This is a genomic window from Motilibacter rhizosphaerae (assembly GCF_004216915.1).
In the GTDB taxonomy this organism is placed as follows: domain Bacteria; phylum Actinomycetota; class Actinomycetes; order Motilibacterales; family Motilibacteraceae; genus Motilibacter; species Motilibacter rhizosphaerae.
The window spans coordinates 170,182-395,325 of sequence record NZ_SGXD01000002.1 but is presented as its reverse complement, the minus strand read 5'-3'; the positions used below and the strand labels follow the sequence as shown (position 1 = coordinate 395,325).

225 protein-coding genes, 3 tRNA genes, 1 other RNA gene and 2 pseudogenes (1 of these 231 only partly in view) are annotated in these 225,144 nt (G+C 74.9%); 104 read left to right on the top strand and 127 right to left on the bottom strand.

The features are described from left to right. From leuA to EV189_RS07375, 3 genes are all read left to right on the top strand, one after another. Window positions 1-411 carry the 3' portion of a 2-isopropylmalate synthase gene (gene leuA, locus EV189_RS07385; protein ID WP_130492931.1) on the top strand. 1,281 nt of this gene lie to the left of the window's left edge, so the window shows 411 of its 1,692 coding nt (coding positions 1,282-1,692); the start codon falls outside the window, past its left edge; the stop codon is at window positions 409-411. Between the two features lie 62 nt (window positions 412-473). Further along, complete coding sequence (recO, locus tag EV189_RS07380; protein WP_130492286.1) at window positions 474-1,205, top strand: DNA repair protein RecO; 732 nt, start codon at window positions 474-476, stop codon at window positions 1,203-1,205. After that, window positions 1,202-2,017 (top strand): isoprenyl transferase, encoded by an 816-nt coding sequence (locus EV189_RS07375; RefSeq protein WP_231116164.1) that lies wholly within the window; start codon window positions 1,202-1,204, stop codon window positions 2,015-2,017. Before recO ends, EV189_RS07375 begins: the two co-directional genes overlap by 4 nt. Here the strand turns inward: EV189_RS07375 and EV189_RS07370 are convergent. The 3 genes from EV189_RS07370 to EV189_RS07360 form a co-directional block, all read right to left on the bottom strand. Then, window positions 2,014-2,754: a MerR family transcriptional regulator gene (locus EV189_RS07370; RefSeq protein WP_130492285.1), complete on the bottom strand. Its 741-nt coding sequence runs from the start codon at window positions 2,752-2,754 to the stop codon at window positions 2,014-2,016. The two genes, EV189_RS07375 and EV189_RS07370, sit on opposite strands and share 4 nt — an antisense overlap. Window positions 2,755-2,826: 72 nt before the next feature. Beyond that, entirely contained in the window at window positions 2,827-3,081 is a 255-nt protein-coding gene (locus EV189_RS07365; RefSeq protein WP_130492284.1) for a hypothetical protein, read from the bottom strand. A gap of 124 nt (window positions 3,082-3,205) precedes the next feature. Next, window positions 3,206-3,934, bottom strand: a complete 729-nt coding sequence (locus EV189_RS07360; protein ID WP_130492283.1) for a ZIP family metal transporter — start codon at window positions 3,932-3,934, stop codon at window positions 3,206-3,208. 51 nt (window positions 3,935-3,985) lie between these two features. Between EV189_RS07360 and EV189_RS07355 the strand changes: the two genes are divergently transcribed. Both EV189_RS07355 and EV189_RS07350 read left to right on the top strand, forming a co-directional pair. Beyond that, the gene (locus tag EV189_RS07355) at window positions 3,986-4,270 is read left to right on the top strand and encodes an antibiotic biosynthesis monooxygenase (RefSeq protein WP_165400178.1); all 285 of its coding nucleotides are present in this window, start codon (window positions 3,986-3,988) and stop codon (window positions 4,268-4,270) included. A 64-nt stretch (window positions 4,271-4,334) separates the two neighbouring features. Beyond that, window positions 4,335-5,717, top strand: coding sequence for a glycine--tRNA ligase (locus EV189_RS07350; protein WP_130492281.1), 1,383 nt, complete (start codon window positions 4,335-4,337; stop codon window positions 5,715-5,717). Window positions 5,718-5,803: 86 nt separating this feature from the next. On the opposite strand, the gene EV189_RS07345 is transcribed toward EV189_RS07350, so the two are convergent. Next, entirely contained in the window at window positions 5,804-6,778 is a 975-nt protein-coding gene (locus EV189_RS07345) for a hypothetical protein (protein ID WP_130492280.1), read from the bottom strand. 516 nt (window positions 6,779-7,294) lie between these two features. Between EV189_RS07345 and EV189_RS07340 the strand changes: the two are divergent. From EV189_RS07340 to EV189_RS07330, 3 genes and pseudogenes are all read left to right on the top strand, one after another. Further along, window positions 7,295-8,444: pseudogene (locus EV189_RS07340) on the top strand (zinc-dependent alcohol dehydrogenase). A gap of 11 nt (window positions 8,445-8,455) precedes the next feature. Further along, a complete protein-coding gene (locus EV189_RS21105; protein ID WP_130492279.1) occupies window positions 8,456-9,004 on the top strand; it encodes a hypothetical protein in 549 nt (182 codons plus the stop codon). A 75-nt stretch (window positions 9,005-9,079) separates the two neighbouring features. Then, window positions 9,080-9,757, top strand: a complete 678-nt coding sequence (locus EV189_RS07330; RefSeq protein WP_130492278.1) for a GntR family transcriptional regulator — start codon at window positions 9,080-9,082, stop codon at window positions 9,755-9,757. Window positions 9,758-9,825: 68 nt separating this feature from the next. Here the strand turns inward: EV189_RS07330 and EV189_RS07325 are convergent, their stop codons facing one another. The 9 genes from EV189_RS07325 to EV189_RS07285 are packed head-to-tail and all read right to left on the bottom strand — an operon-like array spanning window position 9,826 to window position 20,329. Further along, complete coding sequence (locus EV189_RS07325; protein ID WP_165400177.1) at window positions 9,826-11,427, bottom strand: ABC transporter substrate-binding protein; 1,602 nt, start codon at window positions 11,425-11,427, stop codon at window positions 9,826-9,828. A gap of 28 nt (window positions 11,428-11,455) precedes the next feature. Further along, window positions 11,456-12,439 (bottom strand): ABC transporter permease, encoded by a 984-nt coding sequence (locus EV189_RS07320; protein ID WP_231116162.1) that lies wholly within the window; start codon window positions 12,437-12,439, stop codon window positions 11,456-11,458. Next, window positions 12,436-13,290: an ABC transporter permease gene (locus EV189_RS07315; RefSeq protein WP_130492275.1), complete on the bottom strand. Its 855-nt coding sequence runs from the start codon at window positions 13,288-13,290 to the stop codon at window positions 12,436-12,438. The genes EV189_RS07320 and EV189_RS07315 overlap by 4 nt, the downstream gene beginning before the upstream one ends. Then, window positions 13,287-15,098: an oligopeptide/dipeptide ABC transporter ATP-binding protein gene (locus tag EV189_RS07310; protein WP_130492274.1), complete on the bottom strand. Its 1,812-nt coding sequence runs from the start codon at window positions 15,096-15,098 to the stop codon at window positions 13,287-13,289. The genes EV189_RS07315 and EV189_RS07310 overlap by 4 nt, the downstream gene beginning before the upstream one ends. After that, complete coding sequence (locus EV189_RS07305; protein ID WP_130492273.1) at window positions 15,091-15,990, bottom strand: polysaccharide deacetylase family protein; 900 nt, start codon at window positions 15,988-15,990, stop codon at window positions 15,091-15,093. The genes EV189_RS07310 and EV189_RS07305 overlap by 8 nt, the downstream gene beginning before the upstream one ends. After that, entirely contained in the window at window positions 15,987-17,513 is a 1,527-nt protein-coding gene (locus EV189_RS07300; RefSeq protein ID WP_130492272.1) for an amidohydrolase family protein, read from the bottom strand. Before EV189_RS07300 ends, EV189_RS07305 begins: the two co-directional genes overlap by 4 nt. Continuing rightward, the gene (locus EV189_RS07295; protein ID WP_130492271.1) at window positions 17,510-18,226 is read right to left on the bottom strand and encodes an aspartate/glutamate racemase family protein; all 717 of its coding nucleotides are present in this window, start codon (window positions 18,224-18,226) and stop codon (window positions 17,510-17,512) included. Before EV189_RS07295 ends, EV189_RS07300 begins: the two co-directional genes overlap by 4 nt. Beyond that, complete coding sequence (locus EV189_RS07290) at window positions 18,223-19,158, bottom strand: carbohydrate kinase family protein (RefSeq protein WP_130492270.1); 936 nt, start codon at window positions 19,156-19,158, stop codon at window positions 18,223-18,225. Before EV189_RS07290 ends, EV189_RS07295 begins: the two co-directional genes overlap by 4 nt. After that, window positions 19,151-20,329 (bottom strand): SIS domain-containing protein, encoded by a 1,179-nt coding sequence (locus tag EV189_RS07285; protein ID WP_130492269.1) that lies wholly within the window; start codon window positions 20,327-20,329, stop codon window positions 19,151-19,153. The genes EV189_RS07290 and EV189_RS07285 overlap by 8 nt, the downstream gene beginning before the upstream one ends. A gap of 161 nt (window positions 20,330-20,490) precedes the next feature. On the opposite strand from EV189_RS07285, the gene dusB reads away from it, so the two are divergent. Then, complete coding sequence (gene dusB / locus EV189_RS07280; protein ID WP_231116161.1) at window positions 20,491-21,645, top strand: tRNA dihydrouridine synthase DusB; 1,155 nt, start codon at window positions 20,491-20,493, stop codon at window positions 21,643-21,645. Here dusB and EV189_RS07275 read toward each other — a convergent pair. Further along, complete coding sequence (locus EV189_RS07275) at window positions 21,588-23,882, bottom strand: putative bifunctional diguanylate cyclase/phosphodiesterase (protein WP_130492268.1); 2,295 nt, start codon at window positions 23,880-23,882, stop codon at window positions 21,588-21,590. The two genes, dusB and EV189_RS07275, sit on opposite strands and share 58 nt — an antisense overlap. A gap of 103 nt (window positions 23,883-23,985) precedes the next feature. On the opposite strand from EV189_RS07275, the gene EV189_RS07270 reads away from it, so the two are divergent. The 4 genes from EV189_RS07270 to EV189_RS07255 all read left to right on the top strand — a co-directional run bounded on the left by EV189_RS07270 (window position 23,986) and on the right by EV189_RS07255 (window position 29,683). Then, window positions 23,986-25,272 carry a deoxyguanosinetriphosphate triphosphohydrolase gene (locus EV189_RS07270; RefSeq protein WP_130492267.1) on the top strand — a complete coding sequence of 429 codons (1,287 nt, stop codon included), beginning with the start codon at window positions 23,986-23,988 and terminating at the stop codon, window positions 25,270-25,272. 34 nt (window positions 25,273-25,306) lie between these two features. After that, on the top strand, window positions 25,307-26,533 hold the full coding sequence (locus EV189_RS07265) for a hypothetical protein (RefSeq protein ID WP_130492266.1): 1,227 nt from the start codon (window positions 25,307-25,309) through the stop codon (window positions 26,531-26,533). 65 nt (window positions 26,534-26,598) lie between these two features. Then, window positions 26,599-28,434, top strand: a complete 1,836-nt coding sequence (gene dnaG / locus EV189_RS07260; RefSeq protein WP_130492265.1) for a DNA primase — start codon at window positions 26,599-26,601, stop codon at window positions 28,432-28,434. Between the two features lie 103 nt (window positions 28,435-28,537). Next, window positions 28,538-29,683 carry an RNA polymerase sigma factor gene (locus EV189_RS07255; protein ID WP_331250669.1) on the top strand — a complete coding sequence of 382 codons (1,146 nt, stop codon included), beginning with the start codon at window positions 28,538-28,540 and terminating at the stop codon, window positions 29,681-29,683. Between the two features lie 3 nt (window positions 29,684-29,686). Here the strand turns inward: EV189_RS07255 and EV189_RS07250 are convergent, their stop codons facing one another. Genes EV189_RS07250 through EV189_RS07240 form a run of 3 tightly spaced genes read right to left on the bottom strand, consistent with a single transcriptional unit; the run spans window position 29,687 to window position 31,576 of the window. Continuing rightward, window positions 29,687-30,781 (bottom strand): DNA topoisomerase IB, encoded by a 1,095-nt coding sequence (locus EV189_RS07250; RefSeq protein WP_231116160.1) that lies wholly within the window; start codon window positions 30,779-30,781, stop codon window positions 29,687-29,689. 12 nt (window positions 30,782-30,793) lie between these two features. Then, complete coding sequence (locus tag EV189_RS07245; protein WP_130492263.1) at window positions 30,794-31,234, bottom strand: DUF5709 domain-containing protein; 441 nt, start codon at window positions 31,232-31,234, stop codon at window positions 30,794-30,796. Between the two features lie 3 nt (window positions 31,235-31,237). Further along, window positions 31,238-31,576, bottom strand: coding sequence for a YtxH domain-containing protein (locus EV189_RS07240; protein WP_130492262.1), 339 nt, complete (start codon window positions 31,574-31,576; stop codon window positions 31,238-31,240). A 187-nt stretch (window positions 31,577-31,763) separates the two neighbouring features. On the opposite strand from EV189_RS07240, the gene EV189_RS07235 reads away from it, so the two are divergent. Continuing rightward, on the top strand, window positions 31,764-32,090 hold the full coding sequence (locus EV189_RS07235; RefSeq protein WP_130492261.1) for a hypothetical protein: 327 nt from the start codon (window positions 31,764-31,766) through the stop codon (window positions 32,088-32,090). A gap of 8 nt (window positions 32,091-32,098) precedes the next feature. Here EV189_RS07235 and EV189_RS07230 read toward each other — a convergent pair. Next, a tRNA-Asn gene (locus tag EV189_RS07230) sits at window positions 32,099-32,171 on the bottom strand. 99 nt (window positions 32,172-32,270) lie between these two features. On the opposite strand from EV189_RS07230, the gene EV189_RS07225 reads away from it, so the two are divergent. Both EV189_RS07225 and EV189_RS07220 read left to right on the top strand, forming a co-directional pair. Then, a tRNA-Ile gene (locus EV189_RS07225) sits at window positions 32,271-32,344 on the top strand. 29 nt (window positions 32,345-32,373) lie between these two features. Then, entirely contained in the window at window positions 32,374-32,730 is a 357-nt protein-coding gene (locus tag EV189_RS07220) for a hypothetical protein (RefSeq protein WP_130492260.1), read from the top strand. Here EV189_RS07220 and EV189_RS07215 read toward each other — a convergent pair. From EV189_RS07215 to EV189_RS07195, 5 genes are all read right to left on the bottom strand, one after another. After that, window positions 32,723-33,760 (bottom strand): FUSC family protein, encoded by a 1,038-nt coding sequence (locus EV189_RS07215; protein WP_130492259.1) that lies wholly within the window; start codon window positions 33,758-33,760, stop codon window positions 32,723-32,725. The two genes, EV189_RS07220 and EV189_RS07215, sit on opposite strands and share 8 nt — an antisense overlap. A gap of 23 nt (window positions 33,761-33,783) precedes the next feature. Then, the gene (locus tag EV189_RS07210; protein WP_130492927.1) at window positions 33,784-35,325 is read right to left on the bottom strand and encodes an MDR family MFS transporter; all 1,542 of its coding nucleotides are present in this window, start codon (window positions 35,323-35,325) and stop codon (window positions 33,784-33,786) included. A 104-nt stretch (window positions 35,326-35,429) separates the two neighbouring features. Further along, window positions 35,430-35,867: a MarR family winged helix-turn-helix transcriptional regulator gene (locus tag EV189_RS07205; protein WP_231116158.1), complete on the bottom strand. Its 438-nt coding sequence runs from the start codon at window positions 35,865-35,867 to the stop codon at window positions 35,430-35,432. Window positions 35,868-35,871: 4 nt separating this feature from the next. Continuing rightward, window positions 35,872-36,309 (bottom strand): MarR family winged helix-turn-helix transcriptional regulator, encoded by a 438-nt coding sequence (locus tag EV189_RS07200; RefSeq protein WP_165400176.1) that lies wholly within the window; start codon window positions 36,307-36,309, stop codon window positions 35,872-35,874. Window positions 36,310-36,358: 49 nt separating this feature from the next. Beyond that, window positions 36,359-37,033 carry a hemerythrin domain-containing protein gene (locus tag EV189_RS07195; protein WP_130492257.1) on the bottom strand — a complete coding sequence of 225 codons (675 nt, stop codon included), beginning with the start codon at window positions 37,031-37,033 and terminating at the stop codon, window positions 36,359-36,361. A gap of 175 nt (window positions 37,034-37,208) precedes the next feature. Between EV189_RS07195 and EV189_RS07190 the strand changes: the two genes are divergently transcribed. Further along, entirely contained in the window at window positions 37,209-37,997 is a 789-nt protein-coding gene (locus tag EV189_RS07190; RefSeq protein WP_130492256.1) for a hypothetical protein, read from the top strand. Here the strand turns inward: EV189_RS07190 and EV189_RS07185 are convergent. Continuing rightward, window positions 37,889-38,758, bottom strand: a complete 870-nt coding sequence (locus EV189_RS07185; RefSeq protein ID WP_231116157.1) for an NAD-dependent protein deacetylase — start codon at window positions 38,756-38,758, stop codon at window positions 37,889-37,891. The genes EV189_RS07190 and EV189_RS07185 overlap by 109 nt on opposite strands. Before the next feature lie 78 nt (window positions 38,759-38,836). Here EV189_RS07185 and EV189_RS07180 point away from each other — a divergent pair, with 78 nt between their 5' ends. The 4 genes from EV189_RS07180 (at window position 38,837) to EV189_RS07165 (ending at window position 44,272) form a co-directional block, all read left to right on the top strand. Continuing rightward, window positions 38,837-39,418, top strand: a complete 582-nt coding sequence (locus EV189_RS07180) for a metal-dependent hydrolase (RefSeq protein ID WP_165400175.1) — start codon at window positions 38,837-38,839, stop codon at window positions 39,416-39,418. Window positions 39,419-39,615: 197 nt separating this feature from the next. Further along, on the top strand, window positions 39,616-41,136 hold the full coding sequence (locus tag EV189_RS07175) for a DUF4331 domain-containing protein (protein WP_130492254.1): 1,521 nt from the start codon (window positions 39,616-39,618) through the stop codon (window positions 41,134-41,136). A gap of 65 nt (window positions 41,137-41,201) precedes the next feature. Further along, window positions 41,202-42,512: a hypothetical protein gene (locus EV189_RS07170; protein ID WP_130492253.1), complete on the top strand. Its 1,311-nt coding sequence runs from the start codon at window positions 41,202-41,204 to the stop codon at window positions 42,510-42,512. Further along, window positions 42,512-44,272, top strand: coding sequence for an urease accessory protein UreH domain-containing protein (locus tag EV189_RS07165; RefSeq protein ID WP_130492252.1), 1,761 nt, complete (start codon window positions 42,512-42,514; stop codon window positions 44,270-44,272). Before EV189_RS07170 ends, EV189_RS07165 begins: the two co-directional genes overlap by 1 nt. A gap of 104 nt (window positions 44,273-44,376) precedes the next feature. On the opposite strand, the gene EV189_RS07160 is transcribed toward EV189_RS07165, so the two are convergent. The 3 genes from EV189_RS07160 to EV189_RS07155 form a co-directional block, all read right to left on the bottom strand. Then, the gene (locus EV189_RS07160; RefSeq protein WP_130492251.1) at window positions 44,377-45,864 is read right to left on the bottom strand and encodes a DUF222 domain-containing protein; all 1,488 of its coding nucleotides are present in this window, start codon (window positions 45,862-45,864) and stop codon (window positions 44,377-44,379) included. Between the two features lie 479 nt (window positions 45,865-46,343). Then, window positions 46,344-46,514, bottom strand: a complete 171-nt coding sequence (locus EV189_RS20115; protein WP_165400174.1) for a hypothetical protein — start codon at window positions 46,512-46,514, stop codon at window positions 46,344-46,346. Continuing rightward, entirely contained in the window at window positions 46,511-47,758 is a 1,248-nt protein-coding gene (locus tag EV189_RS07155) for an MFS transporter (protein ID WP_165400173.1), read from the bottom strand. Before EV189_RS07155 ends, EV189_RS20115 begins: the two co-directional genes overlap by 4 nt. A gap of 99 nt (window positions 47,759-47,857) precedes the next feature. Here EV189_RS07155 and EV189_RS07150 point away from each other — a divergent pair, with 99 nt between their 5' ends. Beyond that, window positions 47,858-48,706 carry a LysR family transcriptional regulator gene (locus tag EV189_RS07150; protein ID WP_130492249.1) on the top strand — a complete coding sequence of 283 codons (849 nt, stop codon included), beginning with the start codon at window positions 47,858-47,860 and terminating at the stop codon, window positions 48,704-48,706. On the opposite strand, the gene EV189_RS07145 is transcribed toward EV189_RS07150, so the two are convergent. From EV189_RS07145 to EV189_RS07135, 3 genes are read right to left on the bottom strand one after another with little or no spacing between them, the layout of a single operon-like run. After that, window positions 48,681-49,952: a sensor histidine kinase gene (locus EV189_RS07145; RefSeq protein WP_130492248.1), complete on the bottom strand. Its 1,272-nt coding sequence runs from the start codon at window positions 49,950-49,952 to the stop codon at window positions 48,681-48,683. The genes EV189_RS07150 and EV189_RS07145 overlap by 26 nt on opposite strands. Beyond that, window positions 49,949-50,644, bottom strand: coding sequence for a response regulator transcription factor (locus tag EV189_RS07140; protein ID WP_130492247.1), 696 nt, complete (start codon window positions 50,642-50,644; stop codon window positions 49,949-49,951). Before EV189_RS07140 ends, EV189_RS07145 begins: the two co-directional genes overlap by 4 nt. 29 nt (window positions 50,645-50,673) lie before the next feature. After that, window positions 50,674-51,081 carry a hypothetical protein gene (locus EV189_RS07135; RefSeq protein WP_165400172.1) on the bottom strand — a complete coding sequence of 136 codons (408 nt, stop codon included), beginning with the start codon at window positions 51,079-51,081 and terminating at the stop codon, window positions 50,674-50,676. Between the two features lie 249 nt (window positions 51,082-51,330). On the opposite strand from EV189_RS07135, the gene EV189_RS07130 reads away from it, so the two are divergent. Beyond that, the gene (locus EV189_RS07130) at window positions 51,331-51,858 is read left to right on the top strand and encodes a DUF3145 domain-containing protein (protein WP_269204177.1); all 528 of its coding nucleotides are present in this window, start codon (window positions 51,331-51,333) and stop codon (window positions 51,856-51,858) included. 40 nt (window positions 51,859-51,898) lie between these two features. Here EV189_RS07130 and EV189_RS07125 read toward each other — a convergent pair whose 3' ends face one another. From EV189_RS07125 to EV189_RS07100, 6 genes are all read right to left on the bottom strand, one after another. Next, window positions 51,899-52,639: an MOSC domain-containing protein gene (locus EV189_RS07125; protein WP_130492245.1), complete on the bottom strand. Its 741-nt coding sequence runs from the start codon at window positions 52,637-52,639 to the stop codon at window positions 51,899-51,901. Window positions 52,640-52,642: 3 nt separating this feature from the next. Next, window positions 52,643-53,896: a beta-ketoacyl-ACP synthase II gene (fabF, locus tag EV189_RS07120; protein ID WP_130492244.1), complete on the bottom strand. Its 1,254-nt coding sequence runs from the start codon at window positions 53,894-53,896 to the stop codon at window positions 52,643-52,645. 81 nt (window positions 53,897-53,977) lie between these two features. Then, window positions 53,978-54,223, bottom strand: coding sequence for an acyl carrier protein (locus EV189_RS07115; RefSeq protein ID WP_130492243.1), 246 nt, complete (start codon window positions 54,221-54,223; stop codon window positions 53,978-53,980). A 76-nt stretch (window positions 54,224-54,299) separates the two neighbouring features. Then, entirely contained in the window at window positions 54,300-55,319 is a 1,020-nt protein-coding gene (locus tag EV189_RS07110; RefSeq protein ID WP_130492242.1) for a beta-ketoacyl-ACP synthase III, read from the bottom strand. After that, window positions 55,316-56,242, bottom strand: coding sequence for an ACP S-malonyltransferase (locus EV189_RS07105; protein ID WP_130492241.1), 927 nt, complete (start codon window positions 56,240-56,242; stop codon window positions 55,316-55,318). Before EV189_RS07105 ends, EV189_RS07110 begins: the two co-directional genes overlap by 4 nt. Before the next feature lie 89 nt (window positions 56,243-56,331). Beyond that, a complete protein-coding gene (locus EV189_RS07100) occupies window positions 56,332-57,477 on the bottom strand; it encodes a PucR family transcriptional regulator (RefSeq protein WP_231116155.1) in 1,146 nt (381 codons plus the stop codon). Between the two features lie 35 nt (window positions 57,478-57,512). Here EV189_RS07100 and EV189_RS07095 point away from each other — a divergent pair, with 35 nt between their 5' ends. Genes EV189_RS07095 through EV189_RS07085 form a run of 3 tightly spaced genes read left to right on the top strand, consistent with a single transcriptional unit; the run spans window position 57,513 to window position 59,655 of the window. Continuing rightward, a complete protein-coding gene (locus tag EV189_RS07095) occupies window positions 57,513-58,553 on the top strand; it encodes a PHP domain-containing protein (RefSeq protein ID WP_130492240.1) in 1,041 nt (346 codons plus the stop codon). A gap of 36 nt (window positions 58,554-58,589) precedes the next feature. Further along, window positions 58,590-59,003, top strand: a complete 414-nt coding sequence (locus EV189_RS07090; protein ID WP_130492239.1) for a pilus assembly protein CpaE — start codon at window positions 58,590-58,592, stop codon at window positions 59,001-59,003. Beyond that, on the top strand, window positions 58,996-59,655 hold the full coding sequence (locus EV189_RS07085) for a pirin family protein (RefSeq protein WP_130492238.1): 660 nt from the start codon (window positions 58,996-58,998) through the stop codon (window positions 59,653-59,655). The genes EV189_RS07090 and EV189_RS07085 overlap by 8 nt, the downstream gene beginning before the upstream one ends. Here EV189_RS07085 and EV189_RS07080 read toward each other — a convergent pair. From EV189_RS07080 to EV189_RS07065, 4 genes are read right to left on the bottom strand one after another with little or no spacing between them, the layout of a single operon-like run. Continuing rightward, complete coding sequence (locus EV189_RS07080; protein WP_130492237.1) at window positions 59,652-60,266, bottom strand: response regulator transcription factor; 615 nt, start codon at window positions 60,264-60,266, stop codon at window positions 59,652-59,654. The two genes, EV189_RS07085 and EV189_RS07080, sit on opposite strands and share 4 nt — an antisense overlap. Window positions 60,267-60,276: 10 nt before the next feature. Beyond that, window positions 60,277-61,413 carry a sensor histidine kinase gene (locus EV189_RS07075; RefSeq protein ID WP_130492236.1) on the bottom strand — a complete coding sequence of 379 codons (1,137 nt, stop codon included), beginning with the start codon at window positions 61,411-61,413 and terminating at the stop codon, window positions 60,277-60,279. Beyond that, window positions 61,410-62,201: an ABC transporter permease gene (locus EV189_RS07070; RefSeq protein ID WP_130492235.1), complete on the bottom strand. Its 792-nt coding sequence runs from the start codon at window positions 62,199-62,201 to the stop codon at window positions 61,410-61,412. The genes EV189_RS07075 and EV189_RS07070 overlap by 4 nt, the downstream gene beginning before the upstream one ends. Continuing rightward, a complete protein-coding gene (locus EV189_RS07065; protein WP_130492234.1) occupies window positions 62,198-63,154 on the bottom strand; it encodes an ABC transporter ATP-binding protein in 957 nt (318 codons plus the stop codon). The genes EV189_RS07070 and EV189_RS07065 overlap by 4 nt, the downstream gene beginning before the upstream one ends. Window positions 63,155-63,241: 87 nt before the next feature. Between EV189_RS07065 and EV189_RS07060 the strand changes: the two genes are divergently transcribed. After that, window positions 63,242-64,378 (top strand): NAD(P)/FAD-dependent oxidoreductase, encoded by a 1,137-nt coding sequence (locus EV189_RS07060; RefSeq protein WP_165400171.1) that lies wholly within the window; start codon window positions 63,242-63,244, stop codon window positions 64,376-64,378. On the opposite strand, the gene EV189_RS07055 is transcribed toward EV189_RS07060, so the two are convergent. After that, window positions 64,379-65,332: a TIGR03557 family F420-dependent LLM class oxidoreductase gene (locus EV189_RS07055; protein WP_130492232.1), complete on the bottom strand. Its 954-nt coding sequence runs from the start codon at window positions 65,330-65,332 to the stop codon at window positions 64,379-64,381. 412 nt (window positions 65,333-65,744) lie between these two features. On the opposite strand from EV189_RS07055, the gene EV189_RS20110 reads away from it, so the two are divergent. The 9 genes from EV189_RS20110 (at window position 65,745) to EV189_RS07015 (ending at window position 74,318) form a co-directional block, all read left to right on the top strand. Further along, complete coding sequence (locus EV189_RS20110) at window positions 65,745-65,978, top strand: hypothetical protein (protein WP_165400170.1); 234 nt, start codon at window positions 65,745-65,747, stop codon at window positions 65,976-65,978. 101 nt (window positions 65,979-66,079) lie between these two features. Continuing rightward, on the top strand, window positions 66,080-67,048 hold the full coding sequence (locus EV189_RS20105) for a VWA domain-containing protein (protein WP_165400169.1): 969 nt from the start codon (window positions 66,080-66,082) through the stop codon (window positions 67,046-67,048). Window positions 67,049-67,095: 47 nt separating this feature from the next. Next, window positions 67,096-68,157, top strand: coding sequence for an AAA family ATPase (locus EV189_RS07045; protein WP_130492230.1), 1,062 nt, complete (start codon window positions 67,096-67,098; stop codon window positions 68,155-68,157). A 7-nt stretch (window positions 68,158-68,164) separates the two neighbouring features. After that, window positions 68,165-69,118, top strand: coding sequence for a DUF58 domain-containing protein (locus EV189_RS07040; RefSeq protein ID WP_165400168.1), 954 nt, complete (start codon window positions 68,165-68,167; stop codon window positions 69,116-69,118). Beyond that, window positions 69,118-70,077, top strand: a complete 960-nt coding sequence (locus EV189_RS07035; RefSeq protein ID WP_130492228.1) for a VWA domain-containing protein — start codon at window positions 69,118-69,120, stop codon at window positions 70,075-70,077. Before EV189_RS07040 ends, EV189_RS07035 begins: the two co-directional genes overlap by 1 nt. A gap of 46 nt (window positions 70,078-70,123) precedes the next feature. After that, window positions 70,124-71,662: a Vgb family protein gene (locus EV189_RS20100; RefSeq protein WP_456238341.1), complete on the top strand. Its 1,539-nt coding sequence runs from the start codon at window positions 70,124-70,126 to the stop codon at window positions 71,660-71,662. Window positions 71,663-71,701: 39 nt separating this feature from the next. Further along, complete coding sequence (locus tag EV189_RS07025; protein ID WP_130492227.1) at window positions 71,702-73,201, top strand: DHA2 family efflux MFS transporter permease subunit; 1,500 nt, start codon at window positions 71,702-71,704, stop codon at window positions 73,199-73,201. After that, the gene (locus tag EV189_RS07020; protein WP_130492226.1) at window positions 73,198-73,953 is read left to right on the top strand and encodes a maleylpyruvate isomerase family mycothiol-dependent enzyme; all 756 of its coding nucleotides are present in this window, start codon (window positions 73,198-73,200) and stop codon (window positions 73,951-73,953) included. Before EV189_RS07025 ends, EV189_RS07020 begins: the two co-directional genes overlap by 4 nt. Continuing rightward, on the top strand, window positions 73,950-74,318 hold the full coding sequence (locus EV189_RS07015; protein WP_130492225.1) for a phage holin family protein: 369 nt from the start codon (window positions 73,950-73,952) through the stop codon (window positions 74,316-74,318). The genes EV189_RS07020 and EV189_RS07015 overlap by 4 nt, the downstream gene beginning before the upstream one ends. A gap of 147 nt (window positions 74,319-74,465) precedes the next feature. On the opposite strand, the gene aceE is transcribed toward EV189_RS07015, so the two are convergent. Further along, entirely contained in the window at window positions 74,466-77,225 is a 2,760-nt protein-coding gene (gene aceE / locus EV189_RS07010; RefSeq protein ID WP_407938116.1) for a pyruvate dehydrogenase (acetyl-transferring), homodimeric type, read from the bottom strand. An 89-nt stretch (window positions 77,226-77,314) separates the two neighbouring features. Between aceE and EV189_RS07005 the strand changes: the two genes are divergently transcribed. Then, on the top strand, window positions 77,315-77,725 hold the full coding sequence (locus tag EV189_RS07005) for a secondary thiamine-phosphate synthase enzyme YjbQ (RefSeq protein ID WP_231116154.1): 411 nt from the start codon (window positions 77,315-77,317) through the stop codon (window positions 77,723-77,725). A gap of 4 nt (window positions 77,726-77,729) precedes the next feature. Here the strand turns inward: EV189_RS07005 and EV189_RS07000 are convergent, their stop codons facing one another. Then, window positions 77,730-77,975, bottom strand: a complete 246-nt coding sequence (locus EV189_RS07000) for a hypothetical protein (protein WP_130492224.1) — start codon at window positions 77,973-77,975, stop codon at window positions 77,730-77,732. 163 nt (window positions 77,976-78,138) lie between these two features. Here EV189_RS07000 and EV189_RS06995 point away from each other — a divergent pair, with 163 nt between their 5' ends. The 8 genes from EV189_RS06995 to EV189_RS06970 all read left to right on the top strand — a co-directional run bounded on the left by EV189_RS06995 (window position 78,139) and on the right by EV189_RS06970 (window position 84,310). Continuing rightward, window positions 78,139-78,567, top strand: coding sequence for a DUF3052 domain-containing protein (locus EV189_RS06995; protein ID WP_130492223.1), 429 nt, complete (start codon window positions 78,139-78,141; stop codon window positions 78,565-78,567). Then, complete coding sequence (locus EV189_RS06990) at window positions 78,564-79,064, top strand: redoxin domain-containing protein (protein WP_130492222.1); 501 nt, start codon at window positions 78,564-78,566, stop codon at window positions 79,062-79,064. The genes EV189_RS06995 and EV189_RS06990 overlap by 4 nt, the downstream gene beginning before the upstream one ends. 12 nt (window positions 79,065-79,076) lie before the next feature. Then, a tRNA-Val gene (locus EV189_RS06985) sits at window positions 79,077-79,148 on the top strand. A 17-nt stretch (window positions 79,149-79,165) separates the two neighbouring features. After that, window positions 79,166-79,339: a hypothetical protein gene (locus tag EV189_RS20095; RefSeq protein WP_165400166.1), complete on the top strand. Its 174-nt coding sequence runs from the start codon at window positions 79,166-79,168 to the stop codon at window positions 79,337-79,339. Further along, window positions 79,336-80,499: a Nif3-like dinuclear metal center hexameric protein gene (locus EV189_RS06980; RefSeq protein ID WP_130492221.1), complete on the top strand. Its 1,164-nt coding sequence runs from the start codon at window positions 79,336-79,338 to the stop codon at window positions 80,497-80,499. Before EV189_RS20095 ends, EV189_RS06980 begins: the two co-directional genes overlap by 4 nt. Continuing rightward, window positions 80,496-81,239 carry a zinc ribbon domain-containing protein gene (locus tag EV189_RS20445; protein ID WP_196788535.1) on the top strand — a complete coding sequence of 248 codons (744 nt, stop codon included), beginning with the start codon at window positions 80,496-80,498 and terminating at the stop codon, window positions 81,237-81,239. The genes EV189_RS06980 and EV189_RS20445 overlap by 4 nt, the downstream gene beginning before the upstream one ends. Next, window positions 81,239-82,414: a bifunctional RNase H/acid phosphatase gene (locus EV189_RS06975; protein WP_231116153.1), complete on the top strand. Its 1,176-nt coding sequence runs from the start codon at window positions 81,239-81,241 to the stop codon at window positions 82,412-82,414. Before EV189_RS20445 ends, EV189_RS06975 begins: the two co-directional genes overlap by 1 nt. 60 nt (window positions 82,415-82,474) lie before the next feature. Beyond that, window positions 82,475-84,310 carry an alpha/beta hydrolase gene (locus tag EV189_RS06970; protein ID WP_130492219.1) on the top strand — a complete coding sequence of 612 codons (1,836 nt, stop codon included), beginning with the start codon at window positions 82,475-82,477 and terminating at the stop codon, window positions 84,308-84,310. Here the strand turns inward: EV189_RS06970 and EV189_RS06965 are convergent. Next, window positions 84,307-85,458 carry an ArsB/NhaD family transporter gene (locus EV189_RS06965; protein ID WP_130492218.1) on the bottom strand — a complete coding sequence of 384 codons (1,152 nt, stop codon included), beginning with the start codon at window positions 85,456-85,458 and terminating at the stop codon, window positions 84,307-84,309. The genes EV189_RS06970 and EV189_RS06965 overlap by 4 nt on opposite strands. Window positions 85,459-85,498: 40 nt before the next feature. On the opposite strand from EV189_RS06965, the gene rnpB reads away from it, so the two are divergent. After that, an RNA gene (rnpB, locus tag EV189_RS06960) (RNase P RNA component class A) lies at window positions 85,499-85,876 on the top strand. Between the two features lie 29 nt (window positions 85,877-85,905). On the opposite strand, the gene EV189_RS06955 is transcribed toward rnpB, so the two are convergent. After that, on the bottom strand, window positions 85,906-89,352 hold the full coding sequence (locus EV189_RS06955; RefSeq protein ID WP_231116152.1) for a BTAD domain-containing putative transcriptional regulator: 3,447 nt from the start codon (window positions 89,350-89,352) through the stop codon (window positions 85,906-85,908). A gap of 56 nt (window positions 89,353-89,408) precedes the next feature. Further along, a complete protein-coding gene (locus EV189_RS06950) occupies window positions 89,409-89,870 on the bottom strand; it encodes a MarR family winged helix-turn-helix transcriptional regulator (protein ID WP_130492216.1) in 462 nt (153 codons plus the stop codon). Between the two features lie 68 nt (window positions 89,871-89,938). Between EV189_RS06950 and EV189_RS06945 the strand changes: the two genes are divergently transcribed. Continuing rightward, a complete protein-coding gene (locus EV189_RS06945; protein ID WP_231116151.1) occupies window positions 89,939-90,724 on the top strand; it encodes a hypothetical protein in 786 nt (261 codons plus the stop codon). Here the strand turns inward: EV189_RS06945 and EV189_RS06940 are convergent. Then, window positions 90,721-92,070: an MFS transporter gene (locus EV189_RS06940; protein ID WP_231116150.1), complete on the bottom strand. Its 1,350-nt coding sequence runs from the start codon at window positions 92,068-92,070 to the stop codon at window positions 90,721-90,723. The two genes, EV189_RS06945 and EV189_RS06940, sit on opposite strands and share 4 nt — an antisense overlap. A 135-nt stretch (window positions 92,071-92,205) precedes the next feature. Between EV189_RS06940 and yidD the strand changes: the two genes are divergently transcribed. Then, entirely contained in the window at window positions 92,206-92,730 is a 525-nt protein-coding gene (gene yidD, locus EV189_RS06935; protein WP_231116149.1) for a membrane protein insertion efficiency factor YidD, read from the top strand. A gap of 15 nt (window positions 92,731-92,745) precedes the next feature. Here the strand turns inward: yidD and EV189_RS06930 are convergent, their stop codons facing one another. Both EV189_RS06930 and EV189_RS06925 read right to left on the bottom strand, forming a co-directional pair. Next, window positions 92,746-93,252 (bottom strand): SixA phosphatase family protein, encoded by a 507-nt coding sequence (locus EV189_RS06930; protein ID WP_130492215.1) that lies wholly within the window; start codon window positions 93,250-93,252, stop codon window positions 92,746-92,748. Between the two features lie 124 nt (window positions 93,253-93,376). Continuing rightward, window positions 93,377-93,598: a hypothetical protein gene (locus tag EV189_RS06925; protein WP_130492214.1), complete on the bottom strand. Its 222-nt coding sequence runs from the start codon at window positions 93,596-93,598 to the stop codon at window positions 93,377-93,379. Window positions 93,599-93,773: 175 nt separating this feature from the next. Here EV189_RS06925 and EV189_RS06920 point away from each other — a divergent pair, with 175 nt between their 5' ends. Together EV189_RS06920 and EV189_RS06915 are read left to right on the top strand one after the other, a co-directional pair. After that, window positions 93,774-93,989 carry a hypothetical protein gene (locus tag EV189_RS06920; RefSeq protein ID WP_130492213.1) on the top strand — a complete coding sequence of 72 codons (216 nt, stop codon included), beginning with the start codon at window positions 93,774-93,776 and terminating at the stop codon, window positions 93,987-93,989. A gap of 55 nt (window positions 93,990-94,044) precedes the next feature. Next, window positions 94,045-94,395 (top strand): PRC-barrel domain-containing protein, encoded by a 351-nt coding sequence (locus tag EV189_RS06915; RefSeq protein WP_130492212.1) that lies wholly within the window; start codon window positions 94,045-94,047, stop codon window positions 94,393-94,395. Window positions 94,396-94,818: 423 nt separating this feature from the next. Here EV189_RS06915 and map read toward each other — a convergent pair whose 3' ends face one another. After that, window positions 94,819-95,670 (bottom strand): type I methionyl aminopeptidase, encoded by an 852-nt coding sequence (map, locus tag EV189_RS06910; protein WP_130492211.1) that lies wholly within the window; start codon window positions 95,668-95,670, stop codon window positions 94,819-94,821. Window positions 95,671-95,725: 55 nt separating this feature from the next. On the opposite strand from map, the gene EV189_RS20090 reads away from it, so the two are divergent. Next, window positions 95,726-95,899, top strand: coding sequence for a hypothetical protein (locus EV189_RS20090; protein ID WP_165400165.1), 174 nt, complete (start codon window positions 95,726-95,728; stop codon window positions 95,897-95,899). Between the two features lie 29 nt (window positions 95,900-95,928). On the opposite strand, the gene panB is transcribed toward EV189_RS20090, so the two are convergent. The 3 genes and pseudogenes from panB to EV189_RS06895 all read right to left on the bottom strand — a co-directional run bounded on the left by panB (window position 95,929) and on the right by EV189_RS06895 (window position 97,970). After that, entirely contained in the window at window positions 95,929-96,768 is an 840-nt protein-coding gene (gene panB / locus EV189_RS06905; protein ID WP_130492210.1) for a 3-methyl-2-oxobutanoate hydroxymethyltransferase, read from the bottom strand. 100 nt (window positions 96,769-96,868) lie between these two features. Then, entirely contained in the window at window positions 96,869-97,201 is a 333-nt protein-coding gene (locus EV189_RS06900; RefSeq protein WP_130492209.1) for a hypothetical protein, read from the bottom strand. A gap of 55 nt (window positions 97,202-97,256) precedes the next feature. Then, window positions 97,257-97,970: pseudogene (locus EV189_RS06895) on the bottom strand (SDR family oxidoreductase). Between the two features lie 83 nt (window positions 97,971-98,053). On the opposite strand from EV189_RS06895, the gene EV189_RS06890 reads away from it, so the two are divergent. Then, window positions 98,054-98,635, top strand: coding sequence for a TetR/AcrR family transcriptional regulator (locus EV189_RS06890; RefSeq protein ID WP_130492208.1), 582 nt, complete (start codon window positions 98,054-98,056; stop codon window positions 98,633-98,635). Here EV189_RS06890 and EV189_RS06885 read toward each other — a convergent pair. From EV189_RS06885 to EV189_RS06875, 3 genes are read right to left on the bottom strand one after another with little or no spacing between them, the layout of a single operon-like run. Next, entirely contained in the window at window positions 98,632-99,519 is an 888-nt protein-coding gene (locus EV189_RS06885) for a metal ABC transporter permease (RefSeq protein WP_231116148.1), read from the bottom strand. The two genes, EV189_RS06890 and EV189_RS06885, sit on opposite strands and share 4 nt — an antisense overlap. Beyond that, window positions 99,516-100,340 carry a metal ABC transporter ATP-binding protein gene (locus tag EV189_RS06880; protein ID WP_130492207.1) on the bottom strand — a complete coding sequence of 275 codons (825 nt, stop codon included), beginning with the start codon at window positions 100,338-100,340 and terminating at the stop codon, window positions 99,516-99,518. The genes EV189_RS06885 and EV189_RS06880 overlap by 4 nt, the downstream gene beginning before the upstream one ends. Further along, window positions 100,337-101,143 (bottom strand): metal ABC transporter solute-binding protein, Zn/Mn family, encoded by an 807-nt coding sequence (locus EV189_RS06875; RefSeq protein WP_231116147.1) that lies wholly within the window; start codon window positions 101,141-101,143, stop codon window positions 100,337-100,339. Before EV189_RS06875 ends, EV189_RS06880 begins: the two co-directional genes overlap by 4 nt. Window positions 101,144-101,358: 215 nt before the next feature. Here EV189_RS06875 and EV189_RS06870 point away from each other — a divergent pair, with 215 nt between their 5' ends. Next, window positions 101,359-101,769, top strand: coding sequence for a Fur family transcriptional regulator (locus EV189_RS06870; RefSeq protein ID WP_196788533.1), 411 nt, complete (start codon window positions 101,359-101,361; stop codon window positions 101,767-101,769). A gap of 9 nt (window positions 101,770-101,778) precedes the next feature. On the opposite strand, the gene EV189_RS06865 is transcribed toward EV189_RS06870, so the two are convergent. The 4 genes from EV189_RS06865 to EV189_RS06850 form a co-directional block, all read right to left on the bottom strand. Further along, window positions 101,779-103,020 (bottom strand): YibE/F family protein, encoded by a 1,242-nt coding sequence (locus tag EV189_RS06865; protein WP_130492205.1) that lies wholly within the window; start codon window positions 103,018-103,020, stop codon window positions 101,779-101,781. An 85-nt stretch (window positions 103,021-103,105) separates the two neighbouring features. Beyond that, the gene (locus EV189_RS06860) at window positions 103,106-104,104 is read right to left on the bottom strand and encodes an APC family permease (protein ID WP_231116146.1); all 999 of its coding nucleotides are present in this window, start codon (window positions 104,102-104,104) and stop codon (window positions 103,106-103,108) included. Window positions 104,105-104,108: 4 nt separating this feature from the next. Then, window positions 104,109-105,947: an NAD+ synthase gene (locus EV189_RS06855; RefSeq protein ID WP_130492204.1), complete on the bottom strand. Its 1,839-nt coding sequence runs from the start codon at window positions 105,945-105,947 to the stop codon at window positions 104,109-104,111. A gap of 52 nt (window positions 105,948-105,999) precedes the next feature. Beyond that, the gene (locus EV189_RS06850) at window positions 106,000-106,503 is read right to left on the bottom strand and encodes a hypothetical protein (protein ID WP_130492203.1); all 504 of its coding nucleotides are present in this window, start codon (window positions 106,501-106,503) and stop codon (window positions 106,000-106,002) included. 236 nt (window positions 106,504-106,739) lie between these two features. Between EV189_RS06850 and glnA (EV189_RS06845) the strand changes: the two genes are divergently transcribed. Both glnA (EV189_RS06845) and EV189_RS06840 read left to right on the top strand, forming a co-directional pair. Continuing rightward, window positions 106,740-108,077: a type I glutamate--ammonia ligase gene (gene glnA, locus EV189_RS06845; protein WP_130492202.1), complete on the top strand. Its 1,338-nt coding sequence runs from the start codon at window positions 106,740-106,742 to the stop codon at window positions 108,075-108,077. A 31-nt stretch (window positions 108,078-108,108) separates the two neighbouring features. Beyond that, window positions 108,109-111,096 (top strand): bifunctional [glutamine synthetase] adenylyltransferase/[glutamine synthetase]-adenylyl-L-tyrosine phosphorylase, encoded by a 2,988-nt coding sequence (locus EV189_RS06840; protein ID WP_231116145.1) that lies wholly within the window; start codon window positions 108,109-108,111, stop codon window positions 111,094-111,096. Window positions 111,097-111,374: 278 nt separating this feature from the next. Here the strand turns inward: EV189_RS06840 and EV189_RS06835 are convergent, their stop codons facing one another. Beyond that, complete coding sequence (locus EV189_RS06835) at window positions 111,375-111,659, bottom strand: GlsB/YeaQ/YmgE family stress response membrane protein (protein ID WP_130492201.1); 285 nt, start codon at window positions 111,657-111,659, stop codon at window positions 111,375-111,377. Window positions 111,660-111,823: 164 nt separating this feature from the next. On the opposite strand from EV189_RS06835, the gene EV189_RS06830 reads away from it, so the two are divergent. Next, entirely contained in the window at window positions 111,824-113,458 is a 1,635-nt protein-coding gene (locus tag EV189_RS06830) for a histidine kinase N-terminal 7TM domain-containing diguanylate cyclase (protein WP_130492200.1), read from the top strand. Window positions 113,459-113,462: 4 nt separating this feature from the next. On the opposite strand, the gene EV189_RS06825 is transcribed toward EV189_RS06830, so the two are convergent. Both EV189_RS06825 and EV189_RS06820 read right to left on the bottom strand, forming a co-directional pair. Then, complete coding sequence (locus tag EV189_RS06825; protein WP_130492913.1) at window positions 113,463-114,209, bottom strand: ferredoxin reductase; 747 nt, start codon at window positions 114,207-114,209, stop codon at window positions 113,463-113,465. Then, window positions 114,179-114,775, bottom strand: a complete 597-nt coding sequence (locus EV189_RS06820; protein ID WP_130492199.1) for a sulfite oxidase-like oxidoreductase — start codon at window positions 114,773-114,775, stop codon at window positions 114,179-114,181. Before EV189_RS06820 ends, EV189_RS06825 begins: the two co-directional genes overlap by 31 nt. A gap of 58 nt (window positions 114,776-114,833) precedes the next feature. On the opposite strand from EV189_RS06820, the gene EV189_RS06815 reads away from it, so the two are divergent. Then, entirely contained in the window at window positions 114,834-115,358 is a 525-nt protein-coding gene (locus EV189_RS06815; protein WP_130492198.1) for a mycothiol transferase, read from the top strand. Here EV189_RS06815 and EV189_RS06810 read toward each other — a convergent pair. From EV189_RS06810 to glnA (EV189_RS06770), 9 genes are all read right to left on the bottom strand, one after another. After that, window positions 115,355-116,653, bottom strand: coding sequence for an aspartate aminotransferase family protein (locus tag EV189_RS06810; RefSeq protein WP_130492197.1), 1,299 nt, complete (start codon window positions 116,651-116,653; stop codon window positions 115,355-115,357). The genes EV189_RS06815 and EV189_RS06810 overlap by 4 nt on opposite strands. Before the next feature lie 9 nt (window positions 116,654-116,662). Beyond that, on the bottom strand, window positions 116,663-117,232 hold the full coding sequence (gene mug, locus EV189_RS06805) for a G/U mismatch-specific DNA glycosylase (RefSeq protein WP_130492196.1): 570 nt from the start codon (window positions 117,230-117,232) through the stop codon (window positions 116,663-116,665). A gap of 59 nt (window positions 117,233-117,291) precedes the next feature. Beyond that, complete coding sequence (locus EV189_RS06800; RefSeq protein WP_130492195.1) at window positions 117,292-118,884, bottom strand: methyl-accepting chemotaxis protein; 1,593 nt, start codon at window positions 118,882-118,884, stop codon at window positions 117,292-117,294. A 125-nt stretch (window positions 118,885-119,009) separates the two neighbouring features. Then, the gene (locus EV189_RS06795; protein ID WP_130492194.1) at window positions 119,010-119,420 is read right to left on the bottom strand and encodes a hypothetical protein; all 411 of its coding nucleotides are present in this window, start codon (window positions 119,418-119,420) and stop codon (window positions 119,010-119,012) included. Continuing rightward, on the bottom strand, window positions 119,417-120,214 hold the full coding sequence (locus EV189_RS06790) for a heavy metal-binding domain-containing protein (RefSeq protein ID WP_130492912.1): 798 nt from the start codon (window positions 120,212-120,214) through the stop codon (window positions 119,417-119,419). Before EV189_RS06790 ends, EV189_RS06795 begins: the two co-directional genes overlap by 4 nt. Before the next feature lie 74 nt (window positions 120,215-120,288). Beyond that, window positions 120,289-121,155, bottom strand: a complete 867-nt coding sequence (locus EV189_RS06785) for a heavy metal-binding domain-containing protein (RefSeq protein WP_130492193.1) — start codon at window positions 121,153-121,155, stop codon at window positions 120,289-120,291. 150 nt (window positions 121,156-121,305) lie between these two features. Further along, complete coding sequence (locus EV189_RS06780; protein WP_130492192.1) at window positions 121,306-121,830, bottom strand: hypothetical protein; 525 nt, start codon at window positions 121,828-121,830, stop codon at window positions 121,306-121,308. A 213-nt stretch (window positions 121,831-122,043) separates the two neighbouring features. Then, entirely contained in the window at window positions 122,044-124,080 is a 2,037-nt protein-coding gene (locus tag EV189_RS06775) for a catalase (RefSeq protein ID WP_130492911.1), read from the bottom strand. A gap of 376 nt (window positions 124,081-124,456) precedes the next feature. After that, a complete protein-coding gene (gene glnA / locus EV189_RS06770; RefSeq protein WP_130492191.1) occupies window positions 124,457-125,881 on the bottom strand; it encodes a type I glutamate--ammonia ligase in 1,425 nt (474 codons plus the stop codon). Window positions 125,882-126,060: 179 nt separating this feature from the next. Here glnA (EV189_RS06770) and EV189_RS06765 point away from each other — a divergent pair, with 179 nt between their 5' ends. After that, window positions 126,061-126,534, top strand: coding sequence for an RDD family protein (locus tag EV189_RS06765; protein WP_231116141.1), 474 nt, complete (start codon window positions 126,061-126,063; stop codon window positions 126,532-126,534). A gap of 4 nt (window positions 126,535-126,538) precedes the next feature. Here the strand turns inward: EV189_RS06765 and EV189_RS06760 are convergent, their stop codons facing one another. The 4 genes from EV189_RS06760 to lipA form a co-directional block, all read right to left on the bottom strand. Continuing rightward, window positions 126,539-127,477: a D-2-hydroxyacid dehydrogenase family protein gene (locus EV189_RS06760; protein ID WP_130492190.1), complete on the bottom strand. Its 939-nt coding sequence runs from the start codon at window positions 127,475-127,477 to the stop codon at window positions 126,539-126,541. A gap of 10 nt (window positions 127,478-127,487) precedes the next feature. Continuing rightward, the gene (locus EV189_RS06755; RefSeq protein WP_130492189.1) at window positions 127,488-128,186 is read right to left on the bottom strand and encodes a DUF4191 domain-containing protein; all 699 of its coding nucleotides are present in this window, start codon (window positions 128,184-128,186) and stop codon (window positions 127,488-127,490) included. A 49-nt stretch (window positions 128,187-128,235) separates the two neighbouring features. Next, window positions 128,236-128,685, bottom strand: a complete 450-nt coding sequence (locus EV189_RS06750; RefSeq protein ID WP_231116140.1) for a YdcF family protein — start codon at window positions 128,683-128,685, stop codon at window positions 128,236-128,238. Window positions 128,686-128,807: 122 nt separating this feature from the next. Next, entirely contained in the window at window positions 128,808-129,740 is a 933-nt protein-coding gene (gene lipA / locus EV189_RS06745; protein ID WP_130492187.1) for a lipoyl synthase, read from the bottom strand. A gap of 61 nt (window positions 129,741-129,801) precedes the next feature. On the opposite strand from lipA, the gene EV189_RS06740 reads away from it, so the two are divergent. Then, a complete protein-coding gene (locus EV189_RS06740) occupies window positions 129,802-130,725 on the top strand; it encodes an LLM class F420-dependent oxidoreductase (RefSeq protein ID WP_130492186.1) in 924 nt (307 codons plus the stop codon). On the opposite strand, the gene lipB is transcribed toward EV189_RS06740, so the two are convergent. After that, the gene (gene lipB, locus EV189_RS06735; protein ID WP_196788554.1) at window positions 130,722-131,363 is read right to left on the bottom strand and encodes a lipoyl(octanoyl) transferase LipB; all 642 of its coding nucleotides are present in this window, start codon (window positions 131,361-131,363) and stop codon (window positions 130,722-130,724) included. The genes EV189_RS06740 and lipB overlap by 4 nt on opposite strands. Window positions 131,364-131,472: 109 nt before the next feature. Here lipB and EV189_RS06730 point away from each other — a divergent pair, with 109 nt between their 5' ends. After that, on the top strand, window positions 131,473-133,596 hold the full coding sequence (locus EV189_RS06730; protein ID WP_130492184.1) for an MMPL family transporter: 2,124 nt from the start codon (window positions 131,473-131,475) through the stop codon (window positions 133,594-133,596). Here EV189_RS06730 and EV189_RS06725 read toward each other — a convergent pair. Continuing rightward, the gene (locus EV189_RS06725) at window positions 133,589-134,044 is read right to left on the bottom strand and encodes a MarR family winged helix-turn-helix transcriptional regulator (protein ID WP_130492183.1); all 456 of its coding nucleotides are present in this window, start codon (window positions 134,042-134,044) and stop codon (window positions 133,589-133,591) included. The genes EV189_RS06730 and EV189_RS06725 overlap by 8 nt on opposite strands. Window positions 134,045-134,140: 96 nt before the next feature. On the opposite strand from EV189_RS06725, the gene EV189_RS06720 reads away from it, so the two are divergent. After that, window positions 134,141-135,241 (top strand): LLM class flavin-dependent oxidoreductase, encoded by a 1,101-nt coding sequence (locus EV189_RS06720; protein ID WP_130492182.1) that lies wholly within the window; start codon window positions 134,141-134,143, stop codon window positions 135,239-135,241. Then, window positions 135,238-135,855 (top strand): CE1759 family FMN reductase, encoded by a 618-nt coding sequence (locus EV189_RS06715; RefSeq protein ID WP_130492181.1) that lies wholly within the window; start codon window positions 135,238-135,240, stop codon window positions 135,853-135,855. Before EV189_RS06720 ends, EV189_RS06715 begins: the two co-directional genes overlap by 4 nt. Window positions 135,856-135,870: 15 nt before the next feature. Here EV189_RS06715 and EV189_RS06710 read toward each other — a convergent pair whose 3' ends face one another. Further along, window positions 135,871-136,593: a Type 1 glutamine amidotransferase-like domain-containing protein gene (locus EV189_RS06710; protein ID WP_130492180.1), complete on the bottom strand. Its 723-nt coding sequence runs from the start codon at window positions 136,591-136,593 to the stop codon at window positions 135,871-135,873. Continuing rightward, complete coding sequence (locus EV189_RS06705; RefSeq protein WP_130492179.1) at window positions 136,580-137,794, bottom strand: FAD-dependent oxidoreductase; 1,215 nt, start codon at window positions 137,792-137,794, stop codon at window positions 136,580-136,582. Before EV189_RS06705 ends, EV189_RS06710 begins: the two co-directional genes overlap by 14 nt. Window positions 137,795-137,859: 65 nt before the next feature. Between EV189_RS06705 and EV189_RS06700 the strand changes: the two genes are divergently transcribed. Beyond that, a complete protein-coding gene (locus EV189_RS06700; RefSeq protein WP_130492178.1) occupies window positions 137,860-139,038 on the top strand; it encodes a nuclear transport factor 2 family protein in 1,179 nt (392 codons plus the stop codon). Here the strand turns inward: EV189_RS06700 and EV189_RS06695 are convergent. The 4 genes from EV189_RS06695 to EV189_RS06680 all read right to left on the bottom strand — a co-directional run bounded on the left by EV189_RS06695 (window position 138,995) and on the right by EV189_RS06680 (window position 144,924). Further along, the gene (locus EV189_RS06695) at window positions 138,995-139,882 is read right to left on the bottom strand and encodes a TIGR01777 family oxidoreductase (protein WP_130492177.1); all 888 of its coding nucleotides are present in this window, start codon (window positions 139,880-139,882) and stop codon (window positions 138,995-138,997) included. The genes EV189_RS06700 and EV189_RS06695 overlap by 44 nt on opposite strands. A gap of 121 nt (window positions 139,883-140,003) precedes the next feature. Next, window positions 140,004-141,830: a 2-oxoglutarate dehydrogenase, E2 component, dihydrolipoamide succinyltransferase gene (gene sucB / locus EV189_RS06690; protein ID WP_130492176.1), complete on the bottom strand. Its 1,827-nt coding sequence runs from the start codon at window positions 141,828-141,830 to the stop codon at window positions 140,004-140,006. A 62-nt stretch (window positions 141,831-141,892) separates the two neighbouring features. After that, entirely contained in the window at window positions 141,893-143,284 is a 1,392-nt protein-coding gene (gene lpdA, locus EV189_RS06685; RefSeq protein ID WP_165400164.1) for a dihydrolipoyl dehydrogenase, read from the bottom strand. Window positions 143,285-143,397: 113 nt separating this feature from the next. Continuing rightward, window positions 143,398-144,924: a leucyl aminopeptidase gene (locus tag EV189_RS06680; protein ID WP_130492174.1), complete on the bottom strand. Its 1,527-nt coding sequence runs from the start codon at window positions 144,922-144,924 to the stop codon at window positions 143,398-143,400. A 79-nt stretch (window positions 144,925-145,003) separates the two neighbouring features. On the opposite strand from EV189_RS06680, the gene gcvT reads away from it, so the two are divergent. Both gcvT and EV189_RS06670 read left to right on the top strand, forming a co-directional pair. Continuing rightward, window positions 145,004-146,083, top strand: a complete 1,080-nt coding sequence (gcvT, locus tag EV189_RS06675; protein WP_130492173.1) for a glycine cleavage system aminomethyltransferase GcvT — start codon at window positions 145,004-145,006, stop codon at window positions 146,081-146,083. Next, a complete protein-coding gene (locus EV189_RS06670) occupies window positions 146,080-146,622 on the top strand; it encodes a shikimate kinase (RefSeq protein ID WP_130492172.1) in 543 nt (180 codons plus the stop codon). Before gcvT ends, EV189_RS06670 begins: the two co-directional genes overlap by 4 nt. Window positions 146,623-146,668: 46 nt before the next feature. On the opposite strand, the gene EV189_RS06665 is transcribed toward EV189_RS06670, so the two are convergent. From EV189_RS06665 to EV189_RS06650, 4 genes are read right to left on the bottom strand one after another with little or no spacing between them, the layout of a single operon-like run. Next, window positions 146,669-147,508, bottom strand: a complete 840-nt coding sequence (locus EV189_RS06665) for an aldo/keto reductase (protein ID WP_130492171.1) — start codon at window positions 147,506-147,508, stop codon at window positions 146,669-146,671. 43 nt (window positions 147,509-147,551) lie between these two features. Further along, window positions 147,552-148,286, bottom strand: a complete 735-nt coding sequence (locus EV189_RS06660) for an adenosylcobinamide-GDP ribazoletransferase (protein WP_130492170.1) — start codon at window positions 148,284-148,286, stop codon at window positions 147,552-147,554. Then, window positions 148,276-149,460, bottom strand: a complete 1,185-nt coding sequence (gene cobT / locus EV189_RS06655; RefSeq protein ID WP_407938123.1) for a nicotinate-nucleotide--dimethylbenzimidazole phosphoribosyltransferase — start codon at window positions 149,458-149,460, stop codon at window positions 148,276-148,278. The genes EV189_RS06660 and cobT overlap by 11 nt, the downstream gene beginning before the upstream one ends. 5 nt (window positions 149,461-149,465) lie before the next feature. After that, entirely contained in the window at window positions 149,466-150,398 is a 933-nt protein-coding gene (locus EV189_RS06650) for a bifunctional adenosylcobinamide kinase/adenosylcobinamide-phosphate guanylyltransferase (RefSeq protein ID WP_130492169.1), read from the bottom strand. Between the two features lie 88 nt (window positions 150,399-150,486). Here EV189_RS06650 and EV189_RS06645 point away from each other — a divergent pair, with 88 nt between their 5' ends. Then, the gene (locus EV189_RS06645) at window positions 150,487-150,696 is read left to right on the top strand and encodes a hypothetical protein (RefSeq protein WP_130492168.1); all 210 of its coding nucleotides are present in this window, start codon (window positions 150,487-150,489) and stop codon (window positions 150,694-150,696) included. Between the two features lie 32 nt (window positions 150,697-150,728). On the opposite strand, the gene EV189_RS06640 is transcribed toward EV189_RS06645, so the two are convergent. From EV189_RS06640 to EV189_RS06630, 3 genes are read right to left on the bottom strand one after another with little or no spacing between them, the layout of a single operon-like run. Further along, window positions 150,729-151,730 carry an aldo/keto reductase family protein gene (locus EV189_RS06640; protein ID WP_130492167.1) on the bottom strand — a complete coding sequence of 334 codons (1,002 nt, stop codon included), beginning with the start codon at window positions 151,728-151,730 and terminating at the stop codon, window positions 150,729-150,731. Window positions 151,731-151,773: 43 nt separating this feature from the next. Beyond that, window positions 151,774-152,613, bottom strand: coding sequence for a polysaccharide deacetylase family protein (locus EV189_RS06635; RefSeq protein ID WP_130492166.1), 840 nt, complete (start codon window positions 152,611-152,613; stop codon window positions 151,774-151,776). A 4-nt stretch (window positions 152,614-152,617) separates the two neighbouring features. After that, window positions 152,618-153,199: a DUF3043 domain-containing protein gene (locus EV189_RS06630; RefSeq protein ID WP_130492165.1), complete on the bottom strand. Its 582-nt coding sequence runs from the start codon at window positions 153,197-153,199 to the stop codon at window positions 152,618-152,620. 66 nt (window positions 153,200-153,265) lie between these two features. Between EV189_RS06630 and EV189_RS06625 the strand changes: the two genes are divergently transcribed. Both EV189_RS06625 and pspAA read left to right on the top strand, forming a co-directional pair. Further along, window positions 153,266-153,991 (top strand): PspA/IM30 family protein, encoded by a 726-nt coding sequence (locus EV189_RS06625; protein ID WP_130492908.1) that lies wholly within the window; start codon window positions 153,266-153,268, stop codon window positions 153,989-153,991. Beyond that, window positions 153,988-154,266, top strand: coding sequence for a PspA-associated protein PspAA (pspAA, locus tag EV189_RS06620; RefSeq protein WP_130492164.1), 279 nt, complete (start codon window positions 153,988-153,990; stop codon window positions 154,264-154,266). Before EV189_RS06625 ends, pspAA begins: the two co-directional genes overlap by 4 nt. 4 nt (window positions 154,267-154,270) lie before the next feature. On the opposite strand, the gene EV189_RS06615 is transcribed toward pspAA, so the two are convergent. Beyond that, a complete protein-coding gene (locus EV189_RS06615) occupies window positions 154,271-156,622 on the bottom strand; it encodes a putative bifunctional diguanylate cyclase/phosphodiesterase (protein WP_130492163.1) in 2,352 nt (783 codons plus the stop codon). 385 nt (window positions 156,623-157,007) lie between these two features. Continuing rightward, window positions 157,008-158,237, bottom strand: coding sequence for an MFS transporter (locus EV189_RS06610; protein WP_231116137.1), 1,230 nt, complete (start codon window positions 158,235-158,237; stop codon window positions 157,008-157,010). 122 nt (window positions 158,238-158,359) lie between these two features. Here EV189_RS06610 and EV189_RS06605 point away from each other — a divergent pair, with 122 nt between their 5' ends. Next, window positions 158,360-158,791, top strand: coding sequence for an SRPBCC family protein (locus EV189_RS06605; RefSeq protein ID WP_130492161.1), 432 nt, complete (start codon window positions 158,360-158,362; stop codon window positions 158,789-158,791). Then, window positions 158,788-159,243, top strand: coding sequence for a MarR family winged helix-turn-helix transcriptional regulator (locus EV189_RS06600; protein WP_231116136.1), 456 nt, complete (start codon window positions 158,788-158,790; stop codon window positions 159,241-159,243). Before EV189_RS06605 ends, EV189_RS06600 begins: the two co-directional genes overlap by 4 nt. A gap of 3 nt (window positions 159,244-159,246) precedes the next feature. Here the strand turns inward: EV189_RS06600 and EV189_RS06595 are convergent, their stop codons facing one another. From EV189_RS06595 to nadA, 3 genes are read right to left on the bottom strand one after another with little or no spacing between them, the layout of a single operon-like run. Beyond that, the gene (locus EV189_RS06595; protein WP_130492160.1) at window positions 159,247-160,509 is read right to left on the bottom strand and encodes a class I SAM-dependent methyltransferase; all 1,263 of its coding nucleotides are present in this window, start codon (window positions 160,507-160,509) and stop codon (window positions 159,247-159,249) included. 11 nt (window positions 160,510-160,520) lie between these two features. Next, complete coding sequence (locus tag EV189_RS06590) at window positions 160,521-161,897, bottom strand: FAD-binding protein (protein WP_231116135.1); 1,377 nt, start codon at window positions 161,895-161,897, stop codon at window positions 160,521-160,523. A 60-nt stretch (window positions 161,898-161,957) separates the two neighbouring features. Beyond that, window positions 161,958-163,163, bottom strand: coding sequence for a quinolinate synthase NadA (nadA, locus tag EV189_RS06585; RefSeq protein ID WP_231116134.1), 1,206 nt, complete (start codon window positions 163,161-163,163; stop codon window positions 161,958-161,960). Window positions 163,164-163,417: 254 nt separating this feature from the next. Here nadA and EV189_RS06580 point away from each other — a divergent pair, with 254 nt between their 5' ends. The 4 genes from EV189_RS06580 to aat all read left to right on the top strand — a co-directional run bounded on the left by EV189_RS06580 (window position 163,418) and on the right by aat (window position 166,178). Next, complete coding sequence (locus EV189_RS06580) at window positions 163,418-163,786, top strand: HesB/IscA family protein (RefSeq protein ID WP_130492158.1); 369 nt, start codon at window positions 163,418-163,420, stop codon at window positions 163,784-163,786. Window positions 163,787-163,937: 151 nt separating this feature from the next. Next, the gene (locus EV189_RS06575; RefSeq protein ID WP_130492157.1) at window positions 163,938-164,423 is read left to right on the top strand and encodes a DUF4115 domain-containing protein; all 486 of its coding nucleotides are present in this window, start codon (window positions 163,938-163,940) and stop codon (window positions 164,421-164,423) included. An 86-nt stretch (window positions 164,424-164,509) separates the two neighbouring features. Continuing rightward, entirely contained in the window at window positions 164,510-165,487 is a 978-nt protein-coding gene (locus EV189_RS06570; RefSeq protein ID WP_130492156.1) for a carbohydrate kinase family protein, read from the top strand. 10 nt (window positions 165,488-165,497) lie between these two features. Then, window positions 165,498-166,178: a leucyl/phenylalanyl-tRNA--protein transferase gene (gene aat, locus EV189_RS06565; RefSeq protein ID WP_130492155.1), complete on the top strand. Its 681-nt coding sequence runs from the start codon at window positions 165,498-165,500 to the stop codon at window positions 166,176-166,178. Between the two features lie 6 nt (window positions 166,179-166,184). Here aat and EV189_RS06560 read toward each other — a convergent pair whose 3' ends face one another. Together EV189_RS06560 and EV189_RS06555 are read right to left on the bottom strand one after the other, a co-directional pair. Further along, window positions 166,185-166,418 (bottom strand): sulfurtransferase TusA family protein, encoded by a 234-nt coding sequence (locus EV189_RS06560; protein ID WP_130492154.1) that lies wholly within the window; start codon window positions 166,416-166,418, stop codon window positions 166,185-166,187. Continuing rightward, window positions 166,415-167,566 (bottom strand): cysteine desulfurase family protein, encoded by a 1,152-nt coding sequence (locus EV189_RS06555; protein WP_130492153.1) that lies wholly within the window; start codon window positions 167,564-167,566, stop codon window positions 166,415-166,417. The genes EV189_RS06560 and EV189_RS06555 overlap by 4 nt, the downstream gene beginning before the upstream one ends. Before the next feature lie 168 nt (window positions 167,567-167,734). Between EV189_RS06555 and ctaC the strand changes: the two genes are divergently transcribed. The 4 genes from ctaC (at window position 167,735) to EV189_RS06535 (ending at window position 172,114) form a co-directional block, all read left to right on the top strand. Continuing rightward, window positions 167,735-168,553, top strand: coding sequence for an aa3-type cytochrome oxidase subunit II (ctaC, locus tag EV189_RS06550; RefSeq protein WP_130492905.1), 819 nt, complete (start codon window positions 167,735-167,737; stop codon window positions 168,551-168,553). Beyond that, on the top strand, window positions 168,550-170,268 hold the full coding sequence (gene ctaD, locus EV189_RS06545; RefSeq protein ID WP_130492152.1) for an aa3-type cytochrome oxidase subunit I: 1,719 nt from the start codon (window positions 168,550-168,552) through the stop codon (window positions 170,266-170,268). Before ctaC ends, ctaD begins: the two co-directional genes overlap by 4 nt. Beyond that, the gene (locus tag EV189_RS06540; RefSeq protein WP_130492151.1) at window positions 170,268-170,663 is read left to right on the top strand and encodes a cytochrome c oxidase subunit 4; all 396 of its coding nucleotides are present in this window, start codon (window positions 170,268-170,270) and stop codon (window positions 170,661-170,663) included. Before ctaD ends, EV189_RS06540 begins: the two co-directional genes overlap by 1 nt. Before the next feature lie 158 nt (window positions 170,664-170,821). Further along, on the top strand, window positions 170,822-172,114 hold the full coding sequence (locus tag EV189_RS06535; RefSeq protein WP_130492150.1) for a L,D-transpeptidase: 1,293 nt from the start codon (window positions 170,822-170,824) through the stop codon (window positions 172,112-172,114). A 50-nt stretch (window positions 172,115-172,164) separates the two neighbouring features. On the opposite strand, the gene EV189_RS06530 is transcribed toward EV189_RS06535, so the two are convergent. From EV189_RS06530 to ctaE, 6 genes are all read right to left on the bottom strand, one after another. Next, window positions 172,165-172,806 carry a winged helix-turn-helix transcriptional regulator gene (locus tag EV189_RS06530; protein ID WP_130492149.1) on the bottom strand — a complete coding sequence of 214 codons (642 nt, stop codon included), beginning with the start codon at window positions 172,804-172,806 and terminating at the stop codon, window positions 172,165-172,167. Between the two features lie 7 nt (window positions 172,807-172,813). Beyond that, on the bottom strand, window positions 172,814-173,248 hold the full coding sequence (locus EV189_RS06525; protein ID WP_130492148.1) for a VOC family protein: 435 nt from the start codon (window positions 173,246-173,248) through the stop codon (window positions 172,814-172,816). A gap of 146 nt (window positions 173,249-173,394) precedes the next feature. Then, window positions 173,395-174,999 (bottom strand): cytochrome bc1 complex cytochrome b subunit, encoded by a 1,605-nt coding sequence (gene qcrB / locus EV189_RS06520; RefSeq protein WP_130492147.1) that lies wholly within the window; start codon window positions 174,997-174,999, stop codon window positions 173,395-173,397. Window positions 175,000-175,006: 7 nt separating this feature from the next. Beyond that, the gene (gene qcrA / locus EV189_RS06515; RefSeq protein WP_130492146.1) at window positions 175,007-176,110 is read right to left on the bottom strand and encodes a cytochrome bc1 complex Rieske iron-sulfur subunit; all 1,104 of its coding nucleotides are present in this window, start codon (window positions 176,108-176,110) and stop codon (window positions 175,007-175,009) included. A 28-nt stretch (window positions 176,111-176,138) separates the two neighbouring features. Beyond that, a complete protein-coding gene (gene qcrC / locus EV189_RS06510) occupies window positions 176,139-176,936 on the bottom strand; it encodes a cytochrome bc1 complex diheme cytochrome c subunit (protein ID WP_130492145.1) in 798 nt (265 codons plus the stop codon). Window positions 176,937-176,944: 8 nt separating this feature from the next. Next, window positions 176,945-177,553 (bottom strand): aa3-type cytochrome oxidase subunit III, encoded by a 609-nt coding sequence (ctaE, locus tag EV189_RS06505; protein WP_130492144.1) that lies wholly within the window; start codon window positions 177,551-177,553, stop codon window positions 176,945-176,947. Between the two features lie 147 nt (window positions 177,554-177,700). On the opposite strand from ctaE, the gene EV189_RS06500 reads away from it, so the two are divergent. Both EV189_RS06500 and trpD read left to right on the top strand, forming a co-directional pair. Further along, window positions 177,701-178,180, top strand: coding sequence for a DNA-binding transcriptional response regulator (locus EV189_RS06500; RefSeq protein WP_231116133.1), 480 nt, complete (start codon window positions 177,701-177,703; stop codon window positions 178,178-178,180). Between the two features lie 86 nt (window positions 178,181-178,266). After that, complete coding sequence (gene trpD, locus EV189_RS06495; protein ID WP_130492903.1) at window positions 178,267-179,283, top strand: anthranilate phosphoribosyltransferase; 1,017 nt, start codon at window positions 178,267-178,269, stop codon at window positions 179,281-179,283. A gap of 24 nt (window positions 179,284-179,307) precedes the next feature. On the opposite strand, the gene dacB is transcribed toward trpD, so the two are convergent. The 3 genes from dacB to EV189_RS06480 all read right to left on the bottom strand — a co-directional run bounded on the left by dacB (window position 179,308) and on the right by EV189_RS06480 (window position 182,789). Beyond that, window positions 179,308-180,636, bottom strand: coding sequence for a D-alanyl-D-alanine carboxypeptidase/D-alanyl-D-alanine endopeptidase (dacB, locus tag EV189_RS06490; protein ID WP_130492143.1), 1,329 nt, complete (start codon window positions 180,634-180,636; stop codon window positions 179,308-179,310). 73 nt (window positions 180,637-180,709) lie between these two features. Next, window positions 180,710-180,997: an Lrp/AsnC family transcriptional regulator gene (locus EV189_RS06485; RefSeq protein ID WP_130492142.1), complete on the bottom strand. Its 288-nt coding sequence runs from the start codon at window positions 180,995-180,997 to the stop codon at window positions 180,710-180,712. Between the two features lie 37 nt (window positions 180,998-181,034). Then, window positions 181,035-182,789: a DEDD exonuclease domain-containing protein gene (locus EV189_RS06480; RefSeq protein ID WP_130492141.1), complete on the bottom strand. Its 1,755-nt coding sequence runs from the start codon at window positions 182,787-182,789 to the stop codon at window positions 181,035-181,037. A gap of 69 nt (window positions 182,790-182,858) precedes the next feature. Between EV189_RS06480 and EV189_RS06475 the strand changes: the two genes are divergently transcribed. From EV189_RS06475 to EV189_RS06450, 6 genes are all read left to right on the top strand, one after another. Beyond that, window positions 182,859-183,101 carry a hypothetical protein gene (locus EV189_RS06475; RefSeq protein WP_130492140.1) on the top strand — a complete coding sequence of 81 codons (243 nt, stop codon included), beginning with the start codon at window positions 182,859-182,861 and terminating at the stop codon, window positions 183,099-183,101. 7 nt (window positions 183,102-183,108) lie between these two features. After that, on the top strand, window positions 183,109-184,425 hold the full coding sequence (locus tag EV189_RS06470) for an NYN domain-containing protein (protein WP_130492139.1): 1,317 nt from the start codon (window positions 183,109-183,111) through the stop codon (window positions 184,423-184,425). Window positions 184,426-184,570: 145 nt separating this feature from the next. Then, the gene (locus EV189_RS06465) at window positions 184,571-184,762 is read left to right on the top strand and encodes a hypothetical protein (RefSeq protein WP_130492138.1); all 192 of its coding nucleotides are present in this window, start codon (window positions 184,571-184,573) and stop codon (window positions 184,760-184,762) included. A 47-nt stretch (window positions 184,763-184,809) separates the two neighbouring features. Then, entirely contained in the window at window positions 184,810-186,018 is a 1,209-nt protein-coding gene (locus EV189_RS06460) for a hypothetical protein (RefSeq protein WP_130492137.1), read from the top strand. Between the two features lie 37 nt (window positions 186,019-186,055). Beyond that, a complete protein-coding gene (locus tag EV189_RS06455) occupies window positions 186,056-186,754 on the top strand; it encodes a class I SAM-dependent methyltransferase (protein ID WP_130492136.1) in 699 nt (232 codons plus the stop codon). Further along, a complete protein-coding gene (locus EV189_RS06450) occupies window positions 186,751-187,881 on the top strand; it encodes a glycosyltransferase family 4 protein (protein WP_130492135.1) in 1,131 nt (376 codons plus the stop codon). The genes EV189_RS06455 and EV189_RS06450 overlap by 4 nt, the downstream gene beginning before the upstream one ends. Here the strand turns inward: EV189_RS06450 and EV189_RS06445 are convergent. Beyond that, the gene (locus EV189_RS06445; protein WP_231116131.1) at window positions 187,872-189,644 is read right to left on the bottom strand and encodes an AMP-dependent synthetase/ligase; all 1,773 of its coding nucleotides are present in this window, start codon (window positions 189,642-189,644) and stop codon (window positions 187,872-187,874) included. The genes EV189_RS06450 and EV189_RS06445 overlap by 10 nt on opposite strands. Window positions 189,645-189,913: 269 nt before the next feature. Here EV189_RS06445 and EV189_RS06440 point away from each other — a divergent pair, with 269 nt between their 5' ends. The 3 genes from EV189_RS06440 to EV189_RS06430 all read left to right on the top strand — a co-directional run bounded on the left by EV189_RS06440 (window position 189,914) and on the right by EV189_RS06430 (window position 193,457). After that, window positions 189,914-190,861 carry an ROK family glucokinase gene (locus EV189_RS06440; RefSeq protein ID WP_130492134.1) on the top strand — a complete coding sequence of 316 codons (948 nt, stop codon included), beginning with the start codon at window positions 189,914-189,916 and terminating at the stop codon, window positions 190,859-190,861. Between the two features lie 4 nt (window positions 190,862-190,865). After that, on the top strand, window positions 190,866-191,531 hold the full coding sequence (locus tag EV189_RS06435) for an endonuclease/exonuclease/phosphatase family protein (protein WP_130492133.1): 666 nt from the start codon (window positions 190,866-190,868) through the stop codon (window positions 191,529-191,531). A 168-nt stretch (window positions 191,532-191,699) separates the two neighbouring features. Next, window positions 191,700-193,457 carry an Ig domain-containing protein gene (locus EV189_RS06430; RefSeq protein WP_130492132.1) on the top strand — a complete coding sequence of 586 codons (1,758 nt, stop codon included), beginning with the start codon at window positions 191,700-191,702 and terminating at the stop codon, window positions 193,455-193,457. 65 nt (window positions 193,458-193,522) lie between these two features. On the opposite strand, the gene EV189_RS06425 is transcribed toward EV189_RS06430, so the two are convergent. Both EV189_RS06425 and EV189_RS06420 read right to left on the bottom strand, forming a co-directional pair. Next, window positions 193,523-194,182 (bottom strand): hypothetical protein, encoded by a 660-nt coding sequence (locus EV189_RS06425; RefSeq protein ID WP_130492131.1) that lies wholly within the window; start codon window positions 194,180-194,182, stop codon window positions 193,523-193,525. Between the two features lie 19 nt (window positions 194,183-194,201). Continuing rightward, on the bottom strand, window positions 194,202-194,972 hold the full coding sequence (locus tag EV189_RS06420) for an alpha/beta hydrolase (protein ID WP_130492130.1): 771 nt from the start codon (window positions 194,970-194,972) through the stop codon (window positions 194,202-194,204). A gap of 78 nt (window positions 194,973-195,050) precedes the next feature. Between EV189_RS06420 and EV189_RS06415 the strand changes: the two genes are divergently transcribed. Next, the gene (locus EV189_RS06415) at window positions 195,051-195,758 is read left to right on the top strand and encodes a lysophospholipid acyltransferase family protein (protein WP_130492129.1); all 708 of its coding nucleotides are present in this window, start codon (window positions 195,051-195,053) and stop codon (window positions 195,756-195,758) included. Window positions 195,759-195,832: 74 nt separating this feature from the next. Continuing rightward, window positions 195,833-198,622 carry an aconitate hydratase gene (locus EV189_RS06410; RefSeq protein ID WP_130492128.1) on the top strand — a complete coding sequence of 930 codons (2,790 nt, stop codon included), beginning with the start codon at window positions 195,833-195,835 and terminating at the stop codon, window positions 198,620-198,622. 269 nt (window positions 198,623-198,891) lie between these two features. Here the strand turns inward: EV189_RS06410 and EV189_RS06405 are convergent, their stop codons facing one another. Continuing rightward, the gene (locus tag EV189_RS06405; RefSeq protein WP_130492127.1) at window positions 198,892-200,040 is read right to left on the bottom strand and encodes an endo-1,4-beta-xylanase; all 1,149 of its coding nucleotides are present in this window, start codon (window positions 200,038-200,040) and stop codon (window positions 198,892-198,894) included. A 252-nt stretch (window positions 200,041-200,292) separates the two neighbouring features. Next, window positions 200,293-201,327, bottom strand: a complete 1,035-nt coding sequence (locus tag EV189_RS06400; protein ID WP_231116130.1) for a LacI family DNA-binding transcriptional regulator — start codon at window positions 201,325-201,327, stop codon at window positions 200,293-200,295. Window positions 201,328-201,521: 194 nt separating this feature from the next. Here EV189_RS06400 and EV189_RS06395 point away from each other — a divergent pair, with 194 nt between their 5' ends. The 6 genes from EV189_RS06395 (at window position 201,522) to dxs (ending at window position 209,346) form a co-directional block, all read left to right on the top strand. Continuing rightward, on the top strand, window positions 201,522-201,911 hold the full coding sequence (locus tag EV189_RS06395) for a hypothetical protein (RefSeq protein ID WP_231116129.1): 390 nt from the start codon (window positions 201,522-201,524) through the stop codon (window positions 201,909-201,911). Window positions 201,912-202,063: 152 nt separating this feature from the next. After that, on the top strand, window positions 202,064-203,221 hold the full coding sequence (locus EV189_RS06390) for an ROK family transcriptional regulator (protein WP_130492899.1): 1,158 nt from the start codon (window positions 202,064-202,066) through the stop codon (window positions 203,219-203,221). A 387-nt stretch (window positions 203,222-203,608) separates the two neighbouring features. Next, window positions 203,609-204,802, top strand: coding sequence for a sugar ABC transporter substrate-binding protein (locus EV189_RS06385; protein ID WP_130492126.1), 1,194 nt, complete (start codon window positions 203,609-203,611; stop codon window positions 204,800-204,802). 89 nt (window positions 204,803-204,891) lie between these two features. After that, window positions 204,892-205,674, top strand: a complete 783-nt coding sequence (locus EV189_RS06380; protein ID WP_231116127.1) for an ATP-binding cassette domain-containing protein — start codon at window positions 204,892-204,894, stop codon at window positions 205,672-205,674. 14 nt (window positions 205,675-205,688) lie between these two features. Further along, window positions 205,689-207,200: a sugar ABC transporter permease gene (locus EV189_RS06375; RefSeq protein ID WP_130492124.1), complete on the top strand. Its 1,512-nt coding sequence runs from the start codon at window positions 205,689-205,691 to the stop codon at window positions 207,198-207,200. A 247-nt stretch (window positions 207,201-207,447) separates the two neighbouring features. Beyond that, on the top strand, window positions 207,448-209,346 hold the full coding sequence (dxs, locus tag EV189_RS06370; protein ID WP_231116126.1) for a 1-deoxy-D-xylulose-5-phosphate synthase: 1,899 nt from the start codon (window positions 207,448-207,450) through the stop codon (window positions 209,344-209,346). On the opposite strand, the gene EV189_RS06365 is transcribed toward dxs, so the two are convergent. The 10 genes from EV189_RS06365 to EV189_RS06325 all read right to left on the bottom strand — a co-directional run bounded on the left by EV189_RS06365 (window position 209,279) and on the right by EV189_RS06325 (window position 216,650). Further along, on the bottom strand, window positions 209,279-210,118 hold the full coding sequence (locus EV189_RS06365) for a hypothetical protein (RefSeq protein WP_130492122.1): 840 nt from the start codon (window positions 210,116-210,118) through the stop codon (window positions 209,279-209,281). The genes dxs and EV189_RS06365 overlap by 68 nt on opposite strands. A 118-nt stretch (window positions 210,119-210,236) precedes the next feature. After that, the gene (locus EV189_RS06360; RefSeq protein WP_165400163.1) at window positions 210,237-211,325 is read right to left on the bottom strand and encodes a ScyD/ScyE family protein; all 1,089 of its coding nucleotides are present in this window, start codon (window positions 211,323-211,325) and stop codon (window positions 210,237-210,239) included. A 116-nt stretch (window positions 211,326-211,441) separates the two neighbouring features. Further along, entirely contained in the window at window positions 211,442-211,711 is a 270-nt protein-coding gene (locus tag EV189_RS20085) for a DUF6295 family protein (protein ID WP_165400162.1), read from the bottom strand. Window positions 211,712-211,716: 5 nt separating this feature from the next. Then, window positions 211,717-212,484: a dienelactone hydrolase family protein gene (locus tag EV189_RS06355; RefSeq protein WP_130492120.1), complete on the bottom strand. Its 768-nt coding sequence runs from the start codon at window positions 212,482-212,484 to the stop codon at window positions 211,717-211,719. Window positions 212,485-212,493: 9 nt separating this feature from the next. Next, on the bottom strand, window positions 212,494-213,759 hold the full coding sequence (locus EV189_RS06350; protein ID WP_130492119.1) for an HRDC domain-containing protein: 1,266 nt from the start codon (window positions 213,757-213,759) through the stop codon (window positions 212,494-212,496). A 200-nt stretch (window positions 213,760-213,959) separates the two neighbouring features. Continuing rightward, window positions 213,960-214,592, bottom strand: a complete 633-nt coding sequence (locus tag EV189_RS06345; protein WP_130492118.1) for a helix-turn-helix transcriptional regulator — start codon at window positions 214,590-214,592, stop codon at window positions 213,960-213,962. Between the two features lie 249 nt (window positions 214,593-214,841). Next, complete coding sequence (locus EV189_RS06340; protein ID WP_231116125.1) at window positions 214,842-215,504, bottom strand: DUF3000 family protein; 663 nt, start codon at window positions 215,502-215,504, stop codon at window positions 214,842-214,844. 4 nt (window positions 215,505-215,508) lie between these two features. Beyond that, window positions 215,509-215,742 (bottom strand): hypothetical protein, encoded by a 234-nt coding sequence (locus tag EV189_RS06335; RefSeq protein WP_130492117.1) that lies wholly within the window; start codon window positions 215,740-215,742, stop codon window positions 215,509-215,511. Between the two features lie 99 nt (window positions 215,743-215,841). Beyond that, window positions 215,842-216,198, bottom strand: a complete 357-nt coding sequence (locus tag EV189_RS06330; RefSeq protein WP_130492116.1) for a hypothetical protein — start codon at window positions 216,196-216,198, stop codon at window positions 215,842-215,844. 11 nt (window positions 216,199-216,209) lie between these two features. Then, on the bottom strand, window positions 216,210-216,650 hold the full coding sequence (locus tag EV189_RS06325) for a TetR/AcrR family transcriptional regulator (protein ID WP_130492115.1): 441 nt from the start codon (window positions 216,648-216,650) through the stop codon (window positions 216,210-216,212). Between the two features lie 86 nt (window positions 216,651-216,736). Here EV189_RS06325 and hemE point away from each other — a divergent pair, with 86 nt between their 5' ends. From hemE to EV189_RS06305, 4 genes are all read left to right on the top strand, one after another. Continuing rightward, window positions 216,737-217,825, top strand: coding sequence for a uroporphyrinogen decarboxylase (hemE, locus tag EV189_RS06320; protein WP_130492114.1), 1,089 nt, complete (start codon window positions 216,737-216,739; stop codon window positions 217,823-217,825). 83 nt (window positions 217,826-217,908) lie between these two features. Next, entirely contained in the window at window positions 217,909-218,253 is a 345-nt protein-coding gene (locus EV189_RS06315) for a PRC-barrel domain containing protein (protein WP_130492113.1), read from the top strand. After that, window positions 218,250-218,579, top strand: a complete 330-nt coding sequence (locus EV189_RS06310) for a hypothetical protein (protein WP_130492112.1) — start codon at window positions 218,250-218,252, stop codon at window positions 218,577-218,579. The genes EV189_RS06315 and EV189_RS06310 overlap by 4 nt, the downstream gene beginning before the upstream one ends. Next, window positions 218,576-218,854, top strand: a complete 279-nt coding sequence (locus EV189_RS06305; protein ID WP_130492111.1) for a hypothetical protein — start codon at window positions 218,576-218,578, stop codon at window positions 218,852-218,854. Before EV189_RS06310 ends, EV189_RS06305 begins: the two co-directional genes overlap by 4 nt. Window positions 218,855-218,864: 10 nt before the next feature. Here the strand turns inward: EV189_RS06305 and EV189_RS06300 are convergent, their stop codons facing one another. Further along, window positions 218,865-219,512, bottom strand: coding sequence for a spermidine synthase family protein (locus EV189_RS06300; RefSeq protein ID WP_130492110.1), 648 nt, complete (start codon window positions 219,510-219,512; stop codon window positions 218,865-218,867). Between the two features lie 13 nt (window positions 219,513-219,525). Continuing rightward, window positions 219,526-220,512 (bottom strand): DUF4349 domain-containing protein, encoded by a 987-nt coding sequence (locus EV189_RS06295; protein ID WP_165400161.1) that lies wholly within the window; start codon window positions 220,510-220,512, stop codon window positions 219,526-219,528. A 183-nt stretch (window positions 220,513-220,695) separates the two neighbouring features. Here EV189_RS06295 and hemG point away from each other — a divergent pair, with 183 nt between their 5' ends. Both hemG and hemQ read left to right on the top strand, forming a co-directional pair. Further along, window positions 220,696-222,105: a protoporphyrinogen oxidase gene (gene hemG / locus EV189_RS06290; RefSeq protein ID WP_130492108.1), complete on the top strand. Its 1,410-nt coding sequence runs from the start codon at window positions 220,696-220,698 to the stop codon at window positions 222,103-222,105. 15 nt (window positions 222,106-222,120) lie between these two features. After that, the gene (gene hemQ, locus EV189_RS06285; protein WP_130492107.1) at window positions 222,121-222,837 is read left to right on the top strand and encodes a hydrogen peroxide-dependent heme synthase; all 717 of its coding nucleotides are present in this window, start codon (window positions 222,121-222,123) and stop codon (window positions 222,835-222,837) included. Here hemQ and EV189_RS06280 read toward each other — a convergent pair. Both EV189_RS06280 and EV189_RS06275 read right to left on the bottom strand, forming a co-directional pair. Continuing rightward, window positions 222,834-223,694 (bottom strand): hypothetical protein, encoded by an 861-nt coding sequence (locus tag EV189_RS06280; RefSeq protein ID WP_130492106.1) that lies wholly within the window; start codon window positions 223,692-223,694, stop codon window positions 222,834-222,836. The genes hemQ and EV189_RS06280 overlap by 4 nt on opposite strands. Then, entirely contained in the window at window positions 223,691-224,218 is a 528-nt protein-coding gene (locus EV189_RS06275; protein WP_130492105.1) for a SigE family RNA polymerase sigma factor, read from the bottom strand. The genes EV189_RS06280 and EV189_RS06275 overlap by 4 nt, the downstream gene beginning before the upstream one ends. A gap of 87 nt (window positions 224,219-224,305) precedes the next feature. Here EV189_RS06275 and EV189_RS06270 point away from each other — a divergent pair, with 87 nt between their 5' ends. Beyond that, complete coding sequence (locus tag EV189_RS06270; RefSeq protein WP_130492104.1) at window positions 224,306-224,797, top strand: hypothetical protein; 492 nt, start codon at window positions 224,306-224,308, stop codon at window positions 224,795-224,797. A gap of 32 nt (window positions 224,798-224,829) precedes the next feature. Here EV189_RS06270 and EV189_RS06265 read toward each other — a convergent pair whose 3' ends face one another. After that, entirely contained in the window at window positions 224,830-225,057 is a 228-nt protein-coding gene (locus EV189_RS06265; RefSeq protein WP_130492103.1) for a hypothetical protein, read from the bottom strand. Window positions 225,058-225,144 lie beyond the last annotated feature (87 nt).

Here is a 225,144-nt window from a genome sequence, read left to right as displayed (position 1 = left end):
GTCAGCCCCAAGCAGATCTGGGAGATCTTCACCGACGAGTACCTCCCGAACCCCGCCGCGCCCTGGGGGCGGCTGTCCCTGCAGGGCCACCACACCTCCTCCGCCGACGGCGAGGCCGACGAGCTGCGCGCGTCGGTCGTGCTCGACGGGGAGGAGCAGGTGCTGGTCGGGCGCGGCAACGGCCCGATCGCGGCCTTCACCTCCGCGCTGGCGGACAAGGGCATCGACGTCCGCGTCCTGGACTACCAGGAGCACGCGCTGTCGGCCGGCGGCGACGCGCGGGCCGCCGCGTACCTCGAGTGCGCGGTGGGCGAGCGGGTGCTCTGGGGCGTGGGGATGGACGCGAACATCGTCACCGCGTCGCTGAAGGCCGTCGTCTCGGCCGTCAACCGGGCGACGACCCCGCGCTGAGCGCGCGCCCCGGCCCGGCGCGGGCGTACGGGCCGGGGCGTCCCGCGTGGCAGCATGGGGGGATGGGTCTCTACCGCGACGAGGGTGTCGTGCTGCGCACCCAGAAGCTCGGTGAGGCCGACCGGATCATCACGATCCTCACCCGCGAGCACGGGCGGGTCCGCGCGGTCGGCAAGGGCGTGCGGCGCACGGGCTCGAAGTTCGGCGCGCGGCTCGAGCCGTTCATGCACGTCGACCTGCAGCTGCACACCGGGCGCTCGCTCGACATCGTGACGCAGGCCGTCACGCTGACGCCGTACGCCGGGGTGCTCGGCGCCGACTACGGCCGCTACACCGCGGGCACGGCGATGCTCGAGGCGGTCGAGCGGCTGACCGATGCCGAGCAGGAACCCGCGGTGCAGCAGTACCTCCTGCTGCTCGGCGCGCTGCGCGCGCTGGCCGGCACCGAGCACGACCCCGGGCTCGTCCTCGACGCCTTCCTGCTGCGCTCGCTGGCGATCGCCGGCTACGCCCCGACCTTCGACGCGTGCGCGCGGTGCGGGCTCATGGGCCCGCACGGCAGCTTCGCCGTCGCAGCAGGCGGTTCGCTCTGCCCGGACTGCACCGTGCCCGGTGCCGCGCACCCGTCGCCGGCCGTCCTCGTGCTGCTCGGCGCGCTGCTCACCGGCGACTGGGAGACCGCGGACGGCAGCGAGGAGCGCGCGCGGCGCGAGGGGCACGGGCTGACCGCGGCGTACCTCAACTGGCACCTCGAGCGCGGCCTGCGCTCGCTGCGACTCGTGGAGCGTGTGTGAGAGGCCTGTCCCGCCCGACGCGTCCGGCGAGCGGCTCGCTGCCCCCGGCTCCGCACCCGACGGGGGCACGTCCGCCGGCGATCCCGGCGGAGTTCGTCCCGCGCCACGTCGCGATCGTCATGGACGGCAACGGACGGTGGGCCAAGCAGCGGGGACTGCCGCGTACGGCAGGTCACGAGCAGGGCGAGGCCAGCCTCATCGACGTGGTGCACGGCGCGATCGAGATCGGCGTGGAGGAGATCTCCGCCTACGCGTTCTCGACGGAGAACTGGCGCCGCTCGCCGGACGAGGTGCGCTTCCTCATGCGCTTCAACCGCGACGTCATCCGGCGGCGGCGCGACGAGCTGGACGCCCGGGGCGTGCGCATCCGCTGGGTCGGCCGCGAGCCGAAGCTCTGGCGCAGCGTCATCAGCGAGCTCAAGGTCGCCGAGGAGCAGACCCGCGACAACCGCCTGATCACGCTGAACATCTGCATCAACTACGGCGGCCGCGCCGAGCTCGGCGACGCCGCCCGCGCGCTCGCGGCGGACGTCGCCGCGGGCCGGGTCGACCCGGCGAGGGTGGACGAGCGCAGCCTCGCGCGCTACCTGTACGCGCCGGACATGCGCGACGTCGACCTCTTCATCAGGTCCAGCGGCGAGCTGCGCACCTCGGGGTTCCTGCCGTGGCAGTCGGCGTACGCCGAGCTCGTCTTCCTCGACACGCTCTGGCCGGACTTCGACCGGCGCCACCTCTGGCAGGCCATCGAGGAGTACGCCCGCCGCGACCGCCGCTACGGCGGCGCCGTGCCGAACGAGGTGCCCGGAGCCTAGAGGCGCTGCTCCGCGTACGCCGCCAGCGCGTCGCGGGAGAACTCGGCGAGGGCGGGGTCGAGGGCGTCGTAGCGCGCGCGGAACCGCGGGTCGTCGACGTACAGCTGGCCCAGTCCGGCGTAGCTCGTGCGGTCGGGCGTCCAGTGCCGGCACACCAGCCGGTAGTGCTCGTCGACGAGGTCGAGGACCCGCGCGTCGTCCGGTGCCAGGCCGGCCCGCACCAGCGCGAGCATCCGCGCGTCGAGCTCGTCGTACTCCTGCGCAGCGGCCGAGAAGTCCTTGGCCGTCCAGTCCTTCGTCCGCTCCCGCGCCGTCGCGACGTGGTCGCGTACGCGGTCGCCGTAGCGCGCGGCCAGGCTCTCCTCCGCGTCGAACCCGTCGAACAGCTGCTCCGTGGGCATCGGTGCTCCTCCTTCGAGGTGGGCGATGGTCCGGGAGACGGTGTCCGCGAGCCGGCCGAGCCGCTGACCCTCGTCGCGCAGCCGCTGCTCGTGCCCGCGCAGCGTCTCCACCGGGTCCCGCTGTCCGGCGAGGACGTCGGCGATCGTGTCGAGGCCCAGGCCGAGCTCGCGCAGCAGCAGGATCTGCTGCAGGCGCAGCAGCTGCTCGCGCTCGTACCAGCGGTAGCCGTTGGCGGCGGTCCCCGCCGGCACGAGCAGGCCGATCGCGTCGTAGTGCCGCAGCGTGCGCGGGGTCACGCGCGAGAGCTCCGCGACCTCGCCGATCGACCAGCGCACGGCGCCGTCTCCCGTTCCGCGCCGGAGGTGTTCCGGCGCGCTACCAGCGTGGAGGTTGACGCTGCGGCAGGGTCAAGCGCCCTGCGCCTGCTGGCGCGCCCCGCGCCGCATCCCGGGCACGCAGCACGTGGCGACCCAGCCGTAGGTCGCGCTGTGGCCGATGGTCGACCCGGGGAGGTACGCGGTCCCGCACCGCCCGCAGCGCGCGGCGTAGCTCGCCGGCAGGACCACGGCGACGTCCTCGACGTCGAGCGCGGGCAGGCCGGCCCCGAACTCCCTGCGGCTGCTGCTGGTGACGTCCCTGCTGGTGGAGCCCCTTGCGTCCATGGCGACCTCCAGGTTCGCCGCGGGGGTTCGTCGCCGTCGTCGTCCCGCACCGCGTGCCGGTGTTCACCGACATGATCCCTCACCGTCGCCCGGCGTACCCCTAGCGGTCGTCCGCTAGGGAGGCTCAGCTCAGGCTGACGATCGCCCACATCATCGCCACGCCGAGCACCGTGCAGCTCAGCGTCAGCCGCGACGGGTGCCGGGCGTGGGCCTCGGGGAGGATGTCCGAGGTGGCGAGGTAGAGCAGGAACCCGGCGAAGAAGCCGAGGTAGCCGCCGAGCCAGGACTCCGGCAGCGTGAAGACCAGCGTGCTGGCCGCGCCCAGGAGGGGGGCGACCGCATCGGCGCCGAGCATGACGCGGGCGCGCTGCGAGGTGTTGCCGTGCGCGACCATGATGCCGACCGTGTTGAGCCCGTCGGCGAAGTCGTGCGCCACCACGGCGATCGCGACGCTGACCCCGATCGCCGTCCCTGCCTGGAAGCCCAGCCCGATGCCCACACCGTCGAGGAACGAGTGCGCGACGAGCGCGGCGGCCGAGGCCAGCCCGATCGCCGGGTCGTGGTGGGAGTGCGGCTCGTACTCGCCCTCGTGCGCCGCGTGCAGCGCCAGCCCGCGCTCGAGCAGGTGCAGGGCGAGGAAGCCCGCCGCTGCCGTCACCATCGGGAGGGGGACGCCACCGAGGTCGGCGTGGCGGATGCGGAACAGCTCGGGCACGAGGTCGAAGAGCACCAGCCCGAGCAGCACGCCGGCGGTGAAGCCCAGCACGAGGTGGAGCCGGTCGCGGTTGCGCAGCGCGACCACGCCGCCGATCGCGGTGCTCAGCACGGAGGCGATCGTGAAGGCGAGGACCACGGGGGCAGGGTATCCGCGGCCGCCGCACCTCCTCCGTGGCAGGATCCCCGCGTGCTCGTCGTGACCCGCCACCGCGTCCCCGTCGAGTCGGGGGAGTCGTTCGCCGCGGCCGTCGCCGCCGCCGTCGAGCTGCTGGCCGCGCGGCCGGGCTTCCTCGGCGCCGACGCCGGCCCGAACCTCGACGAGCCCGACCTCTGGACGCTCGTCGTGCGCTGGGAGTCGGTCGGTGCCGCCCGGCGCGGCATGAGCGCGGCGGACGCCCGGGCCGCGCTCATGGCGGTGCTGGTCTCCGCCGTGGACGAACCGACGACGTACGACGTCCGGGTCAGCCGGTAGCCTGCTGTCCTCGCCCGTACGTCAGCGAGCGCCCGCCGACCGCCAGCCGGACTGGAGACCCCCCGTGGCCACCGACGCCAAGATCGACGCCATCGTCAGCCTCGCCAAGCGCCGGGGGTTCGTCTACCCGAGCAGCGAGATCTACGGCGGGACGAGGTCGGCCTGGGACTACGGCCCGCTCGGCGTCGAGCTCAAGGAGAACGTCCGCCGCCAGTGGTGGAAGACGATGGTGCAGGGCCGCGAGGACATCGTCGGCCTCGACTCCGCCGTCATCCTCGCCACGGAGGTGTGGAAGGCGTCCGGCCACCTCACGGCGTTCGTCGACCCGCTGACCGAGTGCCAGTCGTGCCACAAGCGCTTCCGGGCGGACCACCTCGAGGAGGCGTTCGAGGCGAAGCACGGCCGCGCGCCGCAGGGCCTGACGGAGATCAACTGCCCGAACTGCGGCACGAAGGGCGCCTTCACCGAGCCGCGGATGTTCAACGGCCTGCTGAAGACCTACCTCGGCCCCGTCGAGGACGAGGAGGGCCTGCACTTCCTGCGGCCCGAGACGGCGCAGGGCATCTTCGTCAACTTCGCGAACGTCATGCAGTCCGCCCGCAAGAAGCCGCCCTTCGGCATCGCGCAGACGGGCAAGTCGTTCCGCAACGAGATCACGCCCGGCAACTTCATCTTCCGGACCCGCGAGTTCGAGCAGATGGAGATGGAGTTCTTCGTCGAGCCCGGCACCGACGAGCAGTGGCACGAGTACTGGCTGCAGGAGCGCTGGAACTGGTACCTCGGGCTCGGCCTCACCGAGGCCAACATGCGGTTCTACGAGCACCCGCAGGAGAAGCTCTCCCACTACTCCAAGCGGACCGTGGACATCGAGTACCGCTTCCGCTTCGGTGGCACGGAGTTCGCCGAGCTCGAGGGCATCGCCAACCGCACCGACTTCGACCTCAGCACGCACTCGAAGCACAGCGGCACCGACCTGTCCTACTTCGACCAGGACAAGGGGGAGCGCTGGACGCCGTACGTCATCGAGCCGGCCGCCGGCCTGACGCGCGCGACGCTGGCCTTCATGCTCGACGCGTACGCCGAGGACGAGGCCCCCAACGCCAAGGGCGTGCTGGAGAAGCGCACGGTCATGCGGCTCGACCCGCGGCTCTCGCCGGTCAAGGCCGCGGTGCTGCCGCTCTCGCGCAACGCCGACCTCTCGCCCAAGGCCCGGGACCTCGCCGCGCAGCTGCGGAAGAGCTGGAACGTCGAGTTCGACGACGCCGGGGCGATCGGCCGCCGCTACCGCCGCCAGGACGAGATCGGCACGCCGTTCTGCATCACGGTGGACTTCGAGACCCTCGAGGACGACGCCGTGACGGTGCGCTCGCGCGACACCATGCAGCAGGAGCGGGTCGGGCTCGGCCAGGTCGAGGGCTGGCTGGCCGCGCGGCTGCTGGGCTGCTGACGCCGCGCTCCCTTCTCGTGTGAACAAGGGCACCCAGTAGCACTCCCACGTGCACTGGGTGCCCTTGTTCGCTCCTGGGCGGGTGGTCACGCCGCTGCGCGCGTGACCACCTGCACCGCTGGCCGCGGTCGCAGGGCTGCCGCGGCCAGGGTGCGCCTGAGCTGCTCGACCAGCGCCTGCGGCCGACGGCGCACTTCCCCTGGTGCGACAGGGACCACGAGCACCCCCAGCTCGGTCAGCCGGCGCTGCCGGTCCTGCGTCCGCAGGTAGTCGCTGGGGCTGATGTGCCACTCGACCGAGTCGATCTCGAGGGCGACGGCCAGCTCGTCCCACCAGGCGTCGGGCCGGGCGAGGAAGCGGCCGTGCTGGTCGAGCAGGTCGACGTTCCACAGCGGCTGCGGCAGCCCCGAGCGGAGCACCACCCGCCGAGCGTCCCCCTCGGCCACGGAACGGACTCCGGCGCCGACCTCGGCCAGCACCATCGCCATGAGGGCCTTGCGCCTGTTCGCCGCAGCAGCGTGCTCCTCGCGCAGCTCGCTGACGCTGCAGACGCTCGACTGGACGGCCGCCGCGACGAGGGCGCGCACCTCGGCGGGTGCGTGCAGCTGTCGGCACTCGTCGACGAGCGCCCGGGCTGGCGGCGCACAGGGCAGTCCGCGTACGACGTCCAGGTCCTCCGGCATGCGGCGGGTCCGCTCCACGACCACGAACCTGCGGCTCTGCCGACGGTGCTCGTGGGGCACGAGCACGCGGATGGGCTCGGGCGGAGGGAGGCGTGGCACGCCAGCTCGGCGCAGGGCCGCGATCCCGGTCAGCGCCGAGCCGTCGCCCGCGTAGGCCAGGGCGGCCCGCTCCAGCTGCCCCTGGCTCGGACGACCGCTGTGGAGCACGACCACTCCGGGAAGCGGTGACTGCCACGGGCCGCCTGGGCGGCAGCGCCCGACAGCAGTGGGCGCGGCGATCCCCATCTGCGCGAGCTCGGCCAGGGTCGTGACGCCGTCGCGGTGCTCGGCGAGGTCGGCGATGAGCGCCGAGTCGGTGCGCAGGCTTCGTCGTGGCACGGGGCACAGCCTGCGCTGGTGCCGCGCCCCGGTCGCCCTGCCGCGTACCGGTTGTGGACATGCCCGCGGAACCGCACACCACAGCCGTGTGGACAGCGCACCCGCCCTCGCTGGCTACCGTCCGAACAGGGTGCCCCAGTCGCGCCCGGAGGGGCACTGGGTGCCCCCGTTCAGTCCGGGGGTGGCCCCTCGGCGAGGCCCCGGATCGAACGGGGCGCCCCAGTGCTGCTGGGAGGCGCACTGGGTGCCCTTGTTCGGTCCGAGGGGCGGCGCGAGCTCCGGCGGCTGGCCCGCGCGGCTCAGCGGCGTCTCCTCGCCGAACGCCTCGACCCCTGGTGCCGAGTGGCCGGGTCCGGTTGCGTCGACACGGTCGTCTCCTCGGCGCGGGTGGCGTGGGAGGCCGGCTGCTGGACCTGAGGAGCCCCTGCCCACCGGACGGCGACGGCAACCCGTTCCGGCGGTTGCGGGGGACGGGAGCCGGGAAGCGGGTGCATACCGCCACCCGAGGAGGACGCCATGCGCGCGATGGTCTACCGCGGCCCGTACAAGATCCGGTTGGAGGAGAAGGACGTCCCCCGGATCGAGCACCCGAACGACGCGATCGTCCGCGTCACGCTCGCCGCGATCTGCGGGTCCGACCTGCACCTCTACCACGGGATGATGCCCGACACCCGGGTCGGGATGACCTTCGGGCACGAGTTCATCGGCGTCGTCGAGCAGGTCGGCTCCAGCGTCGAGCGGCTGCAGCCGGGTGACCGGGTGATGGTGCCGTTCAACATCTACTGCGGCTCGTGCTTCTTCTGCGCGCGTGGGCTCTACTCCAACTGCCACAACGTCAACCCGAACGCCACCGCGGTCGGCGGGATCTACGGCTACTCGCACACCACCGGCGGCTACGACGGCGGCCAGGCGGAGTACGTCCGGGTGCCCTTCGCCGACGTCGGCCCGGCGAAGATCCCCGAGTGGATGGACGACGAGGACGCGGTCCTCCTCACGGACGCCCTGTCCACCGGCTACTTCGGGGCGCAGCTCGCCGACATCGTCGAGGGCGACACGGTCCTCGTGCTCGGAGCCGGTCCCGTCGGTCTCTACGCGGCGCGGTCCGCGTGGTTCATGGGCGCGGGCCGGGTGATCGTCGTCGACCACCTCGACTACCGGCTGGAGAAGGCGAAGTCCTTCGCGCACGCCGAGGTCTACAACTTCACGCACTACGACGACATCGTCGTGCACATGAAGAAGATCACCGGTCACCTCGGCGTCGATCGCGTCATCGACGCGGTCGGCGCGGAGGCCGACGGCAACTTCCTCCAGCACGTGACCACGACGAAGTTCAAGCTGCAGGGCGGTTCTCCCGTTGCGCTCAACTGGGCGATCGACAGTGCGCGCAAGGGCGGGACGATCTCCGTCATGGGCGCGTACGGACCGATGTTCAGCGCGGTGAAGTTCGGCGACGCGATGAACAAGGGACTCACCCTGCGCATGAACCAAGCGCCCGTGAAGCGCCAGCTGGGACCGGCTCTTCCAGCACATCCAGGCGGGCTACTTCAAGCCCAGCGACATCGTCACGCACCGGATCCCGCTCGACGAGATCGCCGAGGCGTACCACATCTTCTCGAGCAAGCTCGACGGCTGCATCAAGCCGCTGATCGTGCCGGCCGCGGCCTGAAGGGACGAGCGATGACCTACACCGCAGACAAGCCGACGGTGACGCCGAGCCCGGAGGAGCTGCGCGAGCGGATCCCCGGCTGGGGCGTCGACCTCGACCCCGCTGACCGGCCCGCCTTCCCGCGCGAGGTGCACCAGGACACCGGCGCCCACTGGGACTTCCCGGAGCGCCAGGAGGAGCGCTGGCCGCGGGAGCGCTCGATCGAGCACGGCATGCTGCCGCCGGTCTTCGGCACGTCCTGCCCGCCCCGCGGCCTCTCCGGCGCCATCCGGAAGTACGCGTACGCCACCTACAGCGAAGGCCGCTCCGCCCACTGGCTGCTGCTGCTCGCCGCGGACCGCGTCGACGCCCTCGAGGGCCGGCTCGGCAGCGGGGCCATGGTCCCACCGGCGACGGGGCTGCGCAGCGAGCTCTCCGCCCACGGCCTCGCCTCGCGACGCGGGCGTGTGGACCTCCACCACCAGTGGCTCGACCCGCTCGTCGTCGCAGCGCCGTGGGCGGCCGGCCTCGCCGGTGCGTACGCCGCGGCGAGGGGCGTGCGCCGCCTGGTCTCCCGCTGACATCAGGCTCCCGCGCGAGACTTCCCGTTCACGGGAGCGTGGAAGGATGCGACGGTCGTCGTCGTGGGGAGCAGCATGACCGCCGTGGACCCGGGGCCGCGCCCGGACTCGCTGTCGCGGCAGATCTACGCGACCCTGCGCGAAGGGATCATCCGCGGCAAGTACCCGCAGGGATCCCGGCTCGCCGAACAGCCGCTGGCGCTGGAGCTCTCGGTCTCGCGCGTCCCGCTGCGGGAGGCCGTGCCGCTGCTGGAGGTCGACGGGTTCGTCTCCACCCTCCCGCGCCGCGGGGCCGTCGTCTCCACGTGGACGATCCGCTCGGCGCACGACCTGTTCGACCTCCGGCTGTGCCTGGAGGTCGGGGCCGCGAGGTACGCCGCCCGCCAGGTCGCCCTCGGCGCGTCGCCCGCCGTGCTGGGGGAGGCCCTGCGCTCGTCGCAGGAGGGCGTGGGGCAGGGCGACGCGTACCGCATCGCCGCGGACTCCGCGCGCTTCCACGAGACCATCGTGGAGATGACCGACAACGCGCTGATGCGCTCGGTCATGCGCTCGGTGGCGGGCCGCATGCAGTGGCTGTTCTACCTCACCAGCCAGCTCGACCCGGGCGACGCGCTCCACGGGCACCAGGAGCTCTACGAGGCAGTGAGCTCCGGCAACGAGCGGGTCGCCGAGGCCGTGGCCTACGCGCACATCGAGCGCGACCGGCTCGAGTCGCTGCGGGTGCTGCACGACCACCCGGGCGTGCAGGAGTAGCGCAGGACCGGCGCACAGCGGAGCGGCGCCGCGAGCCGGAGCTCGTGGCGCCGCCCTGACGGAGTCGACTACCCGACGCCCAGCAGGCTGAAGTCCAGCTCGTTGGCGCCGATGTTGTGCGCGGCCGCGACGCCGGTCAACCAGCTCTGCGCGACCACCCAGTCCTTGTTGTAGGACAGGTTCAGGTAGCAGCCGGTGGCGGCGTACTTCTGGGCGGCCGAGACGTAGAGCGCGGTGTCGCCGGTCTTCACCGCGGTGTTGAGCTCGCTGTCGGTCTGCGGGTCGTCGCAGCCGAAGTAGTCGATGCCACCGGTCTTGTCCCAGAACACGTGCCCCCACATGTACGGGCTGCCGCCGTCGGGGCCGTTGTTGCCGTCGATGAAGGCGTCCGGGCCCTTCGGTGGGTCCTGCACCCACCCGAACACCTGGCTGGTCGGGAACCCCTTCGCCGTCGCCTTGATGCCGTCGGCCTGCAGCTGCGCCGCCACGATGTTGGCCATCTGCTGGGCGTTGACGTTGTCGCTCGCGTAGCCGATGGACATGGACGTCCCCGACGGCAGCGTCTTCGCGTACGCCTTCATCGCGCTCGGGTCGTAGGTGATCGTCTGCTTGTCCGCACCGCCCGGGATCATCCCCTTGGCGTACAGCGTCGTCGCCGGCTCGGAGCGCTCACCCAGCACCTGCGAGACCAGCTGCTGCTGGTTGATCGTCTTGAGGAACGCCATGCGCGCAGGGACCGTCGCGAAGAAGCTGCGGGTCGGGTTGACCGTCACGAGGGCCGACTGCAGGGTCGGCAGGAAGTAGTTGCTGATCCCCTTCTTGTCCTTGTACTTCTTCAGCGCCGAGCTGGGCAGCGCGGCCACCACGGTGTCGACCTGGCCCTTGTCGAGGGCGAGCTGGAGCGCCGACGGGTCGCTGAAGATCGGCAGCCGGACCTTCGTGAAGGGCGACTTCTTCCCCCAGTAGCCGGGGTACTGCGTGAGGTCGTACTCCGTGCCCGGCTGCACCGAGGTGAGGGTGTACGGGCCGCTGCCGATGTCGTGGGTCTGCAGGTAGGTCTGGTCGTGGTCCTTGCCGGCGTACTTCGCGATGCCCGCGGGGGACTGCATCTTCGGGCCGAAGGGTGAGGCGAGGTAGTCGAGGAAGGCGGAGTTCGGCGCGTCCAGCGTGACGACGGCCTTCATCGGGTCGCTGGTGTCGACGCTCTTCACCCCCGCGGTCATGTACGCCGCCCCGCCCTTGACGGCGTTGCGCCGGTCGAAGGACGCCTTGACCGCGGCGCTCGTGAACGGCGTGCCGTCGTGGAAGGTCACGCCCGGGCGCAGCGTGAAGGTGTAGACCGTGTGCGTCTTGTCGACGGTCCAGCTCGTCGCGAGCCGCGGCGCGATCTGCACGGTGTCGGCGTCGTTCTTGTACTGCACCAGACCCTCGTACGCGTTCAGCACGATCGCCAGCCCGTTGTTCGCGTAGTAGACGTCAGGGTCCGGCGGCTGGCCGATGTCGCCGGAGAGCCCGACGACGAGCGTGGTCTTCCCGGCTGGCGCGCTCGCGCCGGTGCTGGCGGCACTGGTGCTGGCGGTCTTCGAGGACGTCCCCGACGAGCCGGAGCAGGCGGTGAGCACGAGCGCGGTGGCGACGAGTGCGGGGGCGAGGCGGAGGGGTGGGGTCACTGCGGTCTCCTCGGGTCCAGGGGTGCGGTCATGCCGTGGTGCGGGGATCGGCGAGGGCTTGGAGCACGTCGACGACCGCGTTGAGGACGATGTAGACCGCCCCCAGCACGAGCGTCACGCCGGCGATGGCGGGGAAGTCCGAGACGGGGATGCTGCTCGAGAGGTAGGTCCCGATCCCCGGCCAGCTGAAGACCTGCTCGACGACGACGACGCCGGCGAACATGAACCCCAGCTGGAGCCCGGCCATGGAGACGGCCGGACCCAGGCTGTTGCGCACGACGTGCCGGGCGAGGACGCCGGGCTCCGGCAGCCCCTTCGCGCGAGCCGTGCGGACGTGGTCGGCGGCGAGGGTGCCGTCGAGGCTGGCCCGCAGGATGCGCCCGATGCTGATGGCGGGCGCGATGCTGAGGACCAGTGCGGGCAGCAGGACGTGCTGCAGCGCCGAGGCTGCCGTGCCCAGGTGCAGGGTGAGCAGCGACCCGAGCAGGACCCACCCGCCGGCGCCCTCGTCACCCCCGCGGCCCGAGGCGGGCAGCCAGCCGAGGTGCGCGTAGAAGAGCAGGATCGCGCCCAGCGCCAGCAGGAACGGCGGTGCGGCCGCGCCCACGAGGAGGACCGCGCGGAACGCCGTACCGCCGGGCCAGCGCAGCGAGGCGGAGACGGCGAACAGCGCGCCCAGCAGGAGCGCCAGCAGGAAGGCCACGAGCACGAGCTCCGTCGTGGCAGGCAGGAAGTCGCCGAGGTCCGTCGTCACCGGGCGGTGGGTCCGCAGCGACTGGCCGAGGTCGCCGTGCAGCAGGTCGCGCAGGAAGTGCCAGTAGCGCGCGAAGAACGGGTCGTCGAGCCCCAGCCGGCGGCGTGCCTCCGCCACCGCGGCGGGTGAGGAGTTGGCACCCAGCGAGGCGCGTACGGGGTCCCCGGGCGAGACCGCCTGCAGGCAGAAGATGATGAAGGAGAGGACGAGCAGGAGCCCTGCTGCGCTGGCGGTCCGGACCGCCACGAAGCGGCTCACCGTCGCCCCGCCAGCAGGGTGCGCACGGCGTCCCCGCCGAGGTTGCTGACCAGGCTCAGCAGGAGGACGGCCAGCCCGGGGACGACCGGGACCCACCATTCGCTGAGCAGCTGGCCCAGGGCGCGTGCGGTGTCCGCCCCCAGTTCCGGCGCTGGCGCGGGCTCGCCCAGCCCGAGGAAGGAGAGACCTGCCAGCAGGAGGACCACGTTGCCGATGTCGAGGCTCGCCGTGACGACGGCGGTGGGGATGACGCCGGGGAGCAGGTGCTTGGCGATGACGCGCCAGCGACCCGCCCCCGCGACCCGGGCGGCCTCCACGTGCGGGCGGACCACGAGGGCGCGCACCTCGCCGCGCAGGATGCGCGCGTAGTACGGCCACCACACCACCGAGATCGCGACCAGCGTGTGGGCGAGCCCCGGTCCCAGCGCGGCGACGATCGCGATCGCGACGAGGGTCCCCGGCAGCGCGAGGAAGAGGTCGGTGACGCGCATGAGCACCGCGTCGACCCAGCCGCCCACGGCGCCGGCGACCGTGCCGATCGTCCCGCCGACGAGGAGCCCGACGGCGACGACGAGCAGGCTGGAGAACCAGCTGACGCGCATCCCGAGCAGCGTCCGGCTGAGCAGGTCGCGGCCGATGGAGTCGGTGCCGAGCAGGTGGCCGGCGGAGCCGACGGGGAGGTTCAGCGCGCCGACCGGCTGCACCGGGTCGTCGGGCGCGAGCTCGGGGGCGAGCAGGGCCACGATCGTCACGAGCAGCGGCAGCGCGGCGAGGACCCACGGCAGGGCGCGGGGGAGGCGTACGGCGGAGCGGGGGGCGCGGACGGGACCGACCGCGAGCGGCGCGGTCATGCCGGCTGGCCTTCCGCCGCGATCTCCGGCACCGCCTGCAGCAGCGCCCGGGTGTACGCGTGCTGCGGGTCGCTGACGACGGCCTCGGCCGCGCGGTCCTCGACGACCTTGCCGCCGCGCATGACGACGATCCGGTCGCCCATGAGCCGCGCGACCGACAGGTCGTGCGTGACGAACAGGACCGCCATGCCGAGCTCGGCGCGCAGCTCGCGGACGAGGTTGAGCACGCCGGCGGCGAGCGAGGCGTCGAGCGCACTGGTCGGCTCGTCGCAGAGCAGCACGTCCGGGGCGACGACGACGGCGCGGGCGAGAGCGACGCGCTGGCGCTGGCCGCCGGAGAGCTCACCCGGCCGCGCCTGGGCCGTCGCGGCCGGGAGCTGCATGAGGCCCAGCACCTCGGCGATGCGGGCGTCGGCGGCGCGTCGGTCGAGGCGCAGCGGGCGCAGCTGCTCGCGCAGCAGGTCGCCGACGCTCATCCACGGGGTGAGCGAGGAACCCGCGTCCTGGAAGACCATCTGGCGGCGGCCGCGGACGACCGCCGTCCCGCTCGTCGGCTCGGTGAGCCCGGCGAGCACGCGCAGCAGCGTGGACTTCCCCGACCCGCTCTCGCCGACGACGGAGACCGCCTCCCCGCGCGCGACGACGAGGTCGACGTCACGCAGGGCGTGCAGGACGCTCGTCCGCCGCCACCCCTGCCGCTGCGAGAAGTCCTTGCACAGCCGGGAGACCTCCACGACGGCGTCGCCCTGGGCATCCGTGCGGAGCCGGGTGGGGCCGAGGGGAGCGGGCCGGCTGGCCGCGTACGCCGCGACCTCCTGCTCGCTGCGCCAGCACGCCCGCCTGCGCTCACGCGCCGGAGCGACGTCGAGCCCCGCCAGCGGGGGCACGTCGGTCGCGCAGCGCTCCAGGACGAGCGGGCAGCGGGAGTGGTACGCGCACCCCCGCATCCGCTCCTCGGACGAGGCGGTCTCCTCGGGCAGGGTGGGAAGGACGGCGCCACGGGGCGTGGTGAGGCTGAGCCGGCTGCGCAGCAGCCCCGCGGTGTACGGGTGGGCCGGCCGCCGCAGCACCTCTGCCGTGGCGCCGGTCTCGGCGACGCGACCGGCGTACAGCACGGCGATGCGGTCGGTGAGCTGCGCCGCCACGGCCAGGTCGTGCGTCACGAACAGCACGCTGCAGCCGAGGTCGTCGCGCAGCTCGCGGAGCAGGTCGAGCAGCTGCGCCTGCACCGTGACGTCGAGGGCGGTGGTCGGCTCGTCGGCGATGACGAGGGAGGGCGTACCGGACAGGGCGATCGCCGCCATGACCCGCTGGCGCAGGCCGCCCGAGAGCTCGTGCGGGTAGGAGCGCAGCCGCTCGTCAGGGCGCGGCACGCCGACCCGGGTGAGCAGCCGCACCGCCTCCCCGCGGTCCCCGCTGACCTCCGTGACCTGCCGGCCCACGCGCATCGTGGGGTTGAGCGAGGTCATCGGGTCCTGGAAGACCGCGCCCAGGTGCTGGCGGCGGACGGCGCGCAGCTCGGGGGCCCGGCCGTGCACCATGTCGGTCCCCGCGACGACGACGCGGCCGCTCACCCGCGGCTCGGACGCCTGCGGGAGCAGCCCGAGCAGGGTGAGGCCGAGGACGCTCTTGCCCGAGCCGGACTCCCCGACGAGGCCGAGGATCTCGCCCTTGCGGACCTCCAGGTCGACGCCGCGCACGACGTCGCTGCGGACGCCGCGGCGCTGCAGCGACACCCACAGGCCGGTGACCTCCGCCACCAGGTCCGTACGCCGCTGGCGGGCGGCCTGCGCCGGGCTCTCAGCCACGACCCACCTCCCCTGCTGGTGACGACGGTGCCGGCAACATGCGCGACCAGGCCTCGTGGATCTGCCGCGGCTGCGTGAACCACACGTCGTCCGCCCGCGCGGCCAGGTGCTCGAGGGCGCGGGTGAGCGCCCGCAGGCGGAACGGCGCGCCCGAGATGAAGGAGTGGACGACGATGCTCATCACGAGCGGCGCGTCCGCGGAGGCGGCGAGCAGCTCGTCGAACTCGTCCACGACCATGTCGGCGAAGTCGCCGGCCGTGGCACGCCGCCCGACCTGCGTGGTGCTGTCGTTGAGCTCCAGCGCGTACGGGATGGCGAGGACCGGGCGGCCCGCCGTGGGCAGCCACGCGGGCTGGTCGTCGAGGCGGAGGTCGAGCAGGTAGTCGTAGCCCGCGCCGGCCAGCAGGTCGAGCGTGCTCGGGGTGTGGGTGAGCCAGGGGCTGGACCAGCCGCCCGGGGGCTGCCCCTCCTCGCGCCCGATGCGCTCCGCGACCGCCGCGAGGTACGCCCGCTGCTCGTCGTCGCCGAGCCCGGCGAGGCTGTCGGAGTTGGAGATGCCGTGCCCGACGAACTCCGCCCCGGCCTTGCGCGCCGCGACCGCGACGTCGGGCGCCGTGTCGTAGACCATCGTGTTCCACAGCAGGGTGGGCGGGACCTGCAGCGCGTCGAGCCGGTCGAGCAGCCGGAAGACGCCCACGCGGTTGCCGTAGTCGCGCCAGGAGGTGTTGACGAGGTCGGGACCCTCGACGCCGTCGAGCAGGTCCTCGGTGTGGCCGTCGCCGAAGCGGTACTCCTCGACGCCGACTGCGCAGTAGACGGCCAGCCGCTTGCCGCCCGGCCAGCGCCCGGCGGGTCGGGCGGTGATCGGCGAGTACGACCAGGGCGCACTCACCGGCCCACCCACCGCGACATCCCGACCTCGGCCGCGGCGGCGCGCCGGGCCATCGCGCGGTACGCCGGCAGCCAGGCCGCCGCCTCCTGCCGGGCCGCCTCGACGAGCGGTCGCTTCACCGCGAACAGCTCGCGGGCCTCGGCGAGCAGGGCGGCCTCGTCGACGGTCGTGACCGCACCGTCGTCGACGACCACCGCGCCGTCCACCATCGTCAGCACGACGTCCTGGCCCGACGCGCAGTAGACGAGCTGGCCGGGGACGTCGTTGAGCGGGGTGAACGCCAGGCCGTGGAGGTCGAGCAGGGCGAGGTCGGCGAGCATGCCCGGGCGTACGCCGCCCAGCTCGTCCGGCTGCCGCACGGCCTGCGCGCCCCCGCGCCACAGGCAGTCCAGCACCTCGTGGGCGGAGGGCCACTCCTCGTCGGGGAGCCCGCTGATGGTGTGCACGAGGCCGGCGGTCCGGACGACGCCCCACATGTCGACCGCGTCGCCGCAGATCGCCTCGTCCACCCCGAGGCAGACGGGCACGCCGGCGCGGCGCAGGGCGCGGAACGGCATCACCCCGCTGCCGAGCCGCAGGTTGCTCACCGGGTTGTGCGCCACCACCGCGCCGGACGCCGCCAGCAGCTCGATGTCGTCCTCGTCGACCCACACCGCGTGGATGACGTTCATCCGCTCGCTGAGCAGGCCGAGGTCCGCGGTCCAGCGCACGAGCGACCGGCCGGCGAAGCGCGGCTGCTCGGTCGCGAGGACCCGCTGGGCGCGGGTCTCCAGCATGTGCGCGTAGAGCGGCAGGTCGTGGGAGCGGCTGAGGTCGTCGAGCGACCCGAAGTACTCCGGGCTGACCCGCTGCGGCGCCGAGACCGAGACCGCGGCGCGCAGCCGGCCGTCGGCGGCGCCGTGCCAGGTGCGGACCAGGTGGTCGTAGCTCTCCAGCAGCCGCTGCTCGGAGGCGGGGGCGGGCTCGCGCAGCAGCGCCAGCTGCGCCGCGTCGAGCACATCGGCGAGGTACGGCAGCTTGTCGGCCTCCGGCAGCGTCGGCTGGTCGAGCGCGACCCGGGCGCGGATCCCGCAGTCCCGGTACGCCGACAGCACCGCGTCGATGACGTCGGGCTCGGGTGACGGCATGAGGAAGGCGTCGTCCTGCACGCACGTCGTGCCGCCGCGCAGCATCTCGAGCGCCCCGAGCGCCGTCCGGAGGTACGCCTCGCGCGGCGTCGCGCGCAGCTCCGGGGTGACGGGCGACTCGAAGAGCATGAAGAGCTCGAGCGGCAGGCTCGGCAGGGAGCCCTTGAGGTGGTTGGCGGGGGAGTGGAAGTGGGCGTTGACGAGGCCGGGGACGAGCAGGTGGTGCCCGTGCCCCTCGACGACCCGGGTGCCGGGGTCGACCTCGGTGCGGTCGACGCGCCCCACCGCGGCGATGCGCTGGCCGCGGACGAGCACGTCGGTCGGGCCCGTGGTGCCGCCCGGCGCGTCCGCGTCCCAGACGAGCACGTCGGTGAACAGCGTGCCGGTGGCGGTCATGCGCCCACCGGTCCGAGCCGCTCGGGCGCGGCCCAGGTGGCGGCGCGCGAGGTGCCGACGCCCTGGGCGAGCAGGGCCACGGCCAACGTGGTGGCGGCGGCGACGCCCTCGACCACCGGCACACCCAGCCGGGCCCGGAGCGGATCGACGAGGTCGGTGAGCCCGGCGCAGCCGAGCACGAGCGCCTCCGCCGCGTCCTCCTCCAGGGCGAGCCGCCCCTGCTCCACGAAGGTCTCCAGCAGGTGCGTGGAGTCCTCGTGCACCTCGGCGACCGGGACGTCGACGGCGCGCACCACGCAGCGGTGCCCCAGCCCCAGCGCGCCGACCACCCGGTCGGACTGCTCGCGCGTGCGCCGGGGCAGGGTGACCACGGTGAAGCGGTGCGCGACGAGCGCGGCGGTCAGGAGCGCGGCCTCGGTCATGCCGACGACCGGTCCCCGGGCCACCTCGCGCGCGGCCGGGACCCCGGTGTCGCCGAAGCACGCCACGACGTACGCGTCGGTGCCCGCCCGCTCGCCCGCGAGCACCTGCTCGAGCACCCCGAGGGCACCCCACACCTCGTCGACGTGGCTCTCGACGGAGTCGACGCCGCGCGAGGGGGTGCTGCCCTCGACGGTGGCGTGCGGAGCGGCACGGCGGGCGGCGGCGACGGCGCTCGCCGTCATGCTCGCGGTCGTGTTGGGGTTGACCACGCGGATCCGGGGGCCGCTCATGCGCGCACGCCCCTGGCCGCGACGACCTCCGCGAGGAGCGCGGAGAGGCCGGGACCGCTGACGGCCGTCCGGGCGGCGCGGGCGCCGGCGCGGGCGGCCCCGAGGGCGTCGCCGGTCAGCGCGTGGTGGGCCGCGAAGGCCCCGCAGAACGCGTCCCCGGCGCCGGTGCTGTCGACGGCCTCCACGAGGTCGGCCGGCACCGCGACGAGGTCGCTCGCCCCGGGGAGCAGGACGAGGCAGCCGCGCTCGGCGCGCTTGACGACCACGGTCTGCGGGCCGAGGTCGCGGAAGGTCCGCGCGGCCTCCCCGAGGTCGCTCGTCCGCGCGAGCGCCACGGCCTCCACCTCGCTCGGGAGGAACACGTCGCAACTGGAGACCAGGGCGAGCAGCTCGTCCTCGTTGCCCTCGAGGTAGTCCTCCTGGAGGTCCAGGTAGACGGTGCCGGCCGCCTGCGCGCGGAGCCACGGCGAGAGGGCGAGCTGGGCGCGCAGGCTCATGCCGCAGACGAGGAAGGCCCTGCTGCGCAGCAGGTCCTCGTCGAGGTCGGAGGGCCGTACCGACAGCTCGTCGAAGTCCTCCTCGGTGCAGAGCATCTCCCAGGTGCGCGTGCCGTCGGCGGCGTAGCGGACGACGTTGCGGACGGTGGGCAGGGCCCGCACGGGCTGCGTCCTGACGGGCAGGCCCGCAGCCGCGAGGTCCTGCCGGGCGCTGTCGGGCAGGTCCGTACCGACCGGCGCCAGCCAGCCGACGCGCGCGGGACCGAGCGCGGCGGCGAGGGCGGCGAACAGCGCGTCCCCGCCGAGCGCGGAGGTCGACGAGCCGTCCGGGGCGACCGCCTCGTCGATGGTGATGTTGCCCAGGCAGAGCAGGTCCAGCGGCTGCAGGTCCAGCGGCTGCAGGTCCGGCGGCTGCAGGTCCGGCTCCTCAGCCACGGGGGCCCCCCGCCTCCGCGAGCGCGAACTTCGCGACCGCGAGGTGGTAGCCGACCAGCTGGGCCGGCAGGAACGTCAGCAGGCCGCTGAGCTCCTCGGCGACGTCGGGGAGCCGGACGACGCCGTCGACGTCCTCGCCGTCGAAGGCGGTCTCGCCGGCGCTGGTGACGACGTAGACGCGGCCGCCGAAGCGCCGGGCCTCGCGGGCGGTGTCGAGCGCCCGCGGGACCGAGGGCCCGGAGGGGGCGATCAGCCAGAGCGGCTCCCCGGCCTTCTGCGAGTTGTAGTGGTGGTACTCCTCGACCTGCACCGCGAGCGCGTGGTCGGGCGTGCACTCCTTGACCTTCGCGGCACCCACGACCGCAGCGGCCGCGCTCGGGCCGCCGCCGGAGAAGAGGTACATCCGTCCGGCAGCCTCCCGCGCGGCCTGGGCGGCGAGGGGCGCGTCGATCCCGGCGAGGGCCTCGCCCATCGCCTCCGGCAGCGCGTCGAGCTCCGCGAGCAGCGCCTCGGCCCCGGCCTGGCGGGCGCCGACCCGGACCAGGCAGGCGAGCCGGAGGAGCAGCGCGAGCGCGGCGGTCGAGGACTGCGTCGGCCAGCCGACGCGCGTGGCCACGACGTGCAGCTGGTGCGTGCTCTCCACGTCCAGCGTCGAGCCGGGGGTGTTGGTGAGGGCCAGGGTCGCCGCCCCCGCGTGCTGGGCGAGCAGGAGCGCCTCGGCGGTGCGCGTCGTCTCGCCCGAGCTGGACAGGGCGACGACGAGCGTGCGGTCGCTGAGCGTGCCCACCTGGTACTTCGCGAGCTCCAGGCTCTGCACCGGCTCGCAGGGGACACCGAGGGCGCCCTCGAGCGCGAGCCGGGCTGCGGCGAGCACGGCGAGCGAGTCGCCGGCGCCGGTGAGGAGCACGCGCTCCGGCCGCCGCTCGAGCAGGGAGGACGCCACGCGCTCGAGGGCCTCCGACCCCGCCGCCCACGTCGCGCGCACCGCCTGCGGCTGCGCCACCAGCTCGGGCAGGGTCGCCGCGACGCGGGCGCGCCGCTTCGGGTCGAGCGGGTCGTCGGTCGGTAGCGCGGCGATCGAGGCGCGCTCGGCCGCCGCGACGCGGTCGAGCACCGCGCGCTGCCGGGCGTCGAGCCGTACGCTCGGCGCAGCCGTGGTCCCGCTGGTCATCCCGCCTCCTGGCCGGTGGTGAGCCGTCAGGAACGGTATACAGAGCCGGTGTTTCCACCCGATGTCGCGTCGTGAACTCGACGTCAACACGCTTGCTGGAGGCGGTCGGGTCGGTGCCGTGCGTCGCCTCGGTATACCAGGAGCGCTGGCACACTGGTGGGGTGAGCGCGCCGACCCTGCCCGCCAGCGTGGCGCCCCTCCAGCTCGGGCGGCTGCGCGTCGACCTGCCGGTGGTGCTGGCGCCGATGGCCGGGATCACCAACCCGCCGTACCGGCAGCTCTGCCGCGAGGCCGCCGGCGGGCGCGGCGTGTTCGTCAGCGAGATGATCACGAGCCGCGGGCTCGTCGAGGGCGACCGCGAGACCCTGCACCTGCTCGAGCCGGCGCCGGGCGAGGTCCCGCGCAGCGTCCAGCTGTACGGCGTGGACCCGCACTACGTCGGCGAGGCCGTGCGCATCCTCGTGGCGGAGCACGGGGTGGACCACGTCGACCTCAACTTCGGCTGCCCCGTGCCCAAGGTCACGAAGCGCGGCGGGGGAGCGGCGCTGCCGTGGAAGCGCGACCTGCTGCGCGCGATCGTCCGCAGTGCGGTGGCCGCTGCCGGCGAGGTCCCGCTCACCTTCAAGACCCGCAAGGGGCTCGACGAGGAGCGGCTGACCTACCTCGACGCCGGGCGCATCGCCGAGGAGGAGGGCGTCGCTGCCGTCGCCCTGCACGGCCGCACGGCGATCCAGGGCTACAGCGGCGAGGCCGACTGGGAGGCGGTCGCCCGGCTCAAGGAGTCGACCAGCGTCCCGGTGCTCGGCAACGGCGACGTGTGGGAGGCCGACGACGCGCTGCGGATGCTCGCGCAGACCGGGGCGGACGGCGTCGTCGTGGGGCGCGGCTGCCTCGGGCGGCCGTGGCTGTTCGCCCACCTGGCGGCGGCGTTCGACGGGGCACCCCCGCCCCCGCAGCCCTCGCTCGGCGAGGTCGCCGCGACGGTCCGGCGCCACGGCGAGCTGCTCGCCGCGTGGACCGGGGAGGACCGCGGGCTGCGCGAGCTGCGCAAGTTCATGGCGTGGTACCTCAAGGGCTTCGCCGTGGGGTCCCACCTGCGCCAGCGGCTCGGCCTCGTGAGCAGCCTCGCCGAGCTCGACGCGCTGCTGGGCGAGCTCGACCCTGCCCAGCCGTTCCCCGAGGCCGAGCTCGGCCGCCCGCGTGGGCGGACGAGCCCGCAGAAGCGCCTGGCGCTGCCCGAGGGCTGGCTCGACGACCCCTACGGCACCTGCGCCGGGCTCGGTGCGGACGCCGAGCTGGCGGTCAGCGGCGGCTGACGCAGCCCGCGCACGGTCGCGCCCGGTGCGACGAGCGGCAGCACCTGCGCCAGCGGGGCCGGCCGGGCGAGCAGGAAGCCCTGGCCGAGCACGACGCCCAGCCGCTGCAGCTCGGCGAGCTGGTCGGCGCCCTCGATGCCCTCCACGACGAGCGGCTTGTCCAGGGCGCTGGCGAGCGAGCCGACCGAGCGGATGAGGTGCCCCGCGCGCGGGTCGCCCGGCAGGTCGGCGGTGAAGGCGCGGTCGAGCTTGATGATGTCGACGGGGAGCAGGCGCAGGGCCGCGAGCGAGGAGTGGCCCGTACCGAAGTCGTCGAGGGCGATGCGCACCCCGCGCCGGCGGAACTCCTCCAGGACCGGCACGGCAGCCGGCTCAGCCAGCGTCGTCTCGGTCACCTCGAGGATGAGCTGCACGTCCTCGCGGCTGCCGTGGCGCAGCTCGTCCAGCAGCACGCCGCGCACCAGCGCCGCCGCGGGCACGTTGATGCTGATCGAGACCTGCCGCCCGGCCGCCGCGTGCAGCGCCGCCCCGTCCGCGACCGCCCGCTGCAGCACCCACGCCGTGAGCTCGTCGACGACCCCGGACTCCTCCGCCTGCGGGATGAAGGCGTCGGGGGCCAGCAGCCCGCGCGTCGGGTGCTGCCACCGGATGAGCGCCTCGACGCCGTCGACGCGGCCCAGCGCCAGGTCGACGATCGGCTGGTAGTGCAGGACGAGCTCGCCGCGCTCGCCGGCGCCGCGCAGCTGCTCCGGCAGGTCGCGGGCCTCCATGTGCTGGCGGTGCATCTCGTCGGTGCAGCGGGCGTAGCGGTCCTTGCCGGCGCGCTTCGCGGCGTACATCGCGATGTCCGCGCGGCGCACCAGGTCGCCACCGCCGACCGCGACGCCGACGCTGGCGCCGACCGCGACCGTGCTGCCGCCGACGGAGACGGGGCGGGCGAGGTCGGTCACCACGCGCGCGGCCAGCCCCTCGGCCGTCGGACCGTCCGCCTCGGGCAGCAGCACGACGAACTCGTCGCCGCCGGGGCGCGCGACGAGGTCACCCGTGCGGACCGACCGGCGCAGGCGGTGCGCGACGGCCCGCAGCAGCGCGTCCCCGGCGTCGTGCCCGTGCTCGTCGTTCACCGCCTTGAAGCCGTCGAGGTCGATGAAGAGCACCGCGGCCCCCGGCCCGGCCTCGCGCAGGGCGCGGGCGAGGGCGGCGCCGTTGGCGAGGCCCGTGAGGCCGTCGACCGTGGCGAGCTGCTCGAGCTCGCTGACGAGGGCGAGGCGGCTCAGCGAGTCGCCGGTGAGGGTCGCGAGCAGGTCGAGCACGTCGACGTCGTCGTCCTGGTAGACCCGCGTGGCGGTGCCCTTGGGGGAGGCGGCCAGCCAGGGTCCGCCCTGCCCGAGCGGGCTGGCGATGCCGCCGTCCGGCCGCTCGCTGACGATGCGCACGTCGCTGTTGCCGAGCGCGTGCTCGCCGGCCTCGACCGCGCTGGCCAGGACCTCGCGCGAGTCGCGCGCCGCGTGCTGGGCCCGGGCGGCGGTGAACAGCGCCTGGAAGCGCAGCCGCTCGTCCTCCACGCCGCTGAAGGCGTGGCCCGCGTAGACCACGGTGACGAGCGGGACGAGCACGAGCGGGAAGGCCGCGGCGTCCTGGTGCAGGACGAGCGCGCCGAGGTAGCCGAGGCTGGCGCAGCCGCCCGCGCTCGCGAGCATGACCGGGGCGGTCTCGTCCCACAGCGCGCTGCGCAGGGGGGCGCGCCCGAGGACCGCGACCGCGACCGCGGACAGTGCGTAGTCCACGGCGTAGTACGTCGTCCCCGCCAGCGCCGCCGTGACCACCCCGAGCACACCGCTGGGGTTGGCGCCGGGGTCGCACAGGTGGGCGACCGCCAGCGCGGCGAGCCCGGCGAGCACGGAGTCGGCGGCGTTGAAGCAGCGCACCCACGGCCCGCGCTCGGTCGTGCCCTGGGCGACCGTCGTCGACAGCGCCCACAGCAGGGCCGCGTGCCGCGGCTCGGCGAAGGCGAGGAAGAGCACGACGACCGGGTCGAGCCCGATCTCGTAGCCGCTCGCGTGGCGCAGCACGACCAGCGGGTAGCGGGCGAGGACCGGCACGGCCAGCGCGGCCAGCCACCAGCCCGGCGCGGGCAGCGAGCACGGCACCCTGACGACCGTCAGGGCGAGCGCGAGCAGGGCGAGCGCGGTGAACACCGCGCGCGCCCTCAGGGGGATGCGCCCTGCCTCCGCCACGCGACCTCCGCGCGCTCGGTCGTCCAGCAGCCCGGGATGGATCGGCCGCCGGAGTCCCCGTCGGCAGGGACCGGGCACGACCTGAGCGGTAGCGTGGCACCCGATGAGCGAGGGCTACGCACCGTCCGACGCCGCCCGCTGGGTGCCCGAGCCGCCGCGCAAGCCCGCCGACGAGCGCCGCTCCCCGTACGCCCGCGACCTGGCCCGCCTCGTGCACGCGAGCGGCCTGCGCCGCCTCGCCGGCAAGACCCAGGTCGTGCACCCGTGGAGCGACGACTTCGTCCGCAACCGCCTGACCCACTCGCTCGAGGTCGCCCAGATCGGGCGCGAGGTCGCCCGCGCGCTCGGCTGCGACGCCGACGTCGTCGAGACCGCCTGCCTCGCCCACGACCTCGGGCACCCGCCCTTCGGGCACAACGGCGAGCGCGCGCTCGACGAGGTGGCCGGCCCGGCCGGCGGCTTCGAGGGCAACGCCCAGACGCTGCGCCTGCTCACGCGGCTCGAGGCGAAGTCGGCCGGTGCGGTGCCGGGCGGTGAGGTCCGCAGCGTGGGGCTGAACCTCACCCGGGCGAGCCTCGACGCCGCGACGAAGTACCCGTGGCTGCGCGACGACCCGCGCGCCGCCCGCGGCAAGTACGGCGCGTACGCCGCGGACGCCGAGGCCCTCGCGTGGGTGCGCGAGGGTGCGCCGCACGACCGGCCGTGCGTCGAGGCGCAGGTCATGGACTGGGCCGACGACGTCGCGTACTCCGTGCACGACCTCGAGGACGGCGTGCAGGCCGGCCTGGTCGACCTCGCCGCGCTCGGCGACCGCGACGAGGTGGCCGCCGTGGTCGCCGTCGCCACCAGGACGTACGCGCCGGGGGCGGACCCCGCCGCACTTGCCGCGGCGCTGGCCCGCGTGGTGGCGCTGCCCGAGTGGCCGACGGGCCACGACGGCTCGCGGGCGTCGCTCGCCGCGCTGAAGGGGCTCACCAGCACGCTGGTCGGCCGCTTCTGCACGGCGGCCGAGGACGCCACGCGCGGCGACGCCGGGACGGACGGCCCGCTCACGCGCTTCGCCTGCGAGCTCGTCGTCCCCGAGGGGACGCGGCTCGAGGTCGCGGTGCTCAAGGCCGTGGCCGCCCGCTACGTCATGGAGGCCGCCGGCCGCGCCGCCCAGCTCGAGCGGCAGCGCGAGGCGGTCGCTGCGCTGGTGGCGCACGCGCTCGAGCGCGGGCCGGAGCCCCTCGCCCCGGTCTTCGCCGAGGACTGGGCCGCCGCGAGGGACGACGCCGACCGCCTGCGAGTGGCCGTCGACGCGGTGGCGAGCCTCACCGACGCCTCGGCCGCGGCCATGTTCCTGCGTGTCGCGGCACAACCTCCGGGGGCTCCCACCGCATCGTTGTAGATGTACACATTTGCCACCCCAAGGGAGCAATTCCGTGCATCTCGGACGCAAAGCCGCCCTCGCCCTCCCGGCGGTCGCCGTCGCCGCGGCCCCCCTCCTGGTCTCGGGCAGCGGGACCGCGACAGCAGCACCTGCGCCCGCGGCGGCCAGCCGCACCGCGGTGATCCCGGGCATCCCCCGCACCCTCTACATCACCACCGAGCAGGGCAAGGTCGAGGTCGCGCCGCTGCTGCGCCCCGGCCGCTACCTCGTGCAGGTGCGCACCCGCGACGCGGTCCCGACCCAGCTCGGCGTCGTAGCGCCGATCGGGGCCTACACCAAGACGCAGTTCGTCCTGGACTACGCGCGCTACACGAGCAAGCTCAAGGCCGGCGACACCACCGGCGCCCAGGCCGAGTGGGACGCGCTCAACCGCCACGTCCGCTTCCTCGGCGGCATCGACATCGCGCCCGGCGGCCTCGGCCAGTTCGGCGACTACTTCACCAAGGGCGACTACTGGTTCTTCGCCGACCGCACGGGCGGCCCGACGCACGCCAACCGGATCGCCACGATGTCGATGAAGGGCGGCGTCGTCTCGGTCTTCCCGTACGCCGCGCCGCAGGCCCGGCTCACCTACCGCGGTGAGGCGCTGCGCCTGAGCCCGACGTCGCTGCCGTCGCACGGCTGGTTCTACCTCGCCAACGTCACCGGCGCGACGCGCGGCGCCCAGCTGTGGAAGGTCCCGACCGGGCTGTCCGCGGCGCAGGCGCTGTCGTGCATCACGACGGGCAAGGCCCTGCCGACGGTGACGGCCACCCCGTCCGCGTCGGCCAGCGCCTCCGCCAGCGCCTCGGCGAGCGCGTCGGCCTCGGCGAGCCCGAGCGCCAGCGCGTCGGCCACCCCGGCGACGAGCGCGTCGGCCTCGGCCAGCGCGAGCGCGTCGGCGAGCACCCACGCGTACGAGGTCACGCCGTCGGCGACCGCGAGCGCCTCGGCGAGCCCGAGCCCGACCACGGCGAGCCCGAGCCCCAGCACGACGACGGCCAGCCCGAGCCCGAGCGCCAGCACCGCGAGCCCGTCGGCGAGCGCGTCGCCGGTGGCGCAGACGTGCGCGAGCACGGCCCTGGTCTCCAGCACCGGCTACCTCAGCCTGGGCACCGGGACCCCCTGGTACTACTCGGTCACGCCGGGCGACTACGTCGTGACCGACGTCCGCAGCGACCGCGCCGGCTCGTCCCCGGCGGCGCGCGGCATCATCGCGCGCTTCAGCGTGGGCGGCTGACGCTCGTCCACACCCCGCAGGGCCGGCGCTCCTCGCGCCGGCCCTGCGGTGCATAGACTCCGCGCGTGGCGGGACGGATCCGGGACGAGGACGTCGCCCTCGTCAAGGAGCGCACCGACATCGCCGACCTCATCGGCGAGCGGGTCACGCTGCGCAGCGCGGGCGGCGGCAACCTCAAGGGGCTGTGCCCGTTCCACGACGAGAAGTCCCCGTCGTTCTCCGTCCGCCCGAGCGTCGGCGCCTTCCACTGCTTCGGCTGCGGGGTGGGCGGCGACGCCATCTCCTTCCTCATGCAGCTCGACTCCGTCTCGTTCGCCGAGGCCGTCGAGCAGCTCGCCGGGCGGGCGGGCCTCGAGCTGCACTACGAGGACGGCGACGGACCGGACCGGGCGCAGGCAGGTGCCCGCCGCCGCCTGCTCGAGGCGCACCGTGCCGCCGCGGAGTTCTACGCCGGCCAGCTGCTCGCGCCCGAGGCCATCGTCGGGCGCCGCTTCCTCTCGGAGCGCGGCTTCGACCGCGGCGCCGCCGAGCGGTTCGGGGTGGGGTTCGCCCCCCGCGACGGTGAGGCGCTGGTCCGGCACCTGCGCGGCCGCGGGTTCCGCGACGACGAGCTCGTGACCGGCGGCCTGGCCGGGCGGGGGAGCCGGGGTCTCTACGACCGCTTCCGCGGCCGGCTGGTCTGGCCGATCCGCGACTCCGCCGGCGCCGTGCTGGGCTTCGGGGCGCGTCGGGTGCTCGACGACGACCGGATCGAGGCGAAGTACCTCAACACCGCCGAGACCCCGATCTACAAGAAGTCCCAGGTGCTGTACGGCCTCGACCTCGCCCGCCGCGAGATCGCCAAGGGCCACCAGGCCGTGGTCGTCGAGGGCTACACCGACGTCATGGCCGCGCACCTGTCGGGCGTGCCGACCGCCGTCGCGACCTGCGGCACCGCCTTCGGCGAGGAGCACGCGCGCGTGCTGCGCCGCCTGCTCCTCGACGACGGCGAGGTGCGCGGCGAGGTGGTCTTCACCTTCGACGGCGACGAGGCCGGGCAGCGGGCCGCGCTGCGCGCCTTCGAGCTGGAGGAGCAGTTCTCCTCGCAGACCTTCGTCGCCGTGGAGCCCGACGGGCTCGACCCGTGCGACGTGCGGCTGCGCAAGGGCCCGGAGGCGGTCCGCGAGCTCGTCCGCCGCCGCGTCCCCCTCTTCGAGTTCGCCATCCGCAGCGCCGTCGGGCGCTACGACCTCGACACCGCCGAGGGCAGGGTCGCGGCCGCGCGCGCCGGCATGGACGTCGTCCGCCGCATCCGCACGGTCGCGCTGCGCACCGAGTACGCCCGCCGCCTCGCCGGCTGGGTCGGGATGGCCGACCCCGACGAGCTCGTGCGCCAGGCCGGGGGGACGCTCGGCGCGGCCCGCCGCCAGCCGCCGGCCCAGGGGTCGCAGGCGGGCGACCCGCAGGACGTCGTCCAGCGCGAGGCGCTGAAGCTCGCCCTCCAGGCCCCCGAGCACCTGCCGCCGCGCTTCGACGAGCTCGTCGTCGACGAGGTCTTCCCCGACCCCGCGTACGCCGCGGCGGCCACTGCCGTCCGCGCCGCCGGCGGCGTCACGGCCGCGCGCGCGGGTGAGGCGTGGGTCTCGGCCGTGCGGGAGGCGGCGGGGGAGGCGGCCGGGGTCGTCGCCGGTCTCGCGGTCGAGCCCCTGCTGCTGGGCAGCACCCCGGTCCCGCGCTACGCGGGGGAGGTCGCCGCCCGGCTGGAGATGCACGCGGTCGAGCGGGCGATCCCCGAGACGCTGCGTCGGCTCCAGCAGGTCGATCCCGCCGACCAGGAGGCGTTCGCGCGGGCGTCGGCGGACTACGTCCGGCTGGAGAGCGCTCGCCGCACCCTGCGTGAACGCGCGATGGGCGAAGGGTGAGGGAACCCCGCCGTACGGCGGAAGTCGTGTCCCTCTCGTGACCTTCTGGCACCCGATTAGCGGGCCCCCGGCGGCCGGCAAGGGGCAGACTTGTCCCGTGCCGATGAGCGCTCAGGGTCCTTCCGAAGCGGCGACCACGATGGTCGCGCAGCGCCTCCCGGGGCAGTCCACCGCGGTCGAGCCGGACGAGGTGCTGCCCGACCCGCTGGCCGTCGAGATCCCCGACACCCCAGCCGGTCTGGTCGCCGCCGCCGAGGAGGTGGAGCTCGACCCCGCTGCCGACCTTGCTGCCGACGCTGCCGCCGATGCGGCGGGCGGGCCGCTCGCGGTGCTCGAGGCCACCGGCTCGGTCACCGACCTCGTGCGGCTCTACCTCCGCGAGATCGGCCGGGTCCGCCTGCTGACCGCCGAGGAGGAGGTCAGCCTGGCCCGCGCGGTCGAGGCCGGCCTGTTCGCGCAGGAGAAGCTCACCGCCGGCGTCGACGACCCGGTGCTGCGCGCCGACCTCTGCACGGTCGTGCGCGAGGGCAGCCGGGCCAAGGACCACCTCGTCGCCGCGAACCTGCGCCTCGTCGTCTCGGTGGCCAAGCGCTACGCGGGGCGCGGGCTGCCGCTGCTCGACCTCATCCAGGAGGGCAACCTCGGGCTGATCCGGGCCGTCGAGAAGTTCGACTACGCCCGCGGCTACAAGTTCTCGACCTACGCGAGCTGGTGGATCCGCCAGTCGGTCAGCCGCGCGCTGGCCGACCAGGGGCGCACGATCCGCGTGCCCGTGCACATGGCCGAGAGCATCAACCGGGTGCTGCGCACGCAGCGCGCGCTCGCCCAGGACCTCGGCCGCGAGCCCACGCCCGAGGAGATCGGCCTGGCCGCCGACCTGCCGGCCGAGCGGGTGGTCGAGGCGCTGCGCAGCGCGCTCGAGCCCGTCTCGCTGCACCTGGCCGTGGGCGAGGAGGGCGGGTCCGAGCTCGGCGACCTCATCGAGGACGCGGAGGCCGTCGCGCCGCTCGACTCGGTCGTCTCGCGGCTGCTCAGCGACCACCTCGAGCAGGTGCTCGCGTGCCTCGGCGAGCGCGAGCGCCAGGTCGTCCGGCTGCGCTACGGCCTCGACGACGGCGAGGTCCACACGCTCGAGGAGGTCGGCCAGCGCTTCGGGGTGACCCGGGAGCGGGTCCGCCAGATCGAGGCGAAGACCCTCGCCAAGCTGCGCCAGCCGACCTACGCCACGCAGCTGCGCGACTACCTCTGAGCCTCAGGCGGCGGCCGCGAGCTTGGGCCGCCGGCCGCGTACGCCGCCCGCGTGCGAGCCCGCCAGCCGGCGCTCGCTCTCGTGCGCGGGGTTGCCGAGCAGCCGGAGCACCGCGGCCTCGATCTCGCCGTGGATCGCGGGCTCGCCGAAGCCCGCGTCGGCACCGAGCCGCTCGAGGTCGCCGGCGATGGTCACGCCGTCCTCGTACTTGTCGATGATGCGCGGGTCGATGTAGCTCTTGCGGCAGACGGCCGGGGTGTTGCCGAGGTACGTGCTGACCTCGGTCACGCCGCGGCTGACCGCCCGCTTGCGCGCCGTGGGGGAGTCCGCGACGCGCGAGGAGACCGCCAGCGCGACGGCCATGAGCACCGTGGCGTGCCAGGTGCGGAAGTCCTTGGCGCTGACGTCGTCGCCGGCGACCTGCTTGACGTAGTCGTTGACGTCGCCCGACTTCACGTCGACCCAGGTGCCGTCCTCGAGCTGGTACGCGAGCAGCTCCGGGTTGGGGTCGTCGCGGTCCAGCAGCAGCTGCACGACGGCGCGGACCTCGTCGTCGACGATGGACTGCACGCGCTCCTTCGAGCCCTTCGCGAGGTACTCGAAGACGATCTCGCGCCCGTCGACCGTCGTGTGCTCGCGCCGCAGGGTGGCGAGGCCGTAGGTGCCGTTCTCCTCGGCGTACTCCTCGCTGCCGACGCGGAAGAACCCGAGGTCCAGCAGGCGGAACGCGCAGGCGAGCGCCCGGTCGCGGGGCATGCCCTCGAGACCGAGGTCGCTGGCCGCGCGCTCGCGCGCCGCCGGCAGCCGCTCCGCGAACTGGAGCACGCGGTCGTGCTTGGCCTTGTCGCGCTGCTCGCGCCACTGGTCGTGGTAGCGGTACTGGCGCCGGCCCGCGGCGTCGGTGCCGAGCGCCTGGATGTGGCCGTTGGGCCACGGGCAGATCCACACGTCCTTCCAGGCCGGTGGCAGGACCAGCGCGTCGATGCGCGCCTTGACGTCCGGCTCGTCGACCTTGCGGCCGTCCGGCCAGGAGTACGCCCAGCCCCGCCCGGCGCGCCGCCGGCGGATGCCGGGGCCGCTGCAGTCGGCGCGCCGCAAGCGGGGCAAGGCTCAGGCCTCCCTGATGTGCATCGCGGCCTCTTCGGGCGAGAAGTCGGTCTCGCCGTGCAGGCTCGCCGAGGCGACGAGGTCGGGCTCGTCGTCGGTGGACGCGCCCTCGTCAGGCTCGACGAGGCGGCCGGCCGGCTGGTCGGTCGCGCTCAGCACGTCGGGGTCGCCGGACTCGTCGACGAGCCCGTCGGCCTCGCGGGGGAGGTCGTCACGCGGCTCGGCGATGGTGTCCGGCACCTCGCGGGCCAGCTTCTGCTCGAGCGACTCGCCCTCGATCTGCTCCTCGACCGTCGTGCCCACGGCGTCGACGCCGAGGTAGCGGTCACCGGGCAGCGCGGGCTCCTCCGGGTCGACCAGGCGGTCGCGCTCGGGCGCCGCGTCGTCGACGACGTCGGGGAACGCCGGGTCGTTGGTCCAGCTCTCGGGGTTCGGGATCGTCACCGGCTACAGCCCCATCCGGTCGCCGGTCCCGCCGACCCCGTCACCGGTGGCCACGCGGCCGTCGACGTCGAGGACGAGGACGCTGTCCAGGTCGTCGTGCGGCGCGGCGTGCTCGGGGCCCTGCCCGTGCACGGCGCTGCTCACCTTGCTGGCGGCCTTGTCCTTGGCGGTGCTCGCCAGGTCGGTGGCCTGCGACTTCGCCTTGTCAGCGACCGACTGCACCTTCGCGTTGCCCGCGAAGGAGCGGTAGCCGCGGGCGATCTGCTCGTAGCGCTCGCGCCCGGCCCTGGCGCCCAGGACGTAGCCGGTGGCGAAGCCGGCGAGGAACGTGAGTCTGCGCATGGTGCGCCTCCTCCTCGTGCTGTGCCGGCGGTCTCGGCTGACCGCCGTCGTCTGGTGGAGGGGTTCCCGCTGGGCTCGGCGCCGACACCTGGGGGAGATCACCGGAGGCACCCCGGCGCGACACGGCTCGTAACGATCCTGTTGCGTGCGCGCAGGTCCGTGCCCGCGTCCGCCGAGACTGGTCTGCATGACGCATCCCGCGCCCGACGGGCACCTCGAGTTCGTCCGCACCCTGGAGCGCCGCCTCGCCACGGCCGCGCCGATGCAGCTGCCCGAGCACGACGCGATCATGGCGGAGATGTTCGTGCAGGCCCAGGCCGCGCTGCCGCCCCTGGCCTTCCACGCGTGGGCCGCCTGCTCGTTCGGCGTGCGCCGGGGGCTCGTGACCGACGAGGAGATCGAGGCGATGGGGGACGACCCGTACGTCGTGCTCTTCGAGCTCGAGCGGCGCGGCGTCCTGCAGGAGATGCAGCAGATCGTCCTGCCCGAGCCGCGCGACGGCGGCGGCTCGTAGGGGAGGGGCTCCCACACTTGGACTCGAACCAAGAACCTGCCGGTTAACAGCCGGCTGCTCTGCCAATTGAGCTATGTGGGACCGCGACGCGCCGGGTGACCGGCGGCGTCGGAGGACGAGCGTACAGCATCGGGCGGGAGGCCTCGCCGCCGTCCGGCTCTGGCAGCATGTGGGGGCTCCGGGGCGGTAGCTCAGCCGGTCAGAGCAGGGGACTCATAATCCCTGGGTCGTGGGTTCGAGCCCCACCCGCCCCACTCCCGCGTGCCCGCCCTACGCTCGCCGGGTGCCCGGACGCCGCTGGTCGCTCGCGGCCCTGCTCCTGGTCGCGGCCTGCTCCTCGGGTGGTGGGGCCGGCGCCGGACCGTCACCCGCCGCGCTGGCGCAGGAGGCCGGCTGCGCGACGTCCACGCCGGCCGAGGGTGATCTCGAGCTGTACGTCCGAGCGGAGGCCGACTGCGCGGCAGGCGGCGAGGAGCTCGCCTTCCGCACGTTCGCCAACAACGGCAACCGCGACGACTGGCTGAACGCCGCCCGGAGCTTCGGCGGGGTCTTCGTCGTGGGGGACCGCTGGGCGGTCAACGTCGACAGCAGGTCGCTCGCCGACCGGATCGCCGCAGCGACGGGCGGCACGGTCAGCTGACCCCGAGCGGCAGGGTGCGCCCGGCTCCAGCGCCGGCACGGCGGCGCGCGTACCGCCACTCGACGAGGATGACCAGGAGCGCGACGAGCGCGCCCACGACGGTCTCGACCCCGCGGTCCCACAGCAGTCCGCCGGCGGGACGGGGTGCCGCCACCTGTCCCATGAGCAGGGCCATCGGCGTGATGGCGAGCAGCGCCAGCCCGTAGTGCCGCCCGACGAGCGTCTCGGTGACCACCTGCAGGACGCCGACGACCGCCACCGTCGCGTACGGGCCGAGCCCCGGCGCGAGCAGCGCGGCCGCGAGCACGAGGCCGGCGAGCGTGCCGAGCACGCGGTGCAGCCCGCGGACGAGCCGTGCCGTCACGGTCGGCCCGGTGAGCGGGGCCACCGCGGCGACCGTCGCCCAGTACGGGTGCCCGACGCCCCACGCCGTGACGAGCAGGCCGGAGGCGAGCGCTGCCCCGGCGTACGGCACGGCGGGGGAGAGCGGTACCGGGCGCCAGGGCAGGGGTCGGGCGCGCGGCGTCCACGGTGCCGTCGTCCCCACGAGCACGGCGGAGGCGGCGGACGCGGCACAGACGGCGAGCGCGACCGGCACCTGCGACGCCGGGCGGGGGACGGACGCGACTGCGCCGAAGGCGAAGACGAGGAACAGCGGGCCCGGCGGGTGCCAGCCGCGGGCCGCGGAGAGCAGCGCGCCGAGGCCGGCGACGAGCGTGACGCCGGCGACCGCGTACCAGGGCCGGCCCGGCAGCGCGGAGACGGCAGCCCCGGCGACCACGACGAGCACGAGCGCGAGCCCGGCCTCGAGCTGCATGACGAGCCGGGCGAGCGCGGTGGTGGTGCGGCCGTAGAGCGAGGCGAAGGCGCCGAACGCCGCGTACGCCGACCAGGCCGGGTGCCCGAGCGCGAGGACGGCGAGGAGCGGCACCGCGACGCTGAGCCCTGCGCGCAGCCCGACGCGGTGCGCCCCGGGAGCGGGGCGCACCGCGAGGGACTCGGTCCAGAGGAGGTGGAGCCGCCGGTGCACGACCACCTCCTGCCCGGCGGTGCTCAGCGCACCCCCGCCGGGACCGGAGCCTGGTCGACCGGGGGCGCGGGCACGGGAGTCGAGCGCAGCGGCACCTCGCGGATGGCGACGATCGCGAGCAGCGCGAGCACCATCAGCGGCACCGCGACGAGGAACACGTGGCCGACAGCCGATCCGTACGCCTGCTCGACCACCCGGGCGACCGGGGCGGGCAGCGTGCGCACGTCGGGGATGCCGGTGCTGGAGCCGCCGAGCGCCGAGCCCGGCACGCCCAACTGGGCCAGCCCGGACACGACCGCGTCGCCCACCCGGGTGGAGAGGACGGCGCCGAGCACCGAGACGCCGATCGCGCCACCGAGCGAGCGGAAGAACGAAACGGTTGCGGTCGCGGCGCCGAGCTGCTGCACGGGGACGGTGTTCTGCACCGAGAGCACGAGGTTCTGCATGGTCGCGCCGAGACCGATGCCGATCAGGGCCATGTAGGCGGAGAGCTGGACGAAGCCGGTCCGCGCGTCGATGGTGGCGAGCAGGGCGAAGCCGACCGTGGCCACGGTCGCACCGCCGACGAGGTAGCGCTTCCACCGCCCGGTCCGGGTGACGAGCCGCCCGACGACGAGCGAGGACGCCGCCAGCCCGAGGATCATCGGCATCGTCCGCAGCCCGGAGACCGTGGGCGACTGGGCGCGGGCGATCTGGAAGTACTGCGAGAGGAAGATCGTCGCGCCGTACATCGCGACGCCGAGGAACAGCCCCGCCGCGGTCGCGAGGCTCACCGTGCGGTGGCGGAAGATCTGCAGCGGGATGATCGGCTCGCCCACCCGCAGCTCGACGGCGACGGCTGCCGCGAGCAGGGCGGCGCCGAGCACGACGAGGCCTGCGCTCGTCCACGACAGCCACGCGTACTGCTGGCCGGCGAGCGAGACCCAGATGAGCAGGGCGCTCACCCCGCCGGTGATGAGGGCGGCGCCGAGGTAGTCGACGCGGAGCTCGCGGGTGACCGTCGGCAGGTGCAGCGTGCGCTGCAGCACGACGAGGGCGAGCGCGGCGAACGGCGCCCCGACGTAGAAGCACCAGCGCCAGCCGAGCCACGAGGTGTCGACGATGACGCCGCCGATGAGCGGGCCCGCGATGGTCGCGACCGCGAAGGTCGCACCGAGGTAGCCGCTGTAGCGGCCGCGTTCGCGCGGCGAGACCATCGCGGCCATGATCACCTGGGTCATCGCGAGGATGCCGCCGGCGCCGACGCCCTGGACCACCCGGCAGGCGATGAGCATGCCGATCGACTGGGAGAGCCCGGCGACGACCGAGCCCGCGATGTAGACGACGATCGCGACCTGCATGAGCAGCTTCTTGCTCGTGAGGTCGGCGAGCTTGCCCCAGACCGGGGTCGCGGCCGTCGTCGCCAGCAGGGCCGCGGTGACGACCCAGGTGTACGCCGACTCGCCTCCGTGCAGGTCGTGCAGGATGCGCGGGAGGGCGTTGCTGACGACGGTCGAGCTCAGCATCGCGACGAACATGCTGAGCATGAGGCCGCTCATGGCCTCGAGGATCTCGCCGTGCGACATGCCGGCCGGTGCCGGCGCCGTGCGGGTGGTGCTCACTGCTGCCTCCATAGTTGCCTAGAGCAACCATACGCCTGTGAAGTTGCTTGGGGCAACCGCGGAGGAGGTCAGCGGGGAGCGGCGTTGAACTTCGCGAGGAGGAGGCCGAGCGACTCGACGTCCGCGACGTCCCACTCGCCGAGCAGGCGGCGCAGGGCTGCGCGGCGCACGTCGCGCGCCTGCTCGAGGCGCTCGGTGCCCACGGTCGTGAGGCTCAGCTGGACGACGCGGGGGTCGCTGGTGTCGGGCTCGCGCCGCAGCAGGCCGAGCTCCTCGAGTGCGCGCACCTGCCGGCTGATCGTCGGCTTCCCGGTGCCCGCGGCCGCCGCGAGCGAGCTCACGGTCGTCGCCTCGCGGCTCGCGATGCGCGAGAGCAGGGCGTACGCGCTGGCGTCGAGGTCGGGGTGGATCTCGCGCGCCATCTGGGCGAACATCTGCCGCGCCCGCTGCAGCAGCACGGTCAGCTCGCGCTCCACCCGCTGGTGGGCCTGGTCGAAGGACTCCACGGCGTCAGGCGGCCGGTGTGCGGAGCAGGTCGGTGCGGAGCCGGGCCAGGCCGTCGGCAACGCCCTCGAGCTGCGCGTCGTCCCAGTCGGCCAGCGAGGGCCCGAGCCCCTCGCGGACCTGCTCGGCGGCGCGGTCGACCGCGGCGACGCCGGCCGGGGAGAGGGAGACGAGGCAGGCGCGGCGGTCCTCGGGGTCGGGCTGGCGCTCGACGAGGCCGGCCTCGCCCAGCTCGGCGACCGTGCGGCTCACCACGCTGAGGTCCGTGTGGAGCTCGGCGGCGAGCGTCGAGATGCGGAGGGGCCCCCGGGCCTGCAGGGTCCACGCCGTGGCGAGCGCGCTGGGGTGCAGGCCGAGGTCGAGCGTGCGGGCCAGCTCGCGCCGGGTCGCGCCGAGCGCCGTCAGCTCCTGGAGCAGGCGGGCGAGCGCTCGGGAGCGGTCCATCGGGCCTCCTTGGTTGCCTATGGCAACCATACCTCGTCGCACGGCGCTTTCAGAGGCCCGAGCGCAGCGTCGTCGTCTCTGCACGGTACCGCCGCTGCCCGACGAGGAGGTACGCCAGGCGCCCCGGCAGCGGGACGTGTCCCAGGAAGCGCGACCGCTCCTCGCCGCTCGCCTCCTCCAGCACGGCGCCCAGGAAGACGGGGAGCCGCTCGCGGGGGATGCCCGCGACGCCGGCCCGGCCGAGCTCGTCCCACTCCTCGCGCGCCACGTGCTGGTCGGCGATCGGCAGGACCTCGGCCTCCTCGGCGTCGAGGTGGGCCTCCAGCACGCGGGTCGCCTCCGAGAGCGTGGCGACGAGCTCGTCGCGCGTACGGCCGTCGGCGGCGCTGCTCCACATCGGCAGCAGCACGCGCACGCGGTCGAGCAGGATGCGGAGCTGGTCGTGCTCGCCCTCGAGGCGCTCCACGAGCCCTGCCGTCGCAGGGGACCCGCTGCGCTCGCGCAGCTTCGGCCAGAGCAGCTCGTCCTCCGCGCGCACGTGCGCGGACAGGGCCTGCACGAGCTCGGCGACGTGCCCCGCGACGAGCTCGCTGCGCTCGACGTTGCCGGGGCGGACGCCCGCGACCATGCGCGGCAGCAGCCCGAACTCCCGGCGGAACACCCGGTGGACCGTGACGAGCTCGCCGCTGCCGCCCCCGGTGCCGCTGACCCGCTCGTCCCGCATGGAGCTCCCTCCGACGGTCCACCCGTGCCGCCGCGGCGTGACCTCACCGTGACCAGAGCCTAGGGAAGCACTCCGCGGACGGCGTGTCCCGCGAATGCGCGGAGTCGGCGCGTCCGGACGGGGGACTCCGCGCCCCGGCGGATCACGTACGGCCCGCGGTGGTCGATGGGGGACCGTGCCCCAGGACCAGGACCAGGAGCGGCAGCCCGACGAGGTGCTGCCGCAGAGCGAGCAGGCGTGGCGCGCGCTGATGGCGGTGGCCTCCCCCCGGGAGCGCGCGTCGGTCCTCGAGCGGATCGCCGGCGAGCTCATCCCGATGATCTCGCGCCCGCTGCTGCGCAACGCCGCCCAGGACGCGGTGCGCCTGCGTGCCGAGGCCCTGCGCCGCAACGAGCCGGACTCCGACGACGCCGACGCCGCCCGCGCGCGCCTCAACGCCACCCTCGAGCACATGCGCCAGCGCCAGGACTTCGAGGTCGAGCCCGCCGCCCGGGTCGTCGTCGACCTCACGAGCCGCGACCTCGGCGTCGGCCTCACCGGCGTGCAGGAGATGCTCGGCCCGGGCTACGTCCTCGAGGTCGCACTGCCCGCCATCGAGACGCGCGGCCTCGACCGCCAGCTGCTCGTCGGGCTCGTGGGCTCGGGGCTCGAGATGGAGGAGGCGGTCCAGATCGCCGCCTCGCTCGGCCCGTACTCCTGGTGGCCGCGGTCCATGCGCGCGAACATCCTGTCGTTCCTGCAGGAGGGCGCCGACGTCGAGTCGGTCGTCCGCTGCTTCAGCGACCTCGCCTTCGGCAAGCTCACGCCGGGGCAGCAGCGGGCGGCGATGACCCTGCTGCGCCGCGGGGACGTCGGTCAGGGCATGGACGGCGTGGCGATCGCCGCGGCCGTCCGCGGCATCACCCTGTCCACGAGCCCGGGCAGCACGGCCCCGAGAGGGGCGTCGAGCCGCAGGTCCGCGTGACGGTCGCCCCTCGTGGGGCCGAGGTTGACCAGCGCGACGGGGATACCGCGGCGTACGGCGTGGAGCACGAAGCGGTAGCCGGACATCACGTGCAGGCTGCTGCCCAGCACGAGCAGTGACGCGGCCCGGTCGACGACGGCGAAGGAGGCGGCGACGCGGTCGGCCGGCACCGTCTCGCCGAAGAAGACGACGTCGGGCTTCAGCACGCCTCCGCAGGCGGCGCAGTCGACGACGGTGAACCCCTCGACGTCGGTGTCGTCGAGCAGCGCGTCGCCGTCCGGGTTGAGCGCGAGCACGACGCCCGACCAGGCCGCGTTGGCCGCCGCCAGCCGTGCGTCGAGCGCGGAGCGCGGCGTGAGCGCGCCGCAGCCGAGGCAGACGACGCGGGCCAGCGCGCCGTGCAGCTCCACGACGTCGCGCGACCCCGCGGCGGCGTGGAGGCCGTCGACGTTCTGCGTGACCAGCCCGCTCAGCAGCCCGGCCTGCTCGAGCCGGGCGACGGCGACGTGGCCCGGGTTGGGGAGCGCCCGGCCGATCGTGCGCCACCCGACGTGGCTGCGCGCCCAGTAGCGCTGCCGCGCCTCGGGCGAGCCGGTGAACTCCTGGTAGGTCATGGGGGAGTGGCGGCGCTGCGCCGCGCCGGTCGCCCCCCGGTAGTCGGGGATGCCCGACTCCGTCGAGAGCCCGGCCCCGGTGAGCACGGCGACGTCGCCCCGCGCCACGAGCTCGGCGAGGCGGTCGAGGTCGGTCAGCTGCTGCACCCGTCCATCGTGCGTGACGCCCGCGCGGACGGCGAGCGCTTGCGCTCCGCTTTCGCCGCGGTCCGTACGCTCGCCGGGGTGAGGACGTCCCGGACCGCGCTCGCCGCCGCCCTGCTCGCCCTCGTGGTGCTCGACGACCGGGTGCTGATCCCCAGCCGGGGCTGGTCGGTGCCGCTGCTCGCCCCGCTCGACTGGACCGGGCACCTCGCGACGAGCGCGATCGTCCTGCTCGCGGTGGTGCCGGCGGCCGTGGGGCGACGCTCCCGCCTGGCGCTCGCGGCCCTCGTCGCCTCGGTCGCCATCGACGTGGACCACGTCCCGCTCTACCTCGGGTGGACCGACGGGGTCGGCGGAGGCCGCCCAGCGACGCACTCGCTGCTCACGCCCCTCGTGCTCGCCGCCGCCGCGCTGGCCCTCCCGCGGGCGCGGCCGCTGCTCGCGGCCCTCGCGGGCGGGGTCCTGCTCCACTTCGTGCGCGACGTCGCCACCGGACCCGGCGTCCCCCTGCTCGTCCCCCTCTCGGAGGAGAACGTGCTGCTCCCCTGGAGCCTGTACGCCGCCGTCCTCGCCGCGCTCGTCGCGCTCGTCGGGGCCCGCGACCTGCGGGAGCGCCGAGCGGCGCGGCCGGCACGCGCTCTCCGGGTGCGCGAGCCGGTCTAGGTCCCCGCAGCGGCGCCGGTCGGAGGACCGGGGGAGCGACCGGTGAGATCGCTCCCGTTGCGGACCCGTCCGGATGCTGCCAGGCTCCGAAGCGTTCCTGGTGGTACCGACGCAACGATGCGCCCCCCGGTGCGGGAAGGAGCCCTGCCGCTCGTCTTCCCGCCCGCCCCCGGACGACCACCACGGGAGCGCGGGCGATGCCTGCGGGCCGGTCCCCGGCCCCTCCCGAGGAGGACACCACGTCCAGAACCCGCCCCCTGGCTCCACGCACCCTCGCCCTCGTGGGCGCCGGAGCCCTGCTCAGCACGACGGGCCTCGCGGCCTTCGGCGCCGGACCCGCGTCCGCGTCGAGCCACCGCGAAGCGCCCCTGATCTCGGGCATGCCGAAGGACGACGCGACGGACACGTACGCCTTCCGCAGCCCGGACAAGCCCGACACCGTCACCCTGCTCGGCAACTGGATCCCGTTCGAGGACCCGGCCGGCGGCCCGAACTTCTACCCGTGGGACGACGGCGCCGCGTACGACATCAACATCGACAACAACGGCGACGCGAAGGCGGACATCACCTACCGCTTCACGTTCGTCTCGAGCTACCAGAACCCGGGCACCTTCCTGTACAACACGGGCCAGGTGACGGACAAGGACGACCCGGACCTCAACTACCGGCAGCGCTACATCGTCCGGAAGATCGAGCACGGGAAGACCTCCGTCGTGGTCCGCGACGGGTTCACCGCGCCGTCCGACGTGGGCGACGCGTCGATGCCGAACTACTGGACGCTGCGCGGCCAGGCCCGGCACTCGATGCCGGGCGGCGGGCTGGCCTTCGCCGGCCAGGCCGACGACCCGTTCTTCCTCGACCTCCGGGTCTTCGACCTGCTCTACGGCGGCAACCTCTCCGAGGTCGGCAACGACTCGCTGTCGGGCTACAACGTCAACACGCTGGGCGTGCAGGTGCCCATCAGCGAGGTCACGTCCGGTGGCGAGCCGGTCATCGGCGTGTGGACCTCGACGCTCAAGAAGAACGCTGCCGGCAAGTGGGTCCAGGTCTCCCGCCTGGGCAACCCGCTCGTCAACGAGGCCGTCGTCCCGGTCAAGGACAAGGACAAGTGGAACGCGTCCGTCCCGAGCGGCGACGGGCAGTTCCTGCCCTACGTGACGAACCCCGAGGTGCCCAAGCTGCTGCAGGCGATCTACGGGCTCAAGGCCCCGGCGACGCCGCGCAACGACCTGGTCTCGGTGTTCCTCACCGGCGTCAAGGGGCTCAACCAGCCCGCGAACGTGACGCCGAGCGAGGAGCTGCGGCTCAACACCTCGACCCCGGTCACGGCGGCCCCCAACCGGCTCGGCGTGCTGGGCGGTGACGTCCAGGGCTTCCCGAACGGGCGTCGCCTCGGTGACGACGTCATCGACATCTCCCTGCAGGCGCTCGCCGGGGCCCTCGTGGGCTCCCCGAACACCCTCGGGGACGGCGTCAACAAGAACGACGTGGCGTTCACGTCGGACTTCCCGTACGTCGGCATCCCGCACTCCGGCTCCCTGGTCCACGCCAAGGGCGTCAGCACCTCGCTGCTCACCGGCGGCAAGGTGAGCGGCGGGTCCTCCTCGGGCGGGTCGCAGCTCCCCGTGGCCCTCGGTGGCCTCGGGGCGCTCGCCCTGCTCGCCGGCGGTGCCGGGACCCTCGTGGCCCGTCGTCGCTCCTCGGTCGCCGTCGCCTGACGACCGTCCCCGAGGTGCCCCTCCGGTCTCCGGACCGGAGGGGCACCCCTCCCGAGGAGCCCCCCGTGCGCCGTGCCTTCCCCGTCGTCTCGATCCTGCTCGCCGTCGTGCTCGGCGTGTCCGCCGTCCTGCTCGCCACCGGCACCGGGCGCTCGTCCGCGCGCCAGCGCGCCGCTGCCGACGTCTCCGCACCGGACCAGCTCTCGGGGTCCTCCGACGCGGCGCTCGCCGCGCTCCAGCACCACCTCGCCCTGCAGCCGAAGGACTCCGCCGGCTGGGCGTCGCTCGCCGCCGCGTACGTCGCGCGGGCCAGGCTGACCAGCGAGCCCACGTACTACCCGAAGGCCGACGCCGCGGTGCAGCAGTCGCTGCGCCTGCAGGCCGACGGCAACGTCCCCGGGATGGTGGCGAGCGCCGCGCTGCACGCCGCCCGGCACGACTTCTCCGGTGCGCTAGCGTCCGCGCAGAAGGCGGTGGCGGCCGCACCGGACAGCGCCGACGCGTACCTCGTCGAGGTGGACGCGCTCGAGGAGCTGGGCCGCTACGCCGAGGCCGAGCGCGCCGCCGAGCGCGCCGACGACCTGCGCCCGGGGGTCTCCACCTTCAGCCGGCTGTCCTACCTCGCCGAGCTCCGCGGTGACATCCCCGCGGCTCGGCGGCTCATGACCATGGCGCTGGACGACGCCACGCTCGCCGACGACAAGGCCTTCGCCCACGTCCACCTCGGCGCGCTCGACCGGCAGACCGGCGATCTGGCGGGCGCCGAGCGCGAGTACGCCGCCTCGCTCCAGGCCGAGCCCGGCTACGTGCCGGCGATGGCCGCGCAGGCCCAGGCCCTGGGGGCGCGCGGGAAGGTCGACCAGGCCGTCGCGCTCTACGAGCAGGTCGTGACGAAGATGCCGCTCGCGGAGTACCTCCTGGCCTACGGCGAGCTGCTCGACTCCGTCGGGCGCCACCAGCAGGCGCAGGTGCAGTACGCCGTGGTGAAGGCCAGCGCGCAGCTGGCCCGCGCGAACGGCGTCGACGCCGACCTCGAGGTCGCGCACTACGAGGCCGACCACGGGTCGCCCGCCGCCGCGCTGCAGGTCGCCCGCGCCGAGTGGGACCGCCGGCACTGCATCCTCAGCGCCGACGCGCTCGGCTGGGCGCTGCACGCCGCCGGGCGCGACCGCGAGGCCGTGCCGTACCTCCTGCAGGCGACGGCGCTCGGCACGAAGGACGCCCGCGTGCTCTACCACCTCGGCACCGCGCAGATCGGCGCCGGCCAGAAGGCCGCCGGGAAGCGCACGCTGCAGCGCGCCCTGGCGCTCGAGCCCACGTTCTCCCCGCTGTACGCGCCGGCTGCCCGCCGCGCGCTCTCCTCCCTGGGGGCCTGATGCCGACGTCCCGTGCGCTGCGCGGCCTGCTCGTCCTGGGCGGTGCCGCCGTCCTCGCCGTGGTGCCCGCGGCCACGGCCTCGGCCCACCCGCTGGGCAACTTCACCGTGAACTCGTACTCCGGGGTGGTCGTCGGGCCGGACGACGTCCGCGTCGACCACGTCCTCGACTACGCCGAGATCCCGACGGTGCAGCAGGAGGTGTCGATCGGGCACGACCTGCCGGCGTACGCCGCCCGGAGCTGCGCGACCACGGCCGGCAAGCTGCGCCTGTCGCTGGGCGGGAAGGCCGTCACGCTCGCGCCCGTGTCGTCGACGGCGCGCCTGCTGCCCGGCGCCGCGGGGCTGCAGACGCTGCGGGTCGAGTGCAGCGCCGCCGCGCGGGTGCCCGGCGGGACGAGCGGCGCCCTCTCCTTCGCCGACGTCGCCGTCGACGACCACGTGGGCTGGCACGAGGTGACCCTGCGCGGCGACCGCACCACGCTGTCCCGCAGCGACGCGCCCGCGCAGAGCGTGAGCGCACGGCTCACCGCGTACCCGGCTGACCTGCTCAGCTCGCCGCGCAACCAGCGCGAGGGGCACGCGCAGGTACGCGCTGGTGGCACCGCCCTCGCGGCCGAGGTCGCCGGTGCTCCGGCCGTCGTGCAGCGTCCAGTGGACGCGCTGTCCCGGGCGTTCGAGGGGCTCGTCGGCGACGGTCGCGTCGGGATCGGCGCACTCGTGGTCGCGCTGCTGCTCGCGGCGGGCGTGGGCGCCGCGCACGCTGTGGCGCCGGGGCACGGCAAGACCGTCATGGCGTTCTACCTCGCGGGGCGCCAGGCACGCTCGCTGCGCTCCGCGCTGACGGTCGCGAGCACCGTCACCGCGACGCACACCGCGGGGGTGCTGGTGCTGGGCGTGCTCGTCTCCGCCGGGGCGGCGTTCGCGCCCGCGTCGGTGTACCCGTGGCTGAGCGTGGTGAGCGGGCTCGTCGTGCTGGTCGTGGGGGTGGGGCTGGTGCGGCAGGTACGCCGTGGCCGGGGCCTGGGCGCGCACGGGCACTCGCACGGGGAGGGGCACGCGCACTCGCACGGGGAGGGGCACGCGCACTCGCATTCCCACGAGCAGCAGCACGGGCATCCTCACGGCGAGGGGCACGCTCACGGGCACTCGCACGAGGACGGGCACTCGCACGCGCCCGCGGAGGTGGCGGTCCTCGCGCTCGCGGGAGCGGCGGAGGGTGCCAACCCCGCGGTCGTCCACGGCCACCCGCACGAGCACGCCGCCGGTCACGCTCCTGCGCACGTGCCGAGCCCTGCGCACGCGCACGAGGCTGGGAGCGGGCACTCGCACGGGGGTGGGCACTCGCACTCGCACGGGGGCGGGCACTCGCACGGGCACACGGATGAGCACCCGCACGATCACGGGCACGAGCACCCCGAGCGCGGCGCTCACCGGCGCGGGCTCGTCGCGATGGGGCTGGCCGGTGGCCTCGTCCCCAGCCCGACCGCCGTCGTCGTGCTGCTCGGCGCGGTGGCGACCGGCCACTGGTGGCTGGGCGTCGCGCTCGTCCTCGCCTTCGGCGTCGGCATGGCCACGACCCTGACCACGGTGGGCATCCTCGTGGCGACGACGGGGGAGCGCCTCCGCAGGTTCTCGGACAGCTCGGCGCGGAGCCCGCGGCTGCTGGCCCCCGTCCTGCGCGTCGCCCCGTGGGTCGCTGCCGGCGGCGTCTGCCTGCTCGGCACGGCCGTCGCGCTGAAGGGCCTGCTCGCGGTCTGAGACGGCCGGACCTCGGCGCGCGTCTTCTGCCGTGTGCGCGTTCTGCGCCGGACGTGCCGCTGGCCCCCCGGCTGGTGCCGGCGGGGCTGGGCGGTCGCTCGTGGTCAGGCGGCGCAGGGTTGTGGTTCTGGTCGTGCTTCGTAGACCCTGCCCAGGGGTGTGCGGTGGGCGATGGTCCCGTCGGGGAGTGGTGTGGTGGTCCATCCCCACCAGGTCTTGAGGTTGTGGTGGAGCCGGCATCTGGGGCAGAGGTTGCGGCAGGTGGTGTGCCCCCCGCCCGGGTCGTCCGGGTCTTCGGGGTCGCCGGTCCCGTGGTGGTTGAAGGGGATGGTGTGGTCGACGTCGCAGCGGGTGGCGGGTACGGAGCAGCTGGGGTGTCCGCAGTGCAGCCACAGCGCGGTCACGTGTGCGCGTTGGGCGGCGGTGGGTTGGTAGCGCAGGCGGTGGAGGTCGAGCAGCCGGCCGTCGGGGTCGGTGATGGCGAGCTGCCAGGTCCCGTCGCTCGCGAGCAGGCGGCCGAGGTCGGCGGGGATCGGGCCGTGGCCCACGAGGTGGGCGGGGTCCTCGGCGAGGCCGAGGAGGGTGGCGGCGGAGATCTGCACCTGCACGGCGACCGGCGCGGCCGTCCTCGTCAGCGCCGGGAGGAAGTCGCCGTCCGCGGCGGGGTCGAGCAGCACGGAGCACACCGCGACGAGCGCGTCCGCGCGTGACCCGGCTCGCGCGGCGAACCCGCGCTCGGCGGTGGGCAAGTCGCGGGCGATCCGGTCGAGCGCGCTGGACACGACCTGGGCTTCGTCGGCGGTGAGCAGGGCGCGGATCTCGGCCATCCCGTCGGGCAGCGGGGTGATCCGGACGGCGCGCTGCTGGACGGCGTCGGCGTGCCGCTCCACCGCCCCGCGCGGGTCGAGCTTCGCCACCGCGCGACGGACGTCGCGGCGCAGCTCGCTGACCGTCCGCTCCGGGGCGCGGCGCAGCACCGCCGCCTCCAGCGCCGGGATGAACTCGTCGGCCAGCACGGACGCCTCGTCGACCACCACCCGGGCGTGGGCAGGTGACAGGTGGCCCTCGGCGAGCAGCCACCGCGTCCCCGGATGACGCGACGTGAGCAGCAGCGCACCGTCCACCATCGCGGCGGCACCGCGCTCGGTCATCCGCAGCGCGAGCGCCATCTCCGCCCGCGCCGACACCTTCGCCCCACCACCCCGAGCCGCACCCGGCACCGTCTCCGCGGTCGCCGTCGCGATCTGCCCGTAGGCCGAGGCGACCAGCTCCGCCTTCACCGCCGCCGCCACAGCCTCTACCCGCGCGCACGCCTGCACCAGCGCCAACCGCGCGTCGGCGAGGACCACGACCTCCGGGCGACCCTCCTTCGACCCGGCCACACCGGCGGCCGGTTCCCCCGCCAGCGCCCACGACCGCAACAGACCCTCGTCACGACTCAGCTGCTGCACCAGCGACAGCAGCATCGGCCCTACGGCGACCTGCTCCAACGCCCTCGCGAACGGCAGCCCCGGCCCAGGCAGCGCGACGACCCCGGGCACCGGGCGGACGGGCAACCCGTCACCCCGCTCAGGACCGTTGTTCGAACGCATGTTCGAATCCTACTGCCGTCGGGCGACTCGCGCAAGGGTGTCGACGACGTGATTGGAGCGTCCGCTTGTCGTCGAGCGCAGCCGTCTCAAGGACATCCGCTCGGAAGCACGCCCTGGACCAGCCACAAGATGTGCATGAACACGGGGAGGCGGGTAGCCCCGCCACCGCGGGCCCCATGACGGGCCGCCTCTCGCGTCCCCGCACCCCAAGATCTGCATGATCACGGGCAAGGGGAGTGCGCGAGATGTGCATGATCACCAAGAGGTGGGGGTGGCCCTGCCGCCGTGGCACGACCGCGCGCTGCCCCCCGCGTCCTCGCCCCAAGACCTGCATGATCGCGGGGTAGTCCTGAGTCCTGCATGATCACGAGGTGGCTGCCCACGTCCTGCATGATCACGGGCAGGGGTGTCGCCCAAGATCCGCATGATCACGGGCAGGGGTGACCCCCAGGATCCGCATGATCACGCGGGGGGTCGAACTACTGCTCGGCCTCCAGCCGGCGGCGCTCCTCCACGAGCTGGCGACGCTGGTCCGCGACCTCCTCGGGCACGATCGCGGTCGCCAGGGAGGGCGAGATGCCGTGGCGCTCGTCGAGCTCGGCGAGCTCGCGGCGCACCTCCTCGAGCCGGGTACGCGGTGCCTCCGTCACGTCGCCTCCTTCGTCCCGAGCGCGCTGCGGGTCAGCACGGTCGGGAGCACAGATGCCCACGCACCGCGCAGGCCGAACGCCCCGAGCGCGACTGCGACGACCGCGGGCACGAGGCCGCACAGGGCCATCCCGGCGCGCGGGCCCCAGGCCGAGGTCACCGCCCCGACGAGCGGCGCGCCGAGGGGAGTCGTGCCGATGAAGACGAGCATGTAGATCGCCATGACGCGGCCGCGGTACTCCGGCTCGGTGGCGAGCTGCACGCGGCTGTTCGCGAGCGCCTGGAAGGCGAGGTTCGCCAGCGCCATCGGCACGAGGAGCAGCACGAAGACCCCGAGGTCGGGGGCGAACGCCGCGCCTGCTTGGGTGAGCCCGAAGACCAGTGCTGCCAGCAGGATCTGCCGCGTACGCGCCCGCGACCGCCCCGCCGCCCACAGGGCTCCCGCGACAGAACCCAGCGCCAGCACGACGTTGAACATCCCGTACGTGCCGGCGCCGCGACCGAACTCGCGCGCCATCGCCGTGAGCACGATCGGGAAGTTCAGCCCCATCATCCCGACCGTGGCGACCATGACGATGATCCGAGCGATCTGCGGGTGGCGGCGCACGTAGCGCAGGCCCTCGAGCAGCTGGCCCTTCCCGCGCGGGGCCGGGGGAGCGACGGCCACGGGGTGCAGGCGGAGCAGCGTCACCACCGGCACGACGCAGCAGGCGGCGTTGACCGCGAAGGCCCAGCCCGCCCCGATGCTCGACACCAGCAGGGCGCCCACGGCCGGACCCACGAGCCTCGTCGCGTGGAGCACGGCGCCGTTGAGCGCGATCGCGTTGCGGATGTCCCCGCCGTCCACGATCTCGTGCACGAACACCTGCCGGGCCGGGTTGTCGACGAGGAAGACGAAGCCACCCGCGAGGGCGAGGACCCACACCTGCCAGGCCCGGACGTACCCGAGCAGGCAGACAGCCGCCAGGACGGCCTGCACGACCGCGAAGCAGCTCTGCGTGGCGAGCAGGATCCGGCGCTTGGGGTAGCGGTCCGCGATCACGCCGCCGTAGACGCCGAACAGCAGCATGGGCAGGAACGACATGGCCATCGTGATGCCGACGGCGGCGCTGCTGCCCGTCATCTCGAGGACGAGCCAGTCCTGCGCGATGCTCGCCATCCACATGCCGGTGTTGGCGAACACCTGGCCCGTCAGGTAGGTCCGGTAGCTCGGTGCGGCGAGGGCGGAGAACGTGGCCGCAGTCACGAGACGCCTTCCAGTCGGAAGCGGGGGACTCCTCCATCCTCGCCACCGGTCACCGTGATCTACAGTGAATATCGAGACTTTCTGCTATTCGAGGACGCAATGACCACGTCGTTCGACCCGAACCACCTCGAGACCCTCGTCGTCCTGGCGCAGACGCGGAGCTTCACGGAGGCCGCGCGACGAAGGGGGATCGGGCAGCCCGCCGTGAGCCAGCACGTCCGCAAGCTCGAGATCGCTGCTGGACGGCAACTCGTGCTGCGTGACACGCATTCGGTGACGCTGACCGCTGACGGCGAGGCCATGGTGGGCTTCGCCCGCGGGATCCTCTCTGCGCAGGAGGCGGCACTGGGCTACTTCCGCGGTGAGCGGCCGAGCGGGCGCCTGCGGCTCGGGATGTCCGACGACCTCGCGCTCACGGGCATGCCGCAGATCCTGCGCGACTTCCGCCGGGACAACCCGCTCGTCGACCTCGAGCTGACGGTCGACCTCAGCGGGACCCTGCAGCGCCGGCTCGAGCAGAACAGGCTCGACCTCTTCCTCGGCAAGCGGGCGATCGGCGACTCCCGCGGCTCGCTCATCCGCCGCGACCGGCTCGTCTGGGTGGGGCTGCCGAGCACGCGCATCGACCGGTCGCGGCCGCTGCCCCTCGTCGTCTACCCGCCGCCCTCGATCAGCCGCAGCCAGATGGAGCAGGCGCTCGAGCGCGCGGCGCTGCCCTGGCGCAGCGTCTGCCTCTGCCGCGGCGTCAACGGGCTCATCGCTGCCGTGGCCGCCGGCATCGGCATCTCCACCATGGCCGAGAGCCTCGTCCCGGCCGGCCTCGTGGAGCTCGGCAAGGAGCACCGCCTGCCCGAGCTGGGCTCCGTCGACCTCGTGCTGCTGAGCAACCCCCGGGCGGCGGAGAAGGCCTCCGTACGCGCCCTCAGCGCGATGCTGCTGGCGTCCTGACCTCGAGCGGGTCCACGGCCGTCGGGGCCGGCAGCGCGCCCGACGCGCCCGCTGCGTCGCGCACCGGCAGCCACAGCACGAAGGTGCTGCCCTCCCCGGGGACCGAGTGCACGGCGACGGCGCCCCCGTGGCTCTCGACGATCTGCCGCACGATGGCGAGGCCGAGCCCGGCGTGCCCGGCGTGCCCGTCGTGCCGGGCGCGGCGCGCGACCACGCGGGAGAAGCGGTCGAAGATCCGCCGGTGGTCCTGGGGGTCGATGCCCGGCCCGCGGTCGCGTACGGCGAGCCAGGCCCACGGCCCCTGCCGCCCGCCGGCGAGCAGCACGTCGCTCCCGGCGGGGGAGAAGCGCACGGCGTTGCTGAGCAGGTTGCCCACGGCCCGGCGCAGCGCGTCCCGGTCGCCCACCACCGGGACGCCGTCCGAGAGCGCCGCCGTGAGCGAGACCCCGGCGGCCTCGGCGACGACCGCCTGCTCCTCCAGCGCCTCGCGGCCCAGGGCGGCGAGGTCGAGGTCCCCCTCGACGAACGCCGGTGCCGCCCGCCGCGAGGTCGCGAGCAGGTCGTCGACCAGGCGCGCCATCCGGTCTGCGGCCCGGTCGACCACGGCGGCGGCGCGCGCCCGGTCCTCGGCCGAGACGTCCGGGCGGGCGAGGACGGCGTCGACGTTGGCGCGGATGATCGCCAGCGGGTTGCGCAGCTCGTGCGAGGCGTCGTCCATCATCTGCCGCTGCGCGGTGAAGGCCTCGTCCAGCCGGTCGAGCATCGCATCGATCGTGTCCGAGAGCCGCTTGAGCTCGTCGTCGGGACCGTCGAGCCGGATGCGCCGGGAGAGGTCGGTCGCCGTGATGACCCGCGCCTCCGCGGTGATGCGGGCGACCGGAGCGAGCAGCCGCCCGCTGAGCCACCACCCGATGACGAGGCTCGCCACGAGCAGGGCCAGCAGCGCGGTCAGGGAGTACTGCCGCAGCGTGTCGAGGGTCTGCGCGTTGACCGCGTGGCGGAACTGCGCCCGGGTGAGGATGTCGAGCGGGTGCAGCTCGCCGTCGTCCAGCCGGATCATCAGCGCCGGTGCCGCCTTCGACGAGCTCCGCGACAGCAGCCGCTCGCGCACGGCGACGTAGATGACGCCGACCGCGAAGCCGCCCAGCCCGAACAGGATCGCGGAGTACGTCACCGTCAGCCGGAAGCGGATGGTCTGCGCCCACTGCGGGCCGTAGCGGGACAGCCCGCCCCAGAGGTGGTTCACGGGGCGTCCACCAGCAGCCGGTAGCCCTGGCCCACCACGGTCTCGAGCAGCTGCGGCTCGTCGTCCAGCGTGAGCTTGCGGCGCAGCGTGCCGACGGTCACGCGGACCGTCTGCGTGAAGGGGTCGGCGTTCTCGTCCCACACGTGCTCGAGCAGCTCCTCGCTCGACACGACGTGGCCCGGGTGGCGCACGAGGTACTCCAGGACGCCCAGCTCCTTGTTGGTCAGCCGGAGGTCGCGCCCGTCGCGCTGCGCCGCGCGCCGCGCGGTGTCCAGCGTCACCGGACCCGCCCGCAGGACGACGTCGCCGCCCGAGACCTCACGCCGCAGCAACGCGCGGAGGCGCGCCTGCAGTTCCTGGAAGGCGAACGGCTTCACGAGGTAGTCGTCGGCGCCGGCGTCCAGGCCGCGTACGCGGTGGTCGAGGGAGGAGCGGGCGGTCAGCAGCAGCACGCGGGTGTCCGCGCCGCCCGCGACCTCGAGCTCCCCGGAGCGGATGCCGCGCAGCACGTCGACGCCGTCGCCGTCGGGCAGGTTGAGGTCGAGCACCACCACGTCGTACGCGTTGAGCGCCAGCCGCTCGCCGGCCTCGGCGCAGGTGAGCGCCACGTCGACGGCGAACCCGCCGCTCTGCAGCCCGAAGCGCAGGGCGTCGGCCAGGTCCTCCTCGTCCTCCACCACGAGCACGCGCATGGGGAGACGGTACGAGAGGTGGGGCCCGACTAGTAGCGGAAGGGCTTCGGCGGGGCGAGCAGCGCGGCGCGGGGGCAGGTGGCGAGCTCGATGCCGCCGAAGCCGAGCGCCTCGTCGCACAGGGTCTGCACGGTCCAGCCGAGGTCGGTGCCGTGGCGGGTCACGGTGACGCGGTAGACGGTGATCTCGTAGCGCGTGGGCGTGCCGTAGGCGACCTGGATCGACCCGACGAGCTGCGAGCGGCCGCGCTGGCCGTCCTCCCAGGGGCGGTCGAACCGGGTCCAGAGGCGCGGGTCGGACTGCCAGAGGCCGCCGTTGCTGACGTCGCGCGCCGAGAGCTCGACGAGGACCGCGCGCGCCGCCTCCTCGGGGAGAATCGCCGCGGGCCGGATGACCTCCGTGACGTAGCCGTCGTCGAAGGCGTCCTCGACGGGCACCGTCGCCGCCTGGCCCGGTCCGCTCACCTGGTCCCCGCCCTTCCACCGTCGTGCTGCCGACTGCTGCCGTCGTGCTGCGCCGTCCTATCGGCCGGCAGCGGGTGCGACGTGAGCCTTCCCGAGGGGGTGGCGTCGAGCCCGGCTCCCGGGGCACAATGGCCGGGACGTCCGCGTCGGGAGCCACCACGGCACCACCGCTGAGGACGAGGTCGCTGGGGAAGGCGCACCTCGAGCCGTCAGGGAGGCACTGTGAGCGTCCGATCGACACGTCCGGCGACGCCTGCCGTCACGCGGGGCGTCGTCCTCGTGCACTCCGCCGTGCCGGCGATGTGCCCCCACATCGAGTGGGCCGTCGGCGCGGTCCTCGGCGTGCGCGTCAACCTGGACTGGACCGCGCAGCCGGCCGCGCCCGGCGCCCTGCGCGCGGAGCTCTCCTGGCAGGGGGCCGCGGGCACCGGCGCCCGGCTCGCGACCGCCCTGCGGGACTGCACCGCGGTGCGCTTCGAGGTCACCGAGGAGCCCTCCCCGGGCGCCGAGGGCGAGCGCTACGCCTTCACCCCGCACCTCGGGCTCTTCAGCGCCGTCATGAGCGTGCACGGCGACGTGCTCGTGCCCGAGGAGCGGCTGCGCTCCGCCGTGGCCCGCGCCTCGCTCGGCGAGGGCGCGCTGGAGGACCTCGTGGCCGGCCTGCTCGGCGTGCCCTGGGACGACGAGCTGGAGACGTTCCGCGCGGCGGGCGAGGGCGCTCCGGTCCGCTGGCTGCACCAGGTGGTCTGACCGGCAGGTGGTCTGACCGGCAGGTGGTCCGACCAGCGCGTCAGCGCGGGGCGACCGCGTCCCCGAGCCGCACCGTGCCCGGCTCCACGACCTCGGCGATGACGCCGAGCGTCACCGCGCCGCGGTCGGCGACGAGCCGCTTCAGCCCGCGCCAGTCCTGCGAGCCGCTGGTCGGGTCGTGCTCGATGACGACGCAGCGCTCCAGCGGGTGGGTGACGCGCACGACCGCCGCGCCGAGCGCGAGCTCCTGGCCCACCCACCCGTCCTCGGCGTACGCGGCCGGCCCGTCGACCTCGACCAGCATCCGGAAGCGGCGGGCGGGGGCGCTCGGCGGCTCGACCGCGAGGGTCGACGCGCGCGAGACGAGCGAGACCGGGCCCTCGTCCCAGCCGACGCCGGTCCGCGGCGCGAGCACGAGCCGGACCGGTCGCTCGGCGACCGCGGAGAGCGCGGCGGCGAAGGGGCCGCGGACGACGCGGCCGGGACGCTCCCGGCCGTACAGCGTGGCGGTGACCTCCTCGCCGAGGTCGTCCAGCGCGCCCGCGACGCGCCCGCCGTCGGGCAGGAGGAGCTCCAGCGCCCCTGCGGCGAGGTCGAGCACGGGCACGACGGAGCCGAGCGCCGGCGCCTGCCGGATCGTGAGGACCTTGCCGGCCGCGTCGAGGAGGAACAGCCGCCGGTCCTCCGCGACGCCGTCGCGGTCGAGCCGGAGCTCGGCCGCCTCGACCGGCGCCAGCGCCTTGACCGGTGCGACCTGCAGCCGCGAGACGACCGGCGGCACGCCTCAGACCGAGGTCAGCGCGAGGACGACGTTGTGGCCGCCGAAGCCGAACGAGTTGTTCAGCGCCGCGATCTGCCCCTGCGGCAGCGGCCGGGCGTCGACGCGGACGACGTCGAGGGTGAGGCCGTCGTCGGGGTCGTCGAGGTTGATGGTCGGCGGGGCGAGGCGGTGCTTCAGCGCGAGGATGGTCGCGATCGACTCGATCGCGCCGGCGGCGCCGAGGGTGTGCCCCGTCATCGACTTGGTCGCCGAGACGGCGACCCCGCTGGCCGCCGAGCCGAGCGCGGCCTGGAGCGCCGCGATCTCCGCCATGTCGCCCACCGGGGTCGAGGTGGCGTGCGCGTTGATGTGGACGATGTCCGAGGCGGTGAGCCCGGCGTCCTGCAGCGCGAAGCCGATGGCCCTGGCGACGTGCGCGCCCTCGGGCTCCGGCGCGGTGATGTGGTAGCCGTCGGAGGTCAGCCCGACGCCGGCGATCCGGGCGTACGCCTGGGCGCCGCGCGCCCGCGCGTGCTCCTCGGACTCGAGCACGACGATGCCCGCGCCCTCGCCGAGCACGAAGCCGTCGCGGGCCTTGTCGTAGGGGCGCGAGGCGCGCTCGGGCTCGTCGTTGCGCGTCGACATCGCGCGCATCGCGGCGAAGCCGGAGACGGGCAGCGGGTGGATCGCCGCCTCGGTGCCGCCGGCGACGACGACGTCGGCCCGACCCGTACGGATCATCTCGACGGCGTAGCCGATGGCCTCCGCGCCGGACGCGCAGGCGCTGACCGTGGTGTGGACGCCCGCCCGCGCGCCGAGCTCGAGCCCGACGGAGGCCGCCGGGCCGTTGGGCATGAGCATGGGGACGGTGAGCGGGAGCACGCGGCGCGCGCCCTTCTCCAGCAGCGTGTCGTACGCGTCGAGCAGCGTCGTCACGCCGCCGATGCCCGAGGCGACCACGACGCCGAGGCGCTCGCGGTCGACCTCGAGCGCCGCGTCGCGGGAGGCGTCGGCCCACGCCTCCCGCGCCGCGACGAGCGACATCTGGCTGGAGCGGTCGTTGCGCTTGACCTCCTGGCGCGTGAGCACCTGGTCCGGCTCGACCGCGAGGGTCGCGCCGATCTTGACCGGGAGGTCGAAGCGCTCGACCCACTCGTAGGGCAGCAGGCGCGCCCCCGAGACGCCCCGGACCAGGGCGTCCCACGTGCTCGGGACGTCGCCGCCCAGGGGCGTGGTCGCCCCGACGCCGGTGACGACGACGGAGGTCTTCTCGCTCATCTGCTCTCTCCAGCTCGTGGTGCGGGGTACGGGCCCGCCGGTCCTGCCGGCGGGCGTCGCTCGGGACGGGCCCGAGCGGGGTCAGCCCTGCTTGACGATGTAGTCCACGGCGTCGCGGACGGTGCGCAGGTCCTTGACGGAGTCGTCCGGGATCTTGACGCCGAAGCGCTCCTCGGCGTTGACGACGATGGTCATCATCGAGAGGGAGTCGATGTCGAGGTCGTCGGTGAAGGACTTGTCGAGCTCGACCTGGTCCTGGGGGAGGCCGGTCTCCTCGTGGATCAGCTCGGCCAGGCCCTGCAGGACCTCCTGCTCGCTGTTCGCCATGCGGGTGTGCTCCTCGCGTCGGTGGATGGGTGGTGCTGCCCGCGGGGGCAGCGGCGCCGCCGGAGCGGCGACGGCTTCAGGATGCTAGTGCCGGGAGCGCGACGACCTGCGCAGCGTGGCTCAGCCCGCCGCCGAACCCGACGAGCAGGGCGAGGTCACCGGGCTGGGCGCGGCCCTCGCGCAGCACGCGCTCCATGGCGAGCGGGATCGACGCCGCGCTCGTGTTGCCCGTCCAGCGCACGTCGTCGGCGACCGCGACGTGCTCGGGCAGGCCCATGCCCTTGACCATGGCGTCGATGATCCGGGTGTTGGCCTGGTGCGGGACGAAGGCGGCGAGCTGCTCGGCCTTGACCCCGGCGGCCTCCAGCGCCTCGAGCCCGACCTTCGGCATCTCCGTGACGGCCCAGCGGAAGACGCTCTGGCCCTTCATCCGCAGGACGGTGGGGCCCTCGGCCTCCCCGCGGACGACGTCGGCGAGCAGCGGCGCGGCGTCGAGCGCCTCCGCCTGCTCGCCCCACGACCCCCACGCGACGGGGCCGATGCCGGGCGAGTCCGCCGCGCCGACGACGACCGCGCCCGCGCCGTCGCCGAAGAGGAACATCGTGCCGCGGTCGGCCATGTCGAGCAGGTCGGTCATCCGCTCGACCCCGACGACGAGCACGTGCCGCGCGGCTCCGGTGCGGACCGCCTGGTCGGCGACCGCGAGCGCGTAGGGGAACCCGGCGCAGGCGGAGTTCATCTCCAGCGCGCCGCCGCGCGACCCGATCGCCGCCTGCAGCAGGTTGGCCGCGGTCGGGGTCGTGGAGAAGCTCGTCATCGTCGTGAGCAGCACGAGGTCGATGTCGGCGCCGGTGAGCCCCGCGCCCGCCAGCGCCTGCTGGGACGCGGCGGTCGCCATGGCGAGGACGGTCTCCTCCGGGCCGGCCCAGCGGCGCTCCCGGATCCCGCTGCGCTGCTGGATCCACTCGTCGCTCGACTCGATCAGCGTGACGATCTCGGCGTTCGGGACCACCCGCTGCGGGCGGTAGGCCCCCAGGGACAGCAGCCGCGAGCCGGCGGCGACGGGGGCGACCCGGATCTCCGGCTGCGTGCTCACTGCGCGACCCCGGCGTGCGCGGCGACGAGCGCCCGTGCGCGGTCCAGGTCGTCGGGCGACTTCAGCGCCACCACCTCGACGCCGGGGAGCGCGCGCTTGGCGATGCCGGCGAGCGTGCCGGCCGGCGGCAGCTCGAGCAGGCCGGTGACGCCGAGGGCGGCCATCCGCTCCAGGCAGAGGTCCCAGCGGACGGGCCGCGCGACCTGCGCGACGAGCCGGTCGAGCGCGTCGCGGCCGTCCTCGACGACCTCGCCGTCGCGGTTCGAGAGCAGCGCGGTACGCGGTCGCCCGGGCTGCAGCGCGGCCGCGTGCTCCGCGAGCGCGGCGACGGCGGGGGCCATGTGCTCGGTGTGGAACGCGCCGGCGACCGCGAGGGGGACCACGCGGGCCTTCGCGGGCGGGGCCGCGGCGAAGGCGGCGAGCTGCTCGGTGGTGCCGGCGACGACGACCTGGCCCGCGCCGTTCGCGTTGGCGACGACGACGCCGGCGGCCGCGGCTGCGGCGACCACCTCGTCGGGGTCGCCCCCGAGCACGGCGGTCATGCCGGTCGCGGTCCGCGCCGCGGCCCGGGCCATCGCGGTGGCGCGGACGGCGACCAGCCGGCCGGCCTCGTCGGCGCTGAGCACGCCGGTCGCGGCGAGCGCGGTGACCTCGCCGACGCTGTGGCCGGCGACGACCGCGGCGGCCTCGACGTCGGGCAGGACCTCGGGCAGGGCGGCGAGCCCGGCGCCGACGAGCAGCGGCTGGGCCACGGCGGTGTCGCGGATCGTGTCCGCGCCGGCGGACGTGCCGAGCTCGCGCAGGTCGAGGCCGGTGGCGGCGGAGAGCGCAGCGAGCCGCTCCGCGACGCCGGGCAGCTCGGCCCAGGGGGCGAGGAAGCCGGGGGTCTGGGAGCCCTGTCCGGGGGCGACGACGGCGAGCACGGGTCCACCCTTCCTGTCGGCGAGCGCCAGACGCGGTCGCGGCGCGCACAAGGAGCACCCGCCGGCTGTTGGAGGAACCCTACAAGCCGCTACCCCTGGAGCCGCCCGAGCACGAGGGCGAGCCGGAGCGTGAAGGCGTCGCGGGGGTCGGCCGGGGCGTACCCCGTGAGGTCGGTGACGCGGCGGAGCCGGTAGCGCACGGTGTTGGTGTGGACGAACAGCATCCGTGCCGCCCCCTCGAGCGAGCCGGCCTGCTCGAGGTACGCCTCGAGGGTCTCCAGCAGGCCGGAGCCCGCGGCGGCCAGCGGCGCGCAGACCGCGGTGACGAGGGCCGCCCGCGCCTCCTCCTCGCCGAGCAGCGCGCGCTCGGGCAGCAGGTCCGCGGACGTCACGGGCCGTGGTGCGGCCGGCCAGGCCGCGGCCGCCCGGACCCCGGAGGCGGCGGCGCGGGCGGAGCGCGCGGCCGAGACGAGGTCACCGGCGAGCGGGCCGACGACGACCGGCCCCGGCCCGTACGCCGCGAGCAGCGCCCGCGCCTGCGCCAGCCCGTCGGTCCCCGCGGGGACGGCGAGCAGGACCACGAGCCGGTCGCCCTGGACGGCGGCGAGCGCCTCGCACCCGGCCGTGCGCGCCAGCCGGGCCGCACCCTCCACCGCCGCGTCGCCCTCGACGGTCGGGGCCGCGCCGACGACGGCGACGCAGGGGGTGTCGAGCGCCCACCCGAGCGCGGCGGCCCGCGAGCGGGTGCCCTCGTCGACCTCGCCGCGGAACAGCGCGTCGACGACCAGCGCCTCGAGCCGCATGTCCCAGGACCCGCGCCGCTCCGCCGCCTGCGCGTAGACCTGCGCGGCGGCGAAGGCCACCTCCCGGCTGTAGCGGAGCACGGCTTCGCGCAGCAGCGACTCCTCGCCGGGTGCCGCGAGGTCGGGGATGGCCTCCTCGACGACGGCGATGGTGAGCCGCACGAGCTCGACCGTCTGCTGCAGCGAGACGGCCCGGGCGAGCTCGCGCGGCGCCGTCCCGAACACGTCGGCGCTCACCGCGCGGGGCGCTGCCGGGTCCCGCACCCAGTCGACGAGCGCGGCGATGCCCGCCTGCACCACGAGGCCGACCCAGGACCGCTCCGAGGGGGGCATGGCGGCGTACCAGGGCAGGCTCTGCTCCATGCGGCCCGTCGCGGTCGTCGTCAGGGCGCCGAGCGCGGCCTGCAGGCGGGTCACGTCGGCGGCGGGCACGGGGGCAGGGTAGACAGTCGACCGAGGAGGAGCCTGTGGCTGACCGGCAGTGGGACCCCGTGGAGGCGCTGGGGCGCATCGCGTTCCTGCTCGAGCGCGCCCACGAGCCGACGTACCGCGTCCGCGCCTTCCGCACGGCGGCGGAGACGCTGCAGGCCCTGCCGCCCGGGGAGCTCGAGCGCCGGGTGCAGGCCGGCTCGCTGCAGGCGCTCAAGGGCATCGGCAAGGCGACCGCCGGCGTCGTGGAGGAGGCGCTGCGCGGGGAGGTGCCGGCGTACCTCGCCCGGCTCGAGGCGGAGGCCCCGCCGTCGGTCGCCGGTGGCGACGAGCTGCGGCGGCTGCTCCGCGGCGACCTGCACACGCACAGCGACTGGAGCGACGGGGGTTCTCCGCCGGCCGAGATGGCCGCCGCTGCCCGCTCGCTGGGTCACGCGTACGCCGCGCTGACCGACCACTCGCCACGGCTCACCGTCGCCAACGGGCTGTCGCCGGAGCGGCTGCGCCGCCAGCTCGACGTCGTCGCCGAGATCAACGCGGGCTACGACGACTTCCGCCTGCTCACCGGCATCGAGGTCGACATCACCGAGGAGGGCGGGCTCGACCAGACCGACGAGCTGCTCGGGCGGCTCGACGTCGTCGTCGCCTCCGTGCACTCGAAGCTGCGCGCGCCCTCGAGCGAGATGACCCCGCGGATGCTCGGCGCGGTCAGGGACCGCCACACCGACGTGCTCGGCCACTGCACCGGCCGCAACGTCACCCCGCAGGGCCGCGGCGGCCGCGTCCGGCCGCCGTCGGAGTTCGACGCCGACGCCGTCTTCGCCGCCTGCGCCGAGCACGGGGTCGCCGTCGAGATCAACTGCCGCCCGGAGCGGCTCGACCCGCCGAAGGCGCTGCTGCGCAAGGCGATCGACGCCGGCTGCCTCTTCTCGGTCGACACCGACGCCCACGCCCCCGGCCAGCTCGACTGGCAGCCGTTCGGCTGCGAGCGCGCCGTCGAGTGCGGGGTGCCGCCGGAGCGGATCGTCAACACCTGGCCGCTGGAGCAGCTGCTCGCCTGGACGCGGCGCCACGACTGAGCGCGACGACGACGCGCCCGTGGCTAGAGTGCGCGCATGGTCTCCTTCGAGCTGGCCGTCCGTCTCCGCGATGCCGGGCTGCGCTGGGAGCCCACGCTCGGTGACCGGTTCTCGCTGCACGGCCCGGAGATGATCGACGAGGTCTTCGTGCTGAGCAACATGGTCGCCGACGTCCACCAGTTCCCCGACGGGGCGGTCATCGGGTTCAACGGCACGACCGAGTGGGCCCTCGACAGCGTCGGCAAGGAGGACGCCGTCTGGCTGCCCGCGGAGCACCAGCTGCGCGAACGGCTGGGGGCGGAGTTCATGAGCCTCGGGCTCGAGGGCGGGCGGTACTCCGTGCGCCTGCGCAACGGCACGCGGGTCGCGGCCGACGACGCGGGGGAGGCGTACGCGCTCGCGCTGCTGCACCTGCTCGACCCGACCGCGGCGCTCGACCAGCTTGAGTGAGCTGTGCCGCGCGGGCCAGCGCTACCGCACCGAGCAGCCGGGCATCACGAGCCTGCACGCGTTCTCCTTCGGCGCGCACTACGACCCGGCGAACGTCGCCTTCGGGCCGCTGATCGCCCTCAACGAGGAGGACCTGCTGCCCGGCAGCGGGTTCGCCCCGCACCCGCACGCGGGGGTCGAGATCGTCACGCTCGTGCTCAGCGGGACCCTGCACCACCGGCACGGCCACTCCGGGGTCATGGTCCCGGCGGGTCACCTGCAGCGGCTCGACGCCGTCGGGGGAGTGACGCACTCCGAGGCCGCCGGCGAGGAACCGCTGCGGTTCCTGCAGTCGTGGCTCGTGCCCCAGCCGGACGACGAGCCCGTGGGCGAGTACGCGGTGGCTGCCGTGCCCGAGGGCCGGGGCTGGGCCACGGCAGCAGGCGATGGCGGCCTGCCGCTGCGTACGCGGGGGGCGCGGCTGCTCGTGGGCCGGTTCGCCGCGGGCGAGCCGGTCCCGCTGCCGCCGGTCTGCCTGCTGCTCGTCGTGTCCGGAGCCCTCCAGCTCGCCGGGGACGAGCTCACCTCGGGAGACTCCCTGCGGCGCCACGAGTCCTCGGCCGGCGAGGCGCAGTCGGCCGGGGCCCACCTCGTCGCGTGGGTCTTCGGCTAGAGCAGCCAGCCGTTCTCGTCGGCGATGCGGACCGCCTCCGCTCGGGTGCGCGCACCGGTCTTCCCGATGGCGGACGAGAGGTGGTTGCGCACGGTCCCCTCGGACAGGTGCAGTCCACGCGCCAGGTCGGCGACGGTCCCGCCCTCCCGCGCCGCCCGCAGCACGTCGGACTCCCGCGCCGTCAGGGGACTCGCCCCGGCGACGAGCGTCTCCGCCGCGAGGGCCGGGTCGACGACGCGCAGCCCGGAGTGCACGCGGCGTACGGCGTCGGCGAGCTGCGCGGCCGGGGTGTCCTTGACGACGAAGCCCTTGGCGCCGGCCTCCATCGCCCGGCGCAGGTAGCCCGGGCGGCCGAAGGTCGTCACCACGAGGACCTCGCACCGGGGGACCCGGGCGCGCAGCGCGGCTGTCGCGGCGATGCCGTCGAGCCCGGGCATCTCGATGTCGAGCAGGGCCACGTCGGGCGCGGACTCCAGGGCCCGTGCCACCACCTCGTCACCGCGCCCGACCTGGGCCACCACCTCGAGGTCGGGCTCGAGGTCGAGCAGGGCCGCGAGCGCGCCACGGACGAGCGCCTGGTCGTCGGCCAGGAGCAGGCGGATCGTCGTCACAGGAGCACCGTCACGGCAGCATGTCCACCTTGAGCCGGAAGCCGCCGTCGGGCCCAGCGCGGCCGACCTCGAGCCGACCACCGGCCTGCTGCACCCGCTCGCGCAGCCCGCGGAGCCCCTGACCGCCGCCCCCGGTGTCCTCCGGCCCGCGCCCGTCGTCGACGACCTCGACCGAGTGCGCGGTGAGCAGGATGGTGCACGTACGCGCCCCGCTGTGGCGCACGACGTTGGTCACGCCCTCGCGCACGACCCAGCCGAAGACCTCCCGGTGCTCTCCCGGGACCTCGTCGACCGCGGTGGGCACCTCGGCATCGATGCCCGCGCCCGCGAGGGCGTTGCGGGCGCCACCGAGCTCGGTGACCAGCGTGACGGAGCGCTGGCCGGAGATCGTCGTGCGGACGTCGGCGAGGGCCTCGCGCGCCAGCCGCTCGATGTCGGCGACCTCGCTGACGGCCCGCTCGGGCGCCACGGGCAGCAGCTTGCCCGCCAGCTCGGCCTTGACGGTGATCACGGTCAGCGAGTGTCCCAGGATGTCGTGCAGGTCGCGGGACATCCGCGCACGTTCCTCCGTGACGGCCAGCCGCGCGATCTCCTCGTACGCCTCGCGCAGCTGGGCATTGCGCTCGATCACCTTGGTGATCCCGAACACCGCGACGGAGGCGAGCAGGATGCCCCCGATGTCGCCGCCCTCGTCGGTCCAGCCCGGCTCGAGCCCCTGCGCCACGAGCACGGCTCCGAGCGTCCCGGCCACGGCCCAGAGGCGCTGCCGGCCCGGGAGCCACGCGACGCCGACGGCGGCGAGGTAGACGGTGGTGCTGAGCCCCTGCTGGCCCGCGCCGGGGAGCGTCAGCAGGGCGAGGACCGCGAGGACCCCGAACGCCGTCCACCCGCGCACCGCCGAGCGTGCCCCGCTGCTGAGGAACGCCTGGCGCAGAAAGGTGAACGCGGTGACGTAGCCCGCGGCGAACAGGGTGAGCGCGACGAGCGAGACCCACTTGTCGATCGTGGAGTGCGCGTGCCACGCGGCGACGTACGCCGACTGCAGGTAGACCAGCCACACCGCCGCCATGACGACGCCGAGGACCCGGCGCTCCTCGTGGAGCTCGCTCGGGCCCTTCGGCACCGTCGCGGACACGGCGAGGCTCACACTCGGCGGGTGTCGCGGCGGAAGGCGCGACTGGCCACGCCCGCGAACACCACTCCCCAGAGCACCACGTTGCCGATCATGCCGATCGTCACGTCGCCGTGCGTCAGCGGGGCACGGGCGATGGAGCTGACGCCGTAGACCGGCGTCCAGTGCGCCACCATGCGGACCGTGTGCGGCAGCAGCTCGAGCGGCACGAACAGCCCGCCGAACGTCGACATCACGGCGAGCAGCGGGCCGATGACCTGCATGGCGTTGTCGGTCGGCAGCAGGTAGCCCACGGCGAGCCCGAACGCGGCGAAGACGAGGGCGCCGAGCCACGCGACGGTGAAGCAGAGCAGCCACTGCCGAGCGCCCATCGAGACGCCGAGCACGGCACCGGTGACGACCTCGGCCAGGACCGACGCCAGCGCCAGGACCATGCCGACGCAGACCTTCGCCACGATGTACGCCCACGGCCGCAGCGGAGTCAGCCTCAGCTGGCGGCTCCAGCCCTGGGCGCGCTCCGCGCCCACGGCCGCGCCGGAGCTGGTGGCCGCGACCATCGCGCCGTAGACCGCGAGGCTGACGAGGGAGTACGCCGCCCCGTCCGCGCCGGTGCCCTTGATCTGATCACCCTTCTGCTGCGCGCCGATGAGGAGGAACAGCAGCGGCGGCATGACGAGCGTGAAGATGAGGACGCGGCGGTTGCGCAGCGCGCGGCGGACCTCGAGCGAGACGAGGGTGGTGCTCAGGCCGCCGAGGCGGGGGAGCGGGCGCTCGGTGGCGCGGTCGGCGAGGGCGAGGCTCATCGGGTGCTCCTGCTGGTGCTCGAGCTGGCGGTGGGGGTGGTCAGGGTGAGGAACGCGTCCTCGAGCCCGCGCGCGGTGATCTCCAGGTCGTGCGCGCCGGTGGCGGTGAGCAGGTGGCGGGCGACGGCGTCGGAGTCACTCGTCCGCAGCAGGACCGTGTCCCCGCGCACCTCGACCCCCTCGACGCCGGGCAGCGTCGCGAGGGCGACCTGGTCGGCGCCGGGGAGGGTCGCGCGGACGACGCGTCCCGACGCCCGGCTCTTCACCTCGGCCGCCGTCCCGTCGGCGACGACCCGGCCCTGGGAGACGAGCACGATGCGGTCGGCGTACGCGTCGGCCTCCTCGAGGTAGTGCGTCGCGAACAGGACCGTGCGGCCGCGCTCGGCGTCCTGCCGGATCGCCGCCCAGAACTCGCGGCGGCCCTCGACGTCCATGCCGGTGGTGGGCTCGTCGAGGATGAGCAGGTCGGGGTCGGGGAGCAGGGCGAGCGCGAAGCGCAGCCGCTGCTGCTGGCCCCCGGAGCAGAGGCCGACGCGGCGGCCGGCGATCTCCGAGATGCCCGCTCGGTCGAGCACCTCCTCGACCGGTCGCGCGTGGGGGAAGAAGCTCGCGGTGAGGCGGACCGTCTCGAGGACGGAGATGTCCTTGAGCAGGCCCCCGGTCTGCAGGACGGCGGCGACGCGGCCGCGGGCGATGGCGTCCTCGGCGGTGCCCCCGCAGACGCGGACGGACCCGGCGGTCGGCTGGGTGAGCCCGAGGACCATGTCGATGGTCGTCGTCTTGCCGGCGCCGTTGGGCCCGAGGAAGGCCACGACCTCCCCGGGAGCGACGCTGAGGGAGATGCCGTCGACCGCGACGACCTCGCCGAAGGTCTTGCGGACCCCCGTGAGCTCGACGGCGGGCACCGGCGCGGCGGTGGCCACGGCCTGCGCGGGGATGGTCTCGGTCTTCATGCCGATGAGCATGGCGCCGGCGGCGGGCCCCGACTCGTGCGGCTCGTCACGTCTGCCCCATGACAGATGTCACGGCAGGATGGCACCGTGCGCAGAGCGGGAGTGGTCGTCGTGGGAGCCGGACTGGCCGGGGTGAGCGTGGCCGAGGCGCTCCGCGCCGGCGGGTACGCCGAGCCCGTCACGCTCGTGGGCGACGAGCCGGGCGACCCGTACGACCGGCCGCCGCTGTCGAAGGAGGTCCTGGCGGACCCGTCGACCGAGAACATACTGCGAGCAAAGGAGTTCTACACCGACAACGCCATCGAGCTCGTCACCGGGACCGCGGTCCGGGAGGTGGGCCCCGAGAGCGTCCTGCTCGCCGGCGGTCGGGTCGTGCCGGCGAGTGCCGTCGTGCTGGCGACGGGTGGTCGGGCCCGACCGCTGCCCGTCCCCGGCGGTCAGCTGTGCCACGTGCTGCGGACCCGCGCGGACGCCGAGCGCATCGCGGTGCTGCTCGCGCCCGGCGTCCGCCTCGTCGTCGTGGGGGCCGGGCTCGTGGGGGCGGAAGTCGCGTCCAGCGCGAAGGACCTCGGCTGCGACGTCGTCCTCGTCGACCCGCTCGACCTGCCGCTGGCCGGCGCGGTGGGTACCCTGGTGGCGGAGTTCCTCCGCGAGCGGCAGCGCTCCGCGGGGGTGCGGCTCGTGACGGCGGGCGTCGCGGCGGTAGAGGAGGCGGCGGACGGCCTGCGCGTCCTGCTGACGGACGGGAGTGCCCTGTCTGGCGATCTCGTCGTCGCCGGCGTCGGCATCACCCCCGAGCTCGCCCTGGCTCGAGCAGCTGGAGTCGGTGTGGCGCAGGGCATCCTCGTCCACCCCGACTTCCGGACCGAGGTGCCGGGGATCCTCGCCGTGGGTGACGTCGCGCAGATCCGCGGGCGCGAGCGCGTCGAGCACTGGGAGTTCGCGCAGGTGTCCGGACGTGCTGCTGCTGCAGCGATCCTGGGTCAGCAGGTGCCGGACCTGCCGCCGCCGTGGTGGTGGACCGACCGGCACGGCGACCACGTCGAGGTCACCGGTCGCGTGCCCGCGGCGCACACTCCCGTGCTCGACGGCTCCGCGACGGACGGCAGGTTCACGGCGTACTGGCTGGAGGAGGGGCGCGTGGTGGCCGCGGTCGCGGTCAACCAGGGCCGGCACTCCCGCACCGTGCGTCGGCAGGTGCAGGAGCGCGCGACCCTCGGGTGATCAGCGGATCCGCGGCAGCACCTGGGACTTGTAGAACTCGAAGAAGCCCGGGTACTCCGGCCCCATCGTCGCGATGAAGACCTCGTCGTAGCCCGCGTCGGCGTACTCGCGGAACTGCTGCACGTGCTCGTCGACGTCGTTGCCGCAGACCGTGCCCTCGCGGACCATGTCCTCGGTGACGAGCTCGCTCACCTGCTCGAACTGCTTGGGGGAGTAGAGGACCTGGGCCGCCTCGCCCGGGATCTTCTCGTTGGCCCAGAGCCGGTGCGCGGTCTTGACCGCGGCCTCCTCGTCCTCGCCGTAGCAGACCTTGTAGCCCACCTGCGTCGGCTTGCCGGGGCCGGCCTTCTGCTTGAAGGTGTCGACGACCTCCTTGTCCGGCATGGTCGAGCAGTAGCCGTCCCCGATCCGCGCGGCGACGTCGAGCGCCTTCGGCCCGAACGCCGAGACGTAGACCTGCACGGGCTCCTCGGGCAGCGTGTAGACCTGCGCGTGCTCAACCGTGTAGTGCTTGCCGTGGTGGGTCACGAAGCCGCCCGCCCAGAGCTTGCGCATGACCTCGACGGCCTCCTCGAGCATCTCGAGGCGGACCTCCGTGTTGGGCCACTGGTCGCCCAGGATGTGCTCGTTGAGCGCCTCGCCGGTCCCGATGCCGAGCGTGAACTTGCCCCCGGTCAGCACCTTCGCGGTCGCCGCGGCCTGCGCGACGATCGCCGGGTGCTGCCGGATGATCGGGCAGGTCACCGCCGTCGTGATCGGCAGGCTCGACACCTGGCTGATGGCGCCGATCATCGACCAGACGTAGGCGCTGTTGCCCTGCTCGTCGTTCCACGGGTGGTAGTGGTCCGAGATCCAGAGCGCCTCGAACCCCGCGTCCTCGGCGAGCTTCGCCTGCTCGAGCAGCTGGGCGGGCGAGTACTCCTCGCAGGACAGGAAGTAGCCGATGCGGGGCATGCGCGTCCTCCTCGGTGGGGGTGGTCCGTGCTGACGGTTCCCGCCGACCGGGGGAGCAACCCTTCCGCGGGCCCGGCGCGTAGGAGGGGCATGAAGCGCTCCCTCCCCCTGTCCCTGGCCGCCCTCGCCGTCGCCGCGCTGGCCCCCGCCGCTCCCGCCTCGGCGGCCGGCACCACGACCGTCCGCGTCGAGATCACCGGCTGCCCGGCCGGCTGCGGTCACCTTCGCGAACGGCGTCACCGGCCGGGAGTACGGCACCACCCGGGTCCGTGCCGGCCGGGCGACCCGTACGCTCCCGACCTCCGCGACGCGCGGGCTCCTCCTCCTCGTCACCGACCGGGCCGGGCACCAGGCCGGCGAGGGTCTCTCCGCGGTCAGCTTCCGCTACGGCACGGCCCGCGCCCACCGCACCGTGTCGAGCAGCACCGCGGCCGCCGCGCGCACGGGCCGCGCCTGCTTCGGCGGGACCACCGCCCGCGACATCACGATCCGCGTGCGCGCCCAGCTCTACACCTCGAGCGCGTACCCGCGGCCCACGACGGCGCTGCGCGCGTGGGCCAGCCCGAGCCTCCCGACCGTGGGGACCGCCAAGGCGACCGACCACGGCGCCATCCCCGTGCAGGACAGCGAGCCCTGCCGCCCCTGACGGCGTCCACGCCCGATCGACGCTGTCGCGTCCAGCAACCTCACAGCCAACCTCCAGTCCCTCCCCAGCCGCACCCCTCCGCCGTCGGGCAAGGTGGAGGGGTGCCGCTGGACCTGACGCTCGAGGCCCCCGCCCGCTCCTGGGCGCTGCTCGGCCTGCTCGCGCTCGCCGTGGTGGCGGTCGTCCTGGCGGTGCGGCACCGCCGCTCCGAGGCGTACGCCGACGCGGCCCTCCGCCCGTCGGTGCGCCGCGGTGGCCGGGACTGGGTGCGGACCCTCTCGGCGCTCGCCTTCGCGCTCGGTGTCCTCGTGCTGACGACCGGCTTCGCGCGGCCCAGCGTGAAGAGCGAGGTGGGCGAGCGCCACGCGGTCGTCGTCATCGCGCTCGACACCTCGACCTCCATGGAGGTCGACGACGTCAAGCCCAACCGCTTCACCGCGGCGAAGGAGACGGCGAAGGCCTTCATCCGCGGGCTGCCGGCCGGCATCGACGTCGGCCTGGTGGGCTACGACGCGAGCGTGAGCCTCGTCGCCGCGCCCACCTCCGACCACGAGCAGGCGGCTGCGGCGGTCGACACGCTCACCCTCAAGGGCGGCACCGCGATGGGGGACGCGCTGCAGCTGTCGCTGAAGGCGGCGCTCGACGACCTGCGCGACAGCGACGGCACGCTGCCCTCGCCGCCTCCCGCGCGCATCGTGCTGCTCTCCGACGGGGGCAACACGACGGGCAGCCCCCTGGACGACGCCATCGCCGCCGCCGCCGACGACCAGGTGCCGGTGAGCACCATCGCGCTGGGCACCGAGAGCGGCGTCGGCAAGGTCTTCGACGGCCGGTCGGTCACCGCCCCGGTCGACTACACCGCGCTCGCCTCGGTCGCCTCGGGCACCGGCGGCAAGGAGTACCACGCGGCCGGCGAGGCCCAGCTCAAGGCGATCTACGCGGACATCGGCTCGCAGATCGTCAAGCGCCTGCAGCGCCACGACGTCTCCGACCTGTTCGCGGGAGCCGGTGTCGCCCTGCTGGCCCTCGCCGCGGTCCCCTCGCTGCTCCTCCGCGGGCGGCTGTTGTGACGACCTCCCCTGACCCGTACCACTCCGACCCCGCAGGAGCAGCGCCGATGAGCCACTACGCCGAGCACGTCCCCCCGGCGACCACCGAGACCGGGCGCCTGCTGGAGCAGGTCCTCATGGAGGTCAAGAAGGTCATCGTCGGGCAGGACCGCATGGTCGAGCGGATGCTCGTCGCGCTGCTGTCCCGCGGCCACGTCCTGCTCGAGGGCGTCCCCGGCGTGGCCAAGACCCTCGCGGTGGAGACGCTCGGCAACGTCGTGGGCGGCACGGCGACGCGCCTGCAGTTCACGCCCGACCTCGTCCCCTCCGACATCCTCGGCACCCGGGTCTACCGGCCGAGCCAGGAGCGCTTCGACGTCGAGCTGGGCCCGGTCTTCGCGAACCTCGTGCTCGCCGACGAGATCAACCGCGCCCCCGCCAAGGTGCAGTCGGCGCTGCTCGAGGTCATGGCCGAGCACCAGGTCACGATCGGCGGGCAGACCTTCCCGCTGCCCGAGCCGTTCCTCGTGCTGGCGACGCAGAACCCCATCGAGAGCGAGGGCGTCTACGCCCTGCCCGAGGCCCAGCGCGACCGCTTCCTGCTCAAGATCGAGGTGCCGCACCCCTCGATGGCGGAGGAGCTCGAGATCGTGCGCCGCATGTCGGTGGGCAAGCCGAGCGCCGCGCAGATCCTCGACCCGGAGCGGCTCATGGCCGCGCAGGCCGAGGCCGACCGCGTCTTCGTCCACCACGCCATCGCGGAGTACGCGGTCCGCCTCGTCATGGTCACCCGCGACCCGGCCGCCTGGGGCGCGCCGGAGCTCGTGCCGCACATCGCCAACGGCGCGTCCCCGCGCGGCTCGATCGGGCTGGTCCAGGCCGCCCGCGCGCTGGCGCTGCTGCGCGGGCGCACCTACGTCCTGCCCGGTGACATCGCCGACCTCGCGGTCGACGTGCTGGCGCACCGGCTGGTGCTGACCTACGACGCGCTCGCCGACGCCGTCCCGCCGCGCGCGATCGTCGAGCGCGTCCTCGCCGTCGTGGGCCAGCCGGTCGTCGCGCCGGCGCAGAGCAGCGGCGCCCCTGCGTACACCAGCACTGCGCCCGCGCAGAGCACCCCGGCGGCGTGAGGCCGTCGTGAGCAGCCGCTCCCTCGAGCTCCCACCGCCGCCGCTGGTCCCCGCGGCGACGGTGCGGAGGCTCACCCTGCAGGTCAGCCGCCGTCTCGACGGCATCCTGCAGGGCGAGCACCTCGGCCACCTCCCGGGCCTCGGCAGCGAGGCCGCGGACGTACGGACCTACGAGCCGGGGGACGACCCGCGCCGCATCGACTGGGCCGTCACCGCGCGGACCGGCGAGACCGCGGTGCGCACGACCACCGCCGAGCGCGAGCTCGAGACGCTGCTCGTCGTCGACCTCGGGGCCTCGATGTCGTTCGGCACCCGCACCGCGGAGAAGCGCGAGGTCGGCATCGCCGTCGCGGCGGCGTTCCTCCACCTCGCGAAGGGCCCCGGGGACCGCGTCGGCGCCCTGCTCGTGACGCAGGACGGGCTGCGCGCCCTCCCGCCGCGCGGGGGCTCCGCGGGGGCGTACGCGACGCTGTCCGCGCTGCTCCGCCAGCCCCGCGCGACGGGCGCGGGGGACGAGCCGCGCCTGGCCGCCGCGCTCGCCCAGGCCGCCGCCCGGCAGCGGCGCCGCGGGCTCGTCGTCGTCGTCAGCGACCTGCTCGAGCCCGTCGACGAGTGGGCGCCCGCGCTGCGCCGCCTCGGCGCCCGCCAGGACGTCGTCGTCGCGCAGGTCGTCGACCGCCGGGAGCGCGAGCTGCCCGCGGCCGGTGTGCTCCGCCTCGTCGACCCCGACTCCGGCCGCGAGGTCGACGTCGCCACGACGGCGAAGACCCGGGCGCGCTACGCCGAGCTCGTCGAGGAGCGGCTGCGCCAGCAGGCCGCGGCCGTGCGCGGAGCGCACGCCGGGCACCTGCTCGTGCGCACCGAGGACGACTGGCTCCCGCAGCTCGCCCGCTTCCTCGTCCGCCGCCGCCGGGTGCGCTCGGGGGCCGCGCGCGCCGGCGACCGGACGGCGGGCCTGTGATGCACGGCCTCGCCTTCTCCTCGCCCGGCCGGCTCGCGCTGCTGGCGCTGGTCGCGGTCCTCGCCGTCGCGTACGTGCTGGCCGGCCGCCGACGGCGGCGCTCGGTCGAGGCCGTGCCGCTGCCGGGCCTCGACCTCCTCGCCGCCTCCCTGCCCCGGCTCGGCTGGCGCCGGCACCTCCCGGCGGCCGCGCTGCTGCTCGCGCTCGGTCTCGGGACGCTGGCGTTCGCCGCCCCGACGGCCGAGGTGCGGGTGCCGCGCGAGCGCGCGACGGTCATCGTCGCCCTCGACGTCTCGCTCTCCATGTCGGCGACCGACGTGTCGCCCGACCGCCTGAGCGCGGCCAAGGACGCCGCCCGCCAGTTCGTCGGCCAGCTGCCCGCGCGCTTCAACGTCGGCCTCGTCGCCTTCGCGGGGACGGCGTCCTCGGTCGTGGCGCCGACGCAGGACCACGAGGCGGTGGCGCGGGCGATCGACGACCTCCAGCTCGCCAACGGCACGGCCATCGGGGACGCCGTCGACACCGCGCTCACCGCCATCGCGGCGGTGCCCGGGGCGAAGGGGAGCGCGGCTCCGCCGGCCCGGGTCGTCCTGCTCTCCGACGGTGGCAACACGCAGGGCCGCTCGCTCGCCCAGGCGGAGGGGGAGGCCCAGTCCGCGAAGGTCCCGGTCTCCACCATCGCGTACGGCACCCCGGACGGCGTCGTGCGCGTCCCGGAGGGCCTCATCCGCGTCCCCGTGGACGCCGCCGCGCTCGCCGAGCTCGCCAGCACGACGAGCGGCCACGCGTACCAGGCCCGCAGCGGCAGCGAGCTGCGCTCGGTCTACGCCGACATCGGCAGCCAGGTCGGCTACCGGCTCGAGCGGCACTCGGTCGCGGCGGGGATGACGGGCTTCGCGCTGCTCGCCGCGCTCGCCGCCGGAGCCGCGGCGCTGGTCTGGAGCCCGCGCCGGGTGTAGGGGTTCCTGTCCGGTACGCCCTCCCCTAGGGTGGCGGACCGTGACGATGATCAAGCGTGCAGCGCGGCAGAAGTTGCTCAGCGTAGCGATCGCCCTGCCCGTCCTCGCCGGGCTCGGCACGGCTGCGGCGCCTCCGGCGAGCGCGGCGGCAGCCGTGACGGTGTGGAGCATCCCCACGGCGGACTCCAGGGCCGCGCACATCGTGTCCGGACCGGACGGCGCGCTCTACTGGACCGAGCCGTTCGGCTACCGGATCGGGCGCATCACGACCGCGGGGGAGGTCTCCGAGCTCGAGGTGCCGGACGACGGCCAGGTGGCGGGGAGCGGGCCGGACGAGCTGGTGGCCTCGGGCGACTCCGTCTGGTTCGTGAAGGACTTCGGCGTCGACGTCTGGCGCTACGTGCCGGGGCAGGGCGGCGGGCACCGGGCGTACGTCAACGAGCAGGTGGCGAGCCTGGCGCCGGCCGCGGACGGCGGCGTCTGGGCGACCTCCCTCGGCGGCAGCGACGTCGACCACGTCGGGCCCGGCGGGAGCTTCGCCGACTACTCGGCGGACTACCTCCTGCCCGCGCCGCTGGCCCTCGCGCCCGACGGCACCGTCTGGTACGCCGACGGCGGCCACTACCTCAAGCACATCGACGGCACCGGCCACCAGGTCAACGTGCCGATCGTCAACCCGCGCGGCGACGACGTCGTCTCGATGGCGTACGACGGGCAGCAGCGGCTGTGGTTCCTCCTGTTCGACCCGGGGGCGACCTTCACCCCGGCGCACGGCGGGGAGATCGGCTACGTCGACGCGCAGGGCGTGCCCCACGTCACCGACCTGATGACCCTCGGCCTCCCGGCCGACACGCTGCCCCGCGAGCTGCGGCTCGGGCCGGACGGCCGGCTCTACTTCCTGCTCGACCTGGCGGGAGGCACGACGCTGGCGCGCATCGAGGCCGACGGCTCCCTGACGGGCGTCTCCGCCGCGACCTTCAACGGCTATCGCCCGTCGGACTTCACCTTCGGCTCGGACCACAACCTGTGGTTCGTCGACCGCGGCGCGAACTCCGTCGGGCGCATCGTGCTCGACGGCGGGGCGTTCGGTGCCCTGCCCGTGCCGACTGCGCCGCAGCCGCCGGCTCCCCAGCCGCCCGCGCCCCAGCCGCCGGCTCCCCAGCCGCCCGCGCCGCAGCCTCCCGTGCAGGGCCCGCCGGCGCAGCAGCCGCCGGCCCAGGACCCCCCTGCGCAGACGACGCCGGGCCAGCCGGCTCCGGTGGTGGAGGCGCCCGCCCTGACCCTCTGCGCGGTGGGGACCAGGGGCAGGTGCCGCAGCGCGGTCTCCTCCCGCACGGTGACCGTCACCGCCCGGCTCGACCGCGCCGCGAGCCTGACGCTCGCCGTCCGCCCCGCGCCGGTGCGGGGCAGGAAGGCCGCCACGCCCGTACGCGTCGCCAGCCTGCGCGCGCGCAAGGGCACGGTGGCCCTGCACTGGAACCGCAAGCTGCGCGGCAGGCCCGCCGCCCACGGCCGGTACCAGCTGGTCGTGACGGCCACGGCGTCGGGGAAGCGGACGACCCGGATGCTGCTCGTCACGCTCTAGCTGCGGGTCCCGTGCTCGGCGGCCGGGTAGGAGCGGCGGGTGACCGCCACCTCCGCCTCGGCCGCCGAGCGCGAGGAGGCGGCGTACGCGTGGCGCGTGCTCTCGGTGACCAGCCTGGGGGTCATCCTCACCGGGCTCAACACCAGCACGCTGGACGTCGGGCTGCCGGCCGTCTCCCGGCACTTCGGCGCCAGCCCCGCGCAGGCGAGCTGGTTCCTGCTGGCCTACATGCTGGTCAACACGACGATGATCCTCGTGTTCGGTCGCGTGGCCGACCTCGTGGGGCGCCGCCGGCTCTACGTCACGGGGCTCGCCGGCTTCACGCTGGCGAGCCTCGCGTGCGGGGCCGCTCCCACCGCGGGCGCGCTCATCGCCTTCCGCGCCGTGCAGGCGGTGGGGGCGGCGGCGATCATCACCAACACCACCGCCCTGCTCACCGACGCCTTCCCGCGCCGGCTGCTCAGCACGGCGCTCGGGCTCAACATCACCATCATCTCGGCGGCCCAGGTGGCCGGTCCCGTCGTCGGTGGCGGGATGGTGGAGGCCTTCGGCTGGCGGGCGGTCTTCCTGTTCAACGTCCCGTTCGGCGTGGCCGGCGTCGTGTGGGCGCTGCTGACGCTGCGGTCGTCCCCGGCGACGGCGCAGGGCGAGTCGTTCGACGTGCTCGGCGCGGTGCTGTCCGCCCTCGCCCTCGGCGGCCTCGTCGTCGCGCTCTCCCAGGGCGGAGCCACCGGCTGGGCGAGCCCCGCAGTGGTCGGGGGAGCGCTCGTCGCGCTCGTCGCCCTCCCGGCCTTCCTCGCCCTGCAGGTGTCCCGGCCGAGGCGGGGCCAGGACCCGCTGGTCGACCTGCGGCTGTTCGCCGACCGCGAGCGCGCCATGGCGTACCTCGCGGTGTTCCTGCTGGCCGTCAGCCGCTTCGCCGTGGTGCTGCTCGTGTCGCTCTTCCTCCAGGCGGCGCAGGGGCTCGACGCGCTCCAGGCCGGGGTCCGGGTGCTCCCCGTGGCGCTCGGCATGATGCTCGTCTCGCCGGTCGCCGGACGGCTCGCGCAGCGGGTCCCGCCCCGGCTGCTCGGGACGGCCGGGCTGCTGCTCTCGGCGGCCGGCCTGCTCGTGCTGGCCGTCGCCGTGCGCCCCAGCCTCCCGGGCAGCGTGGTCGCCCCCGCGCTGCTCGCCGTGGGGATCGGCACGGGGCTGTTCATGACGCCCAACACCAGCGCGATCATGGCGAGCGTCCCGCCGGCGCGCCGCGGCATCGCCAACGGGCTGCGCTCGATGCTGCAGAACACCGGCTTCGTCGTGAGCACGGCCATGTCGCTCGCGATCGTGACGAGCCCGCTGACACCGGGGGAGAAGCGGGCGGCGTACGCCGGGACGCTCTCCTCGCTCCCCGGGCACGAGCTCGGCGCCTTCGTCGACGGCTACCGCACGGCGTTCGTCGTGCTCGCCGCGCTCTGCGTCCTCGGGGCCGTGGCCTCGCTGCTGCGCGGGGACGGAAAGCGGGTGACCGTACGCGCTGCTTCCGGCAGGCTGCCCGCATGACCCGCCTGCCCTCCGAGCGCTACCTCGCCGCGCTCGACGCCGACGCCGGCCGCATCCTCGACCTCACCCGTACGCCCGGTGCCCTCGCCGCCGCGGTGCCCGCCTGCCCCGGCTGGACCGTCGCCGACCTCGTCCGCCACCTGGGCGGGGTCTACCTGCACAAGGCCGAGTCCGTGCGGCTCGGCCGCCGCGCCCCGGACGACGAGGTCGACCAGGGGCCGGCCGGCGACGAGGCGCTGCTCGCCTGGTTCGCCGAGGCGCTCGCCGACATCCGCTCCGTCGTCGGGGGCGACCCGGAGCGGGCGGCCTACTCGTGGTGGGCGGCGGACCAGACCGTCGGCTTCTGGGCGCGGCGGATGGCGCAGGAGACGCTGGTCCACCGCGTCGACGTCGAGCAGGCGCTCGGGCTGGCCCCGGACGTCGACGAGGCGCTCGCCGCCGACGGCGTCGACGAGGTGCTCGTGGCGTTCCTGCCGGTCTGGCTGCCGGCCGACGGGGCTGCCGCGGGCGTACGCGACGACCTGCGGGCGCACGTCGCGGTCGCGGCGGCGGGACGCGAGTGGGACGTCCGGGTCGAGGGGCTGTCCGCCGTCGTGGCGGCCGGACCGAGCGGGGCCGTCGACCGCGTCTCCGGGCCCGCCGACGCCCTGCTGCTCTGGGCGTGGGGCCGCGCGGGGAGCGCTGGTTTCGACGTGGTCGGTGAGGAGGGCGTGGCCGTGCTGCGCGAGGTGCTGCGCGGGGCGACGCAGTGAGGCTGCTCGTCCGCTGGCTCGTCCTCGCCGTCGCGATCTGGCTGGCGACCGCGCTCATCCCCGGCATCGAGGTACGAGGGGGCGCCGGGACCTACCTCTGGGTGGCGCTGCTGTTCGGGCTGGTCAACGCCGTGGTCGGCCCGGTCCTGCGGCTGCTCGCGCTGCCGTTCACGGTCCTCACGCTCGGGCTGTTCGCGCTGGTGGTCAACGCGGCCCTGCTCGGGATCACCGCTCGGCTGACCGAGCACCTCGACGTCTCGGGCTTCTGGTCGGCGGTGGCCGCCGCAGTGGTCATCTCGCTCGCCTCGGCTGCGATGGACCGCGTGGTGCGCGAGGTCGGCCGGGACCGCGAGCCCCGCCCCTAGACCGAACAAGGGCACCCAGTGGGCGTCAGGACGCCACTGGGTGCCCCCGTTCAGGACCGGGGCCCGGCCCCGCGAACGAACAAGGGCACCCAGGAGGCGTCGGAACGCCACTGGGTGCCCTTGTTCGCAACGAGAGCGGGGCGGGGCTCAGCTCTCGCCGAGCGTGTTGCCGGCGCCTGCGGCGCGGATGTCGCCGAGCTGGTACTTCTCGACCGCCTCGCGCGGCGCCTCCGGCTTGACCCCGCCCTGCTTGGCCAGCTGCTGCAGGGTGGCGACGACGATCGACGCCGCGTCCACCTTGAAGTGCCGGCGCAGCGCCCCGCGGGTGTCGGACAGGCCGAACCCGTCGGTGCCGAGCGAGACGAAGTCGTGCTGCACCCAGGGCCGGATCTGGTCCTGGACCGCGCGCATGTAGTCCGAGACCGCGACCACCGGGCCGGGGGTGTCGGCGAGCTTCCGCGTGACGTACGGGACGCGCTGCTCGCCGTCGGGGGAGAGCAGGTTGGCCTCGTCGCAGGCGAGCGCCTCGCGGCGCAGCTCGGTCCACGACGTCGCCGACCACACGTCGGCCGCGACGCCCCAGTCGTCGGCGAGCAGCTGCTGCGCCTCGATCGCCCACGTCATCGCCACGCCCGAGGCGAGGATCTGTGCGCGGGCGGCGTCCGCCCCGAGCTCGGGCGCCGGGGCGTAGCGGTAGAGGCCCTTGAGCAGCCCGTCCACGTCGAGCCCCTCCGGCTGCGCCGGCTGGAGGTAGGGCTCGTTGTAGATCGTGAAGTAGTAGAAGACGTCCTCGGACTGCTCGCCGTACATCCGGCGCAGGCCGTCGCGGAAGAGGTGGCCGACCTCGAACGCCCAGGCCGGGTCGTACCAGACGCAGGCCGGGTTGGTCGACGCGATCAGCGGCGAGTGGCCGTCCTCGTGCTGCAGGCCCTCGCCGTTGAGCGTCGTGCGCCCGGCGGTCGCGCCGAGCACGAAGCCGCGGCCGAGCTGGTCACCGAGCTTCCAGAGCTGGTCGCCGGTCCGCTGGAACCCGAACATCGAGTAGAAGATGTAGACGGGGATCATCGGCTCGCCGTGCGTGGAGTACGACGTCGACGCGGCGATGAACGACGCCATCGAGCCGGCCTCGCTGATGCCCTCGTGGAGGATCTGGCCGTTCTGCGCCTCCTTGTAGGAGAGCAGCAGCGCGCGGTCGACGGCCTCGTAGCGCTGGCCGTGCGGCGAGTAGATCTTCGCCGTCGGGAACAGCGCGTCCATGCCGAATGTGCGGGCCTCGTCGGGGATGATCGGCACGAAGCGCGGGCCGATCTCCTTGTCCTTCACCAGGTCCTTGATGAGCCGGACGATCGCCATGGTCGTCGCGACCGGCTGCTTGCCCGAGCCCTTCGCCAGGTCGGCGTACGCCGCGTCGCCCGGGAGCGCCAGCGGCTTCGAGACCGGGTTGCGGGTGGGGATCGCGCCGCCGAGCGCCGCGCGGCGGGCCCGGACGTACTGCATCTCCGGGGAGTCCTCCGCCGGCTTGTAGTACGGCGGGATGTCGGCCTCGAGGGCCTCGTCGCTGATGGGGAGGCCCAGCCGGTCGCGGAACGCCTTGACGTCGGCCTTGGTGAGCTTCTTCATCTGGTGCGTGGCGTTGCGGGCCTCGAACGACTGCAGGCCCCAGCCCTTGACCGTCTGCACGATGACGACGCTCGGGCGGCCCTGGTGGGTCGTCGCGGCGGCGTACGCGGCGTGCACCTTGCGCGGGTCGTGCCCACCGCGGCGCATCGCGAGGTCCTTGAGCTGCTCGTCGCTCCAGCCCTCGACGAACGCCGCGAGCTCGGGGCTGCGGGCCCAGAAGTGCTCGCGGAAGTACGCGCCGGTCTCGACCGAGTAGGTCTGCCACTGCCCGTCGGGCGTCTCCTCGAGCGCCTCGACGAGGACGCCGTCGACGTCCTTGGCGATGAGCTCGTCCCAAGCGCTGCCCCAGACGACCTTGATGACGTTCCAGCCGGCGCCGCGGAAGTAGCCCTCGAGCTCCTGGATGATGTGCCCGTTGCCGCGCACCGGGCCGTCGAGGCGCTGCAGGTTGCAGTTGATGACCCAGGTGAGGTTGTCGAGGCCCTCGCGGGCGGCGACGCCGATCGCGCCGAGCGACTCGACCTCGTCCATCTCGCCGTCGCCGAGGAAGGCCCACACCCGCTGCTGCGAGGTGTCCTTGATCCCCCGACCGGCGAGGTAGCGGTTGAAGCGCGCCTGGTAGATCGAGTCGATCGGGCCGAGGCCCATCGAGACCGTCGGGAACTGCCAGAAGTCCGGCATGAGCCGCGGGTGCGGGTAGGACGGCAGGCCGCGGCCGGGGCCGGTGAGCTCCTGGCGGAACGAGTCGAGGTCGTCCTCGGAGAGCCGCCCCTCGAGGTAGGCCCGGGCGTAGACGCCGGGGGAGGCGTGGCCCTGGAAGAAGACCTGGTCGCCGCCGCCGGGGGCGTCGGGGCCGCGGAAGAACTGGTTGAAGCCCAGCTCGTAGAGCAGCGCGGACGACGCGTAGGACGCGATGTGCCCGCCGACGCCGACGCCCGGGCGGTTGGCCCGGCTGACGAGCACAGCGGCGTTCCAGCGGTTGACCGCCTCGATGCGCGCCTCGAGCTCGACGTCGCCGGGGTGCTCCGGCTCGGCCTCGACGGGGATGGTGTTGACGTAGTCCGTGCGTGTGAGCGCGGCGACGCCGATGTCGTCGGCCCCCGCCCGCTGCAGCAGGCGCTGGACGACCCAGCGCGCGCGACGGGGACCGGCATGGGAGACGAGGGCCTCGAGCGAGTCGAGCCACTCCTGGGTCTCGGCCGGGTCGGCGTCCGGGTGGGACACCGCGACGGTCTGGGCCGGTGCGCTGGGTACGCCCACCGGGGTCTGCTTGTCTGCCACGGGCACAGTGTCCCCCCTCGGCGGGGTGCTCGTCACGCTGGGGTCGCCTGGTGGGCAGGATGGCGGCGCTGGCGGGGCACGAGCGAGGAGGGGCTGTGGAGCGCACGACGCTGGAGGTCCGTACGGGCGGCAGCGAGGTCGTCCTCGACATCACGGCGCGGGTCCGCGCGTTCGTCGCGCAGGCGGGCGGCGGTGACGGCTGGCTGAACGCGTTCGTGCCGCACGCGACCGCGGGCGTCGCCGTGCTGGAGACGGGAGCGGGCAGCGACGAGGACCTGCTCGACGTGCTGCGCGACCTGCTGCCGCCCGACGGGCGCTACCGCCACCGCCACGGCTCGCCGGGGCACGGGCGCGACCACGTGCTGCCCGCGCTCGTCTCCCCGAGCGTGGTCGTGCCGGTCTTCGCGGGCGAGCTCGCCCTCGGCACCTGGCAGTCCGTGGTCCTCGTCGACACCAACGTCGACAACCCCGTGCGCCAGGTGCACCTCAGCCTGCTGCGCGGCTGAGCCCTCAGTCCGGACCCTCGTCGGTCGGGCAGGCGCGCACCGCGACGTACGCCGGGCCGTCCTCCGACGGCTCGAAGACCACCTCGACGAGCTCGCCCACCTCGAGGGCGCGGCCGCCGGGCGCGTCGACCGCGGACCCGGGCACCTCGACCTCGGCCGGCACCCCGTCCACGACCACCGCGCCGGTGCGCCCGTGGGCGTCCCAGCGGACGACGCGACCCGTCCCCGACCTGCGGTGCGCTGCTGCCACGGGGGAGTGGTGCCCGCAGGACGGCGCCCGACACGCGCCGGTCGAGGTCTCGAACCGGCACCGATCAGGGCGCCCCGCTTGCGCGCGGACGCGCACCCGGCGTTGACTACCGCTCACGACGCCGGCAGCCGCCGGCGCTGCTGGCCAGCGCGGGAGGAGCACGGTGGGCGCGACGGCGGGTCCGGCCGAGGAGGCGCGCACCCTCGCGGCACGCCTCGGCCTGCGCGAGGGCCAGGTCGTCCAGGAGCTCGGCTACGACGAGGACTGCGACGAGGAGCTGCGCGGCAGCATCGCGGCGCTCACCGGTCACGCGCTGGTCGAGGAGCCCGAGGACGTCGTCGACGTCGTCCTGCTCTGGTGGCGCGACGAGGACGGCGACCTCGTGGACGCGCTCGTCGACGCCCTCACCGACCTCGCCGACGGCGGCGTCGTGTGGCTGCTCACCCCGAAGAAGGGCCGCGAGGGCCACGTCGAGCCGAGCGACATCGGCGACGCCGCCCCGACGGCCGGGCTCTCCTCGACGAGCAGCATCAGCGCCTCCCGCGAGTGGCAGGGCACGCGGCTCGTCGCGCCGAAGGCCGCCCGCAAGTGACGCCCGCGGGCAGCCCGCCGCAGGTAGGCACCGCGGCGCCGGCCTTCACGCTCGAGGACACCCACGGCACGCCGGTGGAGCTGGCCTCCCTGCGCGGCCGCCCCGTGCTCCTCGTCTTCTTCCCGCACGCCTTCACGCCGCTGTGCACGGGCGAGCTCGACGACCTGCGCGACGCGGCGGACCTCGAGGGCGTCCAGGTGCTCGGCATCTGCTGCGACCCCGCGGAGTCGCTGCGCGCCTTCGCCGACCAGCAGGGCTACGTGTTCCCGCTGCTCTCGGACTTCTGGCCGCACGGCGCTGTCGCCACGGCGTACGGCGTGCTGTTCGAGCCCCGCGGCTTCGCGACGCGCGCGAGCTTCCTGCTCGACGCCGACGGCGTGGTGCGCTGGTCGGTGGTCAACGGGCCGGGGGACACCCGCGACGTCACGGCGTACGCCGACGCGCTCGCCGCGCTCGCGGGCGCTGGTGCGGGCGGCGCGCCGCACCCCCTACCCTGAGTCCTGCTCGAGGGGCCTGTAGCTCAGCGGTAGAGCATCTCGCTTACACCGAGAGGGTCGGCGGTTCGAACCCGTCCGGGCCCACCCACGACGGCAGAGGAGTGGCCCTGCACCGACTGCACTGCACGCGCTGCGGGGCCACCTGGCCGAGCGAGGCCGACCCCGAGAGCGGTGCGGTCCCGACCTGCCCGGTCTGCCTGCTCGAGGTCACCGGGAACCCCAACTCCGGCGGCAGCCCCTCGCCCAGCGAGGACGTGCTGGAGGAGGCCGAGTGACCGCGACGCTGGCCGAGGTCGTCAGCGTCGTCGAGGAGCTGTACGACCCGGCCACCGCCGCCTCCTGGGACGCCGTGGGCCTCGTCGTCGGGGACCCGGGGGCGCCCGTCCGCCGGGTGCTGTTCGCCGTCGACCCCGTGGAGGAGGTCGTCGACGAGGTCGTCGCCGGCGGCTACGACCTGCTGGTCACGCACCACCCGCTCTACCTGCGCGGCACGACGTCCGTCGCGGAGACCGGCCCCAAGGGCCGGGTGGTCGCCCGCCTCGTCCGCGCGGGCGCCGGGCTCCTCGTCGCCCACACCAATGCCGACGCCGCGAGCCCCGGGGTGTCCGACGCGCTCGCCCGCGCGGTCGGGCTGACCGGTCCGCTCGAGCCGCTCGACCCGCTCCCGGCCGACCCGCTCGACGTCCTCGTCGTCCACGTGCCGCGCCCCGACGCCGACCGGCTGCTCGACGCGCTGGCCGACGCTGGTGCGGGACGGCTCGGCGCGTACGACCGGGCGGCGTTCGTCTCGACCGGCACCGGGACCTTCCGCCCGCTGGAGGGCGCCCGGCCCGCTGTCGGTGAGGTCGGACGGGTCGAGCGGGTCGACGAGGCCCGCCTCGAGCTCGCCGTCCCGCGCGCGCACCGGCGGGCGGTCCTGGCCGCCCTGCACGCGGCGCACCCGTACGAGCAGCCCTCCTTCGACCTGCACGAGACCGCGCAGCCGCCCGGGCGGCGCGGCACCGGGCGCGTCGGCGAGCTCGACCGCCCCGAGCCCCTGCGCGCGCTCGCCGCCCGGGTCGCCCGCGGGCTGCCGGCGACGAGCTGGGGGCTGCGCGTCGCGGGCGACCCCGAGCGCCCCGTCCGCCGGGTCGCCGTGTGCGGCGGGTCGGGCGACTCCCTGCTGGGGCGGGCCACGGCGGTGGGCGCTGACGCGTACCTCACGGCGGACCTGCGCCACCACCCGGCCTCCGAGCACGACGTGCACAGCGGTCCGGCCCTGCTCGACGCGGCGCACTGGGCGACGGAGTGGCCCTGGCTGGCGGACGCCGCCGCCCGGGTCCGCGCGGCCCTCGAGCAGCGCGGGGATACGGTGGGCACCGCCGTCTCGACGGTGCGCACGGACCCTTGGACCCTGCACGTCCCGCCTCGAGACCCCGGGGAGACTCCCGCATGAAGGCCGCGCCCGCCGAGCAGCTCCGCCTGCTCGACCTGCAGAAGCTCGACACCAGGCTGGACCAGCTCGCGCACCGCCGGCGCACGCTGCCCGAGCTCGCGGACATCACCCGGCTCGAGGGCGAGCAGCAGCGCCTGCGCGACCTCGTGCTCGCGGCGACCACCCGCCTCGACGACCTCGAGCGGGAGCGCAAGCGCGTCGACACCGACGTCGAGCAGGTCCGCACCCGCGCCCGGCGCGACCAGGAGCGGCTGGACTCGGGGCGGATCACCAACTCGAAGGAGCTCATGGACCTGCAGTCCGAGCTCCAGTCGCTCGGGCGCCGGCAGGCCGACCTCGAGGACGTCGAGCTCGAGGTGATGGAGCGCATCGAGACCGCTGAGGCCGAGCGCACGCACCTCCAGCGCGAGCTGCACGGGATCGAGGAGCACCTCGCGTCCGCCACCGCCGCCCGCGACGAGGCGTACGCCGCCATCGAGGGCGAGGGCGGGCTGACCACCTCCGCGCGGGACGCCGTGGCGCGCGACGTGGAGGCGGCGCTGCTCGCGCTCTACGAGCGGATCCGGGCGAGCTCCGGGGGGATGGGCGCGGCGGAGCTGCGCCAGCGCCGCTGCGAGGGCTGCCGGCTGGAGATGAACGTCGTCGACCTCGGCACCATCCGCGCGGCGGCCCCCGACGAGGTGCTGCGCTGCGAGGAGTGCGGGCGCATCCTCGTGCGCACCGAGGAGTCGGGCCTGTAGTGCGGCGCCTGGTCGTCGAGGCCGACGGGGGCTCCCGCGGCAACCCCGGACCGGCCGGCTACGGCGCCGTCGTGAAGGACGCCGCCACCGGCGAGGTCCTCGCCGAGCGTGCCGAGGGCATCGGCACCGCCACCAACAACGTCGCGGAGTACCGCGGGCTCATCGCCGGCCTGCGCGCCGCCGCGGAGATCGACCCCGACGCCTCGGTCGAGGTCCGCATGGACTCCAAGCTCGTCGTGGAGCAGATGAGCGGGCGCTGGCAGGTCAAGCACCCGTCGATGAAGCCGCTGGCCCAGGAGGCGCGCGGCGTGCTGCGCCCCGACCAGGTGAGCTACGGCTGGATCCCGCGCGAGCGCAACAAGCACGCCGACCGGCTCGCCAACGAGGCGATGGACGCCGCGGCGCGCGGGCAGCAGTGGGCACCCCGCGTCCCCACCGCGGTCGCGGTCGACGAGGCGGAGCTCGAGCCCGCCACCGGCAACCGGCTCGTCGGCTGGGAGGAGCTGCCCGCCCCCACGACGTTCCTGCTCGTCCGGCACGGCGAGACGCCCAACACCGTCGCCAAGCTGTTCTGCGGCCGCGACGGCGCCGACCCCGGCCTCACCGAGCGCGGTCGGGCGCAGGCGCGCGCAGCGGGGGAGCTGCTCCGCGACGCGTACGCCGCCGAGGAGCCCGTCGCCGTCGTCCACTCCCCGCTGCGCCGCGCGGCCGAGACCGCGGCCGAGGTGGCCGCGGTGCTGGGCCTGCAGACGCGCAGCGACCCGGCCTTCGCGGAGGCGGCGTTCGGCGAGTGGGACGGGCTGGACTTCGGCCAGGTCCGCGAGCGCTTCCCCCAGCAGCTGCAGGCGTGGCTCGACTCACCGGCCGTCGCCCCTCCGGGCGGCGAGAGCCTCGACGACGTCGCCGCCCGCGTGCGTACGGGCCGGGACCGCCTGCTCGCGCGCTACCCGGGCCGGACCGTCGTGCTCGTCTCGCACGTCACGCCGATCAAGCAGCTCGTCCGGCTCGCGCTGGACGCGCCCGCGAGCAGCGTCTTCCGCATGGAGCTCTCCCCGGGCTCGCTGGCGCTCGTGCGGTGGTGGCCGGACGGCGGCTCGTCGCTGCAGGCCTTCGGCGTCGCCACCCACCTCGTCGGCCCCGGCCGGGAGGGGCTCGCCGCACCCGCCGGGTCCTGACGCCCGCTGTCGCCGGTGCGTGACAGAGTGTCGCCACACGCCCCACGGATCGGAGACAGCATGGGCTGGACGCAGCGCGCCCGAGCGGGAGTCGCGACGCTCGGCACGGCGGCGGTCGCGGGCAGCCTGCTGCTCGTCCCGGCAGCCCGGGCCGCGCAGCCCGCGGCAGCCGGAGCCGCGAGCGCCAGCTCCACCGGCGTGTCCCGCAGCGCCGGCACCAACGGCGCCCGGCCACCGGTCCTGCGCTGGCGCACCTGCGCGGGGCGCTTCAAGTGCGCGGTCGCGAAGGTCCCGCTCGACTACGACCGGCCCGGCGGCCCGCGCATCGATGTCGCGGTGCTGGAGCGCCCGGCGGAGGACCCGGCCCGCCGGCTCGGCACGCTGTGGGTCAACCCCGGCGGGCCGGGCGGCTCGGCGGTGGACCTCGTCTACCGCGCCGCGACGACCTTCCTCCCGGCGGAGGTGCTCTCGCGCTTCGACATCGTCGGGATGGACCCGCGCGGCATCGCCCGCAGCACCCCGCTGCAGTGCTACGCCGACCCGGAGGAGTCGCCGGTCCAGGACCTGCCGGCGTTCCCGCAGGGTGGGGCGCAGACGGCGGCGTACCTCTCCGCGGTGCGCGCCTACGCGCGGACCTGCCAGCGCCAGGCGGGGCCGCTGCTCTCGCACATGTCGACCGCTGACGTGGCCCGCGACATGGACCTGCTGCGCCAGGCCATGCACGAGGACCGGATCAGCTACCTCGGCTACTCCTACGGCACCGAGCTCGGCGCGACGTACGCCGCGATGTTCCCCGGGCACGTGCGCAGCCTCGTCCTCGACGGCGTGCTCGACCCGCGCGAGTGGGCGGGCGACGGCAGCCGCACCCTCGAGCAGCAGGTGAGGAGCGGCGACGGTGCGCGCACCGCGCTCGACGCGTTCTTCCGCGCGTGCGACGCGACGACGACCCGGGCCTGCCCGGTCTCGGGGGCGGCGCGGGCGACGTACCGCCGCGTCGTGGCGCGCCTCCGGGTGCACCCGCTGCAGGTCCCGGGCGCGCCCGGCCCCAGCGCCTCCCCGGTGCCCTCGGCCTCCGCCGCCCTGCCCGTCGCTGAGCCGACGAGCACGGCGGTCCCGGCGCCGACGCCCACGCCCTCGCCCACGCCCTCGGCGTCCAGCGGGCCCAGCGGCTCGACCGAGGACGCGCTCACCTACGCGGAGTTCTCCGGCATCGTGCTCGAGGCGCTGTACTCGCGCGAGGGCATCGCGCCGCTCGGCCAGCTCATCGCCCAGGTCGACCTGCTGCAGTCGAAGGGCGGGAGCATCGACCCCGGCGACATCGCCGGCGTCGAGGTGCTCCGCCGCCGCTGGGCGGCCGGTGCGCTCGTCCCGTCCCTGCTCGACCGGCGTGCGCCCGACGTCTTCGGCGCCGCGCTCCCCAAGGCGGTCTACGACGACGACGGCGGCAACGCGGTCATCTGCGCCGACACCCACCAGCCCGGTCCGGCCGCCTTCGCCACCAGCGCGCGCTGGGCCGAGCGGCGCAACGGCGGCGTCGGCGAGGCGTGGAGCTGGAGCTCGGCGCCCTGCGCCTACTGGCCGAGCACCGGCGCGGACCGCTACGCCGGGCCGTTCGGCGCCGCGCTGGCCAACCGGCCGCTGGTCGTCTCCTCGCTCAACGACCCCGCGACCCGCTACGCCGGCGGGGTGCAGGTGGCGCACCTGCTGCACGCGCACCTCATCACGTTCTCCGGGTTCGGTCACACCTCCGGCGGCTCCAGCGTGTGCGTCGACCGGGCGGTGACGGCGTACCTCGTCGGCGGGTCGGTCGCGGGGCTGCCCTCCCGCTGCTCGCAGGACATCGCGCCGTTCGTCACCGACCCCCTGACGGGGGCGGTCGGCGGGAGCGACGACTAGCGGGTCAGCAGCAGCGCGAGCGTCCCGAGCCCGACCGCGGGCACGACGAGCAGCAGCCCCTCGCGGGCGAACTCGCCGGCGCCGACCCGCAGCCCCCGCGCGGCGCACCGCTCGCGCCACAGCAGGGTCGCGAGCGAGCCCCAGAGGAGCACGAGCGGGCCCGCGTCGACCCCGACGAGGACCGCGAGCAGCCGGGTGGTGCTGTGGGCGAGCGGCTCGACGGCGAGGTACGCCGGGAGGTTGTTGACGAGGTTCGCCGCCACCACCGAGGTGCCGGAGAGCCGGAGCAGCGCGAGAGCGCCGTCCCCCGAGCCGCCCGCGACCGTGCGCAGCGCCGTCGTCAGCCCGTGCCGGTGCAGCGCCTCGACGACGAGGAAGAGCCCGACCGTCAGCAGCACGAGCCGCCACGGCAGCAGCCCGGCGAGCCGGCGCGGGGCGAGGGCGCCGGGACGGCGCACCGCGTACGCCGCGAGCAGGACGACCGCGCCCGCCAGCGCGACGGTCCAGGCCGGCGCGCCCGCGACCACGGCCGGTCCGGTGAGCACGCAGACCAGCCCTGCGGTCCAGAGCAGCACGCGGTCCTCGACGACGACCTCGCCGGGCAGCGCGTACGTCCCGCGCAGCCGCGCCCGGTGGCGGACGAGGAGCAGGCCGACGGTGACGACGAGCAGCACCACCTGCGCGGGCCAGGTGCGCGCCGCGAAGCCGAGCGCGCTGAGGTGCAGCTCGCTGCCGGCGAGCAGGTTGGTGAGGTTGGAGACCGGGAGCAGCATGCTCGCGGTGCCGGCGAGCCACACCGTCGCGTACGCGAAGGGCAGCGGGTCGACCTCGGCCGCCGCCGCGAGCGCGAGCACGACCGGCGTCAGCAGCACCGCGGTCGTGTCGAGGCTCAGCACGGTGGTGAGCACGGTGGCGAGGGCGCAGACGAGCAGGAAGAGCCGGCGCGTGCTGCCGCCCCCGAGCAGCGCCGCGCGCCGGGCCGCCACGTCGAAGAGCCCCGCCTCGTCGGCCAGCTCCGCGACGAGCGTGATGGCGACGAGGAAGCCGAGGACGGGCGCCGTGCGGCTCCCCACGTCCTGCGCCGCGTCCCAGGGCACCAGTCCGGTGAGCACGACGAGGAGGCCCGCGAGGGCGGCGAGGATCGGCATGTCCCGACGATCCTAGGGAGGCACTACCCTTGGTGCCGGACGAGTCGGCCGGGCGGTCGCGTCACCGGGGCGACCCGGTGCCGAGGAAGGTCCGGACTCCACAGGGCAGGGTGGTGGCCAACAGCCACCCGGGGTGACCCGCGGGACAGTGCCACAGAGAGCAGACCGCCTCTCGCCCTCCGGGGCGAGCGGTAAGGGTGAAACGGTGGTGTAAGAGACCACCAGCGCCCGGGGTGACCCGGGCGGCTCGGCAAACCCCACCTGGAGCAAGGCCGAACAGGGAGCGTCCGAGGGCTGCCCGCCCGAGCTCCCGGGTAGGCCGCTGGAGGCTGTCGGCAACGGCAGCCCGAGATGGATGACCGCCGGCCGCCGCGCGAGCGGCGGTGCACAGGATCCGGCCTACAGGCCGGCTCGTCCCCCTACCTCAGCAGCGCCCCTGGCGGCCGCTCAGGCCGGCGCCGCCGCGCGCAGGACCTCATCGGCGGCCCGCGCCTGCCGCGCCACCGAGCGCATGCTGCGCTCGTCGGCCTCCCGGGCGAGCTCGGCGAGCATCCGGGTGCGCTGCGGTGAGGCGGGGTCGAGCAGCGCCAGCTGGAGCCGCGCCCGCAGCACCGAGCAGGGCCCGCCCGCCCGCTGCGCCAGCTCCAGCGCGGCGAGCGCGGAGCTCCGCGCGCCGGGCTCGTCGCCCAGCAGCGCGCGCATCCGGGACAGCGCCAGCTCGACCGGGGCGATGATCCCGATCTGCCCGAGGATCGCGACGAAGCCGGCGTACGGCTCCAGCCGCGCGAGCAGCGTGCGCGCGAGCGGGAGCACCCGGTCGTCGGGAGCGCCCAGGTCGGCGACCTCGGCGAGGGCGAGGGCGACGACGACGGTGACGCCCAGCGTGCTCCAGAAGAACGGCGTCTCCTCGGGGACGAAGCGCTCGAGCAGGACCAGCGCGGCCTCGACGTCCCCGCGCTCGGCGGCGGCGGCCGCCTGCCAGGGCAGCGGCTCGGGCGCGCCGTCGACGTGCTCGCCGGCGTCTGCGAGCCGGCCCTGCTCCCAGCGCAGTGTGAGCATGGCGAGGTGGAGGACGCCGGACTCGTACAGCTCGGTGCGCCGGTGCATGACGTCGGCGCGGCTGAGCAGCGCCTCGGCCTCCTCCAGCCGCCCGCTCCAGTGGACGAGGGTCGCCTCGGCCCAGCGCAGCTGGACCCGGGGGACGGGCAGGCCCAGCAGGTCGCAGCCGGCGACGCCGCGGCGCAGGTGCTCCTCGGCCTCGTCGGTCCGGCCGAGCGTGCTGCACGCCATCGTCAGCACGTTGTGCCGGAGGACGGCGTCGGTCCGCGCGTGCGGGGTGCGCAGCCGGACGAGCCGGTCGAGCAGCGCCACCGCCTCCTCGGCGTGGGCGGCGGTCCCGGTGTACGTGAGCACGCGTCCGACGATGGCGTCGGCGACGACCGCGGGGTCGCCGAGCTCCTCGGCCAGCTCGAGCGCGCGGCGGCTGAGCCCCTCGGGCAGGGCGGCGTCGGGGGAGTAGCAGCTGCCGACGGCGCGCGCGGCGAGCACGCGCACGTGCGCCGCCGGGTCCCCGCCGACCAGGGGGGTGACCTCGACCAGGCGGTCGAGCAGCACGCCGGGGGCGGTGCCGTACGCCGCCCACGGCCACGCCCCGCTCGTCCGCAGCAGGGCCGCGGCGAGCCGGCCGATCGTCCCGGTCCGCCCCTCGCGCGCCGCCTCGACGATCGCCGAGTCGACGACCTCGAGCACGGTCTGGTCGCGCCCCGCACGGGCGAGCGCGTCGACGCGCGCGACGAGCAGGTCGTCGGGCCCCGCGGACTCGCGCTCCGCCGCCTCCCGCTCCGCCGGGCCGAGCGCCGCGGAGGCGCTGAGCGCGGCCTCCCACCACTGGGCCGCGGCGTCGGCGTCCCAGCGCGCCTCGGCGTCCTGCGCCGCCTCCCGGCAGGCCGCGAGGACCGTCGCGGCGGGCACGAGCGGCAGCGCCGCCAGCAGGTGACCGGCCCGGCGGGCGAGGGCGTCGCTCCCCGCAGCGGACTCGAGGGCCGTGGCCGCGCGGACGTGCAGCCGCGATCGGCGCAGGACGGGCAGGCCCTGGAGGACCTCGTCGCGCAGCAGCGCGTGGGAGAACGCCCAGCCGGTGCCGCTGCGGGCGGGCGCGACGATCTGGTCCTCGGCGGCGAGCTCGAGCGCCTCCGCGACCCCGTCGAGCGGCAGCCCGGCGACCGCCTCGAGCAGGTCGAGCGGGAACGGGTCGCCGATCACCGCAGCCGCCCGGAGCACCTCGACCACGGACGGGGCGAGCCGGGCGAGGCGCCGACCCAGGATCGAGCGGACGGCGAGCGGGATGCCGCTGCCCCGCTCGTCGGCGGGCAGTCGTGCGTACTCCGTGACGAACAGCGGGTTGCCGCCGGTGCGCGACGCGAGCACCGCGGCGTCGTCCGGGGCGAGGTCGGTGCCACCTACCTGCGCCGCGAGCGTGGCGACCGCGCACTCGCTGAGCGGCGGCACCGCGACGCGGTCGGCCACCCCGGATCGGACCAGCGTGGCCAGCAGGTGGTCCACGTCCCGCGCGCCCTCGCCCTCGCGCAGGGTGAGCACCAGCCCGAGGGGCAGGTCGCGCAGCACGCCGCAGAGGTACGCCAGGCAGCGCAGCGAGCTGCGGTCGGCCCACTGCACGTCGTCGACCACGACGACGACCGGGCCGTCGGCGGCCGCGCTCTGCAGCAGGGCCGTCACGCGCTCGTAGACGACGAACCGCGCGGTGTCGGCGTCGATGTCAGGGCTCGGCACCAGCACGTCGTCGGGCTCCGCCCCGAGCGCGCGGACGAGCTGGCGCAGCGGCCACCACGAGGGCACGCCCTCCTCCTCGGGGCAGCGCACCCACGCCTCGCGCGCCCCCGCGGCGACCGCGGCGCGCAGCGCCTCCTCGGCCAGGCGGGTCTTGCCGATGCCGGCGGGCCCGGAGAGCAGCACCCACCGGGTGCGCCCCGCCAGCACGTCGTCGAGCACGGCGGACATCCGCGCGCACTCGTCCTCGCGCCCGACGAGGCCGCTGACGGGCGCTGGGCCGCTCGCCGCCGGGAGCGCCGGCGCGGGCTCCCCGCCGTCGGCGGGAGGGCCCGCAGGAGCAGGAGCGGCGCCGGGCCACTCGCGGAGCGCGTCGTCGTCGCGCAGCAGGGCGGCGTGCAGCTCGCGGAGGTCCGCGCCGGGGACCAGCCCGAGCTCCTCGTCGAGCAGCCGCGCGTGCGCGCGGTAGCCCTCGAGCGCCTCGGGGGTGCGCCCCGCGCGGTGCAGCGCCACGAGGTGGAGCCAGCGCCCGCGCTCGCGGTACGGGTCCTCCGACACCAGCTGCTGGGTGCGCTCGAGCGCCTCACCGACGCGACCGCCGGCGAGCAGCGCGGTCACCAGCGTCTCGAGGCACTCCGCGCGGCGCTCCTCGAGGGCGAGCGCGGCGGCGCGGACCCAGTCCTCGTCGGCGAGCTCGGGCAGCAGCGGGCCGCGCCACAGCGCCAGCGCCCGCTCCGCGCTCTCCTGCGCCCCCGGCCACTCCGCTGCGGCTGCCGCGTCGTACGCCGCTGCCGCCGCGGCGAGGAACTGCGCGACGTCGACGTCGGCGTCGTCGACGAGCAGGACGTAGCCGGGGTTGCGCCGCTCGAGGCGCGCACCGCCGCCCCGCAGGATGCGGCGCAGGTTCGAGACGTAGACCTGCAGGCTGCCGACCGCGCTGGGGGGCGCCTCGTCGCCCCACGCGACCGCGACCAGCCGGTCGGTCGACACGACGCGGCCGCGCTCGAGCAGCAGCGCGGCGAGCACCGCCCGCTGCTTGGGCGTGCCGAGGTCGAGGACCCGCCCGCCCTCGCGGACCTCGAGCGGTCCCAGCACGCTGTACTGCAACGTCGTCCCTCCTGTCGGCGGCATCGTAGGCACGCGGGGCCCGGCGCGTGAGCGGGTCAGGGCCTCCGGTAGCCGGGGTGCACGCCGGGGACCAGGCCGCGCAGCGCGGCGAGCCGCTCGAGCAGCGCCAGCAGCTGCTCGCGCTCCGCGGCCGCGAGCCCCTCGGTCACGGCGCGCTCGTGCCCGGCGGCGACGGCGGCCACCCGGCCGAACGCCTCCTCGCCGGCGGGGGTGAGCGCGAGGGCGTTGGTCCGCCGGTCGCTGCCGCGGGTACGCGCCACCCACCCCCGCTCCTCGAGCTCGTCGACCACCGCGACCACCCGGCTCGGCGCCACGCCGAGCCGCCGGGCGAGATCCTGCTGGCTCATCCCGGCCTCGACCCGGAGCAGCCGGAGGACGCCGGCGACCGGCGGGGTGATGCCGGCGGGGGCGAGCGCGTCCGCGAACCGGCCCGTGGCGTCCGCCCCGAGCTGGGCGAGCAGGAACGCGATCCCGGGGCGGCGGGAGGAGGAAGGCACGGGAAGATGCTAGACGAGGTGAACCGTTCAGGAGCAGAATCGTTCTGCACCGACACGGAGGAGGGCCTGTGGCCGCCACGCTGACCGCTGCTCCACGCCGGGCTCCCGGGTCGCCCGTCGTCCGCGCCTGCTGGGTCGTCTCCGGCGCCCTCGTCGCCTCCGGCCTGCTCCACCTGGTCGTCGCCCTGCTCGCGGACCGGCCCTTCGGCGGCCCGCTGTCGTTCCGCAAGCCCGCGACCTTCGGCCTCTCGTTCGGCACCACGCTGGCGGCGGTCACCTGGGTCGCCGGCCTGCTCGTGCTCGCCCCGCGCACCCGCTCGCTGCTGCTCGGCGTGCTCGCCGTCGACTGCGTCGTCGAGGTCAGCGGCATCACCGTGCAGGCCTGGCGCGACCGTCCGTCGCACTTCGACACGGAGACGCCGTTCGACCGCTCCGTGGCGATGCTGCTCGCCGCCGGCGGAGGCGTGCTCGTCGTGGTGCTGGGCGCCCTCGCCGTCACGGCCTTCTGCGGCCGGGTCGATGGGCCGCCGAGCATGCGGCTCGCCCTCCGGGCGGGCTTCGCGTTGCTGCTCGCCGGGCTGGGCGCCGGCGTCGCGATGATCGTGCGCGGCACCGTGCTGGTGCAGAGCGGGCACCGCCAGGCGGCGTACGACACGGCGGGCTTCCTCAAGCTCTTCCACGCCGTCACGCTGCACGCGGTGCTCGTCCTGCCCGCCCTCGCGGCGCTGCTGGCACGGGCAGGGGTCCCCGAGCCGGAGCGGCTGCGCCTCGTGCGGCTGGGCACCGCGGCGTACGTCGTGGTCGCCGGCGCGGTCCTCGTCGTGCAGGTGCTCGTGCTCCTGCTCGCGCGCTAGCCGACCTGCTCGCTCCCTGCACTGCGCAGGACGTAGAGGAGGGTCAGCCCGGTGCCGACCAGCAGGGCCGCCGCCGAGAGCCCCAGCGACCAGTGGACGCCGATCGCGCTGCCGAGCAGTCCGACCGTGAAGCCGCTGCCGGCTCGCAGCCCGTTGGCCGACATGCCGTAGACGCCGATGACCTGGCCGCGCTTGCCCTCGGGGGCGCGCAGCTGCACGATCGTCTGCCCGATCGACATGCTCGCGAGGTTCGCGACGCCGCCGACGAGGAGCAGCACCACGGAGAGCAGCAGGTTGCGGGTGACGGCGAAGCCGAGCATCGCCGCGCCGTAGACCGCGGTGCTCGCGACGGCGGTCCGTACGGTCGGGCGGAGCCGCCCGGTGACCTCGAGCAGCAGCCCGCCGACGACACCGCCCGCGCCGGTGGCGAACAGCAGGACCGAGTACGCGGTGTCCGCCGAGAACCACCCGTGGTCGTCCGCCGCGAAGATCGGCATCGCCGACTGCAGGGAGGCGCCGACGAAGAAGGACCCCAGTCCTCCCAGGATGATCTGGCTGACGATGACGGGGTCGTCACCGACCTCGCGCAGCACGCGCAGGGCGCCGGCCACCGTCAGCCGCGGGCGCGCCGCCTCGCCGGCGCGGCTGTGACCCGTGAACCGCGTACGCGCCAGGAAGATCGTCAGTGGCAGGTAGATCAGCACGTTGGTGAAGATGCCCGCGGTCGGGTGCAGGCCCTGGAGCAGTGCTGCACCGACGACGGGTCCGAAGAGCACGCCGAGGCTGCGCGCGGTGGCGTTGAGGCGTACGGCGCTCGGCAGGGCCTCGTCACCGACGAAGTCGTGCAGCATCAGCTGCTCTGCGGGACCCCAGAGCGCGCCGGCCAACCCGTGCACGACGAGCAGGACGCAGGCGGCGGGCACGGTCAGGCTGTCGGTGAGGAAGAACAGCCCCCAGCCGACGGACACCGCCATGAAGAGCAGTTGGGCGACCTGGATGACGCGCCGGCAGTCGTAGCGGTCGGCGAGGCCGCCGAACGTCACGGACAGCAGGAGGAACGGCACCCAGTGGGCGATGACGGCGAAGCCGGCGAGCGCGGGGGCGTGGAACCTCTGCCACAGCACCCAGTACGTGATGACGTGCTCGATGTTGTCGGCCATCATCGAGAGCATCCCGCCGACGAGGTACGTGCGGCAGTCCTTGTTGCGCAGGGCCGCGAACTTCGCTGGCCCGGTGCGCTGCTCGCCGGCGGTGCGCGGTCCCGGCTGCGCTCCCAGCGCGACAGGGGCGGGCTCCGGGGGAGTCAGGGTGGGGACGTGGGTCGGGACTCCGCAGGCAGCGCACACGGTGCACCATCCTCCCAGCCCGCCGTTCGGGCGGGCAACGGGCTTCCAGCTGGACGCCCGTGCCGGGGACCGTGCGCGAGCTCGCCCGCCGCCGCGCGACGCCCGCCCACGACGACGGGGAGTAGGAGCCGGCTCGTGGGGCACCAGACCGCCATGGTGTGGAGCAACGGAGGTCGGCGCCGCTCCGGTCGCTACGGGCAGGGCGGCTACGGACAGGGCTGGGGCGGTGGGGGCTACGGCCAGGGCCCCTTCGGCGGCGGGCCGTTCGGCGGAGGTGGTGGCGGCTACTACGGCCGCCGCGGCGGGGGCGGCGGGGGCGGCGGGTGCCTGCGCGACCTGCTGCTGCTCGACGCCGGCTGCTGCCTCGCCGAGTCCCTCGGCTGCGGCGGCAACCTGCTGCTGGTGGCGCCCCGCCTGCTGCGTGCCCAGCGCGCCTCCCGCGAGGGGACGTGGGCGCTGCGGCTGGTCCGGGCGTACCGCACGCAGGTCAGCCCGCGCCGCGCCCGGCCCTGCTGCCGGATGGAGCCGTCGTGCTCGGCGTACGCGGAGGAGGCCCTGCTGCGCCACGGCACGCGGCGCGGCACCGTTCTGGCGGCCCGGCGCCTGCTGCGCTGCCGCCCGGGCGGTCCGCGCGGGCTGGACCCGGTCCCCGACGCCTGAGAGCGCCGGCGGGTCCTACTGCGCGGCGGCCTGCGCGCCCTCGGCGCCGCGCAGGTCGACGACCCGCAGGGGCTTGAGGTAGTGCGCCACCGCGCGGCCGCCGCTGCGCTCGACGATCCAGCTGCCGCCCTTGGCGGTCGTGTCCGGCGCGGCCGGCACCTCGACCCGCGCGTCGGCGCGCCAGCGGCGCAGCAGCCCGTTGAGCAGCTCGCCGTGGGTGCAGAAGAGCGACCCGTCGGCGCCCGTGTCGAGCAGCATCTCCTCAGCCTCGTCGAGGCCGGCGTCCGGCGCGAGCAGGGCGCTGAGCTCGGGCTCGAGGTCGAGGACCTCCGAGAGCGGTGCCAGGGTCTGCCGGCAGCGGCGGTACGGGCTGGTGACCAGGCGCGTCACCGGCAGGCCGCCGAGCTGGCGGGCGAGCCCCTCGGCCTGCTGCTGGCCGCGGCTGCTCAGCGGGCGGTCGACGTCACCGAAGGGCCACAGCCGCTTGTCGCCGGCGTGGGCGTGGCGGACGAGGATCAGCAACGCCCCTCCTCGTGCTCGGCGCGGTCGTGGCCGGCGCGCGTGGACTCGTCGCCCCCGCAACGACCCTGCGGCATCCAGTGGACACCCGCGAGCGGCGCGGGGGCAACCACCCCTCGTCCGCGGCTCATGCTCCGGACGTCCGGCCCAGCGGGGCCAGCTGCGCGGCGAGCCAGCGGGCGTCGAAGCCCGTGCGGCGCGCGGTGTGCTCCACGGAGTAGCCCTGCCGCAGCAGGTCGAGCGCCTGCTCCTCGGTCCACCCGAGCTGCGGGGCGTTGGCCTGGCGGACCACCACCTCCGTGAAGGCCGGGGTGCCGTCCGCGGGGCGCGTCGAGCCGAGTCTGGGCATGGCCCCCAGGGTACGCGGGTGATCGTCCGCCGTCCGTGGCCCACCCGGGTGGTTCACCCTCGGGGGCAGGCCGGTCGGCTCCTCGCGGGTCGCTGGGCGGCGGGCCCGGCGTCGGTGGCGCGTGCCACCATCGGGTGCAGGTCGAGACGTCCCCGCTGCCCCGGGAGGTCCGACCGTGCCCACCCCGCCCGTCCCGCCGTCCACCCTGCCGTGCGACGAGCACCGGCCCGTCGAGGTGCTCCACGAGGGACGGTGGGTCCCGGGGACGCTGCTCCGCGCGTACCGCACGGGCGGGCGGTGGCGCGCGGTCGTGCGCTACGCCACCGCCCCCGGCGAGCGCTACCAGCAGGCCCGGTGGGCCGAGGACGTCCGCCCCGCCCGCGAGGAGTGACGCCGTGTGCCCGCGGGCACGACCCGGACGAGGACCACCGACGGAGGGGACGCGCGTGTTCGAGGCCGAGAGCATCGGGCTGTGGCGGGACAAGGACGTCATCGACCCGCAGGGCGGCAAGATCGGGACCCTGGAGTCGGTCTACGTCGACACCGGCAGCGACGAGCCGTCGTTCGCGGGGGTGAAGACCGGCATCATCGGGCGGCACCGCATCGTGTTCACCCCGCTGGCCGGAGCGACGGTCGGTCCGGGCTACGTGCGGATCCGGTTCGACAAGGACCTGGTCAAGGGCGCGCCCGGGATCGACGTCGACGGGGAGCTGCCTGCCGACCAGGAGCCGGCGGTGTTCGCGCACTACGGCCTGGCGTACGAGACCGGCGGCCCGCGGCGCCTCGCCCGCCGCTGACCCCTGCGTGGCGGTGATCCCGCCGCGCGGCCCAGCCCTGCCGTGATCATGCACGTCCTGGGCGCCCAGGGCAGCCTCCGCACGCGGTGATCATGCACGTTTGGCGGGGCGCAGCCTCCGCGGCCTCCGCGCGTGATCATGCAGGTCTTGGGCGGTCGCGGGCCCGCGCAGGCCCCCCTTGTGCCGTGATCATGCACGACTTGGGGGCCGCACCCCGCGCACCCCCTGTGCCGTGATCATGCACGTCCTGGGCCCAAGACCTGCATGATCACGGCGAAGTGGCGGTCTCCAAGATCTGCATGATCACGGGGAGTGAAGAAGGCCCCGCCCCCGAGCCCGCGCCGGACGTGCATGGTCGCGGCGAGGGGGCCCGCCCAGGACGTGCATGATCACGGCGAGGGGGTGACGCCAGGATTTGCATGATCACGGCGAGGGGAGCGTGAGGACGTCCGCCCCGTCGTCCGTGACGACGAGGGTGTGCTCGAACTGCGCGGTGCGCCGGCGGTCGCGGGTCACGACGGTCCAGCCGTCCGCCCACATGTCCCAGGCGATCGTGCCGAGCGTGAGCATCGGCTCGATCGTGAAGACCATGCCGGGCTCCATGACCGTGGTGGCCCGCGGGTCGTCGTAGTGCGGGATCACGAGCCCCGTGTGGAAGCCGAGGCCCACGCCGTGGCCGGTGAAGTCGCGCACCGTGCCGTAGCCGAAGCGCCGCGCGTAGGACTCGATGACCCGGCCGATGACGTTGACGGGGCGACCGGGGCGCACCGCGCGGATGGCCCGGTCCAGCGCCTCGCGGGTCCGCTCGACCAGCAGGCGGGACTCCTCGTCGACGTCGCCCACGAGGTAGGTCGCGTCGGTGTCGCCGTGCACCCCGTCGACGTACGCCGTCACGTCGATGTTGACGATGTCGCCGTCGCGCAGCACGGTCGAGTCCGGGATCCCGTGGCAGATGACCTCGTTGACCGAGGTGCAGCAGGACTTGGGGAACCCCTTGTAGCCCAGCGTCGACGGGTACGCGTCGTGCGCCACGAGGTAGTCGTGGCACACCGCGTCGAGCTCGTCGGTCGTGACTCCGGGCCGGATGCGCGCAGCGGCCGCCTCCATCGCGTCGGCGGCGATCCGCCCGGCACGGCGTACGCGCTCCACCGTCTGCGCGTCGAGCACGTGGGAGCCGCGGTAGGGCGCCGGCGCCGGCCGGTCGACGTACTCCGGGCGGGCGATGTGCGTCGGCACTGGTCGGCGGGGGGAGAGGGTCCCTGGGACGAGCGTCATGATGGCTCGATCCTAGGTCGCGGACAGCCCGGGCCGGTGGGAGCGAGGAGGGGTCGTGGCGGAGTACTGGTACTGCCTCAAGCACGGCACGGTCGAGGACACCGAGCTGTGCCAGGGCGCGGACCGGATGGGCCCGTACCCCTCGCGCGAGCAGGCGCAGCACGCGCTCGAGTCGGCCGCGCAGAAGACCGAGGCCTGGGACAAGGACCCCCGCTGGAACGATGACTGACCCCGGTTGGGACGACGACTGAGGCGGCCTCAGCCGTAGGCCTGCTCCACGGTGGGGAACGATCCGCTGGCGACGTCGGCGGCGTACGCCCGGGCGGCGGAGTCGAGCACGCCGCGGAGGTCCGCGTAGCGCTTGACGAAGCGCGGGACGGGGTCGGGCGAGAGGCCCGCCATGTCCTGCCACACCAGCACCTGCGCATCGGTGCCGGCCCCGGCACCGATGCCGACCGTCGGGATCCGCAGCGTCTTCGAGACGCGCTCGGCGAGATCGGCGGGTACGGCCTCGAGGACGACGGCGAACGCGCCGGCCTCCTCGAGCGCGACGGCCGCGTCGAGCAGCCGCTCCCCGTCGTCGCCGCGGCCCTGCACGCGGAAGCCGCCGAGCTGGTTGACCGACTGCGGCGTCAGGCCGAGGTGGCCCATGACCGGGACACCGGCCTCGACGAGCGCGTGCACCTGCGGCACGACCTGGGTGCCGCCCTCGAACTTCACCGCGTGGACCTGCGCCTCCTTGAGGAAGCGCGCCGCGGTCTCCAGCGCCTGCGCCGGACCCGCCTGGTAGGAGCCGAAGGGCAGGTCCGCCACGACGAGGCTGCGCCGCGTGCCGCGGACGACGGCGGCGGACATCGAGACGAGCTCGTCGACCGTCACCGGCAGCGTCGTCGCGTGGCCGAGCACGACGTTGCCGGCGCTGTCGCCCACCAGGAGCACGGGGATGCCGGCGCCGTCGAAGACGCCGGCGGTGAGCGCGTCGTACGCGGTGAGCGTCGCCCAGCGCTCCCCGGCGTCCTTGGCCGCCTGGAGGTCGCGGATCGTGATGCGGCGCCCGGAGACCCGGGCGACGGGGGGCAGGACGGGGTCGTTCGCCATGACGGCGCTCCTTGCGATCTCGAGGCGCTCGGTCGCGTCCCCGGACTGGTACCCATCGTGCCACGCACCCAGGCCTGCGGGCAGGGGCCGGCTCGGCAGGTCAGCGGTGCCGGCGCTCCCTGAGGTACTGCGCCCACGCCAGGGCCGCTCCGGCCGCCAGGAGCGCGGGCGGGGCGAGCCGGCCGCGGCCACGCTCGCCCGCGGCGAGCGTCCCGCCCCACGACCGGCTGGACATCAGCGACCACCGCGACTGCCAGGAGAGGGCGGAGCCGACGGACAGCGCGGAGCCGACGGAGAGCACCGAGCCGGCCGACCCGACGCTGCCGACCGACAGCACCGAGCCCAGGCTCCCCACCGAGAGCACGCTGCCGCGGGAGCCGATGGACAGCACCGAGTCCTGCGACCACAGGGACCAGAGCGAGCTGGAGGGCATGGCGGCATCCTGGCCCCGCACCGCACCGGTGCGCCAGGACATCGGGGTCTCAGCCCTACTGCGCCAGCGAGACCCCGCCGTCGACCACGAGGACCTGGCCGGTGACGAAGCCGTTGCCGACGAGCATCGCCACTGCTCTCGCGATGTCGGCGGGCTGGCCGATGCGGCGTACGGGTGACTTCTCCGCGAGAGTGGTGAATTACCCGTCGCGCACCTCCGCGGGGACGCCCTCCCACCAAGGGGTCTCGACGACGCCGGGGCTGACCGCGTTCACCCGGACGGGCCCGAGCTCCGCGGCGAGCGGCGGGACGGCCGCCTCGAGCGCTCCGTTGACGACAGCCAACCCTGCGGTGCCGGGCAGCGCGGCCTGCGCGCTGGCTGCCGTCACCAGGGTGACGGAGGCGCTGGGTGCGAGGTGAGGGAGGGCGGCCTGCAGGGTCTCGAGCTGCGCGAGGGTCTTCGCCTCCAGGGCGCGGCGCACCGCATCGAGGTCGAGGGACGCCAGCGGACCAGCCCCCTCGCCCCCGCTGACACACACCACGAGGTGGTCGACGGGAGCGACACGGGCGAAGAGCGCGTCGAGCTCCGCGCGCCGCGTGCTGTCGACCCGCTCGGGCTGCAGTCCCTGCGCTGCGGCTGAGGCGAGCCGCTCGGGGTCGCGACCGGTGACGACGACCGAGGCGCCCTGCTCGTGCAGCAGGGCGGCCGTGGCGAGCCCGATGCCCGACGTGCCACCGACCACGACGACCCGCTGGTCCCGTACGGTCATCTTCGTTCTCCTCTACCGAGACGTCTCGTCTCGCCAATGCTCGGCCGAGACGAGACGTCTCGTCAAGGGACTATGCTTCCGCCGTGCAGGATACGAGGAGGGCGGCCACTGGCCGGGTGCGCAACGAGCAGGCGCGCCAGGACATCCTCGATGCGGCGCTCGCCCTCGCCGCCGCTGATCTGGACGGCCTCACCGTCGACGCCATCGCGGCTCGCGCCGGCGTGGGGAAGCAGACGATCTACCGCTGGTGGCCCTCGAAGTGGGCCGTCGTCCTCGACGCGCTGGTGGAGCGCGCGGCCACCGATGTCAGCCCCGGCACGGGTACGCCGGAGCGCCGACTGGCGACGTTCCTGGCGACCTCCTTCGCCTCGCTGGAGACGTCGACGGGTCCCGTGCTCCGTGCGCTCATGGCGCGCGCGCAGTTCGACGCGGAGTTCGCGGAGGTCTTCCGCGGGCGGCTCGTCGAGCCGCGCCGGGCCGTGCTCCGCGAGCTGCTTGCCGAGGGCTCCGGCCGTCGCGGAGCGGACCTGGATGCGCTGGTGGACATGCTCTTCGGGGCGATGTGGTACCGCTTGCTGGTCGGCCACGGAGCGCTGGACCGGGCCTTCGCGCGGCGCCTCGCGCGGCTCGCGGTCGCGTCCTCGCCGCCCGAGCCGATGGGCTAGTGCGCGGGGAGCGCCGAGGGATCCGTACGCCGCCCGCCCCACCCGCGACGGAGCCGGACCGCGCCGAGCGCGCGGCAGGCGAGGTAGAGCGCGAACGAGATCGTCGTGACGTACGGGCTGATCGGGACGCTCGTGCCGAGGGCGACGAGGATGCCGCCGACCACCGAGATGACGGCGAAGGCGACGCTCAGCAGCGGGACCCGGAGCGGAGACGCCGTGACCCGCATGGCGGCGGCCGCGGGCGTCACGAGCAGCGAGAGGACGAGCAGGGCCCCGACGACCTGCACGGCGAGCGCGACGGACAGGCCGAGCAGCAGCATGAACACCGGCCCGAGTGCGCGGACGGGCACCCCGCGGGCAGCGGCGACGTCGGGGTCGACGCTGGCGAACAGCAGGGGTCGCCACACGACGAGGAGCGCGACGAGCACGACGGCGGCCGTCACGAGCAGCGCGCCGAGCTGCGTGCTGTCGACCGCGACGATCTGCCCGGTCAGCAGGCCGAACTTGTTGGCGGCCCTGCCCTTGTAGAGCGAGAGGAACAGCACTCCGAGCCCCAGGCCGAACGGCATGAGCACGCCGATCGCGGAGTTCCGGTCCCGCGCCCGGACGCCGAGCATCCCGAGGACGAGCGCGGCGGCGAGCGAGCCGATGATCGAGCCCGTCGTGACGCTGACGCCGAGCAGCAGGGCCCCTGAGGCGCCGGCGAAGGAGAGCTCGGCGATCCCGTGGACGGCGAAGGGGAGGTCGCGCGCAATGACGAAGGTGCCGACGAGCCCGCCGAGCAGGCCGAGGACGGCGCCCGCCAGGAGGGAGTTCCGTACGAGGGGGAGGAGCTCGAAGTAGTCGCGGAAGTCGACCACGTCCGAGAGCTGCACGTGCGTCACGAGGTCCTCCGCAGGGCGGGCGGTGCGAGGTGGTGGTGGTCGTCGTACGCGACGGAGCGCTCGTGCGCCCCGAGCACCACGAGCCGTCCACCGGAGCGGACGACCTCGACTGGAGAGCGGTAGAGCTCGCTGAGGGTGCGGCTCGTCATGACCTCGTCGGGCGTCCCGAGCCGGAAGGCGCCGTCGATGAGGTAGAGCACCCGGTCGACCATGTCGAGCACGGGGTTGATCTCGTGGGTGACGAACAGCACCCCGGTGCCCGCCTCGCGGCGCCGGGAGTCGATGAGGGCGCCCATCGCGCGCTGCGCAGGGATGTCCAGGGAGAGCAGCGGCTCGTCGCAGAGCAGCAGGCGCGGGTCGTCGGCGAGCGCCTGCGCGATCCGCAGGCGCTGCTGCTCCCCGCCGGAGAGCAGGCCGACGGGGACGTCGGCGTACGCCGAGGCGCCGACCGACGCGAGGAGCTCGTCGACGCGGGCCCGGCGCCGGCGGCTCGGGAGCCCGGTGCCCCAGCGGTGGCCGTCGATCCCGAGCCCCACGAGATCGCGGGCGCGCAGCGGCGAGGTCGCGTCGAACGCCCGCTGCTGCGGCACGTACCCGACGTCCGGCGCGCCACGGCGTACGGGCCGCCCGGCGACCAGGGCGCTCCCGCCGGTGAGCGGCTCGAGGCCGAGGACGACCCTGAGCAGGCTGGTCTTCCCGGAGCCGTTGGGGCCGAGCACCGCGACGAGCTCGCCGGCGCCGAGGGCCAGGTCGAGGCCGCGCCACAGGTGGTGCCGGCCGTAGGAGAGCGCGGCGTCCCGCAGCTCCAGGACTGCGCTCACGTCCCGTCCAGGGCGTGTCCGAGTCGGGACACGGTCTCGCCCATCCAGGTCAGGAAGTCCTGCCCTGCCGGCAGTGTCTCGGTCACGGGGACGACCGGGACGCCCGCGGACCTCGCGGCCGCCAGGACCCGCTCCGTCGTGGTCCCCGTGGTCTGCGCGTTGTACACGAGCACGGCGACCCGCTTGCGGGAGTAGAGCTCGAGGGTCTCGTGCAGCACCGCGGGAGAGACGTCGGTGCCCTCCTCGACCGCCTCGCTGAACGCGTGCGGGGTCCGGTCGACCAGCCCGGTGGCGGCGAGCAGGTAGCCAGGGACCGGCTCGGTGATGCCGACGCCCTCGCCGGCGTGGGCCTGCCCGATCTCCCGGTCGCGCTGCTCGAGGTCGTGGAGGCGGCCGATGAACCGCGTCGCGCCCTGCTGGTACGCCGTGGCGCCTGCCGGGTCGGTGGCGCTCAGCGCGGTGGCGACGGCGGTCGCGACCTCCTCGACCGTGGGGAGGTCGTACCAGACGTGCTCGTTGAGCTCCCCGCCCGGCGGCGCTGTCTTCCCCGAGACCTCGACCGCGTCGATGACACGCCTGGACCCGCCCGCCGAGGCGAGCATTTGCCGCACGAAGTCGTCGTAGCCGCCGCCGTTCTCGACCACGACCTGCGCCTTGGCGAGGGCAAGCTGGACCTTCGCGTCGGCCTCGTAGGAGTGCGGGTCCTGGTCCGGGTCGCTGATGAGCGAGACCACGCTGGCTCGGTCTCCGGCCACCTGCCGCACGACGTCGCCCCACACGTTGGTCGACGCCACGACGCGCACGGGCCCACCGTCAGCGGCGGGGGTGGCACCGCTCGCTGCGCCGCTGCTCGCGCACGAGGCGCAAGCGAGCAGCGCCGCCAGCACCACCGGAACTGCTGCCCATGAGGGGCTCCTGGTCGTCATGGTGGGTCCGTCCACTCCTCGCGGCACGTTGAGAATGAGAGTGATTCTCATTATGCACATAGAGGCGAGCGCGGAGGCATACTGGACCGGCCATGGTGAGCCGAGACCTTCCCCCTACACGACCGCGCTCGACCCGTCAGCGCGCGGCGGTGGAGGCCGCGCTCGCCGGCACCCCGGAGTTCCGCAGCGCGCAGGACCTCCACGCCGAGCTCCGTGCGAGCGGCGAGCCCGTCGGGCTGGCCACGGTCTACCGCGCGCTCCAGGCCCTCGCCGCGAGCGGAGAGGTCGACGTCCTGCTGCGCCCGGACGGCGAGGCGCTCTACCGGCAGTGCAGCCCGAAGCACCACCACCACCTGGTGTGCCGGGAGTGCCAGCGCACCGTCGAGGTCGCCGGGCCGGCGGTCGAGCGGTGGGCCGACCGGGTCGCGGCCGAGCACGGCTTCACCGACGTGGCGCACACGCTGGAGATCTTCGGGACCTGCGCGGAGTGCTCCTCCCGCTGAGCGGTGGCGTCAGTCGCCCGCGGTGCCCGCAGCCGGGCGCCGCCCGCTCGCCTTCACCAGCAGGACGCCGACCGCTGTCGTCAGCGGGACCGCGAGCACGAGGCTGACCGCGCCCACGAGCGTGCTCACGATCTCCTGCGCGAGCGCGCTGCTGGTGAGCGTCTGCGCCAGCGGGCGCTGGTAGAGCTCGATGAGGAGGAGGACCGGGAGGCTCGCCCCGGCGTACGCGAAGGCGATCGTGTAGACCGTCGAGGCGATGTGGTCGCGCCCGATGCGCATCCCGCCGGCGAACAGCCGCGCCGCCGACGTCCCCGGCGCGATCTCGTGCAGCTCCCAGACGGCCGAGGCCTGCGTCACCGTGACGTCGTTGAGCACGCCCAGCGTCCCGATGACGATGCCGCAGAGCAGCAGGCCTGGGAGGTGGACGTTCCCGGCAAGCGCGCCCACGGTGAGGTCGTCGTCGGAGCTGACGCCGGTCAGGTGCGCCGCATGCACGGCGACCCGGGCGAGCCCGGCGGCGGCGCCCAGCCCGAACAGCGTGCCGACCAGCGCCGTGCTCGTGCGCACGCTGATCCCGTGGGCGAGGTAGAGCACCACGAACACGATGGCGGCGGAGGCCACCACGCCGACGAGCAGCGGGTCGCGCCCGATGAGGACGGCCGGCAGCACGAACTCGACGACCAGCCCGAACGCGAGCACGAGCCCGGCCAGGGCGAGCAGCCCGCGCAGCCGCGCCACCGCCACGACGAGGACGGCGAAGACCGCGGCGAGCACGACGAGGGGAGTCCCGCGGGTGAAGTCGCCGAACGTGTAGGTCGCGTGCGTCGTGACCTGGTCCGCCGGCAGGCGGAGCAGCTGGATCCGGGTCCCCGCGGACACCCCCGCGTCGACCGTCTGGTTGGTCGCGTCGACCGGGGCCGTCCTCCCCTTCTCGGGACCGGAGGTCAGCCGCACGACGAGGTGGGCGCACACGACCGTGCGGGTGGCGGCGTCGTCCCCCTCCACCCCGACGGTGCAGACGTACGGCTCGACGTCGGTGACCGTGCCGCTGACCGTCGTGACCCCGTCAGCGGCGTACTTGCCTGCCGCAGGGAGGTACGTCGCGGGGTCCGCCCGCGGCCACAGGTGGACGAGCCCCGCCACGGTGAGGCCCGCCAGCGGGACGAGCACCGCGACGAGCAGGAGGACGGCGCGGGCGGGCGGGGGCGCCGCCCGCCGACGACCCCCCGAGTGCGCGTGCGCACCACCCACAGGACACCTCCACCCCCAGCACCGGCCCCCGCCAGCGGGCCGACGACCGGGGCAGTGCCGGCGTCTCCGCGCTGCAGCGTACGGGTCAGCCGCGCCGTCGGGCGACGGCCCGGCCGGCCAGACCGGCTGCCAGTACGACGATCCCTGCGGCGGCGTTGGCGACCGCGTCGTAGCCGAGCACCGCGAGGCTCGAGAAGCCGATGGCGCTGCGGACGTCCGCGAGGCTCACCGCCACCACGACCACCGCGCCGAGGACGAGCTCGGCGCGGTGCGGCAGCTGGAAGCGCGGGTGGACGGCGGCCAGTGCCGTCGGCAGCTCGGCGTCGCGGGCCATCGCCAGCGCCGTACGCCCCACGCCCGCCATCGCCGTCAGCAGCACACCGGCGCTCGCGGTGACGGCACCGACGCGGACCAGGCCCGCGAGACCGGGGAGGTCCCCCGCCGCGACCGCGTCGCGCAAGGGGACGGGCGACGCCCCCGTCGCGGCCGGGCCCAGGACGAGCAGCACGCTGACGCCGACCACGGCGTACACCGCGATGACGAGGCCGAGCGCGACCGGCACCGCCCGCGGGATCGCGCGCCGCGGGTCGCGCACCTCCTCGCCGAGCGTGGCGACGCGGGCGTAGCCCGCGAAGGCGAAGAACAGCAGCCCGGCGGCCTGCAGCACCCCGTGGAGACCGGCGGCCCGCAGGTCGTGCGCGACCGGGAGCGCGTGCCGCGGACCGGGGGCGGCCAGCGCGCCGACGACCACGAGCCCGAGGCAGAGCAGGGTCACCGCGACGAGGACGCGGTTGAGCACGGCCGTCCGCCGGATGTCGAGGTAGTTGACGGCCGTCATCACGACGGCGGCGGCGACGCCGCCCGCCTGCGGGTGCTCGGCCGCCAGGGCGGCGGTCGAGGTCGCGTTGCACCACGCGACGACCGCCGCCAGCGCGAGCGCCACGAGCAGCGCCGAGCCGGCAGCGCGGGCAGCCGGCGCGTACGCGGAGAAGACGCCGGCGCCGACCATCGCGCCGAGGCCGACGAGGACGGCGTCGCCGACCCCCAGCCGGCGGGCGAGCCCAGCGGGAGGCGTCGCGCTCACGGGGTCAGGCGGTGCCGCCGCGCTCACCGGCGGGGGAGGTCTTCGCCGGCACCGGAGTGTCGTGCGAGGCGCCCGGTGCCGGCTCGCGCCAGCGCGAGGTGATGGGCAGCCGGCGGTCGCGGCCGAAGTTGCGGGCGGAGATCTTGGGGCCCGGCGGGTACTGCCGGCGCTTGTACTCCGCGGCGTCGACCATGCGGATGACCCGCTCGACGAGCGCCGGGTCGAAGCCCAGCGCCACGAGCTCGGCGCTGCCCCGGTCCTGCTCGACGTAGTCGTCCAGCAGGTCGTCGAGCAGGTCGTAGGGCGGCAGCGAGTCGGTGTCGCGCTGGTCCGGCCGGAGCTCCGCCGACGGCTCCTTGTCGATCGAGTTCGGCGGGATGGGCGGGGTCTCCCCGCGGGCCTCCGCGTCGGCGTTGCGCCAGCGGGCGATCGCCCACACCCAGGTCTTCGGGACGTCCTTGATCGGCGCGTACCCGCCGACGGCGTCGCCGTAGAGCGTGGAGTAGCCGACGGCGAGCTCGCTCTTGTTGCCCGTCGCCAGCACGAGGTGCCCGTGCTGGTTGGACAGGCCCATGAGCGTCGTGCCGCGCACGCGTGCCTGGAGGTTCTCCTCCGCCAGGCCGGTCAACTCCACCTCCCCGAGGTACGCCGCCACCATCGGCGCGATCGCCACCGTCGAGTAGTGCAGGCCTGTCCGCTCGGCGAGGTCGGCCGCGTCGTCCTTCGAGTGCTCGCTGGAGTAGACGCTCGGCAGGCTCACCCCGTGCACGTTGTCCGCGCCGAGCGCGTCGACCGCGAGCGCCGCGACCACGGCGGAGTCGATGCCCCCGGACAGGCCGAGGATGACGGAGCGGAAGCGGTTCTTCCGCACGTAGTCGCGCAGGCCGACGACGAGCGCCGACCAGACCTCCTGCTCGTCGGGGACGCGCTCGGCGACGCTCGCGGGCTGCGGGTCGTACGCCGGCAGCGGCTCGCTGCTCGCCACGGTGCGGCGGATGCGGACGCGCCCGCCGTTCGCGGCGGTCAGCGAGCTGTCCTCGTCGCGCGGCTCGGCGGTGGCCGCGGGCAGGTCGAGGTCGACGACCAGCAGCGCGTCGTCGAACTGCGGCGCGCGGGCGAGCACCTCGCCGTCCGGGGCGACGACGAGCGAGTCGCCGTCGAAGACGAGCTCGTCCTGGCCGCCGACGGTGTTGACGTAGGCGAGCACGCACCCGGCCTCCGCGGCCCGGCGGCGGACGAGCTCGAGGCGGCCGTCGTCCTTGTTGCGCTCGTAGGGCGAGGCGTTGGGCACGACGAGCAGGCCCGCCCCGGCCTCGCGGGTCGCCGCGACCGGACCGCCGTCCTGCCACAGGTCCTCGCAGACGGCGATGGCGACGTCGACGCCGTGCAGCCGGACGACCTGGAGGTCGAGCCCCGGCACGAAGTAGCGGGCCTCGTCGAAGACGCCGTAGTTCGGCAGGTGGTGCTTGTCGTAGCGGGCGAGGACCTCGCCACCGAGCAGGAGCGCGGCGCTGTTGCGCGGCAGCCCGGCGGGCCTGCCCGTCTGCGGCGGGGCGTCGGGGGAGGCGTCGAGGTAGCCCACGACGACGGCGAGGTCGCCGAGCCCGGCGTCGGCCAGCTGGCGGGGCAGGGCCGCGAGCGCGGCGCGCGAAGCGGTCTGGAAGGACTTGCGCAGCGCCAGGTCCTCGATGGGGTAGCCGGTGAGCGCCAGCTCGGGCAGGACCAGCAGGTGCGCACCCGCCCCGGAGGCGTCGCGCGCCGCCTGCAGGCACAGCTCGGCGTTGCCGTCGATGTCGCCGACGACGGTGTTGACCTGGGCGAGGGCGAGGCGCAGCTGGGGCACGGCCCGAGCCTAGCCCCGCCCTCGTCGCGGGTTCCGTGTCTCGGGGGCCTGGTCAGCCGCCGACCGCGACCGCCGCGATGTACGCCGTGGTGTTCGCCAGCGGGTGGACCACGACGGTCGGCGCGAGGCAGCGCGCCGGCAGGTCGACGTGCGCCGTGAGCCTGGCGTCGCCGCGGGCCGAGAGCGGGACGGCAGCCGTCGTCGCGACCGGCGCGGTGCTGTCGGCGCCGCAGAGCACGGACGCGGAGACGGTCGTGACCGAGCCGATGGTGCCGGCGGCGGCGCCCGCGGTGAGCAGCAGCCCGCGGACGCGCACCTCGAGCGCGCCGGAGCGGTCGAGCGTGGCGCGCCCCGTCCCCGCCCACGGCGCGCCGCCGGGGTGGATGCCGTGGAGCAGCGGGTCGCTGGGCAGCGAGCCGACGACGGTGCCGCGCAGGGTGGTCTGCGCCTCGCCGGCGACGGCGGCGCGGACGGGTCCGAGCGCGGCCGCGGCGATGAGGACGGCGCCGGCAGCGCCGGCGCGGCGCAGCAGGACGGGACGGGTGGGCAGGTCCATGGGGGACTCCTCGGGACGACGGTGGTCGGGGTGTCCGGACGTGGTGCGTCGACGCAGGGGGTACGCGCCGTCCGCCCCCGCCGTTCACCCGGCACCCGACGTCGTGGCCCTGGTGCGCGCCCTGGTCCCGCACCAGGGCCACGACGTCGGGTACCGCGGCGGGCGGAACGCGCACGTCACACAGGCGCCGCGTGGCGTAACACCCGCGTAACCTCCGTCCGGCAGGATCCGCGCCCATGGGCAGGCAGGAAGAGTTCGTGCTCCGGACCATCGAGGAGCGCGACATCCGCTTCGTGCGGCTGTGGTTCACCGACGTGCTGGGCTTCCTCAAGTCGGTGGCCGTCGCCCCGGCCGAGCTCGAGGCCGCCTTCGCCGAGGGGATCGGCTTCGACGGCTCGGCCATCGAGGGCTTCGCCCGCGTCAGCGAGTCCGACATGCTCGCCAAGCCGGACCCGGCGACCTTCCAGCTGCTGCCGTGGCGCTCCGAGGGCCCCGGCACCGCCCGCATGTTCTGCGACATCCTCATGCCCGACGGCACACCGTCGTTCGCCGACCCGCGCTACGTCCTCAAGCGTGCGCTGTCGCGGGGCGCCGAGCTCGGGTTCAGCTTCTACACCCACCCCGAGATCGAGTTCTTCCTCTTCGAGCGCGGCCTCGCCCCCGACGGCCAGCCGGTGCCGGTCGACTCCGCGGGCTACTTCGACAACACCCCGCACGGCGTGGGCCACGACTTCCGCCGCCAGGCCATCACGATGCTCGAGGCGATGGGCATCTCGGTGGAGTTCAGCCACCACGAGGGCGCCCCCGGCCAGCAGGAGATCGACCTGCGCTACGCCGACGCGCTCACCACGGCTGACAACATCATGACGTTCCGCCTCGTCATGAAGCAGGTCGCGCTGGAGCAGGGCGTCAACGCCTCCTTCATGCCCAAGCCCTTCACCGACTTCCCGGGCTCCGGCATGCACACCCACCTGTCGCTGTTCGAGGGCGACCGCAACGCGTTCTACGAGGCGGGTGGCCCGTACCAGCTGTCGAAGGTCGGCCGGTCGTTCATCGCGGGGGTGCTGCGCCACGCGGCCGAGATCACCGCTGTCACCAACCAGTGGGTGAACTCCTACAAGCGGCTCTCCGGCGGCGGCGAGGCCCCGAACTACATCTGCTGGGGCCACAACAACCGCTCCGCGCTCGTGCGCGTCCCGATGTACAAGCCGCAGAAGGGCGGCTCGACCCGCGTCGAGATCCGCTCGCCCGACACGGCCACCAACCCGTACCTCGCCTTCGCGCTGCTGCTCGCGGCGGGCCTCAAGGGCATCGAGGAGGAGTACCCGCTGCCCGAGGGCGCCGAGGACGACGTGTGGTCGCTGACCGACTCCGAGCGGCGCGCGCTGGGGATCGTCCCGCTGCCGACCTCGCTCGACGAGGCGATCCGCGCGATGGAGGGCAGCGAGCTCGTCGCCGAGACCCTCGGCGAGCACGTGTTCGACTTCTTCCTGCGCAACAAGCGCCAGGAGTGGAGCGACTACCGCCGCCAGGTCACGGCCTTCGAGCTCGACCGGATGCTGCCGGTCCTCTGACCCGGCCGGAGCGGGGCTAGGCTCCGGGAGCGTGCCGCCCGCCCTGCGCTCCAGCAGCGCCGACCCGCGTCGCGGGCGCCTGGCCCGCCTCGGCTTCGGCGACCCCGAGCGCGCGGTCGGGCTGCTCGAGCCGTTCCCCGGGGCCGACCCCTTCGCCGACGAGGACCTGCTCGCCGGGCTCGGTGCCGCTGCCGACCCCGACCTCGCCCTGCGCGGCCTCGCGACCCTCGTCGAGCGCCAGCCTGACGGCGGCGTCGAGCTCCTCGGTGCGCTGCGTACGGACCCGCTCCTGCGCGCGCGGCTGCTGCTCGTGCTCGGGGCGAGCGTCGCGCTCGGGGAGACCCTCGCCCGCCAGCCGAGCGTCTGGCGCGAGCTGGCCGACCCCGCGCCTCCCGCCGAGCCGCGCGCCGAGCTGCTCCGCGCGGTCGGCGCCGACGCCGGCGACGACGTCCCCGTGGGGAACGCCGACCGCGCGACGGACCTGCTGCGGGCGGCGTACCACCGCCTGCTGCTGGGGATCGCGGCGCGCGACCTCGCCGGCGAGGCGGACCTCGTCGCGACCTCCGCGGCGCTGGCGGACCTCGCCGGTGCCGCGCTCGACGCCGCGCTGGCGGCGGCCCGCGCCGGTGAGCCGGACCAGGGGCGCGCCGCGCGCCTCGCCGTCATCGGCATGGGCAAGTGCGGCGGCCGGGAGCTCAACTACGTCAGCGACGTCGACGTCATCTACGTCGTCGAGCCCGCGGCCGGGGTCGAGGAGGCTGAGGCGCTGAAGGTCGGCACCCGCCTCGCCCAGGGGCTCATGCGCATCTGCATGGCGCCCTCGCCCGAGGGGGCGCTGTGGGAGGTCGACGCGGCGCTGCGGCCCGAGGGCAAGCAGGGCCCGCTGGTCCGCACGCTCGCGAGCCACGTCGCCTACTACGACCGCTGGGCGAAGACCTGGGAGTTCCAGGCGCTGCTCAAGGCCCGGCCGGTCGCCGGCGACGCGGAGGTCGGGACGGCGTACTGCGCGGCGCTCTGGCCCCGGGTCTGGGAGGCGGCGGCGCGTGACGGCTTCGTGGCCGACGTCCAGGCGATGCGGCGGCGGGTCGAGGAGCACATCCCGCGCGCGGAGCAGGAGCGCCAGCTCAAGCTGGGCCGGGGCGGGCTGCGCGACGTGGAGTTCGCCGTGCAGCTGCTCCAGCTCGTGCACGGGCGCGGCGACCCCGGTCTGCGGTCGCGCTCGACGCTCGCCGCGCTCGCGGCGCTCGGCGCGGAGGGCTACGTCGGGCGCGACGACGCCGCCGCGCTCGACGAGGCGTACCGCTTCCTGCGCACGCTCGAGCACCGCATCCAGATGCACCGGATGCGCCGCACGCACCTCGTGCCGCAGGACCCGGAGGACCTGCGGCGCATCGGGCGCAGCTTCGGGCTGGCCGGCGACCCCGCCGACGCCCTGGTCAGGGAGTGGAAGCGGCGCCGGCACGAGGTCCGGCGGATCCACGAGAAGCTGTTCTACCGCCCGCTGCTGCACGCCGTCGCCAAGCTCGAGCCGGGGGAGGCCCGGCTCACCGCCTCCGCGGCCCGCGCCCGGCTCGAGGCCCTCGGCTACACCGACCCGGCGGGCGCCCTGCGCCACCTGGAGGCGCTGACGACGGGCGTCTCCCGGCGGGCGGCGATCCAGCGCACGCTGCTGCCGGTACTGCTGGGCTGGTTCGCCGACGCGGCCGACCCGGACGGCGGCCTGCTCGCCTTCCGCCGCGTCAGCGAGGCGCTCGGCGAGACCCACTGGTACCTGCGCGACCTGCGCGACGAGGGCGCCGCCGCCGAGCGGATGGCGCGGGTGCTGGGCAGCAGCCCGTACGCCGCCGACCTGCTGCTGCGCGCGCCCGAGGCCGTGGCGATGCTCGGCGTCGACGGCGAGCTGGTCCCGCGCCCGCGCGCCGCCCTGGTCGAGGAGGCGCTGGCCCTGGTGCGCCGGCACGACGACCCGACCGCCGCCGCGGCCGGGGTCCGCGGGCTGCGCCGCCGTGAACTGTTCCGGATCTCCGCCGCGCACGTGCTCGGCCTGCTCGACGCCGAGGCGGTCGCACGTGCGCTCACGGTCGTCGCCGAGGTGACGCTCGCCGGTGCGCTGGCCGCGGCGCAGGCGTTCGTCGCGGGGGAGCGGCGTTCGCCGCTGCCGACGCGGGTCGCCGTCATCGGCATGGGCCGGCTCGGCGGCGAGGAGATGAGCTACGGCAGCGACGCCGACGTGCTGTTCGTGCACGAGCCGCTGCCGGGCGCCGACGAGCGCGACGCGACCGACGCGGCGTTCGCGGTCGCCAACGAGCTCCGCCGGCTGCTCGCGCTGCCCGCGCCCGACCCGCCGCTGCTCGTCGACGCGGACCTGCGGCCCGAGGGGCGGCAGGGCCCGCTGGTCCGCTCGCTGGCGTCGTACGCCGCGTACTACGCCCGGTGGGCGCTGGTCTGGGAGCGCCAGGCGCTGCTGCGCGCGCGCCCGGTCGCCGGTGACGCGCAGCTCGGCGAGCGGTTCCTCGAGCTGGTCGCGCCGCTGCGCTGGCCGGCGGAGGGTCTCGAGGACGCCGACGTCCGGGAGGTGCGGCGCATCAAGGCGCGGGTGGAGGCCGAGCGCCTGCCCCGCGGCGTCGACCGCGCCCGCCACCTCAAGCTGGGCCCGGGCGGGCTGTCCGACGTCGAGTGGTGCGTGCAGCTGCTCCAGCTGCAGCACGCGGGGCAGCTCGAGGGGCTGCGCAGCCCGCAGACGCTCGCGCCGCTCGCGGCGGCGGAGCAGGCGGGGCTGGTCGGGGCCGAGGACGCCGACGCCCTGCGGACGGCGTGGGTGCTCGCCAGCCGGATCCGCGACGCGGTCGTGCTCGTGCGCGGGCGGGCCGGGGACGAGGTGCCGAAGGACCTCCGCGAGCTGCTCGGCGTCGCCCGCCTGGTGCTGGGTCAGGGCGCGACGCCCGCGGCGCTGCAGGAGGAGCAGCGCCGGGCGGCGCGGCGGGCGCGGGCGGCGATGGAGCGCGTCTTCTACGGCTGAGCCGGGTTCGCGCCATCCCAGCTCCCCGCGGCGCCCCTCAGCTCCTCGTGACCCCCCCATCTCCCCGTGATCATGCAGATCCTGGGCCCCAGGACGTGCATGATCGTGGTGGAGTGGGCGGCCCCAGGATGTGCATGATCACGGGGGAGCGGGTGGCCCAGGACGTGCATGATCACGGGGTTGGGGCGAGACGTGCGAGGAGCCCGCCCCCCGAGGGAACGGGCTCCTGCGACGTGCTGGGTCAGCTGCGACCGGTCGGCCTCAGGCCGCTCGTGCGGTCAGAGCCGCGCGCGGCCGGTGCCGCGGCCGTTGACCGCGCGCCAAACCAGCAGCGCGATGATCGCGCCGATGACCGAGCCGATGATGCCCGACGGCTGGAAGGCGCCGTCGTTGCCGTCGTGGTTGAACAGCAGGTAGCCGAGGAACCCGCCGATGAACGAGCCGACGAGGCCGAGGACCAGCGTCGCTCCGATGCCCATGGCGTCGCGGCCGGGGACCAGCGCGCGGGCGATGAAGCCGGCGATGAGGCCGACGATGAGCATGACGATGATCGTGCCGATCATTGCATCCTCCGATGCTGTGGTGGACGTTGCTGATCCACTACTACCCGGGCAGGACGCCCTCCTACACATGGACTTCGCGCCCGGACGGGTGAGCGGCTCAGGACGGTGCAGGACCCGCCGATGGGCGGAGGAGGGCTGCCGGCGGCGACGGGGGGTGGGGCGACGTGCTCCAGGCACAGCCGTACGCCCTGGTGCAGGCGCTCGCCGCGCTCGCCTCGGCCCTGGCCGTGCGCGTGATGTGGCGACGCCGCAGGCAGACACCGGCCGCAGGGGCGCTCGCCGTCGTGCTCGCGGGTGCCGCGGAGTGGTCGGCGGTGCTCGCAGTGGGCGGCACGCTCGAGAGCCGGTCGGCGCAGACCGTGCTGGCCTGCAGCATCTTCCCGGGTGTCGGCGCGATCGTCGTCGGCTTCGTCTGCCTCGCGCGCGGGATGACGGACCGCAGCTGGGTCCCGGCGTGGCGGCGTGAGGGTCTGCTGCTCGTCGAGCCGGCCGCCGTGCTGGTCGCGGTCGCGAGCAACCCGTGGCACCACGCGTTCTTCCGGTCGTACGCCGTCATCACCGACCCGCTGCTCGTGGATCCCGTGCCGGGTCCGCTGTTCTGGTTGCACACGGCGTACAGCTACGTGCTGCTCGCCGGTGCCACCGCGCTGCTGGTGCGTGCGGCGCGGCGGGCGAGCGCGGCGCACCGGCGCCGCTTCCTCTGGCCGGTCGCGGGTGCGGGCTTCCCCATCGTCGGCAACGCGATCGGGCTGTTCGTCACCCACCGCACGGGCATGGCGGACCTCACCTCGGTCGGCTTCGTGCTCACCGCGCTGCTCTGCGGCTGGGCGCTGCGCGCCGAGGCCCTCCCCGACGTCCTGCCGGTGGCTCACCGCCAGGTGCTCGAGACCATCAGCGACGGCGTGCTCGTCGTGGACGCGCAGCGGCGCATCGTCGACGCGAACCCGGCGGCGGAGGCGCTCGCCCGCCGCATCTCGCCAGGGATCGCGCTCCCGCTCGTCGGCTCGCCCCTGGCCGCGCTCGCACCGACCCTCGAGCTCGACCCCGACGCCGCGTCCCAGCAGCTGCTGAGGGTCGCGGCGGCCGAGCTCGACCTCGACCTGCGCACCTCGCCGCTCGCCGACGACGCCGGCCGGCCCATGGGGTGGGTGCTCGTCGGACGCGACGTCACTGCGCACCTCGAGCAGCAGCGCGAGCTGGAGCGCCAGCGCCACGAGGCCGTCCGCGCCAGCGCCGCGCTGCGCGAGCACCTCGACCTCGTCGAGCGGCTGCAGGCCGAGCTGGCCGAGCAGGCCGAGCACGACCCGCTGACCGGGCTCTACAACCGCCGGCGCCTCGTCACGGCGCTCGAGCGCGACGTGCCCGAGACGCTCGCGTCGGGGCGGCCCGTCAGCCTCGTCATGGTCGACGCCGACCACTTCAAGCGCATCAACGACGTCCACGGCCACGTCGTCGGCGACGCCGTGCTGCAGGGCATCGCCGATGCGCTGGCGGACGCCGTGCGTTCCCCCGACCTGGTCGCGCGCTTCGGGGGCGAGGAGTTCGTCGTCGTGCTGCACGGCTGTCCGGAGCGGACGGCCCAGCGGCGTGCCGAGGAGCTGCGTGAGCGCTGCGCCCGGGTCGTGGTGACCTCGCGCAGCGGGGAGCGCGTCGCGACGACGGTGAGCATCGGCGTCGCCGCGCTCGAGCGGGAGTGCGCCACCGACGCCGGCGAGGCGCTGCTCCGCTCGGCCGACGCCGCGCTCTACGCCGCGAAGGACCAGGGCCGCGACCGCGTGGTCGTCGGCGTACGGGCCTGACGGGTCAGCTGGGACCGAACCGCTCCGTGCGCACCTCGGCCGGGTCGAGCCCGAGCGCGACGAGCGCGTCGGCAACGGCCTCGACGAAGCCGGTGGGCCCGCAGACGTACGCCCTCGGCTGCTCGGGCAGCCTGGCGACGACCGCGGCCAGCTCGGGCGCCGAGAGCCGCGCCGGCGGCCGTCCGCTGCCCTCGGGCGCGCGCCGCGTGTGCACGACCGTCACGCCGGGCAGCCCGGCGAGCTCGCCGGCGTAGTAGAGGTCCTCCGGCGAGCGGACCGAGACGACGAGCTCCAGCGGCTGCGGCGCGAGCAGCCGCCGGTGCTCGCGCACGACGGCCATCAGCGGCACGATCCCCGACCCGCCCGCGACGAGCAGGAGCGGTGCGGGATCCTCGGCACGCCAGACGAACCAGCCCCCCACCGGCCCGCGCACCTCGAACGCGTCGCCGACCTGCACGCCGGTCACGAGGAACTCCGAGACCTCCCCCTCGGGCACCAGCTGGACGGTGAGCTCGACGCGCGCGCCCGAGTCCGGGGTGGCGATCGAGTAGGACCGCTGTGCCGAGTAGCCGTCGGGGGAGGTGAGCCGCACGGTCAGGTGCTGGCCCGGCAGGTGGCCGGGCCAACCGGGCACGTCGAGCACGAGGGTGCGCGCCGTCGGCGTCTCCGCCCGCGCGTCGACGACCCGCGCCTCCAGCCAGCGCCGGGCGACCGCCACGCTCAGTCCCCCGCGTAGCGCTGCTCGCGCCAGGGGTCGCCGTACTCGTGGTAGCCCAGCTGCTCCCAGAACCCGGGGGTGTCGTCGAGGCGCAGCTCGAGCCGCTGCACCCACTTCGCCGACTTCCAGAAGTACAGGTGCGGCACCAGCAGCCGGGCCGGCCCGCCGTGGTCGGGGGCGAGGGGCTCGCCGTCGAACTCGTAGGCGACCCACGCCTTCCCGTCGAGCAGGTCCTCGAGCGGCAGGTTGGTCGTGTAGCCGCCGTAGGAGTGGACGAGGACGTAGTCCGCCGCGGTGTCGACGTCCTCGAGCAGCACGTCGAGCGAGACGCCCTTCCACGTCGTGGCGAGCTTCGACCACTGCGTGACGCAGTGGATGTCGACCGTGGGGCTGGAGGCCGGCAGGGCCTGCAGCTCGTCCCACGACCACGAGCTCTGCAGCCCGGTCTCGGTGACGATGCTGAACTGCCAGCGGTCGAGCGGGACGCGCGGCGTCGGGCCGGCGGACAGCACGGGGAAGTCCTCGACGAGGTACTGCCCGGGCGGCACCCGGTCGTCGCTGCGCCCGCGCCCGCGGAAGCCGGGAGTGACGATGGCCATGATCGCGACGCTACCGCCACCGTGGTGCAGCCGGGTAGCGGACGGGAAGACCTGTCCCATGACCGCAGCAGACCTCCTCACCGACGCCCTCGTCCGCATCCGCGAGCTCGGGGCCGCCGCCGTCGACGGGCTCGACGACGCCGCCCTGCGCTTCCAGCCCGAGGGACGGGGCAACACCATCGCCTGGCTCGTCTGGCACGCCGCGCGCGTGCAGGACGACCACGTCGCCGACGCGGCCGCCGTGCTGGACGACGCGTCCCCGGGCCAGGTCTGGGTCGAGCAGGGCTTCGCCGACCGCTTCGGCCTGCCGCTCGACCAGGAGGACACGGGCTACGGGCACGCCCCCGAGCAGGTCCGTGAGGTACGCGCCTCCGCCGCCCTGCTGCGCGACTACCTCGACGCCGTGGTCACCCGCAGCGAGGAGGTCGTGCGCGGCCTGACCGACGCCGACCTCGAGCGGGTCGTCGACGAGCGCTGGGACCCGCCGGTGACGCTCTCGGTCCGCCTCGTCAGCGTGCTCTCCGACGACCTCCAGCACCTGGGGCAGGCGGCGTACGTGCGCGGGCTGCTGCCCACGTCCTAGAGGTCGCGCTGCACCGACTCCAGTGCGCCGACGAGGATCGCGAGGCCCTCCTCGACCTCCTCGGCGGTGATCGTCAGCGGCGGCGCGACGCGCAGCACGTTGCCGTGCAGGCCGCCCTTGCCGACGAGCAGGCCGGAGCGGCGGGTCTGCTCGAGCACGGCGGCCGCGGCGGCGGGAGCCGGCGCGTACCCGTCGGGGCCGACCAGCTCGATGCCGACCATGAGCCCCTTGCCGCGCACCTCGCCGACGAACGGGAGCCGGGCCGCTGCCTCGCGCAGGCCGTCGAGCAGGCGGGTGCCGAGCTTCGCCGCGCTCGCCTGCAGGTCGTGGGAGAGCACGTAGTCGAGGACGGCGTTCGCCGCCGCGGTGGCGACGGGGTTGCCGCCGAACGTCGAGATCGAGTTGGCCTGCAGGCAGTCCATGACCTCGGCACGCCCGACGACCCCGCCCATGGCGAAGCCGCCGCCGACGCCCTTGGCGAAGGTCAGCAGGTCGGGGGTGACCCCGCTGGCCTGGTAGCCCCAGAAGTGCTCGCCGGTGCGGCCCCAGCCGGTCTGCACCTCGTCGGAGATGAGCAAGGTGCCCGTCTCGTCGAGGACCTCCTCGTAGGCCTTGAGCAGGCCGTCCGGCGGCACGGCGAAACCACCCACGCCCTGGACCGGCTCGGCGATGAGGCAGGCGACGTCGCCCGCGCTGGCGGTCGCGAGCAGCTCGCGCAGGTCCGTCACGCAGGCCGCCACGAAGGCCGCGTCGTCGAAGCCGCGGAACGAGCTGCGGAAGCGGTAGCCGCCCTGCGCGTACAGCACCGAGAACGGCGAGAGGCTCGACGGCGACCAGCCGCGGTTGCCGGTGACGCTCGTGGTGCCGAAACCCCTGCCGTGGTAGCTGTTCCGCAGTGCGATGACCTGGTTGCTGCGCCGGTACGCGGTGGCGAGCAGCAGCGCCGCCTCGTTGGCTTCGGTGCCGGAGTTGGTGAAGAAGACCCGGGCGTCGGGGATGCCGGAGATCCGCGCGATCTTCTCGGCGAGCTCGACCTGCGAGCGCAGCAGGTAGAGCGTCGAGGTGTGGACGACGCCGGTCCGCAGCTGCGCCTCGACGGCCTCGCGGACCTCGGGCAGGTCGTAGCCGACCATGTTCGTGAGGATGCCGGCGAAGAAGTCGAGGTAGGTGCGGCCGTCCGCGCCGACGACGCGGTTGCCCTTGCCGCTGACGATCTCCAGCGGCTCCTGGTAGTACAGCGAGAGCCAGGAGGGCAGGACGGCGCGGTGTCGTGCGAGCAGGTCGACCTCGGTCATGGCCGAACGCTACGCCTCCGGTCGGCCCACCCCGGCGGCGGCACGCAGCTCGGCGAACAGTGCCGCCAGCGCAGGCAGTCCGTAGTGCGCGTTCAGCCCGCTGGGGTTCGGCAGCACCCAGATCCGCGTTCTGCCGAGCACCTCCTGCTGCAGGCCGATGACCGCCCGCCGGGCGCCGAAGGCCTCGCGGTACGCCGTGACGCCCAGCACCGCGAGGAATGCCGGCTGCCAGGTGCGTACCTTGTCGCGGAGGAGCTCGCCACCGGCACGGAGCTCGGCGGGGGAGAGCTCGGCCGCGGTGGCGGTCGCCCGGGCCACGACGTTGGTGATGCCGAGCCCGTGACGCGGGAGCAGGTGCTGCTCCTGCGGCGCCAGCAGCCTCGCGGTGAACCCCGATCGGTGCAGCGTGGGCCAGAACCTGTTGCCCGGACGAGCGAAGTGCGCCTGCGCCCAAGCGGTGTAGAGGCCGGGGTTGATGCCGCAGAAGACGACGACCGCGCCCGGTCCACCGAGATCGGGGAGCGTCGACCCCTCCAGGGCCAGGAGCTCGGAGCGGCTGGGACCCTTCGACGGCGGCACCAGCCGAGCCTAGGCGGCGTACGGCGCGGGAGCTCCCGCGCCGTACGCCGACGATGGCGTCAGAGGGTGAAGCTGCTGACGACCTGGCGCAGCTCGGTGGCCAGGGCGGCCACCTCCTCGACCGTGCGGCGGGAGCCCTGCACCGCCGTGCTGCTCTGCTGCGCGTCCTCGGCCATGCTGCGGACCGAGTCGGCGATGCCGCGGCTGGTGGTCGCGGCCTCGGCGACGTTGCGCGAGATCTCCCCGGCCGTCGCCGTCTGCTCCTCTACCGCCGCGGCGATCGTCGCCTGGTAGTCGTTGATGCGGGCGATGACGGCGGCGATCTCGCCGATCGCCTCCACCGCGCTGGAGGTCGAGCCCTGGATCGCGTCGATCCGACGCGCGATGTCCTCCGTGGCGCGCGCGGTCTCCTGCGCCAGGTCCTTGACCTCGGTGGCGACGACCGCGAAGCCCTTGCCGGCCTCCCCGGCGCGTGCTGCCTCGATGGTGGCGTTGAGTGCCAACAGGTTCGTCTGCTCGGCGATGGTCGTGATGACCTTGACGACGTCGCCGATCTCGCGGCTCGACGCCCCGAGCGAGGAGACCGTCTGGTTCGTGGCCTCGGCCACGGCGACGGCACGGGACGCCACGGTCGCGGCCTCCGTCGTGCTGTGGGCGATCTCGCGGATGGAGGCGCCCATCTGCTCGGCGCCGGCGGCCAGGGTCTGCACGCTCTCGGACACCGTGAGCGTCGCGCCCGTGGCGGACTCCGCCTTGGCGGACACGCTCTCGGCCGAGCCGGCGACCTGCGTCGTGGTCGCGGACAGCTCGTCGACCGCGCCGGCCAGCGTGCCGGCGCTCGCCTCGATGACTCCGACGGTCTTGCGCAGGTGCGTGCTGGCGGTGTTGAGCGAGTGGGCCATGAGCGCGAGCTCGTCACTCGTGCGCACGTCGACGGAGACCGTGAGGTCGCCGCTCGCGAGGGCGGACAGGGCGGCCGTGACCTCCTTGACCGGCCGCGAGAGCCGGCGGCCGAGGACCCAGCCGGCGGCGGCCATGAGCAGCAGCAGCAGCGCGGTGCCGTAGAGCACGACGCCGCGCGTCATCGCCGCGGACGAGCGCGCGCTCGAGGTCCGCTTGCCGAGCAGGCCCCGCTCCTCGGCGTCCATCTGGGCGAGGGTCGACTGGATCGAGGCCATCGCGGCGGCACCCTTGTCGGTCTTCACGATCGACACCGCGGCCTCGAGACCCGCGGTGTTGCGCGCGTTGACCGTGCTCTGCATCTCGGCGAGCTTCCCCTGCACGAGCGGCGCGAGGGCGTCGAGCCGCTTCTGCTGGCGCGGGTTGTCCTTCGTCAGCGTCCGCAGGGCCTGCTGCTCCGTGGCCAGGTCCGCCTGCGCCTTGGTGTACGGCGCGAGGTACGCGTTGTCGCTGGTGAGCAGGTAGCCGCGTTGGCCGGTCTCCGCCTGCGTGAGGCTCTCCTTGACCGCGGCGACCTGCTCGAGCACGCGGTAGGTGTGGTCGACGGCGCTGGTGGTCTGCCGCAGTCGCGCGACCGAGGTGTACGACAGCGTCCCGATCACCAGCAGGCCCACCGCCACGGCCGCCAGCACGGCCGAGATCTTGCGGGTCAGGGTCCAGCGCTGCCGCGGGAGCGTACGTGCGTCCGACATCTGCCTCTCCTCGTCCGGGCCCCCGTCCTCGGGCCTGTACGGGCATCGGCCCGACGGCCCGGCGCATGAGGGATCCGTGAGGATCCGCCCGCCAGGTCACCTGAGCGGGCGGACGGCCGGGCCGGTCAGCCCCCGAGCAGGCGCTGCAGCGCCGTACGCGCCGCGGCGCTCTCCCGGGCACGTGCCGCGACCTGCTCGGCCAGCAGCCGCACCCACTCCTCGACCCCGATCTGGCGGCGCGAGATGACGACGCCGCGGACCACGACCGCGTCCTCCGCCTCGACCGGGCCGTGGCCCTGGCGCAGGGTCAGCACGTGCTCGCCCGTGCGCACGACGACGGCCTCCGCGCGGCCCTCCCGACCGCGTACGCGGTCGCCGAGGCTGCGGGAGCGGACCACCTCCACCATCCCCTCCGGCAGGGCGTCGGCCAGGGTGCCGGTGACGACGCGGGCGAAGGTCGTGACGTCCGCGGTGTCGACGCGCAGGGCGGCCGCGACGAGCTCGAGGTCCGGCTCGTCACCGGCGGGCGGGCTCACGAGTCGCTCAGCGGGAGCACGAGGACCGGCTTCGCGATCGTGTGGTCCGGGCGTACGGGCCGGACCGCGGTGCCGATCGCGAAGAACTCCGTCGTGTGGCCGCCCCAGCGGTGCGGCAGCGAGAGCAGCTGCACGCCGACGATCCCCTCGGCGGACAGGGCCTCCGCCTCCGCCTGCATGCGGCTCATCGCCAGCTCGCGCGCGTCGTAGAGCGCCTCGGTGTACTGCGGGATCTCGACGTTGGCGCCGATGTTGCTGAGGCTCTGGAAGAACCGCTGGTGCGCGATGTGGTAGACGCAGCTGCCCATGACGAGGCCGAGGGGCGCGTACCCCGCTTGCACGAGCGTCCAGAAGTCCTGGCCGGACAGGTCGGAGGTGAAGGGCAGGCCCTGCGCGTTGCGCCAGGAGAAGCCGTCGGGGGCGGCGGCGTGCGCCTCGTCGGCGTGCACCGCGGTGCCGACGGCGATGAACTCCGCGAGGTCGTTGCCGAACTCCTTGAACTCGATCTCGAGCCGGACGCCGACCACGCCGTCCGCGCCGAGGGCCTCGGCCTCCGCCTCCATGCGGGCCATCGCGAGCTCGCGGGCGTGGTACATCGCCTGCGTGAGCTTCTCGAGCTCCTGGTTGCGGCTCCACTGCCGGCTCTGGAAGCCCACGTGGTAGATGCTCGACCCGACGACGAGGCCGAGCGGGCGGAAGCCGGCCTCGCGCACCAGCAGGAACTCGTTGACGCTGAGGTCCGAGGTGAACAGGCTGCCCGGGGTCCCCGGCTTCATGGACGCCAGACGGCGCATGGCGTCCTCGGGGATGCCGAGGTCTGTCGCTGCGGCGGTGCTCAGGCCCGGGCCCTCGTCGGGGTCGGCCACGGTCATCTCCTCGGAGCCAGGGGGAGGATGGTGAGGGACGGGGAACCGCTGCTGCTGCGCCGGAACTGCGACACCGCCGTGCCGCGGACATGGGCCTCGGCCACGTGGTCGACGTGGCCGTCCGCGGGCTCCTCCTCCCAGACGCGCAGACCGAGGTCGCTCACGACGGCCCCTTGTGCGCCGAGCCGGGCGACCTGCTCGGCGAAGCGCTGGCGGGCGAAGGCCCGCCCCTGTTGCACCAGGTCGGTGTAGCCGGACACCTCGGTGTTGCCCGCCCCCCAGCCGCGCTGGCGCTGGGTGAGGTAGTCGTCGTGGCGCATCGCGACGTCGAGCCCCACGGCGATGCCGACCGGCACCCAGCCGGCGTGGAGCAGCGCCGCGGTCTCCGGGCCGGACAGGTCGGTCGTGAAGGGCGCGGCCGGGCGGGTGCGCGAGCGGGCACGGACGGCGGTGCCGAGGGCGACGAACTCGCGCGTGTGCTCGTCGAGGTGCTCGGTGGTGAGGCGGACGCCCACGACGCCGTCGGCCTGCAGGGCGCGTGCCTCGTCGAGCAGCCGGCGCAGGCAGCGCCGGTAGCCGTCCTGCATCGCGCTGACGTACGGCCGGAAGCCCGCGAAGACGCTGCTGTGCGCGGAGATCGTGGCGAGCCGGTAGCCGCCGCCGGTGCCCCACGAGCAGCCTGTCCCGCCGGCGAACCCGATGCGGACGACGACGCAGCCCATGGCCTCGCCGACGGGGTCCAGGCCCACGTCGGACAGCGCGACCGCAGCGGGCGCGGAGAGCAGCGAGGTGCGCACCCGCGCCGTCGCGTGGCGCTCGCGCCGCCGCAGCGCCGCCGGCGGCAGGCCGGGGGGCAGGGGGTCGACCACGGGCGGATCATGCCCCTTCGAGGGGCGCTCACGCCCGGCTGCGCAAGCTGGGGTGACCGGTCGCGGTCCTCGGCGACCGTCACCTGCCCTGGCCGTGGGGCGGGGCGGGTCCCGGGGAGGGGACCCGCCCCGCCGTCACGGGGGCCGACCTCAGCGGGTGTGGACCTGCACCCAGGTGTAGAGGTAGCCGAACCCCTGGTCGGTGTTGTCCGGTCCGGCCTCCGCGGCCGTGCTGTCGAACAGGCAGAACTGCAGGAACGCCGGGCCCTTCTGCAGCGGCGCCCAGTCGTCGGGGTGGTAGCCCGGGATCCCGTGCTCGCGGTTGACCGTGTACGTCAGGGTGTTGAAGCGCCCGTTGCAGACGACCTGGTCGGGGTGGCTGTCGTACCACGAGGCCGCGATCGCGCTCGTGCCCTCCTGCATGGCGAGGGCCATGGCGTCGCCCTGGATGCCGCCGCCCTGCTTGAGCGAGACCCACAGGTGCGTGCCCTCGTTGCCGCCGTAGCAGCGGTAGCGGGCCCGCAGCGTGGCGCTGTCCGCGGTCGCGTGCACGGTGTGCACCCACTGCACCTCGGGCGGCCGGTACGTGGGTTCCGCAGCGTGCGCCGGTGTCGCGACCGCGGCCAGTGCGGCTGGTGCGGCGAGAGTCGCCAGGGCCTTGCGTCCGAGCCTCATCGGTTCCTCCTCAGGCTTCGCGGCTCCTGCGCCGCGCAACGGATCCTGTTCGATCCGCGGGGCGGGCGTGGCCGTACGGGCCCGGGGAGGGCCAACCTTGCACGAAGGGGCGACGCGAGCCGGCCGCAGCGGGCCCCTCCCCGGACGCGGCGGAGGCGGGCCCCGGTGGGGACCCGCCTCCGTCCTGCCGTGGTGCTGTGCCCCGCCCCGGGGTCAGGCCGAGATCGCGCCGGTGCTGCGGCTCCAGTGCCGGTGCGCGGCGACAGCCGCGACGAAGTCGCGCGCCACGGCCGAGGCGCTGGCGCCCGTGACCACACCGGCGGCGCCGGCCGCCGCTCCGCCCAGGGCGGCGCGCAGCACGGCGGTGCCGGTGCCGACGGCGCCGACCGCCTTGTCGTGCTTGAACGCCTCCTCGACGAAGTGGACGGCGTCGCCGTTCGAGACGAGCCCGGCCGTGCCCCCCGGCACGAAGACCGCGTCGAACTGGACCGACTTCGAGGTGAGGTACGTCGCGGTCGCCGTGACCGTGCCGCCCTGCGCCGTGACCGGCCCGACGTGCGGGCCGACCACGACGGCGGCCCCGCCGGCAGCGTGCAGCGCCTTACCGATGGCCGCGACGTCGGCGGCGGTGACGCCGTCCCCGACGAGGACCGCCACCTTGCGCGTACGCGCGCTGGGCTTCGCCGTCTTCTCCTGGCTCAGCGCGTCGGACGTGCCGATCGCGGTGTTGGGGGACCCGGAGGGGACGGGGAGGCTCAGGTAGCCGGCGACCTCGGTGACGAGGCGCGTGTCGATGTTGGCGAGCAGGCCGAGCATGCGCTGCTGCACCGCCTTCACCGTCACCTTGCCCAGCTCGAACTGCAGCGCCTGGATGATGTGCTGCTTCTCCGGCTCGGTCATGCTCTGGAAGAACAGCGTGGCCTGGCTGAAGTGGTCGGAGAAGGTGTCGCTGCGGGCGCGCACCTTCGTGCCGCCGACGGGCTCGGCGTAGGAGACGAACCCGCCCTGAGCCGCGCTGGACTCGTGGGCCTCGCCACCGGGCAGGGAGTTGGGCTCGTAGTTGATGCGCCCCGGCCGGTTGGCGTAGCGCATGAACCCGTCCTGCTGGAAGTTGTTGACGGGGGAGTGCGGCTGGTTGATCGGCAGCTGGGAGAAGTTGGGGCCGCTGAAGCGGTTGAGCTGGGTGTCGAGGTAGGAGAAGTTGCGCCCCTGCAGCAGCGGGTCGTCACTGAAGTCGATGCCGGGGACGACGTGGCCCGTGTGGAAGGCGACCTGCTCGGTCTCCGTGAAGTAGTTCTGCGGGTTGCGGTTGAGCGTCATCGTGCCGACGAGCTGCACCGGCACGGTCTCCTCGGGCCACAGCTTGGTCGCGTCGAGCACGTCGAAGCCGACCTTGCCCGTGTCCTTCTCCGCGAGCAGCTGCACGCCGAGGTCCCACTGCGGGTACGCGCCCGCGTTGATCGCGTCCGCCAGGTCCCGCCGGTGGAAGTCGGGGTCGACACCGGCGAGCTTCTGCGCCTCGTCCCAGACGAGCGACCGGACGGAGAGCCGCGGCTTCCAGTGGAACTTGACGAACGTCGAGTCGCCGGAGGAGTTCACGAGCCGGAAGGTGTGGATGCCGAAGCCCTCCATCATCCGGTAGCTGCGCGGGATCCCGCGGTCGGAGGTGGTCCACATGAGCATGTGGGCCGACTCGGGGGTCAGCGAGATGAAGTCGTAGAACGTGTCGTGCGCCGTGGAGGCCTGGGGGATCTCGACGTTCGGCTCGGGCTTGAACGAGTGGACGAGGTCGGGGAACTTGATCGCGTCCTGGATGAAGAAGACCGGGATGTTGTTGCCGACGAGGTCCCACACCCCCTCGCTGGTGTAGAACTTCGTCGCGAAGCCGCGGGCGTCGCGGGCGGTGTCGGCCGAGCCGCGCGAGCCGTTGACCGTCGAGAACCGTACGAAGACCGGCGTCGTCACCCCCGTGTCGGTGAGGACCTTCGCTCGGGTGAACTGCGCGAGCGAGGTGTGCAGCCGGAAGGAGCCGTGCGCCCCCGCCCCGCGTGCGTGCACGACCCGTTCGGGGATCCGCTCGTGGTCGAAGTGCATCATCTTCTCGCGGAAGAGGCCGTCCTCGAGCAGCGACGGTCCCCGCGTACCAGCGCGCAGGGTGTTCTGGTCGTCCGAGATCCGGACGCCCTGGTTCGAGGTGAGCCGGTCGCCCGTCTTCACCTCCGGCCCGGGTGCGCCGGGGACGCCGCCCATCCCGCTCGCGGCCTCCGCCGCCGGTGCAGCCGGCTCTGCTGCCTGCGCCGCCGCCGGGCGGAGCGCGGCTCCGAGGGCCACCGCCCCCGCGCCGGCTCCCGCGGCGGCGATGAAGTGGCGCCGGCTCACCCCGTCCGCGCTGGCTGCCGCCTGCTCCGGGGTGCTGTCGCCGCTGCTGATCGACTCGGTCACGTCGGACCTCCTGTCCGTGCGAGACGCTTCGTCCCGCTACGCGAAGTCTGTCCCGAACTGTGTCCCGAGGCAATGCGACAGGTGATCGTCGTAGATCGACGCGCGGCGGCACGACGCGGCAGAGGCGGGCCCCCGTCCGGGGACCCGCCTCTGCGGTGGTGCTGCTCGACCAGGAGCTACCCGGTCAGATGTCGTAGTACAGCTCGAACTCGTGCGGGTGCGGGCGCAGCCGGATCGGGTCGATCTCGCTGGCGCGCTTGTAGGCGATCCACGTCTCGATGAGGTCCTCGGTGAAGACCCCGCCCTCGGTGAGGAACGCGTGGTCCTTCTCGAGGTTGTCCAGCACCTCGGACAGCGAGCCGGGGACCTGGGAGATCTCCGCGTGCTCCTCGGGCGGGAGCTCGTAGAGGTCCTTGTCGATGGGCGTCGGCGGCTCGATCTTGTTCTTGATGCCGTCGAGACCGGCCATGAGCATGGCGGCGAACGCGAGGTACGGGTTGCTGGACGGGTCCGGCACGCGGAACTCGATGCGCTTGGCCTTGGGGTTCGACCCCGTCACCGGGATGCGGATGCAGGCCGAGCGGTTGCGGGCCGAGTAGACGAGGTTGACCGGCGCCTCGTAGCCCGGGACCAGGCGGTGGTAGGAGTTCACCGTCGGGTTCGTGAACGCCAGCAGGCTGGGCGCGTGGTGCAGCAGGCCGCCGACGTACCAGCGGGCCATGTCGGACAGGCCGCCGTAGCCGAGCTCGTCGTAGAAGAGCGGCGAGCCGTCCTTCCAGAGCGACTGGTGGCAGTGCATGCCCGAGCCGTTGTCGCCGAACAGCGGCTTCGGCATGAAGGTGACGGTCTTGCCGTTGCGGTGCGCGACGTTCTTCACGACGTACTTGAAGAGCATGACCTTGTCGGCCGACTTCGACAGGGTGTCGAAGCGGTAGTTGATCTCGGCCTGGCCGGCGGTGCCGACCTCGTGGTGCGAGCGCTCGACCTGGAGCCCGAGGCGGTCGAGCTCGACCACGATCTCGTCGCGCAGGTCGGAGTAGTGGTCGACCGGGGCGACCGGGAAGTACCCGCCCTTGTAGGGGGTCTTGTGCCCGAGGTTGCCGCCCTCCTCGACGCGACCGGTGTTCCAGGCCGCCTCGACGGAGTCGATGTAGTAGTAGCCGGCGTTCTGCTTCGTCTCGAAGCGCACGTCGTCGAAGATGTAGAACTCGGCCTCGGGGGCGAAGAACGCCGTGTCCGCGATGCCGGTGCCGCGCATGTACGCCTCGGCCTTGGCGGCCACCTGGCGCGGGTCGCGGCTGTAGGCCTCGCCCGTGTAGGGGTCCACGATGGAGAAGTTGACGACGAGCGTCTTCTCCACGCGGAACGGGTCGATGTACGCCGACGTCACGTCCGGGATGAGCTTCATGTCGGACTCGTGGATGGCCTGGAAGCCGCGGATCGAGGATCCGTCGAACATCTGGCCCTCGGTGAAGAAGTCCGCGTCGACCGACTGGGCCGGCACGTTGAAGTGCTGCATCACGCCCGGCAGGTCGCAGAAGCGGACGTCGATGAACACGACGCCCTCGTCCTTGACGTAGCGCAGGACCTCGTCCGCGTTGTTGAACATGCACCCTCCTGAGAGCTGCGGCACCACACCGCTCGCCGCACCGTAGGTAGTGGGGGTTTCCCGGCCGTCACCCTAACGTTTCGGGTTCGTTACGCAGACGCGCGTCCGGATGACGACCGTGTTACGCGCCCGGATCCTCCCGGCCTGCCCGCGGCGGCCTCCGGTCGTATCCTCGCTGTGTGGCCCCCATCGACCGTCGGACCCTCGGCTCCTGGCTCGAGGGACCCCGCGCCGCCGCCGAGCAGCAGGGTGTCGTCTTCCGCCCGCGCGGCGAGCGGATCGGGCTGCCCGCCGAGGGTCCGGGCTCCGTCGCGCCGCTCGGGCGCCGCCTCGTCGGCCTGCTCGTCGACTGGTTCATCAGCGGCGGCGTCGTGCAGGTCGCTGGGGGCCGGCCGCAGGACGCGGCCTACGGCTGGGCGGTGCTGGCGGTCTTCGCGGTCCTCTCCACGCTCTCGCTCGCCTTCGTCGGCCGCACCCCCGGCCACGCGCTCCTGCGGCTGCGGCTGGTGGACCTCCGCCCGCGCGGCCCGCAGGCGCTGCGCGTGCTGCTGCGCCAGCTGCTCGTCTGCCTCGTCATCCCGGCGGTCATCTGGGACGCCGACGGCCGCGGCCTGCACGACAAGGCGGCCGGGACCGTCCTCGTCCGCAGGTAGTCCGCTAGGCGAGCTGCCGGACGGGCGCGCCCGCCTGCCAGGCGGCGACGTCCTCCAGCGCCATCGCGTACCACTGGCGGTAGACCTGGTCGGTGACGTAGCCGATGTGAGGTGTCAGCACGGTCCGCGGAGCCGTGCGCAGTGGTGAGTCGAGCGGCAGCGGCTCCCGGTCGAAGACGTCGAGACCGGCGCCGCCGAGGTGGCCGCGGGAGAGCGCGTCGACCAGCGCCGCCTCGTCGACGACCGGGCCGCGCGAGGTGTTGACGAGCAGCGCTCCGGGCTTCATGCGGGCGAGCTCGGCCGCGCCGAGCAGGCCGCGCGTGCGCTCGGAGAGCACGACGTGGACGCTCACGACGTCGGCGCGCTCGAGGAGCTCGTCCTTCGGGACCAGGGCCGCTCCGGCGTGCGCTGCCGCCTCCGCCGTGAGGTGCTGGCTCCACGCGAGCACCTCCATCCCGAACGCCAGCGCGTACGCCGCCACGCGCCGGCCGAGCCGCCCGAGGCCGACCACCCCGAGGGTGAGGCCCGCGAGGTCGCGGCCGACGCCCGTCTGCCACCGGCCCGTCCGCAGCGCCGCGTCCTCCCACGTGACGCGGTGCGCGAGGTCGAGGACCAGCGCCCACGCGAGTTCGGCGGCCGAGGACGCGCTGCCCTCCGTGCCGCAGACCGCGACGCCGCGCTCGCGGGCGGCGTCGAGGTCGACCGACGCGTTGCGCATGCCGGTCGTCACGAGCAGGCGCACCTCCGGCAGCGCGTCGAGCAGCGCGGCGTCGACGGGCGTGCGCTCGCGCATGAGGACGAGCACGTCGGCGCCCCGGTGCCGCGCCACCAGCTCCTCCGGGCCGAGGTGCTCGTGCTCGACGACGACCTCGGCGTCGAGCGAGCCCCAGTCCGCGGACGACCGCGCCACGTCCTGGTAGTCGTCGAGCACGACGACGCGCACGACGAGCGCCTCAGCGCATCTGGCGCGGCGGGCGCATCCCCTTGGGCAGCGGGCCCTTCGGCAGCTGCTGGGCGAGTGTGCCCAGCGCGACGAGCCGCTTGTCGATGGTGTCGATCTGCGCGGACGGGATCACCTTGGGCAGCTTGGCCAGCGTGCGCTGGAACTCCTGCAGCGAGAGCTGGCCCTGCTCCTTGCCCACCTGGAAGTCGTGCACCGGCACGTCCGGCACGACGCGGCCGAGCTTCTTGCGCTCCTGGGCGAGCAGGCCGGCGAGGCGGGCGGGGGAGCCCTCGCCCACGAGGACGATCCCGGGGCGCCCGACGGCGCGGTGCACGATGTCCTGCTGGCGGGTCGCGGCGATGCCCGGCGTCACGGTCCAGCCGCGCTTGAGCGAGTCGAGCACCGCCGCAGCCGCGCCGACCTGCCCCTCGATCGAGCCGTACGCCGCGCGCTGCGCCCGGCGCCCGAAGACCACCATCGTGGCGAGCAGGCCGAACAGGATGCCGATGAACCCGAGGTAGTACGGGTGCCCGATGAGCGCACCGATGACGACGAAGACGGCCAGGACGAGGAGGAACGTCCCCGCCAGCCACAGCGGCAGCTGCTTGTCGTTCTTCGACGTCAGCGAGTACGCCTGCCCGATCTGCCGCAGGGTCGCGAACCGCTGCTTGCGGGGCTTCGGGGGAGTGTCGTCCTTCGCGCGCGCCATGGTGGACAAGGGTACGGCCGCGCGGGACCACGGGACGACGGAGGAGCCGTCAGCGGGGGCGGCGGCGCCGCGCCACCTCGTACGCCGCGGTGACGACCTTCATCGGCGCCTGCTCCAGCAGGCGGCAGTCGTCGGCGGGCGCGAGCCGGCGGGCGAGGTCGGGCCGCTGCCGGACGAGGTACGCGCGGGCCCGCGCCGCGTGCAGCGGGTCCGAGGCGATCCGGATGACGTCGGCGTCCTCGAGCAGGGGCAGGCTGAGCGCGACGTTGTCCCACGTGCTGCGGGACCCCTCCTCCAGCACGACGGCCGAGGCCGGCACGCCGAGCGCGAGCGCGTGCTCGGCCATGACCGCGGCCTCGCTGCGCCCGTCGCCCGTCGGGCCGCCGCTCAGCACGAGGCGCCCGCCGGCGGCGAGGGAGCGGACGCCGACCTCGGTGCGCCAGCGCTGCACGGGGTGGAGCCGGTCGCCGCGCCGCGAGCGGTAGCCGAGGACGAGCACGGCCTCGCGCGGTCCGCTGGCGGGCGCGCCCGGCAGCCAGGACCGCGCCGCCCGGGCGTGCAGCAGCTCGGCCAGCGCGAGCGCCCCGACGCCCGCGGCCGTGGCGGCGAGCGCCGTGGGCGTCAGGCGGAGGCCCGCGCCGCCACCGCCTGCTCGTAGAGCCGGCCGGCGCGGTACGACGAGCGCACCAGCGGCCCCGACAGCACGCCCGCGAAGCCGATCTGCTCGGCCTCGGCGGTGAGCTCGACGAACTCCTCGGGCTTGACCCAGCGCTCGACCGGGTGGTGCAGCGGCGAGGGGCGGAGGTACTGCGTGATGGTGACGAGGTCGCAGCCGGCGGCGTGCAGGTCGCGCAGCGCCTCGCTCACCTCCTCGCGGGTCTCGCCCATGCCGAGGATGAGGTTGGACTTGGTCACGAGCCCGGCGGCGCGCGCCTGCGTCAGAACGTCGAGCGAGCGCTCGTAGCGGAAGCCCGGGCGGATGCGCTTGAAGATGCGCGGCACGGTCTCGAGGTTGTGCGCGAGCACCTCGGGCCGCGCGGAGAAGACCTCGGCGAGCTGCTCGGGCAGGCCGTTGAAGTCGGGGATCAGCACCTCGACGCCCGTGCCCGGGTTGAGCTCGTGGACCTGCCGGACGGTCTCGGCGTAGAGCCAGGCGCCGCCGTCGGCCAGGTCGTCACGGGCGACGCCGGTGATCGTGGCGTAGCGCAGGCCCATGGTCCGCACCGACTCGCCCACGCGGCGCGGCTCGTCGCGGTCGAGCGGCAGCGGCTTGCCCGTGGCGATCTGGCAGAAGTCGCACCGGCGCGTGCACTCGCTGCCGCCGATGAGGAAGGTGGCCTCGCGGTCCTCCCAGCACTCGTAGATGTTGGGGCAGCCCGCCTCCTCGCACACGGTGTGCAGCCCCTCGCGCTTGACCAGGCCCTTGAGCTCGGTGAACTCGGGGCCGGTGCGCAGCTTCGTCTTGATCCAGTCGGGCTTGCGCTCGATGGGGACGGCGGCGTTGCGCGCCTCGATCCGGAGCATCCTGCGCCCGTCCGGCGCCACCGCGGTCATGCCCACCAGCGTACGTCCGGGTGCCGACGGTGCCCGTCGGGCGGGTCAGTAGGGTCCGCCCATGGACCTGCGCATCTTCACCGAGCCCCAGCAGGGCGCGACCTACGACACGCTCCTGGCCGTGGCGAGGAAGACCGAGGAGCTCGGCTTCGACGCGTTCTTCCGCTCCGACCACTACCTGACGATGGGCGGCGACGGCCTGCCCGGCCCGACCGACGCCTGGGTCACGCTCGCGGGCCTCGCCCGGGAGACCAGCCGCATCCGGCTCGGCACGCTCGTCACCGCCGCGACCTTCCGCCACCCCGGTCCGCTCGCGATCTCCGTCGCCCAGGTCGACGCGATGAGCGGCGGGCGCGTGGAGTTCGGCTTCGGCTCGGGCTGGTACGCCGCGGAGCACAGCGCCTACGGCCTCGCCTTCCCCGCGCTCGGCGAGCGGTTCGACCGCTACGAGGAGCAGCTCGAGGCGATCGTCGGGCTGTGGGAGACGCCGGTGGGGGAGACGTACTCCTTCAGCGGCAAGCACTACTCGTTCACGGACTCACCGGCGCTGCCGAAGCCCGCGCAGTCGCCGCGCCCGCCGGTCATCATCGGCGGCGGCGGCAAGAAGCGGACGCCCGCCCTCGCTGCCCGCTTCGCCGACGAGTTCAACATGCCGTTCGCCAGCCTCGCGGACACGGCAGCCCAGTTCGGCGTCGTGGGGGCGGCGGTCGAGGCGGCCGGACGCGCGCCGATCCGCTACTCGGCCGCACAGGTGCTGGCCGTCGGCCGCGCCGACGATGAGGTCGCCCGCCGCGCGGCGGCCATCGGGCGCGAGGTCGACGAGCTGCGCGAGAACGGCCTCGCCGGCTCGCCCGCCGAGGTCGTCGACAAGATCGGGCAGTACGCCGCGGCCGGCGCCAGCCGGATGTACCTCCAGGTGCTCGACCTCGCCGACCTGGAGCACCTCGAGCTGGTCGCCGCCGAGGTGGCGCCGCAGCTGTCCTAGCCGTCCAGCGGCTGGAGCTGCTCGCGGAGGTGCTGCTCGACGAGCGGGAGCACCTCCGCGACGGTGACGTCGCGGCCGAGCTCGGCGCTCAGCGAGGTGACGTCCGCGTCGTCGATCCCGCACGGGACGATCCGGTCGTACCAGCTGAGGTCGCAGTCGCAGTTGAGCGCGAAGCCGTGCATCGTGACGCCGCGGGCGACCCGGCACCCGACCGCCGCCACCTTGCGGTCGCGCCCGCCGTCGAGCTCGACCCACACCCCGCTGCGCCCCTCGACGCGCTTGGTCGCGAGCCCAAGGTCCGCGCACGTGCGCATGACGACCTCCTCGAGCCGCCGCACGTGGGCGACGACGTCGACGGGCTGCGCGAGCGGCACCACGGGGTACGCGACCAGCTGCCCCGGCCCGTGCCAGGTGATGCGGCCGCCGCGGTCGACCTCGACCACGGGCGTGCCGTCGGTCGGCCGGTCGTACCACGCCGTGCGCTTGCCCGCGGTGAAGACGGGCGGGTGCTCGAGCAGCAGGACGGTGCCCGGCTCCTCGCCGGAGACGACTGCGGCGTGCAGCGCGCGCTGGCGCTCCCAAGCCTCCGCGTAGGGCACGAGCCCGGCGCGCACGAGCCGCGGCGTGCGCGTCGCGATCTCCGCCCCCAGCATGACGACAGCGTACGTGTCGGTGCGGTGGCCTAGGGTCCGAGCCGTCCACCGGTCGAACCGCGGTCGAGCCGCCGGTCGAGCACAGAGGAGCCCGATGTCCACGTCCGTCACCGCCCCGCCCGCCGGGCCGCAGGAGCGCCAGGGGCACCGCCGCCGGCTGCTGGTGGGCGTCGGGCTGGTCCTGGTCTGGTTCGTGGCGCTCGGAGTGCTGGGCCCCCTCGCCGACAAGCTCACGGGCATCGAGAAGAACAACGCCTCGTCCTACCTCCCGAAGTCCGCCGAGTCGACGAAGTCCCTGGCGCTGGAGACGGAGTTCGCAGGTGCGCAGACCGTGCCGGCGATCGTCGTCTGGGAGCGCGGCTCCGGGCTGACCGCGCAGGACCGCGACGAGCTCGGCCAGGCGGTCGCCCGCATCGGCGCGGTCAAGGACATCATCGGGCGTCCCACGCCCCTGTCGGTCTCGAAGGACGGCAAGGCGGCGAGCACGGTCGTGCAGCTCTCCAGCGAGGAGGGCTTCGACATCGGCAAGCCGGTGGACGCGATCCGCGACGCCGCGCAGGTGGAGGGGCTCGACCCGCTCGTCACCGGGACCGGCGGCCTCTCGGCCGACTTCAGCAAGGCCTTCGAGGGGATCGACGGGATCCTCCTGTTCACCAGTGGCGGGGTGGTCCTCCTCCTCCTGCTGCTCGTCTACCGCAGCCCGGTGTTCATCCCGGTCCTGCTGTCCGCCGTCGCCGCGCTGTTCGGGGCGCAGGGCGTGGTCTACCTCGTCGCGAAGTCCGGCGCGCTCACCGTCAACGGGCAGAGCTCGGGGATCCTGCTGGTGCTGGTCTTCGGCGCGGGGACGGACTACGCGCTGCTGCTCATCAGCCGCTTCAAGGAGGAGCTGCACGCCCACGAGAGCTCCCTCGTCGCGATGCAGCGAGCGCTGCGCGGCGCGGTCCCGCCGATCGTGGCGAGCGGCCTCACCGTCGTCCTCGGCCTGCTCTGCCTGCTGCTCTCGGACCTCGCCTCCAACAAGTCGCTCGGGCCCGTGGCGGCGATCGGGATCGGCTGCGCGATGGTCGCCATGCTGACGTTCCTCCCGGCGCTGCTGCTCCTGCTGGGGCGCTACTGGTTCTGGCCGTTCGTCCCGCGCCACGACGAGGAGCCGCAGGAGGGCAAGGGGCTCTGGGGCCGGGTCTCCCGCCTCGTCGGACGGCGTACGGGCGCCGTCGCCGCGGCCACCGCGGTGCTGCTGCTCGTGCTCGCCGGGCTCTCGACCACGCTGTCGGCGCACGGGATCACGCAGGCCCAGTCGTTCACCACCCACCCCGACTCGGTGAAGGGGCAGGAGGCGTTCGAGCGCCACTTCCCGGCCGGCTCGGGCGCGCCCACCAGCGTCATCGCGCCGGTCGGCCAGCTGCAGCAGGCGCTGCGCGTCGTGCAGGGGGAGCGCGGAGTGGCCTCGGCGGTCGTGACGGCGGCCGACCCGGCCCAGACGGGACAGCCGGGCGCCGCGCCGAAGCAGGTGCGCGGCCAGGCGCAGATCCTCGCCACCCTCACCTACGGCGCGGACTCGAGCGCCGCGGAGAGCACCGTGCGGCGGCTGCGCGCTGACCTCGACAGCGTGGGCAAGGACGTGCTGGTCGGAGGTCCGACCGCCATCACCTACGACGTCGCGACCCAGTCCTCCCGCGACAACAAGGTCATCATCCCGGCGGTGCTGCTGGTGATCCTCGTCATCCTCGTGCTGCTGCTGCGGGCCCTCGTCGCGCCCGTCCTGCTCGTCGCGAGCGTGGTGCTGTCCTTCGCGGCGACCATGGGCGTGTGCGCCCTGGCGTTCAAGCACGTGTTCCACTTCGCGGGCGCCGACCAGTCGTTCCCGCTGTTCGCCTTCATCTTCCTGGTGGCGCTGGGGATCGACTACAACATCTTCCTCATGACGCGCGTGCGGGAGGAGTCGCACGTGGTCGCGACGCGCGACGGCGTGCTCAAGGGGCTCGCCGTGACGGGCGGGGTCATCACCTCGGCCGGGCTGGTGCTCGCCGCGACCTTCTCGGCGCTGGGGGTGCTGCCCATCGTCTTCCTCGCCGAGATCGGCTTCGCGGTCGCGTTCGGCGTCCTGCTCGACACGCTGCTCGTGCGCTCGCTGCTCGTGCCGGCCGTGGTCCGGATGCTCGGCGAGCGGACGTGGTGGCCGCTGCCGCTGCGGCGGGAGGAGCGCGCGGCTAGGTGACCTGCTCGAGGCGGGCCAGCACGCCGGTCGCGAACTCCTCGAGCCGGCGCACGTCCTCCGGCTCCATGCCGGCGAAGACCGTGCGGCGCACCGTGTCCGCGTGCAGGGGAGCCGCCTGCTCGAGCGCCGCCCGGCCCTCGGCGGTCAGCACGACGTACGCCCCGCGGCGGTCCTCGGCGCAGGCCTCGCGCACCACGAGCCCGCGTCGCTCCATGCGTCCGAGCTGGTGGGAGAGCCGGCTCTGCTCCCAGTCGAGCGCGGCGACGAGCGCGTACGGCCGCAGCCGGTCCTCCGCGCTCTCGCTGAGCTGGACGAGCACGGCGTAGTCGGGGAGCGAGAGGCCGCTCGCCGCCTGCAGCTGCCGGTTGAGCGCGGCGTCGAGCCGCGCCTGCAGCGCGAGGTAGGCCCGCCACGCGCGCTGCTCGTGCGGCTCCAGCCAGGTGGTCACGTGACGAGCGTACGCCGGAATGCATGACGCGTCATGTACGTTCTCGGCAACAGGAACGCCCGTCGTGGAGGCGGGCGCCGAGGACAGGAGAGTCCCGTGCAGTTCGGTGTCTTCTCGGTCAGCGACATCACCGCGGACCCCACGACCGGGCGCGCGCCCACCGAGGCCGAGCGCATCAAGGCCGTCGTCACCATCGCGAAGAAGGTCGAGGAGGTCGGGCTCGACGTCTTCGCCCTGGGCGAGCACCACAACCCTCCGTTCTTCTCGTCCTCGCCGACCACCACCCTCGCGTACGTCGCGGCGCAGACGCGCTCGCTGCAGCTCTCGACGGCCACGACGCTGATCACGACCAACGACCCGGTCAAGATCGCCGAGGACTTCGCGATGCTGCAGCACCTCGCCGACGGCCGGGTCGACCTCACGCTGGGCCGCGGCAACACCGGCCCCGTCTACCCGTGGTTCGGCAAGGACATCCGCGACGGCATCAGCCTCGCCGTGGAGAACTACGCGCTGCTGCGCCGCCTGTGGGACGAGGAGGTCGTGGACTGGTCGGGCCGGTTCCGCACGCCGCTGCAGGGGTTCACCTCGACGCCGCGGCCGCTCGACGGCGTCGCGCCCTTCGTCTGGCACGGCTCGATCCGCAGCCCGGAGATCGCCGAGCAGGCGGCGTACTACGGCGACGGCTTCTTCCACAACCACATCTTCTGGCCGCCCGAGCACACCGCGCGGATGGTCCAGTTCTACCGCCAGCGCTTCGAGCACTACGGCCACGGCGCGGCGGACCAGGCCATCGTCGGGCTGGGCGGCCAGGTGTTCATCCGCAAGAACAGCCAGGACGCGGTGCGCGAGTTCCGGCCGTACTTCGACGAGGCGCCGGTCTACGGCCACGGCCCGTCGCTGGAGGAGTTCAGCCGCGAGACGCCGCTGACGGTCGGCAGCCCGCAGCAGGTCATCGAGCGCACGCTGGGCTTCCGCGACTACGTCGGCGACTACCAGCGCCAGCTCTTCCTCATCGACCACGCCGGACTGCCGCTGAAGACCGTGCTGGAGCAGCTCGACATCCTCGGCGAGGAGGTGGTTCCCGTGCTGCGCAAGGAGTTCGCCGCGCTGAAGCCGGCCCACGTGCCCGACGCGCCGACGCACGCCGCGCGCGTTGCCGCGCGCGGCCCGGTGCTCGAGGAGGCGACGGCCCGATGAGCGCGCGCAGGATCGCCGTGGTGTCAGCGGGTCTCTCCGTCCCGTCGTCGACCCGCCTGCTCGCCGACAGGATGTCGGCCGCGGCGCTCGACGCGCTGCGCGAGCGCGGTGTCCCCGCCGAGGTCGAGGTCGTCGAGCTGCGCGAGCACGCGCGGGCGCTCGCCGACACGCTCGTCACCGGCTTCGCGCCGGCCGAGCTGCGAAGGGTGCTCGACGCGGTCGAGTCTGCCGACGCCGTGGTCGCGGTGACGCCGGTCTTCTCCGCGTCCTACAGCGGGCTGTTCAAGACCTTCGTCGACGTGCTCGACAAGGACGCGCTGGCAGGCGTCCCGGTGCTGGTCGGCGCCACCGCCGGTACCGCGCGCCACTCGCTGGTGCTCGAACACGCGATGCGCCCGCTGTTCGCCTACCTGCGCGCGGTCGTGGTCCCTACCGCCGTCTTCGCCGCGTCGGAGGACTGGGCCGGCGGCGACGGGGCGAGCCCCGCGCTCGCCGACCGGGTGCGGCGCGCGGGCGGCGAGCTGGCCGACCTCCTGGCCGCGCGCCCGGCGGCGGCGCCGCGGGACGAGTTCGCTGCGGCGCCGTCCTTCGCCGAGCTGCTGCGCGGCGCCTGACCTGCTGCCGACCGGTCAGATCCGGCGCGGCTCGATGACGCTCTCGCAGACGCCGTCGTCGGTCCGCTCCACGACGTACGCCCTGGCGCCGTCGCGGTCGGCGAGGGCGTAGGCCAGCTCGGTGCCGCGGTAGACGAGGCCCGCACCGTCGTCGGTCGCGTACGACCGCGGGAGCGTGCCGTCGCCGACGAGCCGGTGCAGCAGGGGGCGGCGCTGCGCCTCGCTGTCGTAGTGCACGCCGTTGCCGTACGGCAGCAGGGCGAGCCCGTCGGTCACCGGGCGCAGGTCCGGCCCGAACGAGTCGGTGGTGCCCCCGATGTGCCAGCAGAGCGACCCCGCGCTCACGCCGCCGAGGACGACGCCGGCCTCCCAGGCCGCGCGCAGCGGCTCGGCCAGCCCGTGCAGCCGCCACATCGCGAGCAGGCCCGCGACGCTGCCGCCCCCGACCCACACGATGTCCTGGGCGAGCAGGTGCTCACGGACGTCGGGGACGTTGGGCATCGGGAACAGCGCGAGGTCGGTGACCTCGACGCCCGAGCCCTGGAACGCCTCGCGCACCCACAGCCGGCGGTGCGCCTGGTCGCCGTCGGCCGTGCCGACGTAGCAGAGCCGGGGCCGGGCGGGAGAGCCGGCGAGCTGGCGCATGTGCTCGAAGACCGGGCCGGGCTCGATCCACGTGCGGGCTCCCGAGCGGAACCCCATGGACGTGGCGACGATCGTGGGCTCAGTCGCGGGCACCCAGGTCCTCCAGCACTGCCTCGGCCGCGCGCCACCCGGAGGCCAGGGCCCCCTGCAGCGACGCGGTGTCCCGGTGGTCGCCCGCAACGTACACGCCGTCGCTGTGGCGGACGGGCCGCCGCGCGTCGAGCGGGGGCAGCATCGCCGGCAGGGCGTGCGCCACGGGGGTGACCGCTAGCAGCTCCCAGCCCGTGGTGGGCACGCCGTAGACCAGCGCGAGGTGGCGCCGGACCTCCCGCTCGCCGTCGCCGTCCGGCACGCCGAGCACGGTGGAGCTGACGAGGTGGCGGCCCGGTGCGTACGACGGGACGGCGTTGGTCAGCACCGCGGTGTTGACGACCGGTCCGCGCCGCTCGCCGTCGACGACCACCACGGCGTCGCGCACCGGCGGCTCGGGGACCAGGTGGTAGTACGTCGTCAGTGCGCGCATCCCGGGCACGGGCAGCCCGGGCAGCAGGCGCGCAGCGGCGGGGGCGTCGGTGGCGACGAGCACCGCGCGCGCCCGGCGCCGGGCCGTCGCGAGGTCCTCCACGGGTGACCCGAGGTGCACCTGCGCGCCCAGCGGCGCGGCGAGCTGCTCGGCCACGGCGGCGATGCCCGCCGCTGGCAAGGCGGGGGTGCCGCGCACGAACGAGCGCAGGACGAGGTCGACGAACCGCCGGCTCGTCACCAGCTCGCCGTCGGCGAGGACACCGGCGAGGAACGGCGCGAGCACGCTGTCGACGATCCGCCCCTGGACCCCGTGCTCGGCCAGCGCCGCACGGGCGGTGCCGTCGCGCTGGCTGAGCAGGGTCGCGGGCCGGGCGCGGCTGACCCGCAGCGCGTAGAGCGCCAGGGCCGCCTTCGCGAGCGGCGACCCGACCGGCGCGGTGAGCGTGGACAGCAGCGCCCGCGGGTCGCGGCGCGGGTCGCTGACCCGGACGATGCGGCGGCCCGTCGCCACGCCCACACCGGCCCGGAACGACCCGAGGCGCAGGGCGTCGAGGTCGAGCTGGCGGCGCACCTGCGGGTAGCTCGGGTTGAGGACCTGGAACCCGCGGTCGACGAGGACGCCGTCGACGACGTCGGTGCGCACCCGGCCGCCCACGGCGTCGGCTGCCTCGTGCACCTCGACCTCGAGCCCGGCGGTGTGCAGGCGGCGGGCCGCCGACAGGCCCGCGGCGCCCGCCCCGACCACGAGGACGTCGAGGGCGGGAGGCACGGACGGACGCTACCCCCTGTGGATGACGCCTGCATGCCACTCGCCGACGGAGGCATGCTGCGCGGGTGCGCCGACCCGACCCCGCCCGCCCGCTCTCGGGCGTCGAGCACCTGCTGGCCGTCCGCGGAACGCTGACGGCCGGTGAGGTGGTCACCCTGCTCGTGCCGCTCGCGCGTGAGCTCGCCTCGTTGCACGACGAGGGGCTCGCGCTCGCCGCGCGCGCGACGGGCGGTCTGCGCGCTGGCGACGCCGCCCTGCACGACGGCGGGCGGCCCGCTCTCGCACCGCTCGCGCCGGCGGCGCCCGGCGGTCAGGCGCTCGAGCGGGCCGACCTCGCCGACCTCGTCGCCCTGGGGTGGCGCGCGCTCGGCGGTCCGGCGGCGGACGTCCCGACGGCCCTCGCGGGGGTGCTCAACGCTGCTCTCGACGCCCCCGAGGAGGCGGCGCCCAGCGCGGCGCAGCTGGCGCGGGCGCTGCTCGACGCCTGCCCCGCGCGGGCGCTCCAGCTCCCGCCGGGGACGCCGCTGGTGGCCGCTGCTCAGGAGTCGGCCGCGCCCGCTCTTGCCGCCCCCGACCGTGACCCCGACCCCGTCCGTGCCGACGACCGTGACCCCGTCCGTGCTGCGGGCCGCCGGCGACGGCCCCGCCGCGGGACGGGCGTCCGCCGCGCCGTGGTCGCCGGCGTCGCCGTCCTCGCGCTGGTGCTCCTGGCCGGCGCCGTGCTGCACCTGCGGCCGTCCCCGGCGCGGGCTGCTGCTGGGCTCCCGACGGTGTCGGCGACCGCCGCCACCCCTCAGCCGGTCGCGACGGCTCCTGCCAGCACGCCAGCGCCCTCGTGGAGCGGGGTGGTCTCCGCCCTCGACGCGCGGCGTGCCGCGGCCTTCGCGCACGGGGACCCCGCCGCCCTGGCCACGGTCTACGTGCCCGGGTCACCCGCGCTGGCGCGCGACACCGAGATGCTCGCGGCGTACGCCCGGGCGGGGGCCGTCGCGGACGGCCTGCGGCCCCGGCTGCTCGCCGTCGACGGCGCGCCGGGGAGCGTGGACGCGCAGGTGCTGCGGGTGCGCGACGTGCTCGACGGCTGGGTCCTGCGCAGGGGTGCCGCCCAGGTGCGCCGACCAGGGCGCGCAGCGCGGACGTGGACGCTCGAGCTGCGGCGCGTCGCGGGGGAGTGGCGCGTCTGGGACGTCTCCGCTGCCGTCAGCGGGTCGTCTCCAGGATCGCCCGTGCGGTCGGGTGGCTGAAGACGAAGCCCTCCTCGCGCAGCCGCCGCGGCTCCACGCGCTGGGAGTCGAGCAGCACTCGGGAGACCTCGCCCACGGCCCGCAGGGCGACCTTCGGGACGGGCACCGTCGCCACGCGCCGGTGGACCTCGCCGAGGAGGCGCACGACCTCCTCCTGGCGGGTGGGTGCGGCGGTGAGGTCGTAGGCCCCGTTCGCGGTCCCGGTGTCCGCGAGCCACCGCAGGGCGCGGACCTCGTCCTCCAGCGAGATGAGGCTCCACCACTGCTGCCCGTCGCCGAAGCGGGGAAGCAGGCCCGCGCGGGCCGTCGGGAGCAGCCGGCCGAAGGCGCCGCCGCGGCGCGAGACGACCAGGCCCGTACGCGCCGAGCAGACCCGCACGCCCGCCTCCGCTGCGGGGGCCGTCGCCGCCTCCCACGCCGTCACGACCTCGGCGAGGAAGCCCGTGCCGGCGGGGCTGCCCTCGTCGAGCACGGTGTCGCCGGCGTCGCCGTAGAGCCCGATGGCACTGCCGGAGACGAGCGCCGGCTGCGGGTCGAGCCGCGCGACGGCCGCGGCGATCGTGCGCGTGCCCGACGTGCGGCTCTCGAGGACGGTCCGCCGGTAGCCCGCGGTCCAGGGGCGCTCCGCGACTCCGGCACCGGCGAGGTGCACGACGGCGGTCACGCCGGCGAGCGCGTCGGTGTCGACCGACCCGCTCGCGGGGTCCCACCGCACCTCGTCGGCACGGGTGGGCTCCCGGCGGACCAGGCGCAGCACGGGCAGGCCGTCGCGCTGGAGGGCGGCGACGAGCGCGGACCCGATGAGGCCGGAGGCGCCGGTGACGGCGTACGTGGGAGCAGGCATGCGCCCATCCTCGGGGGCGGCGGACCTGGCCGCGAACGCAGTCCCCGCGGACCCGGTCCCCGGGGACGCAGCAGGGGCCGTCCCGGAGGACGGCCCCTGCTGTCGGGGAGTGCGGGACGGGCTAGAGGCCGAGGTCGGCCTCGAACGCGCCCTCCTCGAGGCGGGACTTGACCGCCACGAGGAAGCGGGCGGCGTCGGCTCCGTCGACCAGCTGGTGGTCGTAGGAGAGCGCGAGGTAGACCATCGAGCGCACCGCGATGGTCTCGCCGAGCTCGGGGTCGTCGACCACGACGGGGCGCTTGACGATGCCGCCCGTGCCGAGGATGCCGACCTGCGGCTTGTTGAGGATCGGGGTGTCGAACAGCGCGCCGCGGCTGCCGGTGTTGGTCAGCGTGAACGTCCCGCCGCCCAGCTCGTCCGGCGTCACCTTGTTGTCGCGGGTGCGCGCGGCGAGGTCCGCGATCTTGCGGGCGAGCCCGCCGATGTTGAGGTCGCCGGCGTCGTGGATGACGGGCACGAGCAGCCCGCGCTCTGTGTCGACCGCGATGCCGAGGTGCTCGGCGCCGTGGTAGACGATCTCGTCGCCCTCGATGCTCGCGTTGAGCTTCGGGTGCACCTTGAGCGCCTCGACCGTGGCCTTGGCGAAGAAGGGCAGGAAGCTCAGGTTGACGCCCTCGCGCGACTGGAAGTCGCGCTTGGCCCGGGCGCGCAGCCGCGCGATCCGGGTGACGTCGACCTCGACCACGGTGGTGAGCTGCGCGGAGGTCTGCAGCGACTCGACCATGCGCGAGGCGATGACCTTGCGCAGGCGGGTCATCTTCTCCCGCGTGCCGCGCAGCGGCGAGGGCTCCGCGGAACCCCCGACGGCCGCAGCGGCCGCCGGCGCGGCGGGACCCGCCTGGCCGGCGGGGACGGCAGCCGCGGCGGCAGGAGCCGCGGCGGGAGCGGCGGGCGCCGGCGCGTTCTTCTTCGCCGCGGCGTCGAGCACGTCCTGCTTGCGGATGCGCCCGCCGACCCCCGTGCCCGTCAGGGTCGCGAGGTCGATGCCCTGCTCGGCCGCGAGCTTGCGGACCAGCGGGGTGACGTACGCGTCGGGAGCCGGAGCCGGGGCAGCAGCGGGCGCCGGAGCAGGGGCGGGTGCCGGGGCAGCAGCGGGCGCCGGAGCAGGGGCCGGTGCCGGTGAAGCCGCGGGGGCGGGTGCCGGGGCAGCTGCCGGAGCAGGAGCGGGCGCGGGAGCCGGAGCAGCAGCAGGTGCGGGTGCCGGGGCGGCGGGTGCCGGGGCAGCGGCCGGGGCAGCGGAGCCGATGACGGCGACGACGGCGCCGACCGGCACCGTCTCGTCGGCCTGCACGCGGATCTCGAGCAGCGTGCCCGACGCCGGCGACGGCACCTCGGTGTCGACCTTGTCGGTCGAGACCTCGAGCAGCGGCTCGTCCGCGGCCACGGTGTCGCCGACCTGCTTGAGCCAGCGGGTGACGGTGCCCTCGGTCACGCTCTCGCCGAGCGCGGGCAGCGTGACCTCGGTGCCGGTCGCGGTGGTCGGCCCGGGGGCAGCCGCGCCCTGGGCCTCGTCGCCCGCGCCCGAGGAGACCTCGGGCTGGTCGGCCGGGGAGGGGACGCCCGCCGGAGCCGCGGGGTACGCGGCCTGCGCGTCCTCCGCCGCCGGCGGCGCGGCCGGGGCCGCGGGCGTCGCGGGCGCGGAGGCGTCGTCCTCGAGGGCGATCACGGCGAGCTCGGCGCCGACGTCGACGGTCTCGTCCGCCGCGACGACGATGCGCTGGAGGGTGCCGGACGCCGGCGACGGCACCTCGGTGTCGACCTTGTCGGTCGAGACCTCGAGCAGCGGCTCGTCGGCCTCGACGCGGTCGCCCTCCTGCTTGAGCCAGCGGGTGACGGTGCCCTCGGAGACGCTCTCCCCGAGGGCCGGCATGGTCACCGAGAACGGCAAGGTGTGCCTCCAGGAACGTGGGATGTCGGTGCGGTCAGTGCGGTCATGCGGGTCGCGCGGCCCTAGCCGTGCACGTGCAGCGGCTTGCCGGCGAGGGCCAGGTGGGCCTCCCCGAGCGCCTCGGACTGCGTGGGGTGCGGGTGGATGAGCTGCGCGACGTCGATCGGCAGCGCCTCCCAGTTGGTGATGAGCTGCGCCTCGGCGATGAGCTCGCCGACGCGCGCACCGACCATGTGGACGCCGACGACGGGGCCGTCCTTCTGCCGGACGAGCTTCACCGCGCCCTGCGTCTTGAGGATCGAGCTCTTGCCGTTGCCGGCGAGGTCGTAGACCAGGGTCTCGACGCCGTCGGCGCCGAAGCGCTCCTTCGCCCTCGCCTCGGTGATGCCGACGGAGGCGACCTCGGGCTCGGAGTAGGTGACGCGGGGGACGCCGTCGTAGTCGATGGGCTGCACCGGCAGCCCGGCGATCTGCTCGGCGACGAGGATCCCCTCGCCGAAGCCGACGTGCGCCAGCTGGAGCGTCGGGATGAGGTCGCCCACCGCGAAGACCGAGGAGACCGAGGTGCGGCAGTACTCGTCGACGAGGACGTAGCCGCGCTCGGTGCGCACGCCGGCCTCCTCGTAGCCCAGGCCCGCGGAGACGGGGCCGCGGCCGACGGCGACGAGGAGGAGCTCGGCCTCGACGGTCGTGCCGGACTCGAGGGTCACGCGGACGCCGGACTCGGTGTACTCCGCCCGGGAGAAGCGGTTGCCGAGCTCGTACGTGATGCCGCGGCGGCGGTAGGCGCGCTCGATGAGCTTCGAGCTGGACTCGTCCTCGAGCGGGAGCAGGTGGGGCAGGCCCTCGACGATCGTGACGTCGACGCCGAAGGACTTCCAGACGCTCGCGAACTCGACGCCGATGACGCCGCCCCCGAGGATGATCGCGGAGGCGGGCACGTGCTCCATCTGGAGCGCGTGGTCGCTGCTGATGATCCGGTTGCCGTCGATCTCGAGCCCCGGCAGGGACTTCGGGACCGAGCCGGTCGCGAGCACGACGTGGCGGCCCTGGTAGCGCTGGCCGTCCACCTCGACCGTGAAGGCGTCGACCAGGCGGCCGGTGCCCTCGACGTAGGTGATCTTGCGCTGGCGCACCAGGCCCTGCAGGCCCTTGTAGAGGCGGCTGACGACGCCGTCCTTGTACTTGTTCACGCCGGGCATGTCGATGCCCTCGAGCGTGCTGCGCACGCCGAACTGCTCGCCCTCGCGCGCGCCGTCGGCGAGCTCCGCCGCGTGCAGCAGCGCCTTGGTCGGGATGCAGCCGCGGTGCAGGCAGGTGCCGCCGACCTTGTCCTTCTCGATGAGCGCGACCCGCAGGCCGAGCTCCGCCGCGCGGAACGCGCAGGCGTAGCCGCCGCTGCCGCCGCCGAGGATGACGACGTCGAAGGGCGGGTCGAAGGCGTTGTCCGCCACGTGCTGCTCCCTTGCGAGGTGACTTGTGGTCAGGGGTGTGCTCAAGGGTGGTCCCGGAGGTGCCCCCATCTTGGCACCCGCGGGGGACGGAGACCGCCGCGGGTGGCGCCGCGCTACAGCGGCAGGGCGCGCGCCGCCGCCTGCTCGACGACCGCGAGCAGCGTGCGCACGGCAGCGCCGGTGCCGCCCTTCGGGGTGTAGCCGTAGGCCTCGCCCTCGTTGAACGCCGGCCCGGCGATGTCGAGGTGGGCCCACGGGACGCCCTCGGCGACGAACTCCTTGAGGAACAGCCCGGCGACGAGCATGCCGCCGTAGCGGTCGCCCATGTTGGCGATGTCGGCGACCGGGGAGTCCATGCTCTTGCGCAGCTCCTCGGGGAGCGGCATCGGCCACACGGCCTCGCCGGCCTCGCCGGCCAGGCGCGCGACGGCCTCGCGCAGCGCGTCGGAGTTGCCCATGACGGCCGACGTGCGCGAGCCGAGCGCGACCATCTGCGCGCCGGTCAAGGTCGCCGCGTCGACGAGCACGTCGGGGTGCTCCTCGCAGGCGGCGACGATCGCGTCGGCGAGGACGAGCCGGCCCTCGGCGTCGGTGTTGAGCACCTCGACGGTGCGCCCGCCGTAGATCGTCAGCACGTCGCTCGGCCGGGTCGCGGTCCCCGACGGCATGTTCTCCGCGAGCGGCATCCACCCGGTGACGCGCACGGGCACGCCCAGCGCGGCGGCGGCCTGGACGGCCCCGAGCACGGCCGCGGCCCCGCCCATGTCGCACTTCATCGTGACCATCGAGGCCGGCGGCTTGAGCGACAGGCCGCCGGAGTCGAACGTGATGCCCTTGCCGACGAGCGCGACGTGCGGCGCGTCCTCGCCGCCTCCCCGGTAGGAGAGCTTGACCAGCCGCGGGGGGTTGGCCGAGCCCTGGCCGACGCCCATGATCCCGCCGAAGCCGCGGCGCTTGAGGACCCGCTCGTCGAGCACCTCGACCTCGACCGGCAGCTCGGCGAGGGCCTGCTGCGCGCGCTCGGCGAGCACGCGGGGCGGGAGGTGCGAGGGCGGGGTGTTGACGAGGTCGCGGGTGAGCGCGACCGCGGCGGCGACCGTACGGGCCCGCTCGGCGGCGGCGCGCGCCGCGCCCTCGCGCGCGACGGGGGAGACGAGGGTGACCGCGGTCGGCGGAGCGGGCTGCGCGGGGGCGTGGGCGCTGCGGAACTGCGTGAACGCGTACGCGCCGAGCAGGGCGCCCTCGGCCAGCGCGCGCACGGCGTCGACACCGGCGGCGGGGAGGGCGAGCGCGACCCGCGGGGAGCCGGCGAGCGCGCGGACGGCGGCGCCCGCGGCGCGGCGCAGCGTCTCGGCCGGTACGCCGTCGCGGGAGCGCCGCGCGGGTGCTGCGCCCAGGCCCACGCCGACGACCACGGGGGCCGAGACGCCCGGGACGCCCGGGACCTTGACGACCTGCTCCGCGGCGCCGGTCGCGCCCAGCGCGGCGAGGGTACGGGCCAGCCGGCCGCCGAAGGCGGTGTCGAGCTGCTCGGCCCCGGCGGCGAGCACCGGGCCGCGGGGGCTCTCGTGCAGCCCGACCACCACGGCGTCGACCTTGAGGCCGGCCGGGGAGGAGGTCGTGAGGGTCAGGTCTGCCACGCGCACCGCCTGGGTCTCGTTCGTGCCCCGGGGCTGGAGTGCCCGGAGGCGCCGGAGGGCTCGATGCTAGCGTCCGAGCGTGAGTGGACCGAGGTTGCCCGTGCTCCACGAGCGCCACGTCGCGCTGGGAGCGAAGTCCGCCGTCTTCGGCGGCTGGGAGATGCCGCTGCAGTACTCCGGCGTCGTCGCCGAGCACACCGCCGTGCGCGAGTCCGCGGGCGTCTTCGACGTCAGCCACCTCGGGACGGTGAGCGTGCGCGGGCCGGCGGCCGCGGCGTACGTCAACTCCTGCCTCACCAACGACCTCGGGCGCATCGCGGTCGGCACCGCGCAGTACACCCTGTGCTGCGCGGAGGACGGCGGCGTCGTCGACGACCTCATCGCGTACCTCCGCGACGAGGACGACCTGCTGCTCGTGCCCAACGCGGCGAACGCCGCCGAGGTCGCCCGGCTGCTCGCCGAGGGCGCGCCCGACGGCGTCGAGGTCGTCGACCGCCACGGGGAGTACGCCATCCTCGCGGTGCAGGGCCCGACCAGCGACGCGGTGCTGGAGGCGGTCGGCCTGCCGACCGGGCACCGCTACATGTCCTTCGTGGAGGCCGAGGCGTTCGGGACGGAGCTCACGGTCTGCCGCACCGGCTACACCGGGGAGCGCGGCTACGAGCTGGTGGTCCCCGCCGGCGCGGCAGAGCAGGCGTTCGACGCGCTGCTGGCCGCAGGTGCGGTGCCCTGCGGGCTCGGCGCGCGCGACACGCTGCGCACGGAGATGGGCTACCCCCTCCACGGCCAGGACCTGTCGCGGGAGATCTCGCCCGTGCAGGCCCGCTGCTCGTGGGCGGTGGGCTGGGCGAAGCCGGCGTTCTGGGGCCGCGAGGCGCTGCTCGCCGAGCGGGAGGCCGGGCCGCGCCGGGTGCTGCACGGCATCGAGGCCCTCGACCGGGGCATCCCGCGCTCGCACATGCCGGTCCTGCGCGACGGTGCGCCGGTCGGCGAGGTGACGTCCGGGACCTTCTCCCCGACGCGCAGGGTCGGCATCGGCCTCGCGCTGCTCCCGCCCGACGTCGAGCCGGGCACGGAGCTCGAGCTCGACGTGCGGGGCCGGACCAGCCGGGTGCGGGTCGTCGCCCCGCCGTTCGTGCCGAGCAGGGTCAGAGGGTGACCGGGCAGCCGAGCGAGGCGCGCGTCCTGCTCATGGGGATGATGGCCGTCGGGAAGTCGACGGTCGGCGGGGCGCTCGCGGCCGCGACGGGGTGGCCGTACGTCGACAACGACGAGCTCGTCCTCCGCGCCAACGGCGTCACCACGCGGCAGGTGCTGGACACCGGGGGGCGCCCCGCGATCCGGCAGGCCGAGTCGAGGGCGCTGCGCCAGGCGCTCGCCGAGCCGGCGCCCCTCGTCGCCGGTGTCGCCGCCGGGGTCGTCGAGATCGAGGACGACATCGCCACCCTGCGCTCGGCCGACGCCCTCGTGGTCTGGCTGCACGCCCCCATCGAGGTGCTCGTGCAGCGGGTCGGGACCGGCGAGGACCGCCCGTGGCTCTCGCCCGACCCGGAGGCCGCGCTGCGCCGGCTGGCCGAGGGCCGCGACCCGATCTACTCCTCGCTCGCCGACCTGTCCCTGGACACCTCGGCCACGTCGACCGGGGAGTGCGTGCAGCGCATCCTCGACGCGCTCGGCCCCCTCGCCCACCCCTCGTGATCATGCACGTCCTGGGCCACCCAGGACGTGCACGACCACGCTCGGGTCAGCGGAAGGACGCCGTCGCCGGGTCCGGGCCGATGCGCTCGCCGGTCTCCAGGGTCGCGATCTTCGCGAGGTCGTCGTCGGAGAGCGCGAAGTCGAAGACGTCGAGGTTCTCCGCGATGCGGCTCGGCGTCACCGACTTCGGGATGGCCACCAGGCCGAGCTGGACGTGCCAGCGGAGCACGACCTGCGCGGGCGACTTCCCGTACTGCTCGCCGATCTCCTTGAGCACCGGCTCGTCGAGCAGCCCCTTGCCCTGGCCGATCGGGCTCCAGGACTCCGTGATGATCCCGTGCTGGGCGTGGAACTCGCGCAGCTCAGCCTGCGGGAAGCGCGGGTGCAGCTCGATCTGGTTGATCACGGGCACGGTGCCCGTCTCGTCGAAGAGGCGCTGCAGGTGCTCCTTCGTGAAGTTGGAGACGCCGATTGAGCGCACCCGGCCGCTCGCGAGAAGCTCCTCGAACGCCTTCCAGGTCTCGACGTACTCGTCGTACATCGGCAGCGGCCAGTGGATGAGGAACAGGTCGAGGACGTCGAGGCCGAGCTTCTGCATGCTGCCGTCGAAGGCCCGCAGGGCCTTGTCGCGGCCGTGCTCGGAGTTGGTGAGCTTCGTCGTGACGAAGATGTCCTCGCGCGGGACGTCGGTCTCGCGCAGCGCCTGGCCGACGCCCTCCTCGTTGCGGTAGCCCTGTGCGGTGTCGATGAGGCGGTAGCCGGACTGGAGCGCGGTCTGGACGGCCGGCGAGGTCTCGCCGGGGTCGACCTGGAACACCCCGAACCCGATCTGCGGGATCTGCAGGCCGTTGTTCAGCGTGACGGTGGTCGGTGTGGGTGTCGTCATGGCTCAAGCCTTGCCCGAAGTACCGGGTGGCATGCCGCCGGAGTCAGGCCAGCGCCAGCACGACGAGCGCCGCGAGGGTGCCCGTCTCCACCGCAGCGCCGAGGACGTCGCCGGTCACCCCGCCCAGGCGGCGTACGCAGCGCAGCCGCACGCCCTCGCCGGCGACCAGTGCCACGAGGACCGCGGCCGCGCCCTGCCACGACCAGCTGACGAGCGCGCCGGCGGCGGCGGAGGCGGCGACGACCAGCGCCGCGCCCCACGGCGGGACCGTGCCGACGACAGTCGCCCCGAGCCCTCCCGTACGCGCCGCGGGAGTCCCGCGGCGCGTGACCAGGGGCAGGACCGCCCGCCCGGCGAGGACGGCGGTGACGAGGTCGCGCGCCGGGAGGGCCGGCAGCGCGGTGGCGTCGGCGAGCAGCACGAGCAGCAGCGTCACCACGCCGAACGGCCCGATGTCCGAGCGCTTCATGATCTCGAGCGCCTGCTCGGCCGGCTTCCCGGAGCCGAGCCCGTCCGCGGTGTCGGCGAGCCCGTCGAGGTGCAGGGCGCGCGTGAGCACGGCCAGCGCGGCGACGGCCGCTACCGCGGCGAGCAGGGGCGGGGCGCCGGCCGTGCGGGCGCCGGCCAGGACGAGGGCGGCCCCGCCCCCGAGCACGAGCCCGACGAGCGGGGCGAGGAGCATCGCCTGCGACGCCGTACGCCGGTCGACCCGCCGCGGCGCCGGGACCGGCAGTGCGCTCAGCGTGCCGACCGCGAGCCGGAGCCCGTCAGAGCTCACGGGCCTCGCGCACCGGAGGCGGTGCGGGGGCGTCCTCCACGGGCGGCGCCTCGACGGTGACCGGCTCGGAGGCCGCTGCCGGGGTGGGCACGTCCGGCTGCTCCACCTCGACCTCGGGCACGAGGTCGCGCAGCAGGGCGGTGCCCTCGAGCGTGGCAGCGGCGGCCTGGACCAGGGGGAGCGCGAGCAGCCCGCCCGTCCCCTCGCCGAGGCGCAGGCCCAGGTCGAGCAGCGGCTCGAGCGCCATCCACTCCAGCGCCTGCTTCGCGGCTGGCTCGGGGGAGCGGGTGCTCGCGAGCCACCACTTCGAGGCGTTGGGGGCCTGCGCGTGCACGAGCAGGGCGCAGGCGCAGGAGACGACGCCGTCGAGCAGCACGGGCGTGCGCCGCACGGCCGCCTGCAGCAGGATCCCGGCCGTCGCCGCGAGGTCGGCTCCGCCGATGCGGGCGAGCAGCGCCACCGGGTCGCCCTGCACGGGGCGGCCGCGGCGCATCGCGTCGCGGATCGCCGCGCACTTGCGCATCCAGGTCCGGTCGTCGATCCCCGTTCCGCGGCCGATGACCGCGGCGGCGTCGGCTCCCGTCAGCACGCCCACGAGGGCCGCCGCGGGGGTCGTGCTGCCGATGCCCATCTCGCCCAGGACGAGCAGGTCGGCGCCGGCGTCGACCTCCTCGTCGACGACGGCCATGCCGGCGCGGAAGGCCGCGGAGGCCTCCTCGAGGGTCAGCGCGTCCTCGACGTCGATGCGGCCGCTGCCACGGCGTACCTTCCAGCGGGCGGCCTCCGGGTCGCCGAGGTCGTCGTCGACCGCGAGGTCGAGCACGCGCACCCCGACGCCGGCGTGGTCGGCGAGCACCCGGGCCACCGCGCCGCCGTCCAGCACGGCGCGCACGACCGCGGCCGTCACCGCAGGCGGGTACGCCGAGACCCCCGCCCGCGCGATCCCGTGGTCGCCCGCGACGAGGAGGAGCCGGGGCCGCCGGAACGGGTGCGGCGGGTTGGCCGCCTGGACGCCCGCGACCCAGCAGCCGATGTCCTCGAGCCGGCCCAGCGACCCGGGCGGCTTGAGCAGCTCGGCCTGCCGCCGGCGCGCCGCCGCCCACACCCAGTCGTCGGGGTAGGGCACGTCGGCCAGGACCCGCGCGAGGTCCTCCTGGCCGAGGACGGGGGGCAGGTCGCTCACAGCACCGAGACCCTACCGGCGACCACCTGGACGACCCGCTCGGACTCCGCCGCGACGCGGGCGTTGAGCGCGCCCAGCAGGTCGCGGAAGAGCCGCCCGCTGCGCGTCGCCGGGACCACGCCCGAGCCCACCTCCGAGCTCACCGCGACGACCCGCCGCCGGGTCTCCCTCCAGGCGGCGACGAGGTCCGCGCACCGCTGCTCGACCCGGTCGAGGTGCTCGCCCTCCCAGGCCCCGGCCTCGTCCACGACGCCGGTGAGCCAGAGCGAGAGGCAGTCGACGAGCAGGGGCGCGCCGTCGGCGTCGGCCAGCAGCGGCTCGAGGTCCAGCGTCTCCACGGTCGCCCAGCCGGCAGGTCGGCGCTGCTGGTGGAGGGACACGCGGTCGGCCCACTCGGCGTCCCCCGGGCGCGGAGCCGCGGTCGCGACGTAGACCACGCGCGGCTCGCCGAGCAGGCGGCGCTCGGCCTCGGCCGACTTCCCGGAGCGCGCGCCGCCGAGGACGAGCGTGCGGCGCGGGGCAGCGGGGAGGGGCTCGGCAGCCTGCAGCCGTGCCCCGTCCGGCACCACGCGCACCCCGCAGTCGGCGAGCCTCGCGAGCTCCTCGGGGCGGTGGCGGTGCGTGAGCCCGACGGCCACGACGTCGGTCCCCGGTCCCACGGCGCCGGACGTGCGCAGCCGCGCGAGCAGGCCGAGGTCGGCGTCGGCGAGCAGCACCACGGCGTACGCCGTCGTGGGCGCGACGGCGTCGAGCGCGAGGAGCGCTCCGCCACCCGCCAGCTCCGTGGTCGCGCAGGGGACACGGGTCCCGGCGTCGAGCAGCTCGAACGGCGCCCTGGGGGCGGCGGCCGCAATGGCGCACGACGCGCAGGGGCAGCCGGGCTCCGGCCAGCCCCGGGAGCCGCCGGTCCCGGCCAGGAGGAGGTCCACCGGGGGAGCGTAGGTCGTGTCGGTGCCCCCGCCTACAGTGGCTCGCGCCGGCAGGGACGCACCCGCCGCGGCGTCGAGGAGGCGGGGCATGACCTGGTCGTGGCGGTTCGTGCAGGGCGACGGGACGCCCGTGCCGGAGGACGAGCTCGCCGCCCCCGGCTTCCCCACCCGCTCCGACGCCGAGACGTGGATCGGGGAGCAGTGGCGCTCGCTGCGCTCCAACGGCGTCGACAGCGTGCTGCTGCTCGAGGACGACCACGAGGTCTACGGCCCGATGCGGCTCGACCCGACCGCCTGAGCCAGGCGGCCGGGTCGAGGTGGTGCAGCTGCCTACGGCCGCGACTGCGGCGACTGGGTGAGCTCCGGGTCGGTCAGCGCGACCGGGGCGAGGATCTCGTCGATGCGCGCCTTGAGCGCCGGGTCGAGCGGCTTGCCCGAGGCGGCGACGTTGTCGGCGATCTGCTCGGGGCGGGACGCGCCGATGATCGCGGCCGAGACGCCGTCCTCGGCCAGCACCCAGGCCACGGCGAGCGCGGCCAGCGACAGCCCCGCCTCGTCCGCGACCGGCTTGAGGTCCTGCACGCGCTGCAGGACGTCGTCGCGCAGGAAGCGGGAGATGAACTGGGCGCCGCCACCCTTCTCGTCCGTGGCGCGGGAGCCCTCGGGCACGGGCTGGCCGGGCACGTACTTGCCGGTGAGCACGCCCTGCGCAATGGGGGAGAAGACGACCTGGCCGAGGCCGAGCTCCTTCGAGGTGGGGAGCACCTCGGCCTCGATGACGCGGTAGAGCGCGCTGTACTGCGGCTGGTTGGAGACGAGCGGGACGTGCAGCTCGTCGGCCAGTGCCTTCGCGGCGCGGATCTGCTCGGCGCGCCACTCGCTGACGCCGATGTAGAGCGCCTTGCCGGAGCGGACGACGTCGGCGAAGGCCAGCATCGTCTCCTCGAGCGGCGTCTCGTAGTCGTAGCGGTGCGCCTGGTAGAGGTCGACGTAGTCGGTTCCGAGGCGGCGCAGCGAGGCGTCGATGCCCTCGAGGATGTGCTTGCGGGAGAGGCCGCGGTCGTTCACGCCGTCGCCGACGGGCCAGTAGACCTTGGTGAAGATCTCCAGCCCCTCGCGCCGCTCGCCGGCGAGCGCCTCGCCGAGGATGGTCTCGGCGGCGCCGCGCATGTAGACGTCGGCGGTGTCGAAGGTGGTGATGCCGGCGTCGAGGGCGGCGCGGACGCAGGACGTCGCCTGGTCCGCCTCCACCTGGCCGCCGTGGGTGATCCAGTTGCCGTAGGCGATCTCGCTGATCTTCAGGCCGCTGCGGCCGAGGGAACGGTGCTCCATGCGCCCGACTGTAGGTCGCCTGCGGGAGCGCTCTCCGCCCGGGTCAGGCCGCCGGGGGCAGCACCACCGTGAAGTGGCGGGCGCGCAGGTCCGGCAGGAGCGTACGGAGCGCGGCGACGGTCCCGCTGCGGTCCCCGCCGCCGTCGTGCATGAGGACGTACGCGCCGGGGTGCAGCTGGTGGAGGACGCGCTGCACGACGGCGGCAGCGCCGGGCTCGGACCAGTCGACGGGGTCGACGTCCCAGGACAGCGGCGTGAGGTGCCGGGCGCGGACGGTCGCGAGGACGGGTGCGGTCCACAGGCCGCCCGGCTGCCGGTAGAACCGCACGCCCGCCTGCGGGTCCGCGCCGCGGATGTCGGCGAGGCCGTCCTCGACCTCGGCAGCCTGGTAGCTCGCCGGCTGCTCGGCCATCTTGAGGTCGTGGTCGCGGCTGTGGTCGCAGAGCGCGTTGCCGCCGGCGACGATCGCGCGGACGAGGTCGGGGTGCGCCGCCGCTTCGCGCCCGATGAGGCAGAAGACGGCGTGCACGTGGTCTGCCGCGAGCAGCGAGAGGACCTGCGGGGTCCACTCCGGCGACGGGCCGTCGTCGAAGGTGAGCGTGACGAGCCGTCCGCGCGCGCCGGCCAGCCCGGGCAGCCGGGGGGCGCGGACGAGCCTGGAGCCGCGGGCGCCCGAGCCGCGCGCGCCGAGCACGGGGGCGTCGCCGAGCGGCGGCACGGTCGGGTCGCGGGGGACCGGCGCGGCGTGCACGACGGCCGCCGGGGCGCTGGTCACCGGGGCCAGCACGGGCGAGGTCCGCGGGCGGGCGTGCGTCGCGCCCGAGCAGGCCGCGAGCACGGGGAGGACGAGCAGCGCGAGCGCGCGGCGCCAAGGCGTCCGCACGCGGTCAGGCCCGGGTCTGGCCCCGCGCGACGCGCGGCTTCGGCATGCGGAGCGGGCGCATCTGCAGCGCGCGCAGCACGCCGTAGCCGACGGCGCCCTTCGTCGACTGGCCCGGGAAGCGCTCCGCGAGCGAGCGCTTGATGCGTTGGCGCAGCACCACCGAGTCGGCGATGCCGAGGAGCAGCATGACGGCCCAGACCCACACGCCGAAGGCGGCGAGCGGCCGGACCAGGCTCAGCAGGAGGACCACGACGACGACGGGCATGAAGATCTCGGCGACGTTGAAGCGGCTGTCGACGAGGTCGCGCACGTGGCGCTTGACCGGGCCCCGGTCCCGCGCCGGGAGCGCGGACTCGTCGCCGCGCTTGAGCGCCTCCATCCGGGTCGCCCGCGCTTCCCGCGACTTCTCGCGCGCCATGCGCGAGGCCTCCTTGCGGTCGACGGGCGCCCGGACGGCCTGGCGCCGCTGCTTCGCCGCCTCGCTGCGCTTGGGCGTCGGCCGGCCCTTGCCCCCGCTCTTGACGAGGTCGACGGCGGCGGGCGCGTCGGTCGGGGCGCTGGTCGAGGAGGAGCGGCGGAGGAGCACGGGTCCAGCGTAAGGGCCCCGTTGCCGGGGCAGGAGCGGGTCGAGGAGGATGACCCCATGTCGTTGATGAAGAGGATCGGCACGATCCTGCACGCGAAGGCCAGCAAGGCGGTCGACGCGGCGGAGGACCCGCGCGAGACCCTCGACTACTCGTACGAGCGCCAGCTCGAGCTGCTGCAGAAGGTGCGCCGCGGCGTCGCCGACGTCGCGACCTCGCGCAAGCGCCTGGAGCTCCAGCTGACCGGCCTGCACCAGCAGGCGGACAAGCTCGAGGGGCAGGGCCGCCAGGCCCTCGCCGCGGGGCGTGAGGACCTCGCGCGCGAGGCCCTCACCCGCCGTGCCGGCGTGCAGCAGCAGATCTCCGACCTGGAGGCGCAGCACGCGCAGCTGCAGGGCGAGGAGGAGAAGCTCACGCTCGCCGCGCAACGCCTGCAGGCCAAGGTCGAGGCGTTCCGCACGAAGAAGGAGACCATCAAGGCGACCTACACGGCCGCCCAGGCGCAGACCCGCATCAGCGAGGCGGTCTCCGGCATCAGCGAGGAGATGGGCGACGTCGGCCTCGCCGTCCAGCGGGCAGAGGACAAGACGGCGCAGCTGCAGGCGCGCGCGGGCGCCCTGGACGAGCTGCTCGCGACGGGCGCGCTCGACGACCTCTCCGGCACGTCGAAGGACGACCTGACGGCCGAGCTGGACCGCATCGGGGCGCAGTCGGACGTCGAGCTCGAGCTCCAGCGGCTCAAGGGCGAGATCGGCGGCGCGCCGCAGCCCAAGCAGATCGAGGGCCAGTCGTGATCATCCGCGTGCTGCACGAGGGGCAGTTCGAGGTGGACACCGCCGCGGTCGACGAGCTCAACCGGCTCGACGACGCGCTGCAGGGCGCCGTCGACGGCGAGGACGACGGGGCGTTCAGCGCCGCCGTGCGCGCGCTCGCCGAGCGGGTGCGCTCCGTCGGCACGCCACTGCCGCTCGACGACCTGCGGCCCTCGGACGCCGTGGTCCCGCACCCGGACGCGACGCGCGAGGAGGTCCGCGGGCTGCTCCACGAGGACGGGGTCATCCCGGGCTGAGCGCTCAGGCGGGGCGTACGGCGTGGAGGTGGCGGGCCGGCTGGCCGGGCACCTCGCGCGCGAGCAGCGGCTCGCCCGAGACCATGCGGGCGAACTCCTCGCCCGGCACCGGGCGGGAGAAGAAGAAGCCCTGGGCGGTCTCGCAGCCGAGCTCGAGCAGGCGCAGCCGCTGGCCCTCGGTCTCGACGCCCTCGGCGACGACGTGCAGGCCGAAGGCCCGGCCGAGCTCGACCGTCGCCCGGACGATCGCCTCGTCGCCGGGCTTGTGCAGCATGCCGTCGACGAAGCTGCGGTCGATCTTGATCTCGTGGAGCTGGGTGCGCGAGAGGAAGGTCAGCGACGAGTAGCCCGTGCCGAAGTCGTCGACCGAGAGCGCGACGCCGACCCGGTGCAGCCCGTCGAGGACGCTCTCGACCACGTCGAGGTCGGACAGGGCGACGGTCTCGGTGATCTCCAGCACGAGCCGTGCGGCGGGTACGCCGTGGGTCCGCAGCATCGCCGCGACGCGCTCGGGCAGCCCCTGGTCGAGCAGCAGCCGGGCGGAGAGGTTGACCGCGACCGGCAGCGGGCGCCCGGCCGCCGCCCACGCGGCGTTCTGCTCGAGCGCCGAGTCGAGGATCCCCAGCGTGAACTCCGTGACGAGGCTCGTCGCCTCGATGACGGGCATGAACGAGCCCGGCGGCACGAGCCCCCGCCGCGGGTGCAGCCACCGGGCGAGCGCCTCGGCCCCGACCACCGTGCCGGTGGCGAGGTCGACCTTGGGCTGGAAGTACGGCACGATCTCGCCGGCCGCGAGCGCCTCGCGCAGCTCCGGCACGAGGCTCAGCCGGTGCGCGGAGTCCTTCTCGTACGCCGCGGTGTAGGTCTCGATGCCGGTGCGCTCGCGCTTGGCCTGGTACATCGCGACGTCCGCCCGGCGCAGCAGCTCCGCGACGGCAACGGCCTCGGTAGGGCCGGCCTCCGCGATGCCGATGCTCGCGTCGAGGGCGAGCTCGACCTCGCCGAGGCGTACGGGCGCGGCGAGGGCGGCGCGCACGACGCCCGCCTTGAGCGTCGCGGCGTCCCGGCCGGTCTGGCCGGTCAGCAGCACGACGAACTCGTCGCCGCCGAGGCGGGAGACGAGCGCGTCGGGGAGGTCGTGCGCGAGGCGCCGCGCCACCTCGAGGAGCAGCTGGTCGCCCGCGGCGTGGCCGAAGGCGTCGTTGACGCCCTTGAAGCCGTCGAGGTCGATGAGCAGCAGCGCGCTGGTGCGGCGCGCGACCTGGTCGGCCGCCGTGAGCGCGCCACCGGTCTCCAGCAGGAACGCGCGGTTCGGCAGCCCGGTGAGGGCGTCGTGCAGGGCCTCGTGCGCGCGGCGCTGGTGGAGGGCGGCGTTGCGCAGGGCCGTCGTGAGCAGCGACGCGTACGTCGTGAGCGAGGCCTCCTCGCGCGGGGTCAGCGCGAGTGGCGCGGCGAAGCCGAGGGTGAGCTCGCCGAGGTAGCCGGAGACGTCGCCCAGCGAGCGGGTGACCGAGGTCTCCGGGCTCTCCGCCCGCGGCAGGACGCTGTACGCGGCGAGCTCCTGCTCGACGAGCGTCACCGCGATCTCGTCCGCGCGGAACAGCGCGGTGAGGTCGTCGAGGGCGTGCCGCACGACCTCCTCCGGGTGCAGCGACGCGAGGCGGGCCGTGGCGGAGGAGAGGCCGTTCCAGGTGTCGCGCTCGAGGGTCGCGTCGACGCGGTGGCGGTAGGCGATGTGGGCGGCGATGAGGAGCGGGGGGAGCGCGAGGAGCATGCGCGGCTCCCAGGAGACCAGCGCGAGCACGCCCAGGCCGGCGGCGACGTTGCCCAGCAGCATGACGAGGCTCGGGCGCGCTCCCTCGCCGAGCACGGCCCTCAGGCGCTGACCGCTGGAGGCCGCGATCGCGGCTGAGACCACCAGCTCGGCCGTCAGGGTAAAGACCACCGCGGCAACGGCGATGCCGACCCCCGAGCCCACGGGCACGTCGAGCGGCGCCCAAGGGAGAGGGGCGTGGAGCCGGGGCATCCCGCTGAGCGCGTGGTAGGCCGCTCCACCGGCGGTAGCTCCGACGGCAGCGTGCGTGGTGTTGACGAGGATGCGGCTCGGGGCCCTCCGCAGGAGCAGCGTGGAGGAGCTCGCGCTGAGGCCGACGGCGACGACCAACCAGGGCAGGGGCAGCAGCAGCAGCGAGATCACGAAGGCCGCCTCGGACCAGGTCAGGTAGACCTCCTGCCGACCGAAGCGCACCGAGATGCCGAGGATCCTCCCGAGCACCAGGGTGGCGATACATCCCGCCAGGGTGGTGACCGCCGGGGGAGCGCTGGTGAGAGCGGCGGGCAGTGCCAGGGCCGTCACGGCTGTCAAGGCGACGAAGCAGCCGGTCAGCAGCGCAGGCAGAGCTCTCCAGTGCGGCGAGCCGCGCATGCGAAGTCCGCCTTCCTCTGCAGCCCCGTCCTGGACACCGCTCTATCGGCGGACCCGCATGGATCTTGACACCTTGTCGTGACTGTTCACGAAAGCCGAAGGGCGGCGCTCATGCGCCGCCCTTCTCGGACTTGCTCTGGAACTGCTGAGAACTACTTCCAGTCCTTGCTCATGTCGGCTCCTCCTTGCTGGGTCGCTCGTCGTGGATGGCGTGCGGCTCTGCGCGTGCCGCAACTCTAGAGAACCGCGGCGCTCACTGTCCGGCGTTTCCACGTCACCCGATCGAGTGGTGTCACCCGTTCGAGCTCACCCGCTGCTACCCGCGGTCACCTTCTGCGACGAACACACTCCGAAGGCCCAGCAGGACGGGCAGTGACACGAGGGCACCGGCCGCCCCGGCCAGCGCCATGACCGCGCCGGGCGAGACGACCTCGCCGACCGCACCGGCGACGAGCAGGGTCAGCCCCTGCCCCGCCGACATGCCGGTGGCGACCACGCCGAACGCCGCTCCACGGCGCTCGTTCGGCAGCGCGGCCACGAAGGCGGCGTTGGCGGGCAGGTTGTAGGCCGAGCCCGCTCCGCTGACGAGCAGCAGCACCGCGACCACCGGCCAGGGCGGGGAGGCGGCGCAGGCCACGAGCACGAGCGAGGCGACCAGCGCCATCGGGCCCATCAGCTGCATGCGCCGCGCGGGCGTCGCGAGCTTCACCAGGGCGAACGAGCCCAGCACCGTGCCGAGCGGGTTCGCAGCGAGCAGGACGCCGGCGGCGCGAGGGCCGCCGCCGTGGGCATGGGCGTACGGCACGGCGAGCGCCTCGGGCACGACGTAGAACGCGCAGAGCCACGCGAGCAGCGTCAGCCAGCGCAGCTGCGGCGTCGCGAAGACGAGGCGCACCCCGTCGAGCAGTCCCGGGGCGACCAGGCGCCGCCCGAGAGGGGCCTCGCGGACAGCCGGCCGGTGGCGCACCAGCAGGACCAGGACGGCGGACGCGACGAACGACGCGGCGTCCAGCAGCAGGCAGCCGCGCGCCCCGAACGCCGCGACGCCCACGCCGCCGAGGAGGAACCCGCCGACGAGCGAGGCCTCCGCGGTAGTGGAGGTGAGCGAGCTGGCGAGGACGTACGCCTCGCCCTGCAGCACGTCGGCCATGAGCGCCGAGCGCGCAGCGGAGAAGGCCGAGCCCACGAGCGCGACGACCACGAGGAGCACGAGCAGGACGGCGAGCGGCATCCCGGGCACCGCCATGAGCGCGACCAGCACGGCGCGCAGGGCGTCGCAGGCGAGCATGACCGTCCGGCGCGGGAGGACGTCGGCCAACCCGGCGAGCAGAGGGCCGCCGACGATCGCCGGAAGGAAGGCGACGGCGTACGTCGCCGCGGTCGCCAGCGTCGAGCCCGTGCGGGCGAAGACGAGGACCGACAGTGCCACCGCGGCGAGCTGGTCGCCGACCAGGGAGACCGCGTCCGAGCCCCAGAGCGAGGTGAACTCCCGGTGGCGGAGCAGCCCCCGGTAGGTAGCGACTCCCGCCGCGTCCGCGCTCACCACGGGAGCAGTATCCGCCGAACGCGTTGCGCAACCGTGTCGGGTGGCGTTCCTCGGCATGTCCGCGGCTTGCGTCGGGATGCTAAGCGCGCCTACGATAAGCGCACCTACTACTTGGAGGACCGATGCACACCTATGAGCACTCCCTCGACGCCGCCTGCTCCGCAGACGCGGTCTGGGCGCTCTACGCCGACCCGGAGAGCTGGACGGAGTGGGACGGCGGGGTGGACCGGCAGGAGTTCGACGGCCCGCTCGCCACGGGCACGACAGGCCGCTTCACGCCCAGCGGCGCCGACCCGCTGCCCTTCACCATCGAGCACGCGGAGCCGGGACGCGGCTTCACCGACGTCTTCGAGCTGCCGGGCGCCACGCTGCGCGGGACGCACACGCTCACGCCGCTCCCGGAGGGCGGGACCCGCATCACGCACCGGGTCGAGCTAAGCGGTCCCGCGGCGGACGAGCTGGCACCGGTGCTCATGCCGGACATCACCGACGGGGTGCCGGAGACGGTCGCGGCCCTCGCCCGGCTCGCCGCGGACCGGAGCCTCGTCGCGTGAGCCGGGGGGACGGTGGGCTCGCCGCGGGGGACAGCCCGGGCTTCCTGCTGTGGAGGGCCACCTTGCGCTGGCAGCGGACGATGGCCGCCACGCTGCAGCCGCTCGGGCTCACGCATGTGCAGTTCGTGCTGCTGGCCTCGAGCTGGTGGCTCGGCGAGCACGGCGGCCCGCCCCACCAGCGCGCGCTCGCCGCGCACGCGTCGACCGACGTCATGATGACGAGCTCGGTCGTCCGCGCCCTCGAGGCCCGCGGCCTCGTCCGCCGCACCCCCGACCCGCAGGACAGCCGCGCCAAGCGCGTCACCGTGACCGAGGAGGGGGCCGCTCTGGCGCGGCAGGCCATGCAGGCGGTCGAGGCGGCGGACGCCGCGTTCTTCGCCGCCGCGCAGCAGGAGTTCGGCACGGGCGAGCTGCTCGCCCTGCTGCGCGGCCTCGGCGACTGGGAGGGCTGAGGGTCAGACGCCCCAGTCCGGGCGCAGCGGCACGTCCGCGCGGCCGGCGGAGTCGGTGCGCACGCCGAGGACCTGGTGCAGCTCGATCGAGCGGCGGTCGAAGCCCATGCGCGAGCCGGCCATGTAGAGCCGCCACACGCGGGCCCGGCGCCAGCCGACCTCCGCGACGGCCGCCTCCCAGTTGTCCTCGAGGTTCTGGCCCCAGTCGCGCAGCGTCATCGCGTAGTGCTCGCGCAGGTTCTCCTCGTGGCGCACCTCGAACCCGGCGTCGTGCATCGCGGTGACGATGCGGCCGACCGGGACGAGCTCGCCGTCCGGGAAGACGTAGCGGTTGATGAAGCCCTTCTTGACGATCGCGTGGTGCGAGGTGTCGGGGCGGGTGATGCAGTGGTTGAGCAGGCGGCCGCCCGGCTTGAGCTTCGCGTAGAGGCGCCCGAAGTAGTCGTCGAGCTCCTTGTCGCCGATGTGCTCGGTCAGCCCGATGGAGCTCACCCGGTCGTACTCCGCGTCCGGGGCGTCGCGGTAGTCGGAGAAGCGGACCTCGGCGCTGCCGGCGAGGCCGCGGTCGGCGATCGCCTTCTGCGCCCACTCCGCCTGCCGGCGGGACAGCGTCACGCCGAGCGCCTGCACGCCGTAGTGCTCGGCGGCGTGCATGACCATGCCGCCCCAGCCGCAGCCGACGTCCAGCAGCTTCATCCCCGGCTGGAGCCCGAGCTTGCGGCAGACGAGGTCGAACTTGTTGGCCTGCGCCTCCTCGAGCGTCGCGTCGCGCTCGGGGTAGACCGCGCACGTGTAGGCCATGGAGGGGCCGAGGACGTACTCGTAGAACTCGTTGGAGATGTCGTAGTGGTGCGAGATCGCCTCGGCGTCGCGCTGCTTGCTGTGCCGCCGCCAGCCCGAGAGCACGATCTCCTCCGGCGGCAGGGGCGGCCGCTTGAGCGCGGAGGCGCCGAAGCTGCGCAGCACCTCGACCCGCTCCTTGAGGCCGGGGCCGTCGAGTGCGGCGTTCGACAGGGCGCTCAGCGCGGTGTGCGTGTCGCCGTGGATCTCGAGCTCACCGGAGACGTACGCCCGCGCCATGCCGAGCTCGCCCGGCGAGGTGACGATGAACGCCACCGCCTGCGGCGAGCGGACCTCGACCGTCACGGCCGCGTCGTCCGGGCCGGCGGTGCTGCCGTCGTACGCCGTCCAGCGCAGGGTGGGGCTGGCGCCGACCAGCGTCTCGAACGCGCGCGCGATGCTGAGGGGAGCGGTCGTCGTGGGCATGGGCTTCCTTCCTAGGCGCGGCGGACGGCCTTGGCGTAGAGGTCCGGCAGGCGGCCCGCCGGGTCGTACTCCTTCTTCAGGCGGGCGTACGCGTCGCCGCCGTAGATCGCCCAGAACTCGTCCTCCGCGTAGAACGCGGTGGAGTAGAGGGACTTGCGGCCGGAGAGCTCCGCCACGCGCTCCTCGATGCGGCGGTTGTGCGTGCCGTCGGTCTCGCCCGGCGCGAGGTCCACTGTCGACCAGAAGCCGAAGTTGACGTAGGTCGTGTCCTGGTCGAAGGCGTAGAGGTCATAGGTCCGGCTCGCGTCGCGCTGGCGCAGCGGGCAGGCCCAGACGGGCGCGATGCCGATCTCCCGCTCGAACCACGCGTGGAACTCCGCGGCGTGCTCGATCGGCACCTCGACGTCCTGGATGACCCGCTCCTGCTCGGGCTTGCCCCGGCGGCGGTCGATCCGCTCGACCACCTTGAAGCGGTTCTCGAGCGCGATGAGCTTCCAGTACGCGTCGCTGCGCAGCCAGCGCTTGGGCCAGAACGCGCGGATGCGGGGGTTCTGCGCCCCGAAGGCGCGCGAGCACCAGAACCAGTCGGTGTCCCAGCGCCAGTAGTAGTCGCGCGCCGTGAGGACGTCGCGGTCACGCTGCTGGACGGAGCGGTAGTAGACGCCCATCCCGGTGTAGTCCGAGGGCTCCTCGCCCGGCTCGAGCTCGTCGGCCCAGGTCCCGAGCGTGAGGTAGAGCTCCTGGCCGGAGAAGGCGGTGCCGTCGACGAAGTGGACGGGGGTCCCCTCGTGCTCCTGGCTCGCGCAGACCTCGGTCATGGCCGCGAACAGCTCCTCCGCGCTGCGGAACCGGAGGTGGCGCAGGCGGACGTACGGGTGCACCCGCTCGAGCTCGATGCGCAGCCGGGTCGCGTAGCCGAGCGAGCCGTAGGAGTTGGGGAAGCCGTAGAACAGCGCGCTGTGCTCGCCCTCGGGCCGGGCCGTGACGACCTCGCCGGTCGCGGTCAGCACGTCCATCTCGAGCACCGACTCGTGGGGGAGCCCGCTGCGGAACGACGTCGACTCGATGCCGAGCCCGGTCACCGCGCCGCCGAGCGTGATGGTCTTGAGCTGCGGGACGACGAGCGGGGCCAGACCGTGGGCCAGCGTGGCGTCGAGCAGGTGCTCGTAGGTCGTCATGCCCTGGACGTCGGCCGTGAGGGCCTCGTCGTCGATGCTGATGACGCCGTCGAGGTCGGTGACGTCGAGCCCGGTGGCCTTCGAGGGCTGGCGGGTGCGGAAGAGGTTCGAGGTCTTCTTGCGGAGCCGCACCGGCTGGTCCGCGGGCAGGGAGCGGATCTCGGCCGCCAAGCGTTCCACTCGGGCGAGGTACGCGTCCTGATCACTCACGCCGCGCACCCTACGCCTGCCCTGCTACGGCCCGGTGACGTGCCCGCACGGTCGAGGCGCTCAGCGCTGCGCGGGGACGGTGGTGCCGTCGCCCGGCAGGGCGAGCATCCGCTCGAGCGCGACGCGCGCCCAGTGGGCGGTGTCGTCGTCGACGACGATGCGGTTCGGGACCCGGCCCTCGACGAGCGACTCGAGCGCCCAGACGAGGTGCGGCAGGTCGATCCGGTTCATCGTCGAGCAGTAGCAGACGGTCTTGTCGAGGAAGACGATCTGCTTGTCCGGGTGCTGCTGCGCCAGGCGCGAGACGAGGTTGAGCTCGGTGCCGACCGCCCACGAGCTCCCTGCGGGAGCGGCCTCCAGGGTGCGGATGATGTGCTCGGTCGACCCGACCGAGTCGGCCGCCGTGACGACCTCGTGGCGGCACTCGGGGTGCACGAGCACGTTGACCCCGGGGACGCGCTCGCGGACGTCGCGGACGTTGTCCGCGCTGAACCGGCCGTGGACCGAGCAGTGCCCGCGCCACAGCACCATCTTCGCGTCGCGCAGCTGCTCGACAGTGAGGCCGCCGTGGGGCTTGTGGGGGTCCCACACGACGCACTCGTCGAGCCCGATGCCCAGCTGCAGCACGGCGGTGTTGCGCCCGAGGTGCTGGTCGGGGAGGAAGAGGACGCGCTCGCCGCGCTCGAACGCCCACCGCAGCGAGCGGTCGGCGTTGCTCGAGGTGCAGATCGTGCCGCCGTTGCGGCCCGTGAACGACTTGATCGCCGCGCTGGAGTTCATGTACGCGACCGGCACCGTGCCGCCCGCCAGGCCCGCGGCCTCCAGCGCCGACCAGGCGTCCTCCACCTGGCGCAGCGCCGCCATGTCGGCCATCGAGCAGCCGGCCGCGAGGTCGGGGAGGACCACCTGCTGGTGCGCGGCGGTGAGGATGTCCGCCGACTCCGCCATGAAGTGCACGCCGCAGAAGACGACGAACTCGGCCTCGGGGCGGGCCGCGGCCTGCTGGGCGAGCTTGAACGAGTCGCCGGTCACGTCGGCGAACCCGATGACCTCGTCGCGCTGGTAGTGGTGGCCGAGGACGAACGCACGGTCCCCGAGCGCCGCGCGGGCGCGCTGGGCGCGAGCCACGAGGTCGGGGTCGCTCGCCACGGGCAGGTCGCCCGGGCACTCCACCCCGCGCTCGGAGGCGAGGTCCCGGTCGCGGCCGAGCAGGAGCAGGGCGAGCGGGGTGGGCGTGACGCCGAGGGCGGCGAGGTCGGAGCTCACGTCGGCGTCTCCATCGTGGTGGGGGCAGGAGGGCGAGGCGGCGGTGACTCCCCGATGACCGTGTCGGCACAGGAGTCTCCCACCCCAACCCCGACCGGGTGGAATCCCTTCCCGGACCGCGGCGCGCCCGGCGCCGACGGCACCGGCCTGTGCCAGCATGGGCGGCGGGGGAAGAACCAGGGCGGCCGCCGGCGTTCGCTCGTACAGTGGGGGACGAGTGCGTCCCGCAGCTCAGCACACGAGGAGATCGCAGCATGACGGACACCAGCGTCGCCACGGCCACCGAGACGAGCGCAGCCGGCGGCATCGTGCTCACCGACACGGCGGCCTCCAAGGTCCGCACCCTGATCGAGCAGGAGGGCCGCGACGACCTGGCCCTGCGCGTCGCCGTGCAGCCCGGTGGCTGCTCCGGCCTGCGCTACCAGCTCTTCTTCGACGAGCGCTCGCTCGACGGTGACGTGGTCAAGGACTTCGGCGGCTTCGGCGTCGTCGTCGACCGGATGAGCGCGCCGTACCTCGAGGGCGCGGTGATCGACTTCACCGATACGATCGAGAAGCAGGGCTTCACGATCGACAACCCCAACGCGTCCGGCTCGTGCGCGTGCGGGGACTCGTTCCACTAGTCCTCGTCCCACTGGCGCCCGGCACGCCCGGGCCGCGTCGCGAGCAGGTCGACGCCCACCGCGAGGAGAGGCACTGAGCGGGAAGCACGCGCGTCCCCGACGGGGATCGTCGGGGCGCGCGGGGTTCGCCGCTGCGGGAGCCGCCCTCGCGGTGGTCGTCGTGCTGGCCGGCGTGTGGTGGGCGACGCGGGGGAGCGGGTCGGGCGGGGCGGCGGCCGCCCCCAGCGGCAGCGCCTCCTGGTCCTACGGCCCGTACTCCGGCGCGCCTGCTCCGGCCTCCGCGCCGGCGTCGAGCGCGCCCGCCTCCGTCCCGCCTCCCGCGCCGGCGTCGCCGACGCCCAGCGCGCGACCGACGACCTCCTCCACCCCGCGCGCCACGCCGCGCGCGACCGCGACCGCCTCGCCCCGCCTCGTGCTCCGGGCCACCGGCGCGACCTGGGTCAAGGTCAGCCGGTCCGGCAAGGTCCTGTCCCTGGGCACGCTCAAGAGCGGCGCGACGCGCACCTTCCCCGGCGCGGGCCGCTACGACCTCGTCGTCGGGAGCGGTGCCAACCTGCTCGTGGACACGGGCGCGGGGCCGAAGCGCGCCGGCGCCGCGGGGACGAGCCCGGTGCTGCACCTCACCGTCGCGGGCTGAGCGCAGGAGGCGCGGGGTCCGGCGGCTAGCCTGGGCCCGCCGCGGCGCCGCCGACGGCTCCGTACCCCCCCGAGGAGCACCCGCCCGTGCGCATCGCCGTCACCGGCTCCATCGCCACCGACCACCTCATGCACTTCCCCGGTCGGTTCACCGACTCGTTCGTCTCGGGGAAGCTCGACAAGGTCTCCCTGTCGTTCCTGGTCGACGAGCTCGAGATCCGACGCGGCGGCATCGCGGCCAACATCGCCTTCGGGCTCGGCCAGCTCGGGGTGCGCGCGGCGCTGGTCGGCGGTGTGGGGACCGACTTCGCCGCGGACTACCAGCCGTGGCTCGAGCAGCACGGCGTCGACTGCCGCTTCGTCCAGGTCTCCGCGACCAAGGCGACCGCCCGCTTCGTCTGCACCACCGACGACGACCACAACCAGATCGCGTCGTTCTACGCCGGGGCCATGCCCGAGGCGCGCTCCGCGGACCTGACCGCGATCGCCGCCGCCCTCGGGGGTCTCGACCTCGTGCTCATCGCGCCGCACGACCCGACCGCCATGCTCGAGCACACGGCCGTCTGCCGGGAGCAGGGCTATCCCTTCGCGGCCGACCCCTCGCAGCAGCTGGCGCGCCTGCACCGCGACGAGGTGCGCTCCCTCGTGACCGGTGCCCAGTACCTCTTCACCAACGAGTACGAGGCCGCGCTCATCGAGCAGAAGACCGGCTGGTCCGCCGACGACATCCTCACCCGGGTCGACACCCGGGTGACGACCCTCGGCCCCGAGGGCGTCCTGGTCGAGCGCGCGGGCCAGCCCTCCCTGCGCGTCGCCGCCGTCCCCGTCGAGACGCGCGTCGAGCCCACGGGCGTGGGCGACGCGTTCCGCTCGGGCTACCTCGCCGCGACGAGCTGGGGCCTGTCGGTCGAGCGGGCCTGCCAGCTCGGCGGCCTGGTCGCCGCGCACGTGCTCGAGACCACCGGCACCCAGGAGTACCAGCTCGACCGCGAGCGGTGCGTCGCCCGGCTGCGCGACGCCTTCGGCCCGGAGAGCGCCGAGGAGATCGGCGCGCACCTGCGCTGACGGACCGCCCGTGCCCGTCGAACCGCCGCCCACCCCCTGGCAGCTGCCCCCGCCCGAGCGCACCGTCGCGGGCGACGTCGTCGGGCTCGGCGCGGACCTCGAGCCCGGGACGCTGCTCGCGGCGTACCGGCAGGGGCTCTTCCCGATGCGCCTCGACGGGACGGCCGGCCCGCTCGCCTGGTGGTCGCCCGACCCGCGCGGCGTGCTGCCGCTGGACGGGCTGCTGGTCAGCCGGTCGCTGCGCCGCTCGGTGCGGCGCTACACCGTCACCGTCGACGCGGCGTTCGACGCGGTGGTGGCCGGCTGCGCCGACCCGGGGCGCGAGGGGCGGTGGATCGAGGAGTCCTTCAGCGCAGCGTACGCCCGGCTGCACGAGCTCGGCTGGGCCCACTCGGTGGAGACCTGGGAGGGCGACGAGCTCGTCGGCGGCCTCTACGGCGTGGCCGTCGGTGGGCTGTTCGCCGGGGAGTCGATGTTCTCCCGCGCGACCGACGCCTCGAAGGTCGCGCTCGTCCACCTCGTCGGGCTGCTCCGCGAGGACGGGGCCCCGAGGCTGCTCGACGTGCAGTGGCGCACGGACCACCTCGCGACGCTCGGCGCGGTCGCCGTGCGCCGGCGGGAGTACCTCCGCCGCCTGCGGGTCGCGCTCGCCTCGCCCCTGCCCGCCGCGTTCGACGACGGGCGGCGCTGAGCAGCGCTAGTGCACCCGGCGGACGAGGTACGCGGTGCCGCCCTCCCGCGGCTCCGCCCCGGCGTACTCCTGGCCGCGCATGCGGCACCACGCGGGGACGTCGACCGCCGCCGCCTCGTCGTCGGCGACCACCGCGACGAGCGCGCCGACCGCGACGGTGGGCACCGCCCGGGCCAGGTCGATGACGGGCAGCGGGCAGCGCCGGCCGCGGGAGTCGACCTCGAGGGTCGGCGTGGTCACAGCGCCGTGACCCCCAGCCGCTCGCGCACCTCGCGCACCGCCAGCGGCAGCTCGACGAGGAAGCGCTCGACGTCCTCGCGGCGGACCGTCCGCGGCAGGCCGACGCGCACGTTGCCGTGGGTGAGCACGCCCATCGCGGCGAGCACGGAGCTCGGCCGCTGCGCGCTCGAGGCGCAGGCGGAGCCGGAGCCGACGGCGAAGCCGCGCCGGTCGAGCTCGGTGACGAGGGCCTCGCCGTCGACGTAGAGGCAGGAGAACGTCACGAGGTGGGGGAGCCGGTCGTCGGGGTCGCCGACGACCTCGCAGTCCGGCACGTCGCGCGCCACGCGCTCGCGGACGAGGGCGACCAGGGCCCGCAGCCGCACGTCGTCCTCGGCGGCGCTGGCGGTGGCGGCCTCGAGGGCGAGCGCGGCGGCCAGCACGGAGGGGAGCGGCACGGCGCCCGGCGCCCGCCCGCCCTCCGCCTCGTCGTCGGGACCGGCAGGCCGCCAGCGGACGGCGCGCCGCACCGCCAGGACCCCGACGCCCGGCGGCCCGCCCCACTTGTGCGCGCTGCCCACGAGCACGTCCCAGTCCGGCACCGGCTCGCGGCCGACCGACGGGCAGGCGTCGACGACGAGCGGCACCCCCCGCTCCCGGCAGAGCGCCGCGACCGCGGCGACCGGCTGGCGGGTCCCGACCTCGTGGTTCGCCGACTGCAGGGCGGCGACGCGCACGCCGGGGAGGGCGAGGGCCGCGGCGTACGCGGCGGGGTCGACCCGCCCGAGCGCGTCGACCGGCACCTCCACCACCTCCCGCGCCCCGCGGGCGGCGGCGGCGAGGACGGCCGCGTGCTCGACGGCGGAGACCACGGCGGTGCCGGCGGGACGGCTCGTGCCGGGCGGGCCCTCCAGGGCGCCGAGGACGGCGGCGTGCGCGGCGAGCGTCCCCGAGCCGGTGAAGGAGACCTCGTCGGGGTGGGCCCCGAGCGCGGCGGCGACCGACGCGCGGGCGGTGTCGAGGAGGAGCGCGGCGCGCCGGCCCTCGGCGTACAGCCGGCGCGGGTCCGCCCAGCCGTCGTCGAGCGCGGCCAGCAGCGCCTCGCGGGCGACCGGCGCGAGCAGCTCGGCCGCCCCCGCGTCGAGGTAGGCCCGCGATGTCGTTTCCATCACGCTCCAGCATGCCGCGCGCCCCGCGGAGGCGGTCTCCCGGGGCAAGGCGGTACTGTGCGTGCGCGGGTGTTCCACGCCCGGGTTCCGTGGTTCGTGCAGGGAGAAGGGTTGCGCGTGCGTCCGAACGCTTTCCGAGCCCCGCGGGCGGCGCGTCGGCTGCTGCTGGTGCCGGCAGTCGCGCTCCTCGCCGGATGCTCGACGCAGACCAAGGACCAGTGGGAGCGCGCCGGCCTCCCGGCCCCGGCCACCGACCACGCCAAGACGGTCGCCCGCCTGTGGGAGGGCGCCTGGGTCGCGGCCCTGCTCGTCGGCGCCATCGTCTGGGCCCTCATCTTCGCCGCGGCGATCATCTACCGCCGCCGCTCGACGGACACGGGCCTCCCGCCGCAGGTGCGCTACAACCTGCCGGTCGAGGTGCTCTACACCACGCTCCCGATCGTCATGATCATGGTCTACTTCTTCTTCACCGCGCAGGACCAGGACAAGGTCGACGACCTCAAGGGCGACGCGCAGGTCCACATCACCGTGGTGGGCAAGCAGTGGAGCTGGGACTTCAACTACGTCGGTGACCCGAAGAACCCCGCGTCGACCGCCACCACGGTCCACGAGACGGGCACCCCGGCGTACATCCCGACGCTCTACCTCCCGGTCGGCCAGAAGGTCGAGTTCACGGTCCTGTCCCGCGACGTCATCCACTCGTTCTGGGTGCCGCCGTTCCTCTTCAAGCGCGACGTGGTCCCGGGCCTGCAGAACCGCTTCGAGCTCACGCCCACCAAGATCGGCACCTTCCCCGGCAAGTGCGCCGAGCTGTGCGGGACCTACCACTCCCGCATGCTGTTCAACGTCAAGGTCGTCTCCCCGCAGGACTACCAGGCCGAGCTCCAGCGGCTGCGCGCCGCCGGGCAGACCGGTGAGTACGCCGCGGACGGCCGTCGCCGGACCGGCAAGGACATCCAACCGGAGAGCGAGAAGCGCGCAGGATGACCGCCTACGACAACCCCAACGCGCTCGACACGAGCCTGGTCCCCGCCGGGAAGCCCAAGGGCAACGTCCTGGTCCGGTGGGCCACGTCGACCGACCACAAGGTCATCGGCTACATGTACCTCATCACCGCGTTCGGGTTCTTCCTGTTCGGCGGCCTGCTCGCCCTCGGGATCCGCGCGGAGCTCGCGCGACCGGGCCTGCAGTTCTTCAGCGAGGAGCAGTACAACCAGCTCTTCACGATGCACGGCCTGATCATGCTGCTGTTCTTCGCGACGCCGGTGTTCGTCGGCTTCGGCAACATCATCATGCCGCTGCAGATCGGCACCGCTGACGTCGCATTCCCGCGGCTCAACATGTTCGGCTTCTACCTGTTCCTCTTCGGCGGGCTCATCGCCTGCTCGGGCTTCCTCACCCCCGAGGGCGCCGCCGACGTCGGCTGGTACATGTACACCCCGCTGTCGCTGTCGGCGTTCTCGCCGAACATCGGCACCAACCTGGCGGTCGCCGGCCTCATCATCTCGGGCCTCGGGACGATCCTCGCGGGCGTCAACTTCGTCACGACGATCTTCTGCATGCGCGCGCCCGGCATGACGATGTTCCGCATGCCGATCTTCACCTGGAACATCCTGCTCACGAGCGTGCTCGTGCTCATGGCCTTCCCGGTGCTGGCCGCCGCGCTCGTCGTGCTCTACAGCGACCGCAAGCTCGGCACCCACGTCTTCGACCCGGCCAACGGCGGCGCCATCCTCTGGCAGCACCTGTTCTGGTTCTTCGGGCACCCCGAGGTCTACATCATCGCGCTGCCGTTCTTCGGCATCATCACCGAGGTCATCCCGGTGTTCAGCCGCAAGCCGGTCTTCGGCTACAAGGGCATGGTCTTCGCGACGATCTCCATCGCGGGCCTCTCGGTCGCGGTGTGGGCGCACCACATGTACCCCACCGGCGCGGTCAACCTCCCGTTCTTCGCCTTCATGACGATGCTCATCGCCGTCCCCACCGGGGTGAAGTTCTTCAACTGGGTCGGCACGATGTGGCGCGGGTCCATCACGTTCGAGACGCCCATGCTCTGGGCGATCGGGTTCCTCGTGACGTTCCTCTTCGGTGGTCTGACCGGCATCATCCTGGCCTCGCCCCCGCTGGACTTCCACGTCAACGACTCCTACTTCGTCGTCGCGCACTTCCACTACGTCGTGTTCGGCACCGTCGTGTTCGCGATGTTCTCCGGCTTCTACTTCTGGTGGCCGAAGTTCACCGGGAAGATGCTCGACGAGCGCCTCGGCAAGCTGCACTTCTGGCTGCTGTTCATCGGCTTCCACACGACGTTCCTCGTGCAGCACTGGCTCGGCGCGGAGGGCATGCCCCGGCGCTACGCCGACTACCTCGCGGCCGACGGGTTCACGACGCTCAACACGATCTCCTCGATCGGGGCGTTCATCCTCGGCGGGTCGATGCTGCCGTTCCTCTACAACGTCTGGAAAACGGCGAAGTACGCCCCGCGCGTGACCGTCGACGACCCGTGGGGCTACGGCGCCAGCCTCGAGTGGGCGACCTCCTGCCCGCCGCCGCGGCACAACTTCGTCGAGCTGCCCCGCATCCGCTCGGAGCGGCCGGCCTTCGACCTGCACCACCCCGAGGTGCCGTTCGTCGACACCCCGACCCCGCGCAAGAACCTGCTCGACCAGATCGCCGGCGAGCCCGACCTGGAGGCACGCTGATGAAGGTCGAGGGTCTCCTCTTCTCCGCGGGCGTCGTCTTCTTCCTCGCCGTCGGCATCGTCTACGGGCTGATCACGCACGAGCCGGCGGGCACCTGCGCGCTGCTGTTCACGGCCGGCCTGGCCGCCCTCACGGGCTTCTACACGCTGTTCACCGGCCACCGGCTGGGGATGCGCCCGGAGGACCGCAAGGACGCCGAGATCGAGGAGAACGCCGGCGAGCTCGGCTTCTTCAGCCCGGGCAGCTGGTGGCCGCTGTTCCTCGGCGGCTCGATCGGCGGCATCGCGCTCGGGCTCGCGGTCGGCTGGTGGCTCGTCGCCGTGGTGGCGCCCTTCCTGCTGCTCTCGATCCTGGGGCTGGTCTTCGAGTACTACCGCGGGGAGCACGCGCACTGACGGTGCGCACGCACTGCACCGGCCACGGCGCAGACCGCGGTGCCGACCGTGCCGGCGCGCGCGCCGGAGTGGCCGGGTTGCTCGCGCCGGGGCCGTCCATGAGGGACACTGGGGGAGTGCGCTGGTTCGCGCGCATGCGTAGGTGTCTGGAGGGGTTCGTGTCGCGCACGGTCGTGTCGGGGGGAAGGCTGCGCGTGGAGGCCCGTCGGAGGCGGCTCGCCCTGCAGTGGGGGGCCCTGCTGCTCGCGGGTGCCGCGGTGCCGGCGCTGTCCGGGTGCCAGGCGACCGAGGCCGCCTCGGCCGCGCCCCCGAGCTCCGCAGCCCCCTCGCCGAGCCCGAGCGCGACCCCGGTCCGCCCGTCCGCCGCGCGGGTGGCGCTGGCCCCCGCGACCGGCGCCCAGGACGTCCGCCTCGACGCCCCGGTCACCGTCGACGTCACCGGCGGGACGCTGAGCCGCGTCGACGTGAAGGACGCCTCCGGCGCTGCTGTCGAGGGTGCGATCGGCGCCGACGGCCGGACCTGGGTGCCCACTGACGGCCTCGAGCCCGCCACCACGTACACGGTGCGGGCCTACGCCGCGGACCCGAGCGGTGCGCCGCGCTCGCTCTCGGCGACGTGGACCACCGTCGCCGCGACGAAGGTGCTCAAGACGAGCATCGCCCCGCTCGACGGCACCACCCGCGGCGTCGGCATGCCGATCATCGTCACGTTCAACACCCCGGTCGACAAGAGCGCGCGCGCGGCGGTGGAGAAGGCGCTGCACGTGTCCGGGAGCAAGCGCCTCGTGGGCGCCTGGTCCTGGCAGAGCAGCACGACGGTGCACTACCGGACCCGCGCGTTCTTCCCGGCCCACAGCACGGTCACCCTCGACGCCCACCTCGCGGGGGTCGAGGTGCACCCCGGGGTGTGGGGCACGCCGAAGAGCAACCGCTCCGTGTCCTACTCCATCGGCGCCTCGATGGTCAGCGTCGCCGACGTCGCCAACCACACGATGGTGGTGCGCCGCGACGGCAAGGTCTGGGCCAAGTTCCCCATCACCACGGGCAAGCCGAACTTCCGCACCCGCGGCGGCATCCGCGTGATCATGGAGAAGTACCCCACCAAGATCATGGACGCGGCCACGGTGGGCATCAAGCCCGGCGACCCGGAGTACTACAAGCTCGAGGTGCACTGGGCGATGCGCATCAGCACCTCGGGGGAGTTCGTCCACGCGGCTCCGTGGTCGACCGGCTCGCAGGGCCGCGCCAACGTGAGCCACGGCTGCGTCGGCCTCAGCATGGCCAACGGTGAGCACCTGTTCGCCAACAGCCAGATCGGCGACGTCGTCAAGATCATCAACTCGACCCGCCCGCTCAACAAGGGCAACGGCTGGACCGACTGGAACGGCACCTGGGCCTCCTGGCTCGCCGACAGCGCCACCGGCGTGCAGGACACCCCCGCCTCCAGCTGACCGACCGTCCGCTCCGCCCGGCCAGGCACAGCCGAGCCGCCGCTCGGCGGTCAGGCGGCGAGGACGAAGGTCCGGGCGAACCGCTCGAGCAGCGTGCCACGGCCGCGCAGCACCTCCACCACCCCGCGGCCGATTGCGTCCTGCGGCGCGAGCCTCCCGCTGAGCAGCAGGTGGATGCCCGGGCCGGTCGCGAAGGCCAGGTCCGCCTCGCCGGCGTCCCGGGTGACGTCGAGTGCGGGGCCCTCGACGCGGATGAGCAGCGGCTCCCCGCCCAGGTGCGCGGCGTACGCGGTGGCGGGCAGCGCGGCGGCCACCTCCGGCCGGAAGGCCGTCCGCAGCCAGATGGTCAGCGCGTCGGGCGTCAGCACCTGCTCCTCGCGCGGGTCGCCGAGCGCCTTGGTGCCCCAGGCGCTGAGCCCCAGCACGACCGGCTCGAGCTCCCGTCCGTACGCCGTCAGCTCGTAGACGATGACGCGCGAGTGCGGGACCCGGCGGAGGATGCCGGCCGCCTGCAGGTCCTTGAGCCGCGCCGCGAGGATGTTGCTCGGGATGCGGGGGAGGCCTGCGGCGAGGTCGCCGTAGCGGCGGGGTCCGACGAGCAGGTCGCGCACGAGCAGCAGCGCCCAGCGCTCCCCGACGAGCTCCAGGGCCCGCGTGACGCCGTCGTACTGCCCGTAGTCCCTCGCGGCCACCGTCGGCTCAGGCCTGCTGCTGCGCGTACGCCTCGGGCCCCTGCTGCGCTGCGACGGGGTCCATCCAGCCGAACTCGAGGACGTTGCCGTCGGGGTCGGCGAGCTGGCGCTGGTACATGAAGCCGTAGTCGGCCGCAGGGTGGCCCTCGCTGCCGCCGGCGGCGAGGCCCGCAGCGACCGCGGCGTCGACGGCCTCGCGGCTGTCGAGGAAGACCGCGACCGCCACGGACGGGCTGACGGCGGGGTCGCCGATGGGCAGGTCGGTGAAGGTCTGGAAGAACTCGCGGACCAGCAGCATGAAGTAGCTGTGGTCCTCCTCGACGACGACGCAGGCGGCGTTGTGGTCCGTGAAGGCCGGGTTGACGGTGAAGCCCAGCGCCTCGTAGAAGGCCTTCGCGCGGTCGAGGTCGGTGACGGGCCAGTTGACGAACATGGCAGGCACGGCGGGCTCTTGGGGTCGGGGAGGGGACGCCTCCCACACTTGTCTTTTGCAAGTGCGGTGTCAAGGGAGTTCCCCGGGCCCACGTCGACGGACGACGGAGGCCCGCTCCCCCGGAGGGGAGCGGGCCTCGAGTGCCGTGCGAGGAGCTAGTGGCCGGCGTGCCCGGCCTCGAGCTCGCGGACCTCGGCGGGCGTCGGGGGCTCGATCTGGTCCTCGAAGAACCAGGACGAGACCTTCGAGCGCGCCTTCAGCGCCACCACGCCGCGGCGCTTCACGCCGTTGCGGTCGGTCTGCGAGGGCAGCGCCACCGGGTGGTGCACCTCGTGCTGGACGAGCTTCCAGCGCTCCTCGGCGCTGATCGGCTCGTGCACCTCGACGAACTCGCCGTGAGGGAGCTGCATGAGGATGCCGGTCTCGCGGCCGTGCAGGACCTTCTCGCGGTCCCGGCGCTGGAGCCCCAGGCACGCCCGCTTCGTGATGACGAAGACCAGCGGCGGGGCGACGAAGAACAGCACCCGGAAGGTCCACGTGATCGCGTTGATCGACAGGCCGAACGCCACGGCGATGATGTCGTTGCCGCCCGCGATCCAGAGGATGGCGTACTCGGTGATGAAGACCACGCCGAGCGCCGTGCGCACCGGCACGTTGCGCGGGCGGTCGAGCACGTGGTGCTCCCGCTTGTCGCCCGTCACCCACGCCTCGAGGAAGGGGTACAGCGCGAAGACCGTGAAGAAGATGCCGGGGATCACGAGCGACGGGATGAGCACGTTCCACGAGACCGTGTGCCCGAAGGCCCGCGTCTCGAGGTTGGGCATCATGCGCAGCGAGCCCTCGAGGAAGCCGATGTACCAGTCGGGCTGCGACCCCGCGCTGACCTGCGAGGGGTTGTAGGGGCCGTACTGCCAGACCGGGTTGATCGGCGCCACCGTGGAGATCGCCGCGAGCACACCGAAGACCACGAAGAAGAAGCCGCCGGCCTTGGCCATGTAGACGGGGAGCAGCGGGTAGCCGACGACGTTCTGGTCCGTGCGCCCGGCGCCGGGGTACTGCGTGTGCTTGTGGTACGTGACCAGGCCCACGTGAGCGCCGATGAGCCCGAGGATGAGCGCGGGCACCAGCAGGATGTGGATCATGTACATGCGCGGGATGAGGTCCACGCCCGGGAACTCGCCGCCGAAGAAGAAGAAGGACACATAGGTCCCGACGACGGGGATCGACTTGATGACGCCGTCGGCGATGCGCAGGCCCGTACCGGAGAGCAGGTCGTCGGGGAGCGAGTAGCCGAAGAAGCCCTCGAGCAGGCCGAGGACCAGCAGCCCGATGCCCAGCAGCCAGTTGAGCTCGCGCGGCTTGCGGAACGCGCCGGTGAAGAACGTGCGGAACGCGTGCACCGCCATGCCGGCGATGAAGACCAGTGCCGCCCAGTGGTGCAGGTGGCGCATGATCAGGCCGCCGCGGATCTCGAACGAGATCTCGAGCGTGGAGCGGTAGGCCTCCGACATCGCCAGGCCCTTGAGCGGCGTGTAGGGCCCGTTGTAGATCACCTCGTTCATGGACGGGGTGAAGAACAGCGTCAGCCAGGTGCCGGTCAGCAGCAGGATGATGAAGCTGTAGAGGGTGATCTCACCCAGCATGAACGACCAGTGGTCGGGGAAGATCTTGCGGATGTTCTTCCGCGCGACCTTCGCCACGCCCAGGCGGTCGTCGAGGTAGCGACCGGCCGCGCCGGCAGCGGTGTTGATCGTGGACATCGATGTCTCAGCCCCGTTCCCAGAAGCTCGGACCCACGGGCTCGTGGAAGTCGCCCTGTGCTACCAAGTATCCGTCCGCATCCACGGTTATCGCGAGTTGAGGCAGCGGACGGGCGGCCGGCCCGAAGATCACCTTGCAGTGGCGGGTGGCGTCGAAGGTCGACTGGTGGCACGGGCAGAGCAGGTGGTGGGTGGTCTGCTCGTAGAGGCCCACCGGGCAGCCCACGTGGGTGCAGATCTTGGAGTACGCGAAGATGCCGTCGTAGTCCCAGCCCTCGCGGCCCTTCTCCACCTCGTACTCGCCCGGCGCGAGGCGCATGACGAGGACGGCGGCCTTGGCGCGGTCGTTGAGCGAGACGTCGAGCTCGGGCCGGCCCTCGTTGCCGGGCAGGCTCTCGCCGGCCTTGTAGACGGCCGGCAGGACGTGCATGACGCCGCCGATCTTGACGTCCGAGGGCTTGATGGGCTGACCCGTGGGGTCGGCCGCGAGTCGCGTGCCCTTGCCCCACAGGGTGTGCGAGATCTGCTTCTCGGGGCTCTCGCCCTTGTCGCGGGTCCAGAGGTCCTTGAGCGGCACGACGGCCATGAGGCCGGCGGCGCCCATCGCGCCCGTCATGCTCGCCCAGATCATCTTGCGGCGGGGGAGGAAGCCCGCCTCCTCGCCGCCCTCGGTGAGGATGCGCGCGATCTCCTGGCGGTCCTCGTCGCTGGACCGGACCGGCTTGCGCTTCTCGACGAGCTCCTCGTCGGGCATGAGCTTCTTGGCCCACTGGATGGCCCCGGCGCCGATGGTGAACAGCGCGAGCGCCATGCCGCCGCCGAGCGTCAGCGTCGACCAGCGGTAGTTCTCGCCCTTGGGCAGGCCGAAGGCGAAGTAGCCGACGACGAAGATGACCGTGCCCACGAGCGAGAGCGCGAACAGCATGCTGATCTGGCGCTCGGCCCGGGCGGCGGCCTTCGGGTCGGTGTCGGTGGTGCGGTGGACGTGGGCCGGCAGGCCGGGGTCCGTGAAGCGCTCCTCGAGGGCGCCGGCCTGTGACGGGGCGGTGCCCGTGGCGCTGCCGGGGGCTGCCGAGGTGGGCAGGTGGCGCGGGTCGTCGTGCGTGCTCATCGTGCTGCGGTCTCCTCCGTCGCGCGCGTCAGCGCGCCTTCTGGGCGAGCCACACCGCGCAGGCGATGAGCAGGCCGATGCCGATGACCCAGCCGAACAGGCCCTCGGTCGTCGGACCGAGCGTCCCGAGACCGGTCAGGCCGGGGGTCTTGTCCTGCCGCTGCGCCTCGAGGTAGGCGATGATGTCGCGCTTCTGCTGCGGCGTGATCTGGTCGTCCGAGAACACCGGCATCGCCTGCGGCCCCGTGACCAGGGCCTCGTAGACGTGCGCCGGCGTGGTCTTGGTCAGCGAGGGGGCGTACTTGCCGTGGGTCAGCGCGCCGCCCGCGCCCGCGAAGTTGTGGCACATCGAGCAGTTGGTGCGGAAGATCTCGCCGCCCAGCGCCGCGTTGCCCTTCGTGTAGTCCACGTCGGCCGCGCTCGGGATCGCGGGGCCCGGGCCCAGGGTCGCGACGTACGCCGCCATCTGCGCGATCTGCTCGGGGGCGAACTGCACGCGTCCGCGCGAGGCCTGCGCGCCGGGGCGGGCGAGCGGCATGCGGCCGGTGCCCACCTGGAAGTCGACGGACGCGGCGCCCACGCCGACCAGCGTCGGGCCGTAGGACGACCCCTCGCCGGACAGCCCGTGGCAGGTGGAGCAGTTCTCCTGGAACAGCGCCTTGCCGGCGGCCGCGGCCTCCGGTCCGGAGGTCGGCACGGCGCCGCTGCTGGGGGCGAGGGCGGCGTAGACGCCGCCCAGCGCCGTGAGCAGGCCCAGGAGGAGGAGCAGCGTGCCGAGCGGGCGCCGGCGGAGCGGGCGGCGCGCGGGGATGGCCGAGTCAGTCACGGGGGCGCTCACTTGAGGAGGTAGATCGTCGCGAACAGGCCGATCCAGACCACGTCGACGAAGTGCCAGTAGTAGGAGACGACGATGGCCGTCGTGGCCTGCTCGTGGGTGAAGCGGCGGGCCACGAAGGTCCGGCCGAGCACCACGAGGAAGGCGAGCAGGCCGCCGGTCACGTGCATGCCGTGGAAGCCGGTGGCGAGGTAGAAGATCGAGCCGTACGCGTCGGAGGACAGCGAGAGCCCGTCGCGGAACAGGTTGGCGTACTCGTAGACCTGGCCGCCGATGAAGAACGCGCCCATGAGGAACGTGAGCGTGAACCAGCGGCGCAGGCCCCGCACGTCGCCCCGCTCGGCCGCGAAGACGCCCATCTGGCACGTCACCGACGACAGCACCAGCACGGTGGTGTTGACCGAGGAGAACGGCACGTTGAGCAGGCCGTTGCGCTCGTGCCAGAAGCCCTCGCCGAGCTCGGAGCGGAGCGTGAAGTACATCGCGAACAGCGCCGCGAAGAACATGAGCTCCGACGACAGCCACACGATCGTGCCGACGGACACGAGGTTCGGCCGGTTCGACGGGGGGCGGGTGACAGTCGTCTCGACCGCTGCTGCTGTTGCCACGGCGCAATGGTGCCACTAACGGCCGGCCGAGGCGCGACGGGCCTCGCGTGGCGTGGCTCTCACCCTGCGTGCCCGTCGCGGCCCGGCGCTAGCATGCGGGCGCGGGAGGGGCTCGGCGCCCGCGACCAGCACACGGAGGAGCAGCGCATGGCCACCGACGGCAGCGGCGCGGACGGCACCGCGGGCACCCCCGCGAGCGCGCGGGCGGACGGCGGGGCGGGCGCGCCGCGGCCCGCGCACGTGCTGGTCTACAGCGACGACCGCGACGTGCGGGAGCGGGTGCGGCTCGCGCTCGGGCGCCGGCCCGCGCGCGACCTGCCGGAGCTGCGCTGGACGGAGGTGGCCACGCCCCCCGCGCTCGTGCGCGCGATGGACGTCGGCGACGTCGACCTCGCCGTGCTCGACGGGGAGGCCGTGCCGGCCGGCGGGCTGGGCCTGGCCCGGCAGGTCAAGGACGAGGTCTTCGACTGCCCGCCGGTGCTCGTGCTGACCGGCCGCCCGCAGGACGACTGGCTCGCCGCGTGGTCGCGCGCGGACGCCGCCGTGCCGCACCCGCTCGACCCGGCCGCCCTGGCCGCGGCCGCCGCCGGGCTGCTCCGCGCCCGGCTGTCGCGGGCGGCGGTGTGACGCTCGCCGCTCCCGGGTCGTCCCCGTCCGCTCCGGCGCCCGGGTCCGCGGCGCCGCGGACCTGGCCCGCGCTCACCGGCGCGCTCATGCGCGGCGAGGACCTGCCGGCCGCGTCCACCGCCTGGGCGATGGGCCAGGTGATGGACGGCGAGGCGACCCCGGTGCAGGTCGCGGGCTTCGTCGTCGCGCTGCGGGCGAAGGGCGAGACGCCGGACGAGCTGGGGGGCCTCATCGAGGCCATGCTCTCCCACGCCCGCCCGCTGGAGGTGCCGGGCCCGGCCGTCGACACCTGCGGCACGGGCGGCGACGGGGCCCACACCGTCAACATCTCCACCATGGCCGCGGTCGTGGTCGCCGGTGCCGGCGGCCGCGTGGTCAAGCACGGGAACCGCGCCGCGACCTCCCGCTCGGGCTCGGCGGACCTGCTCGAGGCGCTGGGGGTAGTCGTCGACCTGCAGCCCGAGCAGGTCGCGGCCTCGGTGGCGGAGGCCGGGATCGGCTTCTGCTTCGCCCCCCTGTTCCACCCCGCGCTGCGCCACGCGGCCGTGACCCGGCGCGAGCTGGGCGTGCCGACCGTCTTCAACGTGCTCGGCCCGCTGGCCAACCCCGCGCGTCCCGCGGCGCAGGCCGTCGGCGTCGCGGACGGCCGGCTTGCGGGCGTCATGGCCCGGGTGCTGGCCGGGCGCGGCACGTCGGCGCTCGTCTTCCGCGGCGAGGACGGTCTCGACGAGCTCACGGTCACGGGGCCGAGCCGCGTGTGGGAGGTGCGCGACGGCGACGTGGAGGAGTGCACGGTCGTCCCCGAGGAGCTCGGGGTCAATCGCGCCCCCGCCAGCGCGCTCGCGGGGGGCGACGCGGTGGCGAACGCCGCCGTGGCGCGCCGGGTCCTCGCGGGGGAGCAGGGCCCGGTGCGCGACGCCGTGCTGCTCAACGCCGCCGCCGCGCTGGTCGCGCTCGACGCGGTGGGGGAGGCGCCCGCGGCTCCGCTCGCCGAGCGGCTGCGCAGCGCCGTCGAGCGCAGCGCTGCGGCCGTGGACTCCGGCGCGGCGGCTGCCGCGCTGGAGCGCTGGACCGCTGTCACGCAGCAGCTCGCCGGCCGCTGAGGGCCGTCCTGCGCGCCGGAGCGGCTACCAGCAGCCGGTGACCGTCGCGCCGAGCGCGTCGAACTGGCGGCGCAGCGCGAGCGTCGAGCGGGAGCCGTTCTCCAGCACGACGAACGCCTGCAGGTGCCCGTCGGTGCTGCGGGTGTAGCCCGCGAGCCCGACCACGTCGCGGAGCAGGCCGGTCTTCGCCCACAGCCTGCCGACGGCGCACTTCGACGGCGCCGTCTCGAACCGGCCGCGCCCCGGCCGCAGCGACCCGGTCACGCCGGCGACGGGGAGCGACCCGCCGAAGGCGATCGAGGAGAGCTCCGGGTGGGCGGGGTCGGCCGCCAGCCGCAGCAGGGCGGCGAGCGTGTCCGCGGGGACGCGGTCCGCCCGCGAGAGCCCGCTGCCGTCGTGCAGGACGACGCCCGCCAGCGGGACCCCGAGCCGACCGAGGACGAGGGCGCGCGCCTGCTCGGCTCCGCGCCAGGTCGTGGGCAGGCCGACGGCCCGCGCGACCTGCCGGCCCAGCTGCTCGGCGATGTCGTTGTCGCTCACCCGCAGCATGGCGGCCACGACCTCGCGCAGCGTCTGGCCCTGGACCGCGCCGACCTGGACCGACCCGGCCGGGGTGTGCCGGCGGACGACAGCGGTGACGGGCACCCCCAGCGCCTGCAGGGCCGAGGCGAAGCGCCGCCCCGCCAGCAGCCCGGTGTCGGCACTGCGCGTGCGGTCGACGGTCAGGCCGCGTACGGGGGAGACCTCCTGCAGGTAGTAGCTGCGCGGCCAGCCCGGGGCGAGCGTCGGACGTGCGTAGACCGAGTCGTCCACGACCAGGGTCCGGCGCACCCCGGCGTGGGCGCCGAGCGCGGGCGCCACCTGGGCCGCGAGCGTGCGCAGGTCGAGGGAGCGCAGCGTCGGGTCGCCGTCGCCGTGCAGCACGAGCGAGCCGTCCGGTGCGACCAGGGCCGTGGTCGTGAAGCGGTGGTCCGGGCCGATGCTCGCGAACGCGCTGACGGCGGTGGCGAGCTTCGCGAGCGACGCGGGCAGCCGCGGCGTGGTCGCGCGGACGCGGACGAGGTCGGTCCCCGCGTCGACGTCGCTGACCACGACGCTCGCCCGCGAGCCGAGGTGCAGGGCCGCCAGCCGCTGCGGCAGCAGCGCCGCGATCCGCTGCTCGGGCGTCACCACGACCGGGGCACTGGACGCCGGCGCCGACGTCGAGGCGGCGGGGGCGGCGAGCGCGCTGCTGCCGCCGCTGCCCGAGGAGGCGACGAGGGTGCCGCCCGCCACGGACGTCGCGAGCAGGGCGGCCGCCAGGGCGGCGCGCCCTCCGCGGGGACGGCGGGCGGGCGGAGGGGCTGCGGTCATGGGAGCTGCCTGCCTGTGGTGGTACGGGGGGTGCGGGTCTCGCTGCAGGTCCTCGGCGCGCGGGGGGTGCGGCTCAATCCGCGTCGTCCACGCCGAGGGCGAACGCCGCCTCGAGGTCGTGCCGGCTGTAGGCCCGGAACGCGATGTGCGTCGTCGTGTCGACCACGCCCTCGACCTTGTGCAGCCGGTCGGCGATGACCTCCGCGAGCTCGTCGTGGCGGCGCACCCGCACGACCGCGATGAGGTCGACGTCGCCGGTCACCGAGTAGACCTCGCTCACGCCGGCGAGCTCGGCGATCGCGGACGCGACCTCGGGGATGCGGTCGACCTGGGCCTGGACGAGCACGATCGCGGTGAGCACCGTCACACGGTACGCGGTGGCCGCTCCCGCAGGGCCCTCACGCCGCGCCGGCCCAGCTCGTCGTGCGCGCCGCCTCGACGGCGGCGAGCCGCTCGCGCTGGCTGCCGGCGCCGTGGGCCGGCGAGGCCCAGGTGCCCTCCAGCTCCACGAGCCGGGTCCCGGGCTGCTCGAGCCAGGCCAGCACCCGCTCCACCTCCTCGAGGGTGCAGGCCGGCAGGGGGCCGACGCCCGGCTCGACGCGCTCGGCGGTGGCGAGCAGCGCCTCGACGTGCGGGCGCGGCGGCACGCGCGGCGGGACCGCGGCGGAGCCGACGAGCCGCCCGTGGCGCACGACGGCGAGGTCCCACCCGCCCCCGGTGCGCGGCCGGGCGGCGACCAGCTCCGGGCAGCCGGTGAGCGCGGAGACCCGCTGGAGGCGGGCCGCACCCCGCACGGCGGCGGAGAGCCGGTCGCGCACCGCGGCCGCCTCCTCGAAGCGCTCGGCGGCCGCGAGCCGGGCGGTGCGCGCCTCCAGGCGGGCCACCAGCGTGCGGACGTCGCCGAGCGCGGCCTCCCGGGCGGCGGCGGCGTGGACGGCGTAGGCGTCGACGCCCTCGCTGCCGTCGCAGGGGGCTCCGCAGCGCCCCATCTCCTTGAGCGCGCAGGCCGCGCGGAGGCGGCGGGGGGAGAGTGCGCCGGTGCACTGGCGCAGGGGGAAGGCCTCGTGGAGGGCGTCGCGGGCCTGCTCCGCGGAGGCGCGCGAGCGGAAGGGCCCGAGGTAGGTGCCCCCGTCCTCGCGCACCTGCCGGACGAGGGAGAGCCGGGGGAACGCCTCCGCGGTGAGCTTGAGCCAGACGAGCCGCTCCTGCTGGCGCGACCGGCGGTTGTAGCGCGGCTGCAGCTCGGCGATGAGGCGCAGCTCGCGGACCTCGGCCTCGAGCGGCGTGGCGCACACGACCGCGTCGACCCGGTCGGCCAGCCGCACCATCTCGCGCATCCGCCGCCGGGGCTCGGAGGCGGTGAAGTAGCTGCGCACCCGCGAGCGGACGTCGCGGGAGGTCCCGACGTAGAGCGCGCGCCCGCCCGAGTCGCGGAAGACGTAGACGCCGGGCGCGCTCGGCAGCCGGTCGGCCAGGTGGCGCTTGCGGCGCTGCGCGGGGGTGACCCGGGAGGAGTAGGTCGCCAGCTCCTCGACGCTGTGCACCCCGATCCCGCCCAGCCGCTCGAGGATCCCGTGCAGCACGTCGACGGTCGCCCGGGCGTCGTCGAGCGCGCGGTGGTTGGGGGTCGTGGACGCGCCGAAGAACCGGGCCAGCGACGAGAGCCGGCAGTCGGGGGTCTCGTCGCGGGTCACGAGCGCGCGGGCCAGTCGCGCGGTGTCGACCACGCGGAAGCCGGGCCACTCCAGCCCCTCCTCCTGCGCGGCCGCCTTGAGGAAGCCCACGTCGAACGGCGCGTTGTGGGCCACGAGCACGGCGTCGCGCCCGCACCAGTCGAGGAAGGCCGGCAGCACCGAGGCGATGCGGGGCGCCCCGAGCAGCATCGCGCTGGTGATGCCGGTGAGCACCGCGATGAACGGCGGGACCTCGCACCCCGGGTCGACCAGGCTGTGGAACTCCGCCACGCGCACGCCGCCGCGCACCTTGACCGCGCCCACCTCGGTGATCCGCGCCCCCGCGGCCGGCGACCCGCCCGTCGTCTCGAGGTCGACCACGACGAAGGTCGTCGAGCGCAGCGGGGTGCCCAGCTCGTCGAAGGTGGCCTGCACGCCCGTGCTCCACGGGAGGGTCCCCACCGCCTCGGCTGCCGTCATGCCCGGCACCGTAGACGCGGCCACCGACAGGGGCGCCCCGCGACACGGGCCGCGCCGTACGCTCTCCCCGTGCCCGACGAGTCCCCGGTCCCCGCCCTGCCCGGGCCCGAGCAGCGGTGGCGGTGCTCGCGCTGCGGCAACCTCACCCGCTTCGACGTGACCCGGCGCAGCCGCGTCACGGAGTACTGGCACTTCGACCTGCCGGGGAGCCCGGCGGTCGAGTCCGCCGACGTCCTCGAGGAGGTCGTCGAGCGGGTGCGCTGCCGGTGGTGCGAGTCGACCGCTGACGTGGAGCTGGTGCCGCGCGCATGAGCCGGCCGTGAGCGCGCTGCCGGAGCCCGTGCGCGCACGGGTGGTCGCCCTCGCCGACGACGCCCTCGCGTCGCTCGCGCCCGGCGACGCCCCCGCGGCGCTGCGCCCGTTCCTGCGCTTCGCCCCCGCCAAGCGCGCGCGCCACGCCGCCCCGGCCCTCGCCGCGGCCCTCGAGGTCGACGAGGGCTTCCGCGACGTCGTCGTCGAGCGGCTCCGCCTGGCCCTGCCCGACCTCGTGGCGGCGCTCGAGGGCGGCCGCGACCCGGCGGCCGCGGAGCCGGCGGACGTCGGGGCCGCGGCGTACCTCCTGCGGGCGCCCGGCTGGGAGCAGCGCGTCGGCGCCATGGTCGCGGAGGAGCGCGGCAGCGCGCGCGAGGCCGAGGTGCGCGGGCTGCGCGCCGCGCTGGAGCGCAGCCAGGAGCAGCTCGCCGTCGCGCGGGCGCAGGGCCGCGCCGAGACCGAGCGCGTGCGGGGCGAGCTTGCCGTGGCCAAGGCGGAGGTCGTCGACCTGCGGCGCAAGCTCCACCTCGCGCGCGAGGAGCTGCGCGGCGCCCGCGGCCCTGCGCGCGAGCCGCAGGAGGTGCCGGTGCGGGAGGCGGCTGCACCGGTGGAGCCGGGGGCCCGGGCGGAGGGCGAGCTCGAGCGCGCCCGCGGCGAGCTCGCGGCCCTGCGCGCCGAGCTCGAGCGGGTGCGCGCCGGGCACGAGGCGGCCCGGCGCTCGGCCCGGGAGGGCAGGGCCGCCGACGACACGCGCCTCCGGCTCCTCCTCGACGTGCTGGGGGACGCCGCCGCCGGGCTGCGCCGCGAGCTCGCGCTCGGCGGGGAGGACCTGCGCCCCGGCGACCTCGTCGCCGCGCGTCCCGCGGCGACGGGGGTCGGGGACGTGCCCGCGCGCGCCCTCGCCGAGGACGACCCGGCGGTGCTCGACGCGCTCCTCGCGCTGCCGCGCGTGCACCTGGTGGTCGACGGCTACAACGTGACCAAGCTCGGCTACCCCTCCCTGCCCCTGCAGGGCCAGCGCGAGCGGCTGGTCGGCGGCCTCGCCGGCGTGGCCGCGCGGACGGGGGCCGAGGTGACCTGCTGCTTCGACGGCGCGGCGCTCGACGCGCCGGCCCCGGCCCCGCGGCAGCGCGGCGTGCGCGTGCTGTTCTCCCGGCCCGGGGAGAGCGCCGACGAGCTGATCCGGCGGCTGGCGGCCGCGGAGCCCGCCGGGCGGCCGGTGGTGGTCGTCAGCGACGACCGCGAGGTGGCCGACGGCGTCCGCCGCTCGGGTGCGCGCCCGGTGCGGTCCGCGGCGCTGCTCAAGCGGCTCGAGCGGGCCTAGCCGGGGCCGCGGGTGCTCGCGCGCGCGGCCGCCGCCGCCGTCCCGGCCCTCGTCGTCCGGGCCCTGCTGCTCCTCGCCGCGGCGTCGTTGTCGGTGGTGGCGCCTAGCGTCGCCGACGACGAGGGACCGACCCTGAGGAGACACCATGATCGTCGACTGCGACACCTGCTCGGTGCGCGGGCGGGGCTGCGCCGACTGCGTCGTCCCGCTGCTGCTCGGGACCGCGCCGCCGGAGCTGGAGGTCCCGGTGGACCTCGACGCCGACGAGCGCCGCGCGCTGCGGGTCCTGGCGGAGGGCGGGCTCGTGCCGCCGCTGCGCCACGTGCGCTCGGCGTAGCCCGCGGGCGGCGCGCCGCGGCTGCGTCCGCGGCGCTCGCGTGCTGCGTGCTCGCCGGCTGCGACGGCGGTGGGGGCGGCCGCACGGAGGGCCGCTCCACGGCGCAGCCCACGAGCAGGACCACTGCCGCGGGCACGGCGCCGGCGGGCCCCCGCGGGCGACCGGCACCGGCCGACGCACCGGGGGCCGCGGGCCCGACGGACCCGGCCCCGGCCGCCGACCAGCAGCGCGCGGCGGTCGTCGCCGCCCTGCTCGCCGTGCGCAGCGCGGCGGTCCTGCACCACGACGCCGCCGGCTGGCTCTCCGTGCTGGACCCGGCGGCGGACGGCCTGGTGGAGGCCGAGCGGGCGCAGTGGCCGGTCGTCGCCGCGCTGCCGGTCTCGCACTGGGCCTACGTCGTCGAGTCGGTCGACGTCGTCGACGCGAGCACGTGGCGCGCCCGGGTGCGGCTGGACTACGCGGTGCGGGGCACCGACGACGGGCCGGTGGGCCGCGAGCTCGACGTCTCGCTCGTCGAGCGCGCGCTCGGCTGGCGGGTCAGCGCGGAGCGGCCGACGGACACGAGCACCCTCGACCCGTGGCAGCTCGCGCCGGCCCGCGTGCTCGGCGACCGCACCGCGCTCGTCGTCGTGAGCACGGCGGAGGGCGACCCGGCGCCGTGGCTGGCCGTCGCCGACCGGGCGGCCGCCCGCGTCGCGTCCGTGCTCGGCCCCGCCCACCGGCGCCCGCTCGTGCTCGTGCCCGAGCGCAGCCCGACGACGGCGTCGCTCGTCGCCGTCGCGCAGGGGCGGCGCGTGCTGGTGTCCGCGCCGGAGTTCGACGGGCTGAGCCCGGTCGGCCGCCTCGTCGTGCTCGCGCACGAGCTCACCCACGTCGCGCTCGCCGGCCCGTCGGAGGCACCGGCCTGGCTCGAGGAGGGCTTCGCCGACTGGGTGGGCTACACCGGCAGCGGCATCGGGGTCCAGGCTGCAGCCGCCGAGCTCCTCGCCGAGGTCCAGCGCAGCGGGGCGCCGCGCGCCCTGCCCGCGGACCCCGCGTTCGACGTGTCGCGCGGGGGATCGCCCGAGGCGTACGAGAGCGCCTGGACCGCGTGCCGCGTGCTCGCCTCCCGCGGAGGCACTGCGCGGCTCGTGCGCTTCGTCCGGCTGGCGCAGGCCGACGGCTACCCCGCGGCGCTGGCCCGCGTCTACGCCCTGCGCCCGGCGCAGCTCACCGCCCTGTGGCGCGCCGAGCTGGCCCGGCTCGCCGAGGGCTGAGCCGGTCGCGCCCGCCGGTAGGGCAGGATGCGGCTCCGTGGAAGGCACCGAGGTACGCAAGCTCGCCGCGCTCGAGGACCGGCACTGGTGGTACGCCGAGCGCCGCGCCCTGCTCGCCGCCGCCCTGCGCCGCGTGCCGGGCACGCCCGGGACCGCGCTCGACGTGGGGGCGGCGGGAGGCGGCAACACCCGCGTCCTCCGCGCGGCCGGCTGGCGCTCCCTCGCCCTGGAGTACGGCGAGGACGGCGCCGCCGTCGCCCACGAGCGGGGGCTCGACGTGGTCAGGGGCGACGCCACGCGGCTCCCGGTCGCGGACGCGAGCATCGGGCTCGTCGTCGCCTTCGACGTCCTCGAGCACATCCCCGACGACGCGGCCGCGCTGCGCGAGCTGCACCGGGTGCTGCGGCCCGGCGGCACCCTGCTCGTCGCGGTGCCCGCCGGCATGCGCAACTGGTCCGCCCACGACGTGGCTGTCGGGCACGTCCGCCGCTACGAGCGCGAGGGGCTGCGCGACCTCGTCGCCGGCGGCGGGTTCGAGCTGCGCGAGCTGCGCTCGTGGAACGTCCTCATGGCCCCGGTCGCGCGCTGGCGGCGCCGGTCGTCGACCGGCTCCGACCTCGACGACCCGCACCCCGCGCTCAACGCGGCCTGCCGGGCCGTCGTCGTCGCCGAGCGGGTCCTGCCCGTCGGCGGGCTGCCCGGGATCTCGCTGCTGGCGACCGCCGTACGCCGGTGAGCCTCCCGCGCACCCTCGTCCTCACCAACGACTTCCCGCCCCGGCAGGGCGGGATCGAGTCGTTCGTGGAGGCGGTGGTGCAGCGGCTGCCTCCCGACCGGGTCGTGGTCTACGCCCGTGGGCAGGCGGGGGACGCGGCGTACGACCGTGGCCTGCCGTTCCGCGTGGTCCGGCACCCGCGCGGCATCGTGCTCCCCGAGCCGTCCGTCGCGCGTGCCGCCGCCGCGCTCGCCCGGGAGGAGGGCTGCCGCGCGGCGTGGGTCGCGGCCGCGGCCCCCCTCGGCCTGCTCGCTCCGGCGCTGCGCCGTGCGGTCGACGGCCCGGTCGTCGCCACCACCCACGGGCACGAGGTGTGGTGGGCGCGCGTCCCCGGGGCTCGCCGGGTGCTGCGCGCCGTGGGCGACGGCGTGGACGCGCTGACCGTGCTCGGACCCTGGACGGGGGAGGCGGTGGGCGCCGCGCTCAGCGACGCGGGGCGGCGCCGGCTGCACCGGCTCGCTCCGGGCGTGGACCTCGAGCGCTTCTCCCCGCACGTCGACGGCGGCCGCGTGCGCGCCCGGCACGGGCTCGGCGACCGGCCGGTGGTGGTGTGCGTGTCGCGGCTGGTCCCGCGCAAGGGCCAGGACACGCTGCTGCGCGCCTGGCCCCAGGTGCTCGCGGCGGTGCCCGAGGCCGCACTGCTGCTGGTGGGCGGCGGCACGGACGCCGAGCGGCTGCGCGGGCTGGCCGCCGGCACCCGCTCGGTGGTGCTGACCGGACCGGTGCCGCTGGCGGAGCTGCCCGAGCACTACGCCGCGGGCGACGTCTTCGCGATGCCCTGCCGCTCCCGCCGCGCCGGGCTCGAGGTCGAGGGGCTCGGCATGGTCTACCTCGAGGCCGCGGCCTGCGGGCTCCCCGTCGTGGCCGGGGACTCGGGCGGCGCGCCCGAGGCGGTGCTGCACGGGCGTACGGGCTTCGTCGTCCCCGGCGCGTCGGTCGACGAGACCGCACGGCGTGTCATCGAGCTGCTCGCCGACCCCGAGCGGGCGAGGGCCATGGGCCGGGCCGGCCGGGCCTGGGTCGAGCGGGCCTGGAGCTGGGAGCGGACCGTCGGCCGGCTGGAGGCGCTGCTCTCAGCTCAGGAGTAGAGCGCGTCCACCTCCGCGGCGAAGTCGCGCATGACCTCCTTGCGCTTGACCTTCATCGAGGGCGTCAGGTGGCCGCTGTCCTCGGTGAAGTCGACGTCGAGCACGCGGAACCGGCGGACCGACTCCGCGCGCGAGACGTGCACGTTGGCGGCGTCGACCGCGGCCTGGACTCCGGCCAGCACCTGCGGGTCGCGCACCGCCTCGGCGAGGGGGAGCGCCGGGCGGCGCCGCGTCTCGAACCACGCCGGCAGCGCCTCCTCGTCGAGCGTCACGAGCGCGCCGACGAAGGGCCGCCCGTCGCCGACCACGACGCACTGGCTGACGAGCGGGTGCTCCCGGATGACGTCCTCGAGCGTGGCCGGGACGACGTTCTTGCCGCCCGCGGTGACGAGGATGTCCTTGCTGCGCCCGGTGATGTGGAGGAAGCCGTCGGCGTCGACGTGGCCGAGGTCCCCGGTGCGGAACCACCCGTCGTCGGTGAACGCCTGCTTGGTGGCCACGTCGTCCCCGGCGTAGCCGCGGAAGACGATCCCGCCGCGCACCTGGATCTCGCCGTCCGCGTCGGTGCGCACCTCGACCCCCGGCAGCGGCGGGCCGACCGTCCCCATGCGGGTACGGCTCGGCGTGTTGACGCACGCCGCCGCCGTCGTCTCGGTGAGGCCGTAGCCGACGAGGACGGTCAGCCCGATGCCGCGGAAGAAGTGCCCCAGCCGCTCGCTGAGCGGGGCGCCGCCGCAGACCGCGAACTCGACCCGCCCTCCGAGCGCCTCGCGCATCTTCCCGTAGACCAGCCGGTCGAAGACCCGGTGCTTGGCGCGGAGGAACGGGCCGGCGTGACCGGTGTCGCGCGCCTCGCTCCAGGCGACCGCGGTGTCCGCCGCGAGGCGGAACACCCGGCCCTTGCCGGCGGCCTCGGCCTTCTGCTCGCTGGCGTTGTAGACCTTCTCGAAGACCCGCGGCACGGCCAGGAGGAAGGTGGGTCTGAACCCCTCCATGTCCGCGAGCAGGTTCTTCACGTCGGCGGTGTGCCCGAGGCGCACCCCGCCGGCGAGCACGGCGAGCTGGAAGACCCGGGCGAGCACGTGCGCGAGCGGCAGGAAGAGCAGCGCCGCGGCGTCCGGCTTGCCGAACACCTCGTGGACGCCCTCGAGGATGCCCTCGACCTCGGCGAGGAAGTTGCCGTGGGTGAGCTCGCAGCCCTTGGGCCGCCCGGTCGTGCCGGAGGTGTAGATCACCGTGGCCAGGTCGTCGCGGTGGACGGCGGTGCGCCGCGCCTCCACGTCGGCACCGGCGACCCCCGTGCCGCAGGCGCGCAGGTCGTCGAGGCTGCCCTGCTCGCCCGCGGGCTCGATGCGCCAGACGTCGCGCACGGTCGGCAGCGAGCCCGCCACCGCGTCGTACGTCGCAGCGTGCTCCGCGGTCTCGACGACGACGACGCTCGCGCCCGAGTCCTGCAGGATCCAGCCGACCTGCTCCGCCGAGGAGGTCTCGTAGACCGGGACCACGACGCCGCCGGCGGCCCACACCGCGAAGTCGATGAGCGCCCACTCGTAGCGCGTCCGCGACATCAGCGCGACCCGCTCGCCCGGCTGCAGCCCGGTGGCCACGAACCCCTTGGCGAGGGCGACGACCTCGTCGCGGAACGCCGCCGCGCTGACGTCGCTCCACGCGGTCCCGGTGCGGCGGCTCAGCATCGCGAACCCGGGGTCGCGAGCGGCCCGGTCCCACACGATGCCCGTGAGGCTCCCGCCGAAGTCCTGCACCGAACCGCCTCCTCGCGCTCGTGACGACCCTACTGCCGCTGACCGGTACCCTCCGTGCGGACGGGCACGACATCGCCGCCGTCCGACGCGCCCCGGCCCGACGCCGGTACGGGGCCGCCGGGCCCGGCGCGCGCGCCTGCCACTACCGTCACGTACCGGCTCGTCGTCGAGCCACCCCGCCGTCCTGCGCGTCGCCGTCCGCCGCGCGGGCGTGACGTGCCCCAGCCAGACCGGGCCCCAGGCCTGCGCGCTCGAGTGGAGGAACTGCCGTGGGACTGACCATCGGGGTCGACCTCGGAGGCACCAAGGTCGCCGCTGCCGTCGTCGACGAGGAGGGGCGCATCCACGCGCGCACGCGCCAGTCGACGCCCGCGACCGGCGCCGACGCGACCATCGGGGCCATCCTGGGGGCGGTCCGCGAGCTGCGCGAGCAGCACCCGGACGTCGAGGCCGTCTGCGTCGCGGCCCCGGGCTTCATCGACGAGCAGCGCGCGACGGTGCTCTTCCTCACCAACCTCGGCGGCTGGCGGCACCGCCCGCTCAAGCACGAGCTCGAGCAGGCGCTCGGCCTCCCCGTGGTCATCGAGAACGACGCCAACGCCGCGGCGTGGGGCGAGGCCCACTTCGGCGCCGGACGTGGCGAGACCGAGGTCGTCTGCGTGACGGTCGGCACCGGCATCGGCGGCGGGATCATCCTGGGCGGGCAGCTGTTCCGCGGCCGCTTCGGCGTCGCGGCCGAGGTGGGCCACTACCGCGTGGAGCCCAACGGCCGGCCCTGCGGGTGCGGCAACCGCGGCTGCTGGGAGCAGTACACCTCCGGCAACGCGCTCGTCCGCGAGGCGCGGTGGCGCGCGGCCGAGGACCGTCCGGGTGCGGCGCTGCTGCTGAGCTACGGCGACGGCTCGCCCGAGGGCGTCGAGGGCCTCCACGTCACCGACGCCGCCCGCAAGGGCGACCCCGTGGCGATCGCGTCGTTCGAGTCGGTCGGCCGCTGGCTGGGCCAGGGGCTCGCCGACCTCGCCGCGATCCTCGACCCGGCCTGCTTCGTCATCGGCGGCGGCGTCAGCGAGGCGGGCGACCTGCTGCTCGAGCCGGCCCGGCGCACGTACGCCGAGGTGCTGACCGGCCGCGCGTACCGGCCGCTGGCCCAGATCCGGCAGGCCACCCTCGGCAACGACGCCGGCGTGGTGGGCGCGGCGGACCTCGCGCGCGTCTGACCCGGTGCGGCTGCTGACGTACAACGTCCGCAGCCTGCGCGACGACCGGGCGGCCGCCGCCCGCGTCGTCCGCGCCTGCGCTCCCGACGCCGTCTGCCTGCAGGAGGCGCCGCGGTTCCCCTTGCAGCGGTGGCTGCTCCAGCGCTTCGCTGCGGAGTGCGGTCTGCGCCTGGCCTGCGGTGGTCGCGCCGCGCACGGTCCCGCCCTGCTCGTCCGCGCCGGGATCCCGGTGGACGAGGCGGCGGCGGTGCGCTTCCGGCGTACGCCCGGGCTGCACGCCCGGGGAGTCGCGGTGGCCCGGTTCGGGGACGTCGACGTCGCCAGCGTCCACCTCGGGCTGCGGCCCGACGAGCGGCAGCGCAACGCCGCCGACGTGCTCGCGGTGCTCCGGTCGCGCGGCTCCGGGCCGTGGGTCGTGGCGGGCGACCTCAACGAACCGCCCGGCGGGCCCGCGTGGGCGGCGTTCGCGGAGGCGGGGCTGCGGGACGCCTGCCCCGAGGGCGGTCCGACGTTCCCGGCGCGGCGGCCGGCACGGCGCATCGACGCCGTGCTCGTCAGCCCGGGGCTGCGGGTCGCGCGCTGCATCGTGCCGCACGACGTCGTGGACGGCGCCGACCTCCCGGTCGCGACCGACCACCTGCCCGTGCTGGCCGAGCTCGACCTGCCCTGAGGCGCCCGGCCGCGTACCTCATGGCGAGGCTGGAGCGGGCGCCACCCGGGATCGTTGCCCGAAGGTCCGTTCGGGCCCGCGGGGACGCGCCCGCCCCTAGGGTCACCGCGACGCCCAGCAGACGCGCGTGGGCGCTGACCGCGCACCCGGTGCGCCTGGGGAGAGCAGATGACGAGTGGACTGAGGGGGCGGGCGCAGCGGGTGGTGCTGTGCGCCGCCGTGGCGGCCGCGGGCACGGCCGCGGGCACGGTGCCCCTGGCCGGACCGGCGCAGGCCAGCGTGCCGTCGACCGTGCTGTTCACGGTCTCGTCGGTGGAGGCGGCCGGCGTACCGGCCGGGGACATGAGCCTGTTCGGCGGCTCGAGCCACCGCATCACCGTGCACGGCACGGACCTCCAGCGCATCACCGAGGTGGACTACGACACCGACGACGACGCCAGCAGCATCCTGCTGCAGGACGACATCGGCAGCTCCAGCAGCACCGCCGCTCCGGTCGTGTCCGACGACGGCACCACGCTGACGTTCACGAACCCGGACCTCAGCCTGGGGCAGGCGTCGGCGATCGCGTCGAGCCCGTTCAACGGCATCCAGATGTTCATCCGCTTCGAGGGCCCCACCTACGAGGGGCCGTACTACGTCGAGAGCGGCTCGCACGAGCTGGACGCGCTCATCCCGGCGGTCACCTCGGTCACGATCCACGACGCGAACGGCGCCCCCTCGCCCACCTCGGCGAGCGAGGGCGGCGACCACGTGACGCTGCGGGGGCAGCTGCTGGACGACCCGGCGATCTACGCCTTCAACCAGGTCAACACCCCGGCCACCACGATGGGCTCGAACCAGGACCTGTACGACATCGTGCACCAGCCCGACGGGTCGGTGACCGCGCGGCTCTACACCGACCGCGGCGCGCAGTACCCCGACAGCGCGGCGCCGCTGCCGCTGTTCATCCAGGTGAAGTCGGCCAGCCCGCAGTGGAACAGCGACATCCGCTCCCACTCCGTCAGCTCGGGCGGGAACTTCACGGCCGAGGCGCCCACCGTCACGGGGATGGACTGCCACCAGGGGAACAACGGGCAGTGCGTGTTCTTCCCCGAGGACCACGGCGTCGTCATCACGGTGACGGGGCGGCACCTGTCGAACCTCGGTGACCCCAACAACAGCTACCAGAACTTCATCCGCCTCGAGGCCAACGGCCACCAGATCGACGCCAGCCTGCGGGTGACGCACGTCGGCGACGGCACGCCGGGCGACCCCGACCTGGCCGACTTCACGCTGGACGACCTCGGGCGGCTGCAGGCCAACGGCCAGCCGGTCACGCCGTCCATCGAGCTGAAGGACGTCGACCAGACCGGGTACGTGCTCGACGGCGCCATCGAGGGCGGGCCGTACTCCATCGCCATCGCCTCGCACCTCACGGCGCCAGTGGTGGCGAGCCCGGGCACGGCCAGCACTCCGGTCGGGCAGCCGTACAGCATCGACATCCCGGTGAGCGGCTCGCCCGCCCCGGCCGTCGCGGTCTACGGGCTGCCCGCCGGGTTGACGTCCAGCCCCAGCGCGGACGGGGTCCTCATCAGCGGCACCCCGAGCACGGCGGGGACGGCGTACATCACGATCAAGGCGACCAACTCGGTCGGCAAGGGCAGCGGCAAGCTCGCCCTCAGCGTCCTCGCCACGCCGGTGTTCAACGGCGGCTCGACCGACGTCAAGCTCGCGCCGGGCACGAGCCTCACCGACATCATCACCGCCTCCGGCGGCGCGACGATGACGGTCAGCGGCGCCCCGTCGTGGATGGTGGCGACGGCCAAGCCCGGCTCGGTGAAGCTCAACGGACGCAGCCCCAAGCCGGCCTACGCCACGGCGGTGGTGACGGTCACCGCCACCAACAGCGCCGGCTCGGTGAGCGAGCAGGTCACCGTCCACATGTAGGGCGCTCGACCGGGGCCGCCGCGCAGTGCCGGCGGCCCCGGTCTGCTCGTCCGCGCGCCGGGCGGCTAGACGACCGCGCCGTCGTCCCAGTCGTCCGGCCCGTCGCCGAGCCGGCTGACGAGCACGAGGAAGCTCCCGACGAAGACCGCGACCCCCGCGGCGCCGAGCCAGCCCGTCACGTCGACGTGGACCCACAGCGCCAGCAGGAACAGCAGCGGGGTGCCGACCACACCGACCCAGGCACTGGTCAGCAGCCAGCCGAGGCGGGGGAGCGGCGGAGGCGGCTCGGGCTCGAAGTGCTCCTCGACGTCGAGGGGGTCCAGCGCGGGGGGCAGCTCGGCCGCCTGGACGGGAGCGGGCGGCTGGACCGGCGGCGGGAGCCTCCGCCCCGAGACGTCGGCCGCCGGCGCACGGAAGGCCGCGACGATCTCTGCCCAGGCCTGGTCATCGACCGCACCGTCGGCCGCGGCGGGCTCGTCGGCGATGCCCCCGGCGTGGGTACGCGTCTCCACCGCCTGCGGCAGGCGCTCGGCGAGCAGCTGGTGCGCCTGGTCCGCCTCGTCGGGCGCGACGAGGATGCGCCGCCGCCCGCTCGCGTCACCCTCGAGGCGCAGCGCGCGCACGTCGAGCCCGGCCTCGTGCAGCAGGATGACCGCGGCGTCGACGTGCTCGGCTGCGAGGACGGCCACCTCGACGCGGTCCTCGCGCTCGTCCGGGCCGCTCACGACCGGGCCTCCTGGCCGCTCACGGCAGGGCCTCCTCGAGCGCGAGCCCCCGGGCGAACTCCGCCGACCGGGCGAAGATGCGGGGGGCGTCGTGGTCCAGCGTCGCCACGTGGAAGCTGCGCTCCAGCACGTGGACCTCCACCTGCGTCGAGGAGACCCCAGCCAGCACCACGTCGGTGTTGACCGGCTCGACCACGTGGTCGACCGCCGAGCGGAAGACCAGCAGCGGCGCGGTCACGAGCGGGAGGTCCTGCCGGGTCAGCGCCCACAGCCGGCGCAGAGCGGCTACCGAGCGGACCGGCACCCGGTCGTATGCCGTCTCCGTCACGCCGGGCGCCGCGACGTCGCTCGCGATGCTGGCGACGCTCGGCACGACGTGCTGCAGCACGGGCACCAGCGGCAGCAGCCGGTTGGTGCTCAGCACGCTGGGGTTGACGAGGACGAGCCCGTCCACCGCGTGGGTCTCGGCGAGGCGCAGCGCGAGCGTGCCGCCCATGGACAGCCCCGCCACGACGACCCGGTCGCACTGCCCGCGCAGGTCCAGCAGCGCGCGCTCCAGCACGGCGTACCAGTCCTCCCAGGAGGTCAGCGCCATCTCGCGCCAGCTCGTCCCGTGCCCCGGGAGCCGGGGGAGGCGGACCGCGAGGCCCTCCCCGGCGAGGTGCTCGGCCCAGGGGCGGAGCGACTGCGGGGAGCCGGTGAAGCCGTGGCAGAGCAGCACCCCGACACGGCCCGCAGCCGAGGGGTGCCCGTCGCTGGAGAATGCCGCTGCGTCCGCCCGGACCCGCACCGCCCCATGCTCCCACGCCACGGCGGGCTTGTCTGTCGGTCGTGCCTGCGAGGGGCCGGATTGCTCTAGCCTGGCCCGATGTTCTACTGGCTGCTCAAGCGCGTGCTGGTGGGCCCGCTGCTCTGGCTGTTCTTCCGGCCGGAGGTCGAGGGGCTCGAGCACGTGCCCGCCGAGGGTGCGGCGATCCTCGCGAGCAACCACCTCTCGTTCTCCGACTCCTTCTTCCTGCCGCTCGTCGTGCCGCGGCGCACGACCTTCATGGCGAAGGCGGAGTACTTCGACACCCCGGGCCTCAAGGGCCGGCTGACCGCGTGGTTCTTCCGCGGCGTCGGCGCCACCCCCGTCGACCGCTCGGGCGGCCGTGCGAGCGAGGCGGCGCTGCGTACGGGTCTGCGCGTCCTCGAGGCCGGCGAGCTGTTCGGCATCTACCCCGAGGGCACCCGCTCGCCGGACGGCCGGCTCTACCGCGGCCGCACCGGCGTCGCCCGCCTCGCGCTCGAGGCCCGTGTGCCGGTCATCCCAGTCGCCATGATCGACACGGAGAAGGTCCAACCGCCCGGCCAGGTGCTGCCGAAGCCCGGCAGGGTCGGCATCCGGATCGGTGAGCCGCTCGACTTCTCCCGCTACTACGGGCTCGAGTCCGACCGCTTCGTGCTGCGCTCGGTCACCGACGAGATCATGTACGCGCTGATGCGCCTGTCGGACCAGGAGTACGTCGACATCTACGCCTCCTCGGTCAAGGGCAGGGCGGCGGCCGCCGCCGCGGCGGCCCAGCGCGCGGCGTAGCAGCGACCCGCCTCCACGGCGGTGCGGGCGGCAAGGCAGACTTGACCGGCCGTACGCATCGAGGAGGAGACGCCGTGAGCGTGGACAGTTTCGGGGCCAAGGGGACGCTGCAGGTCGGGGACGAGGCCTACGAGATCTTCCGGCTCTCCGCCGTCGAGGGCCAGGAGCGCCTGCCCTACAGCCTGAAGATCCTCCTCGAGAACCTCCTCCGCACCGAGGACGGGGCCAACACCACCGCCGAGCACGTGCGCGCCCTCGCCGCGTGGGACCCGGCCGCCGAGCCGGACACCGAGATCCAGTTCACGCCGGCGCGCGTGGTCATGCAGGACTTCACCGGCGTGCCCTGCGTCGTCGACCTCGCCACCATGCGCGAGGCCGTGCGCGACCTCGGCGGCGACCCGGACAAGATCAACCCGCTCGCCCCGGCCGAGCTCGTCATCGACCACTCGGTCATCGCCGACCTGTTCGGCGCGCCGGACTCCTTCGCGCGCAACGTCGACCTGGAGTACGAGCGCAACCGCGAGCGCTACCAGTTCCTGCGCTGGGGCCAGACGGCGTTCGACGAGTTCAAGGTCGTCCCGCCGGGTACCGGCATCGTGCACCAGGTCAACATCGAGCACCTCGCCCGCGTCGTCATGACCCGCGGCGTCGACGGGACCCTGCGGGCCTACCCCGACACCTGCGTCGGCACCGACTCGCACACGACGATGGTCAACGGCATCGGCGTGCTCGGCTGGGGCGTCGGCGGCATCGAGGCCGAGGCCGCGATGCTCGGCCAGCCGGTGAGCATGCTCATCCCGCGCGTCGTCGGCTTCAAGCTGACCGGCGAGCTGCCCGAGGGCGCGACCGCCACCGACCTCGTCCTCACGATCACCGAGATGCTGCGCAAGCACGGCGTGGTCGGCAAGTTCGTCGAGTTCTACGGCCCGGCCGTCTCGGCGGTGCCGCTCGCGAACCGCGCCACCATCGGCAACATGAGCCCGGAGTACGGCTCCACCTGCGCGATCTTCCCGATCGACGACGAGACCGTGCGCTACCTCCAGCTGACGGGCCGCTCGGCAGAGCAGGTCGCGCTCGTCGAGGCCTACGCCAAGGAGCAGGGCCTCTGGCACGACCCGTCGGCCGAGCCGGTCTACTCCGAGCACGCCGAGCTCGACCTCTCCACCGTGGTGCCGTCGCTCGCCGGGCCGAAGCGCCCGCAGGACCGCGTCTCGCTCTCCGAGGCGAAGGCCGGCTTCCGCACCGCGCTCGCCAACTACGCCTCGGCCGCCCCCGAGACGCGCGTCGACGAGGGCGTCGAGGAGACCTTCCCCGCCTCCGACCCGATCGCGGTCGGCACCGCGGCCGAGGACGACGTCCCCGCCGTCGCCTCCGCGATCGTCGGCGACGTCTCCGGCCGCCCGAGCAACCCCGTGCGCACGACGCTGTCCGACGGCACCGAGGTGGAGCTCGACCACGGCGCGGTCACCATCGCGGCGATCACGAGCTGCACCAACACCTCCAACCCGAGCGTGATGATCGGCGCGGCGCTGCTCGCGAAGAAGGCCGTCGAGGCCGGGCTGTCGCGCAAGCCGTGGGTGAAGACCACGCTGGCGCCGGGCTCGAAGGTCGTCTCGGACTACTACGAGCGGGCCGGGCTCACGCCGTACCTCGACAAGCTGGGCTTCAACCTCGTCGGCTACGGCTGCACGACCTGCATCGGCAACTCGGGCCCGCTGCCCGAGGAGGTCTCGGCCGCGGTCAACGAGAACGACCTCGCCGTCGTCTCGGTGCTCTCCGGCAACCGCAACTTCGAGGGGCGCATCAACCCCGACGTGAAGATGAACTACCTCGCGTCCCCGCCGCTCGTCGTCGCGTACGCGCTGGCGGGCACGATGGACATCGACATCACCACCGAGCCGCTCGGCACGCGGGAGGACGGGTCGCCCGTCTACCTGCGCGACATCTGGCCGAGCTCGCAGGAGATCGAGGAGGTCGTCGACTCGGCGATCGCGTCGGAGATGTTCTCCCGCGACTACGCCGACGTCTTCGCCGGTGACGAGCGCTGGCAGTCGCTGCCGACGCCCGAGGGCAGCACCTTCGCCTGGGACCAGGGCTCGACCTACGTGCGCAAGCCCCCGTACTTCGAGGGCATGGCCGAGCAGCCGGCCCCGGTCACCGACATCTCCGGCGCGCGCGTGCTGCTGAAGCTCGGCGACTCGGTGACGACCGACCACATCAGCCCGGCGGGCTCCATCAAGGCGGACTCGCCGGCCGGCGCGTACCTCACCGAGCACGGCGTCGAGCGGCGGGACTTCAACTCGTACGGCTCCCGCCGTGGCAACCACGACGTCATGATCCGCGGCACGTTCGCGAACATCCGGCTACGCAACCAGATCGCGCCCGGCACCGAGGGCGGCTTCACCCGCGACTTCACCCAGGCCGACGCCCCGGTGACGACGGTCTACGACGCCGCCCAGGCGTACGCCGCAGCGGGCACGCCGCTCGTCATCCTGGCCGGCAAGGAGTACGGCTCGGGCTCCTCGCGCGACTGGGCCGCCAAGGGCACCGCGCTGCTTGGCGTGCGCGCCGTCATCGCCGAGTCGTACGAGCGCATCCACCGCTCGAACCTCATCGGGATGGGCGTGCTGCCCCTGCAGTTCCCCGAGGGCCAGAGCGCGGAGTCGCTGGGCCTCACCGGCGAGGAGACGTTCTCCATCACCGGGGTCACCGCGCTCAACGACGGCACGACGCCGCGGACGGTCACGGTGAAGGCGGGGGAGAAGGAGTTCGAGGCGCGCGTGCGGATCGACACCCCCGGCGAGGCGGACTACTACCGCCACGGCGGCATCCTGCAGTTCGTGCTGCGCTCGCTGATCGGCTAGTCCACCGCACTGACGCCACTGGCCCGGTCCCCTCGGGGGGCCGGGCCAGTGGCACGTCCGGGCCGCCGCCCCGCGACCGAACGGGGGCACCCAGTGGGCGTCCGAGCGGCACTGGGTGCCCCTGTTCGGTCGGCGGCGGGCCGCGCCGTTCTGAACGGGGGCACCCAGTGCGCGTCCGAGCGCTACTGGGTGCCCCTGTTCGCAGACGCGGGACGGCGGTGCGCCCCGGGTCGGACCGGGACGCACCGCCGTCGGGCAGCGCGGGAGGGCTAGTGGTGCTTGCGCTTCTGCGCGCCGTCCTGCGCCAGCTGGAGGTCCTGCTGCAGCGTGTAGTACGCCGTCTTGGGCTGGACGTCGGTGTTGTAGATGCCGGCGTAGCCCTCGCCCGTGAACCAGCCGGGGACCCACGAGTCGGCCTCGCCGAAGCCCCAGACGGTGAACGAGATGCAGCTGCGGACCGCGAGGCAGGCCTTGAGCATCTGGTCGTAGTAGAACGGCTGGGCCGACATGGCGAGCTGGTCAGTCGGCGTCTGCTTGTCGTCCGTCTGCTCGACGAACGTGCGGACGTCGGCCTCGGTGATCGCCACGCGCAGGCCCAGGTCGGCGAAGGCCTGGAGGTCCTGCTGCATCTTCGTCGGGAAGCCGTACTGCGTGTCGAGGTGGCCCTGCTCGCCGACGCCGTCGATCGGGACGCCCTGCTCCTTGAGCGACTTCACGAAGTCGTACGCCGCCTGGAACTTCGCGTTGGTGCCGTCGGCGCCGGTGATGTTGTAGTCGTTGTAGAACAGCAGCGCCTTCGGGTCGGCGGCGTGCGCCCAGCGGAAGGCGTCGGCGACGATCCCCGTGCCGAGGTTCTTCACCCAGAAGTCGTCACCGTTCATGCCGTTGGCCAGCGGCTGCGGGCTCCACGAGTCGGCGAAGAACTCGTTGGCCACGTCCCACTGCCAGATCTTGCCCTTGAAGTGCGCCACCTCGTCGGTGATGTGCTTCTGGAGCAGGTCGCGCAGCTGGGCCTTGGTGATGCTGCCGTCGGCGACGCCCGAGGTGAGCCAGCCGGGGAGCTGGTTGTGCCACAGCAGCACGTGGCCGCGGACCTGCTGGCCGTGGGCCTCGGCGAAGGACACGAGCCGGTCGGCCTTCGACCAGTCGTAGGTCCCGCGGGTCGGCTCGACCGTCTCCCACTTCATCTCGTTGCCCGGCGTCACCGACGAGAACTGCTCGCCCGCGACCTTGGCGTAGGCCGGGTTGTCGAGGTCGAAGGGGATGATCGCCGACCCGATCTTCAGGTTGTAGTCGTCGGCCAGGGCGCGCAGCGAGTCGGACGGGACCGACGAGCCGGACGCGATCCCCGTGGAGGTGACCGCCAGCACCGCGGAGACGCCGATGGCGCCCGCAGTCACAAGACGTCGCAGCTTCACGAAGCACTCCCTCGTGTTCGTGGCGGGGGGCCGTTCCCCACGTACGCGGCCCCACCGCCGAAATGTGTCGGCTCCTTGCCGACAGTTTCGGACTCTAGGTCGGGGAGCGGGTGCCGTCAAGGCGCAACCGCCGGCGTGCTGCTCGGCGACGCAGAACGCCTGCGGCGCAACGACTCCGCGAGTCCGTCCGGCTCCGGGCGCGCGGCGACGACCGGCGCCGCAGGGCGTCGGGGGCGTGGTGCCGCGGGTGGCTCAGGCCGTCGGTGCGGGTGCCGTGGACGAGCGGACGGTCAGCCGGGTGGCGAGCTCGATGTGGTACGTCGCGAGCGGGTCGCCCGCCGCGATCCCGAGCAGGGTGTCCACCGCCCGCGCCCCCATCTCGCGCAGGGGCTGGTGCACCGTCGTCAGCGGGGGAGCGGACATCGCCGCGGCGTACGTGTCGTCGAAGCCGACGACGCTGAGGTCCTCGGGCACCCGCAGCCCGCACTGGCGGGCGGCCTCGAGGACGCCGAGCGCCAGCCCGTCGGAGGCGGCGAAGACGGCGGTCGGCCGCTGCGCGCCGCGCAGCCACGGCAGGGCCGTCTCGACGCCGGCCTCGAAGGTGAACGGCCGGAACACCACGAGGTCCTCGACGACGGGCACTCCGGCGCGCTCCATCGCCGCGCGGAAGCCGTGGGCGCGGGCCAGGGAGCACATGAGGCTGCTGGCGCCCCCGAGGTGCGCGATGCGCCGGTGGCCGAGGCCGAGCAGGTGGTCGGTGGCGTCGACGGCGCCGAGGAAGTTGGTCGACCCGATGCTCGCCATCTCCGCGCGCGGCGGGTTGATCGCGTCGATGACCACGAGCGAGAGGCCGGCCCGCGTGAACTGGGCGATCTGCTCGTGCGTGAGCACGGAGGTGACGACGATGACCCCCTCGCGCCCGGCCCCCCGGACGCGTCGCGCCCAGTCGCCCCGGACGTCGTCACCGACGCGGCGCGGCACGACCGTGATGCCCTTGGCGACGCCCGCGGTCACGGCCCCGTCGATGATCTCGGAGGCGTAGGAGTTCAGCAGGTCGTCGAAGACGATCTCGACGATGCGCTCCTCCGGGTGCGCCCGCCGCGCACCCGGGACGTAGCGCAGCTCGCGGACGGCCTGCTCCACGCGGGCGCGGGTCTCGGGGGCGACGTCGGCGCGGCCGTTGAGGACCTTCGACACCGTTGGAGCGCTGACCCCGGCGGTCTCGGCCACCATCGCCAGCGTCGGCCGCCGGTCCGGAGCAGCCCCGGGCGCGTCCTCCGTGGTCACGGTGCCTCCGTCGCTCGCGGGCGGCCGGCTGCCCGCCGTCCTCCGAGCACGCTAGCACCGGCGTCTCGGACCTTGCGGAAGGAGGACCGAATGTTTCGGTGCCACCCGTTTGACGACGTACGGGCCCCCGCCTAGCGTCGCCGGTCGGCGCAGCACCGCTGCCTGGGCGGGGCGCCTCGCGGGAGGGCGGCGCGGTGGACCACGACGACGCGCGGACGAACGTCCCCCGGGTGGCCGGCTGGCCGGCGCAGGTGCGACCGCCGGGGGCGCCCGACTGGGAGCGCACGGCTGTCGCCTGGCTCTTCGACGCCTGCCCTCCGGACTACCGGCTCCACGAGGTCCTGCGCCGGCACCCGGTCGTCCTGGCGCGGTTCGCGGTCGTGCACGTCGACGCCGCGGTCGCCGCGGCGAAGCACGGGCTGGCCACGACGCGCCAGGAGCTGGCGCGCGTCGTGCCCCCCGAGGCGGTCGAGGCGGCCGTCCTCGCCTGGGAGCGGGAGGGGGCCCGGCTGCTCGCGCTCTCCCGCGAGGTGCGCCTCGTGGAGAGGGCGCTGCGCGGAGAGCGCTTCCCCGCGCGGCTCTGAATGGCTCGTCCATTCCGGAGAACCCGGTTGCACGGCATTTCCTCGGCGGACCGGCACCGGCACCCCGTGCGCGAGGCGGCGCCCGCTCCGGCGACTCGGCTGCCGCCGCCCGCGGGCCCGGTTATCTTCGTGCGGTGAACACGGCCCCGCCGATGCCCGGCTCGCAGGCTTCACTGCGTGAAGCCAACCGGGCCCGGACCCTCGCGGTCCTGCGGCGGCTCGGCCCGCTGACCCAGGTCGAGGTGGCCCGCGCCACCGGCCTCTCGCCGGCCACCGTGTCGAACATCGTCAAGGAGCTCAGCGCGAGCGGGGTGCTCCAGGTCGAGCGCACCACGTCGAGCGGCGGGCGGCGGGCGTCGCGCGTCTCGCTCAGCCGCTCGCTCGGCGTCGCGGTCGGCGTCGACTTCGGGCACCGGCACCTCAGCGTCGCCGTGGGCGACCTCGCGCACGAGGTGCTGGGGGAGCGGCGGGTCCCGCTGCCGGCGGAGCACCGCTGGGAGGAGGGCCTCGACCTCGCTGCGGGCCTGGTGGAGGAGCTGGTCCGGGAGGCCGGCGGCCCGGACGGTGCCGTGCTCGCCGTCGGGCTCGGGCTGCCCGGCCCCGTCGACGCCGACGTGCGCGGCGTCGGCTCGCCCACCCTGCTGCCCGGCTGGGTCGGCGTCGACGTGGTGGCCGAGATGTCGCGGCGCACCGGCGCTCCAGTCCACGTGGACAACGACGCCAACCTCGGCGCGCTCGCGGAGTGGCACTGGGGAGCCGCCCGCGGCCAGGACGACGTCGTCTACCTCAAGCTCGCCCACGGCGTGGGGGCCGGGCTCGTCATCGGCGGGCGGCTCTTCCGCGGCCGTCGCGGCACGGCGGGGGAGTTCGGGCACACGACGATCGACGAGGCGGGGCGCATCTGCCGCTGCGGTGGGCGCGGCTGCCTCGAGACGTACGTGCGGGCGGGCGTCCTCGTCGACATGCTGCGCGCGAGCCACGGGCCCGTGACGCTCGCGGAGGTGGTGCAGGGCGCGCGCGACGGCGACCCGGGCTGCCGGCGCGTCGTCTCGGACGCCGGGCGCCACGTCGGCGTGGCCCTGGCGAGCCTGTGCAACCTGCTCGACCCCGAGCGCGTCGTCGTCGGTGGCGAGCTCGCCACCGCCGGGGACGTCCTGCTGGACCCGCTGCGGGAGGTCGTCCACCGCGTGGCGATCCACACCGGCGGCGGTGGGGTCGAGGTCGTGGCCGCGGAGCTCGGCGAGCGGGCCGAGGTGCTCGGCGCCCTCGCCCTCGCGCTCGAGCAGAGCGCCGGCGTCCCCGTCGGCTGAGCCGGCCCCAGCCCCTTGCGTTCACCCGCTGATGACAGCGGGGGCGCTGCCCCGCCCTCCCGCAGCGGCCTCCGGACACGTCCGGGTGGTCCCGAGATCGCCGTGCAACCGGTTGCATCGGGCTTTTCCGCTCATGCCTGCTCGCCTGTAGGTCACGCCTTGGTCACGCTTTCCCGTCGTTGCTCTTCGCCGGGCATTCCGCGTACTAGTCTCCGGACGTCCGGGTCGGACGTACGGACACCCGCCCGTCCCAGGCGGGGGTGCGCGAGCCGGGGCGACAGCCCCGGTGAGCGGGAGCCCTCCGGGCTCCCGCTCGGTCACGCGTCCGGACCCGGGACCAATTTCGGCAGGCCCGCCGCAGGCGGGCAGACAAGGGGAAGTCGTTCAATGAGGAAGACGGTTCTGCGCGCCGCTGTGTTCAGCGTGGCGGGCGCCATGGCCCTCTCCGCTTGCGGCAGCAGCAGCAAGTCGGACAGCGGCAGCGGCTCGACCACGGGCTCCAGCACGGCCGCCAGCGCTCCTGCTCCCGCTGACTCCACCGCCAGCTCGGCCGGCTCGTCGACCGCGGCGTCGACCGGCTCCGGCAGCGGCGGTGGCGGCGGCGCCAAGGTCGGCGTCATCCTGCCCGACACGCAGTCCTCGGCCCGGTGGGAGTCGTTCGACCGCCCGCTGCTCCAGAAGGCGCTCAGCGACGCCGGCCTCCAGGCCGACATCCAGAACGCGCAGGGTGACACCTCCAAGCAGGAGACCATCGCCCAGGGCATGATCCAGTCCGGCGCGAAGGTGCTCGTCCTCGCGGCGATCAACTTCACCGTCGGTGCGCAGATCGAGTCCGAGGCCAAGCAGGCCGGCGTCGCGGTCATCGACTACGACCGCCTCAACCTGGGCGGCAGCGCCGACTACTACGTCTCGTTCGACAACGTGAAGGTCGGCGAGCAGCAGGGCCAGGCCCTGGTCGACTGCCTCGGCAGCAAGGCCAACGCCCGCATCATCGAGCTCAACGGCGACCCGGGCGACTACAACGCCACGCTGTTCAAGCAGGGCTACGACAGCGTGCTCAAGGCGAAGTACTCCTCCGGCTGGACCAAGGTCGGCGACCAGTCCGTGCCGAAGTGGGACAACGCCGTGGGCGGCACCACCTTCGAGAACCTCCTCACCAAGGCCGGCAACAAGGTCGACGGCGTCGTCGCCGCCAACGACGGCCTCGGCAACGCGGTCGTCACCGTCCTCAAGAAGGCCGGCCTCACCGGCGTCCCGGTCACCGGCCAGGACGCGACGACCCAGGGCCTGCAGAACGTCCTCGCCGGCGACCAGTGCGTGACGGTCTACAAGCCGGTCCAGCAGGAGGCCGCCGCGGCCGCGAAGCTCGCGATCGCGCTCGCCAAGGGCCAGGACCCGGGCGTCACCACCACGCTGAACGACCCGCAGGGCAAGCGCGACGTCAAGTTCGTCGCCCTGACCAGCTTCCCGGTCACGCTGAAGAGCAACCTGACCAAGCCGTTCGACGACGGCTCGGTCAAGGCTGCCGACGTCTGCACCGGCAAGTACGCGGCGCTCTGCACCAAGTACGGCATCAAGTAGTACTCCCCGACTGACGCCGCCGCCCCGGCCCTTCCCAGGACCGGGGCGGCGGCGGCAGCATGCAACGACCGCCGCACTCTGGAGGCCCTGTGGCAGACCAACCGATCCTCGAGCTCCGCGGGATCAACAAGAGCTTCGGACCCGTCCACGTCCTGCACGACATCGACTTCGCCGTCTACCCGGGCGAGGTGACCTCCCTCGTCGGCGACAACGGCGCGGGCAAGTCGACGCTCGTCAAGTGCATCGCCGGCATCTACACGATCGACACCGGTGAGATCCGCTTCGAGGGCGAGCCCGTGACCATCCACGGTCCGCGCGACACCGCCGCCCTCGGCGTCGAGATCGTCTACCAGGACCTCGCGCTGTGCGACAACCTCGACATCGTCCAGAACATGTTCCTGGGCCGCGAGATCCGCAAGGGCGCGATCCTCGACGAGGCCGCGATGGAGCGCAAGGCGCGCGACACCCTGGCGAGCCTGTCGGTCCGTACGGTGAAGAGCGTCCGCCAGGTCGTCTCCAGCCTGTCGGGCGGCCAGCGCCAGACCGTCGCCATCGCCAAGAGCGTGCTCTGGAACAGCAAGGTCGTGCTCCTCGACGAGCCGACCGCCGCGCTCGGCGTGGCCCAGACGCGCCAGGTCCTCGACCTCGTGCGGCGCCTCGCCGACGCCGGCCTCGGCGTCGTGCTGATCTCGCACAACATGAACGACGTGCTCGAGGTCTCCGACCGCGTCGCGGCGCTCTACCTCGGTCGCCTCGCCGCTGAGGTCAAGGCGAAGGACGTGACGACCGGGCAGGTCGTCGAGCTCATCACGTCCGGCCGCTCGGGGTCCATCGGCATGTCCGCGGCGGCCGCCTCGGCCACCGCGATCTGAGGAGAAGCAGAGCTATGGCATCGAACGTCCCCGGTCCCTCGACCGGTGTCGAGCCCCCGGCCGACAACAACGCGGCCAACGACGCCGCCGTCCGCGCCGGCGCCGGCGCGCCGGCGGGCACCGCGGTCAACGAGGGCGTCGCGCAGAGCGACTTCGCCCGCGACACGGGCACCGGCTCGCTCACCGAGTTCTTCCAGGACTACGTCCGCCGCGTCCGCGGCGGCGAGGTGGGCGCCCTGCCCGCGCTCGCGGGCCTGATCGTCCTCGTCGTCATCTTCAGCCAGGCGAGCGACGTCTTCCTCAGCAAGGGCAACCTGGCGAACCTCCCGGCGCAGGCCGCGGGCTTCGGCTTCATCGGCATGGGCCTGGTCTTCGTCCTGCTCCTGGGCGAGATCGACCTGTCCGCCGGCACCGCCAGCGGCGTCTGCGCCGGCACGATGGCCATCGTCCTCAACAACGACGGCAACATGCGCCACTCGGTCGGCACCCCGACCTGGCTGGTCGTGCTCCTCCTCATGGTCGTGGCCGCCGGCGTCGCCGCCTGGTCCCGGCTCTGGCCCGCGGTCGTCATCATCGCGCTGGGCGTGGTCGTCCTCGTGGCGCAGCTCGGCAGCAGCGCGATCCTCGCGGTCTACCTCGCGGTCTCCGTGGGCGTGGCCATCGGCGTGCTCACCGGTCTGCTGGTCTCCCAGGTCGGCATCCCGTCGTTCGTCGTGACCCTCGCGCTGTTCCTCGGCTGGCAGGGCGTGCTCCTCCAGTTCATCCAGAACGGCGCGGCGATCCCGACCCGCAACTTCGGCTTCATCAACGGCATCGCCAACAAGAACGTCCCGCCGGTGCTCGGCTGGGTGCTCTTCCTGCTCGCGATCGGCTCCTACGCCGCCCTGACGATCACGCGCTCGGTCCGGCGTCGTGCGGCCGGGCTGTCGGCGGAGCCGCTGTCCGTGGTGCTCGCCCGTGCGGGTGCCCTGCTCGTCATCGGCATCGCTGCCGTGCTCTTCCTCAACGCCGAGCGCTCGCCCAACCCGAAGGTCATCTCCATCAAGGGCATGCCCTGGGTGGTCCCGGCGATCCTCGTCATCATGGTCTTCTGGACCTTCGTGCTGTCCCGCACGTCGTTCGGCCGGCACATCTACGCGGTCGGCGGCAACGCCGAGGCCGCGCGCCGCGCCGGCATCGACGTGCGCCGCATGCGCACCGCCGCGTTCGCGATCTCCTCCGGCATGGCGGCCATCGGCGGTGTCGTCATCGCCTCGAAGACCGGTGGCGTCCCGGCCGACGCGGGTGGCGGCAACACGCTGCTCTACTCCGTGGGTGCCGCGGTCATCGGCGGTACGTCGCTGTTCGGCGGTCGCGGTCGCGTGCGCGACGCGGTCATCGGCGCGCTCGTCATCGGCATGATCCCCAACGGCCTCGGCCTGCTCAACCTCAACTCGTCGTACAACTTCATGATCACCGGCGTCGTGCTCCTCATGGCGGCGACGGTGGACGCGGTGTCCCGCAAGAAGGCGTCCGCGACGGGCTGAGCCCGGACTGCAGCACGACCCGCGGGGCGGGAGCCGGACGGCTCCCGCCCCGTCGGCGTCCCCGCCCGTGTCCCCGCCGGTCTCCTCGCTGAGGGGCCCCGCCGGCGGTCGTACGACCCCTGCGCAGGGCGCGGCGCACCTGGGTGGCGCTCGCCCCGTCGGCGTGCCCGCGGCCCCTCCGCTGCGTACGATGCGGGGAGACCGCAGCCCCGTCCGGGGCGCGGCGGGACGAGGGGGCGTGCGCCGCGTGGGGTTGCTCGAGAGCATCTCGGAGCCCGCCGACCTCCGGCGCCTCGACCCCTCCCAGCTCGAGTCCCTGTGCGCGGAGATCCGCCGGTTCCTCGTCTCGTCGGTCGCCCGGACCGGCGGCCACCTCGGCCCCAACCTCGGTGTCGTCGAGCTGACCGTGGCGCTGCACCGGGTCTTCGAGTCCCCGGAGGACGTGCTCCTCTTCGACACCGGGCACCAGTCGTACGTCCACAAGCTGCTCACCGGCCGCCGCGCCGGGTTCGAGCGGCTGCGCCAGAAGGGCGGCCTGTCGGGCTACCCCAGCCGCGCCGAGAGCCCGCACGACGTCATCGAGAACAGCCACGCCTCCACCTCGCTGTCCTACGCCGACGGCCTCGCGAAGGCGTTCCAGCTGCAGGGCCGCACCGACCGCCACGTGGTCGCGGTCATCGGCGACGGCGCGCTCACCGGCGGCATGGCGTGGGAGGCGATGAACAACATCGCCACCGGTGACCGTCCGGTCGTCATCGTCGTCAACGACAACGAGCGCTCCTACGCCCCGACCATCGGCGGGATGGCCCGCCACCTCGCCACGCTGCGCACGACCAGCGGCTACGAGCGCTTCCTCGACTGGGGCAAGGGCGTGCTGCACCGCACCCCGGTCGTCGGTCCGCCTATCTTCGAGACCCTGCACGGGATGAAGAAGGGGATCAAGGACATCGTGGCCCCGCAGGGGCTCTTCGAGGACCTCGGGCTGAAGTACGTCGGTCCGGTCGACGGCCACGACCTCCCCGCGCTCGAGCACGCGCTGCGCCAGGCGAAGTCGTACGGCGGCCCCGTCATCGTGCACGCGATCACCCGCAAGGGCCACGGCTACGAGCCGGCGGAGCGCGACGAGGCCGACCTCTTCCACGCCGTGGGCGTCATCGACCCCGAGACGGGCGAGCCGCTCGCCGCCAGCGGCACGAGCTGGACCAGCGTGTTCGCCGACGAGATGGTCGCGATCGGCGCGGCGCGCGACGACGTCGTGGGCATCACCGCGGCCATGTGCATCCCCGTCGGGCTCGACCGCTTCGGCAAGGCGTTCCCCGACCGGGTCTTCGACGTCGGGATCGCCGAGCAGCACGCGGTGACGAGCGCCGCCGGCATGGCGACGGCCGGGCTGCACCCCGTCGTCGCGGTCTACGCGACGTTCCTCAACCGCGCGTTCGACCAGGTGCTGCTCGACGTCGCGCTGCACCGCTGCGGCGTCACCTTCGTCCTCGACCGCGCGGGCATCACCGGCGACGACGGCGCCAGCCACAACGGCATGTGGGACCTCGCGTTCCTCCAGGTCGTCCCGACGCTGCGGATCGCGGCCCCCCGCGACGCGGAGACGCTGCGCGCGGAGCTCCGCGAGGCGGTCGCGGTCTCCGACGCCCCGACGGTGGTGCGCTTCCCCAAGGGCCGCGTGCCCGCCGTGATCCCCGCCGTCGGCCGCGCGGGCGGCGGCGACGTGCTCCGCCGGGAGGGCGAGGAGGACGTCCTCGTCGTCAGCGTCGGCGCCATGGCCGAGCTCGCCCTCGAGCTCGCCGACCGGCTCACCGCGCAGGGCATCGGCGTGACCGTGGTCGACCCCCGCTGGGTGAAGCCGGTCGACCCGGCGCTCGTCCCGCTCGCGGCCCGGCACGACCTCGTCGTCACCGTCGAGGACGGCATCCGGACCGGCGGGGTCGGTGGCGCGGTCGCCCAGGCGCTGCGCGACGCGGGCGTCCGTACGCCGCTGCGGGACTTCGGCGTGCCCGCGGCGTTCCTGGACCACGCGCGCCCCGCGGAGGTCAAGGCCGAGATCGGACTGACCGCCCAGGAGATCAGCCGGCAGGTCGTCGAGGCCGTCGCCCGGCTCGCCGCGCCCACGGAGCCCTCGGCGCTGTCCTGACGTCCGCGGGCTCGTCACGCAGGTCGATGACGAGCTCGGGCGGCGTGGCCCGCGCCAGCGCCACCTCGTCGGGGGTGACGAGCAGGAGGCGGTCGAACCCCCGCCACTCCGGGTCGGTCAGCTCGCGGACGGCCGGCGCGAACTCCACGTCCTCGGGGCGGGGGTCGACCCAGGCGCGGCGCAGGTCGGGCAGGGCGAGAGCGCGCAGCCCGGTGGGGCAGCCGGCGGCGAGCGCAGAGCGGAACGTCGCCGAGCAGAGCAGGGTCAGCGGGTCGGCCTCGCCGAGGGCCTCGACGACCCGCGGGACCCGGCGCAGCCGGCCGGACGCGAGCGAGCCGAGGTGCTCGAGCCGCTCCCGGGCGCGGTCGCGCGCGCTCGGGCTCAGCCCGGCGACCGTGCGCACGCGCGGCGGGACCGCGAGGACGCAGGGGTCGAGCAGGGAGCCCGCGCGCACCCCGAGCACGAGGGTCACGGCGCCGCCGAGCACGGGGGTGCCGACGACGGTCGGGCCCGAGGGCCGTCCGAGCAGCCGCAGGCGCCCGGGCTCGGCCAGCAGCTCCCAGACCTGCAGCTCGAGCCGGAGCCGGCGCCGCGCCTCGGCGCTGCCCGGAGCGGCGCCGTCGAGGGCGGCGCGCAGGTGGGGCCAGGGGACCTCGACGCCCGAGGGGAGCCGGACCCCGCGCGTCCCGGGGGCGAGGTCGAGGTCGTCCACCACGGCCAGGGCGAGGACCGCCCGCCGGACGTCGGTGCCGTCGCCCTCCCCGCTGTCCACCCCCCGACGCTAGGTCGCTCGTCGCGCTGCGTGCAGGGCCGTACGGGTGAACGCGCGCGCCGCCCGGCCGTCCCCCCGCGCGATACGTGGCGCAGGGTGACGGCCGGGCGGCGGGCGGTCAGCTCGCGGGGGAGACGAACGCGCTCGTCGGGACGGTCACCAGCTGCCCGGCGCTCTTGACGCCGAGCAGGCCGGCGACGCTCCACGCCGTGCTCCAGAGCTGGCCGTCGTGCCAGGCGAGCCCGGCGGGCATGGGCACCGCGGCGTACGTCTTGGTGCCGTCGGCCGCGACGCGGACGATCCGGCCGACCGTCGAGGGGTCGAAGCCCTTCGGGGGCGGCCCGTCGCCCTGCGGCGCGCCGTGCAGCAGCTCGCTCGCGTAGATCGTGCCGTCGGGGCCGACCGCGACGCCGGTGAGACCCTCGCCGAACCCGGTCCAGGTCTGCAGCAGCGCCCCCGTCATGGCGTCGAGCTTGAAGACCGCGCCCTCGACCTCGCCGCCGAGCGCCGAGACGTAGAGCGCACCGTCCGGTCCGTACGTCAGCCCCGTGGGCACCGGGTCGCAGCCCACGTGCTTCGGGTCGTTGTTCTTGGCGCCCTTGCAGGCCCCCGCGGTGATGAGCGGCAGCGTCGCGAACAGCGAGACCGCGTGCCGGCTGTTGAGCCGCAGGATGTCGTTGGCCCCCGCGTCGGCGAGCAGGGCGTAGCCGTGGGCGTCGGGGATGAGGTAGTACGGGTTGGACAGCGCGTCCAGCGGGACGCCGCCCTTGCCGAACTGCGTCTGGCCGTCGGGGTTGTGCGCGAGCTCGAACCGCTGCGGGTCGGCGACCACGGTGCGCCCCCCGGTGGTCGCCTTCACCACGGTCGCGCTCAGCCCGCGCGGGGGCTGCTTGGCCGAGCTGTCGTCGGGCTGGTTGGCGCCGACGGCGGCCAGCAGGTCGCCGTTGACCATCGCGACGCCCTGCGTCCCGCCGAGGCGCGACTGCAGCGTCGTCCACGTCCCACCCGACCACGCGCGCACCTGGCCGTCGTCGGAGGTCGCGACGTACGCCGTGGTGCCCGAGAAGGAGAGCTCGCGCGGCCCCTCGAGGCCGCCGGCGACGACGGTGTAGCTGGTGGAGGTCGCAGCCTGTGCCGGGACGGCGAGGGCTGCGGCGGGGAGGCAGAGCAGGCTCGCCGCGGCGAGCAGTCTGCGGGGAAGCGGCACGGGAGGGCTCCCTCGGCTCGGGGTGCCGTCGGACGACGGTCCGCGCAGTCTCGTCCTCGCCGGACCGTTCGCGCAGGCACCTGCCCCATGGGGCAAGCGTCCGCAGGTCAGCGCCGCTAGCCCGCTTCGCGGACGCCCGGCGGGACCGCGGCCAGCGCGGCCCGGATGGCGGCGACGAGCGCCTCCGCCGAGTCCGCCGTGAGCTCGACCGCGACCCGGGCGGCGGGACCGCGCGAGGGGTCGGCGAAGTCGATGTTCAGCGTGTGGCCCGCCATCGCGTGGACGGGGTGGTCGTAGTAGACCGTCGCCTGCTGGAGCGCGAACCAGCCGGCAGCCCCCTTGCCACTGCCGCTGATGGCGACCTGCTCGGTGGTGTAGGTGCACACGGGGATCAGCCCTCCGTCGTGGTGGCCGCCGCCGCGCTGAGGTGCGCGGCGAAGAAGGTGCGGACCCGCTCCCAGCCGTCGGTCGCCGCGGCGACCCGGTAGCCCGGCCGGTCGACCGCGAAGAAGGCGTGCCCGGCGCCGTCGTAGCTGTGGAACTCGTGCGGCTTGCCGAGCGAGGTGAGCAGCTCGTCGAGCTCGGCGACGTGGGCCGGCGACGGGTGCGGGTCCTCGGCACCGAACAGGCCCAGCAGCGGTGCCCGCAGCGCGGGGAGCCGGTCGACCAGCGGCCCCACCCGCAGCACGTGGCCCTCGGGTGGTGGCTCCACGACGAACGCCCCGTAGCAGTCGACGGCCGCGTCCAGGTCGACCGCGGTGGCCGCGAGCACGGCGTGCCGACCGCCGGAGCAGTAGCCGATGACGCCGACCCGGCCGTTGGAGCTCGGCAGCCCGCGCAGCCACAGCGCGGCGCCGGCGACGTCTCCCACGAGCTGCTCGTCCCTGATCCCGCCCTGGGCGCGCACGGCGGCCGCCGCGTCGTCGGGGTCGGCTCCCGGCGCCTGGCGCGCGTAGAGGTTCGGGCAGACCGCGTCGTAGCCCAGCTCCGCGAAGCGCCGGGTGATCTCCTTCGTCGCGCGGTCCCAGCCCGGCAGGTGGTGGACCACCACGACGCCGCCCCGGCTCCCGGCGGCGGTGGGCCGCGCGGCGTACGCCTCGATCCGGTCGCCGCCCGCGCCGGGGAAGGACACCCGGCGGGCGGTCAGCTCCTCGCTCATGGCGGCACGCTACGACGCGGTCGGGGCCCCCGCCCGTGGAGGGGAGGTGAGCGCCGCGACGAGCAGGGGCGCGGCGAGCTCGACCTGCCACGGACGCGCGGAGGACGCGAGCAGCTGCGCGCGCACCGCCTCCTCGTCGACGGGATCGGGCGGGGACCAGCACAGCCGGCGCACGGCCTCGGGCTGCACGAGGTTCTCGACCGGCAGCTCGAGCCGCTCGGCGAGCGCGCCGAGCGCAGCCCGTGCGGTGGCCAAGCGGGCGGCGGCGAGCGGCTCGCGCTCGCTCCAGAAGCGCGCGGGCGGCGGTCCCTCAGGGGCGCTCGCCGGTGCCGGCAGCTCGGAGTCCGGCACCTGCTGGCCGCGGTGCACGGCGTCGAGCCACCGGCGGGCCCGGCGGCGCTGGGAGGGCCGGGCCTTGAAGGCGGGCACGGCGAGCAGGTCGTCGAGCGTGTGCGGCGAGGCCAGGGCCAGCTCGACGAGCGCGGCGTCGGGGAGCAGCCGGCCCGGGGCGCTGTCGCGCTCACGGGCGAGCTCGTCGCGGCTCGTCCACAGTTCGCGGAGCACGGCGAGCTGGCGGGGCCGGCGCAGCCGGTGCAGCCCCGAGGTGCGCCGCCACGGCTCGGCCGGCGGCGGCGCGGGGGCGAAGCGGGTCAGCGCGTCGAACTCCTCCTGCGCCCACTCCCACTTGCCGGCCGCCCGCAGCCGCTCCTCGAGCGCGTCGCGCAGCTCGAGCAGGACCTCGACGTCGAGCGCGGCGTAGCGCAGCCAGGGCTCGGGCAGCGGGCGGGTGGACCAGTCCGCGGCGGAGTAGCCCTTCTCCAGCCGCCAGCCGAGCAGCTCCTCGACCATCGCGGCGAGCCCCACCCGCGGCAGGCCGAGCAGGCGGCCGGCGAGCTCGGTGTCGAACAGCCGGACGGGGCGCATCCCCTCGCCCGCCAAGCAAGGGAGGTCCTGGCTCGCGGCGTGGAGCACCCACTCCGCGTCGTGGAGCACGTCGTCGAGCGGGTGGAGCCCGCCGAGGGGGACCGGGTCGACGAGGACGGTGCCGGATCCGGCCCGGCGCAGCTGGACGAGGTACGCGCGCGCCGAGTAGCGGTAGCCCGAGGCCCGCTCGGCGTCGATCGCCACGGGGCCCGTGCCCGCCCCGAGGCGGGCGGCGGCCGCGAGCAGCGCCTCGCGGGTCTCGACGGGCTGGGGGACGCCCTCGCGCGGCTCGAGGACGGGCACGTCGGGGAGGACGTCGGGAGCCTCCGGCGCCGCCTCCTCCTCCTGCATGGCACGCACCCTATGCGGCGTGCGCGCACGGAGCCGCCGCGCCGCGCCACGACGTCCCCGCCGCGGGCGCCCGCACGACGACGAGGGCCCCGTCCCCGGTGGGGGAGGAGGCCCTCGTCGTGCGGGGGCGAGGGGGTGTCCAGTCCCCCCGCCCGGACCCGGGACCGCCGCCCTACACGGCGGGTCCGGGAGCTCGTGCGCTACTCGATGACTCCCGCGCGCAGCGCGACCATCACCATCTCGGCGCGGTCGCCCGTGCCGAGCTTGCGGGCGATGCGGGCCAGGTGGCTCTTGACGGTCAGCGCCGAGAGCCCGAGGGCCTCGCCGACCTCCTTGTTGCTCTGCCCGTCGGCGACGAGGGCGAGCACCTCGATCTCGCGGGCGGACAGGGTCGCTGCCAGGCCGCGGGGGGAGTAGCGGCCGGCCGGGCCGCTGGGCACCGGGCTGCTCGCCGCGGGCTGGTCCGGCCCGACGACCAGGTAGCCCCGGGCGCCGGCCGCGAGGGCGGCGCGCACGGCGTACGGGTCGTCGGTGCTCGAGAGCAGCAGCGCGTGGGGCCAGCCCAGCGCCCGCAGCTCGGCGACCAGCGTGGCGCCCGAGCCGTCGGGCAGGGCGCCCGCCACGACCGCGACCTCGCGGCTGGTGCCGGAGCGGGCGCGGATGCGGGCCTCGGCCGCGCTCGCGGCCTCCAGCACGTCGCGCGCCCCGGCGAGCCGCAGCGTGCGGGCGAGGGTCTCACGGGCGAAGGCGTTGGGGACGGCCACCAGGGCCGTGAATCGGGCGCTCCGCTGGGCGGGAAGACCGCCGTGCGCGCGGTCGACGAGGGTCGTCACCGTGTTCCTCCGTGAACTGTCGTCCTGCTCGCCCGGCGTCCTGCCTGGCGTGCCGTCCTGATCGTCGGAGGCGCGGAGTGCCTGAGCGGAACCCCTGCGGGGCCGCACAGGTTCCGTCGGACGGGCGAACGGGTGCACGGGAGGGTGACGACCAGGGGAGACGCGCGTGAGACGCCCGCGTGACGGCGAGCAGAGGCCCAGGCGGCGGCGTTGCACCGGCGGTGGTGCCGTCGCGAAGGAGGGGAGGTCCTAGCGCTGCGGGCCGAGCACGGCGACGCCCGGGGGGAGGGGCGGCAGGCCGGCGGCGTGGCAGAGCAGGTGACCGAAGGCCGCGGCGTGCGCCGCCAACCCCGCGGGGTCCTGCAGGACCGGGGTCCAGGACGCGCGGACCTCGACCTGGGCGCTGGCCCGCTCGGCCATGCCCCCGAAGCCCTCGCTCGCGATGCGGGTGACGGTGCCGCTCGCCTCGACGTGCTCGGCGCCCTGCTCCTCGAGCGCCTCGAGCAGCCAGCCCCACGCGACCGGGCAGAGCAGCGGGTCGGCGGCCATCTCGGCCTCGAGCTCGGCGCGGACGAAGCCCACCAGGCGGGTGTCGCCCTGCCAGGCCTCGTGCCCGGCCGGGTCGTGGAGGAGGACGAGCCGCGCGGTGGCGAGCTCCTCCTCGTCGACGAGCAGGTCGGCGACGACGGCGGCGGCGTGCGGGGCCAGGCGGGCGGGGGCCGGCGCCTCCTCGACCTCGAGCTCGGGACGCACGCGCAGCGCGCGCAGCCCCGACGCCATCGCGGTCCAGCGGTCCGCCGGGGGAGCGGTGCTCACGGGCTGGGGCGCGCGGGTCGCGGGGAGGACGGGCGGGTCGACGAGGCCGAGCGCGCGGCCCGACCGGCCGGGCAGCTCCGGCCCGCGGGAGGGCACGCGGTCAGGCGGAGCGGGGCAGCGCCCACGCGGCGCTCCCCTCCGCGGCAGCGGGCAGCGCGCCCGCCGGCAGGTCGACCGGCGCCAGCACGAGCACGGCGGCGCCGCAGCCCGTGCAGACGAGCTCCCGGCACTCCGCCCCGGCGCACCAGGCGTGGTCCGCACCGCACGGCGGTGCCTCGAACCCCTGCGTGCTGGCGCAGTCGCCGCACCAGAGCAGGACGAGCGTCGCGGGCATCAGCGGTCTCCTGTCCGTCTCGTGCAGGTGTTCGAACGCGTCCACCGTCGCACGCGCCACCGACGGAGTCACGCACCGCTGCGCCCGGCGTGTCGCCGCTCAGCGGGCGTCGAGCGCCTGCTCCACCGACCGCACGACCGCGGCCGGGTCGTCGACCTCGACGACCAGGCGGGCGTACTCGTGGTCCTGCAGCTCGACGACGACCGCGCGGGTGGTGTCGCGCACGTCCCAGAACACCTTCTCGCCGTCGGGGTGGAAGGTGCCCGCGACGACGACGCCGGGCACGTGCGCGCCGGGGCCCCGCCAGCCCTTGGGCTCCCGGGCCATGCCCGGGTCGGCGGTCGCCCCGCGCACGCAGCGCAGCGGGACGGCGATCCGCCGCTTGAGGGCGAGCAGGCGGTCGGCGCCCTGCAGGGTGACGACGAGCTCGTCGCCCTCGATCTCGAGGATGGCCACGGGGTGCTCCTTCAGGGGGTGGGCCAGCGCGCCGCCAGCCGCGCGCCCAGCAGGGCGGTCGCGACGGGGGGCACGCCGGCGGGTGGTGCCGCCGCGAGGCCGCGGTCGGCGAGCAGGTCGCAGGCCGTGCGCACCAGTGCGGCGGCCGAGGGGTCGTGGGGCGCTGCCTCGAGGGCGGCCACGAGCACGAGGTCGAGGACGTCGCCGCCCACCAGGTCCGCACCGTCGCGGGCGCGCTCGAGCGCAGCGGGGAGGACCTCCTCCACGTGCCGCGCGAGCACGGCGAGGAAGAGCCCCCGCTTGCTCGCGAACGCCTTGTAGAGGCTGCCCCTGTGCAGGCCGGTCGCGGTGACGAGGTCGTCGACGGACGTGGCCTCGTAGCCGCGCCGGCCGAAGGCCGCCGCGGCGGCCGCCAGCACGTCGGCCTCGTCGAAGCCCCTCGGTCGCCCCATGATGAGGACCGTACGCGTTGGTGAACGCGCAGTCAAGAACGAGCGTTCACGAATCCGGTTCGCCGCGGGGGAGCGGGTCTGGGAGCATGCTCCGCGTGACCGTCCGCACCGCCGCCCCCGTCCGCTGGACCGCGGTGCAGGAGCACCTCCAGGACTCCCCGCTGCTCGTGGCGGCCGGCGGAGGGCGCCCCGAGCGCACCCCCGTCTGGTTCATGCGGCAGGCCGGGCGCTCGCTGCCGGAGTACCTCGCCGTGCGCGAGGGGGTGCCCATGCTCGAGTCCTGCGCCCGCCCCGACCTCGTCACGGAGATCACCCTGCAGCCCGTGCGCCGCTACGGCGTGGACGCGGCGATCTTCTACAGCGACATCGTGGTCCCGCTCAAGGCCGTCGGCGTCGACCTCGACATCAAGCCCGGCGTCGGCCCGGTCATCGCCGACCCCGTCCGCACGGCCGCCGACCTGCAGCGGCTCCGGCCCCTCGAGCCGGGCGACGTCGCGTACGTCACGGAGGCCGTGCGCTCGCTGGTCGGCGAGCTCGGCAGCACGCCGCTCATCGGGTTCGCCGGCGCGCCGTTCACGCTGGCGACGTACCTCGTCGAGGGCGGGCCGTCGAAGGAGCACGCGCGGACGAAGGCGCTGATGCTCGGCGAGCCGGAGCTCTGGGCGGGGCTCATGTCGCGGCTCGCGGCCATCAGCGCGGCGTTCCTCCGGGTGCAGGTCGACGCGGGCGCGAGCGCGGTGCAGCTGTTCGACTCGTGGGCGGGCGTGCTGCCGCGCCGGCTCTACGAGGAGCACGTGGCGCCGTGGAGCGCGCAGGTGCTGGGCGCGCTGGAGGGGCGCGTCCCGCGCATCACCTTCGGGGTCGGCACGGGTGAGCTGCTCGGCTCGATGGCCGCCACCGGCGCCGAGGTCGTGGGCGTGGACTTCCGGGTGCCGCTCGACGAGGCGGCGCGCCGCGCAGCTGGCAAGCCGCTCCAGGGCAACCTGGACCCCGCCGTCCTGCTGGCCCCGTGGCCTGTGGTCGAGCGCGAGGTCCTGCGCGTCCTCGACGAGGCGCGCGACCTCCCGGGGCACGTGTTCAACCTCGGCCACGGCGTCCTGCCCGCGAGCGACCCGGACGTGCTCCGCCGCGTCGTCGAGCTCGTGCACGAGCGCACGGGGACCACCGCCGGCTGATCACGGTGCGTGTCGCGGTGCCGAGCCCGGGTAGGGGCCCTGGTGCCGGACGGTCCGGCACGACCGGAGCAGCCGGAGGCACGGTGAGCGAGCTCGGCCCCGCCGACGAGGCGCTGATGGTGGACGCGGACGTCCTCGACAGCGCGGGGACCCGGATCGGGTCCGTCACGGAGGTCTACCGCAGCGACAACACCCAGCACCCGTCCTTCGTGGCGGTCGACCTCGGGGACGCGGTCCGCTTCGTACCGGTCGAGGGCGCCGAGGTCACGGCGGGCGTGCTGCGGGTCGCGTTCGGCGAGGAGCTCGTGCGCAGCGCCCCCGAGTACGACGCGGAGGGCGGCCAGCTGGAGCCGGCCGATGCCGCGCTGCTCTACGACCACTACGGGCTGCCGCACGGGCTGCCCTACCAGCAGGGGAGTGCGAGTTGAGCGAGCAGACGCAGGACGAGCGCGGGCCGCTCGCCGGCCAGGCCGTCCGCGACTGGGACGGTAGCGGTGGCGTCGAGGGCGTGGCCGGCGAGCCGGCCCGCGAGGGGCACCTGCCGGCGGACGACGCCGTCACCCCGAGCGAGGCCTGGCACGGCGCGCAGGTGCGCGACGAGATCCAGCAGATCACCGACATCGAGCTCAGCGGCGAGCAGCTCACCGACGAGCAGCGCAGGGTCCGCGCCGAGGCCGAGGGCCACGCCGTGGACATGGAGGTGCGCCGTACGCGCGAGGGCCGCGCGGCGGGCGAGCGGGCGGAGGACGCATGAGCGAGGTCAGCGGTCCGGCGACGGCCCACACCGGGGAGGACGACCCCCACGTCGAGCCCGCGGCCACGGCCGAGGGCATGGTGACGCACGGCACCGGCGACGGCGGCAGCAGGTTCGGCAACGGCAGCACGCACAGCGCCGCGGGCACCGCCTCGCTCGACGAGCGGAGCAACGACGGGGCGACGACCGGCGAGAAGTTCTACGTCACCGACGCCGGGGAGCACGTGACGCTGCCGACGCGGGACGTGCCCGGCATCGACCAGTCCGAGGCGTGAGCCTGCCGGCCTAGGGCGCCGTGGCGAACCAGACGACGTCGGGCTCGCCGCGGCGTACCGGCACCTCCTCGCGGCGCACCCCACCTGCGAGTCCGCGCAGCCGCCGCTCGAACTCCGGCGACGGGCCGGCGCTCCACAGAGCGAGCACGCCGCCCGGGCGCAGCGCGGCGAGCGCGGTGGCGAGGCCGGCGTCGCCGTAGAGCGCACCGTTCTCCTGCCGCACCAGCCAGTCCGGCCCGTTGTCGGTGTCCAGGCACACCGCGTCGTACGCGCCGGGACGCTCGCCGAGCACGTCGATGACGTCGGCCACGACCAGCTCCACGCGCGGGTCGGTGAGCGCCGCCGCGCTCGCGGCTCCGAGCAGCCCCTCGCGGTGCCACCCGACGAGCGCGGGCTCGAGCTCCACCAGGGTGACGTGCGCCGCGCCCGCGTCGAGCGCCTCCTGCAGGCTGGAGCCGACGCCCAGGCCCCCGACGAGGACGTGCCCGCCGGGGCGTACGGCGCCGCTGACGAGCAGCCGCTCCGAGCGTCCGTCGCTCGTGTCCATGAGGAACACCCCGCCGGCGATGACCTCGCGCCGTCCCTCGTGCTCGCGCAGCACGAGCTCGCCGCTCACGCCCTGGGCGCGGGCCAGCACGCGGGGGCGGTCCTCGTCCACCCCCGCAGGCTAGCTAGGGCAGGGACGGTGCCGAGCGGCGGCGCAGCACCAGCCGGCGGGCCCACCAGACGAGCAGGGCGAGCACGAGCAGCGGGACCGCGAACGGCAGCGCGGCACCGAGGGCGGTCAGCACGACCTCGGTCGAGGCGGTGAACCCGTCCCACCCGGCGCCGAGACCGGCGACGAACCCCTTGCGGGCAGGACTCTTCGCAGCAGGCGGTGGCGTCGAGGTGAACGTTGCCGTCACGGTGGCGAGCGAGGTCTGCGCCCCCAGCGCGGCGCTCTGCCGCTCTAGCGACTCCAGGTCCGCCAGGCGGGACGAGAGCTCGCGCTCGAGCGCTACCAGCTGCGTCACGTTCGTCGCGCGGGAGTAGAAGCCGCGCACGCGCACGACGCTGGCCCGTGCGTTCGCCAGCCGCGCTGCGACGTCCTCCGACTGCTGCGTGACGTCCTGGACGGTGCGTCCGACCGCGAGCACCTTCCCCTGCGCCTCGACCTTCCGGACGAGGACGTCCACCTGACCGGTCGGGACGCGCAGCGTGACGGTGTCGGTCGTGAGGACGCGGCTCGGCAGGGTCGGCGTCGCTGGCGGGGAGCTCGCCGAGCTCGCCGGCAGCGGCTGCGGCTCGGAGCCGCTCTGCTCCCCGTCGAGCCGGCCGCCGAGCGCGACGGCGTCAGCCGCGGCCTTGCGCGCGGAGGCGACCGCGTCGTGGACCTGCACCGTCCGGGTCACGGTGACGATGAGGGCCTGCGCGTGCAGCGGCGTACGGGCCCGGCCGCCGCCGGAGGAAGCCTCGGCCGCCGAGCTGGCGGCGGCCGAGGCCCCGGCCGCCGGGACCGGTGCGGCCGGAGCGGCAGCCGTCCCCTCCATCTGCCGGGTGGCCGAGCCGCCTCCGGACGAGCCGGCCGAGGTGGACGAGGCGGCGGAGTCCGACTTCGCGTCCCCCGTGCACCCGGCCAGCACGAGCACGGCCAGCAGCGCCCCGCCTGCACCCCACATCCTGCGGGAGCGTCCCCTGTGCGCTCCCGTACGGTCCTGTCGCTCCATCTCGCCCTCCGGCTGCCTCGTCCTCCCGGTCGCAGCTCGGACGGACCCGGTGCCCGACAGGTTCCCGGCTCCCGGGTTGCGGTCCGGTCACGGTCGTGCGGACGGGCGGGACCGCGGATCTGAGAAGGTGGCCCCATGCACGTAGTGGTGGTCGGAGGAGGCATGGCCGGCCTGGCGGCGGCGCTGGAGCTCACCCGCTCCGGGGAGCGGCCGAAGGTGACGCTGCTGGAGGCGGCCGACCGGGTCGGCGGGATGGTGCGCGTCTCCGACGTGGGCGGGATCCCCGTCGACGAGGGCGCCGAGTCGTTGCTCGCGCGGCGGACCGAGGCCGTCGACCTCGCCCGCCAGGTCGGGCTGGGCGACCAGCTCGTGGCCCCCGCGACGACGAGCGCCGGCATCTGGAGCCGCGGCCGGGTCCACCACCTGCCCTCCGGCACGCTGCTCGGCGTCCCCACCCGGGTCCGCTCGGTGCTCGGCGCCGGCGTGCTCTCGCCCGCGGAGCGGGTCCAGGCGCTGGCCGGCCTGCTGCACGCCCCGGCCGTCCCCGACCAGGACGAGCCGGTGGGCGACTGGGTGCGCCGCTCGCTCGGCCCCGGCGTCGCCGACCGGCTCGTCGAGCCGCTGCTCGGCGGGGTCTACGCCGGGCAGGTCGACGAGCTCAGCCTCCGCTCGACGATGCCCGCGCTCGCGGCGCAGCTGGCTCCGGGGCGTACCGTCCGCGCAGTAGGGAAGCGCTCGCAGGCCACCGGCTCCCTGCGCCGCGGCCCCGTCTTCCAGGCCCCCGTCGGCGGAGTGGGGCGGCTCCCGCTCGCCACCGCCGCCGAGCTCGTGCGGCGCGGCGTGTCCGTACGCACCGGGGCCGAGGTCCGCCTGGTCGTGCGCGCCGACCGGGGGTGGCGGGTCGTGTTCGGCCCGGCGCGCGAGTCCCACGCGCTGATGTGCGACGCCGTCGTCGTCGCGCTCCCCGCCCCTCAGGCCGCCGCCCTGCTGTACCCCCACGCGCCGGTGGCGGCGACCGAGCTCTCCGGCATCGCGTACGCCGGGGTCGGCCTCGTCACGCTCGTGCTGGACGCGCGCGACGGCTCGTGGGCGCCGCACGGCAGCGGGGTCCTCGTGCCCGCGGTCGAGCGCCGCGTCGTCAAGGCCGTGACGCTGAGCTCGCGCAAGTGGGGCTGGTACGCCGACGTCGCCCCCGGCGCGCTCGTGCTCCGCGCGTCCGTCGGCCGCTACCGCGAGGACGACGTGCTCGACCTCGACGACGACGCGCTCGTGGCGGCCGTGCGGGACGACCTGCGCGACGTCGTCCGCGTGGGCGGCGAGCCCCGGGCCGTGCGCGTCACGCGCTGGCGCCAGGCGCTGCCGCAGTACGCCGTCGGCCACGTCGAGCGGGTCGCCCGGATCCGGGCGGACGTCGCGAAGGTGCCCGGGCTCGCGGTCTGCGGCGCGGCGTACGACGGGGTGGGGATCCCGGCCGTCATCGCCTCGGGCCGTGAGGCGGCTCACGGCGTGCTGCGCCCGCCTGCAGCGGCCGAGGGCGGGCACTGAGGGGACAATGGGCGCATGAGCGAGACGACCTCCAGCCCGAAGCCGAAGGCCCGCGACCTCAACGGGGTCATCCGCTACACGATGTGGTCCGTCTTCCGCGTCGAGGGCACGATCGGCGACGCCGGGCACCGGCACGCGCTCGCCCTGGAGGTCGAGGAGCTCTTCGCCGCGGCGGCCGAGAAGGACGACGTCGTGGTCCGGGGGACGTACGACGTGGCGGGCCTGCGCGCCGACGCCGACCTCCTCGTCTGGTCGCACGCGCCGACGAGCGACGCGCTCCAGCGGTTCTACGCCGGGCTGCGCCACACGCGCCTCGGCCGCTCGCTCGTGCCCGTCTGGTCCCAGATGGCGCTGCACCGCCCGGCGGAGTTCAACAAGAGCCACGTCCCGGCGTTCCTGGCCGAGGAGGAGGCGCGCGCCTACGTCTCGGTCTACCCGTTCGTCCGGTCCTACGAGTGGTACCTCCTGCCCGACGCCGAGCGCCGCGCCATGCTCGCCGAGCACGGGCAGATGGCGCGCGACTACCCCGACGTGCGGGCGAACACCGTGGCGTCGTTCTCGCTCGGCGACTACGAGTGGATCCTCGCGTTCGAGGCCGACGAGCTGCACCGCATCGTCGACCTCATGCGCCACCTGCGCGGGTCGACGGCCCGCCGCCACGTGCGCGAGGAGGTGCCCTTCTACACCGGGCGCCGCCTGCCCGTCGGCGACCTCGTGACGACCCTGCCCTAGCCGGCTCCGGGGAACTCCGGGACGCTCCCGCTCGCCGGCAGCCCGCCGGCGCGCTCAGCCGCGCGGTGGAGCAGGCGGGCGAACCACCTGTCCACGCCGGCGCTCGCCGCCGGGTCCTGCAGCTCCAGGTAGACCACCGAGCGCCCCACCTGGGCCCAGCCCACCCAGTGCCGGACTCCGGCCTCATCGGCGGGCAGCGCGACGACCTGCTCGGGGCGCTGAGTCGTCCCCAGCCCGCTGACCGCACGCGCCCCCGGCTGGCCGCGGTCGCGCCTGCTGCTCGTCGCGTACGCCGTGGCCGCCGCGGCCGTCGTCGGCAGGCGGGTCACCAGCTCGACGAGGGACGCTCCGGCGCGGGAGGCCTGCGCCGCGTACGCCCGCTCGGCCCCGCGCAGCCCGTGCGAGACCGCGCCGACGGGGACCCCCTGCGTGGAGTCGTCGGCGCTGCCCGGGCCGCCGCCGGTCGCCGACACCTGCCAGCCAGGCAGGTCCGCGGTGCGCAGCGCCACCGCGCGCGTCAGCTGGGCGCCGCGGGCGCTGACCCGGGCATCGGTGAAGGGGTTGACCCGCGTGCCGGCCGTCGGTGCCGCCGAGGGGGTGGGGGCCGCCGAGGGGGTGGGAGTCGGCGTCGCCGGCGCCGTGGCGGCGGGCGCGGGCACGGTCCGGCCCCCGGGCAGGGCGGAGCGCAGCCCGAGCGGCACGGCGACCACCACCGCCGCCAGTGCTGCCGCGGCGCCGGCCCGCTGGCGCGTGCGCCGCAGCCGCGCGCGGCGCTCCGCCTGCTGCGCCCGCTGCGGGTTCACGGGCACCGGCGGGTCGACGTCGTGGAGCAGGTCGCGCAGGTCTCGGGGGCTCATGCGGCGGTCACCTCGACGAGGTCGGCGAGCGCCGGCACGTCGCGCAGCTTGGTGAGCGCACGCGACGTGGTGCTCTTGACGGTCCCCGGGGAGATCCCGAGCAGCTCGGCGGTCTGCAGCTCGCTGAGGTCCTCGAAGAAGCGCAGCACGACGACCGCCCGCTGCCGCCGCGGCAGCTGGCGGAGGGCCTCGCGCACGACCTCGCGCGTCGTGGCGGCGTCCGCCGCGTCGCCCGCGACGGGAACCTCCGGCACCACGTCCGACGGGACCTCGTCGCGCCACTTGCGGCGCCACCAGGAGACGAAGGTCGTGTACATCACGCGGCGGACGTAGGGCTCCGGGTCTGCGCCCAGCGAGTCCCACCGGGTCCAGACCTTCGCCAGCGCGGTCTGCAGGAGGTCCTCGCTGCGCTGCTCGTCGCCGGTGAGCAACCAGGCACTGCGCAGGAGCGCGGCCGAGCGCGCGCCGACGAACTCGGCGAACGGCGGCGCGGACCCGCGCTCCACGTGCTCCACGCCCTCCATACGCGCTGCGTCCTCCTCGGGGTTGCGTCGTCGTGTCGTCCTCCGGCGGCAGGCAACCTCCGCGCCGCGCCACCGCGTACGAGGGGCATGAGGAACCTGCGCACCGCCGCCGTCACCACCGCCGCCGTCTGCTCCGCCGTCATCCCGGCGCTCGCCGCCCCCGCCTCCGCGTCCTCCGCGCGGGCACGCGTCGGCGACGCCGTCATCTCCCGCCCCGCCGGCTGGCACGTCGCCCGCACCGGCGGCACCGACATGGTGCTGCCGCGCCGGGGGGCCTACACGATCCTGTCGCCGACGGGCGACGAGGCCAGCGTCCACGGCCGCTCGGCGATCGACGTCCAGGAGGTGCGCTGGACCTCCCGCCCGCTGGCGCACTTCGAGGAGGAGTTCGGCATCGAGCGCCCGGTGGTGCGGCGCGTGCACGTGCCGGCGGGCACGGCGTACCGCGTCGACGACGGGGACAACGGGCTCCGCTACTACCTCGTGCTCGGTCGGCGGGAGGTCGTCCTGGTCCAGGGGTACGCGTCCGCCGCCGGGGACCGGAGGCTGCTCGCCGTCGCCCGCAGCGTGCGGTTCTGACGGGAGGGCCGGCTGCAGCGCGCGGTGCCCTGCTACACGGGGGCGGTGAAGCCGCCTTCGGGCCCGTCGCTGCCGCCGGGCTCGCGCTCTCCGCTCGCCTGCGCCTCGTCCTCGGGACCGGCGCCGTCGGCCCCCTCGGCGTCTGCAGCGAGGAAGCCGGGGTTGGTGGCCATGGCCGGGGTCGAGGTGGGAGCCGGGAGCACGGGCACGATGCCCGCGTCGTCGTCCGCGCTGCTGCCGGGGCCGGTGGGGATGCTCATGCGGTCTCCTCCTGGGTCGTGGGTGGGCGGGCTGCGCTGCTCCGTGCGGGCGCGCTGCTGCACGGGGGCGACGAAGCCGCCCGCGCT

Coding starts and splice junctions, on each gene's coding strand:
- EV189_RS06820 (WP_130492199.1), bottom strand. CDS start 114,775: ATGGCCATCGTCACTCCCGGCTTCCGCGGGCGCGGGCGCAGCGACGAC.
- EV189_RS06275 (WP_130492105.1), bottom strand. CDS start 224,218: ATGGAGGGCGTGGAGCACGTGGAGCGCGGGTCCGCGCCGCCGTTCGCC.
- trpD (WP_130492903.1), top strand. CDS start 178,267: ATGCGCGGCGAGGACCTGCCGGCCGCGTCCACCGCCTGGGCGATGGGC.
- EV189_RS07285 (WP_130492269.1), bottom strand. CDS start 20,329: ATGACCAGCGGGACCACGGCTGCGCCGAGCGTACGGCTCGACGCCCGG.
- EV189_RS06390 (WP_130492899.1), top strand. CDS start 202,064: ATGCCCGGCTCGCAGGCTTCACTGCGTGAAGCCAACCGGGCCCGGACC.
- EV189_RS06835 (WP_130492201.1), bottom strand. CDS start 111,659: ATGATCGGCACGATCATCGTCATGCTCATCGTCGGCCTCATCGCCGGC.
- EV189_RS07295 (WP_130492271.1), bottom strand. CDS start 18,226: ATGAGCGGCCCCCGGATCCGCGTGGTCAACCCCAACACGACCGCGAGC.
- EV189_RS06335 (WP_130492117.1), bottom strand. CDS start 215,742: ATGCCCGCGACGCTCGTCCTGCTCTGGTGCGGCGACTGCGCCAGCACG.
- EV189_RS06500 (WP_231116133.1), top strand. CDS start 177,701: ATGGCCACCGACGGCAGCGGCGCGGACGGCACCGCGGGCACCCCCGCG.
- EV189_RS06715 (WP_130492181.1), top strand. CDS start 135,238: ATGAGCGCGCGCAGGATCGCCGTGGTGTCAGCGGGTCTCTCCGTCCCG.
- EV189_RS06430 (WP_130492132.1), top strand. CDS start 191,700: ATGACGAGTGGACTGAGGGGGCGGGCGCAGCGGGTGGTGCTGTGCGCC.
- EV189_RS06350 (WP_130492119.1), bottom strand. CDS start 213,759: ATGCAGGAGGAGGAGGCGGCGCCGGAGGCTCCCGACGTCCTCCCCGAC.
- EV189_RS06325 (WP_130492115.1), bottom strand. CDS start 216,650: ATGGGGCGACCGAGGGGCTTCGACGAGGCCGACGTGCTGGCGGCCGCC.
- EV189_RS06665 (WP_130492171.1), bottom strand. CDS start 147,508: ATGACGACACCCACACCGACCACCGTCACGCTGAACAACGGCCTGCAG.
- fabF (WP_130492244.1), bottom strand. CDS start 53,896: ATGAGCGAGAAGACCTCCGTCGTCGTCACCGGCGTCGGGGCGACCACG.
- EV189_RS07090 (WP_130492239.1), top strand. CDS start 58,590: ATGGTCTCCTTCGAGCTGGCCGTCCGTCTCCGCGATGCCGGGCTGCGC.
- EV189_RS20100 (WP_456238341.1), top strand. CDS start 70,124: ATGATCAAGCGTGCAGCGCGGCAGAAGTTGCTCAGCGTAGCGATCGCC.
- EV189_RS06815 (WP_130492198.1), top strand. CDS start 114,834: ATGACCGCAGCAGACCTCCTCACCGACGCCCTCGTCCGCATCCGCGAG.
- EV189_RS06625 (WP_130492908.1), top strand. CDS start 153,266: ATGAAGAGGATCGGCACGATCCTGCACGCGAAGGCCAGCAAGGCGGTC.
- EV189_RS20445 (WP_196788535.1), top strand. CDS start 80,496: ATGAAGGCCGCGCCCGCCGAGCAGCTCCGCCTGCTCGACCTGCAGAAG.
- map (WP_130492211.1), bottom strand. CDS start 95,670: ATGACGCTCGTCCCAGGGACCCTCTCCCCCCGCCGACCAGTGCCGACG.
- EV189_RS06755 (WP_130492189.1), bottom strand. CDS start 128,186: ATGGCGCGCGCGAAGGACGACACTCCCCCGAAGCCCCGCAAGCAGCGG.
- EV189_RS06775 (WP_130492911.1), bottom strand. CDS start 124,080: ATGGGCGGCGTCCCCGGCGCACCCGGGCCGGAGGTGAAGACGGGCGAC.
- EV189_RS06645 (WP_130492168.1), top strand. CDS start 150,487: ATGACCTGGTCGTGGCGGTTCGTGCAGGGCGACGGGACGCCCGTGCCG.
- panB (WP_130492210.1), bottom strand. CDS start 96,768: ATGGCGAACGACCCCGTCCTGCCCCCCGTCGCCCGGGTCTCCGGGCGC.
- EV189_RS06270 (WP_130492104.1), top strand. CDS start 224,306: ATGAGGAACCTGCGCACCGCCGCCGTCACCACCGCCGCCGTCTGCTCC.
- EV189_RS06555 (WP_130492153.1), bottom strand. CDS start 167,566: ATGGAAACGACATCGCGGGCCTACCTCGACGCGGGGGCGGCCGAGCTG.
- EV189_RS06415 (WP_130492129.1), top strand. CDS start 195,051: ATGTTCTACTGGCTGCTCAAGCGCGTGCTGGTGGGCCCGCTGCTCTGG.
- EV189_RS06640 (WP_130492167.1), bottom strand. CDS start 151,730: ATGGAGCACCGTTCCCTCGGCCGCAGCGGCCTGAAGATCAGCGAGATC.
- EV189_RS07235 (WP_130492261.1), top strand. CDS start 31,764: ATGACGCATCCCGCGCCCGACGGGCACCTCGAGTTCGTCCGCACCCTG.
- ctaD (WP_130492152.1), top strand. CDS start 168,550: ATGACCGCCTACGACAACCCCAACGCGCTCGACACGAGCCTGGTCCCC.
- EV189_RS07020 (WP_130492226.1), top strand. CDS start 73,198: ATGACCCGCCTGCCCTCCGAGCGCTACCTCGCCGCGCTCGACGCCGAC.
- EV189_RS06480 (WP_130492141.1), bottom strand. CDS start 182,789: ATGACGGCAGCCGAGGCGGTGGGGACCCTCCCGTGGAGCACGGGCGTG.
- EV189_RS07255 (WP_331250669.1), top strand. CDS start 28,538: ATGAGCGCTCAGGGTCCTTCCGAAGCGGCGACCACGATGGTCGCGCAG.
- EV189_RS06970 (WP_130492219.1), top strand. CDS start 82,475: ATGGGCTGGACGCAGCGCGCCCGAGCGGGAGTCGCGACGCTCGGCACG.
- EV189_RS07210 (WP_130492927.1), bottom strand. CDS start 35,325: ATGTCGCACGGCGAGATCCTCGAGGCCATGAGCGGCCTCATGCTCAGC.
- hemQ (WP_130492107.1), top strand. CDS start 222,121: ATGAGCGAGACGACCTCCAGCCCGAAGCCGAAGGCCCGCGACCTCAAC.
- EV189_RS07065 (WP_130492234.1), bottom strand. CDS start 63,154: ATGAAGACCGAGACCATCCCCGCGCAGGCCGTGGCCACCGCCGCGCCG.
- qcrA (WP_130492146.1), bottom strand. CDS start 176,110: ATGAGCACGCACGACGACCCGCGCCACCTGCCCACCTCGGCAGCCCCC.
- EV189_RS07270 (WP_130492267.1), top strand. CDS start 23,986: ATGAGCGAGGGCTACGCACCGTCCGACGCCGCCCGCTGGGTGCCCGAG.
- EV189_RS07055 (WP_130492232.1), bottom strand. CDS start 65,332: ATGCCCCGCATCGGCTACTTCCTGTCCTGCGAGGAGTACTCGCCCGCC.
- EV189_RS06375 (WP_130492124.1), top strand. CDS start 205,689: ATGGCATCGAACGTCCCCGGTCCCTCGACCGGTGTCGAGCCCCCGGCC.
- EV189_RS07200 (WP_165400176.1), bottom strand. CDS start 36,309: ATGGACCGCTCCCGAGCGCTCGCCCGCCTGCTCCAGGAGCTGACGGCG.
- qcrB (WP_130492147.1), bottom strand. CDS start 174,999: ATGTCCACGATCAACACCGCTGCCGGCGCGGCCGGTCGCTACCTCGAC.
- EV189_RS07330 (WP_130492278.1), top strand. CDS start 9,080: ATGACCGCCGTGGACCCGGGGCCGCGCCCGGACTCGCTGTCGCGGCAG.
- EV189_RS06810 (WP_130492197.1), bottom strand. CDS start 116,653: ATGACCGAGGTCGACCTGCTCGCACGACACCGCGCCGTCCTGCCCTCC.
- EV189_RS06280 (WP_130492106.1), bottom strand. CDS start 223,694: ATGAGCCCCCGAGACCTGCGCGACCTGCTCCACGACGTCGACCCGCCG.
- EV189_RS06790 (WP_130492912.1), bottom strand. CDS start 120,214: ATGCGCCGTCTGGCGTCCATGAAGCCGGGGACCCCGGGCAGCCTGTTC.
- EV189_RS06900 (WP_130492209.1), bottom strand. CDS start 97,201: ATGCCCTCCAGCTCGCTCTGGTCCCTGTGGTCGCAGGACTCGGTGCTG.
- EV189_RS07175 (WP_130492254.1), top strand. CDS start 39,616: ATGCCTGCGGGCCGGTCCCCGGCCCCTCCCGAGGAGGACACCACGTCC.
- EV189_RS07150 (WP_130492249.1), top strand. CDS start 47,858: ATGACCACGTCGTTCGACCCGAACCACCTCGAGACCCTCGTCGTCCTG.
- EV189_RS07315 (WP_130492275.1), bottom strand. CDS start 13,290: ATGACCGCGCCGCTCGCGGTCGGTCCCGTCCGCGCCCCCCGCTCCGCC.
- EV189_RS06295 (WP_165400161.1), bottom strand. CDS start 220,512: ATGTGGGGTGCAGGCGGGGCGCTGCTGGCCGTGCTCGTGCTGGCCGGG.
- recO (WP_130492286.1), top strand. CDS start 474: ATGGGTCTCTACCGCGACGAGGGTGTCGTGCTGCGCACCCAGAAGCTC.
- EV189_RS06385 (WP_130492126.1), top strand. CDS start 203,609: ATGAGGAAGACGGTTCTGCGCGCCGCTGTGTTCAGCGTGGCGGGCGCC.
- EV189_RS21105 (WP_130492279.1), top strand. CDS start 8,456: ATGACCTACACCGCAGACAAGCCGACGGTGACGCCGAGCCCGGAGGAG.
- EV189_RS06540 (WP_130492151.1), top strand. CDS start 170,268: ATGAAGGTCGAGGGTCTCCTCTTCTCCGCGGGCGTCGTCTTCTTCCTC.
- EV189_RS06605 (WP_130492161.1), top strand. CDS start 158,360: ATGCACACCTATGAGCACTCCCTCGACGCCGCCTGCTCCGCAGACGCG.
- EV189_RS06695 (WP_130492177.1), bottom strand. CDS start 139,882: ATGCCTGCTCCCACGTACGCCGTCACCGGCGCCTCCGGCCTCATCGGG.
- EV189_RS06580 (WP_130492158.1), top strand. CDS start 163,418: ATGACGGACACCAGCGTCGCCACGGCCACCGAGACGAGCGCAGCCGGC.
- EV189_RS07140 (WP_130492247.1), bottom strand. CDS start 50,644: ATGCGCGTGCTCGTGGTGGAGGACGAGGAGGACCTGGCCGACGCCCTG.
- glnA (WP_130492202.1), top strand. CDS start 106,740: ATGGGCAGGCAGGAAGAGTTCGTGCTCCGGACCATCGAGGAGCGCGAC.
- EV189_RS06740 (WP_130492186.1), top strand. CDS start 129,802: ATGGACCTGCGCATCTTCACCGAGCCCCAGCAGGGCGCGACCTACGAC.
- EV189_RS06355 (WP_130492120.1), bottom strand. CDS start 212,484: ATGAGCGAGGAGCTGACCGCCCGCCGGGTGTCCTTCCCCGGCGCGGGC.
- EV189_RS06870 (WP_196788533.1), top strand. CDS start 101,359: ATGGTGAGCCGAGACCTTCCCCCTACACGACCGCGCTCGACCCGTCAG.
- hemG (WP_130492108.1), top strand. CDS start 220,696: ATGCACGTAGTGGTGGTCGGAGGAGGCATGGCCGGCCTGGCGGCGGCG.
- EV189_RS06730 (WP_130492184.1), top strand. CDS start 131,473: ATGTCCACGTCCGTCACCGCCCCGCCCGCCGGGCCGCAGGAGCGCCAG.
- EV189_RS07165 (WP_130492252.1), top strand. CDS start 42,512: ATGCCGACGTCCCGTGCGCTGCGCGGCCTGCTCGTCCTGGGCGGTGCC.
- EV189_RS07115 (WP_130492243.1), bottom strand. CDS start 54,223: ATGGCGAACAGCGAGCAGGAGGTCCTGCAGGGCCTGGCCGAGCTGATC.
- EV189_RS06465 (WP_130492138.1), top strand. CDS start 184,571: ATGATCGTCGACTGCGACACCTGCTCGGTGCGCGGGCGGGGCTGCGCC.
- EV189_RS06305 (WP_130492111.1), top strand. CDS start 218,576: ATGAGCGAGGTCAGCGGTCCGGCGACGGCCCACACCGGGGAGGACGAC.
- EV189_RS07365 (WP_130492284.1), bottom strand. CDS start 3,081: ATGGACGCAAGGGGCTCCACCAGCAGGGACGTCACCAGCAGCAGCCGC.
- EV189_RS06265 (WP_130492103.1), bottom strand. CDS start 225,057: ATGAGCATCCCCACCGGCCCCGGCAGCAGCGCGGACGACGACGCGGGC.
- EV189_RS06595 (WP_130492160.1), bottom strand. CDS start 160,509: ATGCCCACGACGACCGCTCCCCTCAGCATCGCGCGCGCGTTCGAGACG.
- EV189_RS06925 (WP_130492214.1), bottom strand. CDS start 93,598: ATGCCCAGACTCGGCTCGACGCGCCCCGCGGACGGCACCCCGGCCTTC.
- glnA (WP_130492191.1), bottom strand. CDS start 125,881: ATGTTCAACAACGCGGACGAGGTCCTGCGCTACGTCAAGGACGAGGGC.
- EV189_RS07035 (WP_130492228.1), top strand. CDS start 69,118: ATGCACGGCCTCGCCTTCTCCTCGCCCGGCCGGCTCGCGCTGCTGGCG.
- EV189_RS06800 (WP_130492195.1), bottom strand. CDS start 118,884: ATGTCGGACGCACGTACGCTCCCGCGGCAGCGCTGGACCCTGACCCGC.
- EV189_RS07300 (WP_130492272.1), bottom strand. CDS start 17,513: ATGACCGCCACCGGCACGCTGTTCACCGACGTGCTCGTCTGGGACGCG.
- EV189_RS07240 (WP_130492262.1), bottom strand. CDS start 31,576: ATGCGCAGACTCACGTTCCTCGCCGGCTTCGCCACCGGCTACGTCCTG.
- hemE (WP_130492114.1), top strand. CDS start 216,737: ATGCTCCGCGTGACCGTCCGCACCGCCGCCCCCGTCCGCTGGACCGCG.
- EV189_RS06965 (WP_130492218.1), bottom strand. CDS start 85,458: ATGCCGATCCTCGCCGCCCTCGCGGGCCTCCTCGTCGTGCTCACCGGA.
- EV189_RS07195 (WP_130492257.1), bottom strand. CDS start 37,033: ATGCGGGACGAGCGGGTCAGCGGCACCGGGGGCGGCAGCGGCGAGCTC.
- dacB (WP_130492143.1), bottom strand. CDS start 180,636: ATGACCGCAGCCCCTCCGCCCGCCCGCCGTCCCCGCGGAGGGCGCGCC.
- EV189_RS07070 (WP_130492235.1), bottom strand. CDS start 62,201: ATGAGCCTCGCCCTCGCCGACCGCGCCACCGAGCGCCCGCTCCCCCGC.
- lipA (WP_130492187.1), bottom strand. CDS start 129,740: ATGACCGCGGTGGCGCCGGACGGGCGCAGGATGCTCCGGATCGAGGCG.
- EV189_RS06780 (WP_130492192.1), bottom strand. CDS start 121,830: ATGAGGCTCGGACGCAAGGCCCTGGCGACTCTCGCCGCACCAGCCGCA.
- EV189_RS07160 (WP_130492251.1), bottom strand. CDS start 45,864: ATGCGTTCGAACAACGGTCCTGAGCGGGGTGACGGGTTGCCCGTCCGC.
- EV189_RS07045 (WP_130492230.1), top strand. CDS start 67,096: ATGAGCCACTACGCCGAGCACGTCCCCCCGGCGACCACCGAGACCGGG.
- EV189_RS06850 (WP_130492203.1), bottom strand. CDS start 106,503: ATGGACCTGCCCACCCGTCCCGTCCTGCTGCGCCGCGCCGGCGCTGCC.